The 220000-nt window shown below is 65.1% G+C and carries 190 protein-coding genes, 2 tRNA genes, 1 other RNA gene and 2 pseudogenes (2 of these 195 running past the window's edge); 80 read left to right on the top strand and 115 right to left on the bottom strand.

The features are described 5' to 3' along the window. Both WJU17_RS07040 and WJU17_RS07045 read right to left on the bottom strand, forming a co-directional pair. Positions 1-635: the 5' portion of a glutathione binding-like protein gene (locus WJU17_RS07040; protein WP_346326620.1), read on the bottom strand. The gene continues 28 nt to the left of window position 1, outside the view; the window shows 635 of its 663 coding nt (coding positions 1-635); the start codon lies at positions 633-635; its stop codon lies off the left edge, out of view. Positions 636-751: 116 nt separating this feature from the next. Next, entirely contained in the window at positions 752-1183 is a 432-nt protein-coding gene (locus WJU17_RS07045) for a CBS domain-containing protein (protein WP_346326621.1), read from the bottom strand. Between the two features lie 155 nt (positions 1184-1338). On the opposite strand from WJU17_RS07045, the gene WJU17_RS07050 reads away from it, so the two are divergent. Genes WJU17_RS07050 through WJU17_RS07060 form a run of 3 tightly spaced genes read left to right on the top strand, consistent with a single transcriptional unit; the run spans position 1339 to position 4184 of the window. Continuing rightward, a complete protein-coding gene (locus tag WJU17_RS07050) occupies positions 1339-2115 on the top strand; it encodes a DUF1499 domain-containing protein (protein WP_346326622.1) in 777 nt (258 codons plus the stop codon). Between the two features lie 16 nt (positions 2116-2131). Next, complete coding sequence (locus WJU17_RS07055; RefSeq protein ID WP_346326623.1) at positions 2132-3247, top strand: S-(hydroxymethyl)glutathione dehydrogenase/class III alcohol dehydrogenase; 1116 nt, start codon at positions 2132-2134, stop codon at positions 3245-3247. Between the two features lie 10 nt (positions 3248-3257). Then, entirely contained in the window at positions 3258-4184 is a 927-nt protein-coding gene (locus WJU17_RS07060) for a ketopantoate reductase family protein (protein WP_346326624.1), read from the top strand. A 57-nt stretch (positions 4185-4241) separates the two neighbouring features. Here WJU17_RS07060 and WJU17_RS07065 read toward each other — a convergent pair whose 3' ends face one another. Beyond that, entirely contained in the window at positions 4242-4688 is a 447-nt protein-coding gene (locus WJU17_RS07065; RefSeq protein WP_346326625.1) for a hypothetical protein, read from the bottom strand. Between the two features lie 141 nt (positions 4689-4829). Between WJU17_RS07065 and WJU17_RS07070 the strand changes: the two genes are divergently transcribed. Next, positions 4830-5612, top strand: a complete 783-nt coding sequence (locus WJU17_RS07070; RefSeq protein WP_346326626.1) for a VOC family protein — start codon at positions 4830-4832, stop codon at positions 5610-5612. A gap of 18 nt (positions 5613-5630) precedes the next feature. Next, positions 5631-6470: an enoyl-CoA hydratase-related protein gene (locus tag WJU17_RS07075; RefSeq protein WP_346326627.1), complete on the top strand. Its 840-nt coding sequence runs from the start codon at positions 5631-5633 to the stop codon at positions 6468-6470. Here WJU17_RS07075 and WJU17_RS07080 read toward each other — a convergent pair. Genes WJU17_RS07080 through WJU17_RS07090 form a run of 3 tightly spaced genes read right to left on the bottom strand, consistent with a single transcriptional unit; the run spans position 6457 to position 9041 of the window. Beyond that, positions 6457-6873 (bottom strand): GtrA family protein, encoded by a 417-nt coding sequence (locus WJU17_RS07080; RefSeq protein WP_346326628.1) that lies wholly within the window; start codon positions 6871-6873, stop codon positions 6457-6459. The genes WJU17_RS07075 and WJU17_RS07080 overlap by 14 nt on opposite strands. A 1-nt stretch (position 6874) precedes the next feature. Next, positions 6875-7822 carry a glycosyltransferase family 2 protein gene (locus WJU17_RS07085; RefSeq protein ID WP_346326629.1) on the bottom strand — a complete coding sequence of 316 codons (948 nt, stop codon included), beginning with the start codon at positions 7820-7822 and terminating at the stop codon, positions 6875-6877. After that, positions 7806-9041 (bottom strand): glycosyltransferase family 87 protein, encoded by a 1236-nt coding sequence (locus WJU17_RS07090; RefSeq protein ID WP_346326630.1) that lies wholly within the window; start codon positions 9039-9041, stop codon positions 7806-7808. The genes WJU17_RS07085 and WJU17_RS07090 overlap by 17 nt, the downstream gene beginning before the upstream one ends. Before the next feature lie 293 nt (positions 9042-9334). Here WJU17_RS07090 and WJU17_RS07095 point away from each other — a divergent pair, with 293 nt between their 5' ends. From WJU17_RS07095 to WJU17_RS07110, 4 genes are all read left to right on the top strand, one after another. After that, positions 9335-10753 (top strand): circularly permuted type 2 ATP-grasp protein, encoded by a 1419-nt coding sequence (locus WJU17_RS07095; RefSeq protein ID WP_346326631.1) that lies wholly within the window; start codon positions 9335-9337, stop codon positions 10751-10753. A 10-nt stretch (positions 10754-10763) separates the two neighbouring features. Continuing rightward, positions 10764-11711, top strand: coding sequence for an alpha-E domain-containing protein (locus WJU17_RS07100; RefSeq protein ID WP_346326632.1), 948 nt, complete (start codon positions 10764-10766; stop codon positions 11709-11711). Between the two features lie 3 nt (positions 11712-11714). Beyond that, positions 11715-12551 carry a transglutaminase family protein gene (locus tag WJU17_RS07105; protein ID WP_346326633.1) on the top strand — a complete coding sequence of 279 codons (837 nt, stop codon included), beginning with the start codon at positions 11715-11717 and terminating at the stop codon, positions 12549-12551. Between the two features lie 71 nt (positions 12552-12622). Beyond that, a complete protein-coding gene (locus tag WJU17_RS07110; RefSeq protein WP_346326634.1) occupies positions 12623-13375 on the top strand; it encodes a proteasome-type protease in 753 nt (250 codons plus the stop codon). 147 nt (positions 13376-13522) lie between these two features. Here the strand turns inward: WJU17_RS07110 and WJU17_RS07115 are convergent, their stop codons facing one another. Together WJU17_RS07115 and WJU17_RS07120 are read right to left on the bottom strand one after the other, a co-directional pair. Further along, complete coding sequence (locus WJU17_RS07115; RefSeq protein ID WP_346326635.1) at positions 13523-18565, bottom strand: hypothetical protein; 5043 nt, start codon at positions 18563-18565, stop codon at positions 13523-13525. Positions 18566-19038: 473 nt separating this feature from the next. Next, positions 19039-20517 (bottom strand): hypothetical protein, encoded by a 1479-nt coding sequence (locus tag WJU17_RS07120; protein ID WP_346326636.1) that lies wholly within the window; start codon positions 20515-20517, stop codon positions 19039-19041. Between the two features lie 403 nt (positions 20518-20920). Here WJU17_RS07120 and WJU17_RS07125 point away from each other — a divergent pair, with 403 nt between their 5' ends. Both WJU17_RS07125 and WJU17_RS07130 read left to right on the top strand, forming a co-directional pair. Beyond that, complete coding sequence (locus WJU17_RS07125) at positions 20921-22414, top strand: wax ester/triacylglycerol synthase family O-acyltransferase (protein ID WP_346326637.1); 1494 nt, start codon at positions 20921-20923, stop codon at positions 22412-22414. A 105-nt stretch (positions 22415-22519) separates the two neighbouring features. Further along, positions 22520-22705 (top strand): hypothetical protein, encoded by a 186-nt coding sequence (locus tag WJU17_RS07130; RefSeq protein ID WP_346326638.1) that lies wholly within the window; start codon positions 22520-22522, stop codon positions 22703-22705. A gap of 6 nt (positions 22706-22711) precedes the next feature. Here WJU17_RS07130 and WJU17_RS07135 read toward each other — a convergent pair whose 3' ends face one another. After that, positions 22712-24493, bottom strand: coding sequence for an SLC13 family permease (locus WJU17_RS07135; protein WP_346326639.1), 1782 nt, complete (start codon positions 24491-24493; stop codon positions 22712-22714). A gap of 216 nt (positions 24494-24709) precedes the next feature. On the opposite strand from WJU17_RS07135, the gene WJU17_RS07140 reads away from it, so the two are divergent. After that, positions 24710-25954 (top strand): SLC13 family permease, encoded by a 1245-nt coding sequence (locus tag WJU17_RS07140; protein ID WP_346326640.1) that lies wholly within the window; start codon positions 24710-24712, stop codon positions 25952-25954. Positions 25955-25960: 6 nt separating this feature from the next. On the opposite strand, the gene WJU17_RS07145 is transcribed toward WJU17_RS07140, so the two are convergent. The 12 genes from WJU17_RS07145 to pyrF form a co-directional block, all read right to left on the bottom strand. Then, positions 25961-27334, bottom strand: coding sequence for an aromatic ring-hydroxylating dioxygenase subunit alpha (locus WJU17_RS07145; RefSeq protein WP_346326641.1), 1374 nt, complete (start codon positions 27332-27334; stop codon positions 25961-25963). A gap of 100 nt (positions 27335-27434) precedes the next feature. Continuing rightward, positions 27435-28181 carry a hypothetical protein gene (locus WJU17_RS07150; protein WP_346326642.1) on the bottom strand — a complete coding sequence of 249 codons (747 nt, stop codon included), beginning with the start codon at positions 28179-28181 and terminating at the stop codon, positions 27435-27437. Positions 28182-28360: 179 nt separating this feature from the next. Beyond that, complete coding sequence (locus WJU17_RS07155) at positions 28361-33496, bottom strand: hypothetical protein (RefSeq protein WP_346326643.1); 5136 nt, start codon at positions 33494-33496, stop codon at positions 28361-28363. Positions 33497-33633: 137 nt separating this feature from the next. Then, positions 33634-35364 carry a sulfate permease gene (gene sulP, locus WJU17_RS07160; RefSeq protein WP_346326644.1) on the bottom strand — a complete coding sequence of 577 codons (1731 nt, stop codon included), beginning with the start codon at positions 35362-35364 and terminating at the stop codon, positions 33634-33636. A 13-nt stretch (positions 35365-35377) separates the two neighbouring features. After that, positions 35378-35638 carry a helix-turn-helix transcriptional regulator gene (locus WJU17_RS07165; RefSeq protein ID WP_346326645.1) on the bottom strand — a complete coding sequence of 87 codons (261 nt, stop codon included), beginning with the start codon at positions 35636-35638 and terminating at the stop codon, positions 35378-35380. A 183-nt stretch (positions 35639-35821) separates the two neighbouring features. Further along, entirely contained in the window at positions 35822-36148 is a 327-nt protein-coding gene (locus WJU17_RS07170) for a 2Fe-2S iron-sulfur cluster-binding protein (RefSeq protein ID WP_346326646.1), read from the bottom strand. A 74-nt stretch (positions 36149-36222) separates the two neighbouring features. Beyond that, positions 36223-37485: a folylpolyglutamate synthase/dihydrofolate synthase family protein gene (locus WJU17_RS07175; RefSeq protein WP_346326647.1), complete on the bottom strand. Its 1263-nt coding sequence runs from the start codon at positions 37483-37485 to the stop codon at positions 36223-36225. Beyond that, positions 37482-38399: an acetyl-CoA carboxylase, carboxyltransferase subunit beta gene (accD, locus tag WJU17_RS07180; RefSeq protein ID WP_346326648.1), complete on the bottom strand. Its 918-nt coding sequence runs from the start codon at positions 38397-38399 to the stop codon at positions 37482-37484. Before accD ends, WJU17_RS07175 begins: the two co-directional genes overlap by 4 nt. Further along, complete coding sequence (gene trpA, locus WJU17_RS07185; protein ID WP_346326649.1) at positions 38396-39256, bottom strand: tryptophan synthase subunit alpha; 861 nt, start codon at positions 39254-39256, stop codon at positions 38396-38398. Before trpA ends, accD begins: the two co-directional genes overlap by 4 nt. Continuing rightward, on the bottom strand, positions 39253-40473 hold the full coding sequence (gene trpB / locus WJU17_RS07190; protein ID WP_346326650.1) for a tryptophan synthase subunit beta: 1221 nt from the start codon (positions 40471-40473) through the stop codon (positions 39253-39255). The genes trpA and trpB overlap by 4 nt, the downstream gene beginning before the upstream one ends. After that, positions 40470-41123, bottom strand: a complete 654-nt coding sequence (locus WJU17_RS07195; RefSeq protein ID WP_346326651.1) for a phosphoribosylanthranilate isomerase — start codon at positions 41121-41123, stop codon at positions 40470-40472. Before WJU17_RS07195 ends, trpB begins: the two co-directional genes overlap by 4 nt. 87 nt (positions 41124-41210) lie before the next feature. Beyond that, positions 41211-41936 (bottom strand): orotidine-5'-phosphate decarboxylase, encoded by a 726-nt coding sequence (gene pyrF / locus WJU17_RS07200; RefSeq protein WP_346326652.1) that lies wholly within the window; start codon positions 41934-41936, stop codon positions 41211-41213. A 20-nt stretch (positions 41937-41956) separates the two neighbouring features. Here pyrF and WJU17_RS07205 point away from each other — a divergent pair, with 20 nt between their 5' ends. Beyond that, on the top strand, positions 41957-42280 hold the full coding sequence (locus WJU17_RS07205) for a hypothetical protein (protein ID WP_346326653.1): 324 nt from the start codon (positions 41957-41959) through the stop codon (positions 42278-42280). A gap of 25 nt (positions 42281-42305) precedes the next feature. On the opposite strand, the gene WJU17_RS07210 is transcribed toward WJU17_RS07205, so the two are convergent. From WJU17_RS07210 to aroA, 5 genes are all read right to left on the bottom strand, one after another. Beyond that, positions 42306-42587, bottom strand: a complete 282-nt coding sequence (locus tag WJU17_RS07210; protein WP_346326654.1) for an integration host factor subunit beta — start codon at positions 42585-42587, stop codon at positions 42306-42308. Between the two features lie 73 nt (positions 42588-42660). Continuing rightward, on the bottom strand, positions 42661-43560 hold the full coding sequence (gene sppA / locus WJU17_RS07215) for a signal peptide peptidase SppA (protein ID WP_346326655.1): 900 nt from the start codon (positions 43558-43560) through the stop codon (positions 42661-42663). A 100-nt stretch (positions 43561-43660) separates the two neighbouring features. After that, on the bottom strand, positions 43661-45379 hold the full coding sequence (gene rpsA, locus WJU17_RS07220) for a 30S ribosomal protein S1 (RefSeq protein WP_346326656.1): 1719 nt from the start codon (positions 45377-45379) through the stop codon (positions 43661-43663). Between the two features lie 61 nt (positions 45380-45440). Further along, positions 45441-46070, bottom strand: a complete 630-nt coding sequence (gene cmk, locus WJU17_RS07225; RefSeq protein ID WP_346326657.1) for a (d)CMP kinase — start codon at positions 46068-46070, stop codon at positions 45441-45443. Beyond that, positions 46067-47392: a 3-phosphoshikimate 1-carboxyvinyltransferase gene (gene aroA / locus WJU17_RS07230; protein ID WP_346326658.1), complete on the bottom strand. Its 1326-nt coding sequence runs from the start codon at positions 47390-47392 to the stop codon at positions 46067-46069. The genes cmk and aroA overlap by 4 nt, the downstream gene beginning before the upstream one ends. 155 nt (positions 47393-47547) lie before the next feature. Here aroA and WJU17_RS07235 point away from each other — a divergent pair, with 155 nt between their 5' ends. The 3 genes from WJU17_RS07235 to modA all read left to right on the top strand — a co-directional run bounded on the left by WJU17_RS07235 (position 47548) and on the right by modA (position 48937). Then, entirely contained in the window at positions 47548-47874 is a 327-nt protein-coding gene (locus WJU17_RS07235; protein ID WP_346326659.1) for a TIGR02300 family protein, read from the top strand. A gap of 76 nt (positions 47875-47950) precedes the next feature. Further along, positions 47951-48026: transfer RNA gene (locus WJU17_RS07240), tRNA-Ala, on the top strand. Between the two features lie 140 nt (positions 48027-48166). Then, positions 48167-48937, top strand: a complete 771-nt coding sequence (gene modA / locus WJU17_RS07245) for a molybdate ABC transporter substrate-binding protein (protein WP_346327411.1) — start codon at positions 48167-48169, stop codon at positions 48935-48937. Here modA and WJU17_RS07250 read toward each other — a convergent pair. Continuing rightward, positions 48934-49065 carry a hypothetical protein gene (locus WJU17_RS07250; RefSeq protein WP_346326660.1) on the bottom strand — a complete coding sequence of 44 codons (132 nt, stop codon included), beginning with the start codon at positions 49063-49065 and terminating at the stop codon, positions 48934-48936. The two genes, modA and WJU17_RS07250, sit on opposite strands and share 4 nt — an antisense overlap. 40 nt (positions 49066-49105) lie before the next feature. Between WJU17_RS07250 and WJU17_RS07255 the strand changes: the two genes are divergently transcribed. Continuing rightward, complete coding sequence (locus WJU17_RS07255; RefSeq protein ID WP_346327412.1) at positions 49106-49789, top strand: glutamine amidotransferase; 684 nt, start codon at positions 49106-49108, stop codon at positions 49787-49789. On the opposite strand, the gene WJU17_RS07260 is transcribed toward WJU17_RS07255, so the two are convergent. Further along, positions 49761-51407 carry an SPOR domain-containing protein gene (locus WJU17_RS07260; protein ID WP_346326661.1) on the bottom strand — a complete coding sequence of 549 codons (1647 nt, stop codon included), beginning with the start codon at positions 51405-51407 and terminating at the stop codon, positions 49761-49763. The genes WJU17_RS07255 and WJU17_RS07260 overlap by 29 nt on opposite strands. Before the next feature lie 274 nt (positions 51408-51681). On the opposite strand from WJU17_RS07260, the gene WJU17_RS07265 reads away from it, so the two are divergent. Beyond that, positions 51682-52092 carry an Hsp20 family protein gene (locus tag WJU17_RS07265; RefSeq protein WP_346326662.1) on the top strand — a complete coding sequence of 137 codons (411 nt, stop codon included), beginning with the start codon at positions 51682-51684 and terminating at the stop codon, positions 52090-52092. Positions 52093-52126: 34 nt separating this feature from the next. Then, positions 52127-52342, top strand: a complete 216-nt coding sequence (locus WJU17_RS07270) for a DUF1150 family protein (protein ID WP_346326663.1) — start codon at positions 52127-52129, stop codon at positions 52340-52342. A 57-nt stretch (positions 52343-52399) separates the two neighbouring features. On the opposite strand, the gene ptsN is transcribed toward WJU17_RS07270, so the two are convergent. The 8 genes from ptsN to WJU17_RS07310 form a co-directional block, all read right to left on the bottom strand. Then, the gene (gene ptsN, locus WJU17_RS07275; RefSeq protein WP_346326664.1) at positions 52400-52867 is read right to left on the bottom strand and encodes a PTS IIA-like nitrogen regulatory protein PtsN; all 468 of its coding nucleotides are present in this window, start codon (positions 52865-52867) and stop codon (positions 52400-52402) included. Between the two features lie 41 nt (positions 52868-52908). Next, a complete protein-coding gene (gene raiA, locus WJU17_RS07280) occupies positions 52909-53481 on the bottom strand; it encodes a ribosome-associated translation inhibitor RaiA (RefSeq protein ID WP_346326665.1) in 573 nt (190 codons plus the stop codon). A 136-nt stretch (positions 53482-53617) separates the two neighbouring features. Beyond that, a complete protein-coding gene (gene rpoN / locus WJU17_RS07285; protein ID WP_346326666.1) occupies positions 53618-55069 on the bottom strand; it encodes an RNA polymerase factor sigma-54 in 1452 nt (483 codons plus the stop codon). A gap of 100 nt (positions 55070-55169) precedes the next feature. Then, positions 55170-55940: an LPS export ABC transporter ATP-binding protein gene (gene lptB, locus WJU17_RS07290; protein ID WP_346327413.1), complete on the bottom strand. Its 771-nt coding sequence runs from the start codon at positions 55938-55940 to the stop codon at positions 55170-55172. Positions 55941-56033: 93 nt separating this feature from the next. Beyond that, on the bottom strand, positions 56034-56609 hold the full coding sequence (locus WJU17_RS07295) for an LptA/OstA family protein (RefSeq protein ID WP_346326667.1): 576 nt from the start codon (positions 56607-56609) through the stop codon (positions 56034-56036). 9 nt (positions 56610-56618) lie between these two features. Continuing rightward, the gene (gene lptC, locus WJU17_RS07300) at positions 56619-57239 is read right to left on the bottom strand and encodes an LPS export ABC transporter periplasmic protein LptC (protein WP_346326668.1); all 621 of its coding nucleotides are present in this window, start codon (positions 57237-57239) and stop codon (positions 56619-56621) included. Positions 57240-57378: 139 nt separating this feature from the next. Then, positions 57379-57990, bottom strand: a complete 612-nt coding sequence (locus tag WJU17_RS07305; RefSeq protein ID WP_346326669.1) for a ribonuclease D — start codon at positions 57988-57990, stop codon at positions 57379-57381. 20 nt (positions 57991-58010) lie between these two features. After that, positions 58011-58097 (bottom strand) — tRNA-Leu (locus tag WJU17_RS07310). Positions 58098-58292: 195 nt separating this feature from the next. Between WJU17_RS07310 and WJU17_RS07315 the strand changes: the two genes are divergently transcribed. From WJU17_RS07315 to queG, 3 genes are all read left to right on the top strand, one after another. Further along, positions 58293-59258 (top strand): complex I NDUFA9 subunit family protein, encoded by a 966-nt coding sequence (locus WJU17_RS07315; protein ID WP_346326670.1) that lies wholly within the window; start codon positions 58293-58295, stop codon positions 59256-59258. Between the two features lie 83 nt (positions 59259-59341). Beyond that, positions 59342-60007, top strand: coding sequence for a glutathione S-transferase family protein (locus WJU17_RS07320; protein WP_346326671.1), 666 nt, complete (start codon positions 59342-59344; stop codon positions 60005-60007). 46 nt (positions 60008-60053) lie between these two features. Continuing rightward, entirely contained in the window at positions 60054-61157 is a 1104-nt protein-coding gene (gene queG / locus WJU17_RS07325; protein WP_346326672.1) for a tRNA epoxyqueuosine(34) reductase QueG, read from the top strand. A gap of 40 nt (positions 61158-61197) precedes the next feature. On the opposite strand, the pseudogene WJU17_RS07330 reads toward queG, so the two are convergent. Continuing rightward, a pseudogene (locus tag WJU17_RS07330) lies at positions 61198-62004 on the bottom strand (tetratricopeptide repeat protein); the annotation flags it as partial. A gap of 17 nt (positions 62005-62021) precedes the next feature. Here WJU17_RS07330 and WJU17_RS07335 point away from each other — a divergent pair. Beyond that, positions 62022-62888, top strand: coding sequence for an SDR family oxidoreductase (locus WJU17_RS07335; RefSeq protein ID WP_346326673.1), 867 nt, complete (start codon positions 62022-62024; stop codon positions 62886-62888). Positions 62889-62897: 9 nt separating this feature from the next. On the opposite strand, the gene WJU17_RS07340 is transcribed toward WJU17_RS07335, so the two are convergent. Beyond that, a complete protein-coding gene (locus WJU17_RS07340) occupies positions 62898-63566 on the bottom strand; it encodes an alpha/beta hydrolase (protein WP_346326674.1) in 669 nt (222 codons plus the stop codon). A gap of 154 nt (positions 63567-63720) precedes the next feature. On the opposite strand from WJU17_RS07340, the gene WJU17_RS07345 reads away from it, so the two are divergent. Beyond that, entirely contained in the window at positions 63721-64839 is a 1119-nt protein-coding gene (locus WJU17_RS07345) for a glycosyltransferase (RefSeq protein ID WP_346326675.1), read from the top strand. Here WJU17_RS07345 and WJU17_RS07350 read toward each other — a convergent pair. Together WJU17_RS07350 and WJU17_RS07355 are read right to left on the bottom strand one after the other, a co-directional pair. Beyond that, a complete protein-coding gene (locus WJU17_RS07350; RefSeq protein WP_346326676.1) occupies positions 64817-65902 on the bottom strand; it encodes a M48 family metallopeptidase in 1086 nt (361 codons plus the stop codon). The two genes, WJU17_RS07345 and WJU17_RS07350, sit on opposite strands and share 23 nt — an antisense overlap. Positions 65903-65916: 14 nt before the next feature. Further along, positions 65917-66990, bottom strand: coding sequence for a YjgN family protein (locus WJU17_RS07355; protein WP_346326677.1), 1074 nt, complete (start codon positions 66988-66990; stop codon positions 65917-65919). A gap of 153 nt (positions 66991-67143) precedes the next feature. Between WJU17_RS07355 and thrS the strand changes: the two genes are divergently transcribed. Beyond that, complete coding sequence (thrS, locus tag WJU17_RS07360; protein WP_346326678.1) at positions 67144-69126, top strand: threonine--tRNA ligase; 1983 nt, start codon at positions 67144-67146, stop codon at positions 69124-69126. A 133-nt stretch (positions 69127-69259) separates the two neighbouring features. After that, the gene (gene infC, locus WJU17_RS07365; protein WP_346326679.1) at positions 69260-69781 is read left to right on the top strand and encodes a translation initiation factor IF-3; all 522 of its coding nucleotides are present in this window, start codon (positions 69260-69262) and stop codon (positions 69779-69781) included. A gap of 60 nt (positions 69782-69841) precedes the next feature. Here infC and WJU17_RS07370 read toward each other — a convergent pair whose 3' ends face one another. After that, the gene (locus WJU17_RS07370) at positions 69842-70486 is read right to left on the bottom strand and encodes an HAD-IA family hydrolase (RefSeq protein ID WP_346326680.1); all 645 of its coding nucleotides are present in this window, start codon (positions 70484-70486) and stop codon (positions 69842-69844) included. Between the two features lie 232 nt (positions 70487-70718). Between WJU17_RS07370 and WJU17_RS07375 the strand changes: the two genes are divergently transcribed. Further along, entirely contained in the window at positions 70719-72071 is a 1353-nt protein-coding gene (locus tag WJU17_RS07375) for an MFS transporter (RefSeq protein WP_346326681.1), read from the top strand. A 70-nt stretch (positions 72072-72141) separates the two neighbouring features. Here WJU17_RS07375 and WJU17_RS07380 read toward each other — a convergent pair whose 3' ends face one another. Then, positions 72142-72786 (bottom strand): TetR/AcrR family transcriptional regulator, encoded by a 645-nt coding sequence (locus WJU17_RS07380; RefSeq protein WP_346326682.1) that lies wholly within the window; start codon positions 72784-72786, stop codon positions 72142-72144. Between the two features lie 259 nt (positions 72787-73045). Between WJU17_RS07380 and WJU17_RS07385 the strand changes: the two genes are divergently transcribed. From WJU17_RS07385 to WJU17_RS07415, 7 genes are all read left to right on the top strand, one after another. Further along, on the top strand, positions 73046-75052 hold the full coding sequence (locus tag WJU17_RS07385; protein ID WP_346326683.1) for a TonB-dependent receptor: 2007 nt from the start codon (positions 73046-73048) through the stop codon (positions 75050-75052). Between the two features lie 67 nt (positions 75053-75119). After that, positions 75120-75878, top strand: a complete 759-nt coding sequence (locus tag WJU17_RS07390; protein ID WP_346326684.1) for an SDR family oxidoreductase — start codon at positions 75120-75122, stop codon at positions 75876-75878. Between the two features lie 168 nt (positions 75879-76046). Next, positions 76047-76544 (top strand): DUF3237 domain-containing protein, encoded by a 498-nt coding sequence (locus WJU17_RS07395; protein ID WP_346326685.1) that lies wholly within the window; start codon positions 76047-76049, stop codon positions 76542-76544. A gap of 12 nt (positions 76545-76556) precedes the next feature. After that, entirely contained in the window at positions 76557-77336 is a 780-nt protein-coding gene (locus tag WJU17_RS07400) for a hypothetical protein (RefSeq protein ID WP_346326686.1), read from the top strand. A 138-nt stretch (positions 77337-77474) separates the two neighbouring features. After that, the gene (locus WJU17_RS07405) at positions 77475-79838 is read left to right on the top strand and encodes a xanthine dehydrogenase family protein molybdopterin-binding subunit (RefSeq protein ID WP_346326687.1); all 2364 of its coding nucleotides are present in this window, start codon (positions 77475-77477) and stop codon (positions 79836-79838) included. A gap of 12 nt (positions 79839-79850) precedes the next feature. After that, a complete protein-coding gene (locus tag WJU17_RS07410) occupies positions 79851-80813 on the top strand; it encodes an XdhC family protein (protein WP_346326688.1) in 963 nt (320 codons plus the stop codon). Positions 80814-80850: 37 nt separating this feature from the next. Further along, positions 80851-82482, top strand: coding sequence for a molybdopterin-binding/glycosyltransferase family 2 protein (locus tag WJU17_RS07415; RefSeq protein WP_346326689.1), 1632 nt, complete (start codon positions 80851-80853; stop codon positions 82480-82482). A 53-nt stretch (positions 82483-82535) separates the two neighbouring features. Here WJU17_RS07415 and WJU17_RS07420 read toward each other — a convergent pair whose 3' ends face one another. Genes WJU17_RS07420 through WJU17_RS07430 form a run of 3 tightly spaced genes read right to left on the bottom strand, consistent with a single transcriptional unit; the run spans position 82536 to position 84491 of the window. Beyond that, positions 82536-83330, bottom strand: a complete 795-nt coding sequence (locus WJU17_RS07420) for a xanthine dehydrogenase family protein subunit M (RefSeq protein WP_346326690.1) — start codon at positions 83328-83330, stop codon at positions 82536-82538. A 12-nt stretch (positions 83331-83342) separates the two neighbouring features. Next, positions 83343-83813 carry a (2Fe-2S)-binding protein gene (locus tag WJU17_RS07425; protein ID WP_346326691.1) on the bottom strand — a complete coding sequence of 157 codons (471 nt, stop codon included), beginning with the start codon at positions 83811-83813 and terminating at the stop codon, positions 83343-83345. Positions 83814-83852: 39 nt separating this feature from the next. Continuing rightward, entirely contained in the window at positions 83853-84491 is a 639-nt protein-coding gene (locus tag WJU17_RS07430; RefSeq protein ID WP_346326692.1) for a carbon monoxide dehydrogenase subunit G, read from the bottom strand. Positions 84492-84760: 269 nt separating this feature from the next. On the opposite strand from WJU17_RS07430, the gene WJU17_RS07435 reads away from it, so the two are divergent. Continuing rightward, positions 84761-85444: a TetR/AcrR family transcriptional regulator gene (locus tag WJU17_RS07435; protein WP_346326693.1), complete on the top strand. Its 684-nt coding sequence runs from the start codon at positions 84761-84763 to the stop codon at positions 85442-85444. Positions 85445-85516: 72 nt separating this feature from the next. Here WJU17_RS07435 and WJU17_RS07440 read toward each other — a convergent pair whose 3' ends face one another. Both WJU17_RS07440 and WJU17_RS07445 read right to left on the bottom strand, forming a co-directional pair. Further along, positions 85517-86737, bottom strand: a complete 1221-nt coding sequence (locus WJU17_RS07440; protein ID WP_346326694.1) for a glycerate kinase — start codon at positions 86735-86737, stop codon at positions 85517-85519. 2 nt (positions 86738-86739) lie between these two features. Beyond that, positions 86740-87624, bottom strand: coding sequence for an NAD(P)-dependent oxidoreductase (locus tag WJU17_RS07445; RefSeq protein ID WP_346326695.1), 885 nt, complete (start codon positions 87622-87624; stop codon positions 86740-86742). Positions 87625-87759: 135 nt separating this feature from the next. Between WJU17_RS07445 and WJU17_RS07450 the strand changes: the two genes are divergently transcribed. Continuing rightward, complete coding sequence (locus WJU17_RS07450) at positions 87760-88446, top strand: lipid-binding SYLF domain-containing protein (RefSeq protein ID WP_346326696.1); 687 nt, start codon at positions 87760-87762, stop codon at positions 88444-88446. 289 nt (positions 88447-88735) lie between these two features. Here the strand turns inward: WJU17_RS07450 and WJU17_RS07455 are convergent, their stop codons facing one another. After that, positions 88736-89527, bottom strand: a complete 792-nt coding sequence (locus tag WJU17_RS07455; RefSeq protein ID WP_346326697.1) for an enoyl-CoA hydratase-related protein — start codon at positions 89525-89527, stop codon at positions 88736-88738. 240 nt (positions 89528-89767) lie between these two features. Between WJU17_RS07455 and WJU17_RS07460 the strand changes: the two genes are divergently transcribed. Together WJU17_RS07460 and WJU17_RS07465 are read left to right on the top strand one after the other, a co-directional pair. After that, complete coding sequence (locus WJU17_RS07460; protein WP_346326698.1) at positions 89768-90217, top strand: hypothetical protein; 450 nt, start codon at positions 89768-89770, stop codon at positions 90215-90217. 41 nt (positions 90218-90258) lie between these two features. Then, a complete protein-coding gene (locus WJU17_RS07465) occupies positions 90259-92292 on the top strand; it encodes a M13 family metallopeptidase (protein ID WP_346326699.1) in 2034 nt (677 codons plus the stop codon). A gap of 207 nt (positions 92293-92499) precedes the next feature. Here WJU17_RS07465 and WJU17_RS07470 read toward each other — a convergent pair whose 3' ends face one another. From WJU17_RS07470 to WJU17_RS07490, 5 genes are all read right to left on the bottom strand, one after another. After that, positions 92500-92976, bottom strand: a complete 477-nt coding sequence (locus WJU17_RS07470) for a hypothetical protein (protein ID WP_346326700.1) — start codon at positions 92974-92976, stop codon at positions 92500-92502. Between the two features lie 11 nt (positions 92977-92987). Continuing rightward, entirely contained in the window at positions 92988-93545 is a 558-nt protein-coding gene (locus WJU17_RS07475; RefSeq protein WP_346326701.1) for a hypothetical protein, read from the bottom strand. A 100-nt stretch (positions 93546-93645) separates the two neighbouring features. Then, positions 93646-95991 carry a PAS domain S-box protein gene (locus WJU17_RS07480; protein ID WP_346326702.1) on the bottom strand — a complete coding sequence of 782 codons (2346 nt, stop codon included), beginning with the start codon at positions 95989-95991 and terminating at the stop codon, positions 93646-93648. Positions 95992-96158: 167 nt separating this feature from the next. Next, on the bottom strand, positions 96159-97007 hold the full coding sequence (locus WJU17_RS07485) for an EthD domain-containing protein (protein ID WP_346326703.1): 849 nt from the start codon (positions 97005-97007) through the stop codon (positions 96159-96161). An 11-nt stretch (positions 97008-97018) separates the two neighbouring features. Beyond that, complete coding sequence (locus WJU17_RS07490) at positions 97019-97888, bottom strand: hypothetical protein (RefSeq protein WP_346326704.1); 870 nt, start codon at positions 97886-97888, stop codon at positions 97019-97021. 175 nt (positions 97889-98063) lie between these two features. Here WJU17_RS07490 and chrA point away from each other — a divergent pair, with 175 nt between their 5' ends. After that, positions 98064-99398 (top strand): chromate efflux transporter, encoded by a 1335-nt coding sequence (chrA, locus tag WJU17_RS07495; RefSeq protein WP_346326705.1) that lies wholly within the window; start codon positions 98064-98066, stop codon positions 99396-99398. Here the strand turns inward: chrA and WJU17_RS07500 are convergent. From WJU17_RS07500 to WJU17_RS07510, 3 genes are all read right to left on the bottom strand, one after another. Next, positions 99395-101521 (bottom strand): acetate--CoA ligase family protein, encoded by a 2127-nt coding sequence (locus tag WJU17_RS07500; RefSeq protein WP_346326706.1) that lies wholly within the window; start codon positions 101519-101521, stop codon positions 99395-99397. The genes chrA and WJU17_RS07500 overlap by 4 nt on opposite strands. A gap of 9 nt (positions 101522-101530) precedes the next feature. Further along, positions 101531-102313 carry a methyltransferase domain-containing protein gene (locus WJU17_RS07505; protein WP_346326707.1) on the bottom strand — a complete coding sequence of 261 codons (783 nt, stop codon included), beginning with the start codon at positions 102311-102313 and terminating at the stop codon, positions 101531-101533. Positions 102314-102455: 142 nt separating this feature from the next. After that, positions 102456-103550: a hypothetical protein gene (locus tag WJU17_RS07510; protein WP_346326708.1), complete on the bottom strand. Its 1095-nt coding sequence runs from the start codon at positions 103548-103550 to the stop codon at positions 102456-102458. Between the two features lie 187 nt (positions 103551-103737). Between WJU17_RS07510 and WJU17_RS07515 the strand changes: the two genes are divergently transcribed. Together WJU17_RS07515 and WJU17_RS07520 are read left to right on the top strand one after the other, a co-directional pair. Then, positions 103738-104502 carry an SDR family oxidoreductase gene (locus tag WJU17_RS07515; protein WP_346326709.1) on the top strand — a complete coding sequence of 255 codons (765 nt, stop codon included), beginning with the start codon at positions 103738-103740 and terminating at the stop codon, positions 104500-104502. 26 nt (positions 104503-104528) lie between these two features. Then, on the top strand, positions 104529-105254 hold the full coding sequence (locus tag WJU17_RS07520; RefSeq protein WP_346326710.1) for an alpha/beta fold hydrolase: 726 nt from the start codon (positions 104529-104531) through the stop codon (positions 105252-105254). Here the strand turns inward: WJU17_RS07520 and WJU17_RS07525 are convergent. The 6 genes from WJU17_RS07525 to WJU17_RS07550 form a co-directional block, all read right to left on the bottom strand. Next, positions 105251-106138 carry a hypothetical protein gene (locus WJU17_RS07525; protein WP_346326711.1) on the bottom strand — a complete coding sequence of 296 codons (888 nt, stop codon included), beginning with the start codon at positions 106136-106138 and terminating at the stop codon, positions 105251-105253. The genes WJU17_RS07520 and WJU17_RS07525 overlap by 4 nt on opposite strands. Then, positions 106135-107280 (bottom strand): enolase C-terminal domain-like protein, encoded by a 1146-nt coding sequence (locus tag WJU17_RS07530; protein WP_346326712.1) that lies wholly within the window; start codon positions 107278-107280, stop codon positions 106135-106137. The genes WJU17_RS07525 and WJU17_RS07530 overlap by 4 nt, the downstream gene beginning before the upstream one ends. Before the next feature lie 69 nt (positions 107281-107349). After that, positions 107350-108684 carry a phenylacetate--CoA ligase family protein gene (locus WJU17_RS07535; protein WP_346326713.1) on the bottom strand — a complete coding sequence of 445 codons (1335 nt, stop codon included), beginning with the start codon at positions 108682-108684 and terminating at the stop codon, positions 107350-107352. Positions 108685-108764: 80 nt separating this feature from the next. Further along, positions 108765-110153 carry an amidase gene (locus tag WJU17_RS07540; protein WP_346326714.1) on the bottom strand — a complete coding sequence of 463 codons (1389 nt, stop codon included), beginning with the start codon at positions 110151-110153 and terminating at the stop codon, positions 108765-108767. Between the two features lie 13 nt (positions 110154-110166). Further along, a complete protein-coding gene (locus tag WJU17_RS07545; protein ID WP_346326715.1) occupies positions 110167-110934 on the bottom strand; it encodes an SDR family NAD(P)-dependent oxidoreductase in 768 nt (255 codons plus the stop codon). Between the two features lie 36 nt (positions 110935-110970). Continuing rightward, the gene (locus tag WJU17_RS07550) at positions 110971-112188 is read right to left on the bottom strand and encodes a threonine ammonia-lyase (RefSeq protein ID WP_346326716.1); all 1218 of its coding nucleotides are present in this window, start codon (positions 112186-112188) and stop codon (positions 110971-110973) included. 75 nt (positions 112189-112263) lie between these two features. Here WJU17_RS07550 and WJU17_RS07555 point away from each other — a divergent pair, with 75 nt between their 5' ends. Together WJU17_RS07555 and WJU17_RS07560 are read left to right on the top strand one after the other, a co-directional pair. After that, entirely contained in the window at positions 112264-113502 is a 1239-nt protein-coding gene (locus WJU17_RS07555) for an acyl-CoA dehydrogenase family protein (RefSeq protein ID WP_346326717.1), read from the top strand. A 125-nt stretch (positions 113503-113627) separates the two neighbouring features. Further along, complete coding sequence (locus WJU17_RS07560; RefSeq protein WP_346326718.1) at positions 113628-114392, top strand: DUF1295 domain-containing protein; 765 nt, start codon at positions 113628-113630, stop codon at positions 114390-114392. An 81-nt stretch (positions 114393-114473) separates the two neighbouring features. Here the strand turns inward: WJU17_RS07560 and WJU17_RS07565 are convergent, their stop codons facing one another. Continuing rightward, positions 114474-125042: a NosD domain-containing protein gene (locus WJU17_RS07565; RefSeq protein ID WP_346326719.1), complete on the bottom strand. Its 10569-nt coding sequence runs from the start codon at positions 125040-125042 to the stop codon at positions 114474-114476. Between the two features lie 417 nt (positions 125043-125459). Between WJU17_RS07565 and WJU17_RS07570 the strand changes: the two genes are divergently transcribed. Further along, complete coding sequence (locus tag WJU17_RS07570; protein WP_346326720.1) at positions 125460-126287, top strand: crotonase/enoyl-CoA hydratase family protein; 828 nt, start codon at positions 125460-125462, stop codon at positions 126285-126287. Between the two features lie 186 nt (positions 126288-126473). Here the strand turns inward: WJU17_RS07570 and WJU17_RS07575 are convergent, their stop codons facing one another. The 10 genes from WJU17_RS07575 to WJU17_RS07620 form a co-directional block, all read right to left on the bottom strand. Then, the gene (locus WJU17_RS07575) at positions 126474-128003 is read right to left on the bottom strand and encodes a class I SAM-dependent methyltransferase (protein ID WP_346326721.1); all 1530 of its coding nucleotides are present in this window, start codon (positions 128001-128003) and stop codon (positions 126474-126476) included. Positions 128004-128094: 91 nt separating this feature from the next. Beyond that, the gene (locus tag WJU17_RS07580; RefSeq protein ID WP_346326722.1) at positions 128095-128529 is read right to left on the bottom strand and encodes a thioesterase family protein; all 435 of its coding nucleotides are present in this window, start codon (positions 128527-128529) and stop codon (positions 128095-128097) included. A 2-nt stretch (positions 128530-128531) separates the two neighbouring features. After that, positions 128532-129278, bottom strand: a complete 747-nt coding sequence (locus tag WJU17_RS07585) for a TIGR02281 family clan AA aspartic protease (RefSeq protein ID WP_346326723.1) — start codon at positions 129276-129278, stop codon at positions 128532-128534. Position 129279: 1 nt separating this feature from the next. Beyond that, entirely contained in the window at positions 129280-131244 is a 1965-nt protein-coding gene (locus WJU17_RS07590) for a PQQ-binding-like beta-propeller repeat protein (protein ID WP_346326724.1), read from the bottom strand. A gap of 5 nt (positions 131245-131249) precedes the next feature. Next, positions 131250-133124, bottom strand: a complete 1875-nt coding sequence (locus WJU17_RS07595) for a PQQ-binding-like beta-propeller repeat protein (RefSeq protein WP_346326725.1) — start codon at positions 133122-133124, stop codon at positions 131250-131252. A gap of 85 nt (positions 133125-133209) precedes the next feature. Continuing rightward, on the bottom strand, positions 133210-135354 hold the full coding sequence (locus WJU17_RS07600; protein ID WP_346326726.1) for a molybdopterin cofactor-binding domain-containing protein: 2145 nt from the start codon (positions 135352-135354) through the stop codon (positions 133210-133212). 10 nt (positions 135355-135364) lie between these two features. Then, positions 135365-135817 (bottom strand): (2Fe-2S)-binding protein, encoded by a 453-nt coding sequence (locus tag WJU17_RS07605; RefSeq protein WP_346326727.1) that lies wholly within the window; start codon positions 135815-135817, stop codon positions 135365-135367. Positions 135818-135916: 99 nt separating this feature from the next. Continuing rightward, positions 135917-137872, bottom strand: coding sequence for a prolyl oligopeptidase family serine peptidase (locus WJU17_RS07610; RefSeq protein WP_346326728.1), 1956 nt, complete (start codon positions 137870-137872; stop codon positions 135917-135919). A gap of 10 nt (positions 137873-137882) precedes the next feature. Then, complete coding sequence (locus tag WJU17_RS07615) at positions 137883-138671, bottom strand: SDR family oxidoreductase (RefSeq protein ID WP_346326729.1); 789 nt, start codon at positions 138669-138671, stop codon at positions 137883-137885. After that, complete coding sequence (locus tag WJU17_RS07620; RefSeq protein ID WP_346326730.1) at positions 138672-138989, bottom strand: hypothetical protein; 318 nt, start codon at positions 138987-138989, stop codon at positions 138672-138674. A 140-nt stretch (positions 138990-139129) separates the two neighbouring features. Between WJU17_RS07620 and WJU17_RS07625 the strand changes: the two genes are divergently transcribed. The 4 genes from WJU17_RS07625 (at position 139130) to WJU17_RS07640 (ending at position 145526) form a co-directional block, all read left to right on the top strand. Further along, entirely contained in the window at positions 139130-139732 is a 603-nt protein-coding gene (locus WJU17_RS07625) for a TetR/AcrR family transcriptional regulator (protein WP_346326731.1), read from the top strand. Continuing rightward, the gene (locus tag WJU17_RS07630) at positions 139729-140814 is read left to right on the top strand and encodes an efflux RND transporter periplasmic adaptor subunit (protein WP_346326732.1); all 1086 of its coding nucleotides are present in this window, start codon (positions 139729-139731) and stop codon (positions 140812-140814) included. The genes WJU17_RS07625 and WJU17_RS07630 overlap by 4 nt, the downstream gene beginning before the upstream one ends. After that, the gene (locus WJU17_RS07635) at positions 140801-143902 is read left to right on the top strand and encodes an efflux RND transporter permease subunit (RefSeq protein ID WP_346326733.1); all 3102 of its coding nucleotides are present in this window, start codon (positions 140801-140803) and stop codon (positions 143900-143902) included. The genes WJU17_RS07630 and WJU17_RS07635 overlap by 14 nt, the downstream gene beginning before the upstream one ends. 229 nt (positions 143903-144131) lie before the next feature. Further along, positions 144132-145526, top strand: coding sequence for an aromatic ring-hydroxylating dioxygenase subunit alpha (locus tag WJU17_RS07640; protein WP_346326734.1), 1395 nt, complete (start codon positions 144132-144134; stop codon positions 145524-145526). A gap of 63 nt (positions 145527-145589) precedes the next feature. Here WJU17_RS07640 and WJU17_RS07645 read toward each other — a convergent pair whose 3' ends face one another. Further along, a complete protein-coding gene (locus tag WJU17_RS07645) occupies positions 145590-146897 on the bottom strand; it encodes an amidohydrolase (protein ID WP_346326735.1) in 1308 nt (435 codons plus the stop codon). Between the two features lie 140 nt (positions 146898-147037). Between WJU17_RS07645 and WJU17_RS07650 the strand changes: the two genes are divergently transcribed. Beyond that, positions 147038-147232, top strand: coding sequence for a hypothetical protein (locus WJU17_RS07650; RefSeq protein ID WP_346326736.1), 195 nt, complete (start codon positions 147038-147040; stop codon positions 147230-147232). 7 nt (positions 147233-147239) lie between these two features. Here WJU17_RS07650 and WJU17_RS07655 read toward each other — a convergent pair whose 3' ends face one another. Further along, positions 147240-147992 carry a rhomboid family intramembrane serine protease gene (locus tag WJU17_RS07655; protein WP_346326737.1) on the bottom strand — a complete coding sequence of 251 codons (753 nt, stop codon included), beginning with the start codon at positions 147990-147992 and terminating at the stop codon, positions 147240-147242. 136 nt (positions 147993-148128) lie between these two features. Between WJU17_RS07655 and WJU17_RS07660 the strand changes: the two genes are divergently transcribed. Then, positions 148129-148656, top strand: coding sequence for a VOC family protein (locus tag WJU17_RS07660; protein ID WP_346326738.1), 528 nt, complete (start codon positions 148129-148131; stop codon positions 148654-148656). 33 nt (positions 148657-148689) lie between these two features. On the opposite strand, the gene WJU17_RS07665 is transcribed toward WJU17_RS07660, so the two are convergent. Continuing rightward, a complete protein-coding gene (locus WJU17_RS07665; protein ID WP_346326739.1) occupies positions 148690-149511 on the bottom strand; it encodes a hypothetical protein in 822 nt (273 codons plus the stop codon). A gap of 183 nt (positions 149512-149694) precedes the next feature. On the opposite strand from WJU17_RS07665, the gene WJU17_RS07670 reads away from it, so the two are divergent. From WJU17_RS07670 to hspQ, 5 genes are all read left to right on the top strand, one after another. Next, positions 149695-150918, top strand: coding sequence for an MFS transporter (locus WJU17_RS07670; RefSeq protein ID WP_346326740.1), 1224 nt, complete (start codon positions 149695-149697; stop codon positions 150916-150918). 92 nt (positions 150919-151010) lie between these two features. Continuing rightward, positions 151011-152351 (top strand): cytochrome P450, encoded by a 1341-nt coding sequence (locus WJU17_RS07675; protein ID WP_346326741.1) that lies wholly within the window; start codon positions 151011-151013, stop codon positions 152349-152351. Next, positions 152351-153580, top strand: a complete 1230-nt coding sequence (locus WJU17_RS07680; RefSeq protein ID WP_346326742.1) for an acyl-CoA dehydrogenase family protein — start codon at positions 152351-152353, stop codon at positions 153578-153580. The genes WJU17_RS07675 and WJU17_RS07680 overlap by 1 nt, the downstream gene beginning before the upstream one ends. Before the next feature lie 107 nt (positions 153581-153687). Further along, complete coding sequence (locus WJU17_RS07685) at positions 153688-154674, top strand: aldo/keto reductase (RefSeq protein WP_346326743.1); 987 nt, start codon at positions 153688-153690, stop codon at positions 154672-154674. 12 nt (positions 154675-154686) lie between these two features. Next, complete coding sequence (gene hspQ, locus WJU17_RS07690; protein ID WP_346326744.1) at positions 154687-155016, top strand: heat shock protein HspQ; 330 nt, start codon at positions 154687-154689, stop codon at positions 155014-155016. A 21-nt stretch (positions 155017-155037) separates the two neighbouring features. Here the strand turns inward: hspQ and WJU17_RS07695 are convergent, their stop codons facing one another. Then, entirely contained in the window at positions 155038-155451 is a 414-nt protein-coding gene (locus WJU17_RS07695) for a nuclear transport factor 2 family protein (RefSeq protein ID WP_346326745.1), read from the bottom strand. A gap of 34 nt (positions 155452-155485) precedes the next feature. On the opposite strand from WJU17_RS07695, the gene WJU17_RS07700 reads away from it, so the two are divergent. Then, positions 155486-157036 carry a carboxyl transferase domain-containing protein gene (locus WJU17_RS07700; RefSeq protein ID WP_346326746.1) on the top strand — a complete coding sequence of 517 codons (1551 nt, stop codon included), beginning with the start codon at positions 155486-155488 and terminating at the stop codon, positions 157034-157036. 32 nt (positions 157037-157068) lie between these two features. Here the strand turns inward: WJU17_RS07700 and WJU17_RS07705 are convergent, their stop codons facing one another. From WJU17_RS07705 to WJU17_RS07725, 5 genes are all read right to left on the bottom strand, one after another. Then, entirely contained in the window at positions 157069-157761 is a 693-nt protein-coding gene (locus WJU17_RS07705) for a GNAT family protein (protein ID WP_346326747.1), read from the bottom strand. Between the two features lie 49 nt (positions 157762-157810). Beyond that, positions 157811-158725: an alpha/beta hydrolase gene (locus WJU17_RS07710; protein ID WP_346326748.1), complete on the bottom strand. Its 915-nt coding sequence runs from the start codon at positions 158723-158725 to the stop codon at positions 157811-157813. A gap of 61 nt (positions 158726-158786) precedes the next feature. Beyond that, entirely contained in the window at positions 158787-159260 is a 474-nt protein-coding gene (locus WJU17_RS07715) for a pyridoxamine 5'-phosphate oxidase family protein (RefSeq protein ID WP_346326749.1), read from the bottom strand. Between the two features lie 81 nt (positions 159261-159341). Continuing rightward, positions 159342-160253, bottom strand: coding sequence for an alpha/beta hydrolase (locus tag WJU17_RS07720; RefSeq protein ID WP_346326750.1), 912 nt, complete (start codon positions 160251-160253; stop codon positions 159342-159344). Continuing rightward, positions 160234-161292, bottom strand: a complete 1059-nt coding sequence (locus WJU17_RS07725; RefSeq protein WP_346326751.1) for an AI-2E family transporter — start codon at positions 161290-161292, stop codon at positions 160234-160236. Before WJU17_RS07725 ends, WJU17_RS07720 begins: the two co-directional genes overlap by 20 nt. Before the next feature lie 145 nt (positions 161293-161437). Here WJU17_RS07725 and WJU17_RS07730 point away from each other — a divergent pair, with 145 nt between their 5' ends. Together WJU17_RS07730 and WJU17_RS07735 are read left to right on the top strand one after the other, a co-directional pair. Further along, a complete protein-coding gene (locus tag WJU17_RS07730; RefSeq protein ID WP_346326752.1) occupies positions 161438-162340 on the top strand; it encodes a DMT family transporter in 903 nt (300 codons plus the stop codon). 93 nt (positions 162341-162433) lie between these two features. Beyond that, positions 162434-164602 (top strand): molybdopterin-dependent oxidoreductase, encoded by a 2169-nt coding sequence (locus WJU17_RS07735; RefSeq protein WP_346326753.1) that lies wholly within the window; start codon positions 162434-162436, stop codon positions 164600-164602. Positions 164603-164606: 4 nt separating this feature from the next. On the opposite strand, the gene WJU17_RS07740 is transcribed toward WJU17_RS07735, so the two are convergent. Continuing rightward, entirely contained in the window at positions 164607-166283 is a 1677-nt protein-coding gene (locus tag WJU17_RS07740; protein ID WP_346326754.1) for an FAD-dependent oxidoreductase, read from the bottom strand. Between the two features lie 99 nt (positions 166284-166382). Next, a complete protein-coding gene (locus WJU17_RS07745) occupies positions 166383-167144 on the bottom strand; it encodes an SDR family NAD(P)-dependent oxidoreductase (protein WP_346326755.1) in 762 nt (253 codons plus the stop codon). A 170-nt stretch (positions 167145-167314) separates the two neighbouring features. Here WJU17_RS07745 and WJU17_RS07750 point away from each other — a divergent pair, with 170 nt between their 5' ends. The 5 genes from WJU17_RS07750 to WJU17_RS07770 are packed head-to-tail and all read left to right on the top strand — an operon-like array spanning position 167315 to position 170036. Next, positions 167315-167629, top strand: coding sequence for a putative quinol monooxygenase (locus WJU17_RS07750; RefSeq protein WP_346326756.1), 315 nt, complete (start codon positions 167315-167317; stop codon positions 167627-167629). A 10-nt stretch (positions 167630-167639) separates the two neighbouring features. After that, positions 167640-168188, top strand: a complete 549-nt coding sequence (locus WJU17_RS07755) for a carboxymuconolactone decarboxylase family protein (RefSeq protein ID WP_346326757.1) — start codon at positions 167640-167642, stop codon at positions 168186-168188. 16 nt (positions 168189-168204) lie between these two features. Next, entirely contained in the window at positions 168205-168630 is a 426-nt protein-coding gene (locus WJU17_RS07760) for a VOC family protein (RefSeq protein WP_346326758.1), read from the top strand. A gap of 48 nt (positions 168631-168678) precedes the next feature. Then, positions 168679-169668 carry an NAD(P)-dependent oxidoreductase gene (locus WJU17_RS07765; RefSeq protein WP_346326759.1) on the top strand — a complete coding sequence of 330 codons (990 nt, stop codon included), beginning with the start codon at positions 168679-168681 and terminating at the stop codon, positions 169666-169668. A gap of 14 nt (positions 169669-169682) precedes the next feature. Next, the gene (locus WJU17_RS07770) at positions 169683-170036 is read left to right on the top strand and encodes a DUF2200 domain-containing protein (protein WP_346326760.1); all 354 of its coding nucleotides are present in this window, start codon (positions 169683-169685) and stop codon (positions 170034-170036) included. Between the two features lie 230 nt (positions 170037-170266). Here WJU17_RS07770 and WJU17_RS07775 read toward each other — a convergent pair whose 3' ends face one another. Beyond that, positions 170267-170491, bottom strand: a complete 225-nt coding sequence (locus tag WJU17_RS07775) for a hypothetical protein (RefSeq protein ID WP_346326761.1) — start codon at positions 170489-170491, stop codon at positions 170267-170269. A gap of 284 nt (positions 170492-170775) precedes the next feature. After that, positions 170776-172017 (bottom strand): hypothetical protein, encoded by a 1242-nt coding sequence (locus WJU17_RS07780; RefSeq protein WP_346326762.1) that lies wholly within the window; start codon positions 172015-172017, stop codon positions 170776-170778. A 458-nt stretch (positions 172018-172475) separates the two neighbouring features. Between WJU17_RS07780 and WJU17_RS07785 the strand changes: the two genes are divergently transcribed. Then, the gene (locus tag WJU17_RS07785) at positions 172476-173825 is read left to right on the top strand and encodes an SIR2 family protein (RefSeq protein ID WP_346326763.1); all 1350 of its coding nucleotides are present in this window, start codon (positions 172476-172478) and stop codon (positions 173823-173825) included. Further along, positions 173826-175934 (top strand): DUF87 domain-containing protein, encoded by a 2109-nt coding sequence (locus WJU17_RS07790; RefSeq protein ID WP_346326764.1) that lies wholly within the window; start codon positions 173826-173828, stop codon positions 175932-175934. It abuts the gene before it with no gap. A gap of 163 nt (positions 175935-176097) precedes the next feature. Here the strand turns inward: WJU17_RS07790 and groL are convergent, their stop codons facing one another. Together groL and groES are read right to left on the bottom strand one after the other, a co-directional pair. Next, positions 176098-177750 carry a chaperonin GroEL gene (groL, locus tag WJU17_RS07795; protein WP_346326765.1) on the bottom strand — a complete coding sequence of 551 codons (1653 nt, stop codon included), beginning with the start codon at positions 177748-177750 and terminating at the stop codon, positions 176098-176100. Between the two features lie 23 nt (positions 177751-177773). Continuing rightward, on the bottom strand, positions 177774-178088 hold the full coding sequence (groES, locus tag WJU17_RS07800; protein ID WP_346326766.1) for a co-chaperone GroES: 315 nt from the start codon (positions 178086-178088) through the stop codon (positions 177774-177776). 269 nt (positions 178089-178357) lie between these two features. On the opposite strand from groES, the gene WJU17_RS07805 reads away from it, so the two are divergent. Both WJU17_RS07805 and WJU17_RS07810 read left to right on the top strand, forming a co-directional pair. Further along, positions 178358-178645: an usg protein gene (locus WJU17_RS07805; protein WP_346326767.1), complete on the top strand. Its 288-nt coding sequence runs from the start codon at positions 178358-178360 to the stop codon at positions 178643-178645. 82 nt (positions 178646-178727) lie between these two features. Beyond that, on the top strand, positions 178728-181400 hold the full coding sequence (locus WJU17_RS07810) for a DUF2339 domain-containing protein (protein ID WP_346326768.1): 2673 nt from the start codon (positions 178728-178730) through the stop codon (positions 181398-181400). Positions 181401-181433: 33 nt separating this feature from the next. Here WJU17_RS07810 and WJU17_RS07815 read toward each other — a convergent pair whose 3' ends face one another. Beyond that, positions 181434-182210, bottom strand: a complete 777-nt coding sequence (locus WJU17_RS07815; protein WP_346326769.1) for an enoyl-CoA hydratase/isomerase family protein — start codon at positions 182208-182210, stop codon at positions 181434-181436. A 104-nt stretch (positions 182211-182314) separates the two neighbouring features. On the opposite strand from WJU17_RS07815, the gene WJU17_RS07820 reads away from it, so the two are divergent. Continuing rightward, a complete protein-coding gene (locus WJU17_RS07820) occupies positions 182315-183352 on the top strand; it encodes a low specificity L-threonine aldolase (protein ID WP_346326770.1) in 1038 nt (345 codons plus the stop codon). 220 nt (positions 183353-183572) lie between these two features. Here WJU17_RS07820 and WJU17_RS07825 read toward each other — a convergent pair whose 3' ends face one another. Continuing rightward, on the bottom strand, positions 183573-184535 hold the full coding sequence (locus WJU17_RS07825) for a DMT family transporter (protein ID WP_346326771.1): 963 nt from the start codon (positions 184533-184535) through the stop codon (positions 183573-183575). 11 nt (positions 184536-184546) lie between these two features. Further along, a complete protein-coding gene (locus tag WJU17_RS07830; RefSeq protein ID WP_346326772.1) occupies positions 184547-184957 on the bottom strand; it encodes a TIGR03618 family F420-dependent PPOX class oxidoreductase in 411 nt (136 codons plus the stop codon). Between the two features lie 189 nt (positions 184958-185146). On the opposite strand from WJU17_RS07830, the gene WJU17_RS07835 reads away from it, so the two are divergent. Further along, a complete protein-coding gene (locus tag WJU17_RS07835; protein WP_346326773.1) occupies positions 185147-186436 on the top strand; it encodes a cytochrome P450 in 1290 nt (429 codons plus the stop codon). 11 nt (positions 186437-186447) lie between these two features. Here WJU17_RS07835 and WJU17_RS07840 read toward each other — a convergent pair whose 3' ends face one another. The 3 genes from WJU17_RS07840 to WJU17_RS07850 form a co-directional block, all read right to left on the bottom strand. Further along, positions 186448-186975 carry a hypothetical protein gene (locus WJU17_RS07840; RefSeq protein WP_346326774.1) on the bottom strand — a complete coding sequence of 176 codons (528 nt, stop codon included), beginning with the start codon at positions 186973-186975 and terminating at the stop codon, positions 186448-186450. Beyond that, complete coding sequence (locus WJU17_RS07845) at positions 186972-187547, bottom strand: NUDIX hydrolase (RefSeq protein ID WP_346326775.1); 576 nt, start codon at positions 187545-187547, stop codon at positions 186972-186974. The genes WJU17_RS07840 and WJU17_RS07845 overlap by 4 nt, the downstream gene beginning before the upstream one ends. Positions 187548-187614: 67 nt before the next feature. After that, positions 187615-188724 carry an aldo/keto reductase gene (locus tag WJU17_RS07850; protein ID WP_346326776.1) on the bottom strand — a complete coding sequence of 370 codons (1110 nt, stop codon included), beginning with the start codon at positions 188722-188724 and terminating at the stop codon, positions 187615-187617. Positions 188725-188889: 165 nt separating this feature from the next. On the opposite strand from WJU17_RS07850, the gene WJU17_RS07855 reads away from it, so the two are divergent. Then, positions 188890-189747 carry an SPFH domain-containing protein gene (locus WJU17_RS07855; protein WP_346326777.1) on the top strand — a complete coding sequence of 286 codons (858 nt, stop codon included), beginning with the start codon at positions 188890-188892 and terminating at the stop codon, positions 189745-189747. Beyond that, complete coding sequence (locus WJU17_RS07860; protein ID WP_346326778.1) at positions 189744-190058, top strand: hypothetical protein; 315 nt, start codon at positions 189744-189746, stop codon at positions 190056-190058. The genes WJU17_RS07855 and WJU17_RS07860 overlap by 4 nt, the downstream gene beginning before the upstream one ends. Before the next feature lie 12 nt (positions 190059-190070). Here the strand turns inward: WJU17_RS07860 and WJU17_RS07865 are convergent, their stop codons facing one another. Together WJU17_RS07865 and WJU17_RS07870 are read right to left on the bottom strand one after the other, a co-directional pair. After that, entirely contained in the window at positions 190071-190955 is an 885-nt protein-coding gene (locus WJU17_RS07865; protein ID WP_346326779.1) for an alpha/beta hydrolase, read from the bottom strand. Continuing rightward, positions 190955-191431, bottom strand: a complete 477-nt coding sequence (locus WJU17_RS07870; protein WP_346326780.1) for a VOC family protein — start codon at positions 191429-191431, stop codon at positions 190955-190957. Before WJU17_RS07870 ends, WJU17_RS07865 begins: the two co-directional genes overlap by 1 nt. 122 nt (positions 191432-191553) lie before the next feature. On the opposite strand from WJU17_RS07870, the gene WJU17_RS07875 reads away from it, so the two are divergent. Continuing rightward, positions 191554-192081, top strand: coding sequence for a VOC family protein (locus tag WJU17_RS07875; RefSeq protein WP_346326781.1), 528 nt, complete (start codon positions 191554-191556; stop codon positions 192079-192081). A gap of 7 nt (positions 192082-192088) precedes the next feature. Here the strand turns inward: WJU17_RS07875 and WJU17_RS07880 are convergent, their stop codons facing one another. Then, positions 192089-193384 carry a divalent metal cation transporter gene (locus tag WJU17_RS07880; protein WP_346327414.1) on the bottom strand — a complete coding sequence of 432 codons (1296 nt, stop codon included), beginning with the start codon at positions 193382-193384 and terminating at the stop codon, positions 192089-192091. Between the two features lie 32 nt (positions 193385-193416). Next, positions 193417-194748: an MFS transporter gene (locus WJU17_RS07885; RefSeq protein WP_346326782.1), complete on the bottom strand. Its 1332-nt coding sequence runs from the start codon at positions 194746-194748 to the stop codon at positions 193417-193419. 91 nt (positions 194749-194839) lie between these two features. Between WJU17_RS07885 and WJU17_RS07890 the strand changes: the two genes are divergently transcribed. Continuing rightward, entirely contained in the window at positions 194840-196063 is a 1224-nt protein-coding gene (locus WJU17_RS07890; RefSeq protein WP_346326783.1) for a multidrug effflux MFS transporter, read from the top strand. A gap of 6 nt (positions 196064-196069) precedes the next feature. Here WJU17_RS07890 and WJU17_RS07895 read toward each other — a convergent pair whose 3' ends face one another. From WJU17_RS07895 to rnpB, 6 genes are all read right to left on the bottom strand, one after another. Continuing rightward, positions 196070-196612, bottom strand: coding sequence for a VOC family protein (locus WJU17_RS07895; protein WP_346326784.1), 543 nt, complete (start codon positions 196610-196612; stop codon positions 196070-196072). 64 nt (positions 196613-196676) lie between these two features. Further along, on the bottom strand, positions 196677-199133 hold the full coding sequence (locus WJU17_RS07900; RefSeq protein ID WP_346326785.1) for a glycoside hydrolase family 3 C-terminal domain-containing protein: 2457 nt from the start codon (positions 199131-199133) through the stop codon (positions 196677-196679). 58 nt (positions 199134-199191) lie between these two features. Then, complete coding sequence (locus tag WJU17_RS07905; RefSeq protein ID WP_346326786.1) at positions 199192-199614, bottom strand: CoA-binding protein; 423 nt, start codon at positions 199612-199614, stop codon at positions 199192-199194. Further along, the gene (locus WJU17_RS07910; protein ID WP_346326787.1) at positions 199614-200399 is read right to left on the bottom strand and encodes an enoyl-CoA hydratase; all 786 of its coding nucleotides are present in this window, start codon (positions 200397-200399) and stop codon (positions 199614-199616) included. Before WJU17_RS07910 ends, WJU17_RS07905 begins: the two co-directional genes overlap by 1 nt. Beyond that, positions 200396-201589, bottom strand: coding sequence for an epoxide hydrolase (locus WJU17_RS07915; protein ID WP_346326788.1), 1194 nt, complete (start codon positions 201587-201589; stop codon positions 200396-200398). The genes WJU17_RS07910 and WJU17_RS07915 overlap by 4 nt, the downstream gene beginning before the upstream one ends. Before the next feature lie 81 nt (positions 201590-201670). Beyond that, positions 201671-202039, bottom strand: an RNA gene (rnpB, locus tag WJU17_RS07920) — RNase P RNA component class A. A gap of 100 nt (positions 202040-202139) precedes the next feature. Here rnpB and WJU17_RS07925 point away from each other — a divergent pair. Then, entirely contained in the window at positions 202140-202382 is a 243-nt protein-coding gene (locus WJU17_RS07925; protein ID WP_346326789.1) for a hypothetical protein, read from the top strand. 21 nt (positions 202383-202403) lie between these two features. Here WJU17_RS07925 and WJU17_RS07930 read toward each other — a convergent pair whose 3' ends face one another. The 4 genes from WJU17_RS07930 to WJU17_RS07945 all read right to left on the bottom strand — a co-directional run bounded on the left by WJU17_RS07930 (position 202404) and on the right by WJU17_RS07945 (position 205328). After that, entirely contained in the window at positions 202404-203150 is a 747-nt protein-coding gene (locus WJU17_RS07930; RefSeq protein WP_346326790.1) for an N-acetylmuramoyl-L-alanine amidase, read from the bottom strand. Continuing rightward, a complete protein-coding gene (locus WJU17_RS07935) occupies positions 203147-204034 on the bottom strand; it encodes a DMT family transporter (protein WP_346326791.1) in 888 nt (295 codons plus the stop codon). Before WJU17_RS07935 ends, WJU17_RS07930 begins: the two co-directional genes overlap by 4 nt. After that, the gene (locus WJU17_RS07940; protein WP_346326792.1) at positions 204031-204762 is read right to left on the bottom strand and encodes a TerB family tellurite resistance protein; all 732 of its coding nucleotides are present in this window, start codon (positions 204760-204762) and stop codon (positions 204031-204033) included. The genes WJU17_RS07935 and WJU17_RS07940 overlap by 4 nt, the downstream gene beginning before the upstream one ends. 95 nt (positions 204763-204857) lie before the next feature. Continuing rightward, on the bottom strand, positions 204858-205328 hold the full coding sequence (locus tag WJU17_RS07945) for a hypothetical protein (protein WP_346326793.1): 471 nt from the start codon (positions 205326-205328) through the stop codon (positions 204858-204860). Between the two features lie 173 nt (positions 205329-205501). Here WJU17_RS07945 and WJU17_RS07950 point away from each other — a divergent pair, with 173 nt between their 5' ends. Further along, on the top strand, positions 205502-206092 hold the full coding sequence (locus WJU17_RS07950) for a TetR/AcrR family transcriptional regulator (RefSeq protein WP_346326794.1): 591 nt from the start codon (positions 205502-205504) through the stop codon (positions 206090-206092). Positions 206093-206176: 84 nt separating this feature from the next. Next, a complete protein-coding gene (locus WJU17_RS07955; RefSeq protein ID WP_346326795.1) occupies positions 206177-206614 on the top strand; it encodes a hypothetical protein in 438 nt (145 codons plus the stop codon). Positions 206615-206617: 3 nt separating this feature from the next. Here WJU17_RS07955 and WJU17_RS07960 read toward each other — a convergent pair whose 3' ends face one another. After that, complete coding sequence (locus WJU17_RS07960) at positions 206618-207139, bottom strand: VOC family protein (RefSeq protein WP_346326796.1); 522 nt, start codon at positions 207137-207139, stop codon at positions 206618-206620. Between the two features lie 155 nt (positions 207140-207294). On the opposite strand from WJU17_RS07960, the gene WJU17_RS07965 reads away from it, so the two are divergent. Further along, a complete protein-coding gene (locus tag WJU17_RS07965) occupies positions 207295-207987 on the top strand; it encodes a DUF6134 family protein (protein ID WP_346326797.1) in 693 nt (230 codons plus the stop codon). Between the two features lie 44 nt (positions 207988-208031). After that, the gene (locus WJU17_RS07970; protein ID WP_346326798.1) at positions 208032-211598 is read left to right on the top strand and encodes a hydantoinase B/oxoprolinase family protein; all 3567 of its coding nucleotides are present in this window, start codon (positions 208032-208034) and stop codon (positions 211596-211598) included. On the opposite strand, the gene WJU17_RS07975 is transcribed toward WJU17_RS07970, so the two are convergent. The 5 genes and pseudogenes from WJU17_RS07975 to WJU17_RS07995 form a co-directional block, all read right to left on the bottom strand. Beyond that, complete coding sequence (locus WJU17_RS07975; protein WP_346326799.1) at positions 211595-211801, bottom strand: cold-shock protein; 207 nt, start codon at positions 211799-211801, stop codon at positions 211595-211597. The two genes, WJU17_RS07970 and WJU17_RS07975, sit on opposite strands and share 4 nt — an antisense overlap. 386 nt (positions 211802-212187) lie before the next feature. Further along, positions 212188-212502: a hypothetical protein gene (locus tag WJU17_RS07980; protein ID WP_346326800.1), complete on the bottom strand. Its 315-nt coding sequence runs from the start codon at positions 212500-212502 to the stop codon at positions 212188-212190. 180 nt (positions 212503-212682) lie between these two features. Further along, a pseudogene (gene metH, locus WJU17_RS07985) lies at positions 212683-216380 on the bottom strand (methionine synthase). Next, positions 216377-217297 (bottom strand): methylenetetrahydrofolate reductase [NAD(P)H], encoded by a 921-nt coding sequence (gene metF / locus WJU17_RS07990; RefSeq protein WP_346326801.1) that lies wholly within the window; start codon positions 217295-217297, stop codon positions 216377-216379. The pseudogene metH and the gene metF overlap by 4 nt, the downstream one beginning before the upstream one ends. Further along, a complete protein-coding gene (locus WJU17_RS07995; RefSeq protein WP_346326802.1) occupies positions 217294-218262 on the bottom strand; it encodes a metalloregulator ArsR/SmtB family transcription factor in 969 nt (322 codons plus the stop codon). The genes metF and WJU17_RS07995 overlap by 4 nt, the downstream gene beginning before the upstream one ends. Positions 218263-218444: 182 nt before the next feature. On the opposite strand from WJU17_RS07995, the gene WJU17_RS08000 reads away from it, so the two are divergent. Together WJU17_RS08000 and WJU17_RS08005 are read left to right on the top strand one after the other, a co-directional pair. Continuing rightward, the gene (locus tag WJU17_RS08000) at positions 218445-219257 is read left to right on the top strand and encodes a VacJ family lipoprotein (protein WP_346326803.1); all 813 of its coding nucleotides are present in this window, start codon (positions 218445-218447) and stop codon (positions 219255-219257) included. 14 nt (positions 219258-219271) lie between these two features. Beyond that, complete coding sequence (locus WJU17_RS08005) at positions 219272-219448, top strand: DUF4169 family protein (protein WP_346326804.1); 177 nt, start codon at positions 219272-219274, stop codon at positions 219446-219448. Between the two features lie 16 nt (positions 219449-219464). On the opposite strand, the gene WJU17_RS08010 is transcribed toward WJU17_RS08005, so the two are convergent. Then, a protein-coding gene (locus tag WJU17_RS08010) for an HNH endonuclease (RefSeq protein WP_346326805.1) crosses the window boundary here: on the bottom strand, positions 219465-220000 show its 3' portion. 379 nt of this gene lie beyond the right edge of the window; only the last 536 of its 915 coding nucleotides appear in the window; its start codon lies off the right edge, out of view; the stop codon is at positions 219465-219467.

Raw genomic sequence — 220000 nt, forward strand, 5'->3', positions numbered from 1 at the left:
GTCATTCGGGCGACCACTTCGGGCGCCACCGGCGTGACCGCCATGCCGCGCTGGAAGCCGGGGCGCGCCTCGAGTTCATCGAACCAGCGCTTGAGATTCGGAAAATCCTCGAGCGCGATCCCGGCAAAGCCGTGAAACCAGATCCAGGTCCAGTTGGCGATGTCGGCAAGGGAAAAGTCACCGGCCAGATAGGCATTGTCGGCCAGCCGCGTATCCAGCACCCCATAGAGACGGCGAGTCTCGTTCTGGTAACGCTCTATGGCGTAGGGAATCGTCTCGGGCGCCGAATGCAGGAAGACATGGGCCTGACCCTGCATCGGACCGACGCCGCCCATCTGGAACATCAGCCACTGGATGACCAGCGAACGGCCCTTTGCATCGCTCGGGATGAGCTTTCCGGTCTTTTCCGCCAGATACAGCATGATCGCGCCGGATTCGAAGACAGGGAAGTCGCCGGCGTCGCGATCGACAATGGCGGGGATCCGGCCATTGGGATTGATCTTCAGGAATTCGGGGGTTTTCTGTTCGGCCTTGCCGAGGTCGACGCGCTTCAGCTCGTAAGGCAGCCCGAGCTCCTCGAGCATGATGGACGCCTTCCAGCCATTGGGCGTCGACGCGCTATAGAGATCGATCATGGGAGTCGCCTTCCGCTGTTTTCAGGAAGACGAAGGATACGGCGAAATACCGACATGGCGAGCGCCAACGCCGTGCACAGCCGCACGAATGGCGTGCGCCGCGACCGGGCGGGCCGTCAGCCGGCGGTGATGTATTCCTTCAGCGCCGATGCCTCGAGCTCGGCTTCGGCGATTCGCGCCTTCACCGCGTCGCCGATGCTGACGATCCCGAGCAACTGTCCGTCCTCGATCACCGGAATGTGCCTGATCCGCCGGCGGGTCATCATCTCCATGACTTCCGACACCGAATGCGCGCGGGAACAACTGTGAATCACCATGGTCATGATTTCGCCAACCGGCAAATCCAGCACCCGCGATCCGATCTCCGCGATGCCGCGAACCAGATCGCGCTCGGAAAAAATGCCAAGAGCGCCGCTGTCCGTGCCCGTGACCACGACCGCGCCGATCCGGTGCCGGTGAATCATGTCCACTGCGTCCGCGACCGTCATGGTAGAGGCGACGGTGATGACCTCGCGACCTTTACCCTGAAGAACAGCTTCGACTTTCATCGCCGCATTCCCCGTGTTGCTGCGTGGAGGATCATAGTGAACCTCCCGGACAGGGAGCGCAAGGACCCGCAAAAAGCCGGAGCGCCGCGCGGCAAACTTCGGCTACCGCGATGCGGCGGAGCGGATAGAATGGTCCGCCAGGAAAGCGGAGGTCGATGATGCAGCCATCAGGACGGGAGCCTTTGCCGGTGTCGAAGGCCGTGCCCGTCGCCGGCTGGCTGGCCGTGATATCCGCGATCCTTCTTGGCGGCGGGCCGGTTTCCTACCGGCTGGGGCTGACCCGGGCGGATACCGCGATCGACATTTTCCATGCCGGTGGCATCGCCGCCGCCGCCGCGCTGACTGCCGCGCTCGTCGCGCTGTTCCTGATCCTGATCCGCCCCGGCCGCAGCTCGGGCGCGCTCAATGCCGCCGCGACCGCCCTGTTCGGCGCCGCGGCCGTCACCGCCGTGCTCTATTGGTCCATCGTCCCGGCGTGGCAGACACCCGCGATCCATGACGTCGTCACCTCGCCCCGCGACCCACCTGAATTCGTCGCGCTACGCACGATCCATTACGAACGGCACAGCTACTCGCGCTACCAGGCGCGAGATCCGCGGTCGGGTATGTCGATTTCCGCGGCCTATCCGGAGATCGGAACACTCGTCTTCGACAGGTCGCTACGGCAGGTCTTCAAGGCCGCGCAGGATACCGCCCGCGCGCTGGGATGGTCGATCGCGGCAACGGCGAGGACCGAAGGACGCCTGGAAGCGGTCGACAGGGCGACCATATTCGGGTTCCATGACGACATCGTCATCCGCGTCCGCCTCAATACCGCGGGCTATACCGTGCTCGACATCCGTTCGGCGTCCCGCGAGGGGACCCGGGATCTGGGCCGGAACGCCTGCCGGATCGAGGCCTTTGTGGCGCATCTGAAAAGCCATCTACCTTGAACATCCGGAGAAACCGATGAAGACGAAGGCCGCAGTGGCGTGGCAGGCAGGCAAACCCCTGAGCATCGAGACCGTCGAACTGGACGGTCCGCGCGCCGGCGAAGTGCTGGTGGAGATGAAGGCGACCGGCATCTGTCATACGGACGCCTTCACCCTGTCCGGCGCCGATCCGGAAGGTCTGTTCCCCGCCATTCTGGGCCATGAAGGCGCGGGCATCGTCGTCGATGTGGGGCCGGGCGTCATCAGCCTGAAGAAGGGCGACCACGTCATTCCCCTCTATACGCCGGAATGCCGCCAGTGCGAGTACTGCACCTCGGGCAAGACCAATCTGTGTCAGTCGATCCGGGAAACCCAGGGACGCGGCGTCATGCCGGACGGCACCAGCCGGTTCTCGCTGGGCAAGGACAAGATCATCCATCACTACATGGGCACCTCGACCTTCGCCAATCACACCGTGCTGCCGGAGATTGCCCTCGCCAAGGTCCGCGAGGACGCGCCGTTCGACAAGATCTGCTACATCGGCTGCGGCGTGACCACCGGGATCGGCGCGGTGATCAACACCGCGAAGGTCAAACCGGGATCGAACGTGGTGGTGTTCGGGCTGGGCGGCATCGGCCTCAACGTCATTCAGGGCGCCCGCATGGTCGGCGCGAACATGATCGTCGGCGTCGACCTCAATCCGGCGCGCAAGGCCATCGGCGAAAAGTTCGGCATGACCCACTTCGTCAACCCGAATGAGGTCGAGGGCGATCTGGTTCCCTATCTGGTCAATCTGACCAAGGGCGGCGCCGACTACAGCTTCGAGTGCATCGGCAACGTCAACGTGATGCGCCAGGCACTGGAATGCTGCCACAAGGGCTGGGGCGAGAGCATCATCATCGGCGTCGCCGGCGCGGGACAGGAAATCGCCACGCGGCCGTTCCAGCTGGTCACCGGCCGGGTCTGGCGCGGCAGCGCCTTCGGCGGCGCCAAGGGCCGCACGGACGTGCCGAAGATCGTCGACTGGTACATGGACGGCAAGATCAACATCGACGATCTGATCACCCACACACTGCCTTTCGAACAGATCAACGAGGGCTTCGACCTGATGCATCGCGGCGAATCCATTCGCGGCGTGCTGACCTACAGCTGAGGAGAACGAGATGAAAATCGCCATCATGGGATCGGGCGGCGTCGGTGGCTATTTTGGCGCCAAGCTGGCGCTGGCGGGCAACGATGTCACCTTCATCGCGCGCGGCGCCCATCTCGACGCAATCCGCGCGAATGGCCTGCGGGTGACGACGGATACGGGCGAGATGACCGTCAATCCGGCCAAGGCGACGGACGATCCGGCGACGATCGGGCCGGTCGATGTCGTCCTGTTCACGACCAAGCTCTACGACACGACCGAAGCCGCCGAGAGCCTGAAGCCCGTGATGGGTCCGGAAACCTTCGTGGTGACGGTGCAGAACGGCGTGAGCGGCGCAGACCTGATCGGCGACGTGCTGGGCCGCGACAGGGTGCTGGCCGGTTCCACCTACATCATCTCGCACCTAGAAGCGCCGGGTCTGATCCATCACATGGGCCAGTTCCAGCGTATCGTCTTCGGCGAGGTGGACGGCACGCTGAGCGAGCGGGGCAAGGCCTTCGCCACGACCTGCGCCGATGCGGGGATCGACGTGGATTTCAGCGACAAGGTCCTGACGACCATGTGGGAGAAGTTCATTCCGCTGACGGTCATGAGCGGCATGACCGCCCTCACCCGCATGCCCATCGGCCCCATTCTCTCGGACCCTGAACTGTCAGCCATGGTCGATGCGGCCGTGGCCGAGGCGGTCGCGGTCGGGCGCGCGCAGGGTGTGCCGCTGCACGAAAAGGCCGCCGACCGCGTACAGAAGACGGTCCGCGCGGCGCCGTACGACACCAAATCATCCATGCTGGTTGATCTGGAACGCGGCAAGAAGATGGAGTTGCCCTGGCTGAGCGCCACGGTGGCGAAGATGGGCGGCGAACTCGGCGTGCCGACCCCAACACATGCTTTCATCGCAGCCGCGCTCAAGCTGCATGCGGGCGGAACCGCCCGGCCCTGATCTCAGAAAGAAGCAACGGCCGGTGGACATTCGCCACCGGCCGTTCGCGTCCGAAGATTACTTCAGGTGCCGGAGATCGCGCTCCAGATCCCGCGCGTCGAACGCGTTCGGATCCTTCGGCGGGCGGCGGCCATAGCCCATGACGATTTCCAGCGAAATGGCATACCGACCACTGTCGTAATAGCGGTCATAGTCGCCATAGCGGCTGTGCCGGCGCGGATTGCCGCGCGGCGGCGCGCCCGCCTGATCGCGGCTGACGATGTAGAACCAGCCATAATCGCTGTCCAACGTCACCTCGGCGGCGCGCAGCAGGGCGTATTCATAGACCAGCGACGGATCCATCGACGCGTTGCCTTGGAAGGTCACCACGTAACGCGCCGGGTCGACGCGCTGGTCGATATAGCCGGAATCGCCCGGCCCACGCGCGGGTCCGTAGAGCGAACTCGACGCACATGCCGTCAGGGCGAGCCCGGCCGCCACCATCAAACCAATCCGTCCCATCATGTTCGTCACTCCCGATCTGTTCGAGACAACGAACGCCGCATGCGCCGTGCGGTTCCCGAATACCGCAGCAATCCACCATTTTTCGAGACTGGCCGGACGGCTGACGATTCATTAGCATCGCGCCGACAAAGGGGGAGCGGCATGAGCCAACCGGACAATCGCCTGAAATTGCGGCAGATCGCACTGGTTGCCCGGGACCTGCATGCGGCCGAGCAGGATCTGACCGCCATCTTCGGCGTGCAGGTCGCATACAGGGATCCTGCGGTCGCCAAGTTCGGCCTCGAGAATATCGTCGTGCCCGTCGGCGACCAGTTCCTGGAAGTCGTCGCGCCGACCCGGGCGGGCACCGCGGCAGAACGCTATCTGGAGCGGCGCGGCGGCGACGGCGGCTACATGGTGATCCTGCAATGCGCCGACCCGGCGGCGCGGGATGCGCGGATCGCCGCGCTGGGCATCCGCACCGTTCTCGACATCGACTATCACGATTATGACGGCGTGCAGCTTCATCCCCAGGACACGGGCGGCTCGTTCCTGGAAGTGGACTGGGCGCCGGATTTCGAGCGGCCTGACGGCCCGTGGCATCCCGCGGGCGACCATTGGCGGGCCTCGAAGCGCACTGAAATTTCGGCCGGCATCGCGGCCGTGGAAATTCAGTCCGCCGATCCGGAAACCCTCGCCGCGCGCTGGGGACGCATCCTCGCCGCCCAACCCATGGCCGGTGACGGGCTCTGGACGATCAGCCTCGGCCTTGGATCGCTCAGGTTCACGGAGTGCCGCGACGAGCGGGGCGAAGGACTGGCCGGTATCGACATTCTTCTGAACGACCCTGACAGCGCGCGGCGCGAGGCCTCGCGGCGCGGCCGGCTCGTATCCCCCAATCAGGCGCTGATCGGCGGCGTCCGCTTCGCCCTTTTGACGGCTTAACAGGCAAGGAAAGACTTCATGTACCAGGAAATCCTCTACAGCGTGAACGGCCCGGTGGCCGAAGTCCGCTTCAACCGTCCCGACCGGCTCAATGCGCTGACCCGGCGCATGCTGGCGGAAATGAAGCACGCCATCGGCGAGGCCGAGAAGGACGACAACGTGGTCGGCATCGTGCTGACCGGCGAAGGACGCGGCTTCTGCGCCGGCATGGACATGCAGGCGCTCTCGGCGCTGGGCGCGGCGGGCGGCACCGGCAAGCGGGTCGACGAGGATTACGGCCTCGACGCGCAGCCGGGCGATCCGGCCATGGGCGAGGACTTCCTGAAGGGCCATTCCTATCTGATGGCCGTGCGCAAGCCGATCATCGCCGCCATCAACGGCCCGTGCGCGGGCCTCGGCTTCGTGCTCGCCATGCTATGCGATCTTCGCTTCATGGGCCAGGAAGCCGTGGTCACGGCGTCGTTCTCGCAGCGCGGCCTGGTCGCCGAATATGGCGTCAGCTGGATTCTGCCGCGCATCATCGGCGTGTCGAAGACGCTGGACCTGCTCTGGACCTCGCGCAAGATCAAGGGCGACGAGGCCAAGGAGATGGGCCTGGTCGACAAGGTGTTTCCGGCGGGCGATGTCGCCGCCCAAGCCCGCGCCTACATCGAGGAACTGGCCGCGAAGGCGGCGCCCTACTCGCTGATGATGATGAAGCGTCAGGTCTATCGCCATCTCGCCATGCCGTTGGGCGAGGCCGTCGCCGAGACCACCCAGTGGATCGCCGAGAGCACCGCGCGGGACGATTTCAAGGAAGGCGTCAACGCCTATCTGGAACAGCGTCCGCCCCAGTTCGGCCGCGTCAAGATCGACTGACACCATCACGGAAGACGAAGAGCCGGCTCGTCGTGAAGTTCACGGCGAGCCCGGCAATCGAGCCGCAGGCGACCGCCAGCAGTGGCCGCAGGCCAGTCGCCCCACCGCCCGCCAGGACCAGGGCGTAGACGCCGTAATTGATGGCGCCGCCCAGCATCATGAACCCCACGAACAGCGCCCATTGCCGATGGATCTTGGCGGGAGACGCATCGGCGAAGGTGAAGCTGCGGTTGAGCGCCCAGGTCACGCTGGCCGCGCACAGAAACGAAAGGATGCGGCCCAGCCAAGGACCCGCCGCCGTTTCCTGCAGCAGCACGTAGAGAACACCTGAGTCCACGGCAAAGCCCAGCGTCCCGACCACGCCGAAGCGAAGGAATTGACCAACCAGCCGGCGCGGCGGCATGTCAGCCCTCGTCCGGCCGGCCGGGCGCGATCTGGCTGAGATACGCGAGACGCTTCACCTCGCGCCGGGCGGTGGTGACCGTATCCAGAATCATCCCGGACGTAAGGCTGAGGAAGGCGAGCAGCATCAGGCCCGTCGCCAGCAAGGCTGTCGGGAAGCGGCGAACAAGTCCGGTCTCCATGAACTCCGCGATCACCGGCACGCCGAAGCCCAGCGACGTCAGGAACAGGAGGAGGAAGCCAAGGCCGAAGAATTCGCGCGGCCGCTCTTCCTTCATCAGGTTGACGATCATGCGCAGGATGCGCCAGCCATCGCGGAACGTGCTGAGCTTGCTGAACGAACCCTCGGGCCGCTCTCTGTAGGGCGTGTCGACCTCGCGGATGTTCATCCGCAGCTCCAGCGCGTGGACGTTGAGTTCGGTCTCGATCTCGAAACCGTGGGACAAGGCCGGAAACGACTTCACGAAGCGGCGGGAGAACACCCGGTAGCCCGAAAGCATGTCGCGGAACCGGTTACCGAAGATCAGGCCCACCAGGCGCGTCAGGACGACATTGCCCAGGCGATGGCCGGGGCGATAGGCCGCCTTGGCCTCGGCCACCCGGGCACCCACGACCATGTCGAGCCTGTCGTCGAGCAATTCGGCAACGAGGCGCGGCGCGCTCGCCGCGTCATAGGTGTCGTCGCCATCGACCAGCACGTAGATGTCGGCCTCGATGTCGCCGAACATGCGGCGCACCACGTTGCCCTTCCCCTGCAGCGGCTCGCGCCGGACGATGGCGCCAGCGGCACGGGCCACCGCGACCGTGTCGTCGGTGGAATTGTTGTCATAGATGAAAATCCGCGCCTGGGGCAACGCTGCGCGGAAATCGCGCACCACCGCGCCAATCGACACGCCCTCATTGTAACAGGGCACGAGTACGGCGATACGCGGTTCAGGCAGGTCGGACATTCAGGTCACTCGTAACAGATGGCAAGGGGCCGGCGCGGCGGTAGAGCATCCAGACGAGAATGCCGAGGATAAGGGGAGAGAACTGGATCTGAGCCGCCTGGGCAAGCATGCGCGACAGCAGCGGCCAGAGCCAGATGAGCGCCAGAAAGGATTTCTCCCATGGAAGGAAGCCACGCTTGAGCCCGTCCGCCGTCACCCAGGCCAGAACGAGAGCCAGCACGATCAAATCATAGTCGAGGACGTAGGGTGTCGCGAGAAGCGAGCCGGCGGCAAGGAGCGCGGCCTTGACCTCGAACGGCGCCGACGGCCGCCGCCAGACGACCACGACGAGCAGCGCGAGCCCGAGCAACACGATCATCTGCGCCGCATAGGCGACCTCGATGCCGCCGCCCGCCATGCGCACCATGGAGAAGATGGACTGTATCCGATGCCAGCCCGTGCCTCCGGCCTCCAGCACCACGTCCCGGGTGAAGGTCGTGCTGCCCAGGAACGCCTGCCAGGTCTCCGCGCCGAACACCAGATAGGAGGCGGCGATGAGGATCAGCCCCGCCGCGCTGGCAGCAATGACACTGCGCCAGTAACCGCCGGCCAGCAGCGCCAGAGGAATGAGAACGCCGAACTGGGGTTTGTACAGCAGGCAGGCGATGAGCACGCCCGCGAGCCAGGGCCGCCCCCGCGCCAGCGCCAGGAAGGCCGCTCCCAGCAGCCCGGTGGTGAGAAATCCGTTCTGGCCGTTGATGACGTTGATGAACACGCCGGTGAAGCCGACCAGCGCCAGCACGGCCGGCCCGACCGGCAGATCCTTCGGCACGGTGGCCCGAAGAACCGCCAGGTACCCCAGGAAGGTCACGCCCAGCCAGACGAACAGGGCGCCCATGAATGGCAGAAGGGCCAGCGGGGCCACGAGGAAGAGCGCCATCGGAGGATAATGCCAGCCGAAATAGGCGCCCGGGTCGAAATCGATCAGCGCATGTTCCACCGCATTGTGGCGGACCGGATCATAGGCGATCTCGGGACTTCCCTGAAGGACCAGGTAAGAGGTCGCGTAGACATTGATGAAGTCGGCACCCAGCGGCAGTCCATCGGGCGTCAGGACGCCATTGTCCGACAGCGCGGCCCAGATCACGCCCGCCATGCCAAGCACCAGGAAGATGAAAGGATACGCGGTCAGGCGACCGCGGGTCAGCCAGGCGCCGGAACGCAGCCCATGAAGGCTCATCGGTCTTTCAACATGCTTGGCCGTCGCCCCCATCGCCCTATCTTACCGATCGATGCCGGCGCAGGTCAGTCTAGCGCATTGACCCGCGCGCACAAGCAGCCGGCTTGACACGGCGTGGGGCAATCATCCGCCTAATGCTTGATCTTTCTGACCAATCATGCGTCACAATGGGTGCAGGGGCCGGCTTCCACGCCGCCGGATTCGCGGGCTTTCGCCACTGGCACGGAGCTTGCTTCCTATATTGGGTACGGCACTCGACAATGGGGCTGACTACAGGTGACCGACATACTCGCATGAACAAACCGGCAGCTTTTGACGAAATGGCGCTTACCGACGGATCGGTACGTTCCATCTACCGCAATGTCGATAAATGGCTGCGTGAAGCAGCGCTCGACCGGCTTGACCTCAAGCGCCTGGAAGCGGACACGATCTTCCGCCGACTGGGCATCACATTCTCGGTTTATACGGAAGGCGGCGATCCCGAACGGCTGATTCCCTTCGACATCATACCCCGCGTCTTCGGCGCCGATGAATGGCAGCGCCTGTCGGCCGGCGCCATCCAACGGGTGAAGGGCATCAACGCGTTCATCCACGATATCTATCACGACCAGGAAATCCTGCGGGCCGGCAAGGTGCCCGCCGCCCAGGTGCTGCGCAACGACCAGTTCCGGCCCGAAATGCGCAACCTGGACGTTCCCCGGGACATCTACGCCCATATCGTGGGCATCGACATGGTGCGCACGGGCGAGAACGAGTTCTACGTGCTGGAAGACAATGCCCGGACGCCGTCGGGCGTGGCGTACATGCTGGAAAACCGCGAAGTGATGATGCGGCTGTTCCCCGAGCTTTTCGCCAGCCAGCGCATCGCGCCCGTGGACAATTACGCCACGGAGCTGTTGCGCACCTTGGCGAGCGTCGCGCCCGCCTATGCGTCGGATCCCACCATCGCGGTGCTGACGCCGGGAATCTACAACAGCGCCTATTTCGAACATGCCTTCCTCGCCGAGGGGATGGGCGTGGAACTGGTCGAAGGTCAGGACCTGTTCGTCGAGAATGCCCACGTCTACATGCGCACGCCCGCGGGCCCGAAGCGGGTCGATGTGCTCTACCGCCGGCTGGATGACGATTTCCTCGACCCCCTCGCCTTTCGTCCAGATTCGGCGCTGGGCGTCCCCGGCCTGATGAGCGCCTACCGCGCCGGCAATGTGAACATCGCCAATGCCGTGGGCACAGGAATTTCGGATGACAAGTCGATCTATACCTACATGCCCGAAATCATCCGGTTCTATCTGGGCGAAGAGCCGATCCTGAACAACGTGCCGACCTATAGCTGCCGCGACGAGAGCGACCGGAAATACGTTCTGGAGCACCTGCCCGAGCTGGTGGTCAAGGAAGTACACGGCTCCGGCGGCTACGGCATGCTGATCGGTCCGACCTCCACCAAGGAGCAGTGCGAGGAATTCGCCAAACGCATCAAGGCGAACCCGGATGGCTACATCGCCCAACCGACGCTGGCGCTGAGCACCTGCCCCACCTTCGTCGAAAGCGGCATCGCGCCGCGCCACGTTGATCTGCGGCCCTTCGTGCTGTCGGGCGATCAGGTGCGGATGGTGCCCGGCGGGCTGACGCGAGTCGCCCTGCCCGAAGGCTCGCTGGTGGTGAATTCCAGCCAGGGCGGCGGCACCAAGGATACCTGGGTTCTGGAGGGGTGAGACCGGATTCATGCTGAGCAGGACCGCAGACAATCTTTACTGGATGGGCCGCTATATCGAGCGGGCCGAAAACAACGCCCGCATCCTCGACGTGGCGCACCGCATGTCGTTGTTGCCGTCCCTGACGGGCGAGCATCGGACGGAATGGCAGTCGGCCATCACCATCTCGGGCGGCGAGGCGGATTTCGCCGAGAATTACGGCACGCCGAACGAAACCAACGCCGTCTATTACATGGCGCTGGACCGGGATAACGCCTCGAGCATCTATTCCTGCCTCAAGGCGGCACGCGAGAACTGCCGGGCGATACGCCATGCGGTGCCGACCGAGGTGTGGGAGGCGGTGAACACCACCTGGTTCGAGATTCGCGACATGACCCAGACCCGGCTGCAGAGTCGCGGGGCGCAGCAGTTCTACGACTGGGTCAAGGAACGCTCCAGCCTGTTCCGGGGCGTTACCGTCGGCACCATGCTGCAGGACGATTCGTTTCACTTCGCGCGCCTGGGGACCTTTCTTGAGCGAGGCGACAACACCGCCCGCATCCTGGACGTGAAATTCCATATCCTTCTGCCCAAGGGCGAGCAGGTCGGTGGCGCACTGGACTACTATCAGTGGACCGCGCTGCTTCGCTCGGTGTCGGCCCTGCGAAACTATCGCCGGGTGTTCGGATCGGAAGTGGTGCCCTCGCTGGTGGCGCAGCTGCTGATTCTGGTCGATGCCATGCCGCGCTCGCTGCATCACTGCCAGAGCGAGATCGTGGCGCATCTTGATGCCCTGGGAATCGCCTATGGCAAGCGGCACGAGTGCCACCGCATGGCCGGCGAGGCGCACGCCAAATTGCGATTCGGCAAGATCGAACACATATTCGACGTTGGCCTGCATGAATACCTGACGGATTATGTCGAGCGTAATGCCAAACTAGGCGTCGAAATCGCCGACAACTTCCTTCTAGCCCGGTAACCCATGGATCTGCACGTCGAGCACACGACAGAATACCGCTACAGCCTTCCGAGCCGCCATTCCATCCAGTACATCCGGCTGACGCCCCCGTCCAATGAAGGGCAGACCGTCAGGTACTGGCAGATCGACGCCCCGGAACGGTTGACCCAATGGTATGACGGGTTCGGCAATATCGTGCATACGCTGGTGATGAACAGCGAGCACGAGGCGTTGCGGCTCACCGTTCATGGCACGGTATCGACGAGCGACACGAGCGGCGTGCTCCCCAGCGCGGAACGGCCGGACGCCTCGCTGTTCCTGCTGCAGCCAACGGCGCTGACCCGGGCCGACGAGGACATGGCGCGTTTCGTCGAATCACTGGGCCGGCCGGACAGCTCGGGGCTGATCGGCTACCTGCATGTTCTGATGGCCGCGATCCGGGACCGGGTGGATTACCTCCGCGGCGAAACGGACGTCGCCATGACGGCGGCGGAAGCGTTCCTTGCCGGGGCCGGATTCTACCAGGACCATGCCCATATCTTTGCCGCCTGCGCCCGGCTGGCCGGTCTGCCGACGCGCTATGTCAGCGGCTATCTGTGCGACACGTTGGACGGACACGCGCGGGATTCGAGCCATGCGTGGGCCGAAACGCTCGTACCTCATTTGGGCTGGGTCGGATTCGACCCGGCCAATGGCATCTCTCCGGACGACCGTTATATCCGGATCGCCTGTGGCCGCGACTACCGGGACGCAGCGCCCGTCCGCGGCATCCGGAGTGGCGGCGGCGGCGAGGTCCTCGCCATGCGCGTCGCCGTGCTGGATGCCGCCGATTCCGACGCCACGGCCCAGGTCCAGAGTTAGGCCTGCATTGCGGGGCCTCCCATGCCACGTCATAGTCGCCGGATGACATATCAAGCTGAAGGAGAAGCCGCGTGACCTATTGCGTCGGCATGTTGCTGTCATCGGGTCTGGTGATGCTTTCGGATTCCCGTACCAATGCGGGCATGGACCACATTTCCACCTTTCGGAAGATGTTTGTGTGGGAAGTGCCCGGCGAACGGGTGATCACACTGATGACGGCGGGAAACCTGTCGATCAGCCAGACGGTCGTCAATCTGCTGAAGGAGCGGATCGCCGAAGGCGGCGAGTCGGCCGAGACACTGTTGAACGCCACCTCCATGTTTCGCGTCGCCCAGCTCGTCGGCGACGCCGTCGGTCAGGCCCGCAAGATGTACGGCGAGGCGCTGGAAGCCGAATCGCGCGGCTTCAACGTTTCGCTGATCCTGGGCGGGCAGATCAAGGGCCGGGGACTCCGCCTGTTCCAGATCTATTCCGCCGGAAACTTCATCGAAGCGACCGTCGAGACGCCCTATTTCCAGGTCGGGGAAACGAAATACGGCAAGCCGATTCTCGACCGCGTGCTGAATCACAACACCCCGCTGACCGGCGCGATGAAGCTGGCGCTGATTTCCATGGATTCGACGCTGCGGTCGAATACGTCCGTCGGCGCGCCGCTCAATCTGGTGGTTTACGAGCGGGATGCGCTGACCCTGGCGATGAACAGGATCATCCGGGAGGATGAACCCTATTTCCATACCATCCGCCACATGTGGTCGAACGCGCTGCACAACGCCTATGTCGACCTGCCAGAGCCGGACTGGCGCCAGACGTCCTTCGACGTCTGATCTCACGCGGCATTTTATTTCAGGCGGATCCGAGCCGGCTGTGGTCCACAGCCGGCTTTTCCTTGTCCACCGCACTGTCCGCCCCAAAAGAAAACGGGCCGGAACCTGAGGTTCCGGCCCGCCGAGACTTGGCGATATTTACGGCGATCAGTCGGTGCCGCTGCGAAGCACGTTGGTCGCGCTGTTGCCGATCGCCGTTGCACCAACCGAGTTGCCGCGAACGGTCAAGCTGCTGTTGTTGCTGGCGGCATTGATAGTGGCCACGCCGCCGATCCCGATAGCCACGCCATCGACCGAGGCGCTGACGGTCGTGCCGTTGTTGGTCTGCAGGTTGGAGATACCCGCCGAAGGATGCTGGAAGGTGCCGGTGTTGAGCACCAGATTGTTGATCGCTTCGTTGCCGATCGCGGTCGCCTGTACCTGGTTGCCTTCGACGCTGAGCGCACTGTTGTTCACGCCAGTGGTGTCTTGCAGGCCGTCAATGCCGATACCGACCAAGCTGATGTCAGCCGACACCGTATTGCCGTCGGTGCTCTGCACGTTCAGCACCGCATAGTCGGTCCCCGTCACAGTTACCGGCGAAGAGGCCGTGGGATCGATGACCGAGCCTGCACCCGAGCTCTCCTGCAACGTGGCGCCTGCCGAAGAGAGCAGAACGTTGGTTGCGCGGTTCGCCGTGGCGATTGCGTTGACTGCGTTGCCGCCCACGATCAGTGCGCTGTTTTCCGCGCCTTCGTCGATGTTGCCGGTCAGGATGGCAACACCAGTGACGTCGGCGAGAATTTCACTGCTGGTCTGGACCTGCAGGTTGGCCACGACACCAGTCGCATCGCTGGACGACCCAGCAGTCAGCACCAGAGCATTGGTCGCGAGCAGGCCCCGCGCTTCGGCCTGAACCACGTTGTCGCTGACCGTGACGGCGTCGAAGGAGTAATCTTCAAGTCCGCCAGCGACGATCGCCGCACCGGCAATCGAAGCCGTGAAGCTTGCATTGTCGGCGAGCTGTGCGTTCAGCACCGAGAAACCAGCCTGAATTTCGGTCGGGTCAGTGCCGCCCAAAGCCTGGCTGTAAGGCGCGTTCGCCGAGATCGATGCCTCGGCCGTAGCACGAAGCATGTTGTTGGCGGTGGCACCGATGGCGGTCGCCATGATGTCATTGCCTACGGCGCTGAGAGCCACACTGCCGTCGCTGCGGGTGTCGTCCGCAATGGCGGTAATACCGGCCAGGAATACGCTCGCATCGGTCACGCTGCCATCACCGATGGACTGCAGCGAAACTACAGAGGCACCCGGTGTACGGTCATCAACCGGATTCGAGTTGATGTTGGCCGACGCCGTGATGTTCAGGGTGTTGGTTGCGTTGTGCTGCGCGGCCTGGGCCAAGATCAGGTTGTTGTCGGCGCTGACGGAACCGCTGGTCACGTCACCGGCGACGATCGCGCCGATCAGCGTGCCGTTGACTTCGGCGTTGACCGCAACCGGGGTATCGAGATTGCCCTGGACGTTGACGACGGAGAGAGACGCATCGGTACCGACATCGGGACCACCGGCGGGATCGTAGACGGTGAGGTTGTCACCGTTGCGGAACTCGACGTTGGTACCGCCGCTGTTCAGCACGTTGGTCGCACGGTTGGCGGAGGCGAGTGAGGCCACCGCGTTGCCGCTGGCAGTGAAGGAGCCGTTCTCGACGTTCTCCGAGTCGGTCAGGACAGTGATGAAGGTCCCGTTGTTCGACGCGCTGTAGGTCACAGGCGCATCGGCGAGCTGCAGGTTAGCGACGACAGCGGAAGCTTCGTTCTGGGTGTAGTTCAGCGCCATCGAGTTGACAGCGTCGTTACCGCGGGCCTCGGCCACGACCACGTTGCTGTTGGCGGTCAAGCTCGACCCAATGATCTCGTCGTCAAGCGCACCGCCGAAGACCGAACCCGCCTCGACCGAGATCGCCGTACCGATAATGGTGGACGACACGTCGACCGAGTTGACCTGACGGGACGCGACAGTGAACGCGGTCTGATCGACGATAATTTCATCGCCATCCACGGTGGTCAGCTGGTCCTGCGGCGCCGAATTGGCGACGGTGGTGCCAGAAGACGTCAGCGTGTTGGAGACATTGTTCGCACGGGAGATGGCACGGACCGCGTTACCGTCAACGCTCAAGTTGCTGGCCACGAGATCGGTCGTGTCGTTCCGGTTAACATCGACCGCGATGGTGGCATCGTCGATGATCGTGGAGAAACCACCGCTGGTCTGGTTCGACAGACCATACTGATTGGACGCGATGGTCGCGATCGGACCGTTGGTAGCCGCGGCGCCAGTGATATCGGCGTCGCTGAGATCGAAGCTGCCGACATTAAGGGTCAGGGTATTCGTGGCATCGTTGCCAGCGGCGAGCGCGGTGATGCTGTTGTTATCCGCGTCGATGTCGCTCCGTTCGAGGTCATCATCATCGATGGCGACGTTAATGGTGATGTCGGCGTCGAAGATGCTGACCGCGACTCCGCCGGTGCCCAAGCTCTCGAAGGCTTGTTCGTTCACCAGCAGAGATTCGCCCTGAGCATGAGTGCCCGTGGTCGAGAGGGTGGCGCTGTCCGTACCATTCACCGTGGCGCTGTCGATGACACCGACGATGTTCTGCGTCTGCGCCGTGACGGCAACGGTGTTGGTCGCCTGGTTGATACGCGCCGATGCCAGCATGCTGTTGTCGCTTGCCGTCGCCGAGACGTCGCTGATGGCGTCGTCGCCGGAGATCAGATCGATCGTGATCGCAAGACCATTCTGGCTGACCGCCATCTGGGCCGAGGAGCCGTTATTGTCCTCATCGGCGAGCGTCTGAACGTTGACCAGACCGCTGGATGCCTCGAGGGTCGTGGCATTTACCGTGATCTTGTTGGTCGCCTGGTTAAGCGTGGCGCTGGTGGTGGCGCTGTTGTCGCTGGCGCTGAAGTCGCTGTTCACGATTGAGCCAACAACCGAGCCAACCGTCAGGTTGATCAGGTCGCCCGTGGCGGACGCCGTCACGATCGCCCCTTCGAGGTCTTCGACCGACTGATCGTTGACCAGCGCGAAGCCCGAGTCGAGCGCGGTGAACGGCACGCCAGCGCCGCGCTGCACGGAAGCGGCAGACTGGAACAGCTGTCCATCGCTGACGTCGACACCGTCAACCAGGATCGAGTTTGTCGTTGCATCAGCCAGGTTGCCCCAGACGCGCGCGTCGAAGGTATTGTTATCAACAGCGACGGCAGCTTCGTCGACATTGGCCGGGCCATTCTCGCCCACATCGACGTCGATGAAAGCGGGCAGACCCGTCTGCGGCGCGATGGACGCCGTCAACTGGGTGCCGTCCTCAACCGTCTGCGAGCTCAGGATCGCGACCGAGGCCGCGATGGTGGTCGCTTCAATGGCGATGGATGCTTCGGTCGAGAGGTTGCCGATTGCACGGGCCGTGAACTCGTTGTCGGAGACGCTGAGGTTCGAGGTGATGAACGAGTCGTCAGCAAGATTGACGTCGATCGACGCCAGCACGTCCGCGACAGCGCTGCCACCGTCGAGCACCTGGGCGTTCAGGATGCTGATGTCGGCGGATACGCTGCCGGTCTGGGCAACGCGATTGACCAGGATCGGATTGAGAATCAGCGCGCCTGCGCCATCCACGCTCGTGCCAGTGATGTCGATCTTCGAGGAGTGGCTGTTGCCGGTCGCCAGCGCCGAGGCTTCATTGCCGTCGACGGTGACATCGCTGTTAATCACCTGACCGATACCGCCGAACTCGGCGACGGTGACGGTGAACAAGGTGTCGTTGCTGGCGCTCTGCGTGCCTTCGGTATACTGGAGCGAATTGATGGCGACCAGCGAGTCGAAATCGGTGGTGTTGGCGACGAGGATTTCGTTGCTGACGCCGGAACCCGTGGCCGACGCGCTGGCGATGTTGTCGCTCGCGCTCACGGACGAGTTGTAGGAATCACGCACCAGGACATTGAAGTCACCCTGATCGATGTCCGCCGTTACGCCAACAGCGCTGAACTGGGCATTGGCGATGAACAGGTCGCCATTGACGTTGCTTTCATCGACGCCGGAGAAATCGACATTGTTCAGACGCGAGCTGGCCACGCCATCCTGGCTGAGGCCTGCGGCCAGGTTGACTGAATTGGTCGCCTGGTTGCTCGTCGCCGCCGCAGTGATTTCGTTGCCTTCGAAGGTCAGCGAGCTGCCCGTCAGTGTGGCGATGTATTCGTCGGCGAGATAGTTCTGCGTGTCACCGGCTTCGATGACCACATCCTGGACCAGCGCATCAATCGAGAAGTCGCCGTCATTGCCCTGGATGTTGATCGCGCCAGCCGTGCCGACCAGCGTAATCGCACCGCCAGCCGTGAGCGCAACGCCCGAGACGGCGTCGTTACCAGTGAAGGTCGCCGCGATGGTGTTGTCGGTGACGACGAGCGGCACATTGACAATGGCGGCCTCGGCATCGACCCGGGCCAGAAGACCAATGCGGGAGTCGGTGATCGTCGCGTCCATGGCGGGCGCGCCGGTGTTGAACTGAGCGGAACCGACCAGAGCCGTCGCGCCAGCCGTCAGCAAGGGAACAGCCGTCGAGATGGTGGCCTGACCGACTTCCGTGCTGTTCTGCAGGAAGTTCACGTCGCCCGCGATTGAACTGTTCGCGTTGTTTCCCTTGCCGTCGGCGGTGATGGCGTTGCCATCGACTTCGACAGAGCTGCCAGCACCAAGATCGATGACATCGATCTGGATGTCGCCTAGCTCAACGGACGCGACAATATCAGAGCTGTCACTATTGAGCTGCAACACGCCGAGCGTAGCGGCGCCATTGTCGCCAGGAATGCCGCCGTTGGTAGCGGCGTAAAAATCTACAACAGAGAGCTTAGTGTTGCCCGTAGCGATAGCGAAAATCTCGTTCTCGCTATCGATGAGATTGTTTGTTCCGCCGCCGAGGTTATGGCTCTGGCCACGATCTGTGGGCAAGCCAATCACAATATCCGAGACATCGCCGGTGAATTCGCCAGCACTGTTGATCTGCCCCACTTCGGTCGGAAGCGCACTCGAACCGGCAGTGATTGTCAGGGACGGATTAGTCAGGTCGATGACCAGATTGTTCGCCTTCGCGCCAGACATGCCGGCAGCCGTGGCGAGCGCCACCGCGCTCACGGTCGTGAGTACACGCAACTTAAGCATTAGGTTCCCCCTCTATGCGTAACGCTCGCCGGCCTGGCGCCGACGGAGCCCCCTTAGAAACGCCAATTGGCGTCGCCCTCAGTGCGTCTCCGTTGAATGACGGTATACGCAGTCGATAGGCATTACGATGGCAGGAAATTACCCGATTAACCCAAGGGCGTCTAGCCCAGAAGTATGGCCGGTTCAGGGGAAAACCATGTCGTTCCAATGACATTAGCTGCAAGAACAGCGCCCTCCAGCCCTTATCGCGCCGCGGTTTTCAACGGTCGATACGAGTCCGGCACGTCCTTGACATGCCGAAAATGTGAACAGGGACAGAAGAGGCGCCGGCCGCCCGGTCTCTGAGTGACCTGTGACCAACGGCGCAACGGGTCCTCGCCCTGTCGAGTCGGCCCTCCTCCAACCCCTGTTCCACCGATGAAGATCAGCGATGGAACAGGGGCGCCGGAACCAAGGACCGGCGGGAGGACCTCTTACGCGGCGGCGGCGAGCCGGCGGGCGTCTTCGGAGTTGGACGACAGGTTGCGCAGGGCATAAAGCACGTATTCCCGTTTCAGCTCCGTCGGCACGTTGAGGTACCGGCACATGTCCTGCACGCGCTCGACGATGAACTTGGGATGATGCGCCGCCAGCGGCTTGCCGTTCCGGGCATAATAGATGTCGTAGATATAGGGAATCAGGTCGTCGGGCAGCGCCACCTTGTAGGCCCGGCATACCAGCTTGAAAATATCCTCGAACATCTGGCGCGAGGGATGGTTGATCTCGATCTTGTAGGGAATCCGGCGCAGGAAGGCGTCGTCCATGAGATTTTCGGGGATCAGATTGGTCGAGAACACCAACAGTTCGTCGAAGGGAATCTGGAACGTCTGACCGGTGCGCATGGTCAGGTAATCGACACGCTTTTCCAGCGGCACGATCCAGCGGTTCAGCAGGTCCTTGGGTTCGACGCGCTGCCGGCCGAAATCGTCGATCAGCAGCACGCCGTTGGTCGCCTTCATGTGCAGCGGCGCCTCATAGAAATTCGAGGCTTCGTTGAACGACATCTCCAGCATGTCGAGCGTCAGTTCGCCGCCGACCACGATCACGGGACGCTTGGACGGCACCCAACGCTCGTCGAGGGTTTCCGTGCGGCGCCGGATGAGGGCGCGCGGCGCGTCGGCTTCCTCCTCGTCGGAGGCACGCTTGTGCAGCGTGGTGTCGAACATCTTGATCAGCTGGCCATCGATCTCCAGCGCGTAGGGAATGAAGACCACGCTGGCGAAGGCCTGGCCGATGCCTTCCGCCATGGTCGTCTTGCCATTCCCGGGCGGGCCATAGACCAGCATGGAGCGGCCCGAATTCACGGCCGGCCCGATCTCGTCGAGAAACCCGTCGGGCAGCACCATGTGGGACAGGTTGCGCTGCAGGATGTCGCGATTGATGGATTCCGCGAGAATGGACTGCTTTCGGACCTGCCGGACCCATTCGTCCAGCGGCACGGGCGCGGGGCCGACATACTGGCATTGCTCCATGGCCTCGGCCGCCCATTGCCGGCCCTTCGCCGTCAGGGTGTTGCGCACATCGGTGCTGTTGGCGCCCGAAAAGTCGCCGCCGGCGGCGCCCAGCACCTGGGTCAGCCCGCGCTCGCGCATGATGTCCAGCAACTGACCGCAGAGCAGCGCCGGCAGCTTGATGGCGTCGGCCAGGTCCCGCACCGTTTCCAGGCCCAGAGCGTTGATCAGCTTGAGCGCATGGCTGAGCAGGAAACTCGCGCTCAGCCCGGTATCCTCGAGGGTGCGCGGCGGCTGCGGGAAATACTCCAGCGCGGTCTGGAGCTGGTCGGCGCTCAGCGCGCCCAGGGCGAGAAGATGCTCGCCCAGCTGGCCGCCCAGATCCCGCTGCATGTCGAGCGCCCGGTCGACCTGCTCCTGGCTGACGATGCGGCGCGCGACGAGAAACTCACCTAACTTCATGACACCCCTCCGGCATTCCAGTGGAAAGGACGACGGAATGCCACCCGTCGCCCCTTGCCGGCCCAACCTCTTTCGAGGCATCGCGATCGCGGGCGGTCGGCCAGACGCCCATGAAAGCTTTGAATTTTATCAAAACTTGCTCAAAATTTATCAATAAATCAAAGAAATGGAGATTTATAACATTGAACAAACAACTCTGATATTTGGCAATCTTGCCCATCTCTTCTCAGACTGTAGACCCCGATTACTGTGATATGGGCGAACCGCATCAAGCGCACGTTAAGAAATGTTAAGTCCGTCGGGCCCCGCGAGGCCCAGTGACAGTCCGCGTTTTTGCTTTGCGTCCGGCCCGATTGGCGCGACCCTGATCGAGAGGAATACGCACGGCAAACGGGAGACAGCCATGGACCAGCTCAGCGCGCAGGACGCCTCGTTCCTCTACACCGAGAACGAGCGCGTCGCGAACCATGTGGGCGGACTGTACATCTACAACCAGTCGACCGCGCCCGGCGGGCTCGTCACCTTCAAGCAGATTCTCCGCCATCTGGCGGCGCGATTGCATCTGGTGCCGCGATATCGCCAGAAGCTGCTGCACGTGCCAGGCAACCTCGATCATCCCTACTGGGTCGACGACTCCAAATTCGACATCGAATATCACGTACGGCACATGGCGCTGCCCAAGCCGGGAGACTGGCGCCAGCTGCTGATTCAGACCTCGCGCCTCTATGACCGCCCGCTCGACATGGCGCGGCCACTGTGGGTGTTCTACGTGATCGAGGGCCTCGACAATGTGGAAGGCCTGCCACCGGGCAGTTTCGCCGTCGTCACCAAGACCCACCATGCCCTGATCGACGGCGTCTCCGGCACGGCCATGGCGACCGCGATCCATGAACAGGAAGCCGATGCGCCCGATCCCGCGCCGGTGCCATGGACGCCGCAGCCGGCCCCAAACGAGATCGAGCTGCTGACCCGCACCTATCTGAACAATCTGGGTCAGCCGATGAAGTTCATGCAGCTGCTGGGCGAGGTGTCGCCGGCGGCGCAGCGCCTCATGGAAGGTCTGTCGAGCAACCGCTTCAACATTCCCGAAGCGATTGCCCAGGTGCCGCGAACCCGCTTCAACGGCAACGTATCGGGACACCGGGTCATCGCCGCGACGTCCTTTCCCATTGCCGACCTGCGGGCCATCAAGAATACCGTCGCGGGCGCGACCATCAACGATGTGATCCTGGCGATCGGCGGCGGTGCGCTCCGGCATTACCTGCTCGACAAGAACGAGTTGCCCGACAAGCCGCTCATCACCCTGTCGCCCATCGCGGTTCGCGCATCGAAAGACACCGCCTCGCTGTCCACGGCCGCGACGCCGGGAAACGAGGTGACCGGCATGCTGGTCTCGCTGGCGACCGATCTCAAGGATCCGCGCGCCCGCCTTCAGGCCGTGCATGACTCGGCGGCCAACTCCAAGGAGCTGACCAATGCCATCGGCGCCAAGCTGATGACCGACATCAACCAGTTCATCCCGTCGGTCACCATGGGACTCGCGTCGCGGCTCGCCAGTTCGCTCGGCCTCGCCACGCGCATGCAGCCCATCGTCAACACGGTGCTGACCAACGTCCCGGGGCCACAATATCCGCTGTATTTCTGCGGCGCGGAGATGGTGAACCAGTTCAGTCTCGGCATCGTCCAGGACGGACTGACGCTGTTCCACGGCATACTCAGTTATAATGGCAAGCTCAGCATCACCGCCATGTCGGACCGGGAGGTCATGCCCGATCCCGCCTTCTACCAGGAGTGTCTGAACCGGGCGTTCGAGGAGTTGAGGGCCGCGACGGCGCCGAAGCCCGCGCCCGCCCCGGCGAAGACGACGCGGAAACGTAAAACCACCAAATCTGGTTAATTATTGATCATGTATTCGGATTGATTAAAAGATTTGCAGACGACTCGCTCCGGGCCGGCGCCTGTGGTAACCTAGAGCCTCACTTCTCGCCAGGCGGAGGAAGCGATGTCTCGAGCGATGATCAGGTGCCCGGAGACCGGCCGGATGATTTACACCGGCATGGATATCGACTGGGACGGTCTGGAAGCAGCCAGATTTGTCGGAGAGTCCATGCCGTGTCCGCGCTGCGGGACCGTGCACGCGTGGAACGAAACCGATATCACCCTTGACGAGGATGGTTGCGGCGACTGAGTCCCGTCAGCCTCCGAGGGGCCACAAGATCGTGATCGCCGTGACGGTCACGATGCCGACCAGAATGTTCATGGGAACGCCGATCCGCAGGAAATCACCAAAGCGGTAGCCCCCCGGCCCATAGACCAACGTATTGGTCTGATAGCCGATGGGCGTCGCGAAGCTGGCGCTGGCGGCGAACATGATGGCGATGACGAAGGGGCGCGGATCAAGGCCGAGCTGGTGCGCAAGGCCGATACCAACGGGCGTCATGACGATGGCCACCGCGTTATTGGTCACCAATTCGGTGAGGATGGACGACAGCGCATAAAGGATCGCCAGAACCGCCCAGGGCGGCAGATGGGTCATCAGCGGGACGCAGGCATTCACGATGATCTGCATCGCGCCCGAATCCTCCAGCGCCTGCCCCACCGCCAGCATGGAGAGGATCAGGACCAGCAGCCGGCCATCGATGGCGGCGAAGGCTTCCTTGGCGCCCATGCAGCGCGTGAACAGGACAATGGCGACGCCGAGGACGGCAAGACCGGCGATCGGCATGAAATCGATGGTGGCCAGCGCCACCACCGCGATCAGCGTCAGCGCCGCGATCGGGCTTCGATGCCGCCGCAGCGGCTGTTCGGTGGGCTCGGACAGGTTCAGCAGGTCCATGTCCTCGGCCAGGCGCGCCAGATCCTCGGGCGCCCCTTCCAGCAAAAGCGTGTCGCCCGCCTCGAAACGCACCGTGCTGGTCTGGCCCTTGAGATTCTCGCCGTGCCGGTGCACCGCCAGGACGTAGCTGCCATAGCGCCGGCGCAAACGGAGGTCGGTGGTGGACTGGCCGATCATGGGGCTGTTGGGCGCGACCAGCGCCTCGGCGATGATGGCGGCACGCTCGCCGGCCGCAGTCAGGTCGCCCGCCGGGCCCAGGTCGAGATGCTTCTCGCCGCGCAGGCTGAGCACTTCGACGGCGGTGGATTCGAACACCACCCGATCCCCCTGACGGATCACCAGCCGGTCCATGTTGTCCCGGTTCGAGCGGTCGCCGCGCACGATATCGATGACCCGAAGCCCTCGGTTGCGGAACATGTCGATCTCGGAAAGGCTGCGGCCGATCAGTCCCGAGCCTTCCGGCACCACGCCATCGGCCAGATAGCGCTGCTTGCGCTGGCTGCCCAGCACGGACGCGACGGTCGTGCGGTCCGGCAGCAGCCAGGGCGCGCCGACGGCCATAAACAGGCCACCGGCGGTGGCGACGATGACGCCAAGCAGCGAAATCTCGAAGATATGAAACGGCTCGAGCCCCTGCGCGCGGGCGACGCCGTCCACCAGGATGTTGGTCGATGTGCCGATCAGCGTGCAGGTCCCGCCCAAAATGGCCGCATAGGACAGCGGGATCATCATCTTGGACGGCGATTTGCCCAGCCGCTGGCCCAGCGCCAGGATGGCGGGAATCATCACCATGACCAGCGGCGTATTGTTCACGAACGCCGAGGCCGCCATGGTGAACGCCAGGATGATGGGCAACACCGCGACCGGCATGGTCGTGGCCAGCCGCTTGATCAGGCGATTGACCTTGTCCAGCACACCGGTGGCGACCAGCGCCGCGCTCAGCATGAACATGGCGCCGATGGTGACCGGCGCGCTGTTCGACATGACGGACAGCATGCCCTTGGTGTCGATCAGCCCGAGCGCGAGACACAGGGCGACTCCGCCGATCCCGACGACTTCGGGCGGGTATTTCTCGCTGGCAAACAGCGCGAGCATGGCGATGAGCACGCCGATGGCGAGGTAGGGCGCCAGAGCTTCCATGGTCCGATTCTTGATCCGTTGGGTGGTCGCGGGATGAGCGCGGAGCGGGCGGCCCCACTTGGCGGATACGGCAGTCTCCATCGCCGTCATTGTTTCGGGTATGCTGATATCGACTGCCGGACGATCCGCCGTCAAGTCATAAGAAAACAGGCCGGGAAGCCTGTGATCCCGCCGTGCTACAACGGCGGTCTCCAACCCTGACCCGCAAAGGCCAGCATGCCTCACGACTGGATCGTCCTTGCCGTCTTCGTTGCCGTCTATGTGGGCATGGCCCTTGGCCGCTGGCCCGGACTGGCAGTCGACCGCACCGGTGTCGCCATGATCGGCGCCATCATCCTGCTGGTAACCGGTGCGGTGGATGGCGCGGCCGCGTTCGCGTCGGTGGACTTTCCGACCCTTTCCATCCTGTTCACGCTCATGGTGTTGTCTGGCCAGTTCGCCGTCAGCGGTCTTTTCGCCCGCATCGCCGCCGGGCTTGCGTCGCACGGACGCTCGCCCCGGGTGCTGCTGGCGCTCGTCATCGCGGCGGGCGGCGGATTGTCGGCGCTGCTGACCAATGACGTCGTGGTGTGGGCGATGACGCCGCTGCTGATCGGCGGGTTGTGCCGGCGGGGACTGGACGCCCGGCCCTATGTCATCGCGCTGGCCTGCGCCGCCAATGCCGGCTCGGCCGCGACGCTGATCGGCAATCCGCAGAATCTGCTGATCGGTGAAAGCGGCGGGCTCGCGTTCTGGCCGTTCGTGCTCGCATGTCTGCCGCCGGCGCTCCTTGCCCTTGTCGTCGTGCACATCGTCGTCTCGTGCTCGAGGATGTTCCCCGCAGGGAACGCAGGAGCCGTCGCGCCGGCGCCGGAGCCGAAACCCGTCACCCTCGACCGCCCTGCCCTGACCAAGGCCATCGCCGCCACCCTTGCCGTGCTGGCGATCTTCACCCTGACCGAGGATCGCGGCCTGTGGTCGCTCGGAGTCGCGGCGGCCTTGCTGCTCAGCCGCAGCCGCGGCACCAGGCAATTGCTGGGAGAGGTCGATTGGCCCTTGTTGTTGCTGTTCGCCGGGCTGTTCGTGGTGACCGGCGCGCTGGGCGACAGCGCCATGATGCGGGACTGGACGGGCGCGTTACCCGATCCCCGGTCCCTCGGCTCCATCGCCGCGGTGTCGCTGGCGGGCAGCAATACCATCGGCAACGTGCCGCTGGTGATGCTGCTGCTGTCGATCGTCCCCGGCTGGACGACCGAGACATTGCATGCCCTGTCGCTGTTCAGCACACTGAGCGGCAACTTCCTGATCGTCGGCAGCGTGGCCAACATCATCGCCGTCGAGCGCGCCAGGGCTCTGGGCGTCGCCATCGGCTTCCGGGACTATGCCCGGATCGGCGTACCGGTCACTCTGGCCTCGCTGGCCGTTGCCTATGGCTGGATGAGCCTGGTCTACCCCTGGCTGGCGCGCGTGGCCCCGTTCTGAGCCCAATCAGGCGCGCAGATAGGTATCCAGCGTCTTGTGCATCCGGCGGATACGAATTTCCTGGTAGTTGCCCAGCGTCTCGCCGCGCTTGCCCCGGTTGTGGAAGGCCCGCTGCTGCATGCCGAGATTCTTCGTGTCCTGGTCGTAGACCTGCGCCAGTCCGGGATCGAGCCCCCGAACGGTGAGATACGAGTCGTCGACGCCCAGTTTCACCGGCTCGGGCGGTTCAGGAGCCGCTTCGCCTTCCGGGATCGGGCGCAGGACCAGGATGTCGAAAATGGCGCTCTCGGTATCCATCCCATTGGGCCGGAAGCGATAGATCAGCGGCAGCGTAATTCCGGAGTGCATATAGGTGTTCGGAAACAGGTGGTACTGGATGGAGTCCATCAGCTCGGACGGGCTCCACGCCGACAGGTCGATCTTGTAGGCCTCGCCGAGCGCCTGCCGCAAATGGTCGGCGACCACCGCGCGGGCGGTGCCGCCGAGCGGAATATCCATGTCGCCCTGCCCGCCTCGCATCCGCTTCAGGATCTCTTCCTGGCTGACCGGTTCCGTGAGGTGGGGACTGGGGATGCCGACCGTATGGATGAAGCGGCTCGTGCGCTCGCCGAATACGTCATACTGGGCGTTGGCGTCGCTGGCGGTGTAGAGCGCCTGGGAATGGGTTTCCAGCACGTGATAGGCCTCGGCGAACGCCTCCTGCGCGGCCTTCCAGTTCGCCGGAAGAATTTTCTGCACATGGACGGCGGTGTAGCGGCGATCCAGCGGCCAGTTGGCGAAATGGGCGGGCAGTACCTCGAGGTACTCCTCGAGCGGCATGGCGTCCGGGTCCATGTTGATGAAAACGAACCCGCCCCAGCGGGCCACCTTCACCTCGGGCAGGCTGAACGCCTCGTCGGTCACTTTCGGAAAATCCCAGCGGCAGGGAATTTCCCGCAAGGATCCGTCCAGATTCCAGGTCCAGCCATGAAAGGGGCATCTCAGCTGGGTCACGCTGCCCGTGCTGTCGGACGGGCGCAGCTGGGTGCCGCGGTGCAGGCAGGAATTATAATAGGCCTTGATCTCGTCCTCTGCCACGCGAATGACGAGAATGGAGTGGTTGCCCACGTCGTAGACGTGATAGTCGCCCACCTCCGGGACGTGTTCCTCGCGGCAGGCCCATTGCCAGACCTTCGGCCATAGCTTTTCCATTTCCCGCGCGAACAGCGCCCTGGACGTATAGCGTTCGTAGGGAATGTCCTCGTCGCCGAGGAATTCATAGCTCTCGGTGACCAACTCGGGCGGGACATTCCAGCCATCGCGCAGGATCAGGTCGCGGGTGCTGGGCCCGGGACAGCGGGCCTCGCCCGGTTCGAGGGTCTCGTGAGCCTGGACGTTCATGCGCATTCTCCCCAGCATGCGTGCATAATCTCAAGCATGACAGGACTTCGGACAAATGGCCAGACGCACCCCGCCAAGGCGGCGCCTTGCTCCGGGGACATCAGTTGGCGTTGATCGCGCCTGCCGGATCGCCGCCATCGACCGCCACATTGAATGGTGCGTCATGACGCTGTTCCAGCGGCCGCGGAGCGGACGGGCCACTCGCTGGCGTGAACGCCCGCTCGATCTGAACCGCCTGCAGCGGCATCGGCGAGGGCCGGTTATTGACGGCGAAGGAGATCATGGCCGGCAGAGCCACGTTCTCGAGCGTATGATCGTTGTCCAGGACCAGGGCGGCGCTCTCGGGCGCTTCGCCGGACGGGCCTGGGCCGTCGCCCCGGTCGCTGCTCGCGGCCAAGTATGGCGTTGCGCCGGCCACCAGGGCGGCTGGATCCGGAGACGCGGCGCCGGCCACCAGCCCGCCGTCCCGCGCCACATCCGCGACACCAGTTTCTAGCACGGCGACCGCGCTCGCTTCCACCCGCGCCAAAGCGCCGGCAGCGGTATATTTCTCCGCCGGACCGAGCCCATCGCGGCCAGAGGCAATGGCAAAGACGTCGGCCATGATCATGGCGAGGCCGAGGACGTGGTCGGCCTGCTCGCCGTCGACCGCCGTGAACAGTCCGGATGGGTCACCTGAGAACCCCGAAGCTGCTATGGCTTCCGCCCTCTCGTTCGATGCGGCCGCCTCAAGTGCCGGCGGCGCGGCGGGATCGGCAAGCGCACCGTGCGCACGTGCCGGGATCGCGCCGGCGCACAACGCCAGTGCCAGGACGCAAGCCGCCCCGTGAACCCGGACATGTCTCATAAGCCCCCCTCGCCTGGCGTCATCTGGCGATGACGGTTACCTCCAGAGCCAGCCTAGCGACGAAGGGGCAGGAATTCCAGCATGTTACTGTTCAAAGGCCTGCGGCGACGGACAAAAAAAGGGCCGGAACTTGCGTTCCGGCCCCATAGTCAGGCCTCGCGACCTGTTGGATGAGAAAACTAGTTGCCCGAGATAGAGCTGGTGGCGCTGTTGCCCACGGCGCTGGCGCCCACCACGTTGCCGCGCACCGTCAGCGAGCTGTTGCTGCTGGGACCGGAGATCAGGCCGCCGCCGAGGCCGATGCCCACGTTGACGCTGCTGATGTCGGCCGAGATGGTGGCGTCGCTGTTGGCCTGGAGGCTGGCGACCGACGCCGACGGATGCTGGAACGTTCCCGTATTCAGCACCAGGGCGCTGGTGGCGTCGTTGCCGCTGGCCGAAGCGAGAACCGTGTTGCCATTGACCTCGACGTTGCTGTCATTGACGCCGTTCGCGCCGCTCAGGTCGTCGGCGCCGATGTTGACCAGATCAATGCCGCCATTGATCACCGAGCCGTCGACGGACTGGGAGTTCAGCACCGAATAGTCGGATCCGGTGACCGAAATCTGCGACGCCGCCGCCAGATCGATGACGCTGCCCGCGCCGCTGCTTTCCTGCAGGGTGGCAGCCGCCGTCGTGGTCAGGGCGTTGAGCGCCGTATTGCCGCTGGCGTCGCCGGTCACGGTGTTGCCCGAGACGGTCAGAGAGCTGTTGTCCAGACCGCTGCCCGTGAGCGTGCCGATGATATCGACGTTGCTGGAGTCGGCCTCGATATCCATGTCCTCGTCGATGCCGATGCCCTGGATATTGGCCAGTTGCGCCGTCGCGTCGCTCGATGAGCCGGCCGTCAGGGCGATGCGGTTCGACGACAGGAAGCCGTCGGCCTCGGCGGCGACCATGTTGTTGTCGATCGAGAGGCTGTCGTTGACCATGTCCGAATTGATCGTCGCGCCGATCAGGACCGTATCCACTTCGGTGTCGATGTCGAGATCGCCGCCGTTACTGGCGCTGCCCAGCTGAATGTTGAGCAGGGTGTAATCCGCGTTCAGGGTGACGGGATCGTCCACCACGTCTCCAAGGGTCGCCGACGGCGTCGCGCCATTGCCCAGGATTTCGGCGCCGGCGGTGACCCGCAGCGTGTTGGTGGCGGTACCGGCGATCGCCTGGCCCATGACATCGTTTCCGTCAACGGTCACGGCGACACTGCCGGCGGCGCTGACGTCTTCAATTTCATTTTCCAGCGCGCCGATCTGAACATCGAGCACGTCCGTTTCGACCGTGTTGTCGTCGGAAACGAACTGCTGCGAAACCAGGATCGCGCTCGGGGTGTCGCCCACCTGTCCCACATTGGCCGAGGCCACGAGCGCCAGCGTGTTGGTCGCGCTGTTCTCGATCGCCTGGCCCAGGACAAGATTGTTGTCCACGCTCACCGAGCCCGATATGGCTTCGGTAACCGAGGCGTCGATGGTGACCGCTTCCACAAATGCGTAGGTCTCGGTGTCCGCGTCGGAATCGGTCTCAATGGCGCCCTGCACGTTCACGAGGCCGAAATCCGTGATGAGCTGCACATCCGGGCCATTGCCCGTTTCCACGATGGTCGTCGGGCCCACGCCGGAGCCGCTGACGATATTGGTGCCGTTCGCGCCGAGCGTGTTCGTCGCACGATTGGCCGAGGACAGCGCGGCGATCGCATTGGTGTCGACGGCGAGGCTGGAGGCAGTCATGGTGACCCCGTCCTCGGCGTCGATATAGACGTCGACGCCGGTCAGTTCCGCGTTGATCTGCGCATCGCTCTCCGTCCCGAGTTGAACGTTGGCCACGAAGCTCTGAGCGCCATTGGTCGTGAAATTCGTGGTCAGTGTATTAATGCCATCGTTGGCGCGCGCCTCGGAGACCAGCGCGTTGCCGCTGACCGACAACGCCGTGTCATCGATCGTATCGGCGTCGTAGATCTCGATAAACATGTCCGCATCGGTCACCGAGGAGCCGACCACATAGTCATTGATCTGCCGGGAACCAAGCGCGAAGCTGGTCTGATCGAGCGTGATGTCGCCACCAACGGTTCCGATGACCGATGCCGAAGGCGTGGAGCCGGTCGCGCCGTTGTCAAAGGTCGTGCCTGTCACGGTGAGCACGTTGCTGACATTGTTCGACCGAGCCAGCGCGCGGATGCTGTTTTCATCCACGCTCATGCTGACGCCATCGACGACATCCTCGAGGCCAAGTGCCTCGATCGCGTTACGCAGCTCGAGTACCTCGGCGGAAATGCTGGCATTTGCGTCGATGCCGCTCTGGTTGGAGGCCAGGCTGGCGATCGGCCCATTCAAGGCGCCGCCGCCCACCTCGGCGTTGCTGAGGTCAAAGGTGCCGACGTTCAGATTAATGCCGTTCGCCGCATCATTACCCGCGGCCAGGGCAAGCGTCGCGTTGCCTTCAACCTGGAAGTCGCTGTCGACGAGCGAGGTATCGATGCTCGCGTCGGCCTGGATGTAGATATCGGAGTCCTCCAGCAGGACATTGATGCCATTCATGGCGTCGATGAACTGATCATTCACCAACGTCACCTGGCCCCGCGCGGCCGTGTTATCGCCCAGCGCGACGCTCTCTTCGGTTCCGGACGTCGCGACCTCCGAGACGATCATCGTCTGAGCAGATAAGGTGATGGCGTTGCTGGCCATGTTGGCCCGGCCGCTCGCGGTGATGGTGTTGTCGTTGATCTGGGCGGAAACGTCCGACATGGCCTGCGTCCCGGCCTCAAGATGAATCTCGATGTCGTTGTCGTCCACGTCGACGTCGATGCCGGCGGACAGGTTATCATTGTCCTCGTCGGCGATGGTCTGCACGTTGGTCAGCGCCATCGACGCGTCGAGAGTCGTCGCGGCCACGCCAATCCGCGAGGTTGACTGATTGAGCGTCGCGCTGGTCAGGGAAGCATTATCGTTGGTCGTCGCCTGGATGTCGGTGATCACCGAGTCGGCCGTGTCGCCGCCAAGCTCGACATACACGAAATCGCCGGGCGTGTTGGACGCCGTGACAACCGCGTCTTCGAGATCCTCGACCGACTGATCATTTACCAGCATGAAATCAGCCGTGCTGTTGGTGATGCTGACGGTATCGGAGGTCCGGTTGACGGTCGTGAGCGGGCTCATCGACGGGACTGTGCTGCCGTCGACGGTCACGCCGGTCACGCTGATGGCGTTGGTGCTGGAATCCGCCAGATTGCCCCACACGCGCGCGGAAACACTGTTGTTATCGACGTTGATGGCGCTGTTGTTCAGCGTCTCGGGGTTGACCTCGACCTCGACCAGGCCATCGCCGTCGATATCCTCGACCGATGCCGTGAGCTGGGTGAGATTGAGCACCGACTGATCGTTGATCACGCCGATGGTGCCCGCGAAATTGGTGGCGTCCACGGAGATGCTGGCTTCGGTCGACAGATTGCCGATGGCCAGGGCGCCCAGATCGTTCGAAGAGACGCTCAGGCTGGAGTCGACAAGTTCCGAGCCCGCGAGTCCGCCCGTCTCGATCACATTGACATTAACGGTCGTCTGAAGAGATGCCTGTGCCGACGCGACACCGATCGTGTCCTGCCCATCGACCAGCTGCGCATTATAGACGCTGAAGTCGGCGGCGACCGAACTGTTGCCGGCGCTCCGGTCGCTGGCGATACCCGTTACCCCGCCAGGGCCCGTGATCGTGCCGCCCGTCAGGTCGAGCGCGCTGGACTGGCTGTTCGCCATGGCGTCCGCCGAGAAGCTGTTGCCGTCGACCGTGATGGCGCTCGAGATAACCTCGCCAGCGGCGGCGCCGAGCGTATCGATGTCGCCGGCGACATCCACCGTCAGGTAACCGAAGCCAAAAGCGACCTGCAGGGCGCTGTCCAGCTGTACCGTGTTGATGCCGACAAAGGCCTCGAACGTGGCCGAGTCGCCCACATCAATCGCGTTGATCGCGTTGTTGCCCGTGGCGCTGGTCGCGATACCGTTGCCGTTCGCCGCGATGGTGGAGCCATAGACGTCTTCGGTGAGGACGTTGAGCATGCTCTGCCCATCATCGTCGTCGCCCGTCGCCGCGCCGGCCACCACCGTGCTCGTTTGCAGGTTCTGCACGAACAGATCCGCGTTGATGATGCTGACGCCACCGCCGGCGCCATTGACCTGACCACCGGTGGCCGCCGTGCCGGCGATGCTGATGTCATCGGCCAGCCGCACGGTGTTGCGCGACGTGTTGGCCGTCGTCGCGGCAAGAATATCGTTGCCCTCGAAAGCGACGGAGCTGCCATCCAGATCGGCGATGGTCGTCAGATTGGCGGAGTCGCCCACCTCGATGACCACGGTTTCGATGGCGGGATCGGCTGTCGCCGGGTCGTCGCCGACGATGGCGCCGAAGCCGGCCGCGCCCGAGGCGGTCTGGAAATTGGCGGCGCCGGCCGAACCGTTGAAGGTGACGATGGCGCTCTGGATGTCGACCAGATTGGTCGACTGGTTGCCGGTGAAGATGGCGCTGGCCAAATTGTCGGACACCGAAAGCGGAATGCCCTCTATCGCGGCTTCCGTATCGACGATGGCGAGCGCGCCGATGCGCGACGACGTGACGAGCGCACTCGCCGTATCCAGGTCAATGGTGAGCTGCATCGTCGCCGCGAGCACCGTCGCGCCGCTTTCCATCCCGGCGGCCGTCGCCGTCGACGCGCCGAGCTCGGTGCTGCTGAGCGCCGGATTGAGAGCGCCGATGACCTGCGTGGTCGCCAGATTGGCGGTCGAGTCGGCGCGGATCGTGTTCTCATCGACGACGATGCTGCTGCCCGCCCCGAGGTCTTCGACGAATGCCCGGGTTGACGAAGCCGAAACGGTGGACTCAACGGTGCCAGTGGTCGTGACCAGATTGCCCTGCAAGGTCGCCGCCGTCGCCGCGCTCGTCAGGCCCGCGCCCGTCGCGGTGATCAGGTCGACCGACGCAATGCTCGTGTTGCCGATCGCCTCGGCATAGGTTTCGTTCAGATCGACGGTCACGCTGTCGGTGCCGCCGCCAAAATCCTGCGGGCCGGCGATTACCGGGATGCCTTTAAGGACACCGTCGGTCGTCGCCTGCAACAACACGTTCACGTCGAACTGGGATACGGCGACCACGCTGGCGCTGGCCGGTGCGGCGTTCAGCTCCGGCAGCGGCAAAGCCGTGAGATCGAACAGGACGTTGTCGGCCTTGGCGCCGGATACCGCGGCGGCGGTCGTCAATGCAACGGCGCTCACCGTCGCAAGAATGCGATTGAACTTCATGGTAGCCCCCTTCTATGCCCAATGGACGGATGGCGCCCTCACGCCACCAGCCCCACTCGGATAACTCCTCGTCTAAAAGAAGCGTACCGTATTAAACTCCCGTGTGCCACTCCGCGAACGTAACGATCGTTAAAAATTCACAGTCCGGTGCCAGATCGTTCACTCGGATCACGCGTGAGGCGCGTGGCGAGAGCGATCGCTTCTACGTAATCGGGGGCTCGATACAGGTTGCTCCCGGTCACGCCCATCCGCTCCAGCACGTCGCGGGGCTGGGGCTGCAGGCCGGATAGGATCAGAGCGGCGCCGTTGCGTCGACACTGCTCCGCGAACGCCTTGAGCCGTCCCGCGCCGGTGGAGTCGACCATCGGCACATCCCTCATGCGCAGGATGATCGCCCGCGGCGTCGTGCCGATCCGTTCGATGACGTCCGAAAAGCGCCCGGCCACTCCGAAGAACAGCGGACCCCGCAGCTGGAAAACCTCCACGCCGGCCGGCAGATCGGCACGCTGGTCGGGCGTAATGGCACCGGGCGCGAAATCATCCTCGTCCTGCTCGATGACCGCGGCGCCGGCGGGACCGATCGCCGCTACCTCGCTCATCCGGTGCATGAACAGGATGGAGGCCAGCACCACGCCCACTTCGATGGCGACGGTCAGATCCACGGCAATGGTCAATGCGAACGTCACCAGCAGCACGATCCTGTCGCCCCAGGGCGCTGACATGAGCGCCCGGAAACGATGCACCTCGCTCATGTTCCAGGCGACGATCACCAGCACGGCGGCAAGGCTGGCCAGGGGCACGAACGACGCCAGAGGCGCGAGAACGAGCATGAACAGCAGCAGAAACACCGCATGAAGCATGCCCGCCACGGGCGTGCGCGCGCCGCTGCGCACGTTGGTGGCGGTACGGGCCAACGCGCCCGTGGCCGGCAAGCCGCCAAACGCGGCAGAGGCGCAATTGGCGACGCCCTGCGCCACCAGTTCGCAATTGGAGCGATGCCGGTAGCCGGTCATGCCATCGGCGACAACGGCGGAAAGCAGACTCTCCACGCCCGCCAGAAACGCGATGGTGAAGGCGCTGGGCAGCAACGCACCCATCTCCTGCCATGTGACCGACGGCAGCGACGGCACGGGCAGATGATCGGGAATGCCACCGAACCGTGAGCCGATCGTGTCGACCGGCAGCGCCAGCAAAGACACCGCGAACGCCGATAGCGCGACGGCGATCAGGAAGCCGGGTAGTTTGGGCCGCCAGCGCCTGAGACCGAGAATGACGACCAGCGCACCCGCGGCAATGGCGGTACTGGCGATATCGATGGTGTCCCGCGCGTTCCAGAACGCCTGCCACTTGGCAAAGAAGTCTGCCGGGACACTGTCCATGGACAAGCCGAGCAGATCCCTGATCTGGCTGGAAAAGATGATGACGGCGATACCCGCCGTGAAACCGGTGATCACCGGTTCGGGGATGTACTTGATCCAGGTGCCGAAGCGCGCGAGTCCGGCCACGATCAGCATGGCGCCCGCCATCAGGGTGGCGACCACCAGTCCATCATAGCCGTGCTCGGCGATGACATTGAAGACGACCACCACGAATGCCCCGGTCGGCCCACCGATCTGGACCCGACTGCCGCCCAGCGCGGAGATCAGGAACCCGGCGACGACCGCCGTGATCAGCCCCTTGTCAGGCGTGGTGCCGGAAGCAATGGCCAGCGCCATGGCGAGGGGCAGGGCGACGATGGCCACGGTGAGGCCGGCGACGGCGTCATGACGCAGATCGTCCCAGCCATAGCCGCGCCGCAGCAGGCTGTAGAGCTTGGGTATGTAAAGGTGCCATGTCCGCTGTGACCTGTCCTCGTCGGTGCGGTTCATGACGGTGCGCCCTCTAACGGCCTTCGGGAAACTTCAGGCGAACACCCCTGCCCGTCGAACGGCTTTCGGCATGTTCGCCGATCAGTTCGACACCGGCGGCATCCAGCGCGGCGACGACTTTGGTCAACGTGTCGACCACGCCCCTGACGTGTTCGGTCTTGCTGGCTTCCATCCGCTGGATGGTCGGCAGGGAAACGCCCGACAGTTCCGCGAGACGCCGCTGATCGATCCCCAGCAACGCCCGGGCAGCACGCATCTGCGACGACGTGATCAAACAGAACCCTCCACGGCTGGAACAGCATTAGTCATGTCTGTTGCCTTCTTATACATGTTTAATACATCATCTTTGATATGCAGAAACCGACAACCCGCAATGCAGCTCTCAAGCGCAAACGAACGATGCGGGCCTGAACGCCCGGAATCGCTTTCCTCCGGGCGGACAAGTCCGCCCCGGCGACTATTCGGTGTGTTGGCGGATTGGCGTCCTAACGGTGAATCCGTCCATCGCCTCCGTCACCTCGATCTGGCAGGCGAGCCGGCTTCCTGCCTGCCGGTCCACGGCATATTCGAGGAGCATGTCCTCGCTTTCATCGATGGGCTTGAGCAATGCCGCCCCGGCACCGTCGATATAGACATGACAGGTCCCGCAGGCGCAGGAGCCGCCGCAATCACCGAGAATGCCGGGAACGCCGTTGCGTGAGGCGGCCTCCATCAGCGACCAGCCGACCGGGACCTCCGTCTCGTGCACGGTTCCATCATGTTCCACATAGCGGATGGTGGGCATCGGTTTTCCCCGGACTGTTTCGTCCCGCAGACCATACTGTCTCCGTGCCGGGAAATCATGCGCGGCGCGCGGGCTCAGTCGGGGATCAGGCCAGACAGCTGCAACACATGGCCGGCCAGATACAGCGAGCCGCAGATCATCGCCTCGTCACACGCGCCGGCGGCAAGCGCATCGGCCACGTCCGCATGGGCGCTCGCCGGAATCCCCAGCCCCGACGCGATGCGGGCAAGGTCCGCGGGATCGTGGCAAAGCTCATCCGGAACCGGCACGGCCGCGACGGATGCCGCCACCGGCGCCAGAACGCGCAGATAGTCTTGGGCGTCTTTTCCTTCCAGCATACCAACGACCAGGTGCAGCTTGCGGCCGAAGAAGGCCGCCGCCAGAACGGCAGCGGCATGAGGATTGTGGCCGCCATCGAGCCAAAGCCTTCCACCTGGCGGCATCAGCTCGAACAACGGTCCGCGATCAATTGGCTGCAACCGGGCTGGCCAGCGGACACGGCGCAATCCGTCCACGATCCGCTCCGGTGATGGCGCGATGCCCAGACGCCGCAACACGCCCAAGGCCAGACCCGCGTTGCCGATCTGGTGCGGGCCGCTCAGCGCGGGGATCGGCAAGTTCAGAGCGCCGCTGGCATCGCCGAAGCGCCAGCCACCATTTTCCGGCTGCGCAGTCCAGTCACGCCCGGCGACGCACAGAGTCGCCGAGGCACGCCGTGCGGCCGCCTCGATGACCGACAGAGCCTCGGGTTCCTGAGCGGCTGAGAAAACGGGCACGCCCGGCTTTATGATTCCCGCTTTCTCGCCGGCAATGGCGGCAATGGTATCGCCAAGGAAGCTCTGATGATCGAGCCCGATGGGCGTGATGATGCTGGCAAGGGGGCGCTCCAGCACATTGCTCGAATCGAAACGACCGCCGAGACCCACTTCGACGATGCAATAGTCGGCCTCGTCCTCGGCGAAGGCGAGGAAGCCGGCGGCCGTGGTGATCTCGAAGAAGGTGATGGGCTGGCCGTCATTCGCCGCTTCGCACCGCTCCAGGACCTCGACCAGCCGGGCTTCGGAAATAAGGCCATCCGAAAGCCTGATCCGCTCATGAAAGCGAACCAGATGGGGCGAGGTATAAGTCTGGACTCTCTTCCCGTCCGCTTCCAGCAGTGCCTGCAGATACGCGACGGTCGATCCCTTGCCATTGGTGCCGGCCACATGCAGCACCGGCGGCATCCGGCGCTCGGGGTTGCCCAGTGCCGTGAGCAGACGCTCCGTGCGTCCGAGCGACAGATCGATGAGTTTCGGATGGAGCCTGTGCAGCCTTGCGAGAAGCTGGTCGCTGCTCAAGTCGCGGCGGCTCCCCGGCGAGCTTTTGCCGGCGGCGCGAGGGCGAGCGGCCGGTCGTCGCGGGCGCCGTCCATCAGCAGCCGCAAGACGGCCGCAAGCTTGTCCGCCAGCTCATGCCGGTGGACGATCATGTCGATCATGCCGTGCTCGAGCAGGTACTCGGCGCGCTGGAAGCCCTTGGGCAACTGCTCGCGCACCGTGCTCTCGATCACGCGCGGTCCGGCGAAGCCGATCAGCGCGCCCGGCTCTGAAATCTGGATATCGCCGAGCATGGCGTAGGAAGCGGTGACGCCGCCCGTGGTCGGGTCGGTCAGCACGACGATATAAGGCAGCCTCGCCTCGCGCAGCATCTGGATCGCCACGGTGGTGCGCGGCATCTGCATCAGCGACAGGATGCCTTCCTGCATGCGGGCGCCGCCCGACGAGGTCACAATGATGAAAGCCGCCTTCTCGCGCACCGCATGGAGCGCGCCGGCGACGAACGCATCACCGGCGCCCACGCCGAGCGAGCCGCCCATGAAGGAAAAGCTCTGGACGGCGATCACCGACGGGATGCCACCGATCTTGCCTTCGGCCGCGATCACCGCGTCCTGCTGGCCGGTCTCGGTCCGCGTCGCCTTGATGCGGTCGATATACTTCTTCTTGTCGCGGAACTTCAGCGGATCGTCGGTCTGCTTCGGCACCGTGATCTGGCTGTAGGCACCGCCATCGAAAAGAGCGCCCAGCCGCTCGAGCGGCGGCATCTTGTGATGGTGGCCGCAATGCGGGCAGACATACTGCGCCGCGACCATTTCCTTGTGATAGATCATCTGGCCGCAATTGACGCAGGTGTCCCATTTCGCCTCTTCCGAGGTGGGACGCTCGCGGCGGAAGATGGTGCTGAGCTTGGGGCGGACCTTCTTGAGCCAGTTCACCGGGCGCCTCCAGCAGCCGCTGCCGGTTTGGGCTGACGCACGCCCGAGGCGAGCGAGGCCACAAAGCCGAGCACGTCCTCGACCCCGCCGGCACGGAGCTGGCCGCCGGCGTCGAGATTCTGCGCGACACGATCGACGATGGCCGACCCGACCACGGCGCCATCCGCGACGGCGGCGATGTCCGCGACCGCTTCCGGCGTCCGGATGCCGAAGCCGACGACGACCGGCAGGTCGCTCTTGGCCGCGAAGCGCTGGCGCGCCGCGCCGACCGATGTCTGCGCGCCCTGGGCCGCGCCGGTGATGCCGGTGACCGAGACGTAGTAGAGAAAGCCGCTGCAGTTGGCGATCACCCGTTCCAGCCGCTTGTCGTCGGTGGTCGGCGTCAGCAGGCGAATGAACCGGATGCCGGCCCGGACCGAAGGCTCGCAGAGCTCGGCGTCCTCTTCGGCCGGCAGATCGACGACGATCAGGCCATCCACGCCGGCCGCGACCGCATCGGCGAGGAAGGCATCGACGCCATACTTGTAGATGGGATTGTAGTAGCCCATCAGGACGATAGGCGTGTCGTTGTCCGTCCTGCGAAACCGCTCCACCATGCCCAGCGTCTTGCGCAGGGTCTGTCCGGCGGCAAGCGCCCGCAGGCCCGCGGCCTGGATCGCCGGACCGTCCGCCATGGGATCGGTGAAGGGCATGCCCAGTTCAATGATGTCCACGCCCACTCCCGGCAATCCGGCCAGGATCGCCTCGGACTGGTCGAGAGTAGGATCGCCCGCGGTGATGAAGGATACGAAGGCCGCGCGCCCTTCGGCGCGAAGGGCGGCAAATCGGCGTTCGATCCGGCCGGAGGTCGTCGTCAAATTTTCACCCCAAGTGCATCGGCGACTGTGAAGATATCCTTGTCGCCGCGTCCGCTCAGATTGACAACGATAATGTGATCCTTGGGCAGGTCCGGCGCGATCTTGGCGAGGTGGGCGAGCGCATGCGAGCACTCCAGCGCCGGAATGATGCCTTCGAGCTGGCAGCAGGTCTGGAACGCGTCGAGCGCTTCCTTGTCGGTGATGCCCACATACTGGACGCGGCCGATATCGTGCAGCCAGCCATGTTCCGGACCAATGCCCGGATAGTCGAGACCGGCGGAGATGGAGTGCGCCTCGGTGATCTGGCCGTCATCGTCCTGCAGCAGGAAGGTGCGGTTACCGTGCAGCACGCCGACGGTGCCGGCGCTGATCGAGGCCGCGTGCTGGCCTGTCTCGATACCGTGGCCCGCCGCCTCGACGCCGATCATGGCCACGTTCTCGTCGTCGAGGAACGGGTGGAACAGGCCGATGGCGTTGGAGCCGCCGCCCACCGCCGCGATCAGCGTATCGGGAAGCCGGCCTTCGGCTTCCAGAATCTGCTCGCGCGCCTCGAGGCCGATAACCGCCTGGAAATCGCGCACCATGGCCGGATAGGGGTGCGGGCCAGCCGCCGTGCCGATGAGGTAGTAGGTCGTGTCCACATTGGTGACCCAGTCACGGAGCGCCTCGTTCATGGCGTCCTTGAGGGTTCGCGCACCGGACTGAACCGGCACCACCTGCGCACCCAGCAGGTTCATGCGGAAGACGTTGGGCTTCTGGCGCTCGATGTCGGTGGCGCCCATGAAGATCACGCATTCCAGTCCGAAGCGCGCCGCCACCGTCGCCGTCGCCACGCCATGCTGGCCCGCGCCGGTCTCGGCGATGATGCGCTTCTTGCCCATGCGCTGGGCGACCAGGATCTGGCCGATGCAGTTGTTGATCTTGTGCGCGCCGGTGTGGTTCAACTCCTCGCGCTTGAAGTAGATCTTGGCGCCGCCGAAATGCTCGGTCAGCCGCTCGGCGTAATAGAGCGGACTGGGACGGCCGACGAAATTCTTCATCAGGTCGTCCATCTGCGCCCGGAACGCCGGGTCGGCCTTGGCGTCGGCATAGGCCTTTTCCAGATCGAGGATGAGCGGCATCAGCGTTTCGGCGACATAGCGGCCGCCGAAGATACCGAAATGGCCTTCGGAGTCCGGCAGGCTCCGGTAGGAATTGGGCCGGTCAGGCTTGTTCATGGCTTGGCATTCCGTGCGGCAGTTACAAACGCTTCGATCTTTTCCGGGCTCTTGAGACCCGGCCGGTCCTCGACGCCGGATGAGACGTCAACGAAGGTGGCCCCGCTTTGCTCCATCGCGTCGGCCACATTGTCCGGCGTCAGGCCGCCGGACAGGATCCATCCCCGCTTCCAGCGCTCGCCTGAAATCAGTCCCCAGTCGAAGGCGAGGCCATTTCCACCAGGCAACGAGAGGGGCATAGATTTAGGGGGTTTCGCATCGAACAGCAAGAAATCCGCCGAATCTTCATAGGTATGGGCCAGCGACACATCGTCCTGTGTCTCGATACGGATCGCCTTGAACACTGGTTTTCCCGTGCGCTCACGAATTTGACGCACGCGTTCGGGGGTTTCTTCGCCGTGGAGCTGGACGACATCGAGCGGCACCGCTCGAAGCACCTGGGCTAGTAATTCGTCCGACGGGTCGACGAAGAGGCCGACCTTGCGGACGGAGGAAGGAACAACAAGCGCCAATGCGCCCGCCTGCTCCGGCGTCACGGCGCGCGGCGATGGCGGATAGAAGACGAAGCCGACGTAATTCGCGCCCGCCCGCACGGCCGCCGCGAGACTCTCGGCGGTGTTGACGCCGCATATTTTGATGTCGATGGCCATGATGAGGTCCGGCACAGGAGCGGGCACTATAGGGATTGCGCCACCGGCCGCAACCCCACGGTCCATATGAGCCGCGGCCGCCGGGTGTCAACCCGCCGTGGCGGGAGCCAGCGTTTCGGCGATGGATCGGGCGGCATCCACCGGATCGGCGGCTTCCGTGATCGGCCGGCCGATCACCAGATAGGTTGCCCCGGCGTCAACGGCATCGCGCGGCGTCATCACGCGCTTCTGGTCGCCCAGCGCCGCGCCGGCGGGACGAATGCCGGGCACGGTCAGGATCAGGTCGCGACCACAGGCGGCCCGGATCGGCGCGATCTCGCGCGGCGAGCACACCACGCCGTCGACCCCGGCATCCTGCGCCAGCCGGGCGAGCCGGACGACCTGGGCTTCGGCGCTGTCGTCGATCCCGATGTCGGCGAGATCGCCCTGATCCATGCTGGTCAGCACGGTGACCGCCAGGATTTTCGGGCGTGCGACGCCTGCCCTGGCCGCGGCCTCGGCCGCCGCGTCGACGGCCGCCTTCATCATGGTCCGGCCGCCGCCCGCGTGAATGGTCAGCAGCAGCGGCGCCAGCGGCGTCACCGAAGCCACCGCCTGGGCGACCGTGTTGGGAATATCGTGGAACTTCAGGTCTAGAAAGATGGGCATGCCGCCGGCCGCAACCCTGCGGATACCGTCAGGTCCCTGCGCCCCGAAGAACTCCAGTCCCAGCTTCAATCCGCCGACCGTCCCCTTGAGCCGCTCGGACCAGTCCAGCGCCACCTGCAACGATGGCGTGTCCAGGGCGCAGAAAATCTTGTCGGCATCAGACATCAGAACCTCGGCAATCCGGAATGTTCCGCGACGACACCGGCATCGATCCTGTTGACGTCGACGGCATCCAGCTTGTGACGATCAGCGGCGAGACGGCGTTCGCGGCGACGTTTTCTCACACCGCCCAGCCACACGGCAAGCCCGCCGCTGACCGCGCCGAGGAAAAACGCACCGAACGCGACCGCGAACAGCGGCAATTCCATGGACCACGGGAACGGCCAGAAATCCACGGGCACGGCACCTCGGTTCGCAACGGCGAACACGACGACGATGGCCAGCAGGGGCAAAGTGAACAGAAGACGCAGGCGACTCATGCCGTCAGCCTAGTGCGTCAGGCGCTGTGAAGAAACGATAAGCGACGGCGAACGACTATTTGTCGTTCAGCCGCTCGCGCAGTTCCTTGCCTGTCTTGAAGAACGGCACCGCTTTGGCCGAGACATCGACCGCGTCGCCGGTTCTGGGGTTGCGGCCAAGCCGTGAGGGGCGATACTTCACCGAGAACGCGCCGAAACCGCGTAACTCGACCCGATCACCCCGCGCCAGGGCGCTGGTGATTTCGTCGAAGACCGTCGAGACGATCCGTTCGACGGCACGCTGGTAGAGATGCGGATTGTCTTCGGCAAGCCGCTGGATAAGTTCTGACTTGATCACCTGAGTTACACCCCCGCCGTCAAGAGACGACCGACCCCCAGCCTGTCCCGCTCAACCTCTTGTCTCGGAAGCATTAAGGGTGCCAGAGCGTCAGAACGCCGTCAAGGGAAAGCCGGTCGACCAGGCGGGTATCGCCGAAGACCATCGCCATCGCCTTGGCCATGAACGGGAACTCCTCCTGCTTGTCGGCATCGACCACGGGCAGCTTCTTCGTCACCTTCTTTTCCGTCTCCAGCCACTTGATGGCTTCGTCCTCGCCGCCCAGCTCGTCGATCAGCCCGTTCCCGATGGCCTGCCGTCCGGAATAGACGCGCCCATCGGCCACGGCGGCGAGCTGTTCCGGGGTGTAGTTGCGGCGCTCCTGGACCAGCGCCTTGAACCAGTCGAAGGCATCGTCGAGCATGAACTCGATGCTCTTGCGCATCTCGTCGGACATCGGCTCGAAGGGCGACGGACCGCCCTTGAGCGGCGACGTCTTCACCTCGTTGACGCTGACGCCGATATTGTCCATCAGCTTCGAGAACTCCGGCACCTGGAAGATCACGCCGATCGAGCCGGTCAGCGCGTTGTCCCGGGCGTAGATGCGGTCCGCGCCCAGCGCCGCGATATAGCCGCCCGACGCGCCCATGGCGTCGATGACCGCGACAACCGGCTTCTCTTCGGCGATCTTGCGCAGGCCCTTGTAGATGACTTCCGAGCCGACCACGGTGCCGCCCGGACTGTTGATCCGGACGATCACGGCCTTGACGGAATCATTCTTGGCGATCTCGCCAAGCAACTCCTCCCGCTCCTTCTCGTCCATGATGACGCCGTCGATATTGACGCGGGCGATATGGGGCAGGACGCCCTTGCCCTTGCCGCCAAAGACCGCGAGGGCAAGACCGACGACCAGGACCAGGGCCGCGACGCGCCAGAAGGCCAGTCGGCGCTTCAGCTTGCGCCGGGCCAGCAGTTCATCCACATCGATCGCCATTCAGCACTCCACGAGCAAGAGGGCTCATCATAAAGAAAGCCCCCCGGCCTGAGAACAGGCCAGAGGGCTTCCATGTCAGAATCCCTCGATGACGAGAGATTTAGTCGTTGGCTTCCCGGCGAGCCTTGTCCATGGCCGCGCCCAGGATGTCGCCCAGGCTGGCGCCGGCATCGGCCGAACCATACTGAGCCACGGCCTGCTTCTCTTCCTCGATCTCCAGCGCCTTGATCGACAGCGCGATACGACGCGCCGACTTGTCGACGTTGGTCACGAGCGCATCGACCTTGTCGCCGACGGCAAAGCGTTCCGGGCGCTGATCGCCACGGTCGCGCGCAAGATCGCCACGGCGGATGTAGCCGGGGAAATCAGAGTCGCCGAACTTCACTTCGAGGCCGTTCTCGGTCACCGCCGTGATGATGCAGGTGACGATCGAGCCCTTCTTGGTGCTGGACGAAACGCCAGCGAAGGGGTCGCCGCCGAGCTGCTTCACGCCCAGACCGATCCGTTCCTTTTCCATGTCGATGTCGAGAACGATCGCCTTGACGGTATCGCCCTTCTTGTAGTCCTTGATCGCCTCATCGCCCGAACGGTTCCAGTCCAGGTCCGACAGATGGATCATGCCGTCCAGATCGTTGTCGAGACCGATGAACAGACCGAATTCGGTGATGTTCTTGACCTGGCCTTCGACGGTCGAGCCGACCGGATGCGCATCCGAGAAGGATTCCCACGGATTGTCCTGAACCTGCTTGAGGCCCAGGCTGATGCGGCGCTTGGACGGATCGACGTCGAGGACCATGACCTCGACTTCCTGGCTCTGCGACACGATCTTGCCGGGGTGAACGTTCTTCTTGGTCCACGACATTTCGGACACGTGCACCAGACCTTCGACACCGGGCTCCAGCTCGACGAAGGCGCCGTACTCGGTGATGTTGGTGACACGGCCGGTGAAGGTCGCGCGAACCGGATACTTGGCGTCGATGCCATCCCACGGATCGGCCTCGAGCTGCTTCATGCCCAGGCTGATGCGCTGGCTTTCCGGATTGACCTTGATCACCTGTACCTTGACGGTCTGGCCGATGTTCAGGACTTCCGACGGGTGGTTGATGCGGCGCCACGACATGTCGGTGACGTGCAGCAGGCCATCGATGCCGCCCAGGTCGACGAACGCGCCGTAATCGGTGATGTTCTTCACGACGCCGTCGAGCACCTGACCTTCGTGCAGATTGGACAGCAGTTCGGTGCGCTGTTCGGCGCGGGTCTCTTCCAGAACGGCGCGGCGCGAGACGACGATGTTGCCGCGGCGGCGATCCATCTTCAAGATCTGGAAGGGCTGGGTGATGCCCATCAGCGGGGTGACGTCGCGCACGGGGCGGATGTCGACCTGGCTGCCCGGCAGGAAGGCCACGGCGCCGTCGAGATCGACGGTGAAACCGCCCTTGACGCGGCCGAAGATGACGCCTTCGACGCGCGAGCTGTCGCCCGCCGCATCTTCAAGACGATCCCAGGCTTCTTCACGGCGGGCGCGTTCGCGGCTGATGACCGCCTCGCCCATCGCGTTTTCCATACGCTCGAGGAACACCTCGACCGTGTCGCCCACGTTGAGCGCCGGACGGCCGCCCTGCGGACCAAATTCTCCAAGCGGGATACGGCCTTCGGCCTTCAGGCCCACATCGACGACGACCACGTCGTTCTCGATGCCGACCACGGTGCCCTTGACCACCGAACCTTCGATGGCTTCACCGCCGCCAAAGCTTTCGTCCAGAAGGGCCGCGAATTCGTCACGGGCCGAGTTGCCCGCGGATTGAGTGGTAGATGACATATAAGCTCCTGCTTCTCTGTATCGTTACCGGCCAGCCGGTTTTTCCGGCGGTCTTTCCGCATCACCTCGCGGCGATGACGGACTCGACGACGGCTTTCGCCGCTTCAAAGGCGGCCTCTATATCCAAATTCGAGGTATCGAGCAAGTGCGCGTCAGCCGCGGGCTTCAGCGGCGCCACGGCCCTTTCGGCGTCGCGCCGGTCACGTTGCTCGATATCGGCGCGGATGATCGCCTCGTCGGCCGGCTCGCCCCGCGCGCGCAGTTCCGCGGCGCGGCGCGCGGCGCGAACCCCGGCACTGGCTGTGACAAACAGTTTCACCGTCGCATGGGGGCAGATCACGGTACCCACGTCGCGACCGTCGAGCACGGCCCCGCCGGTCTGGCGGGCAAAAGCACGCTGGTACTCCAGCAGTGCCGCCCGGACGCCCGGCATGGCCGAGACAATCGACGCCGCCTCGCCCGTGCGCTCGTCGCGCAGGCGTGGGCTGGCCAGAATATCGTCGGTCAGCGCCCGGGCCGCGGCCTCCGCCGCGCCTGAGTCGCCAAGGTAGGCGCCGGCGTCCAGCAGGCTCAGCGCGACCGCGCGGTAGAGCGATCCGGTGTCCAGATGCGGCACGCCGTAGTGGGCCGCCAGTCGGCGCGCGAGGGTTCCCTTGCCCGACGACGCCGGCCCATCGATGGCGATGATCACGCCGCGGGCTCCAGTCGGGCGCCGGCACTGGCCATCAACCCGGAAAAATTCGGGAACGAAGTGGCGATCATCTCGTCCTCGTCGACGGTCACCGGATTGCGCGAGGCGCAGCCCATGACCAGGAAGGACATGGCGATGCGATGGTCCATGAAGGTCTCGACCGTGCCGCCGCCGGGCACGTCGCCGGGGCGTCCATCGACGATCATGCCGTCCTCGAGTTCCTCGACCGTCACGCCGTTCGCCGCGAGACCGCGCGCCATGGCGCTGATCCGGTCGGATTCCTTGACCCGCAATTCTCCGAGTCCGCGCATGGTCGTGCGGCCCTGCGCGAAGGCGGCGGCGATGGCCAGCACCGGATATTCGTCGATCATGCTGGGTGCCCGCTCGGCAGGGACATCGACACCACGCAGCGTGCTGGAGCGCGCGGTGATGTCCGCGACGGGTTCGCCGCCTTCGACACGCCGATTGGTGATCTCGAGCGACGCGCCCATCTCGATGAGCGTGTCGAACAGACCGGCGCGAAGCGGGTTCACCGAAAGTCCCGTGACGGTCAGTTCCGAGCCTTCGGTGATCAGCGCGGCAACCAGCGGGAATGCCGCCGAGGAGGGATCGCCTGGAACGACCAGCGCCCGGCCCCGCAGGTCTGGATAGCCGTCGAGCGTGATGACGTCACCCTCGGGGCCATGCTCCACGGAGACCGACGCGCCGAAGTGACGCAGCATGTTCTCAGTGTGATCGCGGGTGGGCTCGCGCTCGATCACGATGGTCTTGCCGGGGGCATTGAGCCCCGCCAGCATGATGGCCGACTTCACCTGAGCGGACGGCACGGGGAGCGCGTAGCGGATCGGCAAGGCCGTCGAGGCGCCTTCCACCGTCAACGGCAGCCGGCCGCCTTCCGCCGCGGTGAAGCGGGCGCCCATCTGACGCAGCGGCGCCATCACCCGTTCCATCGGCCGTTTGCGCAGCGATGCATCGCCAGTGAAGACCGTGGTGAAGGGATGGGTCGCGACGACGCCCATCAACAGCCGCACGCCGGTGCCGGCATTGGCCAGATCGAGCACGTCGGACGGCGCGGCCAGCCCGCCGACGCCGGTGCCATGCACGCTCCAGACGCCGTCGTCACCGCGCGTGATCTCGGCGCCCAGCGCCCGCATCGCGCGGCCGGTCGCCAGCACATCCTCGCCCTCGAGCATGCCGGAAATGCGCGTCTCGCCAACCGCGAGACCACCCAGCATCAGCGAGCGGTGCGAGATGGACTTGTCGCCCGGCGCGGCATGCCGTCCGGTCAGCCCGGTGATCCTGAAAGCGGTGCGCGCGCCCATGAGTCGGTTTCCTTTTCGGGTTGCGGCGCCTCTCTAGCACAGCTTCCAAGGCTGGCCAATTACGTGCCGCGAACCAAATAGGGCTTTGACACCCGGTGCCGCGCGTGGCAATGGGTTTCGCCAATCCAAACCGTCGCAGTCAAAGTGAGGACAAGGTGGCAAAGCCTGAGCTGGGAACAAAGCGCCAGTGCCCGAAATGCGGCACCCGCTTCTACGATCTGGGTAAATCCGATCCGATCACCTGCATCAACTGCAGCCACACCTTCCTGCCCGAGGCGATCCTGAAGCCCCGGCGCCCGGTCGCGGAAGCGGTTGAAGAAAAGAAGGTCGTCAAGGCGCCCGTGGCGGATGCGGACGACGACGATATCCTCGAGGACGATGATGGCGACATGGATTCCATCCTCGAGATCGAGGACGAGGAAGACGATATCGACGTGGAAGTGGAGGTCGATGTCGAAGATGATGGCGACGACGATAAATAGTCGCTTGACCTTCGGATCGCCCCCGCGCATATAGACGCGGCTTCGGCGGGTCGGTGGCCCACCGAACACCAGCTGGGGGGCTGTAGCTCAGTTGGGAGAGCGCTACAATGGCATTGTAGAGGTCAGCGGTTCGATCCCGCTCAGCTCCACCAGAACCCCAGAAAAGCCGCCTTCGGGCGGCTTTTTCATGCCTGTCGCGCATTGGAACCCAATGGCCTTGCCAATCTTGGATATATTCCGTCAGATATAGCGATAATCTGGCTGGAGAAACCTCATGTCTCGATTGAAATGGATGCGGACAAAGGTCCTGCTTCTGGCCGCCAGCCTGGCGGCGCTGACGTTCTCGCTGCCGGCGCGCGCCGAATCGCCGGGCATCACGGTCTTCGCCGCGGCCTCGCTGACGAACGCTCTGCAGGATCTCGGCGCCGCCTATACGGCCAGAACCGGGGTTGCCGTACGATTTTCATTCGCGTCGAGTTCGGCCGTCGCCCGCCAGATCGAGGCCGGCGCGCCCGCCGACCTTTTCGTCTCCGCCGATACGGAATGGATGGACTATCTCGAGGAGCGCGGCCTGATCGAAACGGCGAGCCGGAAAAACCTCGTGGCGAATCGCCTGGTGCTCATTGCCCCGTCGGACCGCGCCGTCCAGCTGGAAATCAAGCGCGGCTTTCCCATCGCGGCCGCGCTCGGCACGGGGGGCCGCCTGTCGCTGGGCGATCCCGCTTTCGTGCCCGCCGGACGGTATGCCGAGGACGCCCTGCGCACGCTCGGCGTCTGGGACAGTCTCGCCGGCAGGCTGCTGCCCGCCGAGAACGTCCGCTCGGCGTTGGCCTTCGTTGCCCGCGGCGAGGCGCCGCTGGGAATCGTTTACCGCAGCGACGTGACGGTGGAGCCCAAGGTCCGAATCGTGGGCCTGTTTCCCGCGGACAGCCACACCCCCATCGTCTATCCGGTCGCCCTGGTAAAAGGCGGGAACCCCCAGGCGCAGGCCTTCCTCGGCTTTCTGACGGAAGAAGGGGCGAAGGCCGTGTTCGATAAATACGGTTTCTCGCCGCTGCCCTAGAAAATATCGACGCCGATCCTGCGGCGGGTGACGGGCCCGGTGGATTTTCCCTGCCCTGGTACGGTATAGACGAAGCGGGCATTCTCTCGCATGGCACCGGGGCACGCGGCGCCGACGGGTTCATTCATACGCAGGTCCTCACGGGCCCGGAGAACTGCCTTGCCTCACGTGTCGGTCATCCGCCATCTCGCCTTCGAGGATCTGGGACTGTTCGCCGCCCCGCTCGAGGCGCGGGGCTGGACCATCCGAATAGTCGACGCCGGCATCGACGATATCGCGGACGCCATCGCCGATGCCGATCTGGCCGTGATCTGCGGCGGCCCGATCGGGGTCTATGAGAGCGACCGCTATCCCTTCCTGCTCGACGAACTGGCCGCCATCGAGCGCCGGGTAGAGGCCGGGCTCCCTACGCTGGGCCTGTGCCTCGGCGCCCAGCTCATCGCCGCCGCGCTTGGCGCCCCAGTCTATCCGGGCCGGCGCAAGGAAATCGGCTGGGGCCGGATACAGCTGACCATCGATGGCCGCGAATCCTGCCTGGCGGCGGTGGCCGAGACTCCGGTCCTGCACTGGCATGGCGACACGTTCGACCTGCCTCCGGGCGCGGCATTGCTCGCGTCCTCGGACACCTATCCGCATCAGGCCTTCGCTATTGGCGCGCACACACTGGCGCTTCAGTTCCATGCGGAGGCCGATCCCCGGCGCATCGAGCAATGGCTGATCGGTCACGCCGCCGAGCTCTCGGCCTCCGGGGTGGACGTTCCGGGACTTCGCCAGCGCACCGCCGCCGTGCGCGACGCGGTCGAGGCGGCGGCCCCCGACCTGCTCAATCGCTGGATCGAGGGGTGGCGTTGAGCGTCTGACGGCTTTCGGTGACGAAGCAATCGACCGCCTCCGCCTTCAGCCGTTCGCACAGATCGGCGGCGGCCGCCCGATCATCGAAAGCGCCGACCTGAAGGCGGTGATAGACGCCCTTTTCGCCAAGATCGGCCCGCAGAACGAACAGCTCCTTGTCCCCGAGCAGGGCTGGATGTTCGGCCACCAGCCGGGACCAGCGTGAACGGGCCTCGTCCTCGGTACGGCCCGCGCCCACCTGAACTCTGAAGCCGCCGGTAACCGACGACCTGGATGGTCCGGGATCGGTATTGGCCATGCGCACCTTGATGGCCCGCGACACGGTCACCGGCGCCGGGACGGGCGCTGGCGCCGCTGTCTCCACCTCCGGCCGGGGTGCCGCCGCGACACCGATCCTCATGGACTTGACCGGCTGGCAACCCTGCCCCGTCCTGCCGACCGCGGCGCAGAGCGCCTCGGCCGAGGATTCTCCGGCCAGCGGGCCGGTCCGGACACGATAGGAAGCGACGCCGCCCACCCGCAGGGTTTCGATATCGACACCCGCCGCGCCCAGGGCAGCCGCATGGCGCGACAGCAAAGCCTCCCGTAGAGCCGCGGCTTCGGCGGCGCTGGTCAGCGAGGCGAACTGGACCCGGTACACCACGCCCGGCTGCGTTTCAGGAGGCTTGGCCACATGCAGGGCGGGCCGGTCGGCCGGCGCCGCGGCGGGCCGCACCGGGATGGGCACCGACGCCGTCCGTCCCGGCGGCGGGACCGCTTGGGGCGGCTCCGGATCAGCGGCCGGCGGCGCGCGCGCCGGCTCGGGCGGCGTCGGGGATGGCACGGTCCTGGCCGGGCCCGTGAGCATGGAGGAATCGACCACTCTCGCCAGCGGCGAGACACCGGCAATGACCTCCGCCGGTATGGGATCGAGCTCGCCCAGCACCAGATCGCCCCCAGGGCGATGCAGGATAGCCTCGCCATTGAACGCCCCAGGCGGCCCGGACGGCGCGACAGCCGCCGTGATGGGCGAGTCGGGCAGGACAAGCGAGGCGGCCAGCTTCTCGGCCTCGGCGACCCCTTCAGGACTCAGATATGCCTTCACCATGGACAGGGCCGACCGCGCTTCCGACTGGCCCGCCGCGGCAGCCAGGCTGAACCAGGCATAGGCCTCGACGAAATCCTGCGCCAGATAGTCGCCGTTGAAGTACTGCACACCCATCATGTACTGGGACGCCGGGTCACCCCCTCTTGCCGCCTGACGCCAATAGAAAATGGCGTCGCCGCCTTCTGCCGGACTGCGCTCGAAATACATGGACCCCAGATTGGCCTGAGCTCCAACATGGCCGAGGCCCGCGGCGCGCAGATAATATTCCTCGGCTCGCGCCAGGTCGCGAGGGACACCCCGTCCCAGACGGTGCATCTGCCCCAGATTGAACAAGGCCCGAGGGTCGTTCTTCTCCGCCAGAGGCACCCATTCCTGGATCGCGGCGGGATAATCGCCTCGTTCATAGGCGGCGGCGCCGGCCAGGAAATCCGCCTGCGCGCTGCCTGCCCCGCCAAGCGCCAGCACCAGCGCCAGCGCCAGCGCCGCGACGGGAACGCGCGGGACCGTCATGGGGCGAAAGAGGACAGACATGGGGAGGCGACCTGCGGAGTTGCTGACTTTGCCATCATCAGTGTCGGCACGGGTGACGTGCCACAAGATAAGCGTCGGTCGGAGCACGGCGATCCATTCGAGCGGAGTGATCGTCCACTATAGGCACAGCCCGCGGGAGCGTCCATCAGCGGCCTGTTGTCTCTTGAAAGCCCACCGGTCTTTCCCACATAGGAAACAGCGGCGCCGACGGTCGGGCCGCGGAATCTGGGTGCCTTCGGGGCCCGTAATTGCCCGCTTCCGGGAAGGAGGCAATATGACGCGTGTATCTCTGCTATCGAGTCCCTTTCTGCTCGGGTTCGATCGGCTGGAAAGTATGCTGGAGCGCGCCGCACGATCGGCCGACGATGCCTATCCGCCTTACAACATCGAACAGACCAGTGAAACGTCATGGCGCATCGTGCTCGCCGTGGCCGGTTTCCTGCCCGAGCACCTGAGCGCCACGGTTGAAGACAACCAGTTGGTCGTCGCGGGGGCGCAACCCGAGGACAAGACCCGCAATTTTGTTCACCGGGGAATTGCAACCCGACAGTTCCAGCGGCGTTTCATCTTGGCAGAGGGGATCGAAGTGGTACGCGCGGGTGTCGAGAACGGTCTTCTGACCATCGAGCTGACGCGCCCCAAGACGCAAAGCGTGGTTCGGAGAATCGATATCGTCACCAGATAACGCCTGTGACCGGCTCGCGAAAGGAGAGGTCGATATGATCGAGACACATACCTTGAAGAACCTGACGCCCGAGGCGTTTCTCGCCCTCGGCGCCGAGGATACCATCTATATCCGCCCCATAGTGCAGAATGGCGTGCTGGCCTTTTCAGTCCATACCGGCGCCGGGCAACCCATCGGCCTCCTGGCAAGCGCCGATCACGCCCAGGCGGCGGCGCTCCAGCATGACATGACGCTGGTCAGCGTCCACTGACCCTCAAACAAACGCGGCGAGGCCCGGGCCTCGCCGCTTGTCGTTAGAAAGCCGCGTTCAGGCGGCGTTGGTCTGCGCATTCCCCTGTGTCAGGAGCGCATACAACGCTCCCGCGCCGTCGGCACCGCGCAATTTTTCACACATCGCCCGGTCCCGCAACAGGCGGGATACCTTCGCCAGCGCCTTGAGATGGTCCGCGCCCGCGCTCTCCGGGGCAAGCAGCATGAAGATCAAATCCACCGGCTGATCGTCGATGGACTCGAAATCGATCGGCTCATCGAGCTTGGCGAATAGCCCGTACAACCTGTCGATCTTTTCGAGCCGTCCATGGGGAATGGCCACGCCCTGCCCCACGCCCGTGGTCCCAAGACGCTCACGGCCCAGGATCGTCTCCAGGATCTCGCGCGAGGCGATGCCTGTCAGGGTCGCCGCACGCTCCGACAATTCCTGCAACGCCTGACGCTTGCTGCTGGCCTTCAAGCCGGCAAAAACCGCGTCAGGCGATAGAAGCTGCTGAATTTCCATGGCGCATCCGTTCCTCAGCGAGACGGGCTTGAAAGCATGACCTAGTTCTGGCCCTGCGGATCGATCCAGCCGATGTTGCCATCCGGCCTGCGATACACCACGTTGAGACGACCGTGGGACGAATTACGGAACATCACGACCGGTGCGTCCGACAGATCCATGCGCATGACAGCCCCGCCGACGGTCGTGGTCGGGATATCGAGCCGCATCTCCGCAACAATAACCGGCTGGTGATCTTCCGGTTCCTCGTGATCTTCATGTTCACTGGCCAGAACGTAACCGGCCGCTTCGACCAGTTCCGCGTCGCCCTTGTGGTTCGCATGATGATTGCGCAGGCGTCGCTTGTACCGGCGCAGGCGCTTCTCGATCCGCTCCAGCGCCTGATCGAAGGTCGCGTAGGGATCCGCGGCAGACGCGTGGCTTTGCATCTGGATGCCGTGCCCCGCATGCACGAGACACTCGACGCGGATCATATGGGCCTCGGGCGAGAAGGTAATGTGAGCGCTGACCGCGCGCTCGAAATACTTGCTCACCGTCTCGTCGATCCGGTCTGTCACGTGCTTGCGCAGTGCCTCGCCTACATCGATCTGCTTGCCGTTGACGTGAATTTCCATGCTTTGCGTTACACCCTGCGATCTTCGTGATGAGTTCCAAGAGGTGCCGAAGCCGACTCTTGCGGATCTTGCCCCCGCCAAGAGGCGCGGACCATAGTGGTGTCGGCGTTGACTGTCAAATTCTGAGCCCCCGTTCCTACCGCCCTGCTTTCAGCCGCCGTCTTCGCACCGATGACGGAATATGCATCGCCTCCCGGTACTTTGCGACCGTGCGACGCGCGATATCAATATCATCGTCCCGGAGCAGCTCCACGAGCCTGTCATCGGACAATATGGCGTTCGGCGACTCCTTGTCGATCAACTCCCGGATCCGGTGGCGGACTGCTTCGGCGGAATGGGACTCGCCCCCTTCGGCCGCCGCGATCGCCGCCGTGAAGAAATACTTCAACTCGAAGGTTCCGCGCGCGCAAGACAGATATTTGCCGGCCGTGACACGGCTGACGGTGCTTTCATGCATGCCGATGGCATCGGCGACCTGCTTCAAGTTGAGGGGGCGCAGATGAGCGACGCCGCGCAGGAAGAACCCCTCCTGGCGGCGGACCAGTTCGGCGGCCACCTTGAGGATCGTCTTCGCACGCTGGTCCAGCGCCTTGACCAGCCAGCTGGCATTGCTGAAGCAGTCGGACAGATAGGCGCGGTCGTGCTTGGACCGGCTGGCGACCCGCACCTCGGCATAATAATGCGCATTGACCAGCACACGGGGCAGCACATCCGCGTTGAGTTCCACGCCCCATGACCCGTCCGGCCTGCGGGCGACGAAGACGTCAGGCGTGACCACGTCGGCGGTGACCGCGTCGAAGGCCAGGCCGGGCTTTGGATCCAGTGCCCGCAGCTCCACCAGCATGTCGGCGAAATCCTCGTCGCTGACGCCGCACTGCCGCTTGAGCCAGTCGATACGGCCCTCCGCGAGGGCTTCGAGATTCTCGACCAATGTTTCCATGGCCGGATCAAACCGGTTCCGGTCCCGCAGCTGGAGAGCGAGGCACTCCGCGAGGTTGCGCGCGCATACGCCGGGCGGGTCGAACTGCTGCAGGATGTCGAGAACACGCTCGACATCGTCCAGCGCGCAGCCGAGCCGTTCGGCCACCTCCGCAATGGAATCGCGCAGATAGCCACTGTCATCGACCAGATCGATGAGGTAGCTCCCGATCATCTTCTGGCGCCCATCGGCCAACGTCATGCCAAGCTGGTCAGTCAGATGTCCGCGCAGGGTCGTTGGAACGGCCAGGCGCGCCGATGGGTCATCCAACGGGCCGCCACCCTCGCCGCCCTCACGGCCGCCGCTCCAGGGACTGGCGGGTGAGGCATGCAGGAGATCGTCGGCGACCGGCGCAGGCCCCAGGTCCCGATCGTCATTGGTGAAGACATTATCGTAGCCGCTGTCGATCGGCGCATCCGGCGTATCCAGCGCGGGCGTGCTGGGCGTCGCCGCATCGACACCGGTCGCGGCTTCCGCGAGAGGTGCATCGCCGGCCGCGTAATCGAATTCGAGCAGAGGATTGGACTCGACCTGTTGCTCCACGAAGGAGACAAGGTCCAGGTTCGAGAGTTGCAGCAGCTTGATGGCCTGTTGCAACTGTTGCGTCATGACCAATTGCTGGCCTTGCCGCAGAACTTGTCGCAATCCGGATGCCATCAGATCCTATCCGCCGGCACCGCGCGCCGCCGACCAAGGGAGCACGCGCGTCTTACCGGATAAATCTCTCTCCCAGATACACCCGGCGGACATCCTCGTTGGCCACGATTTCGTCGGGCGTACCGCTCATCAGCACATTGCCGTCATAGATAATATACGCCCGGTCGATGATGTCGAAGGTTTCCCGCACGTTGTGATCGGTGATGAGCACGCCGATTCCGCGGTCCTTGAGATGCGCGACCAGATCGCGGATGTCGCCGATGGCAATGGGATCGATGCCGGCGAACGGCTCGTCGAGCAGGATGATACTGGGCTTGCCGGCCAGGGCGCGGGCGATTTCGACGCGGCGTCGCTCGCCGCCCGACAGGGACAGCGCCGGTGAATGGCGCAGCCGGGTGATGCCGAATTCCTCAAGCAGGTTCTCAAGCATCTGGCCGCGCGTTTCGCGATCCGGTTCGACCAGCTCCAGCACGGCCATGATGTTGTTCTCGACCGACATGCCGCGAAAGATCGAGGCTTCCTGCGGCAGATAGCCGATCCCCAGACGCGAGCGCCGGTACATGGGCAGCGTGGTGACGTCGAGGCCATCCAGAACGATCTGCCCTGAATCGGGCCGGATCAATCCGACAATGGCATAAAAGCAAGTGGTCTTGCCGGCGCCGTTCGGGCCGAGCAAGCCGACGACTTCGCCGCGGTGCACGTCGAGGCTGATGCCCTTGAGCACGGGGCGCCCCTTGAAACTCTTGCCGATCCCAACCGCGAACAGCCCTTCGCGCTGCCGCGCCGGATCGACCGGCGGCGGCGCCTGCCCGTCATCCTTCACGGTCGCCGCGATGGCCTCGAAGACCTTGGACTGCCCCTGTTCGAACAGGTCGCCTGCTTTGAGCTTGCCTTCGCCAGTCGACAATGGAGTGCCTTACCTGTCCTGCTTCGGGGTAGTTGCCGGCTTGTTGCCGGTCGCGGGCGTGAACTCGCCCCGGACGCGCTGTTCGCCCGCCAGATCGGGGAGACCCTGGAACCTGGCCTTGCCGGAATCCAGATTGATCTCGAGCCGGCTGCCCCGGACCACGCTGTCGCCCTGCCGCAGCACGACTCTTCCGCCCATGGTCACCAACTGGCGGCCGATGTCGTAAACGGCCCAATCGCCCTCGGCGGTGTCGCCGCGGGAGGTGATCCGCACGTTGCCCCGGCTGTCGAGGCGGGTGACGGAGCCGGTCAGTCCGCTCTTCGCCTGCCCTGCGCCGGCCGGATTGTCCTGATAATAGACCCTCACCTCGTCGCCCAGCAGGGTCATGTCCCCCTGCACGGCCTCGACCTTGCCGATGAAGCTGGCCACCTGGCCTTCCTTCTTCACCTCCAGCCGGTCGGCGGAGAACTGGATCGGATCCTTCGCGTCGTGGTTGCTGAAGCCGTTTTGCGCGGCCATGGCCGCCGGCGCGACCATCAAGGCGAGGGCAAGTCCGAGACAGAGGCTTTTTTTCTTGCTGGGCATTCGGGCGCCTTAATCGACCGCGCGGGGATAAACGGTCATCTTCACCCCGTCGCGCAAAGTTATGTTCTCGTTCTTGACATCGACATCGACGCCGCCGGCCTGGAACCTGCCGAATGGCCCCTGACCATGCACCGCATCGTTGCTGGTGCCCATGCCTTTGCCAAGGTCCAGCGACATCTTGGGGGTATGAACCTCCATGCCAGAGTCCGAGAATACATTGACTTGACCGGTCAAATCCAGAATCTCGGCCTTGGGCCGAAACGTTCCCACCGGCGCATCGAGCGCGACCCAGGAATCGCCCTTCATCTTGACGTCTGCCGTTATGGTATCGAGGATCACTGTCTCGTCATTCGTCGCGTCGTGATAGGCCGAATTGGCACTGATCGAGAACGACCTGTCTTGCGTGTCGGTTCCGACAAAGCGCGGCGCCACCATGCGCGCTTTGTCGTCGGATTCCTTCAGCTCGGAAAAGGCCAGAGTGAAACCGCTCGTCGTGCCGCGCACGGCAGGAAGTATCAGGATACCGAACAGCAGCGCCGCCGCGCCCGCCGGCAGGATGCGCTTCATCAGCCGGACGTAGCGATTATATCGATCCTCTCGGGTCACGAGGAGGTCGTAGCGCGGCTCCAAAGCTTTTCTCCAGCAGCGACACCCACTTCCATGAACATAGGACGATCGGGGCGCCCGGCATTATCTATGGGGACTCGTCGCCGGGATCAAGGTGAACCGCGTCCGGAAGCCCACCGCGTCAGGCATGGCACCCGCGCGCCTAGGAATGGGCGAAGATATCTTCTTCCGGCCAGCCGGCCAGATCGAGCCGGGCGCGGGTGGGAAGGAAATCGAAACAGGCCTGGGCAAGCGCCAGTCGACCCTCGCGCTCCAGCATCACGTCGAGCTTGCGCTTCAACTCGTGAAGGTACAGCACGTCGGACGCGGCATAGGCGAGCTGCGCATCGCTGAAATCGGGCGCGCCCCAGTCGGAGCTCTGCTGCTGCTTGGACAGGTCCACGCCCATCAACTCGCGGCACAGCTCCTTCAGCCCATGACGGTCGGTATAGGTCCGCACCAGCCTCGAGGCGATCTTCGTACAGTAGACCGGCGCCGGCATCACGCCGAGCGCGCCGCTCAGGGCGGCGAGGTCGAAGCGGGCAAAATGGAAAAGCTTGAGGACCGCGGGATCGGCCAGCAGCGCCTTCAGGTTGGGCGCATCCGTGCCTGGCAGGATCTGCACGAGGTGGGCGCTGCCATCTCCCGAGGACAGCTGCACCAGGCAGAGCCGGTCACGGCCGGGGCGAAGTCCCATGGTCTCGGTATCGATGGCCACGGAGGGGCCGAAGCCAACGCCCGCCGGCAGGTCGCCGCGATGCAGTGTGATTGTCATGCTACGGGGGTTCCGTGTTTTGGTGCCCAGGAGAGGACTCGAACCTCCACGACCTTGCGATCACTAGCACCTGAAGCTAGCGCGTCTACCAATTCCGCCACCTGGGCAACTCCGTGTGTCACGGTGGAGGCAGTTCCTATTGCCCGCCGTGTTGGTTGTCAACATGCCAATCGCACCTATTCGTCATTCTTGTGTCATTTCCCGGATGCGCATGTCAGCGCGCCGGAAGTTTCAGGTAGCAATCCTGCGGCCCGGCGGTATTTTAGCCCTCAGTTTCAGGCATCCGCGCGAACAGAGACCTCATGACACGTGACCTCGTTACGGTGATCGGCGGCTCCGGCTTCATCGGCCGGTACGTTGTCCGTCTCCTTGCCCAGCAGCATGTCCGCATCCGTGTGGCGGTGCGTCATCCCAATCAGGGCCTGTTCCTGAAGCCGATGGGCAGCGTTGGGCAGATCCAGCTCACCGCGGCCAATGTCCGGCATCCCGATTCCATCGCCCGCGCCGTCGATGGCGCCGGCGTGGTGATCAACCTGCCGGGCATCCTCTACGAATCCGGTCACCAGGATTTCGAATCGGTGCAGGCCGAGGGACCGGGCGTTGTCGCCCGCGCGGCGGCGGCGGCCGGCGTCGGCCGGCTGGTGCATGTCTCCGCCATCGGCGCCGATGCCGACTCCGAATCGGATTACGCACGCACCAAGGCGCAGGGCGAATACGCGCTCCGCGCCGCGTTTCCGTCGGCGACGATCCTGCGCCCCAGTATCGTCTTCGGGCCCGAGGACGACTTCTTCAACCGCTTTGCCGCGATGACCCGGATGCCCATGCCGCTGCCCCTGATCGGCGGCGGCAAGACCCGGTTCCAGCCGGTCTATGTCTGCGACGTGGCGCAGGCGATCGTGATCGCGGCCCTCGAAGGCAAGGGCCTGGGTGAAACCTTTGAACTGGGCGGCCCGCGCGTCTACAGCTTCCGGGAAATTCTCGAGCTGGTGTTGGCGCAGACGCACCGGGACAAGATGATGATGCCGCTGCCTTTCGGCCTCGCCAAGATCATCGGCGGGCTCTGCCAGACGCTCTTCGCGCTGTCGCCATGGAATCCGCCGCTCACCATCGACCAGGTCGAGTTGCTGAAACACGACAATGTGGTCACGTCGGACCGCACCCTGCGTGACTTCGGAATCGACCCCACGCCGGCTGAATCGGTTGTCGGTTCCTACCTCCAGCGCTTCCGCAAGCAGGGTCAGTTCAACAAGCCTGCAGAGGCAATCTGAACCTTCGGCCATCCGCCGTCGTTTGACATGAACGCCTGTGATGGAATGGACAGGCGCCCTGAGCGATTAACGGTAAAGGACGAATGCGTCTCTTCCATCTCTGGCTATCCCCTTTCTCCCGCAAGGTTCGAATCGCGCTGGCGGAGCTGGGCTTGGAAGCGAAACTGGTCATCGAACCGGTATGGGAGCGCCGCGACGCGTTCCTGGCGCTGAACCCGGCCGGAACCGTGCCCGTTCTCGTCGAGAACGACGGCACCGTCATTGCCGACAGCGCGGCCATCTGCGAGTACCTGAATGAAACCGTCCTCACCCGGTCGCTTTATGGCCGGGATGCCATCACGCGGGCCGAAGTACGGCGGCTCGTCGCCTGGTTCGACCAGAAGTTTCACCGTGAGGTGACCGATAATCTGGTGACCGAGAAGGTCATGAAGCGCTTCATGAAGATGGGCACGCCCAATTCCAGCGCGATCCGCGCCGGCCTGCACAACATCGGCTACCACATGCAATATATCGCCTACCTGACCGAGCGGCGCCGCTGGCTGGGGGGCGACGAATTCTCGCTGGCCGACATCGCCGCCGCGGCGCATCTTTCCTGCGTCGATTACCTCGACAACGTGCCTTGGGACGCGCACCCGGAGGCGAAGGACTGGTATGTCCGGGTCAAGTCCCGGCCAAGCTTCCGTGCCGTGCTCGCGGACCGCATTCCGGGGCTGGCGCCGCCGCCGCACTATGACAATCTCGACTTCTAGGACGGACACTGCGGACGACCTGAAGCGGGAGATTCGCACCCGTCTGATGGAAGAGGGCTTCGACGCCGTCGCCTTCACCCTGCCCGCGAGCATTCCGGAGTTTCCCGCCCGGTTGCGGTCTTTTCTCGACCAGGGCCGCCACGGCGACATGGGCTGGCTGGCCGAAAAGGCCGACCGGCGCGGCGATCCCCGGACCTTGTGGCCGGAGGTACGCAGCATCATCGTCACCGCCATCAACTACGGCCCGCAGGACGACCCGATGGCGCGGCTGGCGCATACGGACCGTGGCGTCATCTCCGTCTATGCGCGCAACCGAGACTATCACGATGTTATCAAGAAGCGCCTCAAGCGGGTGGGCCGCTGGCTTCACCAGTCGCACGGCGCCGCCATCAAGGTGTTCGTCGATACCGCCCCGGTGCCGGAAAAGCCGCTGGCCCAGGCGGCGGGGCTGGGCTGGCAGGGCAAGCACACCAACCTCGTCTCGCGCGGCTTCGGGTCATGGCTCTTCCTCGGCGCGATCTATACGGATGCGGACCTGCCTGCCGATGCGCCCGAGACCGATCATTGCGGCCAGTGCCGCAATTGCCTCGACGCCTGCCCGACGCAGGCCTTTCCCGCGCCCTATCAGCTGGACGCGCGCCGCTGCCTGTCCTACCTCACCATCGAATTCGGCGGGCACATCCCGCTGGAATTCCGCGCGCCCATGGCGAACCGCATCTATGGCTGCGATGACTGCCTGGCGGTCTGCCCGTGGAACAAGTTCGCGCGGGACGCCGCCGAGACCGCGTTCCATCCGCGCGCGGAATTGACGTCGCCCCGGCTGACGGATCTCGCCGCGCTGGACGATGCCGGCTTTCGGGCATTCTTCTCGGGATCGCCGATCAAACGGATCGGCCGTGACCGGTTTGTCCGCAACGTGCTGATCGCCTTGGGCAACAGCCGCGACGGCAAGGCGGTCGGCATCGTCGAGAGCCTGCTGGACGACACGTCGCCGCTGGTGCGGGCGATGGCCGCCTGGGCGCTCAGGGAGCTGGCGCCGGCGCGGTTTTCGGCGGCGCGGACCGGGCGGCTGGCGCTGGAGACGGACCCGGCGGTCCAGGCGGAGTGGTCGCCTTCGCCTCGGCCTGCTGCTGCGCCCGCGCCGCGCTGATGCTGCCGGCCGCCGCCTTGGCCAATGGTGTATCGGGCGCTTCCTTGGTGACCTGGAGCCAGTCGACGATCGCCGCGTCCAGATTGCCGATCGATGAATTCAGATTGCCGCTTTCCAGCAGCGCTTCCGGGCTTTGCGGATCGAGCGCCAATGCCTGATCGATGTCGGCGCGCGCGGATGCGAACGCACTGCGCGCCCGGTGCGCCGCGGCGCGATAGGCCAGCGCGTCGGCGCGCGGACCGCCGAGCTTGATCGCCTGATCGAGATCGGTCACCGCCGCTTCGAGATTGCCCATTTCGACACGCGCCCGTGCCCGGTCGATCAGAATTTCCGCCGACCGGCCAGCGTCGCCGCCGCTTTCGGCGAGGGCGTCCGACAGAACCGCGAACGCCTTCTCGTGCTTTTCCGCCATCAGCCAGGCGTTGCCGGCCTGGGCGAGCAGATCGGCGGCCAACGACGGCGGAACCGGTTTGGCCGCGGGCAGCGGACTGCCGTCCTCGTCCTGTTGCAGGCTCGCCGCATCCGGCTGCCGGGCCTGCTGCGCCGCGCGCCCGGACAGCTCTTCGAGCAGACCGGCGGCTTGTTCATAATCACCGAGAGTAAATAACGCCAGCGCCCGGCAATGCTCCGCCGGAATGCCGCCGCCATTGTCCCGCCATTCGGTAGCGAGCTCGTAGGCACGTTTGGGCGCCATGTCGACCAGCTTCATGCACTCGGAATAGTTGCCGGCCAGCGCCGGAAACGCGAACAACGCCAGGAAGGCGCCGGAGAGAATGGCGGCAGTGTTTTTCAAGGGGAAGCCTTGTCGGGTTCGGGGCGTAAACTCTAGATTGAGGCTGCCAAACATATAGGAGATCGGTGCCGATGAAGCGACTCTTCGTCTTCGGACTGGGTTACACCGCCAGGATCGTGGGCCGTCAATTGCGGGCCGATGGCTGGAAAGTGGCCGGCACCTGCCGGTCGCCGGACACGAAGGCGGCGCTCGAAGCGCAGGGCTTCGAGGCCTTCCTGTTCGACGGCTCGGCCCCGCTCGAAAATCCCGAGCGCGCCCTCGAAGGCACCACCCATCTGCTGGCGTCCATTCCTCCCGACGAATCCGGCGATCCGGCGCTCCGGCATCATGCCCGCGAAATCGCCTCGATCACGCGCCTCGCCTGGGCCGGCTACCTGTCGACCACCGGGGTCTATGGCGACAAGGATGGCGCGTGGGTGGACGAGGCGACGCCGCGATCGCCCTCCACGGCGCGGGGCCGGCGCCGGGCGGAAGCCGAAATGGGCTGGATGAGCCTTTACGAGATGGGTCGCGTCCCCGTGCATCTGTTCCGCCTGCCCGGCATCTATGGACCGGGCCGCAGCGCCATCGAGGCTGTCACCGCCGGGCGGACACGGCGCGTCTTCAAGGAAGGGCAGGTCTTCTCGCGCATTCACGTGGACGACCTGGCGACCGCGCTGATCGCCTCCATGGTCCAGCCCCGCCCCGGCGCCATCTACAACATCTGCGATGACGAGCCCGCGCCGCCGCAGGAGGTCACGGCTTTCGCCTGCGAGCTGCTGGGCCTGCCCGTCGAGCCGCTCACGCCGCTGGATCAGGCCGACCTCAGCCCCATGGCGCGCAGCTTTTACGAGGAGAGCAAGCGGGTGCGGAACGACAGGATGAAACACGAGCTGGGCGTGACGCTGCGCTATCCCACCTATCGCGATGGCCTGAGCGCCATCGCCCGAACCCTCTAACGGAGACCATCAGCCTCCGGGCAGCGCGTCCAGCACGGCTTCCAGCCGGGCGATGTCGGCTGGCTCGGAGAGGCGGTGATCGCCGCCTTTGACAAGGATCACCTCCACGTCGTCGCCGGACACATGCTCGGCCAGCCGCAAGGCGGTGCGCCACGGCACGTCCGGATCCCGCATGCCCTGGATCAGGCGGACCGGGAACGGCAGCTCGAGCGGGGCGCGCAGCACGAGATGGTCCCTGGCCTCCTCGATCAGCCGCATGCTGATGGCATAGGGCTCGCCGTAGTCGGAAGGCTCGTAGTAGACGCCGTCGCGCCGCAGGATCTCGCGCACGTCCTCGCCATAGGAGGCCCACATCAGATCCTCGGTGAAGTCCGGCGCGGCGGCGATGCCGACCAGCGCCGCGATTCGCGCCGGCCGCGCTCGGGCCACCAGCAGCGCCATCCAGCCGCCCATGCTGGAGCCGACGAGAATCTGCGGCCCCTGAGTGACCTGATCCAGCACGGCGATGGCATCGCTTGCCCAGCGGCCGACGGTGCCATCCTCGAAATTGCCTTCCGACTGGCCGTGACCGGAATAATCGAAACGGGTAAACGCCCGGCCCCGTCGCAGGCACCAGTCCCGCAACGCGGTCGCCTTGGTGCCGGTCATGTCGGACTTGAAGCCGGGCAGGAAGATCACGCCCGGTCCGGTACCCGGAACGGATTCATATGCAATGGCGTGACCGCCTGAGGAAATGGTGCTAAGGGACGCCTCCATTTCCCAGCAGTAACGAAGTCCGGGGGGCGTCTTCAACCGCTTTGATGATGTGAATACCGAAGCCCCGCTCAGACTTTTGCAGATTTTGCCCCGGCTCGACGCGGATGGCGCGTCGCGCAACGCCATCGACATGGCCCGTACGGTCATCGGTCAGGGAGGCGCGGTGATCGCCGCCGCCCGCACTGGGGCGCTTGTCGGCGAATTCCGACAGGCTGGCGGCGTCCATCTCGACCTGCCCTTCGAGTCGCTTTCGCCACTTGCTCGGTGGCGCATTGCCCGGCAGATCAGAAACACGCTCGGAAAGCACCGTATCGACGTGATCCACGCCTATGGGCGGCGCGGCGCCCGGGTCGCACGCCGCGCGGCGAGGACGATGGGGATTCCTTTCGTCGTCTCACCGATCGGCAATGATGACCGACCGCCGGAACAGTGGATCAGCCCGGACATGGGCATGGCCGATGCCATCGTCGCCGCTTCGCCTTTCGTTGCGTCGCTGGTCCCGCAGACCATGTTGGCCAATGGCGCGCGCGTCGAAGTCATCCCGCGCGGCGTTGATTTGCCCCGCTTCAGTCCGGCCATGGTGCGGGCCGAAAAGCTGATCCGGCAGGCGCAGGAGTGGCGCGCGGACGACCTTCCCGCCGTGATCCTGATGACGGGCCGGCTCTCGCCCGGCAAGGGCCATGACGTGTTGCTGCACGCCATGGCGCGGATGAAAACGCGCCATGCCACGTGCCTGATCCTGTCCCGCGAGGATGAAAACCAGCGTTACCGGGAAACGCTCCTGCGCCTCATCGCCTCGCTCCAGCTCGAGGGCCGGGTCCGCTTCGTCAGCCACGCGCCGGACATGCCTGTCGCGTACATGATCGCCGATGCGGTGGTCGTGCCGTCGCGGGTCCCGGAGGCGTTCAATTCGGTCTGCGCCGAGGCGCTGGCCATGGGACGCCCAGTGGTGGCGAGCTGCGTTGGCGACACGCCAGGCATGATCGTCCCCGGCAAGACCGGCTGGCTGGTGCCGCCGGGCGATGCGGAAGCGCTGGCGGCATCGCTCGACGAGGCGCTGACCCTGGGCATACCCGCGCGTGCCGCGTTGGCGGCCGAGGCGCGCGCCGCCATCGAGCGGGCCTATTCCCTGGCCGATGCCCAGAAACACATGCTCGCGCTCTACCGCGACCTTACACGTCCCCGCCGCCGTTAGGCTCGTCGGCTTCGTCCTCGGTCGCCACGCCGTCGCAAACGGCGCGCAGGTCGCGCCATTGCTGCTGGGTAAGCGCGGGCGTCACGGCCCCGGTGGGCCGCCGGCCGCGGATCATCGCGGAACGCTCCTCCAACGGCGGATGGGTTCGCAGGAACTGACCGACCGTCAGCTTGTTCTCGTTCTTCCGCGCCATCCTGTCGAAGAATGCCGCCAGGCCGTCCGGCGCGATTCCGGCGGCCAGCAGCATGTCGAGTCCGGTCCTGTCCGCCTCGGCCTCGTCATCGATTCCATAGCTGAGCATGAGGGCCAGGGTGCCGAGCGCGCCCACATCGCCGCTGATGCTGGTGACGATCAGCTGGATGCCCGCGACGTCGACCAGACGATTGATCGGATGACGGTGCTGCACGTGCCCGATCTCGTGGGCCAGCACACCGGCGACCTCGTCGGGCGACCGGGCTTCCTTGATCAGGCCATGCAACAGCACGATGTGCCCGCCGGGCGCGGCGAAGGCATTCACGTCTTTCGACGCGGTGACATGGACCTTGACGGGCTCGGGCAAGTCCATGCCCTGCGTCAGCCGGGCGGACAGCGCCTCCAGCGCGGCCATGCCGGCGGCGCCGTCGCAGGGTTCCCCGAACAGCCGGTTATCGGCGGCCATGGAACGGCCGATGCGGTCGGCCCAGCTGGAGGGGAAAACGGCGACGATCCCCTGCTTCACGATCGGATAGCCCGCCCAGAACACCGCCAGCACCGCGATGATGGCGCCGGCGACCAGCACCGAGCGGACATGCCCGCGGGACGGCTTCTGCCGCCGGAGCTGGGGCGCCCACGCCGCCAGCGTCTCGAGCACGTCCTCGCCCGATAAAGACAGGCGCTCGGCAGCGCCCGGTCGGGGCGCGATCACGACCCTTTGGCCATGATCCGCCGCGGAGACCAGGGACAAGCGGCCGTAGGGCCAGAGCAAATCAGCGTCCGCCAGCCGAATTTCCAACCCGTCCGCTCCGGCGAAAACGCTCGCCGCACGGCCTTCGGCGGAGCGGCCATCATAATAGGTGGCCGCCATGAGATCCTCGCCGGTCAGAGGAACGCCTCCCCCAGCCCTTCGCCGAACTTCGGCACCTCGGCGGCACTCTGGGCAATACGCCCGAAATCCGGGCGGCCGTGCACCTCGATGTTGTCGGTGACGAACTTGATGATCATCACCTGGACCCACGGATAGGCGAGGAAAAGGGTGAAGGCGAGCAGCAGCATGGCGAGGAAATAGATCATGAACAGACGGGCGCCGGTGATGGTGCTCGAGAAGCGCACGCCTTCGAATTCCAGCCCCGCCAGGATGGTGCGGATGACCGCCGCCGCGTACCAGAGCAACGCGACGAAGCCTGCGAACAGCAGCAGGAAACCGATCGGCATGACCATCATGGCCGTCGCGATGGACTCGCCCGACGCGCCGGGGATGGCCATGGCGCTGGCGGCCACCATACAGCCCATCCCGCCGAGCAGAAGCAGCCAGGGGACGAGGAACCACTTGAACAGGGGCTTCCAGTCGGCCTGGAAACGAAACCGGCCGCTGCCGAACCACATGTTGTTGAGCATGTAGCCATACAGCTTGATCGAGGCATATGGCGCGGCCAGTCCCAGGGTGATCATCTGCAGCACCAGGAGACCAAGAAACCGCAGCGCGTAGGTGATCGCCGAGCCGCCCAGCGCGCCCCGGATGCCGCGCCACTGCGTGCGCGACAGGCGATAGACCATGACGCGGTAGAGCGCCGCGCCGAGCAGGACGAAGAACCCGCCATAGAGCAGCACCAACATTGTGATGCCGGCGGCGAATTCACCGCTGCTCAGAAGCCACATCCCCAGCAAGTAAAGGGCGACGCCGGGCACGATGACCAGCGCGAGCACGATCAGGAAACCGACGAACAACTCGAGGCCCTTGCCGGTATATTCGAAGGGTTCGTCGAGATAGAGCGTGTTGCTCCACATGTAGCGACGCACATTGGTGCGCCACCAGAACCGGTAGATGCCGAACGTGATCAAGGTGAGCAGCAGCCCCACCAGATGGATACCGAACAGCGTCCCGCCAGAACCGACGAACTTCAGCCGGTCCGGGCCAACGGCGACGTTCCCGGCCTCGTCAATCAGTGTCGACATCATTTTCCCCCAACGGCCTAAACGCAAAAGTGAAATACAGGGCGGAACGATAACAGCCGCGGGGTTCGGCTGATAGATGGCTTTGGCCGCGCTTTGCTTGACACCCCACCAAATCCTACTAGGTTCACCCGCTTCACCGAGCAGCTAACGACAATGGACCAGACAGTAGAACATCCCGTGAAGATCACCCTGCCCGACGGCAGCGCCCGACAGTTCGACGGCCCGGTTACCGGCGCCGAACTGGCCGCTTCCATCGGACCCGGCCTTGCCAAGGCAGCCCTTGCCGTCCGCGTCGACGGACAGGAATGGGACCTGACGCGCACGATCAGGCGCGACGCCCGGGTGGAGATCATCACGCGCAAGGACGAGGCTGCGCTGGAGCTGTTGCGTCACGACGCGGCCCATATCATGGCCGAGGCGGTGCAGGAGCTGTATCCCGAGACCCAGGTCACCATCGGCCCGGCGATCCAGGACGGTTTCTACTACGATTTCGCGCGCAAGGAGCCGTTCACCCCGGACGACCTGGAAAAGATCGAGCAGCGCATGCGCGAGATCGTCGACCGGGACGAAGCCATCGTGCGCGAGGAATGGGACCGGGACGAAGCGGTCGCCTTCTTCAAGAAGATCGGCGAGGACTACAAGGCGGAGATCATCGCGTCGATTCCGGCGGGCGAAGCCATCGGCCTCTACCGCCAGGGCGAGTTCATCGATCTGTGCCGCGGACCCCATCTGCCATCCACCGGCAAGCTGGGCAAGGCCTTCAAGCTGATGAAGCTGGCCGGCGCGTATTGGCGCGGCAACTCGGATAACGAGATGCTTCAGCGCATCTATGGCACCGCGTGGCGCGACGATAAGGAACTGAAGGAGTATCTGTTCCGCCTCGAGGAAGCCGAGAAGCGCGACCATCGCCGCATCGGCCGCGAGATGGATCTGTATCACCTGCAGGAAGAAGCGCAGGGCTCGGTCTTCTGGCATCCGAAAGGCTACGTGATCTGGCAGGCGCTGGAGCAATATCTGCGCCGCCGGCTGACCGCGAGCGGCTATGTGGAGGTGAAGACCCCGCAGCTGCTGGATTCCCGGTTCTGGGAGCAGTCGGGCCACTGGTCCAAGTTCCGCGAGAACATGTTCGTGGTGCCGGACGAGATTCCCAGCACCGAGGACGACAAGCCGATCGTGTCGTCGGACGCCCGGATGATGGCGCTCAAGCCGATGAACTGCCCGGCGCACATCCAGATCTTCAAGAACGACATCCGCAGCTACCGCGACCTGCCGATTCGCATGGCCGAATTTGGCTGTTGCCACCGCAACGAGGCCCACGGCGCGCTGCATGGCCTCATGCGCGTGCGCCAGATGACCCAGGACGACGCGCATATCTTCTGCCGCGTCGACCAGATCGTCGGCGAGACCAAGGCGTTTTGCGAACTGCTGGCCAGCGTCTACGAGCATCTGGGTTTCCACGATGTGTCCGTCAAACTCGCCACCCGGCCTGACGATCCGGCGCTGCGCGGCGGGACCGACGAGACCTGGGACCTGTCCGAACGCCTGCTGGCCGAAGCGGTGACCGCGGCAGGCCTGGAGTTCACCTATTCGCCCGGCGAAGGCGCGTTCTACGGCCCCAAGCTGGAGTTCCACCTGCGCGACGCCATCGGCCGGTCCTGGCAGTGCGGCACCCTGCAGCTGGACTTCGTGCTGCCCGAGCGGCTCGATGCGTCCTATATCGGCGAGGACGGCGCCAAGCACCGCCCGGTCATGCTGCACCGCGCGATCCTGGGGTCGTTCGAGCGCTTCATCGGCATGCTGGTCGAGCACTATGCGGGCAAGTTCCCGCTGTGGCTCGCGCCGGTTCAGGTGGTGGTCGCGACGATCACGCAGGATGGCGACGCATACGCCCGCGAAGCGGTGGACCTGCTGAAGCAGGCCGGAATCCGGGTCGAGGCCGATCTGCGCAACGAGAAGATCAACTACAAGGTCCGCGAGCACAGCGTCGCCAAGGTGCCGGTCATTCTGGTGATCGGCCGCAAGGAAGCCGAGGAACGGACCGTCTCGGTGCGCCGCCTGGGCTCCAACGACCAGAAGGTTTCCGCATTCGATGAGGTACTCGCCGATCTGCGCGCGGAAGCCACGCCGCCGGCCTGATCTCCAGCCTTTTTGATTCATAAACTGGACACTGGCCGGTCATGCGCCTATCTTTAGCGCTTGCAGCGTGGCGTCTTGCGCCGCGCACATGCGTTTGGTCACCACGGGAGAGACTTTCATAGCTAGACCACCAATGCAGGCGCCGCCGAACCGGGAGGGTCCACGCGCCAACGAAGAGATCAGGGTGCCGCGCGTGCGCCTGATCGATGCCAGCGGAGAGAATGTCGGGGTTGTCACCATCGAGAAGGCGCTGGCTACCGCCGCTGCCGCTGGACTCGACCTCGTCGAAATTTCACCGAATGCGGACCCGCCCGTCTGCAAGGTTCTTGATTACGGCAAGTTCAAGTACGAGGCCCAGAAGAAGGCCAATATTGCCCGCAAGAATCAGAAGGTCATCGAGGTCAAGGAAATCAAGATGCGTCCCGGCATCGATGAGCATGACTACCAGGTCAAGCTCCGTGCCATGCAGCGCTTCTTCGAGGAAGGCGACAAGGTGAAGGTCACCCTGCGCTTCCGCGGTCGCGAAATGGCCCATCAGGATATCGGCGTACAGGTCCTCAAGCGCGTTCAGGACGATCTGGAAGAGCTCGCCAAGGTCGAGAGCTTCCCCCGTCTGGAAGGCAAGCAGATGACCATGGTCATGGCGCCGCGCTAGGCGTCTTTCCATGCCAGGGTTACCGAACCCCCGCCTTGTGCGGGGGTTCGTCGTTCAGGCTCAATCCGCCAGCGGGAAGCCGACGATCTCTTCCAGTTCCTTGAGCGCCACATCGGGATCGATGACCTTGATGGTCCGCATGCCCAGAGCCTTGGCCGGCTTGAGGTTGATTCCCAGATCGTCCAGATAGACCGCCTCGTGCGGCTCGATCTCCAGCGCATCGCAGGCCATGCGATAGATTTCCGGACTTGGCTTGCGCACGCCGACCTTGGATGACTCGATCACCACCTTGAACATGCTCATGACCTGCGCGACACCCGCCGCCTGCTCGGCGGTGCGCGACATGCCGGCACCAGCGCCGTGGCGCACGTTGTTGGTGATGCATCCTGTCACCAGCCGCGCGCTGATGCGGCGCAGCGCCTCGACCATGCGCGGACGCAGATCACCCGACAGCAGCGCGACCACGTCCTTGCCCGGCAGATGATGCCCCAGCGCGTGGGCCTCCATGTCGAACAGCCGGTCGAATTCGTCCAGCGTCACCTCGTTGCGCTCGAACAAGGCCCAGGCGTTGGTATCGGGATTGGTGGCGTTGATGCCGCGGATCAGGTCTTTCGGCAGGCCGCGCTCGGCTTCGTACCGGTTGAACGCCTCGAACGGGCTGGTCGTCAACACACCGCCAAAATCCCAGATTACCGCCCTGATCATCCGCTCTCTCCGTTTTTATGTTCACGGCGCATATACTGGGGAAGCGGAAACAGGTCCACCGGAAAGGCGCCGCTGCCCCACCTCACCCCCGGCTCTTGCCGGCCGTTGCGCAGCCCGGGAAACCGGCTGCTCCGTTTCGGCATCCCCGCCGATTCCGGTTGACCGGGTGCAACCGCCCGCTACGCTACCGGCCAACCGTCACCATGAAAAAACAAAGGGGAGGCAGGGGACTGTGAGCACTCAATCGCAGGGCCAGTCACAGGACACGTCCGCGCAGCCATACAGTGACCGATACATGTGGTACGTGGTCTTCGTCCTGATGGTCGCGTCCACGCTATCCTTCATCGACCGCCAGATCCTCAACCTGATGATCGGACCGGTGAAACGCGACCTTGGCGGGCTGTCGGACACGCAGGTCTCCCTGATCATGGGCCTCGCCTTCGCGGGCTTCTACAACGTGATGTCGTTCCCGGCTGGTCGCTGGGCGGATTCGGGCAACCGCCGCGGCATCATGGCCGCTGGCGTCGCCGCCTGGAGCGTGATGACCGCCCTGTGCGGCATGGCGCACACCTATGTCATGCTGTTCCTGGCGCGCATGGGCGTCGGTGTGGGCGAAGCCACCCTGGCGCCCGCCGCCAATTCGGTGCTGACCGATTATTTCCCCCGCGCCAAGCTGCCGCTCGCCATCTGCTTCGTTTCGGCCGCGCCCTTCCTTGGACAGGGCCTCGCCAACATGATCGGCGGCCCCCTGATTCAGCATCTGGAGGCGCAGCCCAGCGTCGTCGTCCCGCTGATCGGTGAGGTGTTTACCTGGCAGTTCGTCTTCCTGGTGGTGGGCCTGCCCGGCTTGCTGGTCGCGGCCCTGGTCCTGACCATTCGGGAGCCGGCGCGCAAGGGGCGCATGTCCGCCACCGGAGAGAAAGCCACCTTCGCGCAGGTCTGGGCCTTCGTGAAGACGCGCTGGCAGTTCTTCGCGCTGATCTTCACCGGCTTTCTCTGCCTGTCCACCCAGGGTTTCGCCCTGTTCTCGTGGATCGTCGAGTATTTCGTGCGCAACCACGGCTGGACCAAGAGCGAGGTCGGCCTGACCTATGGCGCCATTTCCATGGTCGTGGGTTTCTCCGGCAGCCTGTTCGGCGGCTACATTTCGAGCCGGTTGATCGCCAAGGGCAAGCCCGACGGCACCCTGCGCATGGTGTTCCTCGGCACCCTGTTCCTGGGGCCGCTGGCGGCGATCATGACCATCCTGCCCGACCCGTGGATGTGCATCGCCATGCTGGTGCCCGTCACGTTCCTGATGGCCATGCCGCCGGGGCTGATCATCGCGGCGCTACAGACCGTCGCGCCGAACGAATTGCGCGGCCAATCGGTCGCCTTCTACATGATCGTGGTGAACTTCCTGTCCTACACCTTCGCCCCGACCCTGCCGGCCCTGATGAACGATTTCGTGTTCGACAGCGAGATGGCGCTGGGTAAGTCGCTCTCGACCCTGGCCGTCATCAACTATTCGATCGCCGCGGTGTGCATCGGCTTCGGCCTGCGCTATTTCCGCCGTGCGCTGAAGACCGCCGAAGCCTGGAACTAGGCCGCGGACGCCGAAACGGAAAGGGCCGCCCCGTCGCCGGGGCGGCCCTTCGCGTTCAAGGCATGGCTGGTTAGCGGATGCGAACCTTGTCGCTCTGCTGTTCCCAGACCTTGTGGAGTTCCTGCTTCATCCAGTCGAGCTGGGTCTTGATACGGTGTTCCCGGTCGTGGATCACGACCGTGCGCATCATCCCCTCGGACAGGAACTCCAGCGTATCGCGGCATCGTTCGAACACTTCCCGCAGGGCCAAGGCGAAATCCGGATAGGCGCGGCGGCCGGCCTCCAGACGGGCTTTCTCGTACTGCGCGGCGGCCGGCTCGACGATCGCCCGCAATTCCGGATCGGTGCGCGAGGCCGCGACCAACTCGGCCCACGCGATGGAAAGGCGGCTGTTGACCAGCTCCCACATGTTGTCCACGGCCTGGTCGATATAATCCTTGCCGACGGGCGTACGATGCGCGGCCTCGAAATATAACTCCAGCCACCGCTCGCGCAGATAATCGATCGAGGCTTCGAGGACGTGTTGCGTGGTCGGGAAATAGTGCTGCACCGCGCCGCGGGTCACGCCGGCCTTCTTGGCGATCTCGGTGGTCGTGGTGCGGAAATATCCGATCTCCACGAAGCACGAGATCGTGGCCTCGATGATCTCCTGCCGCGTCGCGAGACTGCGAACCCGCCTGCGCCGCGCACCGGCCAGTGCTACTGAAGTCGCCATAATAGGATCAATCCACTCCCGTACCGTTCAACACGCCAAGTCACTCATGACTTCAAGTCTTTAGTTCCTGGTCTAATTTATCGCGCCTTGGGCGATTCCGGCAACCGGCAATGTGACAAAGGATCCGGCGGAAGGTTTTCTCCGGCCCCCGCTCCGCCTTGACACCCCCTGCGCCCTCCCCTTAACTCTGGCCCGCATCGAACGGGAGCCGATCATCGCACAGCGTGCTGCAGTAACGGTCTGGGCCGCGGCCCTGTCCATGGGACTGGCGACCGGAACAACGGCCGCGCCAGCCGACCAGATCGTGGTAACGGCAACGCGCGAGGCCACGCTGCGCACCGCCTTGCCCGAGAGTACCGGCGTGCTGGACGAGAAGGCGTTGGCCGAGGCGCACCCGACCCATCCGTCGGAGATCATGGGCCGCATCCCGGGCGTTTATCAGGCCTGGCTGAGCGGCAATCACCACACCACGGTCATTCGGCAGCCGATCAATTTCAACCCGCTCTACCTGTATCTCGAGAACGGCGTGCCCAAGCAGGCGGCGGGTTTCTTCGAAACCAACGCCATGTTCGACATGAACGTGTCGCAGGCCGCCCGCATGGAGATCACCAAGGGACCGGGCACCGCGCTCTACGGATCGGATGCCATCGCCGGCGTGATCAACGTCATGACGCCGCTGCCGAACAAGGAGTTCAGCGGCAGTGTCGAGGCCCAGGGCAGCACGCGCGGCTACAAGCAGGGCCTGATCTCGCTGGGCGGCACCAGCGGCAGCCACGGCGTGCGGGCGGATGTGAACATCGCCCACGACAGCGGCTGGCGCGACGACACCGAATCCGACCACCAGATGGGCACCTTCACCTGGCTGATCGATAATGGCGGCCCGCTGACGGTGCGGAACGTGCTGGTCGCCGTGCGCGCCAACCAGGATTCGCCCGGCTCCAATCTCGGCCGCGCGGATTACGAGAACAATCCCAGGATCAACCTGTCGCCCATCGACTTCCGCCTGGTCGAATCCCTGCGCTTCTATAGCCACATGGATTACGACATGGGCGACACGCTGGTCAGCCTGACGCCCTTCTTCCGCTGGGGCCGCACCGAGTTGCTGCCGTTCTTCGCCTTGGCGTTCGATCCCCATTATTTCGAGGCCAGCGCGACCTCGTTCGGCGGCCAGTTCAAGGTGCGCCACGATTTCTCGGACAAATTGCGACTGATCCTCGGCGCCGATGTGGACTACACCACCGGCAACCGGGTCGATACGCGCATCGCGCCGATCCGCGACGGCGCGTTCTATGTGGATTTCACCGAGATCGCGACCGTCTACGACTTCAATGCCAAGGCCCTGACCCTGTCGCCCTATGCCCATGCCGAATGGCAGGCATTGCCGCGCCTGCGGCTGACGGCGGGCATCCGTTACGATTACGCCCACTACGATTACACCAACAATCTGAGCGATGTGGTCAGCCCGACGGCCCTGCACAACCGCCCGCCGGACCAGAAGCTGCATTTCGACGACTGGAGTCCCAAGGCCGGCATCACCTACGACATCACGGACACCCTGAATGCCTATGTGTCCTGGCGCCGGGCGTTCCGCGTGCCGACCACGTCGCAGCTGTTCCGCCCCGGACGCTCGACCCAGTCGACCGGCCTGAAGCCGGTCAAGGCCGAGAGCTTCGAGGCGGGCCTGCGCGGCACCTGGGATCGCGTGCAGTTCGAGGTGTCGGCCTACACCATGGAAATCACCGACGACATCCTGGTCTTCACCAACAATGCCACCGGCGTGCGCGACATCCGCAATTCCGGCAACACGCGGCACAAGGGCGTGGAGGCGGGAATCACCGTCGCCATCACGCCGACGCTGGAGATCGCGGGCGCCTATGCGCGCAACGACCATCACTTCATCGAATGGGCGCCGGTACCCGGGGTCGACCTGTCGGGCAACAAGATCAACCGCGCGCCCAAGGACATCGGCAGCGCCCGCATCGTCTGGCGGCCGGCTTTCCTGAATGGCGGCCGTCTCGAGGCGTCCTACGAACATCTCGGCTCCTACTATCTCGACGACGACAATACACGCACCTACGAGGGGCACGATCTGATCCATGTCAGCGGCAGCATCTTCGTCACCGAGGGTGTGGAACTGTTCCTGCGCTTGCACAACCTGCTGAACGAGCGCTATGCCACCAATGGGCGCTATACCGCCTTCGGCGGTGACGAACTGAAGCCGGGGCTGCCGCGCACAGTGTTCGGCGGGGTCGGCGTAACCTTCTAGATCCCCCTTCCCCTGCCGCCGTTCCCGTAGTATTTCTGGCACTCGATCTAAAATTGGGGAGGAAAAAATGGGTCGTTGCGAGGGGAAAGTCGTCTTCATCACAGGCGGTGCATCGGGCATCGGCAAGGAATCGGCCGCGTGGCTGGTGCGCGAGGGCGCCCGTGTCGCGTTGGCCGATATCAACGAGGCCCAGGGCCAGGCCATCACCGCCAGCTTCGGCGACAAGGCGATCTTTCTGAAACACGACGTGACGGACGAGAACGACTGGCCGAGGAATCTCGCCGCGGCGCGCGACCATTTCGGACGTCTCGACGTGGTCGTCAACTGCGCCGGCGTCGTGGTCACCGGCGGCTTCGACATGCCGCTGGAGAACTGGAAGCGCGTCTTCAACATCAACGTCGACGGCAGCTTCCTCTGCGGCAAGCATGCCATACCGTTGCTGGCCGAACAGGGCGGCGGACAGGTCATCCAGTTCTGCTCGATCGCGTCTTTTTCCGCATCGCCGGGTCTGATCGGCTATTGCGCGTCCAAGGCCGCAGTGCGCTCGCTGTTCCGCAGCCAGGCCAAATACTGCAAGGAAGCCGGCAATGGCGTGCGGGTGAACGCGGTCTTCCCGGGCCCGATCCTGACGCCGATGACCAACAACGTGCTCGACGGCGCCATGGGCGCGGGCGCGCATGAACAGTTCAAGCCCGGCCAGGTCAGCCCGTTCGGCGTCCTCGGCGCGGCGGAGGACATCGCCGCCGGGGTCCTGTTCCTGGTCTCCGACGAGTCGCGGTACGCCAATGGCACGGAACTGGTCCTGGACGGCGGCACGATGCTCTAGCCCGAGACCGGATGGGATGAGCCCGGCGGGGCGGACCTCGATCCGCTTCGCCGGGGGTTCCCGATCCACGCGAGACAAGTTTCGCTTTCGGTCAAACCGCACCTCCCATTCCGCGAGATCGCGGCCTATCTTCATGCGTGACACTGTCCGGATGAGGGGGGAGGCACCATGGACACCGCGATTTTCGACCGGCTCTCGGCCGGCCTCGAGCATCTCTGCGACGTGACCATCGACCTGGCGCCCAACTCGGCGGGTCTCACGACCAAGGGGCCATTCGCGACGCGCTCGGTCTTCCAGATCGGCGGCGGCCGCTTCGACGGGCCGCGCCTGAAAGGCATCGTCCACTCCGGCAGCGATTATCCGACCACCGCGCGCAACGACACGAACACCGTCGCGCTGGACGTGCGGGCTGTCTGGCAGGCGGAGAACGGGAACCTCATCTATGTGTATTACTTCGGCCGGCTCGTCACGCCGCCGGCGCTGAAGGAAACCCTGTTCGATCCGGCCCGCAATCACCATGTCGATCCACAGGATTATTACTGGCGGGTGGCTCCCTTGTTCGAGACGTCATCGACGACCTATGGCTGGCTCAATAATCTGGTCGCGGTCGGCGCCGGGCGGTATACGGAAGCCGGCCTGGCCTACCGCGTCTACGCCGTAACCTGAGAAACGAGGACAATGAACCAGCTTCCCCAGCCGCAGCCTTTTCCCGTCCTGGCCATCATCAGCGAGGCGGCCCGGCTGCACTGGCGCCATATCCTGATCGTGTTCGCGGCCGCCGCCCTATATGCGCCGCCGCTGATGACCATCTTCACGCCCATCGCCGCCGAGGTCGCGAAACTGCCGCCGGACGCGACGCCCGAGCAGGTGGCGCCGATGATGGGCAAGATGGCGCTTGGCGCCGTGATGTTCCTGTTCCTGAGTGCCTCGCTGTTCGCCTTCTGGGTTCGCGTCACTCTGATGGGCCCGCGCGCCGCGCTGTCGGACGACGCATTGGGCTGGCCGTTCCGCATCGTCCGCACCGCGGGCCTGTTCGTCCTGGCGGGCTTGGGGACGATGGCGGGACTGCTGCCCATCTCCCTGCTGGTCAGCGTCTTCGGCACCGGAACCGGCATCGCCCAGACCCTGCTCATCCTGTCGGTCACCTTCGTGATGAGTTTCTTCTTCGCCCTGCTGTCGCGCTGGCTCACCGAAACGGCGCTGGACATTCCGCGCGACAAGGACCGGCCGCGCCCGAAAATCGCCATGGACGCGCATCTCCGGCTGGCGGCGCTCTTCACCTCGGTCACCTTCGCCCTGATGATGGTCGAGATCCTGATCGGCCAGATCCTGACCGGCATCGACGCGCCCATATCGGCCCAGATCGTCACCGCGATCTATCTGGCCGTCAGCATCACCGCCTTCGCCTCGATCCATGCCATCGTCTACCGGCTTCGGACCGTGCCCCAGCAGGGCTGAACACGTCCCCGGACATCGCGTCCGTGCGCTCGCGCACGGGCCTTGGCCTAAACGAACACTTGGCAATCCGGCCTTCTCCGGGGCAGACTACGCCCCGAATGGCGAGCGCCACGGAATACCTCATGGGGAGCAGGTAAGATGCAGAAATTCGGTATCGGTCAGCCGGTCCGTCGGACGGAAGATGTCCGCTTTGTCACGGGTAATGGCTCCTATACGGATGACATCAACCTGCCCGGCCAGGCGCATGGCTACGTGCTCCGCTCGCCCTATGCCCATGCCCGAATCAAGTCTCTGGATACCACGGCCGCAAAGGCCGCGCCCGGCGTGATCGCGGTCTTCACCTCGGCCGATCTCGCGGCGGCGGGCGTCAACGACATCCCGTGCTTCGCCGGCGGCTTCATCAAGAACAAGGATGGCAGCAACATCTTCGCGCCGGGTCGGCCCGCGCTGGCCAAGGATCGCCTGCTGTACGTGGGCGACGGCATCGCCTTCATCGTCGCCGAGACGGTGAACCAGGCCAAGGACGCCGCCGAACTGATCGAGATCGACGTCGAGGATCTGCCGGCCGCCGCCAATCTAAGGGACGCGGTCGCGCCGGGCGCGCCGACCATCTGGGCCGAGGCGCCGAACAATCTCGCCTTCGACTGGGAAATGGGCAACAACGAGGCCTCGCTGGAGGCATTCTCCAAAGCCCGCCACGTCACCAAGATCGATCTGGTGCACAACCGCATCGCCACCAACGCCATGGAGCCGCGCGCCGCCATCGGTGAATTCAGCACGGGCGAAGACCGTTACGTGCTGCGCACCTGCACCCAGGGCGCGAACGGCATGCAGGCCGGCATCGCGGGCGCCGTGTTCGGCATCGAGCCGTCCAAGCTGCGCGTCTTCACGCCGGATGTCGGCGGCGGCTTCGGCATGAAGACCTTCATCTATCCGGAACACGTCCTGGTGCTGTTCGCCGCCAAGGCGCTGGGCCGTCCCGTCAAGTGGAATGGCGAGCGCATCGAGGCGTTCACCAGCGACACGGGCGGCCGCGACATGCTGACCCATGCCGAGCTGGCCATCGACGAGAACAACCGGGTCACCGCCTTCCGCGTGATCAATCAGGCCAACATGGGCGGCTACATGTCCATGAACGGCCCCTTTATCCCGACCGTGGCCCATGCCCGCATTCTCGGCGGCGTCTACAACATCCCCAACGTCTATGTGAACGTGCTGGGCTACATGTCCAACTCGGTCCCCGTCGATGCCTATCGCGGCGCCGGCCGTCCGGAAGCCGCCTACATCATCGAGCGCGCCATGGACCAGGCCGCGCGCGAGCTGGGCCTCGCGCCCGACGAGTTCCGCCGCATCAATTTCGTCACGCCCGAGCAGATGCCCTACTCGCACCCGTTCGGCTTCACGTTCGACAGCGGCGAGTTCGAGCGCAACATGGAAGACGCCAAGCGCAACGCCAAATGGTCCACCCTGGCCGAGCGCAAGGCCGAATCCCGCGCCAGGGGCAAGGCCCGCGGTATCGGCATGGCCTACTACATCGAAACGACGCTCGGCATGCCCACGGAAGCCGCCGAGATCCTGTTCCTTGAGGACGAGACCGTCGAGATCGTTACCGGCACCATGTCCAACGGCCAGGGCCACGAGACGGCCTGGGCGCAGGTGGTGGCCGAGCAGCTCGGAGTGCCGTTCGAGAAGATCCGGCTGGTCCAGGGCGACACCGACCGCGTGAAGTCCGGCCAGGGCACCGGCGGCTCCCACTCCCTCTACATGGCGGCCGGTGCGTTCCAGGAAACCTCCAACGTCATCATCAAGAAGGGCAAGATCATCGCCTCGCTGATGCTGGACGAGGAGCCGCAGACCATCGAGTTCAACGAGGGCCTGTTCCGTGTTCCCGGCACCAACAAGTCGGTGGGTATCATGGAAGTGGCCGCCAAGGCGCGTCAGGCGAACGAGCTCGACCTGCCGGCCGAGACCAAGGAGATGTTCGTCGACGGCCTGAACAGCGCCGCCAAGTACAAGTACAACAACTCCACCTTCCCGAACGGCTGCCACATCTGCGAGGTCGAGGTCGATCCGGACACCGGCAAGGTGGACATTCTCGCCTATACGGTGGTCGATGATTTCGGCCGTCTGGTGAACCCGCTGCTGGTCGCCGGTCAGGTGCATGGCGGCGTCGTCCAGGGCATCGGCCAGGCGCTGACCGAGGACTGGCTCTATGACAGCGACACCGGCCAGCTGATCACCGGCTCGTTCATGGATTACGGCATGCCGCGCGCCGACGACATGTGTCACATCGATTTCTCGTACAACGAGATCCTGTGCAAGACCAACCCGTACGGCATCAAGGGCTGCGGCGAAGCCGGTACCATCGGCGCGTGTCCGTCGCTGATGAACGCCATCGTCGACGCGCTCGTCCCCTATGGCGTCACCGCCATGGACATGCCGGCCACGCCGCTGCGCGTGTGGAAGGCCGTTCAGGCGAACAGCCGCCAGGCGGCGGAGTAAGGACAGGCCGCCATGTCCATCGAGGTCCTCAAGACCGCGCGGGACTGGCGCAGGGAGGGGCGCGGCGTCGCCATCGCCACGGTGTCCAGCACCTGGGGATCGGCGCCGTTTCCCGTGGGCAGCCAGCTCGCCGCCGACGACAAGGGTAACTTTGTCGGCTCGGTATCGGGTGGCTGCATCGAAGGGGCGGTGATCGGCGAGGCGCGCCAAGCCATCAAGGACGGCAAGATCCGCAACCTGGAATTCAGCGTTTCGGACGACCAGGCATGGGAAGTCGGTCTCGCCTGCGGCGGCACCATCCGCGTCTTCGTTGAACCGATACCGAACGAGATCGACAGGGTGCTGGAGGCCGCCGACCGCAAGCAGTCGGTCGCCCTGACCACCGACCTGCACTCCGGCGCGCATACGCTCTATGACACGGCATCGGCGCCCGAGCCGGTGCGCGGCGCCATGCGCGACGACCGCAGCCAGCCGCTGGAGGACGGGGCGTTCGTGCGCGTGTTCAACACACCGCGCCGGATCGCCATCGTCGGCGCGGTCCACATCGCCCAGGAACTGGTGCCCATGGCGACGCGGGCAGGCTTCGACGTCACGGTGATCGACCCGCGCGAGGCCTTCGCCAGCCCGGAACGCTTCCCCGGCGTCAAGCTGTCCACCGACTGGCCGGACAAGGCCATGCGGGCGCTGGAGATCGATCCGCGCACGGCCATCGTCACCCTGACCCACGACCCCAAGCTGGACGATCCCGCGCTCGACGTGGCGCTCGCCTCCGACGCGTTCTATGTCGGCGCGCTGGGCTCGAAGCGCACCCAGGCCAAACGTGTCACACGGCTGACGGAGGCCGGATTCACCCAGGACCAGATCGGACGCATTCACGGCCCCATCGGCCTCGACATCCGCGCCCAGTCGCCGGCCGAAATCGCCGTCTCCATCCTGGCGCAGATCATCGCCGTCCAGCGCGGCGCGATGACATGATGCCGCCCCGCCGCGCTGCATACGGAAGCGGCGCGCCATGATCTATGCCGACATGCCGGTGGATGAGGCCGAAGGCGCCATTCTGGCGCACGGCCAGTTCGCCGGAGCCCGCAAGCTGCAGAAGGGCCACAAGGTCTCCGCCGCCGATATCGCCGCCCTGACGGCGGCCGGCATCAGGCGCGTCGCGGGCTTTCGCCTCGAGGCGGGCGACCTGGACGAGGACGCCGCCGCCGGACAGGTCGCAGCATCGGTGACAGGCCCCGGGATCAGCCGCAGCGCCGCTTTTACCGGCCGCTGCAACCTGTTCGCTGAATTCGATGGCGTGCTGGTCTATGACCGGGACAGGCTGGACGCGCTCAACCTCGTCGACGAAGCCGTGACCCTTGCCGCGCTGCCGCCCTTCGAAGCTGTCAGGCAGGGGCAGATGCTGGCGACCGTGAAGATCATTCCCTTCGCCGTTCCTGGAACGCTGGTCACTACATGCCGGGCGGTCGCCGCCGAAGGACTGCTGTCCGTCGCGCCCTACAAGGCCCTTCGGGTCGGCCTTGTCGAGACCCTGATCCCCGGCGGCAGGAACAAGCCCTCCGACAAGCTCGTCCGGGTGACCGAGGAAAGGCTGACCGGCGTGGGTGCGGTGCTGGCGGAAACGGTCCAGTGTGCCCACGATGCGCGGGATATCGCGACATCGCTGTCGGCCCAGATCGCGGCGGGCCGGGACTTGGTGCTGATCGCCGGCGCCAGCGCCATTACCGACCGGCGCGACGTGGTGCCGGCGGCCATCGTCGCGGCGGGCGGCCAGATCGACCATTTCGGCATGCCCGTCGATCCCGGCAACCTGCTGCTGCTGGGTCATGTGGGACGCGTCTCCGTGATCGGCCTGCCCGGCTGTGCCCGCTCGCCCAAAATCAACGGCTTCGATTTCGTGCTGCAGCGACTGGCGGCTGGGCTCGAGGTGACGCCGAGGGACATCATGCGCATGGGCGCGGGCGGCCTGCTCAAGGAAATCGGCGCCCGACCCCTGCCCCGCGCCCAGGCAACCGCCCAACCGGCGGGCTCGAACGAGCCGTCATCAGGCCGCGCGCCGCGTATTTCGGGCATCGTCATGGCGGCGGGAACGTCGAGCCGCATGGGCGGGCGGAACAAGTTGCTGCGCCAGATCGGCGGCGCCCCCATGATCCGGCGCAGCGTCGAGGCCGTGCTGGCCAGCGCCGCCGCGCCCGTCATCGTGGTCACCGGCAGGGACGCCGAAGAGATGCGGGCGGCCCTTGTCGGCCTCGCCGTCTCCTTTGTCCACAATTCGGACTTCGCCGCGGGCATGGCCGGCAGCCTGAAAACCGGTCTCGCCGCCCTGCCCGCCGACACGGACGGCGCGGTCGTTGTGCTGGGCGACATGCCCTACGTGACCGCCGGGCACATCGACCGGCTGATCGCCGCCTATGACGAGGATGAAGGCCGTACCATCTGCGTGCCGACCCATGATGGCAAATGGGGCAATCCGGTGCTGTGGTCCCGCCGCTATTTTCCCGAGATGCTGGCGATCACCGGCGACAAGGGCGCGCGCGAGCTGCTGCACACTTATGCCGAGAAGCTCTGCGAGGTTCCGATGGACGATTCAGGCATCCTCAAGGATTTCGACACGCCGGATGCCTTCGAGGACGCGGGTCACTAAAAAAGCCACTCCGCGTCGGCGGAGTGGCTTCATTCAGAGAGAGCGAAAAGCGCTCAGGCGATTTCCGCGACGGCCCGTTTGGCGCCGACCACCACCAGATTGGCGCGGTACGCCGCCGAGGCGTGCAGGTCGTCGTTGAGACCATCCGCATCCTGCGTGATCCCGGCAAGCGCATCGGCGCTGAAACTGGCCGACAGCGCCTTCTCCATGTCCGACTGGCGGAATACGCACGGAGCGGCCCCAGTCACGGCGACGCGAACGCCGCCCGACGTGCTGGCGACCATCACCCCGACGACCGCATAGCGCGAGGCCGGGTTCGGGAACTTGAAATAGGCAGCCTTCTCGGGCACCGGAAAGCGGACGGCGGTGACGATCTCACCCTCGTCGAGGGCGGTTTCGAACATGCCGGTGAAGAAGTCCTCGCCGGCGATCTCGCGCTTGTTGGTCACGACGGTCGCGCCCAGCCCGACAACCGCCGCCGGATAATCGGCCGACGGATCGTTGTTGGAGATCGAGCCACCGATGGTGCCGCGATTGCGCACGGCCGGGTCGCCGATCAGGCCGGCGAGCTTGGCCAGCGCCGGAATGGCCTGCGCCACCTCGGCGGAGGCCGCCACATCGGCGTGACGGGTCATGGCGCCGATGGTGACGGTGCCGCCCGAGACGGTGATGCCCTTGAGGCCTTCGATCTCGTTGAGGTCGATCAGGTCGCTCGGCTGGGCCAGCCGCGCCTTCATGGTCGGCAACAGGGTCATGCCGCCGGCAAGCAGCTTGCCGTCGCCGCTTTCGGCCAGCTTGGCCGCGGCGCTGTCTACGCTGCCCGCGCGATGATAGGTGAAATTATACATCGGTCATTCCCCTCACATGTCCCGCGCGGCGGCGGCGATGGACTTCACGATGTTGTGGTAGCCGGTGCAGCGGCAGATATTGCCTTCCAGTTCGGCCCGGATCGTCTCTTCGCTGAGGGTCTTGCCCTTGTTTCGCTCGACGATGCCGATGCCGGCCATGATCATGCCCGGCGTGCAATAGCCGCACTGCAGGCCGTGATTTTCCTGGAATGCCGCCTGCATCGGGTGCAGCGCCCCCGGCGCGCCGATGCCCTCGATCGTGACGACCTGATGGCCCTCGGCCTGGACCGCCAGAATGGTGCAGGACTTGATAGGCTTGCCATCCATATGGACCGTGCAGGCGCCGCACTGGCTGGTGTCGCAACCCACATGGGTGCCGGTCAGCCCCAGATTTTCACGGACGAACTCGACCAGCAGCGTGTTGGGCTCGACATCGCCCGACACCTGACGGCCGTTCACCGTCGTTGTTACCTTAACCGTCATACCTGTCCCCGTATCCCCTGAGAAGAGCGTCGAATCCCGTTACGTTACCAGGAAGTATATCACCAGAATCGCGGCAATCACGAGAAGCCCTATGGTAAAGGGCGACCCCCAGCTTTTTTCCGGCGTTCCGCGCTGTACCGGATAGGAGGTTTCATCATGCGGCGCTTCGGCGTCCGCCGGACCGCTTTCGGCGGCGGGCAGGACATCGTCCCGCGGCACGGCCTCGGCGGCCGCATTGCCTGACGCGACGATCTGGCTGAACGTGCCGAAAAACTCGTCGGCCATCTTCCTGATGGTGCTGCTGACCAGCCGGGCGCCAACCTGGGCGAGCTTGCCGCCGACGGCCGCGTCGACCGTGTATGTCAGCCGGGTACCGTCCTCCTCGTCGGCGAGCGCGACCTTGGCCGTGCCCTTGGCGAAGCCGGCGACACCGCCCTTGCCTTCGCCCCTGATCGTATAACCGTTCGGCGGATCCATGTCCTCGAGCGTGACCGCGCCGCTGAATTTGGCGCTGACCGGCCCCACCTTGGCCTGCACGACGGCGGACATTTCGGTCTCGGACGTCTTCTGGATCGATTCGCAACCGGGAATGCAACGACCGAGGATTTCCGGGTCGTTCAGCGCTTCCCAAACACGCTGGCGCGGCGCCGGAATATGGTACTCACCGCTCATATCCATGCAGAAGGTCCCTCTCGAAGCGATGCCGGTGGACGGCGTGGCCGATGCCGAGGGAAAACTAGAACCATCCCCCATTGATGTCCAAGGCTTTCATTTTACTTCCTGCCCCTGCGACGGACCGGCGCCGGGACGACGGCCGCAATTTCTCAAGGCAGTCATGCGCAGGCGCCGCAACCTTTTGCTGGAAGATGCATTAAAAAAAAGCTACATTCTCGTAAGATTGTCTTTTTTAGACAGTACTGTCGGATTTCTTTGGATGGAGAAGCGGTGTGGCACTGACACGACGCGTTCAGCGCAGGGGCCTCGGCCTTAACCTGGACGAAGCGCAATCGGCCTCGATGGGTTGGCAGGCACAAAAGAGTGCGGCGACCCAGCGCCGCGTGCTCGAATCCGCCATCGCGTGTTTCGTCGAAGCAGGATATTCCCGCACCACCACGACGCTGATCGCCGATCGCGCCGGCCTGTCCCGCGGCGCCATGCTGCATCATTTCCCATCCAAGGCCGAAGTGGTCAAGGCGGCAGTCGACTACCTGCACGCAAAGCGCCTGCGCGCTTTTCGCAAGGCGGTGGCCGCTATCCCGCCGGGCGGCGATCGCCTGCGCGCCGCGCTGCGCGCCTACTGGTCGCACGTCACCCATCCGCTGTTCTTCGCCTTCGTCGAATTGAAGGTCACCGGTCGCACGGATCCGGAACTGGCGGAAATCCTCGAGCCGGCGCAGGCTGCGTTCGACGAGGAATGGAATGACACCGCTCGCGAGCTGTTCCCGGAATGGCACGACGATCCGGAAGGCCTCGAGATGGCTCTCGACCTGCTGCAGTACATGCTGGACGGCATGGCGCTGAACCTGAAGGACGACAAGCCGGACAGCCATGTCGAGCGCATGCTCGACTATCTGGAGAACCGCCTGCGCGAGCTGCGCCCGCGCGCGGCCTCGACCAAGGCGGCCGAGTAGGCCCCTACGGATTGGCGGCCGGGGCAAGCCCTGCTCGCGCCGAAATCAAAGGCCCGCTTCGGCGGGCCTTTTTCATGGGTCGATCAGTACCGCCCGGAAATCGTTGACGTTGGTGCGCGTCGGACCGGTCACCAGCTGCCGGTCGAGAGCGGCGAAGAACGCCCCCACGTCGTTGCGCCTCAAGACATCGGCTGGATCGAGCCCCAGCCCACGGGCTGAGGCGAGGGTCTGGCCGTCGAACCAGGCGCCGGCGGCGTTCGTGACGCCATCGATCCCGTCCGTGTCGCACGCCATCCCGCCGAGACCAGGCGTTCCGCCACAGGCGAGCATGAGGGCGAGCGCATATTCGTGGTTGGGACCTCCGATCCCGACGCCCTGCATGGTCACCGTCAGCTCACCGCCCGAGATCAGGGCGACCCGTTCGCGGCGGGCCAGAAAGTCCAGCGCCAGCGCACCGTGTATCTTCGCGACCTCCCGCGCCTCGCCTTCGATGGCATCGCCCAGGATCACCGGTCGGTAGCCAGCATCCGCGGCCACCCCAGCGGCGGCGCGAAGGACGTCGGCCGGCCGGGCGATCAGCACATACGCGCCCCGTGTCCGGAGCACGCGGTCGGCGCCGCGCTCCAGACAGGCGCGAACGAGAGGACCGACCGACACCCGGTAACGATCGAGCACCATCAGGGCATCGGCGAAGCTGGTGGGATCGGGCACGGTCGGCCCCGACGCGATCACCAGCGGATCATCGCCCGGTACGTCCGAGATCGCCAGCGTGACCAGGCGCGCGGGCCGCGCGGCCGCCGCCAGCCGGCCGCCCTTGATCCCTGAAAGATGCCGGCGGACGCAGTTGATCTCGGTGATGGTCGCGCCCGAGCGAAGCAGCGCCGACGTGACACCCTGCTTGTCGGCCAGCGTGAGCCCCGGCGCCGGGACGGGCAGCAGCGCCGAGCCGCCGCCCGAGAGCAGCACGATCACCAGATCGTCCGCCGTCAGGTCCGCGACCAGGGCCAGGATACGGCGGGCCGCTGCCTCGCCAGCGGCGTCCGGTACCGGATGGCCCGCCTCGGCAACCTCGATGGACCGGGTCGGCGCGCCATGGCCGTAACGCGTCACCACGAGCCCCTCGACCGGCGCGGGATAGTGGTCCTCAAGCACGCGCGCCATCTCGGCGCTGGCCTTGCCGGCGCCGACAACGATGGTGCGGCCTTTGGGCGGGGATGGCAGATGCGGCGGCAGGCAAAGCGACGGCGAGGCCGATGCGACCGCCGCGCCGAACATGTCCCGCAATACCTGCATGCTCAATCGCGCCGCGTCAGCGCCTCGAGCCGCGCCAGCAGGCTGGACGTGTCCCAGCGGCCACCGCCTAGGCCCTGCACCTCGCCATAGAACTGGTCCACCAGCGCCGTGAGCGGCAAATGCGCGCCATTGCGCCGCGCCTCGTCCAGCGTCATCCCCAGGTCCTTGCGCATCCAGTCGACGGCGAAGCCATGGGTGAAGTGCCCGTCGGTCATGGTCTCGAAGCGGTTTTCCATCTGCCAGCTCTGCGCCGCGCCGTGGCGGATGACATCGACCACCGCGCGCGGGTCCAGCCCCGCCTGCTTGGCGAAATGGATGCCTTCCGACAGTCCCTGCACCACGCCCGCGATGCAGATCTGGTTGACCATCTTGGTCAACTGGCCATGACCCGCCGGCCCCATCAGGCGGACGGCCTTGGCATAGACGTTCATGGCCGCCTCGGCTTTGGCGAACACGGCGGGATCGCCGCCCACCATGACCGTCAGCTTACCATTCTCGGCCCCCGCCTGCCCGCCCGACACCGGCGCGTCAAGAACGCCGATGCCGCGCTGCTTTCCGGCCGCCTCCAGCTCACGCGCCAGTGCCGCCGACGCCGTGGTGTGATCGACCAGGACAGCACCCGGCGCCATGGCCGCCAGCGCGCCCTCCGGCCCCAGGATCACCTGACGAACGTCATCGTCATTGCCGACGCACGAGAACACCAGATCGCAGCCCGCCGCCGCCTCGCGCGGGGTTGCCGCAGCCCGGCCGCCATGCTTGTCGACCCACGCCTGCGCCCTCGCCGGCGAGCGGTTGTAGACGCTCATTTCATAGCCGGCCGCCCGCAGATGGCCGGCCATGGGAAAGCCCATCACACCCAGTCCCAGAAACGCCGCTTTACCGGACACTCATGCTCTCCTTCACCCATCCGCGTGGCCCGGATCATAGGAAGGATCGCCTGCTGGGGAAAGGCCAAGGGGAACCACGAGCATCCCGAGCCGTTCCCTTTGGAGTTGATTGCAACCACAGCACGGGAGAGAGACATGAGAAAAGCACTGACATTCGCGGCACCGCTGGTTCTGGCCGGCATGCTGGCCGGCGCTCCCGCGTACGCGGCGGATACGCCCGCCGACCCTCAGGCGCTGCAGAACGCGGACGCCGATGACAGGGAAGACGCCAACGAGACGGTCGCCGAGGCAGCCGCGCTGATGGCCAAGCTGAAGGCCGATCCCAAGGTGGCGCCGTATCTCGAAAGCGCACGCGGCGTGTTCCTCGTGCCGACCTATGCGCGTGGCGGTCTGGTCGCCGGCGCTTCGGGCGGCGAAGGCGTGATGGTACAGCGCACGGCCAATGGCTGGAGCGCACCGCTGTTCTACAATGTGGGCGGCATCAGCATCGGCGCGCAGGCGGGTTTTGAGAAGGGCGCCGTCGCCTTCCTGTTGATGAACGAAAAGGCCACCGCCGAATTCGCCCAGCAGGATAATTTCTCGCTCAATGCCGATGCGGGTCTGACCATCGTCGATTACCACAAGGCAGGTCAGGCATCCTCGGGCAAGGGCGACGTGATCGTCTGGTCCGACAAGGAGGGCGCGTTCGCCGGCGCCATGGTCGGTGTCAGCGACATCAAGCCGGATGACGAGGAAAATGCCGCATTCTACGGCAAGGTCGTCGAGCCGGGCGCCGTTCTGTCGGGCGCGGAGAAGGGTCCCGGGAACAATCCCCTTCGCTAAGACGTCCCAGCCACGAAAGACCACGGCGGCAGTAACCCTGCCGCCGTGATTTTATGTGATCGGGAGATGCGCTTGGAGCGAGCGCGCTCCGGGATGCGGGTCGCTTCGCCGGGTCAGAAGATCAGCGACAGCAGGCCGATGACGACGAGAAGGCCGATCAGGAAGATCACTCCAACGGTCCCGCCCAGAAATTTCAGCATGAGGTCTCTCCCTTTGTTATACCTTCCATGCCAACGCAGTGCGCGCCGGATCGTTCCGGATGGCGCGCCACGGGCCGAAAGCGGGGAGCTCAGCGTCCGGTAAAGTTGGGCTTGCGGCGTTCGAGGAAGTGGGCGACGCCTTCCTTGAAATCCTCGGTGCCAAAGCACTTCGCCTGCTCTTCGTTGGACATCTGCGTCGCCGCCGCCAGCGACTGGCTGTAGGACATCCACACCTGTCGCTTGATGATCGCCATGGCACGCGGCGAGACGCTTTCCGCCATGTCGGCGGCTACCGCGTGGACCGCGCCGGCGAAGCCCTCGCGCGGCAGCATCTTGACCAGCCCCATCGACTGCGCCTCGGCGGCGTCGATGGTGCGTCCGGTCAGCAGCAGATCCATGGCATTCATGCTGCCGATGAGGCGCGGCAGCATCCAGGCGCTGCCATGTTCGGCGATCAGACCCCGGCGCACGAAGGCGGTCGTCATCTTGGCCCCCTCCGCCATGTAGCGCATGTCCGCATAGAGCGCGAGACACAGACCCACGCCCGCGCAAGCGCCGTTGATGGCGGCGATGATCGGCTTGGGCACGCCCAGCAGATAGGAATAGCGCTGACCGAAATCGTCCGCGCTGAACGGCGGCGTGATCCGCGGGCGCGGCTTGCCATCCGGACCGGGCGACAGATCCGCCCCGGCGCAGAACCCCTTGCCCGCGCCAGTAACGACGATGGCCCGCGCGCCCTCATCTGCCGCCGCCCGCTCGATGGCCGCGCGAAAAGCCACTTCCATGTCCGGACCCCACGCATTCATCTTGTCGGGTCGGTTCAGCGTCAGCGTCGCGACCCTGTCGGTCACCTCATAGAGCACGTGGTCGGTGTCGTTCATGGCGTGTCCTTTCCTTCCGCAGCCGCAGCGTAGCGACTGATGACGGACTGGAACAGACGGATTGAAAGAGTACCGCAATCATCATTTCGGACACCGCGTCGGTTGCGAAACGCCGCATCGTGGGAGATGCTTTTGATCGTCAGAAGATGGGCCCGTGCTGTCTTGGGGAGGCAGGCGCCCGGTGTATTCATCTCGGGTGCGGGACCTGAAGTCCGAGGCATCCAGCATAGGGACACGACAATGCACGTTAAGTCTATCCTGCGTCCCCTCTGTCTTGCCGTCGTGTTGCTGACGGCGTTCCATTCCGGGGCAAACGCTGAAACCGAACCGCGCAAAAGCATCGAGCTCGTCACAGGCGGCCCAGCCGAGGTTGAGAGCGGCTCGTTCGCCGGCCGCGACGATGCCACCTACGCGGTCAAGGCGAGCAAGGGCGAAAAGCTCATCATCGAGCTGAAGGCCAGGAACAGCAGCACCTACTTCAACCTCACGGCACCCGGTGCCGAGGAAGCGATGCATATCGGTTCGATCCAGGGAGAGCGCTTCGACGGCGTTCTGCCGTCCGATGGAGAATATCTGGTCATGGTGTACATGATGCGCAACGCCGCCCGCCGTAACGAGAAGACCGACTATACCATCAGCTTCCAGCTGGTGCCCGCCGCCGCGAAGTCCGGCCCCGCCACCGGGCCGTGAGACCAGCGATGTTCAGGCTTGCGCGAGGGTACCTCACATTCATGCTGACTACGGCCCTGTTCGCGGGAGTGCCTTCCACGTCATCAGCATCGCCGGATCAAGCGCCTGACGGAAAGCCCCTGCTCGGCAAGTGGGGCATCGAAACCCTGGAGTTTTCATCCGCGGTGAAGCCGGGGAATGATTTCTATCGCTATGTCAACGAGGACTGGCTGAAAACCGCCAAACTGCCGGAAGGTTTTCCAACCTACGATTCCATGACTCAGGCCTATCTGCGCACGGAACGACAACTCACGGATCTGATTGGGGGCATTGCGTCAGGAACCCCAACGCCCGGATCGCCCGAAGCGCAGATTGCCGCCGCCTATCGCAGCTATACCGACATGGCTCGGCGTAACGCCCTCGGCGAGAAGCCTCTGGAGGCGGGCCTGGCGCAGATTGCCGCCCTCGAGAGCGCGGAGGATGTCGCGCGGCAGATGGCGAAGCCATTTAATGCGACAGTCATCGGCATTGACGTCATGACGGATTCAGGGAATCCGCAGCGCTACATCATCGGCGCGCGGCAATCAGGCCTTGGCCTGCCGGCGACCGACTATTACCTGGATGATGGCGAACCCTTCGCCGGCCATCGCATCGCGTACCGGGACTATATCGAGGCTTCACTGCGCCGGGCCGGCATCGACCGGCCGCGCGAGCGGGCCGACGCGGTTCTGGCGCTGGAGACCCAGATCGCCAAGCTCCAGTGGTCGCCCGCGGAAATGCGCGATCCGGTCCGGATGTACACGCTGATGCCGGTGGCCGACCTGGACAAGTTTGCCCCCGAATTCCCCTGGACTGCCTATCTCGCGGAAAAGCGGTTCAGCGACCAGAAGACCATCGTGATCGGCACGGACACGGCGGTGCAGAAACTGGCCCGGCTGTTTGCCCGGACGCCCATCGACACATGGCGTTCCTATCTGATGTTCCATCACATCGACGACCTGGCGCCCCTGCTGTCGCAAGAGTGGGAACAGGCGCATTTCGCTTTCCATAACACAAGGCTGCTCGGTATTGCGTCCCAGCGTCCACTGGACGTGCGCGGCATCCAGTTCGTCAGCCAGGTCCTGGCCGAACCCTTGGGACAGGCGTATGTGGCCCGTTATTTTCCGCCTGAAAGTCGCGCCCAGATGGACCGCATGGTGCAGCATCTGAAGGCGGCCTACCGTGAGCGCATCACGGCATTGACCTGGATGGATGATCAGACCCGGGCCGAGGCGTTGGCCAAGCTGGAGAAAGTCGTCTCTCACGTGGGCTATCCCGAGAAATGGCGGGACTTCTCGGCCCTGACGCTCGACCCGGCCGACCTCGTGGGCAACCTTCGCCAGATCGTCGAGTTCGAGGCCGCTGACGCCCGCGCCACTCTTAAGGAGACCCGCCGCGACTGGCAGTGGCCGCTGGCGCCCCAGGAAGTCAATGCGGGCTACATGGCCGACTTCAATTCCATCACTTTCCCGGCAGCGATCCTGCAACCTCCCTATTTCGACCCCAACGCCGACCCGGCCGTGAATTACGGCGCGATCGGCGCGGTCATCGGCCACGAGCTTGGCCACGGGTTCGACGACCAGGGCAGCCGGTCCGATGGCGACGGCAAACTGCGCGACTGGTGGACCAAAAAGTCGCGGGACCAGTTCGGCAAGCGCACGGCGGCGCTTGTGAAACAGTACGATGCCTTCTCGCCCATCGAGGGCATGAACGTGAATGGCAGCCTGACCCTGGGCGAGAACATCGGCGATCTGGGCGGCGTTTCGGTGGCGCATCACGCGTATCGCAATTTCGCGAAGGAGGAGTATGGCGGCGATCCGCCGGTTCTGGACGGACTAACCGGCGATCAGCGCTATTTCCTGGCCTGGGCGCAGGCATGGCGGACGATCACCACGCAGGACATGCTCCGGCAACAACTGCTGTCGGACCCACACAGTCCGGCTGAATACCGGGTCAATGGCGTCGTCCGCAATATTGACGCCTGGTACGACGCGTTCGGCGTCAAGGAAGACGACGCGCTCTATCTCCCGCCATCGGAGCGTGTCTCGATCTGGTAGGGACACGGCCTCTTCGACAGAAAAGAATACCCCGCCTTCTGGCGGGGTATTCAGTTTGAGGCAATGTGGGAAATGCCGGACGAACCCGCCCTACTGAACCGAGCGAAATGTCCCCGCTTCGTCGAACCGGCATGAAAAGAGGTGGTCTTTCCATCCCGCGTGTACGTGCGCAGCACCTCGTAGCCATGCTTGCCGTTGGTGAAGGGCTTATTTCGGCGCCGTGTCACCTTCCTCCGCTTTGGGCAGGAACAGATCGTTGGTTAGTTCCTTGTCGTCCCGCAAGGCAACAGCCTCGCCGCAGAACTCGGTGAGATGATCGGCGTTCTCGGCGGCATAGATGCCCATGGCCGCGCCCAGATGAACCATCAGACTGTTTTCCAGATGGTGCCTCTGTTCGGGCGAGATTTTGCCGTCGTCTTCGGCGGGTAGCAGAGTGGCGAGTACCCCGCCCAACCTGTTTTCATCCACCGTGACCTCATGACACAGGGCGCTCGCTGTCGCATTGTAAGCGGCCCATAGCAGTTTGGGGCGTTGTTCCTCGGTCAGTGTCGGCGCCATCGCCTGATCGAGCCATTTCCAGGCCGCTTCCTGACGGCGGGCGGCATCGGGCGCCTGGGCGATGGCGGTAGAGGCGAACAGAAAAACGCCGGCCGCAGCCGCTGCGTAACGGATCGTGGCTTTCATGATCATTCCCCTCAATTCCCGAATTCGCGCGCGGTCCAGTTGGGCGCATAGCCCTTACCGTCCTTGTAGCAGGTGCGCTGCCAGCGATAGCAGATGACCCCTGGGGTCGGGCTGTACTGACCGCCCCGATCATCGTAGGAAGGACGATCGCGATAGCGATACTCATCATACCGGTCATACTCGCTGTGCCGCTTGTCCGACGAGGCCGCCGCCGCGATGGCGCCGAGAACCACGGCCGCGCCGACCACAGCGGCCGCCTTGGCGCCGCTGTTGTTGCCGCTGCTTCCACCCTGCCAGTTGCCCATATCCACGTTGCGCACCCTGCCGTCGTTGACCCGGCAGGTGAAGTAGGCCCGGCCGCCGCGGCCCTGCGCGTAACCGGTGACATTGTACTTGTCGCGGCCGATCTGATCGACATTGATGCCGCTCGTGTCATAGGCGCCGCGGTCGCGGACGGCGTTCTTGCACATTTCACGGGCGTCGCGCGGACTGTACTGCGCCTGAGCCGGCGTGGTGACGCCCGCCATGGCGAGCGACGCGGCGACAGCAGCCGCCATCAATTTGTTCATTGGATCCCTCCCGATGGTCAGAGTTTGATCGTGCCCGATAACTACGTGGAGCGCTTACACTTTTTCGTGAAATTGGTGCAGGAAGGATGAAAGGGTCGCATCACGGCGAGCGGCGCGTCGCGGCGGCGGTGCGCAACACTCGCGACAGTGCGTCGATCGAATAGGGCTTCTGCAGCAACTCGAATCCATGGGACCCGTGTTCGGCCAGCACGTGGCTGTAACCGCTGGTCAGCACGACAGGCAACCGGGGATAGAGACGGCGAATTTCCTTGGCGAGATCGATCCCGTTCATTCCCGGCATCACGACATCGGTGAACACGACATCGAACCGTGCCACGCCTGCCGCCAGTTCGGCCAGCGCTTCGCGGGCATCCACGGCCAGGACCGTCTCGTATCCCATCTCGCCCAGGGTCTGGGTGGCGAACGCGCCGACATCCACATTGTCTTCGACAACGAGCACGCAAGCGCCATCGCCGTCGACCGGCAGTTCGCCCGGTGCCGCTCGTGCAACCGCGTCGGGACGCGGGGCACGCGGCAGATAGAGAGTGAATGTGGTGCCAACGCCCGGCTGGCTCTCGACCTGGACCTCTCCGCCCGATTGCTTGGCGAAGCCAAAGACCTGCGACAGACCCAGCCCGGTGCCGTGACCGACCCCTTTCGTGGTGAAGAAAGGTTCGAAAATCTTGTCCATCATCTCGGGCGCGATCCCCTCGCCCGTATCGGCGATGGAGACGGCGACATATTCCCCCGGAACAGCGGGATGGGCCCGCATCGCCGGAATGACGTCCGCCGCCCGCACCGACAGCGTCAACCACCCACCCGCGCTCATGGCGTCTCGTGCGTTGACCGCCATGTTGATCAGCGAGGTATCGAACTGGGTGGGGTCGGCATCGATGAAACACGGCTCGTCCGGCAAGCTGGTTTCCAGGTGGATATGCGGGCCCGTCAGGGTGCGCATCATGTCGGCCAGCGCGAGAAGGGCGACACCCGCGTCGAATACTTCCGGCTTCAGCGCCTGGCGCCGAGCGAAGGCCAACAGTTGGCCTGTCAGATTGGTGGCGCGGATCGCCGTTTCAGAGATGGCGTCAATATAGCGTTTGCGGCGGTCCTCTGACAGATCTGGACGCCGCAGCAGGTCGACGGAACCACGGATCACCGTCAGCAGATTGTTGAAATCATGGGCGACCCCGCCGGTCAGCTGGCCCACCGCTTCCAGCTTCTGCGATTGACGCAGCTGCTCTTCGGCCTGGCGAAGAGCCTCCGCCTGCTGGCGCTCTTCGGTAACGTGCCGACCATAGGCATAGACCAGGTCGCCCTCGTGCGACGTGTGCCACGAAAACCAGCGGGGCGTCCCATCGCGGTGACGGAAGCGGTTCTCGAAATTACTGAGGTCGTGACTGGCGATCGCCGCCACCAGCGCATTGGCGGAGGCCGCCGCATCGTCCGGCCAGATGAACTCCAGATAGCTTCGGCCGATCACCTCGTCCTCCGCGTGCCCCAGAATGGTGTGCCAGGCTGGGTTCACCGCACGAAAGATGCCCTCGCCATCGACAACCACCAGAATGTCGCGTGAGTTCCGCCAGACGCGGTCGCGCTCGGCGGTTCGGGCCGCCAGCTGCGCCCCTTGCTCCTTCTGTTCGGTAATGTCGCGGGCACTCGCATAGAACTTGTCGTCCTCGGGTACCGCCACCCAGGAAAGCCAGCGCCACCCGCCACCTTTCATCCGGTAGCGGTTCTCGAACCGCAGGACGGGTTCCCCTCTTTTCAGAACGGCGAACCCTTCATAGGTCGCCTCGAGATCATCCGGGTGGACGAGATCGAACAGCGGTGTCCTGGAGAGTTCCTCGTGGCTCCACCCCAGCACGGTCTGCCATGCCGGATTGCTGCTCTCGAACATGGCCTTCCGGTTGAGGACGCCCAGAAGGTCGGGGCTGACCTCCCAGGTCCGGCCACGATCCCTCGCGCGCTCGACGACCTGACGTTCCAGATCGGCGTTGAGATCGCGCATGCGGGCTTCGCTGGCTTGAAGCGCCTGCTCGGCATGGCGACGACCGGACACGTCATTGAACAGAACGGCGACATGCCGATCTTTGGGCTCGCCGACGCGGTAGGCGTAGACCTCGAACCACCGTCCCAGCGACCCGGCGTGGTTCTCGAACCGGATCGCCTCTCCGGTAAGGGCGACGCGGCCATAGGTTTCGAACCAGTGAGCCTCATGATCCGGAGCGAATTCCCGCATGCGGCGTCCCGCGGCGTTCTTCATGCCGGTCTGGCCCTCGAAGGCCGGATTGACCTCGATGAAACGATAGTCCGCCGGAACGCCGGCCGCATCGAACAGCATCTCGATGACGCAGAATCCGGCATCGATGGACGCCACCAGACCGCGGTACCGTTCACCAAGGTCCAGCAATTTCCTGGCAAGATGCGCCGCAGTACGCTCAGGCACCGGATCAGGCAACGGCGCCTCGCTTACGGGACATGATGGGGAATGCGTCTCTGATTGCCACGGCGCTAGGATAGACGGCTCGGTTACGTCGAGGAAGCAATACCCGGAGACGGCGTCGCCTCTCCGTCAACTTTCGTACCGAGATACCGTTCCCGTCGGCGACGCGCCTAACGAAAATAGAAGTCGGGCGCGGGCGCGCGGTTCGGCATCACGGCGATGGTCTCGTCCACCTCCCGATACCAGACCGCGTCGAACAGGCGCTGCTCCAGCCTGTCGAGACGATCGGCGATGGCCGGGTCCGCGCGCCCGGTCGCGAACTGATCCGGTGCGTCGAACCACAGTTCGGCAATCCCGTCCCACAGCCCGTAGAACGCATCGCGCCGCGTCCTGCCCTCCGGCGTGAAGGCTTCCGAGTCCGGCGGGAAGAATCCGGTCATCACATCGAGGGTCGTGCGGAAATTAAGAATATGCCCGCGCAGCCCCGGCAGGCTGGCGACCAGCGCGGCATGAACGCCGCTCCAGCATGCCCGGAACTCCTCGGGAGACATATCGGGCCGGCGCCGGGCGAACTGAACCAGCTTGAACAGCTTGCGTTCAGGGCGGCGCACCGGCACCGAGACATGTTCATCGACCTGAAACTGGAAGGGAGAGCCGTTGTAGAGATGATCACCGTCGCCGCCGACCTCCTTCACGCGTGGGTCGAAATCGAGACCATTCGGCCCCGCTCGATCGCGGGCCGGGCTCTTGCCGGCCAGATAGTCGGGCAGGCTGTCGAACATCAGCTGACCCCAGCCATCCCACATGTCGTCAAAGCCCTCCGGTTCCCCGCGGACGATCTGGTTGGACAGCGGGCCAAGGCTCTCGCGCACCGAACGGTTGGCCGTGACGTTGAGGATATAGCCCCGGATACCGGGCAAGCGGCGACCGAACGAGTTGTGATAGCCCACATGCGCGGCACGGTATTCATCGTGCGTCAGGCGGGCATTGCGGCGAACGAAACCGAAAACCTTGAGCATGGCGGCCTCCCTCAGCGGTAGTAAAAAGCGGGCGCGGGATCGCGGTTCGGCATCACGACGATGCTCTCGTCGACCGCCACCCACCAGACCGCTTCGAACAGATAGCGCTCCAGCGCGCAAAGCGCCGGGTGCAGGCGCGGCGCCGCGCGGCCGGCGGCGAAATCGTTCAGGTCGCCGAGCCATAGCTCGCCCGCGCCGTCCCATGATCGGGTGAAGTCCCGGCGCCACGCTCGTCCGTCCGCTGTATAGCGCCAGTCATCATCGGGATAGACGCCTCGCAACGCCGCGTCCTCGTCGGGATCGCGCAGATTGAGCGTGTAGCCGAGAAGCCCGTTCATGGTCGCCGCCAGCGCGGCGTGCTCGAGCAGGCCGCGTCGGAACTCGGCCTCGGTAAGTGACGGATTGCGCCGGAAGAACTGGACCAGCTTGGCGAGCCGGCGCTCGGGCCGCTCGACTGGCAGGATGACCAGTTCCTCGACGGCGACCGGTACCGAGCGGTAGCGGTCGGCTTGCCCCGGCGCCGGATCGAACAGGAACGGGCCGTCCTGCGGCGTCCGGTCCGGGTCGATCACGAGCCCCTCGGCGGTGGCCCGCGTCGCCTCGGGCTCGCGCGAGGCGCGCCAGGTCTCGGCGCTGTCCAGCCACATGGCGGGAAATCCATCCCACGCGCCGGCAAAATCGGCGGGCTGATTCCGGACCAGGTCACCATGCAGCGCGCCCAACGCGTCCGCGGCGCCGGCCTCGGTCTGGATATTGACCAGGTAGCCGCGCAGTCCGCGCATGCGCCGCGAATGACCGGCGTGATAGCCGATCAGTCCGGCACGAAACTCGTCGCGGCTCAGCGCCGCGTTACGCTTCAGGAACGCGAAAATCTTGAACACGGCCATATCCTCCCCAGGACCATCATTCCACAGCGGCACGCGGCGCGCGAGGAGGGAGTGAGCGCCGGGCGGACTTGAAGACGTCATACCCGCTCCCTACACTCGCGCCGTGCAAGTCACCGCCCTCGCGCCATGATGGCCCATCCGGGCATGGCGACCGCGACGGAGCAAAATCATGGATGGGCATCAGGTCCCCTTCGGCGAAGCCCTGCGGACCTGGGCCCGGATCGGCCTGCTGGGCTTTGGCGGTCCCGCCGGACAGATCGCGCTGATGCACCGGATCCTGGTCGATGAAAAGAAGTGGATCGGGGAAGCCCGGTTCATGCACGCCCTGAACTTCTGCATGCTGCTGCCGGGACCCGAAGCCCAGCAACTGGCCACCTATATCGGCTGGATGCTGCACCGGACCCCGGGCGCGTTGGCGGCAGGGCTGCTGTTCATCCTGCCCGGCTTTTGCGTCATCCTCGGCCTGAGCATTCTCTACAGCCTGTTTCAGCAAACCGCCTGGCTCGAGGCGCTGTTCTTCGGTCTGAAGGCGGCGGTGCTGGCCATTGTCGTCGAAGCCCTTCTGAAAGTCGGGCGCCGCGCCCTGAAGACACCGCTGATGCGGATGATCGCGGCGGCGGCCTTTCTAGCCCTGTTTCTGCTGAACCTGCCCTTCCCCGTGGTGATCGCCATGGCCGCACTAGGCGGATACTGGCTGGCAAAATTCAAACCGGCCCTGCTCGCGCCCGCTTCGGCACACGGCGCCGCCAAGGCCACCGAGGCCGTGGACCGGCTTCCGCCCGTCGCGCCCACCTGGCGGCGATCACTGGCGGTCCTGGCGGTCTGGGGCGCCGTCTGGGCCAGCCTGCCCCTGCTGCTGATCGCCCTGTTCGGCTGGGACAGCGTGTACGTTCCCATCGCCGCCTTCTTTTCCAAGATGGCGGTCGTGACCTTCGGCGGCGCCTATGCCGTTCTGGCCTATGTGGCGCAGGAAGCCGTGGAAACCTATGCCTGGCTGAGACCCGGCGAAATGGTCGATGGCCTGGCGCTGGCCGAAACGACGCCGGGACCGCTGATCCTGGTGCTCAGCTTCGTCGGTTTCATCGCCGGCTTCCGCGACGCCGCCGGACTCGATCCGCTGGCCGGCGGCGTGCTCGGCGCGGTACTGGCGACCTGGGTCACCTTCGCGCCCTGCTTCCTGTGGATTCTGCTCGGCGCGCCCTGGGTCGAGAAGCTGCTCGGCAACAAGGCGCTGTCGCTGGCCCTGTCGGCGATCACCGCCGCCGTTGTCGGCGTCATCCTGAACCTGGCCCTGTGGTTCGGCCTTCACGTCATCTTCGGCAGCGTCACGCCGCACGCGCTGGGGCCGCTGCGCATCGACCTTCCCGACCCGAGAACGCTAGACGTGACAGCGCTTGCGCTCAGCGCCTTCGCGATGCTCGCGCTGCTGCGTCTGAAATGGAAGATGCTGACCGTGCTGGCCGTCTGCGCGCTGGCCGGCGCCGCGATCCGGTGGGCGACCTAAGCGGCGGCGGCGGCCTCGACACGAACCCGGGAGAGCACGCCGCGTGCCTGTGCCGCACTGCATCCCAACCCGGCCGAGACGGCCACCGCGAGCGCGACATCCGCCGCCGTGCAGGCCAGATCGGCGTCCTCGGCCAGCGCCACCTCCAGCGCGGTGCCATCGGCCACGAGCCGGAGCACGCCGCCCTCCACGGCCGCCGTGACGGTGGACGCGCCGGCGAGCCCCGGTGTGCCGCCCGGAACGCCCGAAGCCAGCGTCACCGGCACTCCCCGGACCCTGCCCGCCAGCGCCACGCACCGGTCCGCTCTGGCATCGACCACCAGCCGGCCGCACATGGGCACCATCATGCGCCCGAGATCGGCCAGCGCGTTCGCCTTGCCTCCGACAGCGTCGCCCGCGAGAGCCAGCACCGAGCAGAGATCGAAAGGCAGAAGACTGGTCAGCGGAGTATCATCCCCGATCAGCACCAGCGCGCTATCGACCCCGGTATCGCCCAGCAGCGCGCGCGCCGCCATGAACAAGCTGGCCGGCGCACTCACCACCGTTTCGCCCGAGATCCGCGCCGCGCCGGCGTCGGCGACCCCGACGCGGCGTCCGTTCGCCGCCAGCATGCGCTCCACCAGAACGGGAACCGGTGAACCGGCCGGCAAGCCGACGATGGCGGCGATGGGAATCCGCGCCCCGGAGGGAAAGAGCCGGTCGAGCACCTGACCATAGACATGGGCCGAGGTCGTCGTGCCGATGGTCGGCTGCGCGTTGACCTCGCAGATGGCCGCGCCCGTCTCCGTCCAGGGCCGCTCGATGTCGGGGATCAGCAGATCGACGCCGGCGATATCGAGACGTAGCGCCCGCGCCGCCCGTTCGGCCAGCAGCCGGTTCGCCGGATGCACCTTCTCGAACATGCCCACCGGCATGCCGCCCGACGCCACATTGGCGGCGCGGCGCAGACGGAGCCACTGGCCTTCGGGCAGCACGGTGTCGGCGTCCATGCCGGCTTCCTCGATCAGTTCCACCGCCTCGACATCGAAGTCGAGCGGTTTCAGGGGCGCCGACGAGGCCTTTGATCGCCGAGGATCGGCGTTCAGCGTGTCCACCAGTTGGCGAATGCTCTGAACTCCGTCCCCGGTCACGCCGCCCGGCACGCGCTCGAGCGCCCAGATCAGCGTGCCGTGCAGGACGACGAGACGATAGTCCCGCCCCTCCACGTGCTTTTCGACCAGAATCGCGTTGGAGAATTTGCGGGCCGCGTCGTAGGCGCGCCTGACGCCCGCCGCGTCCTTGAGGCCCGCCGCGACGCCCACGCCGCCATCCTTGTCCAGCGGCTTGACGACCACCGGGTAACCCAGACGGTCCGCGACACGGACGGCATCGTCGGCCGAGCCGACCTGCGCATGGTCCGGCACCGGAATACCCGACTGCCGCAACACATGCGCCGTACCCAGCTTGTTGCGCGCGATGTTCGTCGCGATGACCGGCGTCGCATCGGTGAAGGAGCTGTCGATCCACCGGCTGCGGACGCCGACGCCGATCTGGTAGACGGCGCCGGTCAGGTGAAACCAGGGCAGCCGCTTCTCGTGCGCCGCCGCGAGGAAGTGCAGCGTGTTCGATCCGCTGAAGCCCTTTGCCGGGCACTCCTTGATGAAGGCCAGCGCATCGGCCCGGCGATCCGCTGCGAACGCCGTCTCCGCCGCCGACGGGTCCGCGATCCCCCGCGCCGCCACCGCGCAGACGAGGCGAAGGGCCCGGCCGGCCGCGACATGGTCCTGGGCCGGCAATGCCAGCTGCCAGGCGCCGCCATCCGCCCGCCGGTTGAGCACCTTGCCCCGATCGAAGACGGGATGTCCCGCCGCCCGCTGCAAGGCGTGCGTCCAGTGCAGGATGCGGCGTGTCAGCGCCGCTTCCGCATCCTCGCCGGGCACGGCTTCAGGCGCCGTCGCCGACGGCAGAAGCGCGGCGAGCAACCGGTCCATGCCCGGCCAGTCGATGGCGCCGTGCAGGCGCGCGCTGACGACCGCGTTGAGAAAGGGCTGCCGCAGGCCGAAACCAAAGCCATTGATGGCGAACTGCACCTTCAGGACCGTGACGGCGGGTTGATCCGCCGCGGGCAAATGTTCCGCTGCCATGGAGGCGGGTCAGACCTTGGCCACGGGCGTGGCGACGATCATGTACAGCTCCCAGCGCATCCCCACCTGGCCGGGAAACTGATCGATGCCCAGATCCGCCTCGATGGCGCGCGCGGTCTCGTCGGGCCGGCAGGTGCGCAGATCGAACATGCGGTGGCAGAATTCACCCATGTCCACGGTGTTCTCGAACCGCCAGTGGAACGGCACCCGTTCCGCGGACACGATGTCCCAGCCCGTTTCCCGCAGGTCGTCGAGGGTGTGATCGCCGAGATAGACGCCTTCGTGCCCCGTGCTGTTGTGGCGGTCGACCCAGCCGTCGAGAAAGCCCGAGACGTCCGATTCCTCATGGACATCGGCAAGGACGAAGCGGCCGCCGGCGCGCACGGTCCGCGCCAGTTCGGCGAACAGCGGGCGCTTGTCGGCCAGATGGTGCACCCCGGCGATGCTGATCGCCGCATCCACGCCGCCAGCGGCCCAGGGCAGGGGCAACAGTCCCCGGTCCTCGCCGCCCGAGCCGAAACTGGCGCAGGGCTCGTGTCCGAGCCAGCGCACGCCGTCCGGAAGGTAGCGGGCCAGATAGCCGCCGCCCGCGGGCACGTCGGCCACCGACTGGCCGGGCGTCAGCGCCGCCCGATCGATGGTGTTGACGAATTCCTCCCGGCGCGCGTCGGGGAACAGCGACATGGCGCGGTCATAGGGCGCGCCGCGCAGCTGAAACAGATCCTCGTAGCTGGCGGGAGTTTCGTCCACCACACGCTGCGTGGCCAGGAGGGAATTCTTGCGATCGCCCATGGAAAATGCCCTTTGGTCGTCCCGGCCAGGGATGCACGGATGCACGCCTTGGCCGGGGTTCTCGGCCGGATACTAGTCCATGGCGGCGGCGGATGCCACGCCCGAGCCACCTCGGCCCGGCGCGGCATCCGACGAGCCTTGATCAGCCCCCGGCGCGCGCCTTGACGATCCCATCGACGATCGCCTGGTTGTAGCCCTGATAGGCGGCCTTCACGAGCGCCGCGTACCGTGCCGGCACCGGCTCCACCACAAGGATCTTCTTCTGCTTGTAGCTGTTGCCCAGCCCCAGCAGCGCCATGGCATTGTGCATGACGAGGCTATCCGACTGGTCGTCCACCTCGCGCAGCACGCCGAATTCCTCGCCCGAGGGGAATCCGTCCTCGATCGTCATCCAGCCGGTGTAACCGGTCCCGGGCATGCGCTTGACCTTGTAGCCGAAATCGACCTTGCTGCGCGGATGGATGGAAAAGTTGGTTTCGGCGCTGACATTGGCCTTGGCCGAGAACATTTTATTGCCCGAACTCTGGATGGCGATGTAGTCGAGCACCAGCAGCGGGTGGACCATCATGGCGTCCAGATCGACGCCGACGTTCTGCAAGGCCCCGGCGGACTGGCCGCTCATGATCGCCGCCATGCCGGTTTCCATCGACATACCGGTGATCAGGGGTGCATCCGTGGCACCGAACACCACCCAGCCCTTTTTGGCGCGGCCATCGATGATCTGGCCATCCTGCGTCCGGTTGCCCTCGATCCACTTGACCTTGCCGTAATCCGGCACGGCCCGCATGGCCTCCGCCGCGACCACGTCGAAGCCGGCCTTGGTGAGGCGGTCGACGAGGTCCTTGTGAGCCTCGTCCGCCCACTGCTTCATCGCCGCCTCGTCGATCCCCACCAGCGCCGTGTTGTACCGGATCGACCGGTTGACCGACGCCGAGCCCGCCCCCGCGCTGGAGGCTCGCGCCTCCGCCGAGGTGATGTAGGACACCGCATAGCTCGGCACGGCGATCTTGGGCCGCTCCTTGAGATACTTGCCCTTGTCGACCTCCAGGACGACGGGGAAAGGCGCCACGTCGGTGGGCAATGTGCGGATTTGGTCGAGGCCTACGCCGCCCTGCGCCTCGGAGGCGGAGTAGCTGTTACCGGATACGGAATCCATCCGCTGCCCCTCGGCCAGCGAACCTGTTGCGCTGCCCACCGCGATCAGAAGCGCGGCGGACGCAGCCCATGCGATTTTCATGTGTGTCAGTCCCCTTCGTCGATCTCGTCTTGGATCGTGCCAGCGTAAAAACCGGTCACTGGGGCGAGATTATCATGGCCACTATCCACACTCATCCCCCGCGAACACGGGGCCTGTCGACATCCCCGCCCTACGGTCGTACGCTGCCGCCGCGAAATGCGAAAACGGATAGAATAAGGAGGCATACATGGGACGGATGGATGGCAAGGTCGTCGTGGTGCTCGGCGCATCGGGCAAGGGCAGCATGGGACAGGCGACGGCGCGCCGGATGGTCAAGGAAGGCGCCAAGGTAGTGATCGCCGCCCGGCGTACGGAACCGCTGGAAGAACTTGCCCAGGAAATCGGCGCGCTGGCCGTGCCGTGCGACATCTCCAAGGAAGACCAGATCGCGGCGCTCGCCAAGGCGGCCGTCGATGCCTATGGCAAGCTGGACGCCGCCGTCAATTTCGCCGGCATCAACGTGTCCTCGCCCATCGCCGACATCGACGCGTCGAAGCTTAAGGATGCCATCGACATCCAGTTCACCGGCGCCATCCTGTTCATCAAGCACATGGCCGCCGCCATGCCCGAAGGCGGATCCATCGTCATGACGTCGTCGCTGACCGCGACCTTGGCGCCCGCCAACATGACCGCCTATGCCGCCACAAAGGCCGGCGTCGATCACGCGGTCAAGATCGCGGCGACCGAGTACGGCAAGAAGAACATCCGCATCAATGCCATCACGCCCGGCCTCGTCGTCTCGGAAATGACCAGCGACATCATCAACAGCGCCCCCGTCGTCGCCAAGACGTTCGAGCGGGAAACCCGCATGCCGCGCCTCGGCACCGTCGAGGACATCTCGAATGCCGTTCTCTGGCTCGCCAGCGACGAGGCGTTCGTCAACGGCATCAATCTTCAGGTCAATGGCGGCGCCCATCTGGGCAAGTTCCCGCTGGCCGACGACTTCCGCTAGGCCACACCGGGGCTGGGGGCAAAACCATGGCCACCTTTCTGCTGGTCCACGGCGCGTGGCACGGTGGCTGGTGCTGGGAACGGGTCGTGCCGCTGCTCGAGGCGGCCGGCCACCGCGCCCTCGCTCCCGATCTGCCCGGCATGGGTAACCATGCCGGGCCCCTGCCCGATGATCCGATTGCCGCATGGGGCCAGTTCATCGCCGATCTGGCGCGCCAGCAGGACGAAGCGGTCATTCTCGTCGGCCACAGCCGGGGCGGCATCGTCATCAGCCAGGCCGCCGAGTTCGCGCCGGAATCCATCGCGCTGCTGGTCTACCTGACCGCTTTCCTGGTGCCGCCCGGCGAGGCGCCCGGCGCGCCGCTGGCCTTCATGCCCAATCCAGAGCTGGAGCGGAACATCGTGCTGTCCGAGGACATGAGCACCTCGACGGTGGCGGCGTCCGCGATTCCCCGGCTGTTCTACAACACGTCGGATGCGCAATGGGCGGAACGCGCGGTGTCGCTGGTCTGTCCCGAACCCACATCCTATGTCGCCAGTCCCATGCGGATTACCGAAGACCGCGCCGGGCGGGTGCCGCGCATCTACATCGAATGCATGCGCGATCGCGCCATCCCCATCCGCCTGCAGCGGCACATGGCGGACCGCATGCCCTGCCGGCGGACGCTGACCCTATTCACCGACCATTCGCCGTTCTATTCCGCCCCGGCGGCCTTGGCGAACGCCCTCCTCGACGGCAGCGGGCTTACCTAGTCGGATCGGGACGCGCGGAACTCATATTTCAGGAAGTGCGATCTGGGCGTCGCCGCCTTGTGCCGCGAGTGGGCGGAATCCAGCATCAGACGGCAATCTGTCTGGACAAGGCCGGCTGCGGCGATGGCCGCGCTCACGCTCTCGACGGATTCCACCGACACCGTGGTCTTGGCGCGGCAGAACGCGCGTACATGGGCCTCGACCAGATCGGCCGGAAGCCCGGCCTGCGCGTCGCGGGCACGTCCGACAAGCGCCTCGACTTCCTCGTCGCTATAGGCGAGCACCACAGGCGACGGTGATGGACGGATGCTCTGGTAAGCCAGCAACGTCCCGCCCGGCGCCAGGGGTGCCCCGAGGGCCGCGAGCAGCATGCTTCTGCGTTCTGGCGGGCAGAAGCTGAGCAGCGAATGCATCATGACCAGATCGAACGCACCCGGCACCGGATACTCCAGCAGATCGCGCCGGTCGACCTGGACCTGGAATCCCATCCGGTCCGCATAACGCAGGCACAGGTCGAGCGGCGTGTCGCAGCGGTCGGCGATGACGATGACCGGTCGGGCAATCCCCTCTCCCAGGGCCTCGTGCAGCACCGACAGCAGGCCGAAATCGGCGCTGCCCGCGATTAGCACCCTGTCCAGCGGACGCCGGCAGTCCAGTTCCCGAATGCTCTCGACGATATAGCCCCGTTCGCTCGCAAGGCCGCTGATCAGCCCCAGGTGCTGCAGCAGCATCCAGCCGCGGTGATAGCCGAGACAGGTATTGCCGCACAGCGCATGGGCGCCGTCGGCATGGACGTGCGGCACTGACAGCGCCAGAGCCGCCTCCGCGATCATGCCGGCATGATCGGTGGGCGAATATGCCCGGGGTTCGAGCAGGACGCTCAAGCGCGCAGCTCGTGATACTGCACGCCGAACCGGCTCAGGGCATCCTCGTCCAGCGTTACGCCGAGGCCGAGGCCTTCGGGAAGATGCGCCTGGCCGTGCGAGACCGCCAGTTCCTGTCCGATGACATCACCGACGAACCGCTCGCGGGCATCGCCATAACCGATCGTCTCGCCCACATCCGGGAAGGCCGCCGCGAAGTGCAGCAGCGCGGCGGTACCCACGCCCAGCGTATGCTTGGACCCCATGTTGCAGGTCAGGCCGCCCGCCCTGGCGATTTCTAGGATGGTCACCGAGTTGCGGATACCGCCGGATTTCGCCAGCTTGACCGTGATCATGTCAGCGGCGCCGCGCTTGACCACCTGCACCGCATCGGCGGGCGACAGCACGGATTCATCGGCGGCGATGCCGGTACGCGCCCGTTCGGTCACGAATTTCATGCCATCGAGGTCCCACCACGCACAGGGCTGCTCGATACAGACCAGCCCCGCATCGGCGAGGGCATGGTCCACCTCCAGCGCGCCCTTGGGGGTCCACGCCTGATTGGGATCGAACTCCAGCTCGGTGCTCGCCGGCACGGCCTTGCGGACGGCGAGATATTTCGCGATATCGCCGCGCCAGTCCGCCGAGCCCTTGAGGGTCAGCAGGGGATAACCGTCGGCGGCATACCGGCACGCCACGTCGACCAACTGGGCTTCCGGCAGGATCGACAGGCTGCGCGACAGCTTCATGGCGGTCCGCCGCGTGCCGCCCAGATAATCGGCGACCGACAGGCCGCAGCGCCGCGCGATCAGGTCGTGCAGGGCGATGTCGATGGCGCACAGCGTCCCCAGAAAGCCATACTGCTCGGAGCACCTCGCGTTCAGCGCCGCCATGATCTCGTTGAAGTGCAGCGGATTCCTGCCAAGCAGCACGGGAGCGAAGATATCCCGCAGCGCGACGAACACTGTCCCCGCGCTTTCACCGGATCGGCCAGGAAAGATCACCGATGCCTCGCCCAGTCCGCTGGCACCGTCGCTGGTGCCGATCCGGAGAATGACCTTTTCGCCGTGATCGAGTGTACCGCGCGACGAGCGCATGGCGGATTTATAGGGTATGGCGACGAGCCAGACCTCAACCCTGTCTATGGTGGTCGTATCGGTCATGTAACGGGGCGGCCCCTGCTGTCAGGAGAAATTAAAGAGAGTTTATCACGCACGCCGCGTCGCGGGCGGTCAGATGAGGCACTTGAAAACTTCGAGCTTCTCGTTGGCGCCCTTGAGCAGGGGACCGACGGTATTGGCTACGTGTACGTCGAAATCCTGATGCGTGTTGGCGCGGATCCGTCCGGCCACCGCCTGCATCTCGTCGGCGCTCAACGGCCTGTCGCTGGCCAGGTTCACCTCGAGCCGGGTCCGTTCTGTCTGCAGGATCTGATACTGGCGGATCGGCGCGAGCTCCCCCAGCTGCTTCAAACCGAAACGCGGCCAGACCCGGCTGCCATCTGGCATGATCAGCATATTTCGGACGCGGCCGACGATGCGCTTCAGCACCGGCGATCCGCGCCCGCAGGCGCAAGGTTCGCCTACTTCGGCATAGTCGCGAATTTCGTAGCGCAGCATGGCGGTCGCGAAATTGTTCAGGTCGGTCACCACGACGCGGCCGATCTCGCCCGGCCCGCAGGGCGTGCCGTCGTCGCGCAGCACCTCGAGAAACTGGGCCTCGGGTATACAGTGATAGGCGTGATGCTCGCACTGGACGGCGATGGACCCCAGTTCCTGCGAACTGTACTCATCGAATATCTCGATCCCCCATGCCCGCCATACCTCGTCTACCAGCTCCTGGGGCAAGGTTTCACCAATGGTGATGAGCGTGCGCAGACCGGGCGGGGCAGGCATCTCCTGGACCAACGCCTGCAGATTGGAAGGATAGGTCAGCAGGTAGTCGGGCTTGTATTTCTCCAGAAAGGCTCGTTGGTCGGCGATGGGCGCGCGGATATTGAGGCCGATGCCCTCGCCTGTCCTGTACACGGCTGAAACATATTTTCCCCAGCTTTTGGCCACGACCGGCACCACGCCGTTCTTCACAGAGATACTGGCGCGAATCGCCCCGAAACGCTTTCTGATATCGAGCTTGTGCCAGCCCAGGCTCCGCATCATCACCGCGTTGCGCAAGGCATAGCCCGCCGCCGTACAGCGAACCGTGACAGGCTGGCCCGTCGAGCCCGAAGTACTGGTCGCCCAGACGTCGCCATGCTCCTTCGGCGCGGCCGTATAGATGTCGTCCATTCGGGACTGGAGGTCGGCCCGGGTCAGCAGCGGCAGCGTTCCCAGCACCTCGAACGCGGTCGCTGCGCGGATCTCGGCGCCCGCCAGCAGCGGCGCGAAGTACGCGCTCGTTTCGCGCGCGTGCCTGAGCCGCGCGGCAAGCTGAACCGACTGAAGTTCCCGCAGCCGATCAGGCTTCAACCACTGGGTCTGGAAAAGCTGCGTCAGGAAGCCGTAGACCTGCGCGGCCGACGGGTCTATCAGCGCTGGCCAGACCAGCGACTGTGAATAGGAATTCAGCACCCGCGCCCTGTCCTCCGCAGATACGGCGATCAGCCGTCCGTCAAATATTCAACAAGGTATATGCCGGAACAGGCACCGTCTCAATCGGGCATTCGGAACGGACGGACGCTTTCGAGCGCCCGTGCGGCGCGCAGGATCAGGGCTTCAGACCCCCAGGGGCCGACGATCTGCAGGCCGATGGGGAGACCGGCTTTCGTGAAGCCGCATGGAACGCTCGCCGCCGGTTGGCCCGTGATGTTGAAAGGGAACGTAAAGGGCGTCCATGTCCGCTTGTAGGCCTCGCCTTCCGGACCATAGATGCCGCGTCCCGCCTTGAACGGCGGCACGGGCGTGACAGGCGCCAGCAGCAGATCGAAATCCTTGTGGAACGCGGCCATGCGCTGCATGAGCGCGCCGCGATCCGCCATTGCCTGGTAATGCCGGATGATCGGTTGCTGCGCACCCTTCTGGGCCGATCGGACCAGGAAAGGGTCGCTGTCGGCCAGCGCCTGTTCGCTGGCGTTTTCCAGATAGCGCGCCGTCATCGGCTGCCAGAACGCCAAGAATGTCTGCAGTTGGTTGTCGAAGCCCGGATCGGCCTCGGCAACTTCGGCGCCCAGATCGCGAAACACCGCCGCGGCGTCCGTCAGCGCCGATGCGATCTCAGAATCGAACGGGATCAGCCGTTCGCCATTCCAGAAGCCGATCCGCAACCCGGCGACGCCATCATTGAGCCCGATACGGTAATCGGTGGCTTCATAGGGCAGAGCCGATGGATCACGGCTGTCCGGGCGGGTGATGACGTTCATCATCAGCGCCGCGTCCGCGACCGTACGCGTCAGCGGTCCCGCCTGCGAGATCAGCGCCGAGACGCCTCCGGGATTGTGCGGCACCCTGAACTGGGTCGGGCGAAGCCCGAACACGCCGCAGAACGCGGCGGGGATCCGGATCGATCCACCCGCATCCGTGCCCACATGCAGCGCGCCCATGCCCAGCGCGCAGGCCGCCGCAGCGCCGCCGGACGAGCCGCCCGGCGTCTTGTCCAGATCCCACGGATTGCGGCTGACGCCGTGCAGCGCGCTGTCGGTGACGCCCTTCCAGCAGAATTCAGGCGTCGCCGTCTTGCCCAGGATGATGCCACCCGCCTCGCGCAGCCGGGCGGTGATGGGCGCATCCTGCTTGGCGCGGTGCGACGCCGAAATCACCGGCGAGCTGTTCCGGCTGGGCCATCCCTTGACGTCGATATGTTCCTTGATCGATAGCGGCACGCCGTCGAGCAGGCCCTTGGGCTTGCACTTCGTCCATCGCGCTTCCGACTTTCCGGCCTCCTTCAGCGCGCCTTCCCGGTCGAGCAGAATGAAGGCGTTCACGCCCTCGTTCCGCGCATCGATCCGCTCGAACACCGCCTTGGTGACCTCGACGGGCGACAGCGCGCCGCGTCGATAGCGGGCGACCAGATCGCTGGCCGACAGATGAACGATATCGGTCATGGCGCGCTCCGCCTCAGAAGCCGAGCGCCTGCCCGTCGTCGATCCTGACGCCGGCGCCGGTCATGAAATCCCCCGCCTCTGATGCCAGCAGCAGTAGCAGGCCATTGAGGTCGGTATCCTTGCCGATCCGGCGCATGGGCCAGCCCTTGATCTCCTTCTGGCCCGCTTCCGAATCGTAATATTCGCTGTTGATGTCGGTCCGGATGTAGCCCGGATTCATGGCGTTCACCTTGATGCCATAGCGGGCCCATTCCAGCGCCATCACCTGCGTCATCATCTGCACGGCGGCCTTCGACATGCAGTAGGTGATGCCGCCCTTGAGTTCCACATAGGAATGCATGGACGCGATGTTGATGATGCGGCCCGGCGCGCCCCGGTCGATCATGCGCTTGGCGACTTCCTGGCTGAGGAAGAAGGGCGCGCGCAGATTGGTGTCCATCACCTGGTCATATTCGTCCTGGCTGATCTTCTGGCTGGCACGCATGACGGTGATGCCGGAATTGTTCACCAGGCACCAGATCGGGCCGACCTTCTCTTCCGCCTCGGCGATGGCGGCCGCGCCGGCCGGCAGGTCCGTGACGTCGAAGGCGATGGGATAGGCATGGCCACCCGCATCGTTGATTTCCTTGGCCAGCGCCTCCAGCCGCTCCTTGCGCCGGCCGGTGATCACCACCTTGGCACCCGCCTCGGCCAGGCACAGGGCGAACTGGCGGCCCAGGCCGCTGGTGGTGCCGGTGATGAAGCAGACCTTGCCGGTGAGGTCGAAATTGGGCAGCGCCATGAGGAAATCCCAGTCTGTTGTCCTTGGAGGCGGACGCTAGAGGGCTGTTTCATCACCGTCAAGCAAGCGCACCCGGAAACCTTTCCCGGCAAGCATCTCGACGATGCTTCTCAGATGACCGGGATCGCGTGCCTCGATCACCACTTCAAGGTCCGTGTCCTTGGCCTGCGTGTGGGAGAAGATACGGTTGTGCTGCACCTCGAGGATGTTTCCGCCCGCATCGCCGATGGCGCCGGCCACAGCGGCCAGCACGCCGGGCCGATCCGAAATGTCGATCCGAAGACGCGCGATGCGGCCCTGATGCACCAGGTCCCGCATCAGCACGGACGCGAGCAGGCGCGTGTCGATATTGCCGCCCGACAAAACGACGCCGACCTTGCGCCCCTCGAAATGCGCCTTGCGGGCCAGCACCCCGGCGAGCGAAACCGCGCCCGCGCCTTCGGCCACGGTTTTCTCGATGGCGATGTAAAGCGCGATCGCCTGTTCGATCTGGACCTCGCTGACCAGCATCACGTCATCGACCAGCGCGCGGATGATCGGCAGCGTCAGGGCGCCCGGCTGTTTCACGGCGATGCCTTCGGCAATGGTGCCCGCCATGGACGATGGCGGATTGCCTGCCAGCGCGTCACGGATACTGGGATAGCGTTCGGCCTCGACACCGATGATCTCGATCCCGGGCGACAGCGCCTTGGCCGCGACCGCCATGCCGGCGATCAGCCCGCCGCCCCCCATCGGCACCACCAGCACGTCCAGGTCGGGCTGCGCCGCCAGCATCTCGAGCGCCACGGTACCCTGTCCGGCGATGATGGCGGCGTCATCATACGGGTGCACGAACACCAGGCCGTGCTGGCCGGCAAGCTCGCGGGCATGGACTGCCGCCTCCGACAGGCCCTCGCCCACAAGGCGGACGTCGGCCCCATGCGCGCGGGTCGCGGCGACCTTAACCTCTGGCGTGTCGCGCGGCATGACGATGGTGGCGGCGATGCCGAGCCGCCGGGCGTGATAGGCCACGGCCTGCGCGTGATTGCCCGCCGACATGGCGATGACACCGGCCACGCGCTCGTCGCCGGTCAGGCTCAGCAGCTTGTTCAGCGCGCCACGTTCCTTGAACGAGGCGGTGAACTGCAGGTTCTCGAACTTGATGTATAGCTGGGCACCGGTCAGCGCCGACAGGGTCACCGAATGGTGAAAGGGCGTCGGCGGCACCGCCTCCCGAATGGCGGCGGACGCGGCTTTTATATCTGCTAACATCATGGCCGACTCACCAGAAGCCGGGACGGAAAATCCGCATAACCGGCCAGGATCAGCAAACACGTTCGGGGATATCTCATGGATTTCGAGTTTAGCGACAAAGTGAAGCAATTGCAGGAGCGTGTTGGCTCCTTCATCTACGAGCACGTCGTGCCGGCGGAGAAAGTCTTCGCCGAACAGGTCGAGGCGGGCGGCCGCTGGTGCGTGCCGCCGGTAATGGAAGAGCTGAAGGCCAAGGCGAAGGCGGCCGGCCTCTGGAACATGTTCCTGCCGGAATCGAAGAAGGGTGCCGGCCTCACCAATCTGGAATACGCCCCCATCGCCGAGCTGCTGGGTCATTCGCCGCTCGCGTCCGAGGCGTTCAACTGTTCCGCGCCCGACACGGGCAACATGGAGATTCTGGAGCGCTACGGCTCCGAGGAGATCAAGGAGCGCTGGCTCAAGCCGCTGCTCGAGGGCGAGATCCGTTCCGCCTTCGCCATGACCGAGCCGCTGGTGGCCAGTTCGGACGCCACCAACATCGAATCGCGGATCGAGCGGGACGGCGACGAGTACGTGGTAAACGGCCGCAAGTGGTGGACATCCGGCATCATGGACCCGCGCTGCGCGGTCATCATCTTCATGGGCAAGACCAACCCGGACGCGCCCAAGCACCAGCAGCAGTCCCAGATTGTCATTCCGCGCGACACGCCCGGCATCACCATCAAGCGGTCGCTGCCCGTCTTCGGCTATGACGACGCGCCGCACGGCCATGGCGAGGTGCTGTTCGAGAACGTGCGCGTGCCGGTCTCCAACATCCTGCTCGGCGAGGGCCGCGGCTTCGAGATCGCCCAGGCCCGCTTGGGACCGGGGCGCATCCATCACTGCATGCGCGCCATCGGTTCGGCCGAGCGGGCGCTGGAGCTGATGTGCGCCCGCGCCGACAGCCGGGTCGCCTTCGGCTCGCGCCTGTCCGACAAGGGCGTGGTCGAGGAGCAGATCGCCAACAGCCGGATCGAGATCGAGCAGGCCCGCCTGCTGGTGCTGAAGGCGGCGTGGATGATGGACAAGTACGGCAACAAGGTGGCGCGCAGCGAGATCGCCCAGATCAAGGTCGCCGTCCCCAACATGGCGTCGAAAGTGATCGATCGGGCCATCCAGATCCATGGCGGCGGCGGCGTTTCCGCCGATTTCCCGCTGGCCCGCGCCTATGCCGGACAGCGCACCCTCCGGCTCGCGGACGGTCCCGACGAGGTGCATCGCCGGACGGTCGCCCAGGTCGAACTGAAAAAACAACGCGAGAAGCGCGAAAGACAACACAATCTCGCCGCGGAATGACTATATTCAGTCTTATCCACAACCCTCAACTTCACGCGGGCCCGGTTTGGCCCGCGTTTTCTTGTCCGGCATCCGCGGCGAACGACATCTCGTAGAGAGTCCTTTGGGGACAAGCGAGGTGCGTGATGCTGGTGACCAGCGCGATTACGGTTTGGATGGCCCTCAGCGCTCTTTGGGCGGTGAGTGTCTGGCGGCGGGATACGAGCATCATCGATGCGTTCTGGGGGCCTGGTTTTGGCCTGATCGCCGTCGTTACCCTGGCTGCAGTGCCCGATATTTCGCCGCATGGCTGGCTGGTCGCCGGGATGATTATCCTTTGGGCTCTTAGGCTTGGCGGTCATTTGCTGAGACGCAATCTCGCGCATGGCGAAGACCGGCGGTACCGCGAGATGCGGGAGAAGGCGCCGGGGAACTGGGCGGTTCGCAGCTATGTGACGGTGTTCATGCTGCAGGGGCTGCTGATGTGGCTCATCTCGCTGCCGGTGCAGTTCGCCATCGGCGGTACTGGCCACCTGGCTGATCCGCTGACGATTGCCGGTACCGCATTGTTTTTGTTCGGCTTTGTCTTCGAGGCGGTGGCCGACGCGCAGCTCTGGCGCTTCAAGCAGGACCCGGCGAGCAAGGGCCGGGTGATGGAAACCGGCCTGTGGCGCTACAGCCGGCACCCCAATTATTTCGGTGAAACCTGTGTCTGGTGGGGCCTTTTCCTGGCCTGCCTGCCCGCCCACGGCGCGTGGTGGACACTGTTCAGCCCCCTTTTGGTCACATTTTTGCTGCTGAAAGTCTCGGGTTTGCCGCTGGCGGAGAAGAAAATGGGCGAAAGACGGCCCGGTTACGACGCCTATGTCGCCCGCACCAGCGCCTTCATCCCCCTGCCCGCGAAACGCTGACCGACACCATCACCAAAAGCAGAAAGGGCGCCCCGAGGGGCGCCCTTTCCTTTTGTCGTCCGTCTGGACGGTGGCTGGATCTTAGAAGCTGATCCGGGCGCCGCCGCTGATGACGTGTTCGCTGTAGTTGCCGCCCATTTCGCCCGAGTAGTCGAGGAAGAGGGTGAAGGCATCGCTGACCTTGCCGGTGACGCCGACGCCGAAGATGGCGGTGGTTTCACGCGGCACTTCGCCGAAGACGGTGAAGCTGGTGCCGGGGGCGGCGCGGAAGCGCGAGCTGATCGGACGGAGATCGTCCTCGAACTCGTGCGCCACACCGACGCGAGCGTAGGGCATCCAGCCGCCGCCGTTGCCGGAGCGGAAGGTCTTGGAGAAGCGCAGCTGGGCAGTGGCCCGGAGCGATTCCACCGACTGTTCGTCGACGATCAGGTCGATTTCGTTGGCGCCGGTTTCCTCGAACGCATCCTGCTTCACCTTCGCCCAGGTCAGGCCGGCTTCCGGGGTGATCTTGAAACCGTTGCCGGTGTCGAAGCTGTAACCACCCTTACCGTAGAAGTAGTAGACGTCGCCGTCGTACTCGGCGTGCGCGACACGGGAGATCGAGCCGATCGACGAACCGAAGTCGATGTCACGGTCGCTCTCGATGTTCATGTCGCCCATGCCACCGCCGGCATTGAAGAACCAGGTGTCGGTGAAGTAGCTGAGGTAACCGCCAACCTGCCAGTGATCCACATCGCCTTCGCCGGTGCGGCCATCGAAGTCGACATCGGTGTTACCGAAGCCGCCCAGGATACCGATCAGGAAGTTCGGGTTGATCAGGTAGTCGAAGCCCGCATAGCCGGTGAGGGTCTGGTAGTCGTACTGCAGGAAGCCTTCATTGCTTTCCACATCGGACGTCGCCCAGGAACCCGACAGCCAGAAGGTGGCGCGGTTGTCGGAGCCGGACTGGCCGACCGCCGAGTTGTCACCCACGTTCATCACGACCCGGTTCTGCTTGCCACCCGACAGGCCCTGGGCCTCGATGGTGCGGATGTAGGCCTGCTGTTCGGCACCGCGAGCGATGGTGAAGCCGACTTCGTTGAAGGCGTTGTACCACTCGGGGTGCAGCGCATCCAGGGCCGCCGGGATGTCCGAAGCCGTGCCGACCAGCGCCACGATGGCGTGGAGGCTGTCTTCGTTCAGACCGTAGGCGGTGAAGGAGTCGATGTACTCACCAGTGATGACCTGGTTGAGCGTTTCACCCTTCGGCGCGAAGTCCGGGATCGAGATGATACGGACACGGTCGGGCAGGTACTGCAGATAGGCCTTCAGCAGCTGCACGCGCTGTTCCGTAACGGTCTCGTCTTCCTCGGTGCTCGGATCATCGGCCACCGCGTAGCGGACAACCACGGCACCGTCGTTGGCGCCACCGTCGAAGCCCTTTTCGTCGAACTTACCGGTCACGCCGCCTTCAGCGACGATGATGTCCCAAACCTTGGCGTCCTTCGAGAAGTCGGCCAGCGGCGTGGCGATACCCTTGCTGTCCACATCGGCGATGCCATCCGGAACCTTGTAGTCGGGGTTCGGGATCTGCGGGCAGGAGTCCGCACCATCCGGATCGTCGCCGCAACCGGTCGGCCCATTCGGGTCGTCGATCATGGCATCCTGGCTGTTATCGACCAGGTCGGCGAACTGGCCATCCAGGCGGATGTCCAGGCGGCCATCGACGATCACGGCGCCGTCGGTAACCGTGCTGACCTTGTACTCGACGCCATCCGGCACACCATCCGGGCCGCCCTTGCCGGCGACGAGGATGTCGAACTTCTTGTCGTCGTCGTCGAAGTCGAAGTCGTTCACACCATCGGGTTCACCCTTGGTGGGCGCGCCCTTGTCGTCCTGAGTGATCAGGTCAACGGTGCCGAGGCCGGTGGTGTCGATGATGGAGCCGACGATGGCCTTGGTGGTGCCGGTCTTCTTGACGTTCAGCAGATCGCCGGTGCCGTCAGCCTTCAGGTCAGCCTGGAACTGGCTGCCCCAATTGGTGACCACGTTGCGGCCCTTGGTATCGGTGTAGGTGGGCTCATCGTTCTCGTCGAGGACGGGGTCGCCTTCACTATCCAGGACCGGGGTGCGGTACGTGGTGGTGCCGGTGACTTTGCCGTCCATGGTGACGTTACCATACACGGTCAGCGTGCCGATCCGGTCGATCTCATCGCCCGGAGCCAGCGTGGCGTAACGCGGGCTGTCGGTCGCCAGATCAAACGCGCCTTCGAAGACTTCGTAGCTGTTCGAGGCCGGCAGCACGACATTCGGATACTTGGTGCCGTCGGCATCGACCGCCACCTTGGTGTAGGTGGGGTTGTCATCTTCGTCGAGAACCGGAGCACCTTCATCATCCAGCACCTGAACATCGACGGTGCCGACGATCAGGCGGCCGCGAGATTCATCGGGCTGGTTGACAGCGTAGAAGGACTCATCGTCAGCGCCGACATAGTAGGTGACGTCGCCGCCCTGGACCGCGCCAGTGAGGTTGACGCCGCCATTGCCGCCAGCAGCACCGGGGTTGGTGATGATGGTGCCGTGACCGCCGAGGATACCGCCGGACTTCACATCCACGACCGGGGAGGTCAGGACCGCATCCTTCTGGTTGACCCAAGCGTAGGTCGACTTGCCTTCATCGACATCCGCCGTGTCCGGATCATCAACCGAGACGACGGTCTCGACCAGGATGGTGCCGCCGACATTCAGGCGACCGTTGTTGACCACGGTGCCCACGGTACCGCTGATCTGCCATTCGCTGGCTTCGTCATCGGTCACGCCGTCGCCGTCCGTGTCGATCTCGATTTCCGTCCACAGGTAGGTCCCATCGACGGTCGTCTGACCGTTGAGGTTCCAGGTGCCAGCCGGCAGCGGCATGTTCGGCACCGAGGCGAACAGGGCCGGCGTGAGAACCGCGGCGGAGTTCGAGGTCTCTTCGTCACCGTAGAAGTCGGAAACGGTCAGCATGTCATCGACCAGCAGCACTTCGGCTTCGGTGATGTTGCCAGCGTGATCCTGGTAACCGGTGCCCATCAGGACGACCGCGTCCACGTCGGTGTCGACGCCTTCGGCCTCGACCCACTCAGCGGCGGTGCCGCCCTTGGATTCGTCAACGTCCTTGGTGTCCGGATCGTCGGCGATGGCAACCAGCTGGAAGCCAGTGTTGCTGCTGGTGCCCATGTCGAGGTCACCGTTCAGCTGCGAGCCGATTTCCATGACGAAGAGGTCGTCGCCGCCCTGCAGGGCCACGTCGCCGTTGATGACGCCCGGGGCGAAGTTGTGGACCAGTTCGCTGCCCGCGCCGCCGAGAATGGCGAAACGGTTGCTGGTCTGGACCGACGGTGCGCTTTCGTCGACTTCTTCGGTTTCTTCGTTGTCTTCGACCGGATCGGAGAACTTGTTGGCGCCGTCAATGAGGCCGAAGTTCACGATGACCGTGGTCAGATCCGACGGACCCGCGCTGGTGTCGATGGCGGCAACCGGATTGGCGCCTTCACCGTTGATCAGGTCGTCGAGCGTGACGACCGATTCATCGACATCTTCCGTGGCGGGATTGTCGACAACCGGGGTCGGAAGCGAGCCGTTGCTCAGGGGATCAACTTCCATGGTCCCGGAGTTCACGATGGTGACGACGCCGCCAGCCTCGCTGTCGGAGTACAGGTAGGCCGCTTCGCTACCGGTGATGAGGCCGGTGTTGATGACCGTGGTGTTACCACCGCCAGTCGATTCATGGAGACCGGCAACCGCACCCGAGATGGTGCCCCAGTTCTCGATCTTGTTCACACCGCCGCCGAACTCGACGCCGTCGCTGTCGGTGCCGGTGATGGTCGAGGCCGTACCGTTCGTCAGGGTCAGGCCGCTGCCCGCGTTGATGCCGTCTTCGTCACCGGTGATCGAACCGACGTCCCAGATGGTCTCGCCCTGGCTGTCCTCGCCGATGGGCTGCGAGTAGTTGGAGACCTTGGTGCCGGAGCCCGCGGTGATGCCATCGGAGTTGGTGCCGGTGATCGTGCCGCCGTTGTTGATGACGGACAGGCCCATACCGGTGCTGTCGATACCCGACCACAGGCCGATGATCGCGCCTTCGTTGTAGATGTCGTTGCCGTCACCGACCAGGTCGATACCGTCGCCGGTGGTGCCGACGATCGAGGACGCATCACCATTGTTCTGGATGGTGTTGTCGTCGCCATCAAGCTGGATGCCTTCATCGTTACCGAGGATGGAGCCCGAGTTGACGACAACATTGTCGTCGCCGCTGACATCGACGCCGTCATCGCTGGTGCCGGTGATCGAGCCGGCGTTGACGACGGTGTTGCTGCCATTGCTGATCGCCACACCGTCATCGGCGCCGAGGATGGTGCCGGTGCTGGTGTTGGTCAGCGAATTGCTGCTGCCGTTGATGTCGACGCCGTCGCCGTTCTGGCCGGTGATCGAGCCGCTGTTGGTGTAGACGCCACCGTTCGAGAACGCCTGGACGTGCACACCGTCGTTGTAACCGGTGATGCTGCCCGAATTGTCGAGCGTGGTGCCGTCCGCGGTGAACACGACGAGCACGCCGTCTTCGGTCTCGCCGACAATCGAGCCGTCATTGTCGATGTCGTTGCTGTCGCCCCACACGGAGACGCCGTTTTCGGCACCCGTGATCGAGCCACCCACCAGGTTGTCGAGGTTGTTGTCGTCGCCGACCAGGGCCACGCCCTCGTCGCCGGCGTCGATGGTGCCGCTGTTGGTGATGGTGTTGGTCGCACCGAAGACAATGATGCCGTCGTCATCGGCGAGGATATCGCCGGTGTTGGTGACGGTGTTGGTGTTCGCACCGGCCACGATCTCGATGCCGTCATCGCCGGCGTCGATGGTGCCGTCATTGGTGACAGTGTTCAGGTCGTCGGCGAGGCGGACACCGTCCGAACCGGCCGTAATCGTCGCGCCGTCCGAGTTGGTCAGGTCGTTGTTGTAGACCAGTTCCACACCATAGACGTCGGACTGGATCGAGCCGTTGTTGGTGATGGTGTTCTGCTCACCCGCGCTGATGCCGTAGGCGCCGGCTTCGATTTCGCCATCGTTGGTGACGGTGTTGCCGAAGTTGGTGCCGATACCGACGAACGCGGCGTCGATGGTCGCGCCATCGGCGTTGGTCACGGTGTTCGCACCGCCGAGACCGTCGACTTCAATACCGTTGTAGCCGGTGATCGAGCCTTCGTTGACGATGGTGTTACCGTCACTGCCAACGATACCGGTGCCGTCACCGTTCGTGTCGGCGTCGGCGACGATGATACCCGTGTTGGTGACCGTGTTGCCGTCACCCACGACGATGCCGTCATCGTCCGCGACGATGGTCAGCGACGACGTGTTGGTGATGACGTTGTTGTTGCCGGCCACGATGCCGTCATTGCCGGCATTGATCGTGCCGTCATTGGCGACGGTGTTTTCGTTGCCGACGACGATGCCGTTGTTTTCCACATCGATCAGGGCGCCGCCGCTGTTGGTGACGATGTTCTTGTCGCCGCCTTCAATGCCGTTCCAGCCGGTGATAGTGCCGTTGTTCTCGACGCTGCTGTTCGAGCCGACAACGATACCGGTGCCGTCATTGTTCTCATCCGCATCGGCATTGATCGTGCCGTTGTTGATGATCGACATGTAGCCGAGGTTCGCCAGGATGCCGTCATCATCCGCGTTGATGGTGCCGTTCCAGGTGAACTCTTCGGTGACGTTCTTGGTGCCGCTATAGTTCAGCTCGATGCCGTCATCGCCGGCGTCGATGGTGGTTTCGTCATCGGTCTCGACCTCGTTCTTGGAGTTGCCGAGGTAGATACCGTCATTGCCGGCCGTGATCGCGACGCCGGTCAGGTCGACCGTGTTGAGCGAGCCACCTTCGATGCGCACGCCGTCGCCGCTGGCGTCGATGGATTCATCGACCGTGACGTTGTTCTGGTCGCCGGAGATCCACAGACCGTTGCCGCCGTCGGCGTTGATGCGCGCGACTTCGACTTCGTTCTGGTCGCCGGTGATGACGATGCCGTTATCTTCGGCGGTCACCTGATCGCCGATGGAGACGTCGTTGCCGTCGCCGGAGATGTTCACGCCGTCGCCGTCGGTGGCTTCGATGTCGTCGGCCACGGTCACGTCGTTGTCGTCGCCGCTCAGCGCGAGGCCGACATCGTCGCCCAGGATGCTGTCGCCAACGGTCAGTTCGTTGTTGTTGCCGCTGATGTTCGCGCCGTCGCCGTCGGTACCGTCGATGTTGTTGCCAACGTCGATGGTGTTGCCGTTGCCGGTCACGATCAGGCCGTCATCATCGCCTTCGATGTTGTTGTCGGCGGACACGGTGTTGGTGTTGCCGCTGATCACAACGCCGTCGACGCCCGAGATGTTGTTCGTGCTGGTGACGGTGTTGTTGCTGCCGGACACGTTGGCGCCGTTACCTTCGACGCTGGAGATGTCGCCATCGGCATTGACGGTGTTGCTGCTGCCGGAGACCTCGACACCCGCCTCGCTGAAGCCCGCGATGCTGCCGGTTTCGACCGTGTTGCTGCTGCCATTGACCGACACGCCCCATTCGCCGCTGCCGCTGACGCTGACATCGCCGGTGCTGACGTTGTTGCTGTTGCCGTCGATCAGGATGCCGCTGCCGTAGCCGCCCAGACCCGTATCGGCGGTCACGGCGCCATCGACCGTCACCGAGTTGGAGTTGCCGTCGATGTTGATGGCGTTGTCGCCGCCCGAGACGCTGCTGGCATCGACGATGTTGCTGTTGCCGTCGATCTCAAGGCCTTCGTAGACCGTGCCGGTGATTACGCCGGAGTCGATCTGGTTGTTGTTGCCGTCGATGTAAACGCCGGTGCTGCCGACGATGCCGCCCGCCGTGACCGAGTTGGTGTTACCGCTGATGGTCGCGCCAGCATCCTCGCCATTGATGAAATTGGTGGCTTCGACGATGTTGCTGTTGCCGTCGATGTCGACGCCGTCACCCGTGGTCGAGTTGATCACGTCGCCCGAGGTGACGATGTTGCCGGTGCCGCTGATCTGCACGGCATCGTCATCACCGTAGATGCCGTTGTCGGCATTGACGTTGTTGTTCTTGCCGTCGATCTGGACGCCTTCGCCGGCGTTACCGGTGATCGCGGCGCCCGCGTCAACGATGTTGCTGTTGCCGCTGATCTGGACGCCGTCCCAGTCGCCTTCGATGTTGGAGCCGGCGGTGACTTCGTTCTGGTTGCCGGTGATGGTGACCGCGTCGGCGCCGAAGATGTCGGTGGCGCTGCCCACGACGTTGGACGAGCCGGTGATGCTGACGCCGTCACCCGTGCTGTTGCCGTCGCTGTCGCCATCGATGTTGCCGACGGTGGTGGTGACGGTGTTGTTGTTGCCGTTGTTGATGACAACGCCGCCATTGGTGCCGGCAATGTTGGCGCCCGTGACGTTGTTGTTGCTGGAGTTGGTGATCACGACGCCCGGATCGCCGATGATGGCGCCGGTGGTGGTGACGGTGTTGTTGCCGCCGCCCGAGATGTCGACGCCGTCGCCGTTCGTGCCGGTGATGCCGCCAACGCCCGCGATGACCGTGTTGTTGGTCGAGTTCGTCAGGTTCACGCCGTCATCAGCGCCGCTGATGCCGTCTTCACCGACGATGATCGAGTTGTTGGAGCTGCCATTCGCCGAGACGCCGTGGCCGTTGGTGCCGACGACGCTGTTGGCGGTGATGGTGTTGTTGATGCTGGTGTTCAGCTCGATACCATCATCGTCACCCTGCACCGTGTTGGCATTGATGACGTTGTTGGTGCCGCCGTTGATCTGGATGCCGTCGCCGCCGCTGCCCGCGGTGGAGCTGATCGACCCGTTGGAGGTGACGATGTTCAGCGAGGCATTGTTGATCTGGAGGCCGGCGCCTTCGCCGCCGATGACCGAGCCGTCGTTGGTGACGATGTTGAGCGAGCCATCGAGCTGGATGCCGCCGCCTTCGCCGCCGGTGATGACGCCATCGGCCGTGTTGGTGACCTGGTTCTGGCTGCCGTGGATCAGGATGCCGGCGTTGGTGGCCGTGATCGTGCCGTTGTTGGTGATGCCGCCGAAGCCGCTGCCGTTCAGTGAATTGGCTTCGATGCCGTTGGCGCCGGTGATCAGGCCATCGTTCACAACCGTGTTCTGGTTGTTGACGATGATGCCGCTGCCGAAGCCGCCTTCGTTGCTGTCACCGTTGATGGTGGCGTTTTCACCATTGTAGACGTAGGTGAAGTTGCCGGCAGAGATGCCATGATCCCAGGCGTTGATGACGCCATTGCCAACGTTCTCGACGCGCTGTTCAGCGCCGCCCTGAGCGAAGTAATCGAGAACGTTGCCGTTCTGGACTTCGATACCGTCGCCATAGGCGTTGATCGTGCCGCTGTTGGAAATCAGCAGCTGGTTATCGACCTCGGCATGGATGCCGTCGCCGGCTTGGTTGGTTTCGGTGTCGATGGTGCCGGTGTTGGTGACGTTGTTGTCCGAACCGTTCAGCTCGATACCGTTGTTGTCGCTGTCTTCACCGGTGATGGTGATGACGCCATTGTTGGTGACGTCGAACTTGGAGTTGACCTCGATGCCGTCATCGCCGGCGTTGATCGCGCCGTTGACGGTGAGGACTTCCTGCGCGCCGCCTTCGAGGCCCGAGCCGCCGTTCACGCCGGTGGTGTAACGGATACCGTCGCCATCGGCGTTGATGACGGAGGTTTCGTCATCCTGATAGCCGCTTTCGCTGGCATCGCCATCGATGTGCAGCGTGTCAAACTGAACGCCTACGTCACCGCTCTCGATGGTGCCGCCGGCATTGCCGATGTCGCTGTTGTGGTTCTGGACCAGCACGCCGATATTGCCACCGGTGATTTTGCCGGCATTGGCGAGATCGTCGCCATCGGCATCGGTGCCGTCGCCATTACCGTCGAAGTACACGCCGATATTGCCGCCGCTGACTTCGCCACCCTTGTTGATGGTGACGTCGTTGCCGCCGGCGAAGACGTTCTGGCCGTTGACGATGATGGCGGTGCCGTTGGTGCTGATGACCTTGCCGTCGACGACGATGTCGTTGCTGTCACCGAACTGGTCGGCTTCGTTGATCTGGATGCCCGGGCCGTTGGTGGACTGCACGACACCGTCCGACTTCACGTTGATGTCGGTGTTGTCGGTGCCGAGGCCGCCGCCGGAGACCAGGATGCCGCCGGTGTTGCCATCGACGGTGGCCGTGTCGCCCGTGCCGTTGCCGATGTTGATGTTGCTGCCGTCGGCGTCGTCATCGTTGATCTCGATGCCCCAGTCGGAGGCATTGATCTGACCGCTGTTGAAGTTCAGATCGATGGACTCGTTGGCGTCGATGCCGTCGCCGCCGACGCGATCGTCGGTCTTGCCGATGATGGTGCCGTCGATGTTGATTTCGGTACCCGTGTCGTCGGTACCTACAACGATGCCGTCATCGCCCGCCAGAATGGTGCCTTCGCCCAAGTTCAGCGTCGCGTTGTCCGCATCACCGCTGTTGCCAACGTCGATGCCGTCATCGACAGCGTCGATCACCTGACCGCCGCCGAAGTTGAGCGTCTGACCGTCATCTTCGAAAGACACGCCGTCGTCGGCACCAGTCAGCGTACCCTTGCCGTTCAACGTGACGGTGGTACCCACATCGTCGATGCTGATGCCGTCATCGCTGCCCTTAATGTCGCCAGCGTTGTTGATGGTAACCGTGTCGGCGCCGCCAGCGGCGATACCGTCGCCGTTGGTGCCTTCGATGGTCGCGCCCTTGGCGTTGCCGATGGTCGCAAAGTCATCGGCGAAGATACCGGTCGCGCCCTTGATGGAGCCGCCGAAGTTGTCGACCACGTTGGCGCCGGAACCGGCGGTGCCGCCCTTCAGGTTGATACCCGATTCGTCACCCTGGATGGTGCCGGTGCGGGTCGGCGAGGTCTGGCTGCCGTTGGTGACGCTGTTGCCGGTGCCGTTGATGAGGATGGCATCGCCGGTGCCCGAGCTGATGACGCCCGTGCCGGCCGTGTCGGTGCCGTCGCTCTGGTTGACGATCTTGTTGTTGTTGCCGGTGACGTCGATGGCGTTGTCGTCGTTGCTGTTGCCGGTGGTCGAGATGATGCCGCCGCCGATCAGCGGATCGGATTTGCCGTCGCCCTTGGCGCCGCCGTTGAAGATGACGTTGCTGTCACCGACGATGGCGATGGCGTCGCTCTGCGAGCTGGTCACCTGGCCGGGACCAGCGAACAGGCCACTGAAGTCCTCGAGAACGATGACCACGTTCTGGTTGGCGTTACCGTCGGCGCCCGCCGTCAGATCGATGCCCACGCCGGTGCCGCCGCCCGCGACGCCGATTTCCGTGAGGCTGCCGCCGACGACGATGACGTTTTCATCGAAGCCGTCCGCGTCGAAGCTGCCCGCCGTGTTGGTGCCGCAGGTGACGTTAGTATTGTCCGCAGCCGCCGTCGCCGGGGAGCAGGCCGCAGCCGCGTCGCCCGAGTAACCCGTGATGTAGGTAACGGCCGACAGCGCGACCGCCACCATGGCGCCGCGCGTGACGAACTTCATGGGCGCGCTGGCAGTCATATCGACGGCGAAGCGCGACACTGAGTTCAGCAGCGTGTTCTTTTCGTTGGAGAGATTCATCGATCTCGACTCCCTTTAAAGCGAAACAGCAGCGAAGACGTCCATAGCGGACGCCGCGGTTTTTAAAATCCGGGGCATTGAGCCATGACGCGTGTTTGAACACAACGTCAAAACGTTACGTCTATTCTTGAAACCCAAGCAGATTGGCTCCCTTAACCCCTCCCGGAGGCCGTTCACAGCAGCAGAACGTTTCCCGAACCCCACGGCGCCTAAGGCTTATGGCCCTTCGGTCGACGGTATTAATACGCCTCAGTAATGTCTGTTTGCAAGCCCCTGAAGCCGGGAAAGCTAAAAATTTTATGGAGTTAGCGGCGGAATTCCGCGACTTTCGGCGCGTTTTCGCCATAGTTTCGCTGCCGTGCGGTAACATGATGCAGCGGTTATGTTGCGGGAAAGACACACAAAGGGAGAATCTTCATGCCTAAACAAAAGCCAGACAGTCAGAACGGGGCGAAAATCGGGCAGTCGGCGGACGAGAATGCGCTGGGGCGCATCGTGACGCGGGTGGAGGGCGACGTGCTGCTGATCGGCATCGACCGGCCGCGCAAGCTGAACGGCTTCACCAACAAGATGCTGGGCGAGCTGTCACAGGCCTATACGGACTATGAGAACGGGCCATGGCGCTGCGCCATTTTGCACAGCACGGGCAAGCACTTCACCGCCGGGCTCGACCTGCAGAACATCGACCGGGCGGTCAGCCTGTTCCCGCGCGGGCTGGTGGATCCGGTGTCGCTGCACGCGCCGTTGCGGACCAAGCCGGTGATCGCGGCGGTGCGCGGCATCACCTACACCATCGGATTCGAGCTGGCGCTGGCGGCGGATTTCATCATTTGCGGATCGGACGCGCGAATCGCACAACTTGAGGTTAAGCGCGGGCTGATGCCTACATGTGGTGGCACGCCGCGCATGATCGAGCGCGCCGGCTGGGGCAACGCCATGCGCTATCTGCTGACCGGCGACGAGATGGACGCGGCGACGGCGCTGCGCCTGAACTTCGTCCAGGAGGTGGTGGATCCGGAAGCGGTGCTGGACCGGGCGCTGGTGCTGGCGCGGCGGATCGCCGAGCAGGCGCCGCTGGCGGTGAAGGCGACGATGCTGAACGGCCGGAAGTCGCTGACCGAAGGCTTCGACGCGGCGACGGCCGAACTGGACGCCGAGAGCGGCGTGCTGCGCGGCAGCGACGACGTGCAGGAAGGGCTGCGCTCGTTCATCGAAAAGCGCAAGGCGCGCTTCACCGGCAAATGAGGCGGCGCCGCATTCACGCCGCATTCCCGGTGTGACCCGCAGACCACAGCGGCGCGCAAGTCACTGGCGTGACAAGTAAGTTGATATTTCGTTACTTGTCCGCGTGAGTCCGCAATGCGTATGCAGCGCGCCGACACGGCGAAGGGCCGCGCCCCGGAAACAGGGCGCGGCCCTTCTAGTTTCGGCTCAGGCGATGCCGAGGTTGCGCAGGATCGGGAAGGCCAGTTCCTCGCCGCGCGTGGCCTCGGCGACGAATTCGGCGCGGGCCTCGACCGGATCGGACACGACCGCGCCGTTGCGGGTAATCCGCCGGCCGTTGCGGGTGAAATTGCCGTAGGCGGCCTCGATCCGCGTCTCCAGCGACTGGTAGCCTTCGGCCCGCGCCGCGAGCATGAGCTGGGGGATGTGGCCGACGACGACGCCGCCGCCGGTGAGCGGGCTGACCAGATAGGACATCTGACGGCCGGACCTAGCCATGCTCAGAAGCTCGGCGTTCAGGGCGTCGGTGCGCGGGCGCGCGGCGGCGGCGGCCTCGTCGGACACGGCCGGCGAGACGTCGCCCTTGCCGATCAGCACGATGGCGGCCTGGAGCACCTGGTTGAACGTCTTGCCGGCGGCCTTCACCGCCTGTTCGATGTCGCCGAGGCTGTGCGGCTTGTTGTCGGCGAGGACATCGAGCACCGGGTCGTAGACGTCGTGGTTCAGGCTGGCGCTGCCGCGCGCGCCGCTCGCCTCGAGCTTCACGTCCTCGCGCCGCGAGGTGAGCACAATGCGCTCGGCGCGCAGGGCCTGGAGCTGCTGGGTCACGGTCATGGTGCGAGGGCCGCGCACCCAATAGTCGCGGCGGAACTGCTGGTTGACCATGTAGTCGCGCACCGTCTCGCGGAACACGGGATCGGCGATCTCGCCCAGGATGGTCTGCTGATCGTCCGAAAGGTTCAGCGCCTCGACATGCTCGCGATAGGTCGCCGAGCAGGCGTAGCTGAGCTTGGCGCCCGACAGCTGGGCGGCCACGTCGGAGAAGTACATCGGCACCCAATTGTCGTTGAAATACTCGCCGGCGAGGTAGTTGCGGTCGCTCTTGCGCAGGCTCTTGAGCCGCTCGGCGGCGACGGGCGCGGTGCGGGCATAGGCCGGATTGGTGGCCATCAGGCGGTCGGCGAAGTCGAGCGCCGCGTCGATGCGCGGCACGACGCCGGCGCCGGGCGCGGACATGGTGTCGGCGTGCTGCGTCATCAGGTGGCGCAGCGGGCCGACGGCGGCCCAGCCGGGCAGCGTGTTGTAGCTGATGTAGCACAGGCCGCCGACCTTGAGCTTGCGGCGCAGGAAGTCGACGATCACGGCGCGGTTCTCGTCGGAGATCCAGCTCCAGATGCCGTGCAGGCCGATGAAGTCGAACTCGGGCAGGTCGTCGCGGGCGCAGAATTCGGCGAAGGACTGGTCGAACAGGCTGGCGCCGGTGACGGCGCCCAGATCCTGCGCGAACGCGGCCTGGGACGGGTTGAAGTCGGTGGCGTGCCAGCGGGCCTCGCCGGCCGCCGCGTGCATGTTGACGCTGAGGCCCTGACCGAAGCCGAGCTCGCACGCCGCGCCGACCGGCGGCACGGCGAAGCCGCTCTTGAGCAGCGCCAGGCGCGCCCGCAGCGGGTTCAGCTCGCTGTAGTAGCCATAGGTATAGCCGACATCGACCAGATAGCCCTCAGACCAGTTCGACATGAAGTCCCCTCTCGCAAGAAAATCCCGGCCAAATGGGCCGGCGCGTCGTTCGTATGTACCCTTGCGGACGCAGGCCGTCTATGGCCACGGTTCAGCGGCGCCCGTGGCGCTCCAGCACCGCGCGGTACGCCGCGGGCAGAGGCGTGCCGCGGCGGGCGGCCAGATCGATGAACACTTCGGTGCCCAGGCAGGTCGCGGCGCAGGCGTCGCCGACGAACAGGCCCTGGCCGAGGGTGAACGAGCTGGTGCCGACCCGCGTCACGCAGGTGCCGATCTCGACGGCGGCGCCCAGGTGAATCTCGGCGAGATAGCGCACATGGACGTCCGCCAGCACGAAGCCGGTGCCCGCGAGACGCTCCAGGTCGCCCATCACGCTCATGCGCGCGGATTCGAAGAAGGTGACGATGACCGCGTGATTCACATGGCCCATCATGTCGAGATCCCGGTAGCGCACCTGGACATCGCTCCACGCCGCGAAGGCGGCGCGCTGGTTCAGTCCCTCGTGACCGCTCGGCGGGGCTGTCATGCTCATTGCCGCAGGGTCAGGCGGTCGCCGGTCACCTGATAGCCGGACAGACGGTTGAGGAAACTCATGCCGAGCAGCGAGACGCCCATGTCGCCCTCGGCGACGGAGGCGGCCACGTTGCGCACGTCGATGGGGCCGATGGCGACGCTGTCCAGCGTCACCGGCGCGCCGCGCATGGTGCCGTTGGCGGTCTGGTAGATGCGGGTAAACTCGCGCTCAGACGGCGAAAGGCCCAGTCTGTCGGCATCCTTGCGCGACAGGGCGATGTCACTGGCGCCGGTATCGACCATGAACAGGATCTCCTTCCCCTCCACTTCGACCTGCGCGTAGAAATGCCCGTCGGACTGGGCAAAAAGCGTCACCTCGCGGGTGCCGTCGGTGGTGGTGTTCGCGACACCGCGGGCCGGCGCCAGATTGCCCGTCACCCGATCGCGCGCCATGCCGAATTCGTGCCGAAACGAGTAGAGCAGCGCCAGGCTGGCGACGATGGCCATCCAGATCGCGACGTGGCGCAACGTGCGGCCCGGGTTGGCCCGGAACACGCCCGCCATGCTGACGCCGACGACCGACAACAGCAAGAGTAGATAGACCAGTCTAGGCCATTCGAAGGTGACGCCGGGAGCGTCGGGGAACGCGACGAGCAGGGCGACGACGATGCCGACGATCCCGAGCAGGAAGATGACGGCCCAGAAGCAGCCGCCCTGCCCGCCGGGCTCATCGCCGTCGGGATCGTATCGATAGTCCGCCATTCTAGTCCTTGCCGAAAACCAGCATCACATTACCGGGCATATGGAAATATAGACCATAGCCCGAGTTGGCGAACAGCATTCCATTCGCCGTGACCGGTCCGGAGGAGCCGCCGAACGACCCGCCATGGGCCTGCTCGCCCGAGACGGTGATCACCGGGGGCGCGGTGTCATGCTGCCAGACGATCTCGCCCGTCCGACTGTCATGAATACGCAGCACGCCATCCATGGAGCCAGCCAGCACGATGCCCGGCGCGGCGGTGACGGCCTGCGAGATGCCGGCATGGCAGAATTCGCGTCCCGCGCAGCCGGCGCCGGTGTAAGGCTGCTTCCAGGCGAATTCACCAGTCTTCATGTCGAGGGCGAACAGGCCGGGCCGTCCCTCTTCCTTGTAGGTCCGCCCGTCCGGCGCATCGTTGATGCCGACGAACAGGAGGTCGCCTTCCGCCGCCATGCCGAAGTGCACGCCGCCCTGAATGGCGCCGCGCCCGACCTGGTTCTGCCAGACGACTTTCCCGGTCGCCGGATCCAGCGCATGGACCTCGCCGGACTTCTGGCCGCCGACCACGAGGTCGCGCCCGTCGCTCAGCGTGACCAGCATGGTGGCCGCGCCGAAGTCGAAATCCGGACCGTTCTCCATGGGGCAGTTATCGTCATTGACCGTGTCGCATGCGCCGTTCCACGCGTCGTTGGCCGTGCCCTGGAACGTCCACTTCACCTTTCCCGTGTCCATATCGAGCGCGAAGATGGCATCGCTGGTCAGGGTGGCGGGCGAGGACAGGTTTTCGGCCGTGCCGAAATAGAGCTGGCGGCGCTTGAGATCGAGCGCCGGGCTGTTCCACACCGCCGCGCCGGACGGGCCATAATTGTCGGTGCCGGAGCGGTTCTTGCCGGTCAGCGCCGGTTCCTGGTCGATGGTGTAGGTCTGCCAGACCTTCTTGCCGTCCGCGGCGTCATAGGCCACGACCGAGCCCCGGAACTTGCAGCATTCATATTTCGGGTCGGTCGGCGGCCCCGTCTCCAGCGAGGAGACCGGCACGTAGAGGCGGCCCTCGTGATAGGAAGGCGAGCCCGTGATGGTGGCGTTGGGATGGTCGTCGGGCCTGTCGCGCCAGATCAGCGTGCCGTCGAGCGCGTTGATCGCATAGACATTGCCGAGAATGTCGCCGAAGAAAGCGCGCGGCCGCGCGGCCTTGTCGCCGCTGGTCCACGGCTCGATGACGATGGCGGTACGCACCTCGCCCGAGGCCTCGAACGTCCAGCGCAGACAGCCGGTCTGCTGGTCGAGCGCGTAGACCTTGCCGTTCTGGGCGCCGACATGCACCGCGCCGCCCGCCAGACTGGGCTGGGAGCGCGCGCGGTTCGCGCCCGGATAGGCGAATGCCCATTTCAGCTTCAACGTGGCGAAATCCGTCTTCGCCAGCGGCTTCGCGGATGCCGGAATCAGACGCGTATTGCTTTCCTGCAGCCCCCAGTTACGCCCCACGGGAGTGTCCGCATAATCAAATACAGACCTGTCCGCATGGCACAACTGTGGCTCCAGCATCTTTACTTCGCCCATGTGCTTGCCGGCGAGATATTCGGCGACTTGCACCTTCTGCTCCTCGCTCAGCCCCGCGGCTTCGTCCTTCATCACGCCGGTCGTCAGCGCCCGCAGGATCGCTTCGGGCGTCATCATGGAGATCATGGATTCGTGGGGCGCCTTGGGCATGCCGCCCTCGTGACAGGCCGCGCAGGTCTCCTTGAAGATGGCCCGGCCCGGCATGGCCTCACGCGCCTTCCGCGCCTCGACCAGCCGCTCCATGCTTTCGCTGGCGCTCCGGTCGACGCTGAAGCCGGGATCGTTCGCCGCCGCCTGCTCGGGCGCGGGCGGCGCGGTATCATCGCCGCACGCCGCGAGACCGGCCGCGATCACCGCCGCCAGGGTAAAACGCCGGGCGGCGCGCAATCCTTCCTGAAGACCGATCATCGCCGCTACTCGGTGCCGAAGACCAGCAGCACGTTGCCGGGCATGTGCCCGTAGATGCCGTAGCCGGAATTCACGTAGAGCCGGCCATCGACCACGATCGGGCCGGAGGCGCCGCCGATCGAGCCGCCATGCGCCTTGGTCCCGGCGATGGAGGTCACCTCGCCCGTGGTGTCGTATTCCCACAGCACCGCGCCCGTGCCGCCATCATGGATGCGCAGCATGCCGTCCATGCCGCCGGCGATGACCATGCCGGGGATGGCGGTGACCGCGCCTGAGATACCGCGCTCGCAGAACTTTCGGCCGTTGCACACGTCCACGGCGGGCGACTTCCACACATACTCGCCGGTCTTCATGTCGAGGCCATAGAGGCCAGGGCGGCGTTCCTCGGGGTAGGTCCGGCCGTCCTCGCCATCGCTGATGGGCACGTAAAGCGTGTCGCCATCGGCGGCCATGCCGAAATGGATGCCGCCCTGAATTCCGCCCCTGCCGACCTTCTGGTTCCACACCAGCTTGCCCGTATCGGGATCGAGCGCCCAGACCATGCCGGATTTCTGACCGCCCAGCACCAGATCGCGACCGTCGCTCAGCGAGGCCACCATGGTCGCGGCGCCAAAGTCGAAATCGGGACCGTCTTCCTTGGGACAATTGTCGGGCGTCTTGGAATCGCACGACACGTTCCACGCATCGTTGGGCGTCGCCTGGAACGACCAGTTCACCTTGCCGGACTTCAGATCGATGGCGATGATCGCGTCGCTGGTCAGCGTGGCCGGCGACGAATAGTTCTCGCCCGTGCCGACATAGAGCTGCCCGCGCTTGGCGTCGATGGCCGGGCTGTTCCAGATCGGCGCGCCCGATGGGCCATACATGTCCGTTCCCGACGGATTCTTGCCGGTCACGGCGGCCGGCGTATCGATGGTGAAGGTCTGCCAGACACGGCGTCCCGTCGCGGCCTCGTAGGCCACGACCGAGCCGCGGAACTTGCAGCATTCGAATTTGGGATCGACGGCCGGAGAGACCTCGAGCGAGGACACCGGAACGTAAAGCATGCCGTCATGGAGCGAGGGCGAGCCGGTAATGGTCGCATTCTGATGCTCGTCGGCCCGGTCGCGCCACAGCTCCTGGCCGCTGAAGGCATCGACGGCATACACATTGCCGAGAAGATCGCCGAAATACAGGGCCGGCTTGGCGGCAGGATCGCCCGCCTGCCACGGGGTGACCGCGATGCCGGTCCGCACTTCCGCCGATGCGTGGAACGTCCAGCGCACACAGCCGGTGGCCTGATCGAGAGCGAAGACGCTGCCGTCGTGGCTGCCGACGAAGATGGCGCCCGCCGCGATGGTGGGCTGCGACCGGGCGCGCACCGCGTCCGGATAAGCAAAGGCCCAGAGCAGCTTCAGCTTGGGTGCCTGCTCCTTGGAGAGGCGCGCGGTCGCGGCATCGATGATGCGGGTATTGTTCGCGCGCAGCCCCCAGTTCACCGTACCAGGCGGCGCATCGCGGTCGAACGCGGCGGTGTCGCCCGTGCACTGGGGCAGCTTGGCCGCCGTGCTTTCGCCGAAATCATGGCCGGACAGATACCGGGCAACGTCACGCTTTTGAGTATCACTGAGGCTCGCCGCCTCGTCCTGCATGACGCCGATGGTCAGCGCCCGGTAGATGGACTCCGGCGACATGATTTGCAGCATGGAGAAATGGGGCGCCTTGGGGACCTGGCCTTCATGGCAGGTGACACAGAGCGATGCGTAGACAGCCTTGCCTGGTGGATCAGCCTGCGCGGCGACGGCCGGTGCCTTTTCCGCCTCGTCCGTCTTGGTCGAATCGCCGCACGCCGCGAGCAGGCACAGCAGGGCGCCGGCCGCAAAAACAGTCTTCCAGGTCATTGAAGTCTCCCCATTCCGCGCGGATCGTGCCACGCGTCATGGGGCTGCGCAAGCACGCGTAAAGGTTACGCGCGGCCTGTTCGACTCAGGCGAAGGCGATACCCTCGTCCATCAGCGGAAGCTTGCGGTAGCGCTTGCCTCCCGCGGCCACGATGGCGTTGGCGAGAGCCGGCGCGAGCGGCGGGACACCGGGCTCGGTGATGCCGCCGATGGGTCCGTTTTCGATGATGTGCACGGAAACCGGGGGCACGTGCTGCATCAGGGCCATCTTGTAGGTGTCAAAATCGCGCTGCACGGTGGCGCCGTCCTTGATGTCGATCCGTCCGTACATGGCCGCGGTCAGCGCGAACACCATGGCGCCCTCGATCTGGGCTTCGATGCCCTTGGGGTTGATGGCCGTGCCGCAATCGACGGCCGCCGTCATCTTGAGGAGCCTGACCGTCGTCGGCGACGGCATTTCCAGTTCCACGACCTGGGCGCAGATCGATCCGAAACTCTCGTGAATGGCGATGCCACGGCCACGGCCCGCGGGCAGCGGCGTGCCCCAGCCGGCTTCCTTGGCCGCGCGTTCCAGAACCGCGAGATGCCGCGGATAGCCGCGCATGATGCCACGGCGCATCACGAGAGGATCGACCCCGGTTTCGCGCGCGATCTCGTCGAGGAAGCTCTCGATGAAGAAGGCGTTATAGCTGTGCGGGACGGAGCGCCAGAAACCGAGCGGCACGCCGGCGGACGGCATCGCGTATTCCAGCTTCTGACTGGGAATGTCATAGCGAAGGACATCGGCGCCAAACACGGAAATGGGATCGATCCCGTTCCGGACGCGGGTGGGTGTGAGCTGCTCGGCGATGGATGGAACGACCAGTCTGTTTTCCCAGTTCAACGGCGCGCCCGCCTCGTTGACGGCGGCGGTCAACTTGCTGACGGCGCAGGGGCGCATCATGCCCTGGGTCATGTCTTCCTGCCGGGTCCAGATGATCTTCACCGGACGTCCCACCGCTTTCGACGCGACGATGGCGGGCCGGATGAAACCCATGCCGATCCGCCGGCCGAAACCGCCCCCCATATAGGGGACGTGCACATTCACATTTTCCGGCCGAACGTTGAACTCCTCGGCGATGGAGTAGCGCTCGCGGCCGGCATTCTGCGTCGGCGCCCACACCTCGATCTTGTCATCATGCACCCATGCGGTGGCATTCATGGGCTCCATGGTGGCATGGTGCAGGAAGGGTACCTGATAGGTCGCGCTGACCGTTTTCTTGGCCGACTTCGAAGCGGCCTTCCCATCGCCGCGATCGACGGCGATGGCGCCAGGCTGCTTCAGCGCGGCGAGCATGGCCGCCTCGATCTTTTCGGACGAATTCTTGGCGTTTGCCCCCGCGGTCCATTCCGGCTTCAACGCCGCGGCGCCCTTCCTGGCGGCCCAGAAGCCCGTGGCGACGACGACGAAATAATCATCCATCGGAATCACGCGGTTCACGCCGCGCACGGCCATGGCGGGAGCAGGATCCAGCGACTTCAGCTTGCCGCCAAAGACCGGCGATTGAACCACGGTCCCGACCAGCATGTTGTCGACGGCGATGTCGATTCCGAAAACCGCCTTTCCCGTCGCATGATCACGCGCGTCGAGCCGGGTGGTCGGCTTGCCGATGAGACGCCGTTCGCTGGCCGGTTTGAGCGCCACGTTCTGCGGCGGCACCAGATTGGCCGCGCCGCGCGCCAGTTCGCCGAAGGTCGCGGACTTGCCATTGGGATGAGAGACGACGCCGTTGCGCGCGATGCATTCGCTGACGGGTACCGCCCACCTGTTCGACGCCGCCTGGAGCATCAACTGACGCGCCGTCGCGCCCGCCTTGGAGAGAGGTTCGAAATTCACCCGTACCGAACGGCTGCCGCCGGTACCCATGGCGGCCGGCTCCATGCCGTTCACCGGAATGGCCGAGGCGTGGACGACCCGGATCTTGTTCCAGTCGGCTTCCAGTTCCTCGGCGACGATCATGGGCAGCGAGGTCTGCACGCCCTGACCCATTTCGGCCTGATGGAGCGTGATGGTGACGACACCGTCGCTGCCGATCTGAACGAAGGTGTTCAGGCGGCCGGGTTCCGCAGGCGCGACCTGCTGGCCAAGGGCATCGAAAACGGGAAGGGAAACGCCGAGGATCAGACCACCGGTCGCGGCGGACGCGCCCTTGATGAAACCACGCCGCGAGACGTTGAAGACTTCAGTCATGCGGACTCTCCTAACCCTGGCCCGAGGCGCGTTTGATCGCGGCCTTGATGCGGTTGTAGGTGCCGCAGCGGCAGATGTTGCTCATGGCCTTATCGATATCGGCGTCGCTTGGCTTGGCGCCTTTGGCGACCAGCGCCGCCGCCGTCATGATCTGGCCGCTTTGACAGTAGCCGCACTGGGACACGTCCTGCTCGATCCACGCGGTCTGCAGGGGATGGAGCGCCGAGGCCCCGAGACCCTCGATGGTCACGATCTCGCGCTCGCCCGCTTCCTGAACCGATACGGCGCAACTGCGCGTGACGCTGCCGCCAAGGTGAATGGTGCAGGCGCCGCAGGTGGCCACGTCACAGCCGTACTTGGTGCCCGTCAAGCCCAGCGCCTCGCGCAGCACCCAGAGCAGCGGCGTATCGCCATCCACATCCACGTTGTGTTGCGTGCCGTTGACCTTGATCGAAAATGCCATGGAGTATCCCCGCCCTACCCGCGAACCCTGTGCGTCTCGATGCCATAGTTAGTGTTATTTATCGGCCGCGCCAACAGCCGGTTGTATTTTGGCGTCGGATTATTGCCGGCTGACCCGCCCGCCCAGGTGGCGTGCCAGGAACTGCTCCATGCGCGCCGCCACGACCATGAACTGGGCGGGAGACGTGAGGCCGTGTCCCTGATCCGGCAACCAGAGGGTTTCGACCGGCCGACCCAGCGCCTGAAGCCGCGAGGCCATGCGCTCGCCCTGGTCGAAGGGCACCCGGTCGTCATCCTGCGCATGGACGATCAGCACCGGATCGACGATCTTCTCGGCCTGCAGCAGCGGCGAGCGGCTGTTCATGTCGACGACCGCCTCGGGCCAGTCCGGATTCCCGGCGAAGGCGGTCCAGATGCTGACCATGGGCGAGAGCCAGGCGACGAGGCCGGCCAAATCCGATGGCCCGTTGACAGACACGCCGGCCACGAAGCGGTCGGGCGACTGGGCCAGACCGACCAGCGCGGCCCATCCGCCATAGGACGCACCGCCGATCGCCACATGATCCGGATCGACCATGCCCTGAGCGATGGCCCAATCGAGGGCATCGATCAGATCGGTGTGCATCTTGCGGCCGAACTCGCCCCTGGCCGCGCCCAGAAACGCCTTGCCGTAACCGGTCGAGCCCCGATAGTTGACGTCGATCACCACATAACCACGGTTGGCCAGGAACTGGACCATGGGATCGAACGCCCAGTAACTGCGCGCGAACGGGCCGCCGTGAACCCAAACGACAGCGGGAAGACGGCGCCCCTCGCCGCCGCGGGGCACGGTTACATAGCCATGCAGCATGAGGCCGTCGCGGGCACGGACGCTGAACGGCTCGGTGGGCGCGAAGCGGCGATCGCTCCGACCGCGCGGATCATCCTGCACCATGCGCTTGCGGCCGTTGTCCCGGTCCACCAACCAGGTTTCCGACCGGCCCTGATCGGACACCACCCGGACGACCAGCCGCCGTGCGTTGGCATCCAGATCCTCGATCGACACGACGGCGCGGGGATCGTCGCCGGCCAGTCCGGCCAGCGCGGTATCGAGCACCGTATCGAAATAGTGGGCGGTGCGGCGGCCGGGATAGGCCTCGGCGACCAGCGGACGGTTTTCCGGCCCGGTCCGCCAGACCCATTCCACGTCCGCATCCGGATCGGCATGCACCACCTGCTCGGCGCCATCGGCGAGCGAGAAGCGGACCAGCGCCACCTTGTCGCGGCCCCGGTTCGACAGGGCCAGGACGCTGCCGTCGATGACGCGGTTGCCGATGAACTGAAAGGTCTCGTCCACGGCCACGTCGGCGAGATGGACCCAGTCCTCGCCGCGCAGCACGTCGATCTCGCCGCCGCCGGAGCGGACGCGCCTGGTGCGGGCAAATAGTCCCGCATCGCGCAGGGCGTGCCAGTCGATGACGTCGCCCGGGTTGCGCGCGATCCGGACCTCGTCGCCGGTGCGCAGATTGCGGCGATAGACATCCATCAGGTCGCCATTGCGCCTGTTGTCGCTGATCAGGATGTCGTCACCCCAGTACTGCTCGATCTCGGTGGTGATTTCCTCGTCGGCGAGCGGCAGCGGCACGGCCGCGGGGTCCTCGAGTTTCAGATAATATGTCCGGAAATGCTCGTTGCCGATGGGATCGACGTCGAGGAACAGGGTGTCGAGACCCGGTCCCCAGCTCAGCTCGTCCGGCTGCATGGGCAGTTCGATGACACGGCGTGCGCCACCGGGCAGGCTCTCGATCACCAGCCGCGCGGTGCCCGCGGCGCGCGGCTCGAGCCAGGCCAGGCGATCGCCGGCATCCGACAGGCGCCATGCATAGGCCTGATGCCGTTCGCCGAACAGCTCGCGCCGGCTGACGATCGGCGCCAGGGGGGCGTCGATCAATGCCGGGTGAGAGGGCTTCGTGGCGATGTTGGGGTCGTCCTGGGAGCAGCCCGCCAGCAGGGCCGCCGCGAGCGCGGCGATCAGCCAGCGCCGCGTTCCCGTTATCAGGCCGCCCCCCGCCCCCAATGACGGCGCCTTAGCGTTGCGGCATGCGCGCCGCCTGCCCCAGATGGGTGCCGGCGTCCACCAGCAGGGTTTCGCCCGTGGTGTGGCGTGCGCTGAGCGCGAAGTAGATGACCGGCTCGGCGACCTCGACGGGCGTGCTCGCCGCCTTCAGCGGGTTGCTGCGCGCGACGGCATCCTTCATGGCGTCGAACTTTTCCGCGCCCAGGCCGGTCCGCAGCCAGCGGGTGTCGATGAACCCCGGGCAGACCGTGTTGACGCGGATTTCCGGACCAAGCGCACGGGCGAGCGACATGGTCATGTTGTTCAGCGCGCCCTTGGACGCCGCGTAGGCGATGGAACTGCCGACGCCGCGCACGCCCGCGAGCGACGAGATCATCACCACCGAACCGGCGCCCTGACTTTTCATGGCGGGCGCGACCGCGCGCGTCATCTGATAGGGGCCGATGACGTTCACGGCATAGATGCGCTGGAAATCCTCGGCGGTCAGGCCTTCCAGATCGTCATGGGCGACGAACTTGGAGGTCCCGGCATTGTTCACCAGCACATCGATCCGGCCCCACTTGTCGAGCGCGGCCTGCGCCATGCGGCGGCAGTCCTCGTCGCGGGACACATCGGCCTGCACCAGCAGCGTCTCGACACCCAGCGCCGCGCACGCCGCCTCGCTCTCGCGGGCCTCGGCCTCGCTCTTGGTGTAGTTGATGACGACGTTGCAGCCACGCTCCGCCAGCTGACGCGCCACTTCCGCGCCAACGCCCGTCGCCGAGCCCGTCACGATGGCGACCTTGCCCTTCGCGTCCATTCAAACCCCTTCCCTGGCCCGCTTCAGCGCGGGTCCAATCCTGTTCAGATTGAGCAACAGGTAAACGGCCGCGACCAGATTACCCACGAAAAACAGTGGAATGATCCACAGCGCCGCCCGCACCGGGGACCGCTCCAGAAGAGCGATCATCACGGCGAGGAGCACGAAGCCCAGATACAGGTCCGCCATCGCCAACGCGACCCACGGATCGGCGGTGAACGCCGCCCAGTCGACCGGCACGCCGGTGGAAAACGACCATGCCGTGATGCCGAGGAATACGACGGCACCGATGGCCACGATGATCTTGGCGACCCCCATCTTCCGATCTCCCCTGTGGTGCCAGTCTAGGCACAGTAGGCAGCGCGGTAAATCGGATTAAAGTCGCCGATGACGGTCCGCCATTGACAGGCGCCCGCGTCTGGCGCAGCGTGGCTAACGAACGTTAGTTAGGTGGGTGCATGATAATATCGACCGCGGCCGACTTTTCCACCCGCGAGCGGGTCGCCGCGATGGCGGCGACGCTGTTCGCCGAGCGCGGTTTCGCCGGCGTGTCCATGCGCGACATCGCGCTGGCGGTGGGGATGAAGGCGGCCAGCCTCTACAATCACTTCGCCGACAAGGAGACGCTGTACGGCGCGGCGCTGGCCCATGCCTTCACCGGGCGCGTGCGCATCATCGACGAGGCGCTCAACGCCGCCGGCGCGCCGCGCGAAAGACTGCGGGCCATGGTCATGGCGCTGGTCCAAGCGACGGCGGGCGATCCCGATGCCGCGCGCCTGCTGCAGCGCGAGCTGCTCGATGCCGGGCCCGGCCGGCTGGAGCGCCTGACTCGGGACCTGTTCAGGGCGCCGTTCGACCGGATGACGGCGCTGCTGTCCGAGCTGGCGCCGGGCACCGATGGCGCGCGGATCGCGATCTATCTGATCGCGCTGGTCCAGGGCCTGTTCATGCTGTCGCCGCTGCTGCCCTTCCTGGACGACTCGCTGCCGACCGACACGGCGCATTTCAGCGACGGGCTGGTCGAGGAACTGGTGACGCGGCTCGGCGGGGCCGTGACGTGATCGCGCGCGCGCGCCTTTGCCTCGTGCTGCTGCTGGCCGCGTGCGGCGACGGCAACTCGGTCACGCCCGACGCGCCGATCCCGCCGGTGGCCATCGGCACGGTAACCGCACGCACCGCCGAGGTGAGTGACCCGATCCTGGCGACGGGTGAAGTCCACGCCGACAAGATCACCGAAATCAAGCCGCGGGTCGACGGCATCATCGACACCGTGTTCGTCGATGTGGGCGACCGGGTGAAGGCCGGCCAGCCGCTGTTCCGGACGCGCCAGGCCGATTACCGCAACAGCCTGGCGGAGCGGGAACAGGCGCTGGCGCTGGCCGAGGCGGAACGCCGGCAGGCGGCGGGCGATCTGGAGCGGGCGACGGCGTTGCGCGCCAAGGGCGTGGTCTCGCAGGGGCGCATGGACGAGATGCAGGCGCGGCACGACACGGCGCGGGCCCGGCTCGGCATGGCGCAGGCCAGCCTGAGCCAGGCGCGGCAGGACCTCGCCGACGCGACGGTCGCCGCGCCCTATGACGCCATCGTCACCGCGCGCTATGTCGACGAGGGCACCATGATCCAGGTCGCCACGTCGAACACGCCGGTGCTGGAGATCGCCAAGCTGGACGTGGTCGAGATCATCGCCCAGGTCGCGGCGATCCACCTGCCGCGGCTGCGTCCAGACACGCGGGTGACGCTCTCGGTGGAAGGCGTCGCCGCGCCGGTCGAGGCGAGGCTGGGTGTCATCAACGACAAGGTGGACGCCCGCACGCGCGGCGTCGAAATCCGGCTGCGGCTGCCCAATCCCGACCTGGCGATGAAGCCGGGGCTGTTCGCCAAGCTGACGCTGCACCCGGTCCCGCGCCAGGCGACGGTGATCGACCGCGCGGCGATGCTGGGCAGCAATACGGATCCTTACGTGTTCGTGCCCTCGGCCAATGTGGCGCGCCGGCTCGGGCTGCGCGTCCGGGACGTGGATGCCGGCCTGGTCGAGGTGCTCGACGGCCTCGAGCCCGGCGACGTCGCCCTGGCGGGACCGAATTTGCCGGACATCAGGGAGGGCGCGGCCATCGCCGTCAGGGCCGATCATGGGGCTCGCTGATTTCTGCATCCGCCGCCCGGTCTTCGCGGTCATGCTGATCGCGGGCCTGGTGGCGCTGGGCTGGCTGTCCATCGGACGGGTCGGGATCGACCTGTTCCCTCGCGTCGAGTATCCGTTCATCGCCGTGTCCACCGTGCTGGAGGGCGCGACGCCGGAGACGGTCGAGACGGAAGTCACCGATGCGCTGGAAGAAAAGCTCAACACCATCTCGGGCATCAAGACGCTGCGCTCGGTCAGCTCGGAAGGCCTGAGCCAGATCTTCCTCGAGTTCGAGCTGAACGAGAACGTCGACGTCAAGAGCCAGGAGGTGCGCGACCGGATCGCGCTGGCGCGCGCCGACATTCCCGTCGAGGCGGAGCCGCCCGTGGTGGAAAAGGTCGACCCGGATTCCGAGCCGATCATGTCGGTGCTGGTCGCGGGTGATTTTCCCGTGCGCGACCTGACGACCTATGCCGACGACGTGGTGAAGGAGGCGCTGCAGCGCATTCCCGGCGTCGGCTCGGTGGAGCTGGTCGGCGGCCGCGAGCGCGAGGTGCGGATCTGGCTGGACGCCGACAGGCTGCGCGGCTTCGGCGTGTCGGCGCAGCAGGTGCTGGCGGCGATCGGCGCGGAGCACGCCGAAATTCCCGGTGGCCGGCTCGAAGCGGGCGGCGGCACGCGGGAATTCTCGGTCAAGACCAAGGGCGAGGTGGAATCGGTCGCCGCGTTCGGCGACATCGTCGTCGCCTTCCGGGACGGCGCGCCGACATGGCTGCGCGACGTCGCCCGGATCGAGGACGGCGTCGAGGACGAGCGCACCTATGCCGAACTGGGCGGCAAGCGCGGCGTCTCGCTCGATATCCGGCGCCAGTCCGGCAAGAACACGGTCGCCGTGGCCAGCGAGGTGCGCGCGGCGCTGGCGGCGCTGGAGCGCGACGCGCCGGCGGGCTTGGAACTGGTGGTCGCCAAGGACGTGGCCAGGTTCATCGAATCCTCGATCCGCGACGTCAGTTTCGACATGGTGCTGGGCGGGTTTCTCGCCGCCATGATCACCTTCATCTTCCTGCTCGACAGCCGCAGCACGCTGATCGTCGCGGTCGCCATTCCCACATCGGTGGTCGCGACCTTCTTCGCGTTCTACGTGGCCGGCTTCACCGTCAACATGCTGACGATGATGGCGCTGTCCGTGTCGGTCGGCCTGCTGGTCGACGACGCCATCGTCGTGGTCGAGAGCATTCACCGCTACATCCAGGCGGGCGAGCCGCCCTTGCAGGCCGCCTCGAAAGGCGTGCGGCGCGTCGGCGCGGCGGTGCTGGCCGGCACACTCACCATCGTCGCGGTGTTCGTGCCGATCGCGTTCATGGAAGGGCTGGTCGGCGCCTTCTTCTTCCAGTACGGCCTGAGCGTGTCGTTCGCGGTCATGGTGTCGTGGCTGATTTCCATGACGCTGACGCCCATGCTGGCGTCGCGTTTCCTGACCAAGCACGAGGCGCACGGGCCGGTGCTGCGGCGGCTCGAAGGCTTTCACACGGCCATGGAGGCGCATTACCGGCAGGCGCTGGCCGCGACGCTGCGGCGGCGATGGGTCGCCATGGTGGCGCTGGTGGCGGCGATCTATCTGGGCGTCACCGTCGCCGCCCTGGTGCCGAACGAGTTCATGCCGCGCACGGACCGGAGCGAGTTCACCGCGCTGGTCCAGCTGCCGCTGGGCACGGGCATCGAGGAGACCAAGCAGGTCGCCGGCGGCATCGCCCGCGAGATCGAAACCATTGGCGGCGTCACGTCGGTGTTCGTCACGGTCGGCGCGGGCGTCCAGAACAAGGTCAACGAGGCCAGCTACTACATCGCCCTCGCGCCGAAGGCGGACCGTGACGACGGCCAGTTCGCCATCATGGACAAGGTACGCGCGGTGCTCGACCGGCACGGCGCGGCGCTGAAATCGTACAAGCTGCTGGAAATTCCCTGGGTCTCGGGCGGCGCGGGCAGCGCACCGCCGGTCGAGCAGCTGTTCCAGGGCCGCGACCTGAGGGAACTGGACCGGCTGAGCCAGGATCTGGCGGCGAAAATGCGGCCGCTGCCCGCCTTCCAGGACGTGAAGACTTCGTTCGAGACCGGCAAGCCCGAGCTGCAGATTCATGTGGACCGGCAGCGGGCGGCCGATCTGGGCGTCTCGGTCGACCGGCTGGCCGGCACCGTGCGCGCGCTGGTCGGCGGAATCGACGCCGGCACTTATCAGGAGGGCGGCGAGCGCCATGACGTACGGATCCGGCTCGAGGAAGGCCAGCGCGACGATCTCGACCGGCTCAGCATGCTGCAGATCCCCAACACGCGCGGGGACCTGGTCGACATCGACAACGTCGCCACTCTCGCCATCGGCCTTGGCCCTGTGGAGATCACCCGCATGGATCGCAGCCGGATGGTGGCCGTGACCGCCGCCAACAGCTCCAGCGTCACCCTGGGGCAGGCCGATGCCGAGCTGCACCGGCTCGTGTCGGGCATGACCGTGCCGCCGGGATATACGGCTCGGACGGAAGGCATGGCCAAGACCATGAAGGAATCGACGGCCGCCGTCGGCTTTGCGTTCGGGATGGCGCTGCTGGTGATCTACATGGTGCTCGCCAGCCAGTTCAACAGCTTCACCCAGCCGGCGATCATGATGCTGTGCGCGCCGCTCGCCTTCATCGGCGCGTTTCTCGGCATCTGGCTGGAAGGCAGCGGCCTCAGCCTGTTCGCCCAGATCGGCCTCGTCGTCCTGATGGGGCTGGTGATGAAGAACGGCATCCTGCTGGTGGAGTACGCCAACCAGTTCCGCGAGGAACATGGCATGGACGCGAGAACCGCCATGCTGGAGGCCGCGCCGCTGCGCCTGCGGCCGATCCTGATGACGGCGCTCGCCGCCATCTTCGGCATGATTCCCATCGCCCTCGCCACGTCCGACGGGGCGGAATGGCGGCGGCCCATGGGCGTGCTGGTCATCGGCGGCCTGCTGTCGTCGACCTTCCTGACCCTGCTGATCGTGCCCGTCGCCTATACGCTGATGGCGGACGCCGGTGGGCTCATGCGGCGCATGACGGCGCGGCTGCGCGGGCGGCGGGCACCGGCCGAATAGCAGAAAAGGCGGCCCCTCGGCCGCCTCATCCGCCGTCACTTTGCAACAGCGCAAAGATTTCCGGGCGCCCCGGCGCCAGGTCTGTGACCCGGCACGTCCGCGACTTATGCACACAAACGCCCGCTTCCGCCGATTGTTTCTCGGCGAGCCCCCGGTTTGATCCCAATCAATGAGGCCCGCCGCGAGCGCGCGCATGGTTCAACCGTCAGCAAAACTGGGGCCACGCGCCATGAACATCCAACTCCCGAAGACCATCCGCCCCGGCGAAGCCCGCTGCGATGCGCCCTCGGTTCAGGACATTCTGGACCGCGACACACGAGAGATTCCGGCGGTCCTGCGCCAGCAGAACTACACGTTCACCGGCTCGGACGACATTCCGGCCGACCGCTACTTCTCGCGGCAATGGCACGATCTGGAAGTCGAGCACGTGTGGCGCAAGGTCTGGCAGATGGCCTGCCGCGAGGAGGAAATCCCGGAGGTGGGCGATCATGTCCTCTATGAGGTCGTCGGCCTGTCGTTCATCGTGATCCGGACGGCGCCGGACGCGATCAAGGCGTTCGTGAACGCTTGCCTGCACCGCGGCCGCAAACTCCGTACCGAGGACGGCTCGGTCGCCAGTTTCCGCTGTCCCTATCATGGCTGGACCTGGGACATCTCGGGCGCGCTGTCCGAGGTGCCGTGCGGCTGGGACTTTCCCCATGTGGACGCGAACACCGGCCGTCTGCCGGAAGCGCGCGTCGGGACCTGGGGCGGGTTCGTGTTCATCAATCCGGATCCGGACTGCGGCCCGCTTGAGCAGTATCTGGGCGACCTCCCCGCCCATTTCGACCGCTGGAGGCTGGAGGATTGCTACAAGGCCGTGCATGTGAAGAAGCGGATGCCGGCCAACTGGAAGGTCTGCGCCGAAGCCTTCATCGAAAGCTATCACGTCATCGACACCCACCCGCAGATCATGCCCCACACGGCGGATGCGAACACCCAATACGACAATTATGAAGGCCAGCATTTCAACCGGATGATCACGCCCATGGGCGTGCCGAGCCCGCATCTGAGCGCGTGCAGCGGGCAGCAGACGGTGGACGCCATGGTCAATACCTCCGGGCGCCAGGTCGGCGCGGTGGGCAAGCTGGCGCTACCCGAAGGACAGACGGCGCGGGCCTTCATGGCCGAGGTCGCCCGCCAGCGCTGCGGCGAACTCACGGGGGTGGATTACGCCGACGCATCCGACAGCGAGATGCTGGACGCCATCCAGTACTTCGTCTTTCCGAACTTCTTTCCCTGGGGCGGCTTCAGCCCGAACATCGTCTACCGGTTCCGTCCCGACGGAAACAATCCGGAATCCGCTATCGTCGAGATCATGATCCTGCACCGCTTCGACCCGTCGCAGCCGCGGCCCGCGCCGGTGCCGGTGCACGAGATGACCGACGAACAGGTCTGGGCCGACGCGCCGGAACTCGGCGGCCTGGGCGCCGTGTTCGATCAGGACATGTCCAACATCCCCTACGTGCAGGAAGGCCTGCACGCGACGACGGCCGGCAAGAACGCCGTGTCCATCGGCAACTATCAGGAAAGCCGCATCCGCGACCTGCACCGCAATCTGGAACGGTATATTCAGCACGCCTGAAGACGCTTCCCGCACCGTACCGTTCCTGACTAGCCCCGGCCAGACCCCTGGCCGGGGCTTTTTCTATCGCGGTCCCGAAAGGTATTCGAGGGCGACACGGGTCATCGCCTCGACACCGACTTTCAGCGTGTCATCGTTGACGCGGAATTCGGGCGAGTGACCGGGACGGCCCTGATCGGCGGGCACGCCGGCATCGTTGATGCCGAGGAAAAAGAACAGGCCGGGGATTTCCTTCTGGTAATAGGCGAAATCCTCGGACGCCATGATCGGCGGCGCATCCTTCTGGACGCCGGCATGGCCCGCGCCGGCGCGCTCGAGCGCGGGCAGGACACGCTCCAGCAGCGCCGTGGGATTGAACACCGGCGGGGCGTAGGGGACGATGTTGACCTCGGCCGTCGCGCCCGACGCCTGCGCGGTGAAGGTGGCGGTCCGCCGGATATTCTCCAGCAGCGCGTCGTGGCTGGTGGGGTCCAGATGCCGGATGGTGCCCGCCATCTCGACCTTGGCGGGAATGATGTTGTGCCGCACACCGCCATCGATCTTGCCGATGGAGATGACGGAAGGCGACAGGGCCGCGTTCATCTGGCGCGTGATCATGGTCTGGAGCGCGAGCACCGTCTGGGCCGAGACAACGACCGGATCGACGCCGGTCCAAGGGCTGGCACCGTGGGTCTGGCGGCCGTTCACGGTGATGTAGAGCTGATCCGAGCCAGCCATGGCGCCGCCGGGCCGGACGAAAATCTGCCCGGCCAGACCGGCCCAGACATGCATGCCGAAGATCGCCTCGGGCCTGGGATCGGCCAGCGCGCCCTCCTTGATCATCAGCCGCGCGCCGCCTTCCTCGCCTTCCGGCGCGCCCTCCTCGGCGGGCTGGAACAGGAACACCACCGTTCCGGGCAGGTCGGCCTTCATGCCGGACAGGATGGTGGCGACGCCCATCAGCATGGCGGTATGGGCGTCGTGCCCGCAGGCATGCATGACGCCGACCTCCTTGCCGTTATAGGTCGTGCGCACCTTGGAGGCGAAAGGCAGGCCTTCCGGTTCGGTCACGGGCAATGCGTCCATGTCGGCGCGCAGGGCAATCACCGGTCCGGGTCTGCCTCCCTTCAGCACGCCGACGACTCCGGTATGGGCGACATTCTCGCGAACCTCGTCCAGACCCAGCGCGCGCAGATGTCCGGCAACGATCCCGGCGGTGCGCACCTCGCGGTTGCCCAGTTCCGGGTACTGATGGAAATCGCGGCGCCACGTGATGACGTCCTGCTCCACCGCGATGGCCTTCTGGCGGATTCCGTCCTGATCCTGCGCCAGGGCGCCGCCGGCCGCGGCCAACAACAATGCGCCTGCCAGCGCCGTGCTTCTGATCTTCATCACCGGGCCACCCTCATGTTGGAGGGCGCAAGGCTAAGCGGCACTGGCCGGGCTGTCCACAGGCCTTGATCTGGATCAACGCGGGGCCGCCTGACCGTGCGCATTCTGGCTCGGTCAACACCGCCACGGGGAATAGCATCATGAACATTGCCCAGAACGCCTCCTGCATCTGCCAGAACGCCGCGATCCGCGCCTATGAAGGGCTGCGCGAGCGCGGCGTCCGCGACCTGCATGCGTTCGACGCCGCCGTCACCGTTTTCCGGCACCATCATCCGGAGGTGAGGCCCGAGCAGGCGCGCCACGCCGTCGCCGAGTGGATCGCGCCGGACGCCTGAGGCCCACTCAGCGGCGCCGGCCCCAGGGACCATCCCGGGGATCGCGCGGCGTGCGGTGGACCTTGCGAAAGGGCCGGTCGTGGCCCCTGGCGAAGTACCGGACGCCGGCGGGTTTGAAGAAGGGCAGCAGCACCATGCCGGCGAGGAATCCGCCGACATGGGCCCAGAAGGCGACGCCGCCCTCACCCGTGGGCGCCGACATGCCGCTGTACAGTTGAAGCCCGAACCACAACCCGAGCACGATGACGGCGGGAACGGCGACGAGGCCGAACGGAAACATCAGGACGCGCACATTGGCGCGGGGAAACAGCAGCAGGTAGGCGCCCAGCACGCCGGAGATCGCCCCGCTCGCGCCGACCATGGGAATTTCCGACCGGACATCGAGGAATGCCTGCGTCAACGCCGCGGCGATGCCGCACAGTAGGTAGAACACCAGGAAGCGGACGCGGCCCAACGCCACTTCCGTGTTATCGCCGAAGATCCAGAGATACAGCATGTTGCCGGCAAGATGCATGAAACCGCCATGCATGAACATGGAGGTGACCAATGTCGTCCACGCGGGCACGACGGCCATCCCGTCGGGTAGCGTGGCATCGGTGAACAGCAGCGCCGGCACCATGCCCAGGGTATAGAACGCCGCCCGCGCGGCCTCGGCCGGCAGGCTCGCCTGCCAGAGCCAGACGCCGATGCACGCGGCGATGAGGAGCCAGGTCACGACCGGCTTGTGATCGTGGGGATTGTCGTCGAACAAGGGAAACATGGGCGGAGCTTACAGAGGCCGCCAGCGGCGGGACAGGCTTTTGCGCGGGGGGCAGCAGCAGCCGGTGCTTTCTCTTGCCGGTTCCGCTGGCTAGTATATCGCGCGACTCACAACGTCATTTGGGGAGAGAGAGATCATGGCGCTGCTCAATCGGGCGAACGTCGTCCAGAACTGCTATGTCGTCAACGATTTGCGCGCCGCGTGCCAGCGGTACCACGACGTGTACGGCGTCGGGCCGTTCTTCGTTTTCGACCACATTCCGCTGGTCAAGAACTGGTACCGGGGGGAGGAAATGCCGCTCGACATTTCGGCCGCCTTCGTCCAGTCGGGCGACCTGAACATCGAATTCATCCAGCAGCACAATGACGGCCCGAGCTGCTACCGCGACATGTTCAAGCCGGGCGAGGAAGGCTTCCACCACACGGCCATCTTCTGCAAGGATTACGCGGCGGAAAAGGCTGCCTTCGAGGCCGCCGGCTTTCCCATCGCCAACGAGTTCCAGACGGGCGCGGACACCTTCCTGTGCTACACGGATACCCGTTCCGCGCTCGGCCACATGATCGAGCTGTACCAGGACCATGCCGGGGTGCGCGGCATGTACGCGGCGATCCGCGCCGCCGCCGAGAACTGGGACGGCAAGAACATCTTCCACCCGCTGGGTTAAGTTGCCGACGGGCCGGCTCAGACCGGCCCGTTTCTAACGGCCCCTGCGTCCGCCACCATCGCCGCCGCCACCGCGATAGCCTCCGCCGCCGCCGCGATAGGATGGCGTGCTCGGCCGGCTCGATCCCTCATAGGCCCCTGAATTACCGCCCGAGCGCGACTCACTCGCGCCGCTCCGGTAGTTCGCCTTGCCGGAGTCACGGCCACGCGGCGCCGTCTGGGCGGGTCGTGACCGGCCCTCGCCGCCGCGCCAGGCACGATTCTCCTGCACGCCCCGCGGCATGGATGGCCTCACACGCGCCGCCGCCGAGGCCCGGTCGGCCTGCTGACGAACCTGTCCCGGATCGCGCGCCAGCGATGGCATGCGGTTGCCGCCGCCCCGCTCGCGCAGTCCGGCGCCGTCATAGGCCTTGCCCCGATAGCTCGGCTCACCCGGCGAGCGATCCCGGTCCCTCGGACCATCCCGGTCGCGGTCTCGGTCTCTCGGGCGGTCGCGGTCCCAGTGGCGGTCTCTGTCACGGCCATGCCAGGCATGGTCCCTGTCGCGCCAGCGGTGATGGCGCCAGCCGTCGGGCCAATGCCGATGCTGCCGCCAATAGGAATAATAATGGCGCGGAATCCGGACGGGCGGCGAATAGGCGTAGTAGCCTGGGTAATAGGAATAATAGTGCCCGGGATAGTAGAACAGCCCGTCATCGTAGCCATCATACCCTCCGCCATAGTAGCCAGCGCCACCATAATAACCCGCGTCGCTGACCTCGTCGGGGTAGGTCGCGCAGGCGCTCAGGACCATCGCCATCATCGCGCCCAGCAGGGGCGTACGCCACCGTCTTCCCATCGCCTGTACCACCCGCATTTCAAGCCTCCAGCTACCCTGTGTCTGGATATAGACCAGCCGTGCCGGCCGGCGACCGTTACGACATCGGTCCGACTTCCCGCCCGCTCGGCCGCGTCCCCTTTTTCGATAACGGCTTGAACGGGGCTATGCTAGCGTCCTTGGTGAACCGTTGCATTCACGCGATCTTGGGGAGGAACGCGAATGTCCAGCATCACAACCGCCGTGTCCGATGGCCGCATGGACATTGGCGGGCCGCGCCTGATCGCCCTGACCTGTCTGCTGCTGCTGGTGTTCTCCGCCGCCGTGGCCATGTCGTTCAACATTTCGGGCTTCGTCACCTCGTTCAACATCTCGTTTACCGAGGCAGGCACCATCGCCACCCTGGAGCTCGGCGGCATCGCAGTCAGCTCCCTCGTCTTCTCGCAGCTGGCGCCCCGGCTGCAGCCGCGCACCGTCTATACCTTCGGCATCGGCACCATCGCGCTGATGAATGCCGCGACCATCTTCGTGCCCAACATGACGGCGCTGCTGGTCGTGCGCGCCATCGCCGGCATGGCTGCCGGGTCAGTGACGGCCATGGTGATGTACACCGCCGGCCACAGCCGGACGCCCGAGAAGACCTTCGGCATCATCAACAGCTTCGTCGGCGTGCTCGGCATCATCCTGGCGCTGGTGCTGCCGCAGGCGGGCAAACTGTACCTGCTGCCCGGCGCGCCGGCGGGCACGACCGAAGCCGACGGCCTGTTCCTCGTCTATCTGGTCGCCTCGATCGCCGCCCTGTTCTTCGTCCGCTCGGTCCCGGTGCCGCCGCGCGCGGCGCTGGCGGGCGAAGGCGGGCGGTCCAAGGCCGCGCCGCCGCTGATCGGCTGGCTCGCGTTGGTCGGCATCGGTATCATCTTCTTCGGCCACGGCGTGCTCGCGCTCTACATCGTCGATGTGGGCAAGGGAGTCGGGCTCTCGGCGGAAACCATCGGCCTGGTCTTCAGCTTCGCGGCGATCATGGGCATCGCCCTACCCCTGATCGCCGGGTTCCTGGGCGCCAAGTTCCCCGCCACGCCGCCGGTTTTCATCGTGCTGGTTCTCGCCGCGATCTTCGCGCTGCTGCTTGGCCACGCCGCCACGCCGCTGGCGTATTTCCTGAGCGCGCCGATCTATGCGTTCGTGCCGATCGCCATGCTGCCGATCGCGCTCGGCGCGCTGGTCCGGATCGACCCGAGCGGCCGGCTCGCGGCGGCCCATCCCGCCTTCGTGACCCTGGGCGGCGCGGCGGCGCCGCTGACCGGCGGCGCGATCCGCGACTGGGCCGGCAACTTCTCGGCGAGCGGCTGGTTCGTCGTCGGCTGCATCGCGGTCGGCGCGGTCTTCATGGCGGCGGCCATGCTGAAGGCCGACCAGCTGCGGCGGCAACAGCTGGCCGGGGCCTAGCCCGCCCAATTTGGGGTCCCGCTCCAGCACGGGTTACTTGATGGTAACATTTGTTTGGACTATATGCTCTCCATGAACCAAGGAGACACCGCATGTCCCGCACGTCGTACCTGAACGGCATTCCCGGCGAGGCTGGCCTGCCGCTCGTCGGCAAATCGCTGGAACTCCTGCGCGATCCCGCGCGGGTCAGCAAGGAAATGGTCAGCAAGTACGGCAAGGTGTACTGGAGCAACGCCTTCGGGCGCACCAACGTGACCCTGCTGGGACCGGAAGCCAACGAGTTCGTGCTGATGGACCGGGACCGGAATTTCTCGTCCAAGGGCGGCTGGGACCCGATTCTCGCGCGGCTGTTTCCCAACGGCCTGATGCTGCGCGACTTCGAGGACCACCGCGCGCACCGCCGGATCATGCAGGTGGCCTTCAAGCAGCCCGCCATGGTCAACTATGTCGAGAAGCTGAACGAGGGCATCCATCAGGGCCTGTCGCGCTGGAAAGCGCAGGGCGACTTCAAATTCTACAACGCCATCAAGCAGCTGACCCTCAACACCGCCGCCTCGGTGTTCCTCGGCATGCCGCTGGGCCCGGAGGCCGACCGGCTGAACCAGGCGTTCTTCGACAGCGTGCAGGCCTCCGTCTCCGTCATCCGCCGGCCGATCCCCGGCACCAGGATGTGGCGCGGCGTGCAGGGGCGCAAATTCCTCGAACAATATTTCCGTGGCCAGATTCCGCTGCGCCGCGGCGGCCAGGGCAGCGACATGTTCACGCTGCTGTGCAACGCGGTCGACGAGGACGGCAATTCCTACACGGATGACGACATCGTCGATCACATGGACTTCCTGATGATGGCGGCGCACGACACGCTGACCAGTTCGATCACCACGCTGATCTACCAGCTGTGCCGGCATCCGGACTGGCAGGACGCGGCCCGCCGCGAGTGCGCCGCGCTGCAGCTGGCGCCCGACGCCCTGCCTTACGAGCATCTGGCCGATCTGCAGATCATCGAATGGTGCTTCAAGGAAGCGCTGCGCATGAACCCGCCGGTGCCGTCGATCCCGCGCCGCGCGGTGCGCGACGTGCAGTTCGGCGGCTATACGATTCCCGCCGGCACGACGGTGAACATCAGCCCTGGCTATACCCACAAGATGCCGGAGCTGTGGAGCAATCCGCACAGTTTCGAGCCGGACCGCTTTTCCGAGCAGCGCGCCGAGGACCGGAAGCACAAATTCGCCTGGGTGCCGTTCGGCGGCGGCGCGCACATGTGCATCGGCCTGCACTTCGCCTACATGCAGACAAAGGTCTTCATGTACCAGCTGCTGCTGAACTATCGTTTCCACCTGGATGACGGTTACGAAGCCGATTTCCAGATCATGCCGATTCCGAAACCCAAGGACGGCCTGCCAATCCACCTGAGACCGCTCGAGGACGCCGCCTGATGAATTTCGAAGACTCGCCCGAAGAAGCCGCCTTCCGCGCCGACGCCCGCGCCTGGCTCGCCGAGAACGCCGCCCCGTACAAGAAGCCGCTGCCGGAGAACCTGACCGAGGCGCAGGCCGTGGCGATGGCCAAGGAATGGCAGGCGAAGAAGGCGGCGGCGGGCTACGCGGCGATCACCTGGCCCAAGGAGGTCGGCGGCATGGGCGGCACGCCGATGCAGCGGGTGATCTTCGAGCAGGAAGAGGCGCAGTACAATCTGCCGCCGAACGTGTTCGCCATCGGCCTTGGCATGTGCATGCCCACCATGCTGGCCTTCGCCACGCCCGAGCAGCAGAAGCGCCACGTGCCCAAGGCGCTGAGCGGCGAGGAAATCTGGTGCCAGCTGTTCTCGGAGCCGGCCGGCGGCTCGGATCTGGCGGCGCTGCGGACCAAGGCCGAGAAGGATGGCGACGACTGGGTCGTCAACGGCCAGAAGATCTGGACCTCGGGCGCGCATCTGTCCGACTGGGGCATCCTGGTCACGCGGACCGACCCGACCAAGCCCAAGCATGAGGGCCTGACCTTCTTCTTCCTGAACATGAAGTCACCCGGCGTCGAGGTGAAGCCGATCAAGCAGGCCTCGGGCGCGCGCGGCTTCAACGAAGTGTATTTCACCGATGTGCGCATTCCCGACAGCCAGCGCCTGGGCGCGGTCGGCGACGGCTGGAAGGTGTCGCTGACGACGCTGATGAACGAGCGCCTGTCGATCAGCGAGAATTCCCAGCGCGGCATCAATTTCGACATGCTGATGAAGCTCGCCGGCAGCGTCGACGGCGCCAACGGCCCGGCGATCCGCGACAAGGCGGTGCGCGAGCAGCTGGCCGACTGGTATGCCAAGTACATGGGCCTGCGCAACGGCCGCTACCGCACCATGACCGCGCTGTCGCAGGGCGCGCGGCCCGGCCCGGAAGCGTCGATCAACAAGGCGGTGTTCGCGTCCATGCTGCAGGACATGGCCTCGTTCGGCCTCGACCTGCTCGACACCGCCGGCGTCGCCACCGATCCGCACCTGGAGGGCTTCCGCCGCCAGTTCGCCGACGCCTATATGGGCGCGCCGGGCCTGCGCATCGCGGGCGGCACCGACGAGATCCTGCGCAACATCATCGCCGAGCGCGTGCTGGGCCTGCCGCCGGACATCCGCGCCGACAAGGGCATTCCGTTCAACAAGGTCCCGACCAGCGCGAACTGACGGGCTTTCATCGGCGGAGGGCAATGTTCGCCGCTCTCCGCCGAGGCAGCCATCGACATCGCGGCGCCATCCTCTAAGATGCGTCTCCTGAAACAGGGGGACGGACCATGAAATATACCCGGCTGGGAAACACCGGCATGCGCGTGTCGCGCCTGTGCCTGGGCACGATGACCTATGGCGACCCGGCGCAGCGCGCCTGGGTGCTCGACGAGGCGCAGTCGCGTCCGTTCTACGAAAAGGCGATCGAGGCGGGGATCAATTTCTTCGACACCGCCGACGTCTACTGCAACGGCGTCACCGAGGAAATCCTCGGCCGGGCGATCCGGGATCTGGTGCCCGACCGCGAGGACGTGGTCATCGCCACCAAATGCTTCGGCGGCACCCATAACGGCAAGCTCAACCGGCACGGCCTGTCGCGCAAGAACATCATCGCCTCGTGCGATGCCTCGCTCAAGCGCATGGGGCTCGACTACATCGACCTCTACCAGATCCACCGCTTCGACTACAAAACGCCCATGGAAGAAACCATGGAGGCGCTGAGCGACCTGGTCCGCGCCGGCAAGGTGCGCTATCTGGGCGCGTCCTCCATGTTCGCGTGGCAGTTCGCCGAGTATCTGCACCTGTCGGACAAACATGGCTGGGCGAAGTTCGTCGCCATGCAGAACCACTACAATCTGGTTTACCGCGAGGAAGAGCGCGAGATGATCCCGCTGTGCGAGGCCAAGGGCGTCGGCCTGATCCCCTGGAGCCCGCTGGCGCGCGGCTTCCTCGCCGGCAACCGGCATCGCCAGGGCGGCGGCGAGACCAAGCGCGCCACCTCCGACGACTTCGCGACCCAGCTCTATTACGGCGATGACGACTTCAAGGTCGCCGACCGGAACCTGGAGGTCGCGTCGCGCCTGGGCGTGAAGCCGATGCAGGTGGCGCTGGCCTGGATCCTGTCGAAACCGGCGGTTTCGGCGCCGATCATCGGCGCCAGCAAGCTGGAGCATCTCGACGATGCAATCGCCGCGCTTGATCTGATCCTTGAAGCGGCCGATATAAAGTCGTTGGAAGAGCCCTATCGCCCACATGCGGTCCTGGGGCATTCGTGAGGTAACGACGACGTGCTGTTGCGAGAGGCCAAATATCATATCGGACAGGTGGTGAAGCACCGGTTCTACCCGTTCCGGGGCGTGATCTTCGACATCGACGCCACCTTCAGCAATACCGAGGAGTGGTGGCAGTCGATTCCCGAGCACATGCGGCCGGAGAAGGATCAGCCCTATTATCACCTGCTGGCCGAGAACGACGAGAGCACGTATATCGCCTATGTGTCGCAGCAGAACCTGCTGCCCGACGATTCAGGCGAGCCGGTCCATCATCCCCAGGTCCCTGAAATGTTCGGCGACATGGAAGATGGCGCCTACGAGCCCATCAACGTCCACACGCACTAACAAGCTTCATTCGGGCCGCGTTCACTCAGGCGACGGGACCGGCCCGCCGGCGTGATGATGCACGAGGCGCCACATGCCGGCCTCGCGCACGAAGACGTTGGTCGCCAGCAGGCACGCCGTCTCCATCAGTTCGTAGCAGAGCACGATGGCCGTATCGCCATGGATGGTGGCGGTCGGCCTGAGGCACTCGATCTGAGGCCGGCCGGGGTGCATCAGGATACCGCGCCAGCTGTTCAGCACGGCCTCGCGTCCCTCGAGGCGCGGCCAGCCCGGATGCAGGCAGGTCACGTCGGACTGATGCGCCCAGATCGCTTCCATCGCTGAAATATCCGCCGCGGCGAAAGCGTCATAGAACGCCTCGTTCGCCGATATCGCCGATTCCTGATCGCCAAGCGCCATGTCCAGAGTGTGCGGTTGCCCGGCCCGCGCCGTCAAGTTTACAGTCCATGGCCCACGAAAGGACATGCCGATGAGCTGGAAGGACGAGGCGGACCAGATCCGCAAGCGGCGCGAGATGGCCAAGCAGCAGGGCGGTCCCGACGGCATCGCACGCCAGCACGCCAAGGGCCGCCTGACCGTGCGCGAGCGCGTGGCGGGGCTGATCGATCCCGGCAGTTTCGAGGAGCAGGGCGAAGGCGCGGGCCAGGCGGAAGTCGACGCGGATGGCAATCTGACCGGCTTCCAGCCCGCCAACTACATCCTCGGCTTCGGCAAGCTGGGCGGCCGCCGCGTGGTGGTGGGCGGCGAGGATTTCACCCTGAAGGGCGGCTCACCCAACGCGGCGGGCCTGCGCAAGAGCGTGTTCGCCGAGGACATGGCCATCCGCTACCGGGTGCCGCTGGTGCGCTTCCTGGAAGGCGGCGGCGGCAGCGTCGCCGGGTCGAGCGGCAAGGGCCTGACCTTCTCGCCCGTCTATGACCGCGCCCGCTTCAAGTCGCTGGGCGACGCCATGGCGCTGGTGCCCGTCGCCTCGGCGGCCTGCGGCCCGGTCGCCGGCTTTCCCGCGGCGCGGCTGGCGGCGTCGCACTTCTCGGTCATGGTCAAGGACATCGCCCAGGTGCTGGTGGCCGGGCCCGCCGTGGTCGAGCGCGCTCTGGGCGTCGCCATGACCAAGGAACAGCTGGGCGGCTATCAGGTTCACCTGAAGAATGGCACCGTCGACAATCTGGCGAGCGATGAACAGGACGCGTTCGATCAGGTGCGGCGCTTCCTGTCCTACGTGCCGGCCAATGTCTGGGAGCTGCCGCCGGTGCTGAAGACCGGCGACGATCCGGCGCGGGCCGACGAGGCGCTGCTGAGCGTCATCCCGCGCGACCGCCGCAAACCCTATGACGGACGCAAGCTGGTCGGCCATGTGGTCGATCAGGGCAGCTTCTTCGAGCTGGGGCGCCGCTTCGGCCCGGGCCAGATCGTCGGGCTGGCGCGGCTCGATGGGCGCCCCGTCGGCGTGATCGCCAGCGATTGCCGCTTCGCGGCCGGCGCCATGACCGCCCATGGCGCGCAGAAGGTGCGCCGCTTCGTCGATCTGTGCGACACGTTCCACCTGCCGATCCTCAGCTTCGTCGATGAGCCCGGCTTCATGATCGGCCCCGACGCGGAACAGGCCGCCACCATCCGCTACGGCACCGCGCTGGTGCTGGCGGTGATGCAGAGCCGGGTGCCGTGGGCGTCCATCGTGGTGCGCAAGAGCTTCGGCGTCGCCGCCGCCGCCCATTACGGGCCGGACGGCCTGGTGCTGGCCTGGCCCTCGGCGGAAATGGGCGCGCTGCCGGTGGAAGGCGGCGTGGCCGTGGCCTTTGCCCGGCAGCTGGCGGAAGCGGACGACCCGGACGCGCTGCGCGCCGAACTGGAGACGAAGATGGCGGCGGCCAACGGCGCGTTCCCGCGCGGCGAGCAGTTCAACGTGCACGAGCTGATCGATCCGCGCGAAACCCGCGCCCGCCTGTGCGCCTGGCTGGAATGGGTGACGCCGTTGCTGGAGACCCAGAAAGGGCCGACGGGCTATCCGATCAGGCCGTAACCACAAAGATGATAATCAAGCCCTGGGAGCTATCACTTAGGAGAATCACAAGGTCGGGTTCCGGCCAGAGAGTGTAGCTCGTGACCGGCTGGATCGAAGTTGCTGGGATGCAGCCAAGCCTCAAAGGCATTTCGACGGGCTGGCCACTCATGCCTCAAGATCGCATGCCATGCCACATCACAAATCTGCCCCTTGATGTAAGCACCACCGCGCCAAATCCCCTCAGCACGGAAACCGAAACGCTCCGCTGCACGTAAGGATGCCAAGTTGTTCGCCGAGCAGCGCCAGACCACGCGACGATAACCCAGTTCGCTGAAAGCATGATCCATCAATAAGTACACGGCCTCGGTCGCCGCGCGAGTTCGCTGGAGGACTGGGGAAAACCAAATCTGACCAACTTCGATTGATTGATCACGTTGAGATATGTCGCAATACGAAAGCCATCCTTGCGCTTCATCTCCACCCTTCGGGCGAATAGCCCAGAACGGCTGGCCTTCTCGGGTCATCAATTCCCGCAAAGTCCTCGCAAACAGATCTTTGGAGGAGAAGGGACCAAATCTCAGATGGTCCCAAGAGGAATCTGCCCCCGCCGTAGCCGCCCAGAGGCCCTGAATATGGGCCGCCGTCAAAGGTTCCAGGATGACATATCGTCCCTCATGGAGGTGGTGTCCGGGCAAGGGCGGGAAATCCACGAAGGAAGGCCAGACGTCAGGCTTATTATGCATGCAGCACCCTCATCTCGGCCTCCCCTAGGATAACCGGCTGTTACAGGTTTCACCCACCCCGGTTCGGGCGCGAATGGCGCCATTCGGCGAGCAGGGCGCGCAGGGCCGCGACGAAGGGCAGAGGCTGGTCGATGAACAGATGGTGGTCCGCTTCCGGGATCGCCACGAACGGCACGGAACTGTCCAGTACCTCGAACATGTAGTCGGCGATGTCCTGGGTGAACAGCTGGCTGCGGTCGCCATAGATGACGCCGACCCGGCATTGGAGGCTCTTCAGCGCTTCGGTCATGTCGCCGAAGCGGAACTTGCGGAACAGCTGGTCGTCGAATTTCCATGTCCAGCCGCCGTCCGCCTCGGTGACGGAATGCCGGCCGATATAGTCGATCACATAATCGCTGTCGCATTCCTGCGGCGGCATCAGGCGGAACCGGGCCAGCGCCGTCTCGAAATCCGGATAGATTTTCTTCGGGCGCACCGGCGCGCGGTTGCGCTGGTGCTGCCACTGGTAATCGGGCGGCCTGACCGGGGAATCGACCAGCACCACGCCCGTCAGCCTGTCGCCGAACAGGGTGCCGGTGTTGAGGGTGACGAAGCCGCCGAAACTGTGGCCGACGATGATCGGCTTGTCATCGAATCCGGCGTCCGCGCATACACCCATGAGTTCGGCCGAGAACAGTTCGGCGGAATAGGCCTCGCGCCGCCCGCTGTCGCCGGCGCCCGACATGTCCAGCGCCGCGACGCTGTAATGGTCGGTGAAGAAGGGCGCCAGGAAGGTCCACCAATGGGCGTGGGCGCCGCCGCCATGGACCAGCAGCAGGCCCGGCTTGCCCGGCCTCTCCCAGTGCAGATAGTGGATGGGGCAGCCCTCGACCATCACCGTCTTGTCCTCGAACGGGACGGCGAGCGCCTTGTTGAACCAGGCGGGAGCTGAGGGATGGTGGGCGATGGGCGATTCCGTGTTCATGCCGCCATCTTCCTCCGGCCGGCGACACCGCGCAAGCACCGGCGCCGAAATTGTCGTGCGGTCAGGCGGTCCAGATCCCCGCCGGCTTGCCCTGCCCCAGATCCGAAATCGACCAGGTCTCGATCCGCCACGGCACCAGTTTCAGCGCGCCATAGGTCGGGTCCTCGACGTTTTTCCAGAACATGTGCAGGTCATAGCCATAAGGCTCGGGTTTGGAGCCGAACAGCGTCCAGACCCGCTCCTTCTCGGCCAGATCCTCGGCCCATTCGGTCTTGCAGTCGGCGATGACGTGTTCCATCTGGGGCGTCCAGTACGCGACCGAGACGTAGGGGTTGCCCGCCAGATGCTTGGCCTTGAGGCTCTGGCGGCCAGTGGCGATCCAGCCCTGCGGCAGGCCATCCGGAAACTCCCAGACGGGATGCAGGATGCGGGCCCGCATGCGTCCTTTCGTATCCTGGGTCGTCACCGACGCCCACACCACCGACGACACGCGCTGCTCGAAGGTTTCGCGCAGTTGGTCGAACGATTTGCTCATGTTGCCTCTCCCCTGGAGTTACCGGTGAGAAACATAACAGCCGGGCGCCGGAAATCCATCAACAAAAAGCCGTTTTCGACCTCAGCCTTGCGGGTAGATCCGAGCCAGGCGGCGCAGCGCGTCCTGCACAAGCTCGGTCCGTTCCATGGGCAGGAAGTGCGTCGTACCCGGCACCAGCTCCAGATCCCATGCCGGCTGGCGGCCCCGGATCAGCTCCGGCACGCCCTCGCGCAGGGTGGACTCGCTTTCGGCATAGAGCACATGCACCGGACAACGCACCTTGCCGAGCGCGCGCCAGAAGAACTGCCCCGCCGAGCCGAAGGTGGCCGCTTCCCATGCCGGCGCGCAGGACAGCTCGACCTCGCCATTGGGCAGGTCGCGGGTGCCGCCATCGATGTAGTCGCGCAGATAGGCATCGGGCCAGGTGGCGAAGGCGCCGCGTCCCCGATAGGCGTCCATCATCATGTCGCGCGAGCCGAACACGGCGCGACGCCGTGCGGCGCCCTGCGCCAGCGGATTGGGCGGCGGCCGGCCGAACTTGCGCGCCAGCCACAGCTTGCGCGAGACGCTGGGGTGCATCAGCACCGGCTCGATCATCAGCAGGCCGCGCGCCAGATCCGGCCGCGCGGCGGCCGCCAGCATGACGACCCGGCCGCCCATGGAGTGGCCGGAAAGAAACGCCGGTTCATCCAGCAGGTCGAGCAGCGCCACCAGATCGTCGCTGAAGGTATCCCATGTCTTGAGTTCGTCCGGTTCCGCCCGCGCGGGTGAAAGCCCATGGCCGCGTTGGTCGATCGCGATGATGCGGAACTGGTCCGACAGCGGCCCGAGCAGGCTGCGATAGGTTCCGGCGTTGAAGCCGGTCGCATGGGCGAAGACCAGCAGGGGTTTGGCCGCATCGCCATCCCAGCGCAACGCGGAAAACACGCCGCGCCCGGGCACGTCGATCAGGTCGCGCATGGGTTCGGCGCTGCTAGAAACGGGCTGGGGCATGCTGGATTCCCTTGATGTTGCCATCGGCGGACAAGAGCACGGCGATGCCCTTGGTCTGGTCGAAATTGGCGAAGATGATCATCATGATAACCATGATCGGCACGCTGAGGAACATGCCGACGATCCCCCAGATCGACCCCCAGATGGCGAGGGAGAGCAGGACCGCCAGCGAGCTCAGGTTGAGCGCGCCGCCCATCAGGCGCGGCTCGACCACATTGTCGATGATGATCTGCACGCTGGTCAGCCCCAGGCTGACGATCAGGAACGGTCCGATGGTCTCGAACTGCACCAGCGTCAACAGCGCGGGGAACATGATGCCGATGATGGAGCCGATGGTCGGAATGAAGTTGAGCAGGAAGATGATGAAGGCCCAGAACGCCGCGTAATCGACGCCCACGAGACTAAGCACCACATAGGAGAACACGCCGGTCAGCGCGCTCATGGCGGTTTTCAGCCGGATGTACTTGCGCGTGTCCTCGTTGATTTCACGCAGGATGCGGCGGATGCGCTCGCGGCGGTCGGGATCGGGAAACAGCGCCTTGAACTTGGGCTCGAACGCGGCCTGCTCGACGAAGATGAACAGCAGATAGACCAGTACCAGACCCACATTGCCCATCAGATTGGCGAGCGTGCCGGCTACCGATCCGATGACGGGGGCGATCTCGAACTGCTTGAGCAGTTCGGAGAGCTTGGGCACCCGGTCGATGCCGAAAGTGGGCGCGAGGCGCTCGATCAGGGCCTCGAACTTGCGCTGGTATTCAGGCGCCGCCGCCGCCACGGAGGCGACATTCTCGCTGACCATCAGCACGATCAGCGCGCCGACGCCGAGCACGGTCAAACCCGCGGCGGTCAGGGCGATCCAACGGGCCAGCGGCGCGCCGCCGATGACGATGCGCTGATAGATGCCGGCCAGCCCGTCGATCAGGAACCAGACCATGATCGCCACCGCGAGCGGCACCAGAAGCGCCCGCCCCTCGACCAGGAAGAGCACGATAAGGGCGACGATGCCCAGCGCGGCCGCGTAGTTGACGATTTTCATGGGGCGCACCTGGGCGAGTCTGTCTGGCGCGTATTCTTGAGGCCGGCCGCGATCCGGGTCAACGCTGTTGCGGGGCGGAATAATCGGCGTGACAACCGCTTGGCCGCGCGGCCATAGTCGCGCCAGCAATCTCGCCGGAGCCAGCGTGACCCCGCCGCATACCGATACCGACAATCCCATGCGCGGCATCCTGCTGATGCTGGGCGCGTTCATCACCTTCTCGTGCATGGACACTCTGGCCAAGCTGCTGGGGACCATGGGCTATCAGGCGGTGTTCATCACCTGGGGCCGGCTGCTCGCGCAGGTCTTCATGCTCGTGCCGCTGGTGCTGGTCATGGGCGGCACGAAGGCCCTGCGCACCCGCCACCCCAAGTTCCAGCTGCTGCGCGGCATCGGCATGCTGGGGGCCGGCGTGTTCTTCGTCTCGGGCCTGCATTACCTGCCGCTGGCGACGATGACGTCGATCAACTTCGTCGGCCCGTTCATCGTCACTTTGATGTCGGTCATCTTCCTGAAGGAGCATGTCGGCCGCAACCGGTGGATCGCCATCCTGATCGGCTTCGCCGGCGCGCTGGTCATCATCCGGCCCGGCACCGAAGGCTTCCATGTCGCCGGGCTTTTCGCCGTGGCCGCCGCCACCTGCTGGTCGATCGGCATGATCACGACGCGGCTGGTGCAGCCCGAGGATTCGACTCTGACCACGCTGGTGCTGACGGCCCTGGTCGGGCTGGTCGGCGCGTCACTGCTGGTCCCCATGTTCTGGAAGCCGCTGACGCTGGAGGCGCTGATCTACATCGTCGGCATGGGCATCGGCGGCACGCTCGGCCAGTTCTTCATGATCCAGGCACTGCGCTATGCGGGACCCTCGGTCCTCGCGCCCTTCGCCTACAGCCAGATCATCTGGGCGACCCTGCTGGGCTATGTGCTGTGGGGCGAGTTTCCCGACGGCTGGACCTGGGTCGGCGCGGCGATCATCGTCTCGTGCGGCCTTTACGTCTGGTACCGCGAACGGCGCGCGGCGGCGCCCCGGCTGAAGAAGCCCGTCTAGACGCCGCCACAGGCAAAACCTTCACACGTGCTTGGTGTGCCGGGCGAAACAGGGCTATCATCTCTCCACCGTCGACCGGGGAGATCGCACGTCATGACCGAGACCAGAACCGCCATCTGCCGCTTCTGCCATTCCTTCTGCGGCATCAAGGTAACCATCGAGAACGGCAAGGCCGTCAAGGTCGTCGGCGACAAGGATAACCCGATGTATTTCGGGTACACCTGCGTCAAGGGTCGGCAACTACCCCGCCAGCACGACAATCCGGAACGGGTTCTCCGGCCGCTCCAGCGGCATGGCGATCATCATCACCCCGTCAGGTCGGACGCGGCGCTCGACGCCATCGCCGAGAAACTCAACGGCCTGATCGCCGCGCACGGCCCGCGTTCGGTGGCGCTCTATACCGGCACCTATACCTTCCCCTATCCGGCAGGCCGGGCCATGGCCATGGCCTTCATGGATGCGATCAAATCGCCCATGCGGTTTACGTCGGCGACCATCGACCAGCCCGGCAAACCCATGGCCATGGCGCTGCACGGGCGCTGGCATGCCGGGCCGCGCCCCTTCGCCGAGTCCGACGTCTGGATCCTGGTGGGCGCCAATCCGGTGATTTCCAAATGGGGCGGCATTCCCCAGTACAACCCCGCCAAGCGTCTGCACGACGCGCTCAAGCGCGGCATGAAGCTGGTGGTGATCGACCCGAGGCGCACGGAAACCGCCGAGAAGGCGCACATCCACCTGCAATGCAAGCCGGGCGAGGACCCGACCATCCTGGCGGGCATCGCCAACATCATCCTCTCGGAAGGACTGATCGACGCGGAATTCCTCGACGGCGACGTCTCGGGACTGGAGGCGTTCCGCGAGGCCGTCGCGCCCTTCACGCCCGACTATGTGGCGCGGCGCGCGGGCGTCGACGCCGGGCAGCTGATCGAGGCGGCGCGGCTGTTCGCCGCCGGCCCGAGCGGCATGATCACGGCCGGCACCGGGCCGAACATGGCGCCGCGCGGCACCCTGAGCGAATATCTGGTGCTGGCCATCAACACGCTGTGCGGCCGCTGGCTGCGCGCGGGTGAAAAGATGCCGAACCCCTTCGTGCTGATCCCCGAACGCCGCGGCCGGGCGCAGGCGGAGATCAAGCCGAAGCCGTGGGGCTATGGCGAGCAGCTGCGGGTGCGCAATCTGGGCGACAATGCCAGCGGCCTGACACCGGCCGCCCTTGCCGAGGAAATCCTGCTGGAGGGCGAAGGACAGGTGAAGGCGCTGCTCTGCGTCGGCAGCAACCCCATGGGCGCGTGGCCCGATCAGCTCCGGACGTACGAAGCGCTGAAGACGCTGGAGCTGCTGGCGACCATCGACATCAAGATGTCGGCGACGGCGAAGATGGCGGATTTCGTCCTGCCGCCACGGCTGGGATTCGAGGCGCCGGCGATCACCATGTCCAACGAGAACGCCTGGTTCTACGGCTCGGCGACCGGCTATCCGGAGCCCTATGCCCAGTATCAGCCGCAGCTTGTCGAGCCGCCCGAAGGGTCGGACCTGCTGGAGGAGTGGGAAGTGTTTTATGGCCTCGGCCAGCGCATGGGGCTTCAGCTGCGGATCAACGGGCAGGATGTGGACATGGTCCGCAAGCCGACCACGGACGAGCTGTTCGAGATGATGTGCCGCGGCTCGCGCATTCCCCTGTCCGAGGTGAAGAAATACCCGCACGGCCACATCTTCGACGATCCGTCCATCCTCGTCCTACCCAAGGAAGAGGACTGGGAGGAGACGCTGGATATCGGCCATGAGGAGATGATGGGCGAACTGGCGGCGGTCTTCGCCGAGCCAATCACCGAACATGCCGGCTACAGTGCCCAGCGCTTCAGCCACCGGCTGGTCAGCCGGCGCATGAACGACGTGTACAACTCGTCGGGCCGGGACATTCCGGCGCTGACCCGCAACCACAGCTACAACCCGGCCTTCATGAATCCCGGCGATCTGGCGGCGCTGGGCCTGAACGCGGGCGACGTGGTGCGCATTTCGTCGGGTCACGGCTCGATCCTTGGCGTGGTCGAGGAAGCCGAGGACGTGCGTCCCGGCGTCATCTCCATGGCGCATGCGTTCGGCGACGCGCCGCGCTTCGACGATCAGCTGTTCTTCATCGGCTCCAACACCGGCCGGCTGACCAACACGACCGAGGATTACGACCGGCGCACGGGGATGCCGCGCATGAGCGCCATCCCCGTCAACGTGACGCCGGCCAGCCTGGAACAGGCGGCGCAGTAATGGGTCAGACCTGCCGCCCCGCCGCGTGCATGGCGGCGAGGTAGGAATAGGTCATGCCGGCGCCGATGGTGCCGCCGCCGCCGGGGTAGAAATTGCCGACGACACAGGCCGAGCTGTTGCCCGCCGCGTAGAGGCCCTCGATCACCGTGCCGTCCTCGCGCAGCACCTGGGCGCGCTCGTTGGTCAGCAGGCCGCCCTTGGTCCCGAGATCGCCGGCATGAATCTCGATGGCGTAGAACGGCGCCTTGGCGACGGGGCCGAGGCAGGGATTGGGCTTGTGCGACTTGTCGCCGGCATAGAGGTCGAAGGCGCTCTGGCCCTTGCCGAAATCGTCGTCCCTGCCCGCCTCGGCCATGGCGTTGAAGCGGCTGACGGTTTCCTTCAGCCCGGCGGCGTCGATGCCGCACTGGCGCGCCAGATCGTCCAGGGTCTCGGCCTTCTTGACGTAGCCGTCGCGGATGAAGCGTTCCGGCGTCATGCCCGGGAGCATGGTGCCGACCGTGTAACGGTTGCGGTAGTCGTTATCGAACACCATGAAGGCGGGCGGCGCGTCGTCCTCGTAGATCACCCGGCCGAGCTCGTTGTAGGGCCGCGCCTCATTGGCGAAGCGCTTGCCCTTACTGTTGACGATGATGATGTGCGGCAGGCCGCGCTCGAACACATGGATGGTCGGCGCCAGCGCGCCTGGCTCGTTGGACGAGGGCATCCACCACATGTCGTCCATCAGGTCGAGCGCCGCGCCCACCGCCTGGCCGGCGCGGATGCCGTCGCCCATGCTGCCCGGCGCGCCGGAGCTGTAGGCGCCGGAGGCCCAGGACTCGCTGGCCTTGTCGAAATATTGCTGGCGCATGGCCTTGTTGTGGTCGAAGCCGCCTGCGGCGATCACCACGCCCTTGCGCGCCCGGATATTCAGGCTGTTGCCCTCTTTCGTGACCCGCGCGCCGGTGACGGCGCCGTTTTCGGTGATCAGCTCGTCAAGGCCGGTGTTGAGCCACAGCGGCACATTCTTTTCCTGCAGCGAATAGCGCAGGCGGGCGACCAGCGCGCGGCCGCTGGAGACGTGCTGGCGTCCGGCGACGCGGTTCCAGATGTTGCGCGGGATGACGTACCAGACATCCAGAAGGCCTTTCGGATCGGACTTGAAGAACGCCAGCCGCCGCAGCTCCTTGACCGAGCCGACGACGCCGCCCGGAAGCGAGCCCGGCCGTTTGCGCAGGCGGTCGAAATCCTTCAGCTTGCGGCCGGAAAAGACCTTGGGATCGATGGAACGGCCGCCCTTACAGCCGCCCGGTGTCTCCGGCCGGTAGTCGGGGAAGTCTTCCATCATCTGGAACTGGACGGCGCTGTTGTCGGACATGTAACGCGCCATGACCGGCGCATGCTCGACGAACGCCTCCAGCTTGGACGGGGCGACCCGGTTGCCGATATTGTGCTTGAGATAGGTCAGCGCATCCTGCCGCGTGTCGGGGATGCCGGCATCCTTCATCAGGTGATTGTCGGGAATCCAGGCGACGCCGCCCGAGAAGGCGGTGGTGCCGCCATAGAATTCGGTCTTCTCGATCACCAGGACCTTCAGGCCCTCGTTGGCGGCGACGACGGCGGCGGTCAGCCCCGCCGCGCCCGTGCCCACGACCAAAAGGTCGGTCTCTTGATCCCATGCCTCGATTGCATCGCCCGTCATCGCACTCTCCCCGTTCGTGATAACGGGAGCCAGCGGGCTCCCGTTAATACGACGAGTGTTATACGAAAACGGCGCTGGCGCAAGCCGGGCCGTTAGGGATCAGCGCGGCGCCATGCGGATCGCGCCGTCGAGGCGGATGGTCTCGCCGTTCAGCATGGTGTTCTGGCAGATCTCACGCACCAGCGAGCCGAACTCTTCCGGCTTGCCGAGACGCTTGGGGAACGGGATCGAGTTGGCCAGCGACTGCAGCACCTCGTCGCGCGCGCGCAGCATCAGCGGCGTGGCGAAGATGCCGGGGCAGATGGTGTTGCAGCGGATGCCCACATTGGCGAGGTCGCGGGCGATGACCAGGGTCATGCCGACGATGCCGGCCTTGGTGGCGGTGTAGGCGATCTGGCCGACCTGGCCGTCGAAGGCCGCGACCGAGGCGGTCTGGACGATCACGCCGCGCTCGCCATCTTCCAGCGGCTCCAGCGTCTGCATTTCGGCGGCCACGAGGCGCGAGCAGTTGAAATGGCCGATCAGGTTGGTGTTCACCACGCGCTGGAAGTCGGCCAGCGCCATCGGGCCGTCCTTGCCGACGATCTTGTTGGCCTTGCCGATGCCGGCGCAGTTGACGAGGATGCGCGGAATGCCGTGCGCCTTCTTGGCGACCTCGATGCCGGCCAGCACGTCTTCCTCGGACGCCACTTCCACCTTGGCGAAGGCGCCGCCGATTTCCGCCGCGACCTTCTGGCCCAGTTCCTCGTTGAGGTCCCACAATGTGACCTTCACGCCATTGGCCGTCAGCTCGCGCGCCGTCGCCGCGCCCAGACCCGATGCGCCGCCGGTGATGATGGCGGACTGTCCCTGCAGTTTCATGTTGGTTCTTCCCTGATGGTTCGGACTGAAAAATTCTTGCCGCTTCCGGATTAAAGGCCGATCGCGCCCATGGCAAGACCCGCCGTTACCGAAAGGTAAAGTCGCAAGCAGCGTTGACTTATCCGGTCTCGCGACGCAGGGTTTGCGGCCTGTGAAACGAGGAGCAAGCCATGACCATCATCATCGGCGCGGAAATCCGCATCGAGCCGTCCGACATGCCGAAAATCCGCGAATTCGCGTCCGTGATGGTCGAAAAGACCACCACGCTCGAGAAGGATACGTGCATCACCTACTCCTTCGCCGAGGACTTCAACGAGCCCGGTCTGGTGCGCATTTTCGAGGTGTGGGAATCGGACGAGGCGCTGGCCGAGCACTTCAAGACCCAGCACATGGCGGACTTCCAGAAGGGCATGGCCGGCATCACCGTGAAGGGCGTGAAGGCCGTGCGGTATGAAGTGTCCAGCTATGGCGACCTGAAGCGCTGAGGGCCCTGACATGAGCATTCCCGGACCCGCGCGCATCGCCCCGCTTGCCGACGACCAGCTTCCCGACTGGATGCAGAATGGCCCGGCCATCCTGCGCGTCAACATCATGAAGACCCTGGCCCATCACGAGGACCTGTTGAAGCCGTGGAACCGGTTCGCCGGCCACATCATGGGCTTCACCAGCACCCTCAACGGCCGCGAGCGCGAGATCCTGATCCTGCGCACCGGCTGGAACCATCAGTCCGACTATGAGTGGGGCCAGCACGTCATCATCGGCCGCAATTCGGGACTTAATGACGACGAGATCCTCGCCATCGCCAAATGGCCGGAAGGCGGCGCCTGGACCGGGCAGGAGACGCTGCTGCTGCAGGCCGCCGACGACCTCTACAAGGACTCGCAGATCAGCGAGGCGACGTGGAACGGCCTTGCGGCGCATTACAGTGAAAAGCAGCTGCTCGACATCATCTTCACCGTGGGCCAGTACACGCTGGTGTGCTTTACCCTGAAGACGGTGCGCGTGCAGCTGGACGACGGCGTCGGCGGCCTGCCGTCGCTGTGATCCGTCCGGGGGCCGAATGGAACAGCGCATCAGCCTGATCACCCTCGGCGTCGCCGATCTCGACCGCAGCCGGGCCTTTTATGAAGGGCTCGGCTGGCGCCGGTCGGTGAAGGATGCCGAGGGCGTGTGTTTCTTCCAGGTCGGCGGCCTGGTGCTGTCGCTGTGGCCCCGGGCCAATCTGGCCGAGGACGCCAACCAGACCGACGATGGCGGCAAGTTCGCGGGCATCGCCCTCGCCTATAACTGCCGCAGCAAGGCCGACGTGGACGCCGTGCTGGCCGAGGCGGTCGCGGCCGGCGCGCGCCTGCTGAAACCGGCGACCGACACGTTCTGGGGCGGCTATTCCGGCCATTTCGCCGATCCCGACGGCTATGCGTGGGAAGTCGCCTGGAACCCGGGCTTCACCCTGAACGACGACGGCAGCATCACCCTGCCCGACTGAGAGCGGCACGGCCACGCGGCGCCGGCCCATTTGCTGGAGAACGAGGCAGTGAACACATCCCAGACACAGAATTCGGCCCGCATCGCCGTGGCCACCATTCCCCGCGCCGCCGGTCTTGCCGCCGGGATCATCGCGGCGCTGCGCGAACACGGCCTCGACGCCGCGCAATATGACGTGAACCGGCTCGACGAGGTGGCGGACATGTCCGAGGTCGAGGTGCTGCTGTCCATCGGCGTGCTGTGCCGCGCGCAGGAGATGGACCGCATGCCCCGGCTGCGCGCCATCGTCTCGCCCGTGCTGGGTTTCGACTGGATCGACGCCGACGAGGCGACGCGCCGCGGCATCGCCGTGTGCAACACCGAGGCGGCCGAGAACCGCGAGGGCATGGCCGAATCGACCATCATGCTGCTGCTCGCCTTGCTCTACCGCCTGCAGGACACCGAGGCGCTGCTGCGCACCAATGCGGGCGCCGACCCGATCAAGCGCCACATCCTGAAGGGCCGCACCCTCGGCATCATCGGCTGGGGCGGCATCACCCGCGAGGTGATCGCCCGGCTGGCCGCCTGGGGCTGTCATTTCATCGTCCACAGCCGCTCGGCGAGCGCGCCGGTGCCCGGCGTGAGCTTCGTGCCGCTCGACGAGCTGCTGGCGCGCGCCGACGCCATCCTGGTGCTGACCAGCCTCAATCCGGCGACGCGCCACATGCTGGGCCGCGAGCAGTTCGCCATGGTTCGCCCCGGCACGCTGCTGGTCAACACGGCGCGCGGCGCGATCATCGACGAGGCCGCGCTGGTCGAGGCATTGAAATCCGGCCAGCTCGGCGCCGCCGCCATCGACGTGTTCGAGAAGGAACCCTGCCCGCCGGATCATCCGCTGCGCGAGTTGCCCAACGTGATCCTGACGCCGCACTGCATCGGCCACAACGAGGAAGCCAAGGAGGCCGGCCCGGGCCTGACGGCGGGCATCCTGAAAACCCTGGCCGAAGGCGGGATGCCGGACAGTTGCCGGAACGCCGAGGCGCTGGCCCGGCGCGATTGACGAGGGAGACCGCCATGACCAGGCACCGCATCTTCGCCGCCGCCGTCGCCAGCGTCTATCCGTTCTACGTGGCCAAGGCCGAGAAGAAGGGCCGCACCAAGGCCGAGGTGGACGAGATCATCCGCTGGCTGACCGGCTACGACGACGACGGGCTGGCAGCCCAACTGGCCGCCGGCACCAGCTTCGAGGATTTCTTCGCCCAGGCCCCTGCCATGAACCCGGCCCGGTCGCTGATCACCGGCAGCGTCTGCGGCGTGCGGGTGGAGACCATCGAGGAGCCGGTGATGCGGGAGATCCGCTATCTGGACAAGCTGGTGGACGAGCTGGCCAGGGGTAAGGCCATGGCCAAGATTTTGCGCGGAACCTGAAACCCGCCGTCACCGAAAATCCCAAAACATCACGTCATCCCCGCGCACGCGGGGACCCAGTCGGGGCCGTCACGCGGCCTCTCGAACCGCACTGTCACGAAAAAGCGATTCCTCGTTGGATCGGGTGCGGCCGTGAGCAAGCAGCCCTACGAAGGTCTGGGTCCCCGCGTGCGCGGGGATGACGATTTTGTGGGTGGGCGCGTCCATTCCCTCATACCGTCCGTCTCGCTCTATTCACTTACCCACTCGCCCGTGAGCATCCATGCCACGAGGTTGAGTAGCGGCCCCATGAACGCATAAGAAAACGCGGCGATCCGGGTACTGCGTCCATAGCCGCGCCGGAGCAGCAACCAGACGAAAATAAGCGGCAACGCAATCAGACCCGCCATCAGGACGAAGCTGATATAGCGTGGTTCTTCGGTCGCCCCTGTTGCCCGATTTTCGACCGTCAGCATGAGTGCATTTCAAATAAGTGATCTGACACAGTAGCCTAGCATAGGCTTCAGACTGGATCGAATTCATCGTCAGCCTCGAGAAAATGAGCGACCCACGTTTAAAATCAGCCGTCATCCCCGCGCACGCGGGGACCCAGTCGGGGCCGTCACGCGGCCTCTCGAGCGCACCGTCACGAAGAAGCGGTTCTTCGTTGGATCGGGTGCGGCCGTGGTCGGCGCGCCCTACGAAGGTCTGGGTCCCCGCGTGCGCGGGGATGACGATAATGGTGGGGACGCGCGCCGCCTCACACCGGCCGGATCAGGGCCTTGTAGCTGTCGGCCAGGTCGTGGCCGAAGAAGGTCTTGCCGATGTTCTCGTAGTGCCGGTACGAGATCAGCGCGTGGTTCGCCGCCTGCTGGGCGTCGCGCAACTGGCGCTCGAGCGGGCTGTCCATGCGGCAGCCGGTGGTGGCGGCGGTGTTGTTGATGACGCCGACGATCTCGCGGCAGGACTGGGCCGCATGGGCGCAGGCGAGCAGCGCGGGCCAGAAGAACTCCCATTCCGGCACCAGCCGCCCGCCATCCTTGGGCAGCGGGCCGAGATGGTCTTCCAGCCGGTCCTGCGTGTCCATGACGAAGGCGCGCGCGGCCATCAGCTTGGCCTGCGCCTCGCCGACGCGGTACTGCACCACGGCCTGGTCCTTCAGCGTGGTGGACAGGCCCCACGGCACCTTGCCCATGGCGAGGTCGATGAAGTTGTCGATGGCGCCCCGGCACACGCCCAGCGCCACCGCCGCCTTGTTGTAGACCGCGTGCGTGGGGTTGCGGTAGGTCGGGTTGGCGTAGAGCTCGCTGGGCGCCAGCGAGCGCGCCGGCAGCAGGTGCTCGGGCGGCACGTACTGGTCCACCATGCGCACGTCATGGCTGCCCGAGCCGCGCATGCCCGACACGTCCCAGGTGTCGACGATCTCGAACTCGCCCCGGGGGAACATGAAGGACGCTTCCGCCGGCTCGCCGGTCGCTTCGTCCTTCACCTGGGCGGCCATCAGATAGTTCCAGGTGGCGTTGGGCGAGCCGCTGGCGAAGCTCCCCTGATAGGTCACCCGCCAGCCGTCGCCGTCGCGGCGGCAGGTGCGGCCGGGATTGGGACCGTTGGGCGGGCCGAGGCCCGAGCACACCAGCGCGTACCAGTCGTTGAAGATTTTCCGCGCCAGGTCGGGCGGCATCTGGCGGATGACGAGGCCGTTGATCTCGGACGAGATCTGCACGCACCAGCCGACCGACCCGTCGATGGCCGAGCACGCCTCGATCACCTCGATCTGCTCGCGCGCCGTCAGGTTCTCGCCGCCCAGCTCGGGCGGCAGCACGTAGCGGTAGATGCCGATATCGGCCATCAGGTTCGACGCCCAGGCCGGCAGGTGCCGCAGCCGCTGCGCCTCGTCGCCCGCCGCGGCGAGCTGGTCGCGAATGCCGGCGATGCGCGCCAGCATGGGCGTTGCCTGCAGCGCCTTCTGGCGCGCGATGATGTCTTCATTGACGATGGCCATGGTGTCTCCCCTAATCGATCATCCGCCCCGAGCGCACGCAGGGCGTCTCGCCCCACGGATACACGGTCACGGATTGCTGCACGGTTTCGCCGACCCCACCGTTTCCCCTACGAAAACGGGCGAAACCGACACTTTCCCCAACAGTCATCCTAGCTGGTAAGGGGCGGGAGGTTGAGCCAAAATTTTGGTCCTTCCAACTATATGCGAACGGCCCCGACTTCAGTGTTCTCCGACATCGCTCAACGTCTGGACGAAGAGGCGCCGAGAGAAATGTTCGCGATAGAAATCGGCCTGCTCCATGCAGCGTACTCTCGGTAAGTTTTCCGGACCGCTCGGTAGGCACCGGAGATTGTGCAGTCGATGCCGCTTTACCGAAAAAAGGAAACTAGCATATCAGCCAAATAAGGTAGAATTTGGCGCGGTAGGTTCACAAATCAGCTCTGCTATTAGGGTATTTGATGACAACAGCTAATACGTTTGAATCAGCCGAATATCAGCTCATTGGCCCAGCAGAAGATGGGAAAATTAGCAACCTTCTAGCTGATAAGTCGGGCAAAGAAGCCCGCCAACGGCTTCAGGCCCTCATTTCAGAATGGCTCAGAATGGAAAACCTCGTCGTTCTGACCGGGGCGGGCACTTCTCACTCGTCAGGTGGGATGTTGATGAAGGATCTTGAGACCAGTGTCTTAGAAACCGTTGCTGCATCTCCAGACATACCGACCAACAGTAGTAGAATAATTATAGCCCGCCAAGCACCGCCAACTGCGGGTGGATTAAAACTAGGCTTCGAAGACTGGCTATCGTATCTCGTGAATGCCGCGCATCTTTCCTCAACAGCCTCATCCCCATTTAGCGGGGTCACTTGGAAAGAGGGGCCTACACCTAGTTCATCAGAACTAAATTGGTTAACCGATCGGATCTCAAAAGCGATATTTCTCGACTGCGCCCTAAGTCTCTGTGAAGGAAGCGGCGCCAGCCAAATCTCCCCTCATCTTTCTTTCTTGGCCAAACTGGTCTCAAGAGATAGCAATCTTGGTCGCTCTCATATATTCACGTTGAATTATGATACTTTATTTGAACAGGCATTTGAATTACTTGGCATCCAATATTTTGATGGATTTACTGGCCGGGCGAATGCACGATTTGATCCCTCCGTGTATGGTCTCGACATTTATTGGCCGGGGGAGGTTGCAGAAGGACGGGTTCGCAGATTCGATAAATTTGTTCATTTCTACAAACTTCACGGGTCCATACATTGGCATATTGATAACAGCGAGCTTAGAGCGCGACACCCTAACTTGCAGGCTCTAAAGGAGTTCGCAACGCTCGACGTCAACGCCAAGGCAGCAAGACTTTCGGAAGTTGCCGGGTTCCTCAATGCGGTTGGGATTTTGCCAACTGCGAACAAGTTTGCACAGACTCTTACGATGCCATTCGCGCACCTATTTCGAGCGTTCCAAATTAGACTGAGCGCCCCTCAAACCTTCTTGCTCGTAATGGGATATGGCTTTGGAGACGACCACGTTACACGGGTAATTGAGACCGCGCTCATGAACCCTTCGCTAATAATGCTGGTTGTAGAACCTGACCCCACCAGCCCGATCATCAAACGCATCGAACGATACAAGGAGTTGGGCAAGCGGGCTTTCGTGCTGACAGCCACGCTTGAAAGCCACAAGGGCAATCCATTTACTCGCGCGACGTTTGACGATTTCGCAACAAACGTCATGCCTGATGTTCAGTGGCTTGACGACTTTTTGCGGCTGCGCCGCTTTGAAAAGCAGATTAGCTCAAGCGGAGATGCTTGAGTGGATAGCCCTCGCGTCATAGGCCATATAGTGGCCGTTCAAGGCTTTCGCGTAAAAGTTGAATTGCTCCCGGATACGAAGTCCGCGATGCGGGCCACTCTAGACGGTGTTCAGGCAGCGGTTTCGATCAATGCATACGTAACGTTTTCCATTGGAGCAGGCCAACTTGTTATAGGGATCATCACAGATCTAGAAGCCCGCGAAAGCTATGATCCTGAGAGTGGCGACGATCTCACGCTTGAACTTATGAAACCTCGCCGAATTGCAAGCATTCAGCTCTTAGGGACCATTGACTTCAGTGGATCACAAGGTGTGTTCAGCCCTGGTATTACAATCCTACCAACCCTAGACACCCCCGCAGAGATCGGTGCTCCCAGAATTCTCAAAGCCGTTTTCGAAACACCGCCGAAGCGCAATAAGCCTGAAAATCACCAAGGTGATGATTACGACTGCGACCTTGATATTGGTCGCCCCACAGGGCAGCCCGCAAATCGAGTGAAAGCATCGTACAATGATCTCTTTTCGCGCCCACTAGCGATCGTAGGCAATACTGGATCAGGAAAATCATTCACCGTATCTAGCATCTTGCAGAAAGGGATGGCGACCTTAGGAAAATTCGGAGATGAGCCCCACATTTTTATTTTGGATGTAAATGGAGAGTATGAACAGGCCTTTAGCACAAATGGTCTTACTCCGGAAAAAAGGCCAGATCATATCTATCTAAATGGCAAACCCTTTGGAATTCCAATCTGGTTTCTAAACGCAGCCGAAATTTGTTCCTGGCTTAGCGCCTCCGAACAGACACAGGAACCGGTACTAAAAGACTGGTGGGCACTGGCCAAAGCGCGCGGTACACAACAACGGTTGGCTACCAATGCGAATTCACTTCATCATGCCATATCGAAGACCCAAGCTCTAATTGCCGCGCTAGATGCAAATAGGCCAAAAAAGCAGGCGTGCGTACAGCTAATGGGCATTATCAAACAGTACCTTGCTAATCGCCAAACAGTAGCATATCCCAAGCTGCGTGATACGCTCTTACCTTATAGGGATCAGTTCAACGAAACGAAGAACGTAGATTGGAGCCCTCCGCAAAACGAACCACAAATTAGAGCTGCAGCAGAAGAGCTAATCACTGAACTGAACGCCATATTAAGCACCGAATTTACGCTAGCAACCCTTAGCTCTACGACAGCGGACAGCCCGCGTTTCATAAGCAGAGGTAGCCTATATGACCCAACGCTAATAGATGACGCAACGTCACCTGAGGATGCAGGCCGGATCGAGGCTCATTTAACGACCCTAAAACTGAGGCTACGCGCCCGTCTAGATGACCCGCGATGGCGTTCGTTTTTCAATTACGAGCAGGACGGCACTAAGATCGAGTCGCTAGAAAGTTGGTTACGCTCGTTTGGGCTCGGAGCCAAGTCAGGCCCGCGCGTTTCTGTGATCGACCTCTCGATGCTCAGCCACGAGGTATTGCCCTATGCGTGTACTATAATTGGTAGAGTGCTGCTTGAGGCGAGAGAGAATCTAAGAGCAACTCAACGTTACAAACATCCATGGGTCTTAGTTCTTGAAGAAGCACATAACTATGCCCGCCCGCCGCGATCAGACGAAGAGAGAGGTCAAACGCTTTCTCGATTGGCTTTCGAGCGCATTGCGAAAGAGGGTCGAAAATTCGGATTTAGCCTCATTGTTGCCAGCCAACGACCAAGTGAAATTAGCCCGACTATTATCAGCCAATGCGCCAATTTTGTAAGCCACAGGCTCCAGAATCCGGAAGACATTGATCATTTTCGGCGAATAATTCCGATGCAGGCGCGAAGATTGCTGGATCAGGTGACCATACTAGCATCAGGAGAGGCGATCGTTTTCGGCAGCGCATTTCATGTTCCCACCAGAGTCCTATTTGACGCTCCCGCTCCTGGACCATACAGTCAAACTGCGGCCCCCTTCCATGAGTGGCAAAGCACCGAAACGTTCCCAATTCAAAGCATCATAGGAGCTTGGGGATTGCAGGCTACCGAACCAGCCGAAGTCCAGGCTGAAAGGACTTCGCAAGACAGAGAAGGCGTCCAGACAAGCGCTGACGATAATCCCTTTTGAAGGCGTGTCTTAACAGCTTCAGATAGTCTTTCTCAGGTAAGTAGACGAAGTGTTATTTCTGCTGGTCGGGAGGCTTCACGCCTAACTTGCCCTGCCCCCAACAAAAAAAGGGCCGCCCTTTCGAGCGGCCCTTTCCGTATCCCTTGCGGGGAGTGGCTTGGACTTAGAAGTCCATGCCGCCCATGCCGCCCATGTCGGGCATGCCGCCGCCCATGCCGCCGCCGGCGCCCTTGGGCTCGGGACGATCGGCCACCATCGCTTCGGTGGTGATCAGCAGCGCGGCCACCGAGGCGGCGTCCTGCAGCGCGGTGCGCACGACCTTGGTCGGGTCGATGATGCCGGCCTTCACCAGGTCGACATAGGTTTCGGTCTGGGCATCGAAACCGAAATTGGTGTCGGTGCTCTCCAGCAGCTTGCCGGCGACAACGGCGCCGTCGACGCCGGAGTTTTCGGCGATCTGACGGACCGGGGCCTGCAGGGCGCGGCGGATGATGTCCACGCCGACACGCTGGTCGTCATTGGCGACCTTGATGTCGGACAGGGCACGCACCGAGTACAGCAGCGCGGTGCCGCCGCCCGGCAGGATGCCTTCCTCGACCGCGGCGCGGGTGGCATTGAGCGCGTCTTCGACGCGGTCCTTGCGTTCCTTCACCTCGACCTCGGTCGCGCCGCCGATCTTGATGACCGCAACGCCGCCGGCCAGCTTCGCGAGACGCTCCTGGAGCTTCTCGCGGTCGTAGTCGGAGGTGGTCTCTTCGATCTGGGCACGGATCTGCGACACGCGGGCGTCGATGGCGTCCTTGCTGCCGGTGCCGTGGACGATGGTGGTGTCGTCCTTGCCGATGGTGACGCGCTTGGCCTGGCCGAGCATGTCGATGGTGACGTTCTCAAGCTTGATGCCGAGGTCTTCGGAGATCACCTGGCCGTTGGTCAGGATGGCGATGTCCTCGAGCATGGCCTTGCGACGGTCGCCGAAGCCCGGCGCCTTCACGGCCGCGACCTTCAGGCCGCCGCGCAGCTTGTTGACGACCAGGGTCGCCAGCGCTTCGCCTTCAACGTCTTCCGAGATGATCAGCAGCGGACGGCCGGACTGGACGACGCGCTCGAGGATCGGCAGCATGGCCTGCAGGTTGGCCAGCTTCTTCTCGTGCAGCAGGATGTAGGGGTCGTCGAGTTCGACCTGCATCTTTTCCGCGTTGGTGATGAAGTAGGGCGAGAGGTAGCCACGGTCGAACTGCATGCCCTCGACGATGTCCACGTCGGTGTCCATGCTCTTGGCTTCCTCGACGGTGATGACACCCTCGTTGCCGACCTTTTCCATGGCGCGGGCCAGCATGGCGCCGACTTCCTTGTCGCCATTGGCGGAGATGGTGCCGACCTGCTCGATTTCCGAGTTGGACGAGACCTTCTTGGAACGGGCCGACAGGTCCTTCACGATGGCCTGCACGGCGAGGTCGATGCCGCGCTTCAGATCCATCGGGTTGTAACCGGCGGCGACGGCCTTGGCGCCTTCGCGCACGATGGCCTGGGCCAGCACGGTGGCGGTGGTGGTGCCGTCGCCCGCGATGTCGTTGGTCTTGCTGGCGACTTCACGGACCATCTGGGCGCCCATGTTCTCGAACTTGTCGAGAAGCTCGATCTCCTTGGCGACGGTGACGCCGTCCTTGGTGATCTTCGGCGCGCCGAAGCTCTTGTCGATCACGACGTTGCGGCCCTTCGGACCCAGCGTCACCTTCACGGCGTCGGCGAGGATATCCACGCCGCGCAGCATCCGCTGGCGCGCGTCCGCGCCGAATTTGACTTCCTTGGCTGCCATTGTTCTCTACTCCCGAAAATGAATTAGGCCGCGGCCTTGGCGGCTGCGCCGGCTTCGACGATGCCCATGATGTCCGACTCCTTCATGATCAACAGCTCCTGGCCGTCGATCTTGACTTCGGTGCCGGACCACTTGCCGAACAGCACGCGATCGCCGGGCTGCACTTCCAGAGCGACGATGTCGCCCTTGTCGTTGCGCGCGCCGGGACCCACCGCGATCACTTCACCCTCGGACGGCTTTTCCTTGGCCGTGTCCGGGATGATGATGCCACCGGCAGTCTTCTCTTCTTCCTTGATCCGCCGAACGACGACGCGATCCTGAAGCGGTTTGAACTTCATCGAGTGAACCTCCTCTTGTTGAAGCCCAGAAATTCTGGATTGCAAAGAAAACGCCCGATTCCCCTGAGGGCGCCTCGACCGCCTATGTAAGGGAGGTTTGGCAGTCGTTCAAGGGGAGTGCCAAAAATAATTGGCAGCCACGGGAACTGATTGCTAACAAATTGATTTGGCAAGAAAAATTTTCCGCGCCCCTTGTCAGCCTACAGCGACTCGGGCACAGTTTTATTGCAGGTGCGTTATGGATATGTGATCAGCCGAGAGGAGGTCCCATGGCTGTCGGGCAACGGCGCGATTATCGCGACATCGAGTTGGTACTCAAGGGTTATCGTCTGGCGACCGCCGAAATCCTGTACCGAATGCCCGACAATCCGGATTTCCTGCAGGCCTATCTCTGGCAGGATTTCGACATGGCGCCGCAATTTCCGGTGCTGCGCAAATTCCTGAAATTCTGGAGCGACAATCTGGACGGGCCGCTGCATTCGGTGCGCGTCGCCTCGACCCAGCTCATGACCCCGGCGGAGTTCCGCGCCGTCGACGGCGTGCTGCGCATTCACTGAGCCGCGTCCAACAGCCTCGACGGGGCGCGCCGGGCGCTCTATCGTCTGACGCCGCCGGACGGACCGGCGACGAGGAGCGGATTTGGACGTTCTCGGCATCCTGATCGGCCTGGCCGTGCTCATCGGCATCCCGGTCGCCGCGCTGGTGGCGCTGGCGCGCACCGCGACGTTGCAGCGCGAGATGATGGCGTTGCGCCGGGAAGTCGCGCTGCTGAAGCAGGCGGCGCAAGGCACGGCGCCCGTCACCCGGCCAGCCGTGCCGGTGACACCGGTCGCGGCGGCGCCGGTGACAGCCGCGCCCGTCACCACCGCGCCGCTGGTGGCGGCGGCGGCGGCGGCCGAGCCTGCCGTTCCCCCGCCTGATCCCGTTCCGCCGCCCAAGCCGCGTCCGGCACCGGCGGAAAAGAAATCCGCCGAGGGACAGCTGACCTCGCGCTGGATGGTGTGGATCGGCGGCCTCGCCCTCGCGCTGGGCGGCGTGTTCCTGGTGAAATATTCCATCGAGGCCGGCTATCTCGGGCCGCTGGTGCGGGTCGCGCTGGGCGTCGCCGCCGGTCTCGGCATGCTGGCGGCGGGCGAAGCGGCGCGGCGGCATCCGTCGCGGCGTCCTTCGGCGGTACCGTTCGCGCAGGCCGACTACATTCCCGCCGTGATCACCGGCGCGGGCTTCCTGACCCTGTTCGCCAGCGTCTATTCGGCCCATGCGCTGTACGATCTGCTGCCATCGGCGGCGGCCTTCGTCCTGCTGGCGGTGGTGGGCCTCGCCGCCATCGCCGTGTCGCTGCTGCACGGGCAGGCCATGGCGCTGTTCGGCCTGATCGGCGCCATGACCGTGCCGCTGCTGGTTGCGTCCGACACGCCGCAGCCGCTGGTGCTGTTCGGCTATCTGGCCGTCGTCACCGGCGCGCTGGCCGCCATCGCGCGGCTGCGCCGCTGGTGGGCGGTGCTCGCCGCCGCCATGGCCGGCGCGGCGCTGTGGGTGGTGCTGTGGCTGGCCGGACAGGCGCCGCCGCAGCCGGCGGTGCTGGGCCCGTTCCTCCTGCTGCTCGCCGTGCTGCCGTTGTGGACGCTGTGGCCGACCGCCGATGCCGAGCGCGCGCCCGGCGCGCTGTCGCTATCGCTGCCGGACTATGTGGTCGCGGCGTCCGGCGCGGTGGTGGCGCTGCTGTGCCTGCTGCTGGTGCGCTGCGACCTCTACAGCACATTGTCGCTGGCGACCCTGGGCGCGGTGAGCGTGCTGTTCCTCGCCGCCGCCTGGCGCATCCCGGCGTGGCACGCGCTGCCCGTCGCCGCGGCCGTCGCCGTGCTGGCGGTGCTGGCGCTGTGGCACGTGCCGGTGCTGTTCAACCCGTATGCAGGCGCGGATGCCGAGATCGCCGCGCTCAACCCGGTGGTCTCGCCCGCGTTCGCCCGCTTCACCGGCGTGGCGGCGGCGTTCGCCGTCCTGTTCGGGGCGGGCGGCTTCGCGGCGCTGGGCCGGGGGCGCAGGCTGGGTTACTGGGCGGGCCTGTCGGCCGCGCTGCCGGTGCTGATCCTGTTCGTCGCCTATTGGCGCTGGACCGGCTTCCGCTCGGACGCCGGATGGGCGGCCATCGCCGTCGCCCTCGCCGCGCTGGCGACCTTCGCGGCGGAGCGGCAGCGGATGTCGCGCCCGGTGCTGGGCGCCTATGCGGCCGGCGCGGTCGCCGCGCTCAGCCTGGCGCTGGCCATGATCCTGCGCGAGGCGTGGCTGACGGCGGCGCTGTCACTGCAACTGCCGGCGCTGGCGTGGATCGCGCGCCGCCTCGACCTGCCGGTGCTGCGCGCCGTCGCCGCCGCGCTCGCCGCCGTGGTGCTGGTGCGGCTGCTGGCCAATCCGGCGCTGGTCGAGTATCCGGCGGGCGGCTGGTTCGTGCTCAACTGGGTGCTCTATGGCTATGGCGTGCCGGCCCTCGCCTTCTGGACCGCCGCGCGGATGCTGCTGACCCAGCGCGACGGGCTGAGCGTGACCTTGCTGGAAGCCGGCGCCGCCGCGTTCGTGACCTGCCTCGTCAGCCTGCAGATCCGGGTGATCTTCGCGGGCGGCATGGCCGCGCCCTATGACAGCCTGTTCGAGGCCAGCCTGCAATCGGCGGCATGGCTGGGCATGGGCTATGCGCTCTATGCCCGGCAGGGGCTGCGCGCGCGGCCCGCGCTCAACGCCGCGTCCATGGTGCTGCGCGCCGCCGGGGCGGCGCATCTGCTGCTGGTGCAGGTGCTGTACCTGAACCCGCTGTGGACGCACGCGCCGGTCGGCACGATGCCGGTGCTCAACACGCTGGCGCTCGCCTATCTGCTGCCGGCGGGCTTCGCCGGGCTCTATGCCTTAAGCGCCGCGCGGCGCGGCGACGGACTGATGTTCCGCATCGCCGGGGTTGCCGCCCTGCTGCTGGCGCTGCTGTGGCTCAGCCTGGAGGTGCGGCACATCTTCCAGGGCCCGTATCTGAACGGGCCGGGCGTCACCAATGCCGAGAACTATACCTATTCGGCGGTGTGGATGCTGTATGGCGCGGTGCTGTTCGCCGCCGGCCTGCGCTGGCGCAGCCAGGCGCTGCGGCTGGCGTCGCTGGCCATCTTCATGCTGACGGCGGCCAAGGTGTTCCTGCTCGACACCAGCAACCTCAGCGGCATGCTGCGGGCGCTGTCGTTCCTGGGCCTGGGCGGCGCGCTGCTGGCCGTCGCCTATCTGTCGCAGCGGCTGGTGCAGCGCCCGGCAGCGGGCGCCGATCCGGAGTGACCGGCGCTCCGCGACGGAGCGCCGGGGTAGCGATCAGCGGCCAGTGAAGACCGGCTTGCGCTTTTCGACGAAGGCGCGCATCGCCTCCCTGGAATCCTCGGTCTTGCCGAGCTGGCCGGTCATGCCCTGCTCGAAGCGGTAGCCGTCGCGCAGGCTCATTTCCTCGATCTGGTTCAGCGAATGCTTGGCGAGGCGGCTGGCGATGGGGCTCTTGGACGCGATCTCGCGCGCCAGACCCATGGCGACGTCCATCAGGGTCTCCGGCGTGGTGCATTCCTCGACGATGCCGAGGCGGTACAGTTCCGGGCCATAGACGCGCAGGCCGGTCAGCATCATCCGGCGCAGGCGCGAATGGCCGAACAGGCGCTGGGCATGGCGGCCGCCGCCGAGCAGGCCGACATCGATCTCCGGCAGGCCGAGGCAGCCCTTTTCCGACGCGACCAGGATGTCGCAGGACGCCGCGATGGCGAGGCCGCCGCCCAGCGCCGGGCCGTTGATCGCCGCGATCACCGGCTTCTGGCATTCCATGATGCAGTGATAGGCCTCGCGCGCGCGGCGGCTGCCCTGCCAGTGATCGCCGGGCTTGCGCTCGACGCCGACCCGCGACTTGATGTCGGCGCCGGCGCAGAACACCTTGCCCGCGCCGGTCAGCACGGCGACCCGCACTTCATCGCGGTCGCTCAGGCTGTCGAAGGTCCACATCAGCTCGTCCAGCACCTGGGTGCTGTGCGCGTTGACGGGCGGGTTGTCGATGGTGACGAGCGCGATGTGCCCTTCGACCAGCTCGGTCTTGATCAGTTGCGGTTCCATGCAGTCTCCCCGGAGGTTGCGGCGCCGGCGGTCCCGGCATCGGACCTTGCGCCTTCATTGATGACTGCTACGTTAGCCGTCCCGCCCATGAACGAGAAGGGGTCATGAACGTCCTCCCGCGAAGCTTCCTGAGCGACAATGCCTCGGGCGTGTCACCCGAGATTCTCGCCGCCATCGCGCGCTGCAACGACGGCGCCGTGCCCGGCTATGGCGCCGATCCGCTGACCGCCGCTCTGACCGAGCGCTTCGCCGCGTTCTTCGAGCGCGAGGTCGCCGTGTTCCTCGTCGCCACCGGCACCGCCGCCAACGCCCTGTCGTTGGCCGCCTGTTGTCCGCCCTGGGGCGCGGTGCTGTGCCACCGCTTCGCCCATGTGATCCGCGACGAATGCGGCGCGCCCGAATTCTACACCGCCGGCGCCAAGCTGTGTCCGGTCGAGGGCGAGCATGGCCGGGTGACGACCGAGACGCTGGAGGCCGCCTATCGCGGCTTCCGGCTGAACGATCCGCACCAGACCCAGCCCGGCGGCGTCAGCCTGTCGCAGGCGACCGAAGCCGGCACGGTCTATCCGGCCGATGAGATCGCGGCGATCGCGGAGTGGACGCATGCGCGGGGCATGAAGCTGCACATGGATGGCGCGCGCCTCGGCAACGCGCTGGTGTCGCTGGGGATCAGTCCGGCGGAGATGACCTGGAAGGCCGGGGTGGACATCCTGTCCTTCGGCGCGACGAAGAACGGCGCCCTCGCCGCCGAGGCGATCATCGTGTTCGATGCGGCGCTGGCCAAGGACATGGCCTATCGCCGCAAGCGCGCCGGCCAGCTGCTGTCCAAGTCGCGGTTCTTCGCCGCCCAGCTGCTCGCCTATCTGGAAGACGACCTGTGGCGCCGCAATGCGTCACACGCCAACGAAATGGCGCGTCGCCTCGCCGATGGCCTCGCCGGCCTGCCGGGCGTCTCGCTCGCCCATCCGGTGGAGATCAACGAAGTCTTCGCCTGCCTGCCCGATGCCATGGCGGAGGCTCTGCGCGCGGCGGGCTGCCTGTTCCTCGACTGGCCGACCGCCGGCCCCGGCGGCCGCCGCTTCGTCACCAGCCCGGCAACGCCGGCCGAGGACGTCGCCGCCTTGCTGGCCGCCGCCCGCTGACCAAGCCAGCCATGGCCCCCTGGAAGCCAGGGAGCCATGGCGGCGCCACATCGGTCTTTCGGCCCGAAATTCCGCGCGGCTTCTGCCGGCCCTCGACCCAGCGTCCCTCGCCGCTGGGTCACCGATGCGCGGCAGCAGCGCCTCGCGCATCGGGCACTGATGATTTGTGCCGGCAATCGTGCGACCGCGCGGCGGAAATCAGGCATTTTCGTGTCGGTCGTTACGCTTCCGGTAGAATGTCGCGGTCGCGCCGAAGACGTCCCTCCCTGGCAAGATGCGCCTCGCGCAGGGTCAGATAGACCGTGCTGCAGAAGATCACGACGCCGCCGATCCAGACCCAGGCGTCGGGCAGTTCACCGAACGCCAGATAGCCGATCAGCGCGGCCCAGATGAATTTGACGAAGTCGAACGGCATGATGGCGCTGGCGTCGGTCATCCGCAGCGCCTGGGCCATGGCCAGTGTACCGGCCGTGCCGAGCACGCCGGTCAATCCCATCCACAGCAGCTGGGTGGCATCGGGCCAGCGCCACACGAAGAAGGCGGGAATCGCCGACAGCAGGGCAAGCATGATCGAGGACCAGACGGTGATGTTGAGCGGCGATTCCGTGCGCGACTGCACCTTGATGATCATCAGCGCCGCGCCCCATGCCGCGGTACCGAACAGCACGATCAGCGTGCCCTGGTTCATGTCCTCGGATCCCGGCCGGACGATCATCAGGGCGCCGACGATGCCGATGGCCAGGGCGATCAGCCGGCGGGCGCGCAGCCGCTCCTTGAGCAGGATCGCGGCATAGACCGTGACGAACAGCGGCAGGGTGAAGCCCAGCGACGCCACATCGGCCAGCGGCGTGACGCTGACCGAATAGAAGAAGCACAGCATGGACACCACGTTGACCACGCCGCGCAGTAGATGAAGATGGAACCGGTTGGTGCGGACCGCGTCGGTCCAGTTGCGCAGGATCAGCGGCGCCAGCGCGACCAGCCCGAAGATGTTGCGAAAGAACGCCACCTCGAACGGGTGGATGCCGGAATGGGCGACATGCCGGATCACCGCGTTCATGGACTGGAACATCAGCGCGGCGAAAATCATCAGGCACACCGCGCGCGGCAGCGGCGGCAGGTCGCGCACGAAGGCCTGCGCGCGGTCCGCGAAACCGGCCCGCGCCGGTGACTGCCCGTCCATCCGGGCGCGTCCTAGCGGATGACGCCGTAAACCTTTTCGGGATGGATGCGCAGGATCACCCGATCCTGGCTGTCGAGCCAGCCTTGCAGGTCCTCGGGCTCCTTCCAGCCGGAATCCGCAATGTTGGCGAACACCAGCTTGGTCATGGCCACGAGATCGTCCTTCTCGACGGTGGCGCGGCCCTCGACTGTGACGAAATTGAAGGGCGCCGCGTCGGTCGTGCAGCACAGCGCCACCCGGGCGTCGCGCTCCAGCGACTTGCGCTTGAACGTATGGCCGGGCGTGCTGACCACCAGCGTGTCGCCGTCGCGGGCATAGGCCACGAAGGTGCTGGAGGGCGTCCCGCTCTTGCGCAGCGTGGTGATGACCGCCCAGCGATGCTCGGTAATGAACTGATCGAACTTGGGATCGGTACCGATCATGAAAAGTCCCCTTCTTCGCGTTTCGGGCGCAGCCTAACCATTCACGCGTGCTGGAAAAAGACAAACTTCGCTCGGAACACTGCACTGAAGAAAATCCGAAAAATTCATTGTCTCGCGGGCGGTGAACGTCATACTGGCCTTACTGCCGCTGCCGGGGAGGCGCGGCACGCCCAAACGGAGGATTTTCGCATGAGCACCGTGGCCGACAAGCCGTCGAGCGTCGCCGACATCAACCTGTTCGATCCCGCGACCCTGATCGATCCCTGGGATGCCTATGAGCGTCTGCGCAACGAGGCGCCGGTCCATTTCATGCCGACCATGGGCGTCCACGTGGTGACACGCTACGACCTGCTGATGCAGGTGCTCAAGGACACGGACACCTATTCGAGCCAGTTCGGACCGTTTCTCAACGGCACGCGCCAGATGTGGCTGCAGAACGCGCCGGAGTCCGTTCGAAACAAGTTCCTCGAAATCTCGGCCGGCATGCTGCCGCCGACGGACACGCTGCTGACCGCCGACCCGCCGACGCACAAGAAGTACCGCTCGCAGGTGGACCGGGTGTTCACGGCCGGCAACGTGCGGAAGATGGAGCCGTACATCCAGCAGATCATCGACGAGACCATCGACAGCTTCATCGACAAGGGCGAGGTGGACTTCATGGAGGCCTTCGCCCTGCCCGTGCCGCTGCGGATCATCGCCGACCGGCTGGGCGTGGCGCCCGAGGATCGGCCATTCTTTTATGAAGGCGCGACGGTCGCGGCCTCGGGCCTGCGTCTGACCAGCCATGACGACGAGGAACTGCTGCGCCGGGCGCAGGTGATGGTCGACCTGCAGAACTACATGGTCGGGCTGGTCGAGGCGCGCCGCAAGGACCCGCGCGACGACATGTGCACCATCCTGGGCGAAGTCCGGCTCGAGGACGAGGACAGGCCGCTGAACGCCGCCGAAACCTGGAGCATTCTCAACCAGTTCCTGGTCGCCGGACACGAGACGACGACCAGCACGTTTGGCTGGGGCATGCTGCTACTCTGCCGCAACCCGGCGCTGCAGGACCGTATCCTGGGCGATCCCAAGGCCATCCGCACCTTCTGCGAAGAAGCGCTTCGCCTCGAAGCGCCGGTGCAGGGACTGCCGCGGGTCGTCACGAAGGACACCGAACTGGGCGGCGTGCCGCTGAAGGCGGGTTCGATGCTGATGCTGCGCTACGGCGCCGCCAATCGGGACGAACGGCATTTCGAGTGCCCGGTTGAGGTGAACGTGGAGCGCAAGAACGCGGGATCGCAGCTGGCGTTCGGTTCAGGCATTCACCACTGCGTCGGCGCGCCGCTGGCGCGGCAGGAGTTGAACCTGGGGTTCCCCGCCCTGCTCGCTCGGATGAAGAACTTCCGCCTCGCGCCCGGTCATGAACAGCCCAAGGCCGAGCCGAGCGTGATCCTGCGCAGCCTGCCGGAGCTCTACATCCAGTTCGACAAGAGGTAAGCCACGCCCCTTCAGGGCATGACGCGCCAGCCGGTGATGTCGGTCAGGAACGCATCGCCACGCATTTCCACCGTGCTGCAGATGGTCTTGCTGGCATCCTTGGGGTCGGTGGTGCGGGCGTATTTGTACTTGTCGAGCGCGCACAGGTCGCGCCTGAAGGTGCCGACGAACTCCATGCGCTTGCGGTTGTAGGAGCCGGCCAGCTTCAGGAAGCCCTCGGGATAGTCCATGCCGATCATGGCACGCCCGCAGGAGCCGATCCGCTTGGGATAAAGCTCGTGATGCAGATTGTTGTTGCGCGGCTCGACCAACGGCACGCCCTGGACGCGGATTTTCTGACCGTCATATTTCTCGGGCGAGCAAACCACTTCGCCGAGTGCCACCAGAGGAATATCCGGGAACGGCGACCTGCCGTCATCGACCACGGGCTGAACCGCGTCGAACTTCGGCTGATCGATTCGGTCCACATCGCCGGTGATCCCGCCGCACGCGGCCAGCATGCCGGCCGCCGCCATACTCAACAGCCCCCGAAACTTCATGATCCTTGGCTCCGCAACCAGTAAAGGGCGAGCAGGGTCTTGGCGTCGGCGAAACGCCCGTCATCCGCCCAGCGATAGGCCTCATCCACCGTCAGCTCGACCAACCTGATGTCCTCATGACCGTCGCCGGGCGCATGGCCCGGATCGCCATCGACCTCGACATCGAACAGGTGCATGCGCTCGTCCGTATAGCCCGGCGAGACGAAGAAGCTGGTCACCGGCACGACGGACAACGCCTCGTAGCCGGTTTCCTCCGTCAACTCGCGCCGCATCGCTTCCTCGGCGGTTTCGCCCGCGTCGATCTTCCCGGCACAGATTTCGACCACCCAACCATTGCCCTTACCGGCGGAGGCAAGCCGGAACTGGTCGACGAAGATCAGCGTGCCGCGCGTCCGATGCCGCACCAGCGCCACGGAGGCATCCTGCCGCCGCACGACGTCGCGCGTCATCCGCTCGCCGAGGCCGCCCGAGAACTGTTCGAACCGGACGGTGACGTGGTCGACCTGCAACCAGCCGTCCAGAACGCGGGCCTGGGTGATGATCTCGTACTTGCTGGGGTGTTTGTCGGTCATGGCCAAGGCTTAACATACCCGGCGGAACGCGCGCCACCGCTCCATGACCGACACACGCGCCGCGTGCCTACTTCTTGGCCTGCTGCGCGGCCTTGTACTTTTCGATGTTGCTGATGGTTTCGCGGAAATTGTCGTGCGCCTGCTCCACGTTCGGGCGGCGGCGCAGCGACTTGTCGTGGATCTCGGGTGCGACATAGCCATCGTCATCGTGGCTGATGTTCGTACCGGGCGGCACGATGGCATCGATGGCGTCCAGCGTCTCCTGCGACAGGGTCACGTCGGCGCCGGCCAGCAGGCCCTCCAGCTGGTCGAAGGTGCGCGGACCAATGATCGCCGACGTCACGGCCGGATGCGCCGTCACGAAGGCCAGCGCCATGTGCATCAGCGAAATGCCGGCCTCCTTGGCGACCAGATCCAGTTTCTCGATCAGGTCCAGCTTGCGCTGGTTGTCGGCACGGTTCATGTCGTAGAGGTGCGGCTGCAGGTTCTGGCGCTGGGTATCGTTCGGCGTGGCTCCGCGCCGCCACTTGCCGGTCAGCCAGCCCTGCGACAGGGGCGACCAGACGATGGCGCTCATGCCGTAACGCTGCACCGTCGGCAGCACGTCGGCCTCGATCCGGCGGGCGAAGATGGAATAGGGCGGCTGTTCGGTCCGGAACCGCTCGCGGTTGCGCTTTTCCGCGACCCAGTGGGATTCGACGATCTGTTCGGCCGGAAAGGTCGAGCAGCCGATGTAGCGCACCTTACCCTGATGCACGAGATCGGACAGCGCGCCCAGCGTCTCGTCGATATCGGTGGCGCTGTCGGGACGGTGGACCTGATACAGGTCGATATAGTCGGTGCCGAGACGGCGCAGGCTGTCCTCGGCGGCCTTCATGATCCAGCGGCGGGAATTGCCCTTCATGTTCGGATTGGCACCGCCCATGGGCAGGCTGAACTTGGTCGCCAGCACCACGTCGTCGCGCTTGCCCTTCAAGGCGGTGCCCAGGATCGTCTCGGACTCGCCGTGGGAATACACGTCGGACGTATCGAAGTAGTTGATCCCCGCGTCCAGCGCCCGGTCGACCATCTGGCTGCATTCGCCCTGGTCGCCATTGCCGAAATACCCGAACATGCCGGCGCCGAAGCAGAACTTGCTCACATGCATGCCGGTGCGGCCCAGAACCCGCATTTCCATCGTGTCTCTCCCCTGTTCATTCACGCGTGATTGTGCGGGCGATTAGAGCAGGTCGAACGGCGGGCCGCAATGGGCTGCGCGCGCCATCACGGAGTTGCAACTTGCCAAAGGAAAGCGGCGGGGGCTCTAATCGCGGAACTCTGTTTCGCCCTGCGAGAGACCAACATGGAAGCTGCTCTGGTTCTGGCCGTCCTGCTCATCGTCATCGCCCTGATGGGCGTGAAGATCGTGCCGCAGAGCGAGAAATACGTGGTCGAGCGGCTCGGCAAGCTGCACGCGATCCTGGGCCCGGGCCTGAACATCATCGTACCGTTCATCGACTCGGTGAAGCACAAGATTTCCATCCTGGAGCGCCAGCTTCCCAGCATCGAGCAGGACGCGATCACCCGTGACAACGTGCTGATCAAGGCGTCAATCGTGGTGTTCTACCGGATCGTCTCGCCGGAAAACACGGTGTACCGGATCAGCAACATCGACCAGGCCGTCGCGACCACGGTCGCGGGCATCGTACGGTCCGAGCTGGGCAAGATCGACCTGGACGAGGTGCAGTCCAACCGCGGCCCGCTGAACGCCTCGATCAAGGTGCAGCTGGCCGATGCGACCGACGACTGGGGCATCGAGGTGACGCGGGCGGAAGTGCTGGACGTCAACCTGGACGCCCAGACGCTGGACGCCATGCTGCAGCAGCTGAACGCCGAGCGCGCCCGCCGCGCCGCCGTGGCCAAGGCCGAGGGCGAGAAGCGCGCCATGGAACTGAAGGCCGAAGGCGAGCTGTTCACGGCGCAGCGCATGGCCGAAGCCAAGCGCATCCAGGCCGACGCCGACGCCTATGCCACCAATACGCTGGCCGCCGCCATCCGCGAGAACGGCATGGAGGCGGTTCAGTTCGAGATCGCCAAGCGCCAGATCGACGCCATGGGCCATCTGGCCGCCAGCAGCGGCGCCCGCACCATCATCCTGCCCACCGATCTGGCCGACGCCTTCGGCGCCGCCGCCAAGATGTTCGCGAACAAACAGCCATGAGCCACGACTATTTCCTGCATCCCGTCGCCTGGCTGACCGTCGGCCTGATCTTCGGCGTCATCGAGGTGCTGGTGCCCGGTTACCTGTTCCTGGGTTTCGCGACGGGCGCCATCTTCATGTCCGCCATCCTGTTCATGGGTGCGGAAGGGCTGTTCACCGGGCTCGGCGGACTGGCCTATCTCATCGCCTTCTACGCAGCGATCAGCCTCGCCAGCTGGTTCCTGCTGCGCAAGGTGCTGAAGGCCGGCGCCGATGCCCGCAAGGTGGAGCGGGACATCAACGAAGACCCGTACAAGGGCGCGAAGGACTGAGCTGTCCTAATCTTACGCGCTGAAGAACTCGGCGATGGCCCTCGCCGTCTGCTCCGGCGCTTCCTCGGGGCAGAAATGGCCCCCTGGCACGCCGTGGCCGCGCACGTCCGTGGCCCAGCGCTTCCAGGTGCCGACCATGCGCTCCTCGTCCCACTTGCCGCCTCGGTCGCCCCACAGGATCAGGGTCGGACAGCCGATCTTCTCGCCGGCATCCCGCGTCGCCTCGTCAATGGCGCAGTCGATGGTCGCGCCGGCGCGGTAGCAGTCGGTCGTCGCCCGGATCGTCTCCGGGTTCGAGAAGCAGCGGACATATTCCGCCATGGCCGCCGGATCGAAGCGGGCATCGGGTCCCGCCCAGGACGCCATGGAATGACGAAGGTAGAATTCCGGGTCGGCGCCGATCAGCTTTTCCGGCAGCGGCGCGGGCTGGGCGAGGAAGAACCAGTGATACATGGCGACCGCCGCCTTGCGGTTGGCCGATGCCGCGTATTGTTCGATGGTCGGCAGCACGTCGAGGATGCACAGCTTCGCGACCCGGTCGGGATGATCGAACGCCATGCGGTAGGATACGCGCGCGCCCCGGTCGTGCCCGGCGACGCAGAAGCGGTCGAAGCCCAGCGCCCGCATGACCTGGACATTGTCAGCCGCCATGGTCCGCTTGGCATAGCCCACGTGATCGGCACCCGCCGGCGGCTTGGCGCTGTCGCCATAGCCGCGCAGGTCCGGCACCACCACGGTGAAGCGCTCGGCGAGCACGGGGGCGACCAGATGCCACATGACATGGGTCTGCGGATAGCCGTGCAGCAGGAGCACGGGCGGTCCCGAACCGCCTGTGACCAGATTGATCTCGGCGCCATCGACCGGGACGCGCCGCCGTTCGAAACCATCAAAGAACATCAGACGTCCAGGTAGAAGGCGTGGTTGGGATCGAGGATTTCCTGCAGCTCGATCAGATTGCCTTCCGGATCGCGGCCATAGGTGGCGCGGATCGAGCCGTTGCCCAGTTCCTCGCGGGTTGGCGGCGGACAGTTGAAGGTCATGCCGAGCGTCTTCATGCGTTCGTACTCATAGTCGATGTCGGTCACGTCGACGCAGAAATGGGTGTAGCCGTGATCGCTGGGCGGCCGCTTCGGGTCGACGGGCTTTCCCTCGGGCGTGATGTACTGGAAGATTTCGATGTGGGTGTTGCCCGCCTTCATCATCACCTGCCGGCAGGACGAATCCTTCAGCCCGACGATGGTGTCGATGCGCGTCGAGCCCTTTTCCCAGCCCATGGTCGCCACCACCTCGAAGCCGAAGCCTTCCCGGTAGAAGTTCACCAGACGGTCGATGTCGCTGGTCGCCAGCGCCACGTGATGGATACCCCGGATCATTTCATGCTCCCCTGACTAAAATCCCGTTTCGCCACGTTGGACGGCGGATCGCGCCCGGTCAAGCCGGGTCTTTCCAGCCGCGCGGCGAGTGCCTAGACTGCGGCGCAACAGGGGAGAGACCAATGACCAGTTTCATCAAACGGCCCGTCGCGCAGATCGCCTATGTGGTGGATGACGTTCGCGCCAGCGCGCGGAAAATGGCGCAGGCGCTGGGCGCCGGCCCGTTCTTCATCGGCGAGAGCATCCCGCTCGCCCATTGCCTGTACCGGGGCCGGGAGATGCCGCTGGATCACACCAATGCCTGCGGCCAGTGGGGCGACGTGATGATCGAGCTGGTGCAGCAGAACAATGACGGCCCGTCCGCCTTCCGCGACATGTATCCGAAGGGCAGCGAGGGCATGCATCATGTCGCCACCTTCGTCGAGGACTTCGACGCCGAGGTGGCGCGCTATGCCGCGCTGGGCTGCGAGGCGGCCAACATCGCCACGACGGAAGGCGGCAACATCCGCTTCGCCTATATTGACGCGCGGCCGCTGTGCGGCCACATGATCGAGTTCTATCAGGACTCCGAGGTGATCCGGGGTTTCTACAAGATGGTGAAGGACGCGTCGCTGACCTGGGACGGGACGAACCCGATCATCGAGCGCTGAAGGATCGCTAGAACAGCATCGTCCAGAACATGGCGAGCACGGCCGTGGTCATGACGGCGGTGGTGAGCCAGCCCATCAGCCGCAGCGGCCGGGAAAGGACGAACGCCCCCATGATGCCGGGCCTCGATGCCATGACCATCATCACCACCATGATGGGGACGGCGACGACGCCGTTGATCACCGCCGCCCAGAACAGACCTTTCATGGGATCGATGGGCAGGAAGTTGATCAGGATGCCGACCACGGTGGCCGCGGCGATGGTGCCGTAGAACGCCTTGGCCTCGCGCGGCTTGCGGCCCAGACCCGTCGGCCATTGCCGTGCTTCGCCGATCGCGTAGGCGGCACTGCCCGCGAGCACTGGCACCGCGAGCATGCCCGTGCCGATGATCCCCAGCGCGAAGACCACCGAGGCGAACGGTCCCGCGATGGGCCGCAGGGCTTCTGCGGCTTCGGCCGAAGTACGGATATCCGTGATCCCATGCGCATGAAGGGTCGACGCGGTGGTGACGAGGATGAAGAAGGCGATCAGCTGGGAATATCCCATGCCGATATAGGTATCGACCCGGATACGCCGCAGCTCGTCCTTTGCCTGCTCGGGCGCGTCGATCAGCCTCGTGGCCTTCGGATCAACGCGTTCGTCCTCCGCCTCCTCGGACGATTGCCAGAAGAACAGATACGGGCTGATCGTGGTGCCGAGGACCGCGACGATCCCCACCAGATAGGCCCGCTCCCAGGTGATGCTGGGAATCAGGGTGTCGAGCGCCACCTGTCCCCACGGCACCTCGATGACCAGCACGGTCGCCACATAGGCCAGCAGCGAGAGAGTCGTCCATTTGAGAATGGCGACGTACCGGCGGTAGCTAAGGAAAACCTCGAGCCAGATGCAGATCAGGGCGAATGCCACCACGTAGAGATGCGGCGGCCCACCGATCAGCAGCCTGAGGGCATCGGCCATGGCGCCCAGATCGGCGCCAAGATTGATCGTGTTGGCCACCAGCAGCAGGCCGACCATGATCCGCACCAGGCCGGGCGAAAAATGCTGGCGCATGTTGCCCGCCAGCCCCTGCCCGGTCACCCGCCCGATGCGCGCCGTGATTTCCTGGATGGCGGACAGCAGCGGATAGCTGAACGGCATGGTCCAGGCCAGCTGGTAGCCGAACTGCGCGCCGGCCTGGGAATAGGTGGCGATGCCACTGGGATCGTCGTCGGAAGCGCCGGTGATGAGTCCCGGACCGAGGACTCGCCAGAGGCTTCGCCTTGGGCGGTGTGTCTGCGGCGGCTCGCCGCCCCCAGCGTCCGGCAGATCAACCAAGAGCAGGACTCATGCGGTTCTCTCTAAAGATCGATACCAGGCAGCGGGCGCCGGCGGAGATTGCCGACGATCACCCAGACCGAGAATACCTTGACGACAATGGCAACGAGGAACAGCGCGGTGTAGGACGTCGCCTCGGCCAACGCGCCGCCCAGGATGGGGCCGGCCGCGAACATGGCGGATGAGGCCATGCTGGCGAGCGCGATCATCATGGGCTGGTCGTCCCGCGAGCCGTATTCCAGCAGCAGGTTCTGGCCGGCGATCTGCAGGCCGCCGATGCCGATGCCCAGCCCGCTGAACACCACGGCCAGCCAGAACAGGTCGTGGGCGAACAGCATCGCCACCAGGGACAGTCCCCAGACCACGATCGAGCCGATGAAGGTCCATGAGTTGCCGAAGCGATCGCCGAGGATTCCCCAGGCGGGCGTCACGAAGGTCTGGATCAGCATGAACGAGATGGTCAGAACGCCGAGCCCGTAGCCGCCAAGCGGCTCGCCCGACGCCGCCATCTCCTGCTTGGCGAACAGGACGTAGAACGGCACGGCGGCGATGGCCAGCGACGCCAGCGTGCTGCTGACCAGGAACCGCATGAAGCCCGGCGTGCGCGTCTGAGCCGGCAGCTCGCGGAGCCGATCCATCAGCCTGGCGGGAGGCCGCACGTTCGGCGGCTCGGGCTCGCGAATCTGCTTGAGGCCGAGCAGTCCGATGGTGGTGAGGATGAAGGCGAGCAGGAAGGTGGTCGCATAGCCGTTGCTGAACACGTCGTGCTCGATGAAGTAGCCGCCGCCCATATAGGCGACGCCCGCCGCGACGATCCCGGCGAAGAAATTGCGGAAGCCCATCAGCCGGCCGCGGATCGCCATCGGGATCAGCTTGGACACGGTGAACTGGAACGCCACGGACTGCATGCCGTTGAACGCGCCGAACAGGAACAGGGACACGCCGATGGTCCACAACGCCGGCCCGGGCGGCAGGAAGAAGCCCGCCAGGGCGATGGCCAGCACGCTGGCCCGCATGGCGCCGCCGACCCACATGAAGACGGGGACCACTTTCTTCCGGTGCGAAATCAGATTGCCGCCGGGCAACGAGGCCAGGGTGGCGCCGATGTGCTGGGCAGCCAGAACGAAGCCGACGACGGTGGGCGAGCCGGACAGCACGAACAGATAGGCGGGCAGGAAGGTGGGGGCCTGCAGCAAGCGGAACCCGGTCATGCCGAAGACGCCGTGGAGCAGCAGCGCAAAATAATTGCGGCGCAGGTTCTTGTTCACCTCCTCGGCGAACACCTGTTCCGCGTTCGGCGGCTCCGGCGCCTGAGCCGCGCCGGCCTGATCGCTCTCTCCCCGAGTTTCCAGCAACCGAGCCATCCCCGATTAGCGGGCGCTTGCTTCTATCCAGCAGCCCTTGGATGGCTTACTTATCGCAGAAACCGACCGCGAGTAACCCTGAATGTCCATCGACAAAAGCAATGCAGCCCGGCGACCCACGCCGGGAGTGAGGCTCACGCTGCTGCTCGGCGCGCTGACGGCGTTCGGACCGATTTCCATCGACATGTACCTGCCCGCCATGCCGGCCATCGCCGCCGATCTGGCCACCGACGCCGAAGGCGCGCAGCTGACCCTGTCGTCGTTCCTGATCGGCCTGGCCATCGGGCAGCTTTTCTACGGGCCGCTGTCGGACAGGGTAGGCCGCAGGCCGCCTTTGATGATCGGCATCGTGCTGTTCGTCATCGCCAGCATCGCCTGCGCCTTCGCGACCTCCATCACCGCGCTCATCGTGCTGCGCTTCATCCAGGCGCTGGGCGCCTGTGTCGGGCCCGTGCTGGCGCGGACGGTGGTCACCGACATCTATGAGCGGCGCGACGCCGCCCGCATGTTCTCCATGCTGATGCTGGTCATGGGTCTTGCCCCGATCCTGGCGCCGCTGGCGGGCGGCTGGGTGCTGGCGTTCAGCAACTGGGAGACCATCTTTCTGGTCCTGGCCGGATTCGGCGTGCTGATCGGTGGCATGGTATTGCTGCGCCTGCACGAATCGCGGCCCGAGCACGTCGCGATCCACGCCAAGACCGAATCGCCGTTCCAAGCCATCGCCTCGGTCGCGCGGCAGCGACAGATCGTGGGCTACGCCATCGCGGGCGGCATGAGCACGGCGTCCATGTTCACCTATATCGCCGCGTCGCCGGATCTGCTGATCCAGACCTATGGCATCGCGCCTCAGCACTATGGCTGGATCTTTGGCGCCAACGCCGTCGGCCTGATCGCCGCGTCGCAGGTCAACCGCGCCTTGCTCTCGCGCTATACGAGCCACCAGCTGTTGCAGGCCGCGCTGCGCACCAGCGTGGTGCTGTCAGCACTGCTGCTGGCGGCCGCGATCACGGGTTTCGGCGGCCTGGTGGGCATTCTGGTGCCGCTGTTCCTGCTGATCACCTGCATGGGCTTCGCCATGCCGAACGGAATGGCGTCCGCCATGGTCATCGATCTGAAGCGCGCGGGCAGCACCTCGGCCTTCGTCGGCAGCATCCAGTTCGCGCTCGGGGCGTTCGCCTCGGCCGTGGTGGGACTGCTGCATGACGGCTCGGCCGTGCCCATGGCGGCGGTGATCGCCTGCGCGCTCACGCTGGGCGTGATCGCCATCCAGTTCCTGGTGGGCAAGCCGCCGGCCTTCGCGAGCTGATCCGGATCAGCGCCGCGTGGTCGCCTTCCAGGATGGCGGGCGCACCGGATCGGTCTTGCCGTCCCAGGTCTCGGCGCCCTGCTTGATGACGTCGAACATCAGGATGTGCTCGTGGTCGGTCGGCATGAGCTGGATCATCACGCCCGGCGCGTCCACCAGATCCAGATAGGCGTGCGAGTTGATGTAGCGGTGGCCAACCACATAGTTGATGCCCCGCTCGGTCAGCTCCCGCAGCTTGCCGTCGACATCGTCGCACCAGACGGCGAGGTGTTGCAGGCCGCCTTCGGGATTTTCCTTCAGGTAGTCGCCATAGATGGTCGGGCCGCTGTCGTCGTACGGCGTGATCAGCTCGATCTGCTGGTCGCCCGAATACGCGAAGGCCGCCTGGATATGGCAGTCCATGCGCTCGCCATAATGCTCGGCCGGCAGCCGGATATCCTCGATCAGGTAGAACGGACCGATGCCTCGCGCCAGCCAATGCTGGATGCCTTTGTGCATGTCCGGCACCACGTAGCCCTGCTGCACGACAGGGCCAAACAGCTTGCTCATTTCGTCTCTCCCCAGAGTGAGCGCCTAGCGAAGCACAGTCAGGCGCCGCCGGTCCAGCGCGGCGTCACGCCAGCAGCTCCAGATCCATCGAGACAGGCAGATCGCGGGACGAGCCGCCGAACCACAGGATGAACCGGCCCGGCTCGGCGACCCAGCATCCGGCATGGACGTCGTACCAGGACAGGTCGCGGGGCGTGAGCGTGAAGGTCACGGTCGCCGTCTCTCCCGGCGCCAGCATCAGTTTGCGAAAGCCCTTCAACTCGCGGGGCGGGCGCACCTCGGACGCGGCGCAATCCTCCACATAGAGCTGCACCGTCTCGTGACCGGCGCGGTCGCCGCTGTTGGTCACCTCGACGGAGACGGGGATCGCCTCGCCTTGGCGCACGCTGGCGGGACCGCGAGCGGCGCCATAGGCAAAGCGCGTGTAGGAGAGGCCGAAGCCGAACGGGAACAGCGGGTCGATCTTCTTGCGGTCGTAATAGCGGTAGCCGACGAAGATGCCCTCGCCGTAATTGGCGTCGCGGGTGCCGGGATAATGGATGTAGGTCGGGTTGTCTTCCAGCCGGCGCGGCATGGTGTGCGGCAGCTTGCCGGACGGGTTCACCTGTCCCAGCAGCGCGCGGGCGATGGCGTGGCCGCCTTCCTGACCGGGCAGCCAGGCCGTCATCAGCCCCTTCACCTTGCCGAGCCAGGGCAGCGTCATCGGCCCGCCATTCTGCAGCACGACGATGGTGTTGGGATTGGCCGCGGCGACCGCCTCGACCAGCGCGTTCTGCTCGCCATGGAGTTCCATGTCGGCGCGGTCATAGCCTTCGCTGTCCGTCGAGCGGGAGACACCGACGAAGACGAGGGCCACATCCGCGCGCGCGGCGGCGGCCACGGCCTCGTCGATGGTGCCCGCCGGCTTACGCAGGCCGACGCGGAACAGCTGGAACCGGTCACCCCGGGTGGCATAGTCGATCTCGATGGGATAGCAGCGCCCCGCTTCCAGCATCACGGTGCCGCGGCCCCGCGACATCTTCACCACGTCGACGAAGGTGAAGGGCTCGGGCGCAAGATGGCCCGCCACCGGCACGCCGTCGATGCGCACCTGCGCCACCGTGCCGCGCATGGTGACGTGTTCGATGACGACTTCGTAGTCGCCGCTTCGGTCGGGCCAGAGGAAGCCGCTCCAGCGCGCCGAGAACGTGTCCGCATTGGCGCCCGCGACATCGCGCGGAAAGCCGAACTTGTGCATGTAGGCCTCGGTCCCCTGGCGAATGACGGGACCGGAGAGGTCGTCGCTGGCGTGATACCGGACCGCCAGTCCTTCTGCCGAGCGGTTGCGGTCGGGGCTCAAGAAACGCCGGTCGATGAGGGGGACGATGGGCTCGTTGTCGACGCCCGGCGCATGGACAAGCTCGACCGCGTCGCCGAGCAGATCCCGCAAGCCATCCAGCGGCGTCACCTCATGAAAGGGAATGGCATGGGCGCTGCCGCCGCCCTGGATAATCGCTTCATCCGCGTTGGGGCCGATCACCGCCACCCGCTTCAGGGCGTCCGCGCGCAGCGGCAGGATCTCGTCCGCGTTCTTGAGCAGGACGATGGCCTCCTCGGCGATCCTTTGTGAGAGGGCCTGATGCGCCGGCGTGTTCAGCGCGCCTTCTCCGGTCCCGTCGAGAGCGCCGATGATCAGCACCAGCATCCGCCGGGCCGCGGCGTCGATGGCCGAGAGGGGCACCTCGCCCGCTTCGGCCGCATCGACCAGTTTCTGGCCGAAATGCCGGGCGGGGCCGGGCATTTCCAGATCGAGACCGGCCGCGACCGCACCGGTCGAGTGTACCGCGCCCCAGTCGGAGACGACCGCGCCGTCGAAGCCCCATTCCGTCTTCAGCACCTCGGTGAGCAGCCTTTGATGCTCGCTCATGAAGGTGCCGTTGACCCGGTTGTAGGCGGCCATCACGGTCGCGGGCCGGGCGCGCGTCACCGTCGCCTCGAAGGCGGGCAGGTAGATTTCGCGCAACGTGCGTTCGTCGACATTGGAGCTGCTGTTCAGCCGCTCATGCTCCTGGTTGTTGGCCGCGTAGTGCTTGACGGAGGTGCCGACGCCCTCGCTCTGGACACCCTGCACGAAGGCGACCGCCAGTTCTCCGGCGAGATGCGGGTCCTCGGAGTAGGTCTCGAAATTGCGCCCGCCCAGCGGCGTGCGCTGGATATTGATGTTGGGGCCGAGCAGCACATGGACGCCCTTGGCCCGGGCCTCACGCCCCATGGCGGCGGCGGCGGCGCGGATCAGGTCGGGGTTCCAGGTCGCGCCCATGGCCACGCCGACGGGAAACACCGTGGTCGGCTCGCTCTCGTTGCAGCGCAGCCCATTGGGACCGTCGGCGACGAAGATGGAGGGCAGGCCAACGCGCGGCAGCGCCACCGTCGACCACATGTCGCAGCCAGCCAGCAACGCGACTTTTTCTTCGAGGGTCAGCCGGGCCAGGAGCGCATCGGCGCGGCTGGCAACGGACTGGGCAACAGTCTCGGTGGTCACGGCATCTCCCCATTCAACCGGTCACCGGCCGGATGATGAGGGAAGCCGCGTGCGGCGTCTACAGGCCGAGACGACTCCATTCGATGACGGGACAGCGATCCATGACGACGGTCAGTCCCGCCGCGCGGGCAGTCTCCGCCGCGGCGTCGTTGATGACGCCGAGCTGCATCCAGATCGTCTTGGCGCCGACCTCGATCGCCCTGTCGACGATGGGCGGGATGAATTCGGAGCGCCGGAAGCAGTCCACCATGTCGATGGGGACGGGCACATCGCCCAGATCGGACAGAATGGTCTTTCCCTGTACCGTTTCACCCGCCGCGACGGGATTGACCGGATAGACGTCGTATCCCTGCGCGATCAGGAAACTCATGACGCCATAGACCGGCTTGAACCGGTCGGTGCCCGCGCCGACGACGGCGATGGTGCGGGTATTCTTCAGAATCGTGGCGATGGCGCTGTCGGTGGGGTTGGTGAATGCCATCAGGTGTCCTTCCATTCTGGATGTCGCTTGTCGAGGAACGCCGTGATGCCTTCGGCGGCATCGTCGAACGTCATGTTCTCGATCATGGCCTCGGCTGCTAACGCATAGGCGTCGGGAAGGTTCATGGGGAGCTGGCGATAGAAGCCATGCTTGCCAAAGCGCAGCACCTTGGACGATTTGGACGCGAGCTGCGCGGCCAGCGCGCCGACGGCTGAATCCAGCTCGGCGAATGGCACCAGCCGGTTGACCAGGCCGATTTCCGCCGCCTGGGCCGCCGGGATGAGATCGCCGGTCAGAAGCATCTCCATGGCGTGCTTGGGCGCCACGTTGCGGGTCAGCGCGACCATGGGCGTGGAGCAAAACAGGCCGATGTTCACGCCGGGCGTGGCGAAGCGGGAATCATCGGCCGCGACCGCCAGATCGCTGGACGCGACCAGCTGGCAGCCCGCGGCGGTGGCGACGCCGTGTACCCGCGCGATCACCGGCTGAGGCAGCGCGACTACCGCCTGCATCAGCTGGGCGCAGGTCTCGAAGGTGAGCCGGATGAAATCGGGATCATGATGGAGGCGCATCTCGCGCAAATCGTGTCCGGCGCAGAAGGCGGGACCGGCCCCGGCGATGACGACCACGCGCACCGCGTCATCCTCGGCGATGGCGGTCAGCGCATCCATCAGGGCGGCCATGAGATCGAGGCTGAGGGCGTTGCGCGCCTGCGGCCGGTTCAGCGTCAAGGTGGTGACGCCCTCGGGCGTGTCGGCGCGCAGCAGCACGGGTTCATCATTCATCGGGCATTCTCCTGTCTGAGCGGCCGGAAGGTAGCACGGATATCGTCGACCACCGCCTCGGGTTCCTCGGCGGCGGCGAAGTGGCCACCCATGGGATGTTCCTTGCGGTAACGCACATCGAACTGGGCTTCGGCCTCGCCGGACAGGCTCCGGCCGACGTCATGGGCCATGTAGGTAAGGCCGGTCGGTACGTTGACCAGCGGCGTGCCGTCATGAACCGGCTTCCACGGCACCTTGCCCGCCTCGGCGTAGAGCCGGGCCGAGGTCACGAACGTGTCGGTGAACCAGTAGAGCGAGGTGGTGGTGAGCAGGAAGTCCCGGGTGAAGGCCTGTTCCACATCGCCGTCATTGGCGCTCCAGGCGCGGCGGCGCTCGACCAGCCACGCCAGCAGGCCGACCGGCGAATCGTGCAGCGCATAGGCCAGCGTCTGCGGGTCGAGCATGTGCACCGCCACGTGGCTGGCGATGCGGCGCTGGATTCCGAGATAATGCTCGCGCTGGGCAGCCGGCAGGTCGTCGGGCACCAGCTTGCCGGCGGTCACGTCCCACGGCCGCTGGTTGTTCCAGTAGTTGAGCCTCGGCGTGCTGGTCAGGTGAATGCCGATGACGCTTTCGGCATATTTGTGGCCGAGCTGGGCGGTGGTCGTCGCGCCCCAGTCGCCGCCCTGGGCGCCATACCGCGCGAAACCGAGCTTTTCGGTCATCAGCCGGTGAATGGGATCGGCGGCCCGGGCCGCGCTCATGCCGGTCTGGGTCAGCGGCGAGGAGAAGCCGAAGCCCGGCATGGACATGACGATGACCTCGAACGCATCGTTCGGGTCGCCGCCGAAAGAGGCAGGGTCGGCCAGCGGGCGGATCAGTTCGTGATAGTCCCAGAAGGTCCATGGCCAGCCATGGGTCATCACCAGCGGGATGGGGTTCGGGCCCTTGCCCGGCTCGCGGATGAAGTGCAGCGGCACGCCGTCCACCTCGGTGCGGTAATGGCTGAAGCCGTTGATCGCCCGCTCCTGCGCGCGCCAGTCGTACCCGTTCAGCCAGTAGTCCACCAGCTCGCGCATATAGGCACCGTTGGCGCCGTAGCGCCAATCGTCATTGCCCATGTCACGAGGCCAGTTGGCAGCGCGAAGCCGGCGTTTCAGGTCCTCGAGCTTTTCCTCGGGTATGGCGATCTGGAAGGGTTCGACGGTCACGGCATTCTCCCCGGTTGCGCCTCCGAGTGTACGGGAGAACGCCGTGAGCGCCAGCGGCTGCGCACGCCGCCGCGAGGGAGAAACGCCAGATGGCCTGTAAGCCGGGTTCTGTCCCCGCTTGCGCGGGTGATGACCATTCCTCTAGGCGTACCGTTGCCGGCACGCTCAAGCAACCTACCCGGACGACGCGTCGGAAACGCTGCATGTGCCGTCCCTATTCGGTCTTGCTCCCGGTGGGGTTTACCGTGCCGTCCCTGTTACCAGGGCCGCGGTGCGCTCTTACCGCACCCTTTCACCCTTACCTGCTGCGAACGGCAGGCGGTTTGCTTTCTGTGGCACTTTCCCTGGGGTCGCCCCCGCCGGGCGTTACCCGGCACCGTATTTCCGTGGAGCCCGGACTTTCCTCCCCCTGCCGGTTACCCTGCAGGCGGCGGCCATCCGGCCATCTGGCGCGGGCGAACATGGGACCATGCGGCCGTGCGGTCAAGAAGCCCTTGCAAGCCCAGAGCCTTTTGCCGATGATGGCCGCCCTTCCATGGACTCGGCGGTAATGATCAAAATCAGCCCGGCAAAATCGTTGGTTCTCGCTGCGGCGGCGGCTTCGCTGCTGCTCGGCGGCTGCGAAACGCTCAACAGTCTCAATCCTTTCGGCGGCGGCAGCAGCAAGGACGAGAAGAAGATCGAGCAGGCCAAGAAGTACGACAACCGCCCGATCTACAAGCCCACCGGCGACATTCCGCCGGACGCGGCCAACGCCAAGCGTTCGGACGAGGACGTCAGGGCGGCCCCGTAAGACCGCCCTTCCCCTGAATCCTCAGTGGTCGCAGACACCTGCCTTGGGCGGGGTCGCGGCCATGTCGGCCTGGACGGCGACCTGAACGGCCGCGATCATTGTCCGCGTTTCCTTGTCGGCGCTGCCGTCCACCCGTGACGGCCGCCAATGCCGCTGGAACGCCTTCAGGATCGCCCGGTAGACCGGCGAATCCTGGCCATCGACGGGAATGCAGTAGCCGATGGACCGCAGCGCGTTCTGGATCTCGCGCACCGTGCCGGAGACCGGCTCCAGATCCACATGCTGCGGCCAGAGGCCGATACCCTTCCTGGAAAAGCGCTCCCAGGGAAACAGCTCGCCCGGGTCGTCCTTGCGCATGGGCGCGATGTCGGAATGTCCGAGCACCTGACGCCGGGGAATGGGATGGCGGCCGAGAATGTCCAGCGCCAGCGATTCCAGCGCGGCCATCTGGGCCTCGGGGAAGTCGCGGTAGCCATGCTCATGGCCCGGATTGACCAGTTCGATGCCGATCGATCGCTGGTTCATGCCGATCTTGCCTTCCCAGCAGGACTGTCCGGCGTGCCAAGCGGTCTTGTCCTCGGTCACCAGCCGGTGAACAGTTCCGTCCTCGTCGATCAGGTAGTGGGCGCTGACCTTGGCCTCCGGGTCGCACAGACGGTCGATAGCGGCCTGGGCCGAACCCATCCCCGTGTAATGCAGGATCAACAGGTCGATGTCGAATCCCGGCGGACGGGCGGAAAAGTTGGGCGATTCCCGGTCGGTGATCATGGCGTGTTCCCCGTTAAGCGTTGGCGGCGCGACTTGAGCGCCTCGCGGATCTGGATAATGGCGACACCGCCCATGGTCATCAAGCCACCGATGGCCAGTTTCGTGGTGACCGGATCGTCGTGCAGCCAGATGCCGAAGAAGACACCCAGCATGGGCGGCGCGATCATGAACGGCACCATATAGGTGACCGGGTAGCGTTGCAGCAGATAGAACATGCCGCCATGGCCCATGATGGAGGCGCCGACGCCGGTGTAGAGCACCAGCAGGACGCCGTACCAGCCGGCATCCACGGCATGGGCCACCTGCCCCGTCTCCATGAAGAACGATACCGCGAACAAGGCCGGGAAACTGACCACCGCGATCCAGGCTTGGACCTGCATGGGATGGGCCCCGGTCATGCCGCGCATCAGGATGACCGAGACCGCGAAGAAACAGGCACCGATGCAGACCACGATCAGGGCCAGCGGGCTGTCGAAGGCGACCGGGTCGAAGCCCAGAACCATCACGCCGGCAAAGGCGACGGCCATACCGGCCAGCCGCCAGGGACCGACCCGCTCACCGAGGAACAGGACGGCGAGAAGCACCATGAAGGGGATGTTGATCTGCAGCGCGACGGCGACCGGCGCGACGTGGTCGGTCAGCGAATAGCCAACCAGGATCAAGCCGAAATGCAGCGCCCCCGAAGTCAGGCCGATCCAGACCATGCGCCACATCTGTCCCTTGATCGGTTTGAGCCAGGGACTGAGCAGCAGCGCGACCACGAAAAAGCGCAGCCCGGCGAAGAACACCGGGGGAATGACATCGACACCCCATTTGGTGACCATGACATTGAAACCCCAGACCAGCGTGACCAGCACGGCCAGCATGAAATGCGGTAGGGTCATGCGCCGAGGCCGCGGTGCTTGCGGATGCGGTCATAAGCATCGTTGATCGCGGCGACCTTCTCGTTCGCCACGTCGATGAATTCCTGCGGCAGGCCTTGGGCGACCAGCGTGTCCGGATGGTGCTCGCGCACCAGTTTGCGATACTGGGTCTTGATCTCGTCGTCGCTGGCGCCGCGCGCCACGCCGAGCACACGGTAGGGATCGGCATCGCCTGGCCCCACATGGCCGGCGCGGATGCGCTCATATCCGGCCCGGTCGAAGCCGAAGATCAGCGCGACTTCGTACAGGAACTGGTCCTCGGCCGGATGAATCACGCCATCGGCCTTGGCGATATGGAACAGGGCGTCCAGCAGCTCCTCGAGCACGCCCCGGTTGCCGCGAAACAGCTTGGCCAACTGGTGGGCATAGGGCTCGAAGCCGGTGGCCTCGCGCCGCGCCTTGTCGAACAGGCGCTCGACGTTCTTCACCTCATGCTCGGGGATATGAAATACCTGCCGGAAGGCGTCGATCTCGTCGCGGGTCACCGACCCGTCGGCCTTCGCCATCTTGGCCCCCAGCACGATGACGCCGATGGTGAAGCTGATGCTTCGCGTGCCTTCCCGCGCGTCGCCCGGCTCTGGATCGGTCTTGCTCGCGGCATGGCCCACCGCGGCGCCGAGCAGCGCGCCGATCGGTCCGCCCAGCATGAGACCTGCCGCGCCGCCCAGTATGGTAGTCCAGATGCTCATGCCGCGTCCTTTACGGTCGCCGTTAGTAGCATCGAACCGGACGGGAAACAGCCTGCGTTTTTTCCGGTCGGCATGGACCGGAATGCAGGGAACGCTCAGTTATCCGCAGCGCCTTCCTCGATCCATTGGCGCACCAGCGCGATCTGTTCCGGCTTCAGCGGGCTGCCGACGGAGGGCATCGCGGCGCCGCTGCCGCCCACCTCGGCATGGGTGCCCTCGATCTTGCGGTAGAGATAGCTGTCCGCGGGTTTGCCCGGTTCGACCCGCATCATATCGACCTCGACCGACTTGATGCCGACCAGGCTGGCATGGGCCGATTTGGGGTGAAGCTGGATGCTGCCCGGTTCCTTGCCGGTGAGATGGCACATGACACAGCGCGTCTTCAGGATCGGCACGATATCCTTGGCGAAGCTGACCGGCTCGGCGGCGGCGGCGGGCGTGGCTCCCAGCAGGCAGGCGACGGCGAATGTCAGCAGACCGACGCGGCGACTGGCGCGGGCGTCGCCGCCAGCCAGGCAGAGCGGCGCCGCGTGGCGGCTGAGCTGTACAAACGTGTTCCCCGACATGTCATCTTCCCCTTTTTGCCCGGCGGCCGTGCGTCGATGCACGTTCTCGCTCGGCTTCCGGTCGCCGAGTCGCCATGCTATACGCGTTTCGTGGACCGTATCGACCGTTGTCTGATACGGACCGCCACGGAAAATATAATCTCCGCAAGCCTCGCCGCTGATCCAGGAAGTCAATGCCCCGCCAAGTCGATCATGATGCCCGTCGCCTGGAAGTCGCGGAAGTGGCGGCACGCCTGATCGCGCAGGTGGGCGTGGAACGCGTGACGGTGCGCGAGCTGGCCAAGGCGGCGGGATACAGCACCGCCATCGTCAGCCACTATTTCGCCGACAAACGGCAATTGCTGCTGTTCACCTACCAGGCGGCCGCGCAGAACGCGCAGGAGCGCGTCGACAGCGTCTTGTCGGCGGCGCCGGAGGATCTGGAAGGATGCCTGACAGCGCTGCTGCCGCTCGACGAGGCCCGCCACCGCGACTGGCAGGTCTGGCTGTCGTTCTGGGGCATGGCCATCGGCGATCCCGAATTCGCCGAGGTGCAGCGCCGGCGCGTCATCGGCAGCCGCAAGATGATCCAGGGCGTGCTGGAGGCCATGGCGCGCAAGGGCAAACTGTCTGGCGACATGGATTTCGACCTGCTGTCGCGGCAATTGCTGACTGTCGTGAACGGCCTGGCGGTGCAGGCGGGCTTCGATCCGGCGGACTGGCCGGCGGAACGGCAGCAGAATGTCTTGTCGAAAGCCATCGAAACCTTGCTCGGTCAAGGCTGAGGGCCGTTCCCAGCGGGAGAGACGCTTTTCTTCGGCGTCAAGCTGGGGGATAGTCGATGCCTGTCTGCTCCAAGGGGGAACCGGATGTTGAAGCCCTTCCTGCACGGCGCCGCGCTCGCGCTGGCCCTGACCGTCGCTGTCGCCCTGCCGGCCGCGTCCCAGCCCATGGATCCGGCGCCGGGCGCCGTCGAGCCGCCGCCGCCGAAAAAGCCCAAGGCCAAGCCGAAACCCACGCCAGCGTCGTTCGACTGCCGGGATGCCCGGTCGGAGGCCGAGCGCATGGTGTGCCGCTCGTTCGAGCTGGCCAAGCTGGACGTGCAGATGTACCGCGCCTACCTGGCGTACACGGACAGCCTGGGCCCGGACCAGGGCCTGACGCTGCAATCGGCCGAGCTGGCGCAGCGCCGCTGGGTCATCAACCGGGACCAGTGCCGCGATGAACTCTGCGTGCGTGACCTGTACGAGGACCGGATCGACGCCTTGCGGGCCCAGCACAACACCAATATGGGCCTGCGCCGCTGACCGTCAGTCCTTGAAGATTTGCGGTCTGGCGAGGTCAACATCCTTGCGGGCGGCGGCGACGTGCAGCGCCGCGACCTGCATGCCGGGACCGGGCTGGACGAACTCGATGGTCTTGCCGTCGGGATCGCGCATGATGCAGAACTTGGACCCGGCGATCTGTCCTTCGTCGCCCGCATAGACCGGTTCGGTATGAAAGTCGTGCCCCATGGCCGTGAGCCGGGCGTAGACATCCTCGATGTCGTCGACGACGAAGCACAGATACACATAGCCCACATCGTCCTGGCGCTGGTCCATCGGACGGCGCGCGGGAATGAATTCCAGCAGTTCGATGGCGAAATTACCGACAGGGATCAGCACCGCGCGATGGACATGCGGCGGCAGGCGCAAATTCCTGTCGGCGCTGGGGCCGGAGACCTCCAGCGCAAAGGCCGGCTCGAGGCCGAAGACCTCGCGATACCATTGCACGGAGCGCTCCAGATTGCTCACCGTGATGCCGACGTGATGGAAAACCACTGGTATGGTCAAGATCGAACTCCCCTGTCGCCTGTCTCCCCGCGCCAAGGCTCGTCGCCGGGCATCGCGCTTGTCAAGCGGCGGCGACGATTCCGCATGGGGTTTCACGGCGCATGCACTAGCATGCGGCAGCGGCCCGGTGGAGGAGCCGCCCAACTGAAAGCAGTATGATGCGTCGCAGAACGGGCCTGTTGGCCATGATGCTCGCCCTGGTCGCGGCAAGCGCCTCGGCGGCGCCGTCTCCGGCCATCGACGGCGTGCCCAAGGGCGGCGTGCTCGAGTTCGCCGTGTCGCGCAAGAACGAGCCCATCGGCACCGCCACCCTCACCTTCGCCGACAAGGGCGAGGATCTTCAGGTGCAGGTGGACGTGAACCTGAAAGTGAAGCTGCTGTTCCTGACCGTCTACAGCTACCGCCACCAGGCCACGGAAACCTGGTCCGACGACCGGCTGGTGGCGTTCGACAGCACGACGCAGGAGAACGGCAAGAGCTGGCAAGTGGACGCCCATGCCGAAGACGATGGCACCCTCAGCGTCAACGCCAATGGCAAGCAGGGCAGCGTGCCGGACACGCTGCCGCCGACCAGTTACTGGAATCCGACCATGATCGGGCAGTCGCGCTGGTTCAACAGTCAGTTCGGCACGGCAGGCGACGTCGCCGTGCGGACCCTGGGCCGCGAGACCGTGGAATCCGCCGGTCGGATGCTGGCCGCCCAGCGCTTCAAGATCACGGGAACCGTGACGGAAACCGGCAAGCCCATCGATCTCGACCTGTGGTACGCGGACAATGGCGAGCTGGTGAAGATGCACTCCATTGCCGACAGCGACGGCTCGCTGATAGAATTCGACCGCATTCGCTGATCCGGCGGACGGCTCTTTTCCTTCTCCGAACCGCACGGACTCCCATGACGCCCGATACATGGCAATTCTGGATCGATCGCGGCGGCACCTTCACGGACATCGTCGCGCGGCGGCCCGATGGCGCGCTGATCACCCACAAGCTGCTGTCGGAGGCCCCCGAGCGCTATGACGACGCGGCGGTGCAGGGCATTCGCGACCTGCTGGGACTGACCGAAGGCGACCCAATCCCCGAGGGCGCCATCGCCGCGATCAAGATGGGCACCACGGTCGCCACCAACGCGCTGCTGGAGCGGCGCGGCGCCCGCGTGGTGTTCGCCACCACACGCGGTTTCCGCGACGTGCTGCGCATCGGCTATCAGAACCGTCCGCGCCTGTTCGATCTCGACGTCCGTCTGCCGGACCAACTCTACGAACAGGTCATCGAGATCGACGAGCGGATCGCCGCCGATGGCGAGGTTCTCGCGCCGCTCGATCTCGACGGCGCGCGCAGGGCCTTGCAGGCGGCCCGCGACGACGGCATCGACAGTGTCGCTTTGTGCCTGATGCATGCCTGGCGGTATCCGGCCCATGAAGAGGCGCTGGAGGCGATGTGCCGCGAGATCGGTTTCCGCCAGATTTCGGTCAGCCACCGGGCCAGCCCGCTGATGAAGATCGTCGGCCGCGGCGACACCACCGTGGCCGACGCCTATCTGTCGCCCGTGCTGCGCCGCTATGTGGACCGCATCTCGGGCGAAGTCGGCGGCGCGCCGCTGCTGTTCATGCAGTCCAATGGCGGGCTGGCCGAGGCCGATCGCTTCCAGGGCAAGGACGCCATCCTGTCCGGCCCGGCGGGCGGCGTGGTCGGCGCGGTGCGGACGGCGGCGCTGGCCGGGTTCGACCGGATCATCGGGTTCGACATGGGCGGCACGTCCACCGATGTCTGTCATTTCGACGGGACCTATGAACGGGTCAACGACAGCATCGTCGCCGGCACGCGCATCCGCGCGCCCATGATGCACATTCACACCGTCGCCGCAGGCGGCGGATCGATCCTGCATTTCGAGGACGGCCGTTTTCAGGTCGGGCCGGATTCCGCCGGCGCGAATCCGGGCCCCGCCTGTTACGGGCGCGGCGGCCCGCTGACGGTGACCGACTGCAACGTGCTGCTGGGCAAGGTTCATCCCGACCGGTTTCCCCGCGTATTCGGGCCGAACGGCGACCAGCCGCTGGACACCGCCGCCGTGCGCGACAAATTCGCGGCCCTGGCCCGCGCGGTCGGCGACCGAACACCCGAGGACGTCGCGGAGGGTTTCCTGCGGGTCGCCGTGGAGACCATGGCGCGGGCGATCAAGCGCATCTCGCTCGAGCGGGGCCACGACGTCTCCGACTACACACTGGTCTGCTTCGGCGGCGCGGGCGGCCAGCACGCTTGCCTGGTGGCGGATGCGCTGGACATGATTCGGGTGCTGGTCCACCCGCTGGCGGGCGTGCTCTCGGCCCTTGGCATGGGTCTGGCCGAAGCGCGGGAGTTTCGGCAGGAAACCGTGGAACAACCGCTGAGCGAGGATGCGCTGGCCGCGCTGAACAACGTTTTCGAACGGCTGGCCGCCGACGCGCTGCCGGCCGTCACCGCCTTCGCCGAGCACAGCGAAACCGTCCGCCGCCTGCATCTTCGTTATGCCGGCAGCGATACGGCACTCGACGTGCTGGCGGGCGACCTGCCGTCGGTGCGCGCGGCCTTCGAGACGGCGCATCGAAAGCGTTTCGGCTTTGTCGAACCCGGCAAAGCGCTGGTGATCGAAGCGGTGACCCTCGAGGCGGTTGGTCATATGCCGCAACCGGATGCGGCGCACCCGGCCGCGCTTAACACCGCCGTCATCGATCGGACAACCGACAAGGTATTCTCGGAGGGGCGGTGGCACACTGCGGAAGTGGTAGACCGTTCTGTTCTTTCGGCCGGTATGTCCGTCCTGGGTCCTGCCATCGTTACCGAGCCTCATGGCACCAATATCGTGGAACCGGGTTGGCGCGCTTCCGTCAGCGCGCGAGGCGATCTGCTGCTGGAACGCTCCGCTCCCGTGTCCCGGACGAGCGCCATCGGCACCCGAGCCGATCCCGTGCAACTGGAGATCTTCAACAACCTCTTCATGTCCATCGCCGAACAGATGGGCGTGGTCATCGAGAACACGTCGCACTCGGTGAACATGAAGGAGCGGCTGGACTTCTCCTGCGCCCTGTTCGACGCCGACGCCGGACTGATCGCCAACGCGCCGCACATTCCGGTGCATCTGGGCTCAATGGGTGCCAGCGTGCGTACCGTGATCGACGGCAATCCCGCGATGAAGCCGGGCGACGTGTTCGTTATCAACGCGCCCTATAATGGTGGCACCCATCTGCCGGACATTACCGTGGTGACGCCCGTCTTCATCGACGGCCAGCCGCTGTTCCACGTCGCCACGCGCGGCCATCACGCGGATATCGGCGGTATCACGCCCGGATCGGTGCCGCCCGATTCCACGAGCATCGAACAGGAAGGCGTGCTGCTGGACAATGTTCAGCTGGTCGCCGGAGGCCGGTTCCTGGAGGACTCCGTTCGCGCCCGCCTCACCGGCGGACCTTGGCCGGCCCGCAATCCGGATCAGAACATCGCCGATCTGAAGGCGCAGGTGGCCGCCAATGCAACGGGCGCGCGCGAGCTGCTGCGCATGACCGAGCAATTCGGGCTGGAAACCGTGCAGGCCTACATGGGCCATGTGCAGGACAACGCGGAAGAGGCGGTACGCCGTGTCATCGACACGCTGCGGGATGGCCGCTTCGCCGTGGACATGGACTGCGGCGCGCGGATCGAGGTGGCCATCACCGTCGACCGATCAGCCCGATCGGCCCGGGTGGACTTCACCGGCACAAGCCCGCAGCAGCCGAGCAATTTCAACGCGCCACTGGCGATCACGACGGCGGCGGTCCTGTACGCCTTCCGGTGCCTGGTCGGCGGCGATATTCCGCTGAACGCCGGTTGTCTCAAGCCGCTGACCCTGATCGTGCCGGAGGGCAGCCTGCTCAACCCGCGCTACCCGGCGGCGGTGGTGGCCGGCAACGTGGAAACCTCGCAATGCGTGGTCAACGCCCTGTTCGGCGCCCTGGGCGCGGCCGCCTCGGCGCAGGGCACCATGAACAACCTCACCTTCGGCAACGCCCGTTACCAGTATTACGAGACGCTGGCGGGCGGTATGGGCGCCGGTCCCGGCTTCGATGGCGCCAGCGCGGTCCAGACGCACATGACCAACTCGAGGCTCACCGACCCGGAAGTGCTGGAATTCCGCTTTCCGGTCGTTCTGGAGGCCTTCTCGGTACGGCGCGGCTCAGGCGGCGCCGGACGTAACCGGGGCGGCGACGGAATCATTCGCCGGCTACGCTTCAACGAGGCCATGACCGCCGGCATCCTGTCGAACAACCGGCGGAACGCGCCCTTCGGGCTAGACGGCGGCGGGGCCGGGAAACCGGGTGACAATAAGGTGGAACGTCAGGACGGGAGCGTAGAGACGTTATCCGCTTGCGCGGACATCACCGTGGCGCCCGGCGACATCCTGGTGGTGGAGACGCCAGGCGGCGGCGGATACGGTTCGCCGAGTTAAACCGACTGCAACTGGTCAGCTGCCGTGCGCCCGTCTCGTCCGGGGACAAGCTCGAAAGCCACTTTCTGGCCTTCCTGCAAATCGCCCAATCCCGATCGTTCGACGGCGGTGATATGCACGAACACGTCCTTGCCGCCCCCATCGGGCGCGATGAAACCGTATCCCTTTGTTTTATTGAACCACTTCACAATACCAGTAGCCATCGACAGTCCTCGTCAAACTCTCACTGACTTTTCCGACAACAGATAAAGTCAAGCGCGCATGCCACATGCGCACCCGGATTCTGTTATCCGCTACAATTTGGTAACCGCCAATTCTTGCAAAAACAAGCAATATTTGAAATCAGCTCTCAACTGCCGATAGACCCCATAACACCACATCAAGGCCATTTGTTACTTCAGAAAGCGTGAGCAGCGTGAGAAGCCTGACCCGGCGGTAAATTTCTACTTGAACCTGGAAAAGCGCAGGCCATCCCCGCCAAGACAAAATAAGCTTTATCTCAATGACTTGTTAGAAAGAGCACCCGCTATCGGAGCAGAGGCGACGCCGCCGGTGCCTGTCTGGCGAATACCGGCGGCGCCTCAATCAATCAGTTGCGGGGCGCGGCCTTGTGGGCCGGCGCGGCTTCGGTCGATGACGGAGATGCGGGCGTGATCGGCGGACGATCAGGCGTGAGCGCAGAATCGAGGTCGGGATTCCTTACGACCATTTTGTCGGTGCAGGTGCATTTATAGCCGGTTTGGCCGGCGCTGTTGGTGAACTCGCTCGTCTCGCAACTGGTGAGCTTGTTATCCATCTGTTTCTGGGTGCATCTCCCACCTGTCACCACCGTGGCAGCGTGGGCACCGACAGAAAACATGGTCAGGACGAGGAAGGTGGAAGATAGGACGGAAAATCTCTTCACGGCTTTTTCCCAGTTTCGGGCGCCACAGGAGCGTGGCCCCATGTACATCGTGATCAGACCAACTTGGAGCCACGCCGCGGCGCCGGAGGCCCTAACCGCTCCCTGGACGTTTCAGGAGGCGATACCGCTGACCTTACGTAACGTTACCTTAACAATCTCTGAACGTCGTCGCGGAAACGGCTATTCCGGATCGTATGCCAGATTGGAGGCCAGCCAGCGCTCGATCACCTGTACCGGCTCGCCCTTGCGCCTGGCGTAATCCTCGACCTGGTCACGGCCGATCTTGCTGACGCCGAAATATTGGGATTCCGGATGGGCGAGATAATAGCCCGAGACGGAGGCGGTCGGCAGCATGGCCATGGATTCCGTGAGCGTGATCCCGGCCTTTTCGGGCGCACCAAGCAATCTGAAAAGATCGGGCTTCTCCGTATGATCCGGGCAGGCCGGATAGCCGGGCGCAGGCCGAATGCCGCGATAGCGTTCCTTGATCAGATCCTCGTTGCTGAAGGATTCATCGAAGCCATAGCCCCAGAATTCCTTGCGCACGCGCTCGTGCATACGCTCGGCGAAGGCTTCAGCGAGACGATCGGCAAGCGCCTTGAGCAGAATGGAATTGTAGTCGTCATGGTTGGCCTCGAACGCCTTCACATGCGCGTCGATGCCGATGCCCGCGGTCACGGCGAAGCCGCCCAGATAATCGGCGACGCCGCTGTCCTTGGGCGCCACGAAATCGGACAGGCACAGATCCGGACGGCCGTCGCGCTTGGCGACCTGCTGACGCAGGAAATGCACGGTTCCGTGGACATGCCTGCGGCTTTCATCCGTGTACAGCTCCACATCGTCGCCCACGGCATTGGCCGGCCAGAAGCCGATGACCGCCCGCGCGGTCAGCCAGCGCTCGCCGACGATCCGCTGCAACATGGCCTGGGCGTCGGCGAAGAGCTGGCGCGCCGTCTCGCCAACGATCTCGTCCTCGAGAATGCGGGGATAATTGCCCGCCAGCTCCCAGGTCCGGAAAAAGGGCGTCCAGTCGATATACTGGGTCAGTTCGGCGAGGTCGTAATTGTCGAAGGTCCGCACGCCGAGGAAGGTGGGCTTCTCGGGCCGGTGCGCCTTCCAGTCGGCCGGATAGCGGTTGGCACGGGCATCGTCCAGCGAGATCAGACGATCTTCCTTGGTGCCGCCCGCGCGCTTGTCGCGTATCTCCTGATATTCGGCGGCGACGCCGCCGACGAACTCGGCCCTATGGCTGTCGCTGATCAGGCTGCTGGCGACACCCACGGCCCGCGAGGCATCGAGGACGTGGACGGTCGGCCCGGTATAGTGCGGTGCGATCTTGACCGCCGTGTGCACGCGTGAGGTGGTCGCGCCGCCGATCAGCAGCGGCATCTCGAAGCCCTGGCGCGTCATCTCGCGCGCCACGTTCGCCATTTCTTCCAGCGACGGCGTGATCAGGCCCGACAGACCGATGATGTCGACCTTCTCGGCCCGGGCCGCCTCGAGGATCCGGGCGCTGGAGACCATGACGCCCAGATCCAGAACCTCGAAATTATTGCACTGGAGCACGACGCCGACGATATTCTTGCCGATATCGTGGACGTCGCCCTTCACGGTCGCCATCAGCACCTTGCCCTTGGCACCGGCGACCGCGTCCTTTTCGGCCTCGATGAAGGGAAGCAGATAGGCGACCGCCTGCTTCATCACACGCGCCGACTTGACCACCTGCGGCAGGAACATCTTGCCGGCGCCGAACAGATCGCCGACCACGTTCATGCCGTCCATCAGCGGGCCTTCGATCACGTCAAGCGGCCGCGTGGTGAGGCTGCGCGCCTCTTCCGTATCCTCTTCGATCCACGCGTTGATGCCGTTGACCAGCGAGTGGGTAAGCCGCTCGTTCACCGGCGCGTGGCGCCACGACAGGTCGACCTCGGTTTTCTTGCCGCCAGCGCCCTTGAACTGCTCGGCGATTTCCAGAAGCCGGTCGGTCGCGTCGTCCCGCCGGTTGAGAATGACGTCCTCGACCCGCTCGCGCAGCTCGGCGGGTATTACGTCATAGACGTCCAGCTGACCGGCATTGACGATTCCCATGTCCATGCCCGCCGGAATGGCGTGATAGAGGAAAACCGAATGCATGGCGCGGCGCACCGCCTCGTTGCCCCGAAACGAGAACGATACGTTGGACAGGCCGCCCGAGACGTGCGCGTAGGGCAGATGCTTGCGGATCATCCGCGCCGCCTCGAAGAATTCGACGCAGAAATTGTTGTGTTCCTCGATCCCGGTCGCGACGGCGAAGATGTTCGGGTCGAAGATGATGTCCTCGGCCGGGAAGCCGACCTTGTCCACCAGGATGTCGTAGGAGCGCTTGCAGATATCGAACTTGCGCTGGGCGGTGTCGGCCTGGCCTTCCTCGTCGAAGGCCATGACCACGACCGCGGCGCCATAGCGGCGGATCTTGCGGGCATAATCGACGAAGGGCGCCTCGCCCTCCTTGAGACTGATCGAGTTGACGATCGGCTTGCCCTGGACGCATTTGAGGCCAGCCTCGATCACCGACCATTTCGAGCTGTCGATCATGATCGGCACCCGCGAGATGTCGGGCTCGGCGGCGATCAGGTTGAGGAAGGTCACCATGGCCTGCTCGCTGTCGAGCATGCCTTCGTCCATGTTGATGTCGATGATCTGCGCGCCGTTCTCGACCTGCTGGCGCGCGACCACGAGGGCGCCTTCGTAGTCGCCGTTGAGGATCAGCTTCTTGAAGGCGGCGGAACCGGTGACGTTGGTCCGCTCGCCGATATTGATGAAACCGGTGATGCTCATACGGCGGCCGTGAACGGCTCGAGGCCCGACAGGCGCAGGCGATGGTCGAGCTGGGGGATGGGACGCGGGGGCACGTCCGCCACGGCCCGGGCGATGGCGCGAATGTGCGGTGGCGTCGTGCCGCAGCAGCCGCCGACGATGTTGAGCAGGCCTGACTGGGCCCATTCGCGCAGATGATCGCGCATCATTTCCGGTGTCTCGTCATAGTCGCCCATCTCGTTCGGCAGCCCGGCATTGGGATAGGCGCTGACCCGCGTATCCGCAACCCGCGACAGATCGGCGATGAACTGGCGCATCTGGGCGGGGCCCAGAGCACAGTTCAGGCCGATGCTGAACGGTTTGGTGTGGCGGAGTGAATACCAGAATGCTTCGGTCGTCTGACCGGACAGGGTGCGCCCGGAGGCGTCGGTAATCGTGCCGGAGATCATCACCGGCAGGGTGATGCCCATTTCCCCGAACACTTCATCGACGGCAAACAGCGCCGCCTTGGCATTCAGCGTATCGAAGATCGTCTCGACCAGGATGAGGTCCACGCCGCCCTCGATCAGCGCGCGGGTCTCCTCCTTGTAGGCGAGGCGCAGTTCGTCGAAATCCACGTTGCGGAAGCCGGGACGGTTGACGTCGGGCGACAGGCTGGCGGTCCGGTTGGTCGGGCCGATGGCGCCGGCGACGAAGCGCGGCTTCTCCGGTGTCCGCTCCGTCCACTTGTCCGCCGCCCGGCGGGCGACGCGCGCGCCCTCGAGGTTCAGCTCGGCCGCCAGCGATTCCATGCCGTAGTCGGCCTGGGCGATGGTCGTGGAGCTGAAGGTATTGGTTTCGACGATGTCCGCGCCCGCTTCCAGATAAGCGTCGTGAATCGCCTCGACGATGTGCGGCTGGGTGATGTTGATCAGATCGTTGTTGCCCTTCACGTCCCGGTCCCAGTCCTTGAACCGTTCCCCGCGATAGGCCGCTTCATCCAGTTCGTAGCCCTGGATCATGGTGCCGAACGCCCCGTCGAGGACGAGGATGCGCTCCTGCGCCGCCTTCGCGAGCGCTTCCAGCCGTTGTTCGCGCGTCATTGCGTGGCCTCCCTGGCGCGCAGACCGAGCAGGTGGCAGATGCCGGCCGTCAGTTCCGCGCGGTTGAGCGTGTAGAAATGGAATTCGTGAACGCCGGCGGCGATCAGCTGCCGGCACTGTTCGGCGACGATGGCGCTGGCCACCAGCCGCGTGGTCGCGGGATCCTCGTCCAGTCCCTCGAAATGCCGGCCGAGCCAGTCCGGCACCACCGCGCCGCAGCCGGCGCTGAAGCGCTGGATCTGGGCGAACTTGGTGACAGGCATGATGCCGGGCACGATCGGCGCGCTGATCCCGGCGGCACGCGCCTTGTCGCGAAACCGCAGGAAGGACGCCGGATCAAAGAAGTATTGAGTGATCACACGGCTGGCGCCGGCATCCACCTTCCGCTTCAGGTATTCCAGATCGAACTGGGCGCTGGGGGCGGCGGGATGCACGTCGGGATACCCGGCCACCGAGATGTCGAAATCGCCGATCCGCTTCAGTCCGGCGACCAGATCCGCCGCGTAGGCGTAGCCGCCGGGATGCGGCGCATAGGCGCCCGCGCCTTCGGCCGGGTCACCGCGCAGCGCCACGATGTGACGCACGCCTTCGTCCCAGTAGCGGCGGGCGATGTCGTCGATCTCGCCGCGCGAGGCGCCGATGCAGGTCAGATGCGCCGCCGGCGTCAGATCGGTCTCGCGCAGGATGCGGGCAACCGTGTTGTGCGTACGCTCGCGGGTCGAGCCGCCCGCGCCATAGGTCACGGAGACGAAGTCCGGCGCCAGCGGCTCCAGCCGCTTGATCGCCGCCCAGAGATTTTCTTCCATCTTCGGGCTGTTGGGCGGGAAGAACTCGAACGACACGCTGAGTGGACCCGGATCCCAGTCCAGCAGCGAGAACGCGGTCGCCTGGTCGATGGTCGCGGCCAAGGTACTCATGCATTCTCCTTCACAATGGGCGACGGAACGGTACTGCGTCCCGGGCGGGCGGCGAGCCAGACGGTGACCGTCAGTTCGCCGCCGATCAGATGGCGGATGGTCACGTCGCCGAAACCGGCGCTGCGGCACCACCCGATGACTTCGTCGTCGGCGAATCCGAGACGGCGATGCGCGTGGTCGGTGCGCAGGAATTCCAGCGTATGCGGCGCGAAATCGACGATGAGCAGGCGGCCTTCCGGCCGCAGCACGCGGGCGGCTTCCTGCACCGCGGCGGCCGGATCCTCGGCGAAATGCAGCACCTGATGGATGACCGCCACGTCCACGTCGGCCGCCGGCAGGCCGAGATGATACATGTCGCCCTGACGTACCTGGCAGTTCTGGATCTGGGCCTGATCGAGATTGGCCCGCGCCACCGCGAGCATTTCCCGGTTCATGTCCACGCCCAGCCCCCGGTCGATCTGATGCGCGCAAATGCTGAGCATGCGGCCGGTGCCCGTGCCGATATCAAGCAGCTTGCCGATGGGCTCGGCGCCGAGGAGATCGAGCACCACCTTCTCCACCTCGGCCTCGGGCATGTAGAGCGAGCGGATCGTGTCCCAAATGGCGGCATTTTCGCTGAAATACGCGGCCGCCGCCTCGGCGCGTGCCGCCTTGACCTGCTCCAGCCTCTCAAGGTCACGGGCAAGCACGGGGTCTTCCTCGGTGATCAGGTCGACGATGGCGCGAACGAGAGTGCGGCCCAGGGCCTGATCGGCGACCCGGTAGAACGCCCAGGTGCCCTCGGAGAAACGTTCGACCAGCCCGGCCTCGGCCATGAGCTTCAGATGTCGTGACACGCGCGGTTGGGATTGACCGAGGATCTGGGTCAGTTCGGAAACCGTCAGTTCATTGTACTCGAGCAGCGCCAGGAGCCGGAGCCTGGTGGGCTCGGCCGCCGCCTTCAACGCTGCCAGCAAGTTTTCCATGTGGGTCAGTCATCCCTGAATATCCGTCCGCATGCATATATAAAGATATCCTTATATAATCAACAAGCTTCTTCACACCTGCCTTGCGGATCGCGAAGCAGTAGCATCGCCGGAACATGTTGCGATATGGTCGCGTTCGGCCAACATCCTGTTATCACTTCTTTCGCCGGAGATTCGGCCCCGTGGCATCATCCAGCCTGTCGACCTTGGGACATTCACTCCGCCTGCTGCCGCTTGCCATCGCCTTCGGTCTTCTGCTGGCCGGCTGCGCCAGCGTGCCGACCGATCCGGCGGCACGGGCCGAGTATGAGCGCCTCAACGATCCGCTTGAGCCCACCAACCGGGCGATTTTCGGTTTCAACGAGTTTCTCGACAAGGCGCTGATCAAGCCGCTGGCGGAAGTCTATCACTTCCTGCTGCCCGATTTCATCGAGACGCGTATCACCGTGTTCGTGCGCAATCTGGGCGAGCCGCTGACCTTCGTGAACGACGTGCTGCAGGGCGAGCCGGACCGCGCCTCCAACACCCTCGGGCGTTTCATGGCCAACACCACCTTCGGCGTCGCCGGCATCTTCGACGTGGCGACCGACGCGGGCATGCCGCGCCATACCGAGGATTTTGGCCAGACCTTCGGTGTCTGGGGCATCGGCGAGGGTCCGTATCTGGTGCTGCCGATCTTCGGCCCGTCGACCCTGCGGGACGGCTTCGGCACCGCGGCCGACATGTTCGCCGACCCCGTCACCATCGGCGTCAACGAGGCCAATGTGCAGGGCCTGGCGCTGGGCCGCATCGTGCTCACCGGGCTCGATGCCCGGGCGCGCAATTTGCAGATCGTCGACCAGCTGCGCAGCGAATCCCTCGATTACTACGCCACCTTGCGTAGCGCCTACCGGCAGAACCGCCGCAGCGAGATCCTGAATGGCGCGCCGGTGCCGCAGGAAGAGGGCCAATCGGGCTTCGAGGAATATGAAGAGTTCGATGGCATCGACCCGTAGGGCGCGACCTTCTCATGGTTGAGATCGTCAATCTCAGACGCGCCCGCAAGGCACGCGCCCGGGCCGATGCCGAGACGAAGGCCGCGACCAACCGGGCGCTGCATGGCCGCACCAAGACAGAGAAGATCCGGGATGAGACCGAAGCGACCCGCCTGACCCGCACGGTCGATAACGCCAAGCTGGACGACTGAGGGGCGGCTCCCGGTCCTACTGCTTGAAGCAGTGCGCGCGGTGCCATGCGAGAAAGCGGGGATGCGGCCTCTCGAAAGCCTTCGGCGGCACTATGGCGCGGCCGGTCCTGTTGATCAGTGCGCGAATGCTCTCCGGATCGTTGGCCTGACGCGAAATCAGGATGTCCAAATCATCCGAGAGGCCGATGAGGCCTCGGTCGAACATCCAGTGGGCGGTGCCCGACAACGCCAGCCCGTTGCTGACGATGTCCGGCCCGTTCGCCTCTACCGGCCTTATATGGGCCGCGTCCACCTCGGCACGTCCGTTGCCGTTGATGAGCTTGAGGCCGGTGATGGCACAGCGCTTGTCATAGGCGCGGAGGATGACCTGGCGAAACAGCCGGTCCCGGACGATCCGCGAGGTCAGCCGCTGGACGCGCTCGCGCGTCTGTTCGAAGACGAAAGGCGCCTGCAGGCTGTCTTCCAGACCAGGAGACTTCCATAACGCTTGCCCGGCCTCGCCCGTCCTTGGCAGCTCCAGTACATCTTGCTCGAGACCGAGCGTCAGAATCC

This window comes from Iodidimonas sp. SYSU 1G8 (assembly GCF_039655775.1).
Taxonomy (GTDB): Bacteria; Pseudomonadota; Alphaproteobacteria; order SMXS01; family SMXS01; genus RI-34.

Bases quoted from the DNA above. Each gene is read 5' to 3' on its own strand.
- WJU17_RS07420 (WP_346326690.1), bottom strand. From the start codon at position 83,330: ATGTATAATTTCACCTATCATCGCGCGGGCAGCGTAGACAGCGCCGCG.
- WJU17_RS07335 (WP_346326673.1), top strand. From the start codon at position 62,022: ATGAAGCGACTCTTCGTCTTCGGACTGGGTTACACCGCCAGGATCGTG.
- WJU17_RS07250 (WP_346326660.1), bottom strand. From the start codon at position 49,065: ATGAATGAACCCGTCGGCGCCGCGTGCCCCGGTGCCATGCGAGAGAAT.
- WJU17_RS07905 (WP_346326786.1), bottom strand. From the start codon at position 199,614: ATGGCATTCACCAACCCCACCGACAGCGCCATCGCCACGATTCTGAAG.
- WJU17_RS07955 (WP_346326795.1), top strand. From the start codon at position 206,177: ATGTTGAAGCCCTTCCTGCACGGCGCCGCGCTCGCGCTGGCCCTGACC.
- WJU17_RS07735 (WP_346326753.1), top strand. From the start codon at position 162,434: ATGACCGAGACCAGAACCGCCATCTGCCGCTTCTGCCATTCCTTCTGC.
- WJU17_RS07895 (WP_346326784.1), bottom strand. From the start codon at position 196,612: ATGAGCAAGCTGTTTGGCCCTGTCGTGCAGCAGGGCTACGTGGTGCCG.
- rpsA (WP_346326656.1), bottom strand. From the start codon at position 45,379: ATGTCATCTACCACTCAATCCGCGGGCAACTCGGCCCGTGACGAATTC.
- WJU17_RS07380 (WP_346326682.1), bottom strand. From the start codon at position 72,786: ATGGCGACTTCAGTAGCACTGGCCGGTGCGCGGCGCAGGCGGGTTCGC.
- WJU17_RS07625 (WP_346326731.1), top strand. From the start codon at position 139,130: ATGATAATATCGACCGCGGCCGACTTTTCCACCCGCGAGCGGGTCGCC.
- WJU17_RS07270 (WP_346326663.1), top strand. From the start codon at position 52,127: ATGATCGAGACACATACCTTGAAGAACCTGACGCCCGAGGCGTTTCTC.
- WJU17_RS07550 (WP_346326716.1), bottom strand. From the start codon at position 112,188: ATGATGTTAGCAGATATAAAAGCCGCGTCCGCCGCCATTCGGGAGGCG.
- WJU17_RS07755 (WP_346326757.1), top strand. From the start codon at position 167,640: ATGAGCATTCCCGGACCCGCGCGCATCGCCCCGCTTGCCGACGACCAG.
- thrS (WP_346326678.1), top strand. From the start codon at position 67,144: ATGGACCAGACAGTAGAACATCCCGTGAAGATCACCCTGCCCGACGGC.
- WJU17_RS07410 (WP_346326688.1), top strand. From the start codon at position 79,851: ATGTCCATCGAGGTCCTCAAGACCGCGCGGGACTGGCGCAGGGAGGGG.
- WJU17_RS07640 (WP_346326734.1), top strand. From the start codon at position 144,132: ATGAACATCCAACTCCCGAAGACCATCCGCCCCGGCGAAGCCCGCTGC.
- WJU17_RS07890 (WP_346326783.1), top strand. From the start codon at position 194,840: ATGTCCATCGACAAAAGCAATGCAGCCCGGCGACCCACGCCGGGAGTG.
- metF (WP_346326801.1), bottom strand. From the start codon at position 217,297: ATGAGTACCTTGGCCGCGACCATCGACCAGGCGACCGCGTTCTCGCTG.
- WJU17_RS07580 (WP_346326722.1), bottom strand. From the start codon at position 128,529: ATGACAGCCCCGCCGAGCGGTCACGAGGGACTGAACCAGCGCGCCGCC.
- groL (WP_346326765.1), bottom strand. From the start codon at position 177,750: ATGGCAGCCAAGGAAGTCAAATTCGGCGCGGACGCGCGCCAGCGGATG.
- modA (WP_346327411.1), top strand. From the start codon at position 48,167: ATGCGGACAAAGGTCCTGCTTCTGGCCGCCAGCCTGGCGGCGCTGACG.
- WJU17_RS07910 (WP_346326787.1), bottom strand. From the start codon at position 200,399: ATGAATGATGAACCCGTGCTGCTGCGCGCCGACACGCCCGAGGGCGTC.
- WJU17_RS07720 (WP_346326750.1), bottom strand. From the start codon at position 160,253: ATGCCCCAGCCCGTTTCTAGCAGCGCCGAACCCATGCGCGACCTGATC.
- ptsN (WP_346326664.1), bottom strand. From the start codon at position 52,867: ATGGAAATTCAGCAGCTTCTATCGCCTGACGCGGTTTTTGCCGGCTTG.
- WJU17_RS07855 (WP_346326777.1), top strand. From the start codon at position 188,890: ATGGAAGCTGCTCTGGTTCTGGCCGTCCTGCTCATCGTCATCGCCCTG.
- WJU17_RS07460 (WP_346326698.1), top strand. From the start codon at position 89,768: ATGCACGTTAAGTCTATCCTGCGTCCCCTCTGTCTTGCCGTCGTGTTG.
- WJU17_RS07350 (WP_346326676.1), bottom strand. From the start codon at position 65,902: ATGGCGGCCACCTATTATGATGGCCGCTCCGCCGAAGGCCGTGCGGCG.
- WJU17_RS07195 (WP_346326651.1), bottom strand. From the start codon at position 41,123: ATGGCCATCGACATCAAAATATGCGGCGTCAACACCGCCGAGAGTCTC.
- WJU17_RS07950 (WP_346326794.1), top strand. From the start codon at position 205,502: ATGCCCCGCCAAGTCGATCATGATGCCCGTCGCCTGGAAGTCGCGGAA.
- WJU17_RS07830 (WP_346326772.1), bottom strand. From the start codon at position 184,957: ATGATCGGTACCGATCCCAAGTTCGATCAGTTCATTACCGAGCATCGC.
- WJU17_RS07505 (WP_346326707.1), bottom strand. From the start codon at position 102,313: ATGGGCGATCGCAAGAATTCCCTCCTGGCCACGCAGCGTGTGGTGGAC.
- WJU17_RS07860 (WP_346326778.1), top strand. From the start codon at position 189,744: ATGAGCCACGACTATTTCCTGCATCCCGTCGCCTGGCTGACCGTCGGC.
- WJU17_RS07675 (WP_346326741.1), top strand. From the start codon at position 151,011: ATGTCCCGCACGTCGTACCTGAACGGCATTCCCGGCGAGGCTGGCCTG.
- WJU17_RS07450 (WP_346326696.1), top strand. From the start codon at position 87,760: ATGAGAAAAGCACTGACATTCGCGGCACCGCTGGTTCTGGCCGGCATG.
- aroA (WP_346326658.1), bottom strand. From the start codon at position 47,392: ATGGGCGCGCGCACCGCTTTCAGGATCACCGGGCTGACCGGACGGCAT.
- WJU17_RS07575 (WP_346326721.1), bottom strand. From the start codon at position 128,003: ATGTCGAACTGGTCTGAGGGCTATCTGGTCGATGTCGGCTATACCTAT.
- WJU17_RS07605 (WP_346326727.1), bottom strand. From the start codon at position 135,817: ATGGCATTTTCGATCAAGGTCAACGGCACGCAACACAACGTGGATGTG.
- WJU17_RS07080 (WP_346326628.1), bottom strand. From the start codon at position 6,873: ATGCCGCCGCGCCGGCTGGTTGGTCAATTCCTTCGCTTCGGCGTGGTC.
- WJU17_RS07785 (WP_346326763.1), top strand. From the start codon at position 172,476: ATGACAACAGCTAATACGTTTGAATCAGCCGAATATCAGCTCATTGGC.
- WJU17_RS07455 (WP_346326697.1), bottom strand. From the start codon at position 89,527: ATGAACGACACCGACCACGTGCTCTATGAGGTGACCGACAGGGTCGCG.
- sppA (WP_346326655.1), bottom strand. From the start codon at position 43,560: ATGGCGATCGATGTGGATGAACTGCTGGCCCGGCGCAAGCTGAAGCGC.
- WJU17_RS07485 (WP_346326703.1), bottom strand. From the start codon at position 97,007: ATGCTCAAGGTTTTCGGTTTCGTTCGCCGCAATGCCCGCCTGACGCAC.
- WJU17_RS08005 (WP_346326804.1), top strand. From the start codon at position 219,272: ATGGTTGAGATCGTCAATCTCAGACGCGCCCGCAAGGCACGCGCCCGG.
- WJU17_RS07470 (WP_346326700.1), bottom strand. From the start codon at position 92,976: ATGAAAGCCACGATCCGTTACGCAGCGGCTGCGGCCGGCGTTTTTCTG.
- WJU17_RS07405 (WP_346326687.1), top strand. From the start codon at position 77,475: ATGCAGAAATTCGGTATCGGTCAGCCGGTCCGTCGGACGGAAGATGTC.
- WJU17_RS07970 (WP_346326798.1), top strand. From the start codon at position 208,032: ATGACGCCCGATACATGGCAATTCTGGATCGATCGCGGCGGCACCTTC.
- WJU17_RS07425 (WP_346326691.1), bottom strand. From the start codon at position 83,813: ATGACGGTTAAGGTAACAACGACGGTGAACGGCCGTCAGGTGTCGGGC.
- WJU17_RS07370 (WP_346326680.1), bottom strand. From the start codon at position 70,486: ATGATCAGGGCGGTAATCTGGGATTTTGGCGGTGTGTTGACGACCAGC.
- WJU17_RS07465 (WP_346326699.1), top strand. From the start codon at position 90,259: ATGCTGACTACGGCCCTGTTCGCGGGAGTGCCTTCCACGTCATCAGCA.
- WJU17_RS07655 (WP_346326737.1), bottom strand. From the start codon at position 147,992: ATGTTTCCCTTGTTCGACGACAATCCCCACGATCACAAGCCGGTCGTG.
- WJU17_RS07050 (WP_346326622.1), top strand. From the start codon at position 1,339: ATGATGCAGCCATCAGGACGGGAGCCTTTGCCGGTGTCGAAGGCCGTG.
- WJU17_RS07670 (WP_346326740.1), top strand. From the start codon at position 149,695: ATGTCCAGCATCACAACCGCCGTGTCCGATGGCCGCATGGACATTGGC.
- WJU17_RS07590 (WP_346326724.1), bottom strand. From the start codon at position 131,244: ATGATCGGTCTTCAGGAAGGATTGCGCGCCGCCCGGCGTTTTACCCTG.
- WJU17_RS07760 (WP_346326758.1), top strand. From the start codon at position 168,205: ATGGAACAGCGCATCAGCCTGATCACCCTCGGCGTCGCCGATCTCGAC.
- WJU17_RS07975 (WP_346326799.1), bottom strand. From the start codon at position 211,801: ATGGCTACTGGTATTGTGAAGTGGTTCAATAAAACAAAGGGATACGGT.
- queG (WP_346326672.1), top strand. From the start codon at position 60,054: ATGGAAGAGGGCTTCGACGCCGTCGCCTTCACCCTGCCCGCGAGCATT.
- WJU17_RS07770 (WP_346326760.1), top strand. From the start codon at position 169,683: ATGACCAGGCACCGCATCTTCGCCGCCGCCGTCGCCAGCGTCTATCCG.
- WJU17_RS07170 (WP_346326646.1), bottom strand. From the start codon at position 36,148: ATGCCCACCATCCGCTATGTGGAACATGATGGAACCGTGCACGAGACG.
- WJU17_RS07875 (WP_346326781.1), top strand. From the start codon at position 191,554: ATGACCAGTTTCATCAAACGGCCCGTCGCGCAGATCGCCTATGTGGTG.
- WJU17_RS07140 (WP_346326640.1), top strand. From the start codon at position 24,710: ATGCCTCACGACTGGATCGTCCTTGCCGTCTTCGTTGCCGTCTATGTG.
- WJU17_RS07850 (WP_346326776.1), bottom strand. From the start codon at position 188,724: ATGGAAATGCGGGTTCTGGGCCGCACCGGCATGCATGTGAGCAAGTTC.
- sulP (WP_346326644.1), bottom strand. From the start codon at position 35,364: ATGAACCGCACCGACGAGGACAGGTCACAGCGGACATGGCACCTTTAC.
- WJU17_RS07085 (WP_346326629.1), bottom strand. From the start codon at position 7,822: ATGTCCGACCTGCCTGAACCGCGTATCGCCGTACTCGTGCCCTGTTAC.
- WJU17_RS07940 (WP_346326792.1), bottom strand. From the start codon at position 204,762: ATGAGCATCTGGACTACCATACTGGGCGGCGCGGCAGGTCTCATGCTG.
- WJU17_RS07395 (WP_346326685.1), top strand. From the start codon at position 76,047: ATGGACACCGCGATTTTCGACCGGCTCTCGGCCGGCCTCGAGCATCTC.
- WJU17_RS07750 (WP_346326756.1), top strand. From the start codon at position 167,315: ATGACCATCATCATCGGCGCGGAAATCCGCATCGAGCCGTCCGACATG.
- WJU17_RS07685 (WP_346326743.1), top strand. From the start codon at position 153,688: ATGAAATATACCCGGCTGGGAAACACCGGCATGCGCGTGTCGCGCCTG.
- WJU17_RS07945 (WP_346326793.1), bottom strand. From the start codon at position 205,328: ATGTCGGGGAACACGTTTGTACAGCTCAGCCGCCACGCGGCGCCGCTC.
- WJU17_RS07835 (WP_346326773.1), top strand. From the start codon at position 185,147: ATGAGCACCGTGGCCGACAAGCCGTCGAGCGTCGCCGACATCAACCTG.
- WJU17_RS07700 (WP_346326746.1), top strand. From the start codon at position 155,486: ATGAGCTGGAAGGACGAGGCGGACCAGATCCGCAAGCGGCGCGAGATG.
- WJU17_RS07840 (WP_346326774.1), bottom strand. From the start codon at position 186,975: ATGAAGTTTCGGGGGCTGTTGAGTATGGCGGCGGCCGGCATGCTGGCC.
- WJU17_RS07475 (WP_346326701.1), bottom strand. From the start codon at position 93,545: ATGAACAAATTGATGGCGGCTGCTGTCGCCGCGTCGCTCGCCATGGCG.
- WJU17_RS07135 (WP_346326639.1), bottom strand. From the start codon at position 24,493: ATGGAAGCTCTGGCGCCCTACCTCGCCATCGGCGTGCTCATCGCCATG.
- WJU17_RS07120 (WP_346326636.1), bottom strand. From the start codon at position 20,517: ATGAAGTTAGGTGAGTTTCTCGTCGCGCGCCGCATCGTCAGCCAGGAG.
- WJU17_RS07355 (WP_346326677.1), bottom strand. From the start codon at position 66,990: ATGTCGACACTGATTGACGAGGCCGGGAACGTCGCCGTTGGCCCGGAC.
- WJU17_RS07260 (WP_346326661.1), bottom strand. From the start codon at position 51,407: ATGTCTGTCCTCTTTCGCCCCATGACGGTCCCGCGCGTTCCCGTCGCG.
- WJU17_RS07070 (WP_346326626.1), top strand. From the start codon at position 4,830: ATGAGCCAACCGGACAATCGCCTGAAATTGCGGCAGATCGCACTGGTT.
- WJU17_RS07715 (WP_346326749.1), bottom strand. From the start codon at position 159,260: ATGAGCAAATCGTTCGACCAACTGCGCGAAACCTTCGAGCAGCGCGTG.
- WJU17_RS07130 (WP_346326638.1), top strand. From the start codon at position 22,520: ATGTCTCGAGCGATGATCAGGTGCCCGGAGACCGGCCGGATGATTTAC.
- WJU17_RS07500 (WP_346326706.1), bottom strand. From the start codon at position 101,521: ATGGCAGCGGAACATTTGCCCGCGGCGGATCAACCCGCCGTCACGGTC.
- WJU17_RS07125 (WP_346326637.1), top strand. From the start codon at position 20,921: ATGGACCAGCTCAGCGCGCAGGACGCCTCGTTCCTCTACACCGAGAAC.
- WJU17_RS07865 (WP_346326779.1), bottom strand. From the start codon at position 190,955: ATGTTCTTTGATGGTTTCGAACGGCGGCGCGTCCCGGTCGATGGCGCC.
- groES (WP_346326766.1), bottom strand. From the start codon at position 178,088: ATGAAGTTCAAACCGCTTCAGGATCGCGTCGTCGTTCGGCGGATCAAG.
- WJU17_RS07520 (WP_346326710.1), top strand. From the start codon at position 104,529: ATGGCCACCTTTCTGCTGGTCCACGGCGCGTGGCACGGTGGCTGGTGC.
- WJU17_RS07045 (WP_346326621.1), bottom strand. From the start codon at position 1,183: ATGAAAGTCGAAGCTGTTCTTCAGGGTAAAGGTCGCGAGGTCATCACC.
- trpB (WP_346326650.1), bottom strand. From the start codon at position 40,473: ATGAACAAGCCTGACCGGCCCAATTCCTACCGGAGCCTGCCGGACTCC.
- WJU17_RS07845 (WP_346326775.1), bottom strand. From the start codon at position 187,547: ATGACCGACAAACACCCCAGCAAGTACGAGATCATCACCCAGGCCCGC.
- WJU17_RS07055 (WP_346326623.1), top strand. From the start codon at position 2,132: ATGAAGACGAAGGCCGCAGTGGCGTGGCAGGCAGGCAAACCCCTGAGC.
- rpoN (WP_346326666.1), bottom strand. From the start codon at position 55,069: ATGACGCAACAGTTGCAACAGGCCATCAAGCTGCTGCAACTCTCGAAC.
- WJU17_RS07595 (WP_346326725.1), bottom strand. From the start codon at position 133,124: ATGACCTGGAAGACTGTTTTTGCGGCCGGCGCCCTGCTGTGCCTGCTC.
- WJU17_RS07075 (WP_346326627.1), top strand. From the start codon at position 5,631: ATGTACCAGGAAATCCTCTACAGCGTGAACGGCCCGGTGGCCGAAGTC.
- WJU17_RS07935 (WP_346326791.1), bottom strand. From the start codon at position 204,034: ATGACCCTACCGCATTTCATGCTGGCCGTGCTGGTCACGCTGGTCTGG.
- WJU17_RS07705 (WP_346326747.1), bottom strand. From the start codon at position 157,761: ATGCATAATAAGCCTGACGTCTGGCCTTCCTTCGTGGATTTCCCGCCC.
- WJU17_RS07570 (WP_346326720.1), top strand. From the start codon at position 125,460: ATGCCTAAACAAAAGCCAGACAGTCAGAACGGGGCGAAAATCGGGCAG.
- WJU17_RS07780 (WP_346326762.1), bottom strand. From the start codon at position 172,017: ATGGCCATCGTCAATGAAGACATCATCGCGCGCCAGAAGGCGCTGCAG.
- WJU17_RS07825 (WP_346326771.1), bottom strand. From the start codon at position 184,535: ATGGACGGGCAGTCACCGGCGCGGGCCGGTTTCGCGGACCGCGCGCAG.
- WJU17_RS07430 (WP_346326692.1), bottom strand. From the start codon at position 84,491: ATGGATATGAGCGGTGAGTACCATATTCCGGCGCCGCGCCAGCGTGTT.
- WJU17_RS07315 (WP_346326670.1), top strand. From the start codon at position 58,293: ATGACACGTGACCTCGTTACGGTGATCGGCGGCTCCGGCTTCATCGGC.
- WJU17_RS07650 (WP_346326736.1), top strand. From the start codon at position 147,038: ATGAACATTGCCCAGAACGCCTCCTGCATCTGCCAGAACGCCGCGATC.
- WJU17_RS07995 (WP_346326802.1), bottom strand. From the start codon at position 218,262: ATGGAAAACTTGCTGGCAGCGTTGAAGGCGGCGGCCGAGCCCACCAGG.
- WJU17_RS07540 (WP_346326714.1), bottom strand. From the start codon at position 110,153: ATGACCGATATCGTTCATCTGTCGGCCAGCGATCTGGTCGCCCGCTAT.
- WJU17_RS07205 (WP_346326653.1), top strand. From the start codon at position 41,957: ATGTTCCGCGACGACACCGGCATCGATCCTGTTGACGTCGACGGCATC.
- WJU17_RS07600 (WP_346326726.1), bottom strand. From the start codon at position 135,354: ATGACTGAAGTCTTCAACGTCTCGCGGCGTGGTTTCATCAAGGGCGCG.
- WJU17_RS07620 (WP_346326730.1), bottom strand. From the start codon at position 138,989: ATGGGGGTCGCCAAGATCATCGTGGCCATCGGTGCCGTCGTATTCCTC.
- WJU17_RS07560 (WP_346326718.1), top strand. From the start codon at position 113,628: ATGCTGGTGACCAGCGCGATTACGGTTTGGATGGCCCTCAGCGCTCTT.
- WJU17_RS07665 (WP_346326739.1), bottom strand. From the start codon at position 149,511: ATGCGGGTGGTACAGGCGATGGGAAGACGGTGGCGTACGCCCCTGCTG.
- WJU17_RS07545 (WP_346326715.1), bottom strand. From the start codon at position 110,934: ATGGCGCTGCCCAATTTCGACCTCACCGGCAAGGTCTGCTTCATCACC.
- WJU17_RS07100 (WP_346326632.1), top strand. From the start codon at position 10,764: ATGCTGAGCAGGACCGCAGACAATCTTTACTGGATGGGCCGCTATATC.
- WJU17_RS07775 (WP_346326761.1), bottom strand. From the start codon at position 170,491: ATGCTGACGGTCGAAAATCGGGCAACAGGGGCGACCGAAGAACCACGC.
- WJU17_RS07065 (WP_346326625.1), bottom strand. From the start codon at position 4,688: ATGATGGGACGGATTGGTTTGATGGTGGCGGCCGGGCTCGCCCTGACG.
- WJU17_RS07680 (WP_346326742.1), top strand. From the start codon at position 152,351: ATGAATTTCGAAGACTCGCCCGAAGAAGCCGCCTTCCGCGCCGACGCC.
- WJU17_RS07385 (WP_346326683.1), top strand. From the start codon at position 73,046: ATGGGACTGGCGACCGGAACAACGGCCGCGCCAGCCGACCAGATCGTG.
- WJU17_RS07555 (WP_346326717.1), top strand. From the start codon at position 112,264: ATGGATTTCGAGTTTAGCGACAAAGTGAAGCAATTGCAGGAGCGTGTT.
- pyrF (WP_346326652.1), bottom strand. From the start codon at position 41,936: ATGTCTGATGCCGACAAGATTTTCTGCGCCCTGGACACGCCATCGTTG.
- WJU17_RS07060 (WP_346326624.1), top strand. From the start codon at position 3,258: ATGAAAATCGCCATCATGGGATCGGGCGGCGTCGGTGGCTATTTTGGC.
- WJU17_RS07095 (WP_346326631.1), top strand. From the start codon at position 9,335: ATGAACAAACCGGCAGCTTTTGACGAAATGGCGCTTACCGACGGATCG.
- WJU17_RS07925 (WP_346326789.1), top strand. From the start codon at position 202,140: ATGATCAAAATCAGCCCGGCAAAATCGTTGGTTCTCGCTGCGGCGGCG.
- WJU17_RS07150 (WP_346326642.1), bottom strand. From the start codon at position 28,181: ATGAGACATGTCCGGGTTCACGGGGCGGCTTGCGTCCTGGCACTGGCG.
- WJU17_RS07415 (WP_346326689.1), top strand. From the start codon at position 80,851: ATGATCTATGCCGACATGCCGGTGGATGAGGCCGAAGGCGCCATTCTG.
- WJU17_RS07725 (WP_346326751.1), bottom strand. From the start codon at position 161,292: ATGAAAATCGTCAACTACGCGGCCGCGCTGGGCATCGTCGCCCTTATC.
- WJU17_RS07510 (WP_346326708.1), bottom strand. From the start codon at position 103,550: ATGAAAATCGCATGGGCTGCGTCCGCCGCGCTTCTGATCGCGGTGGGC.
- WJU17_RS07565 (WP_346326719.1), bottom strand. From the start codon at position 125,042: ATGAATCTCTCCAACGAAAAGAACACGCTGCTGAACTCAGTGTCGCGC.
- WJU17_RS07265 (WP_346326662.1), top strand. From the start codon at position 51,682: ATGACGCGTGTATCTCTGCTATCGAGTCCCTTTCTGCTCGGGTTCGAT.
- raiA (WP_346326665.1), bottom strand. From the start codon at position 53,481: ATGGAAATTCACGTCAACGGCAAGCAGATCGATGTAGGCGAGGCACTG.
- WJU17_RS07320 (WP_346326671.1), top strand. From the start codon at position 59,342: ATGCGTCTCTTCCATCTCTGGCTATCCCCTTTCTCCCGCAAGGTTCGA.
- WJU17_RS07965 (WP_346326797.1), top strand. From the start codon at position 207,295: ATGATGCGTCGCAGAACGGGCCTGTTGGCCATGATGCTCGCCCTGGTC.
- WJU17_RS07530 (WP_346326712.1), bottom strand. From the start codon at position 107,280: ATGACCGATACGACCACCATAGACAGGGTTGAGGTCTGGCTCGTCGCC.
- WJU17_RS07635 (WP_346326733.1), top strand. From the start codon at position 140,801: ATGGGGCTCGCTGATTTCTGCATCCGCCGCCCGGTCTTCGCGGTCATG.
- WJU17_RS07515 (WP_346326709.1), top strand. From the start codon at position 103,738: ATGGGACGGATGGATGGCAAGGTCGTCGTGGTGCTCGGCGCATCGGGC.
- WJU17_RS07930 (WP_346326790.1), bottom strand. From the start codon at position 203,150: ATGATCACCGACCGGGAATCGCCCAACTTTTCCGCCCGTCCGCCGGGA.
- WJU17_RS07745 (WP_346326755.1), bottom strand. From the start codon at position 167,144: ATGAAACTGCAGGGACAGTCCGCCATCATCACCGGCGGCGCATCGGGT.
- WJU17_RS07440 (WP_346326694.1), bottom strand. From the start codon at position 86,737: ATGCAGGTATTGCGGGACATGTTCGGCGCGGCGGTCGCATCGGCCTCG.
- WJU17_RS07115 (WP_346326635.1), bottom strand. From the start codon at position 18,565: ATGCTTAAGTTGCGTGTACTCACGACCGTGAGCGCGGTGGCGCTCGCC.
- chrA (WP_346326705.1), top strand. From the start codon at position 98,064: ATGGATGGGCATCAGGTCCCCTTCGGCGAAGCCCTGCGGACCTGGGCC.
- WJU17_RS07615 (WP_346326729.1), bottom strand. From the start codon at position 138,671: ATGGACGCGAAGGGCAAGGTCGCCATCGTGACGGGCTCGGCGACGGGC.
- WJU17_RS07870 (WP_346326780.1), bottom strand. From the start codon at position 191,431: ATGATCCGGGGTATCCATCACGTGGCGCTGGCGACCAGCGACATCGAC.
- WJU17_RS07805 (WP_346326767.1), top strand. From the start codon at position 178,358: ATGGCTGTCGGGCAACGGCGCGATTATCGCGACATCGAGTTGGTACTC.
- WJU17_RS07815 (WP_346326769.1), bottom strand. From the start codon at position 182,210: ATGGAACCGCAACTGATCAAGACCGAGCTGGTCGAAGGGCACATCGCG.
- WJU17_RS07660 (WP_346326738.1), top strand. From the start codon at position 148,129: ATGGCGCTGCTCAATCGGGCGAACGTCGTCCAGAACTGCTATGTCGTC.
- WJU17_RS07305 (WP_346326669.1), bottom strand. From the start codon at position 57,990: ATGACAATCACACTGCATCGCGGCGACCTGCCGGCGGGCGTTGGCTTC.
- WJU17_RS07145 (WP_346326641.1), bottom strand. From the start codon at position 27,334: ATGAACGTCCAGGCTCACGAGACCCTCGAACCGGGCGAGGCCCGCTGT.
- WJU17_RS07645 (WP_346326735.1), bottom strand. From the start codon at position 146,897: ATGAAGATCAGAAGCACGGCGCTGGCAGGCGCATTGTTGTTGGCCGCG.
- WJU17_RS07820 (WP_346326770.1), top strand. From the start codon at position 182,315: ATGAACGTCCTCCCGCGAAGCTTCCTGAGCGACAATGCCTCGGGCGTG.
- WJU17_RS07710 (WP_346326748.1), bottom strand. From the start codon at position 158,725: ATGAACACGGAATCGCCCATCGCCCACCATCCCTCAGCTCCCGCCTGG.
- WJU17_RS07585 (WP_346326723.1), bottom strand. From the start codon at position 129,278: ATGGCGGACTATCGATACGATCCCGACGGCGATGAGCCCGGCGGGCAG.
- infC (WP_346326679.1), top strand. From the start codon at position 69,260: ATGCAGGCGCCGCCGAACCGGGAGGGTCCACGCGCCAACGAAGAGATC.
- WJU17_RS07105 (WP_346326633.1), top strand. From the start codon at position 11,715: ATGGATCTGCACGTCGAGCACACGACAGAATACCGCTACAGCCTTCCG.
- WJU17_RS07295 (WP_346326667.1), bottom strand. From the start codon at position 56,609: ATGCCCAGCAAGAAAAAAAGCCTCTGTCTCGGACTTGCCCTCGCCTTG.
- WJU17_RS07740 (WP_346326754.1), bottom strand. From the start codon at position 166,283: ATGACGGGCGATGCAATCGAGGCATGGGATCAAGAGACCGACCTTTTG.
- WJU17_RS07390 (WP_346326684.1), top strand. From the start codon at position 75,120: ATGGGTCGTTGCGAGGGGAAAGTCGTCTTCATCACAGGCGGTGCATCG.
- WJU17_RS07155 (WP_346326643.1), bottom strand. From the start codon at position 33,496: ATGAAGTTCAATCGCATTCTTGCGACGGTGAGCGCCGTTGCATTGACG.
- WJU17_RS07400 (WP_346326686.1), top strand. From the start codon at position 76,557: ATGAACCAGCTTCCCCAGCCGCAGCCTTTTCCCGTCCTGGCCATCATC.
- WJU17_RS07090 (WP_346326630.1), bottom strand. From the start codon at position 9,041: ATGAGCCTTCATGGGCTGCGTTCCGGCGCCTGGCTGACCCGCGGTCGC.